189 protein-coding genes and 2 pseudogenes (2 of these 191 running past the window's edge) are annotated in these 230,686 nt (G+C 65.5%); 104 read left to right on the top strand and 87 right to left on the bottom strand.

The window, feature by feature from the left end; genetic code table 11:
- From CFB82_RS37945 to pdxR, 4 genes are all read right to left on the bottom strand, one after another.
- Nucleotides 1-18, bottom strand: the beginning of a protein-coding gene (locus CFB82_RS37945; protein WP_069250092.1) for a carboxymuconolactone decarboxylase family protein. Its footprint begins 462 nt before the window's first position; the window shows 18 of its 480 coding nt (coding positions 1-18); it begins with the start codon at nucleotides 16-18; its stop codon lies beyond the left edge, outside the window.
- A gap of 332 nt (nucleotides 19-350) precedes the next feature.
- Nucleotides 351-1,352, bottom strand: coding sequence for a bestrophin family protein (locus CFB82_RS37940; protein WP_089449225.1), 1,002 nt, complete (start codon nucleotides 1,350-1,352; stop codon nucleotides 351-353).
- A 119-nt stretch (nucleotides 1,353-1,471) separates the two neighbouring features.
- The gene (locus tag CFB82_RS37935; protein WP_089487413.1) at nucleotides 1,472-1,972 is read right to left on the bottom strand and encodes an Ohr family peroxiredoxin; all 501 of its coding nucleotides are present in this window, start codon (nucleotides 1,970-1,972) and stop codon (nucleotides 1,472-1,474) included.
- A gap of 299 nt (nucleotides 1,973-2,271) precedes the next feature.
- On the bottom strand, nucleotides 2,272-3,813 hold the full coding sequence (gene pdxR, locus CFB82_RS37930; protein ID WP_089487412.1) for a MocR-like pyridoxine biosynthesis transcription factor PdxR: 1,542 nt from the start codon (nucleotides 3,811-3,813) through the stop codon (nucleotides 2,272-2,274).
- 205 nt (nucleotides 3,814-4,018) lie between these two features.
- On the opposite strand from pdxR, the gene CFB82_RS37925 reads away from it, so the two are divergent.
- From CFB82_RS37925 to CFB82_RS37915, 3 genes are all read left to right on the top strand, one after another.
- Nucleotides 4,019-4,762: an SDR family oxidoreductase gene (locus tag CFB82_RS37925; RefSeq protein ID WP_089487411.1), complete on the top strand. Its 744-nt coding sequence runs from the start codon at nucleotides 4,019-4,021 to the stop codon at nucleotides 4,760-4,762.
- An 80-nt stretch (nucleotides 4,763-4,842) separates the two neighbouring features.
- On the top strand, nucleotides 4,843-5,880 hold the full coding sequence (locus CFB82_RS37920; protein ID WP_089487410.1) for a LysR family transcriptional regulator: 1,038 nt from the start codon (nucleotides 4,843-4,845) through the stop codon (nucleotides 5,878-5,880).
- A gap of 607 nt (nucleotides 5,881-6,487) precedes the next feature.
- Nucleotides 6,488-7,162 (top strand): lytic polysaccharide monooxygenase, encoded by a 675-nt coding sequence (locus CFB82_RS37915; RefSeq protein WP_089449550.1) that lies wholly within the window; start codon nucleotides 6,488-6,490, stop codon nucleotides 7,160-7,162.
- Between the two features lie 97 nt (nucleotides 7,163-7,259).
- Here the strand turns inward: CFB82_RS37915 and CFB82_RS37910 are convergent, their stop codons facing one another.
- The 3 genes from CFB82_RS37910 to CFB82_RS43760 all read right to left on the bottom strand — a co-directional run bounded on the left by CFB82_RS37910 (nucleotide 7,260) and on the right by CFB82_RS43760 (nucleotide 9,813).
- Nucleotides 7,260-8,663, bottom strand: a complete 1,404-nt coding sequence (locus CFB82_RS37910) for a GGDEF domain-containing protein (RefSeq protein ID WP_089487409.1) — start codon at nucleotides 8,661-8,663, stop codon at nucleotides 7,260-7,262.
- Between the two features lie 148 nt (nucleotides 8,664-8,811).
- The gene (locus CFB82_RS43765) at nucleotides 8,812-9,303 is read right to left on the bottom strand and encodes an IS630 family transposase (RefSeq protein WP_256990716.1); all 492 of its coding nucleotides are present in this window, start codon (nucleotides 9,301-9,303) and stop codon (nucleotides 8,812-8,814) included.
- 24 nt (nucleotides 9,304-9,327) lie between these two features.
- Nucleotides 9,328-9,813: a helix-turn-helix domain-containing protein gene (locus CFB82_RS43760; protein ID WP_218829085.1), complete on the bottom strand. Its 486-nt coding sequence runs from the start codon at nucleotides 9,811-9,813 to the stop codon at nucleotides 9,328-9,330.
- Between the two features lie 592 nt (nucleotides 9,814-10,405).
- Between CFB82_RS43760 and CFB82_RS37895 the strand changes: the two genes are divergently transcribed.
- On the top strand, nucleotides 10,406-11,434 hold the full coding sequence (locus CFB82_RS37895; protein WP_256990684.1) for a glycosyl hydrolase: 1,029 nt from the start codon (nucleotides 10,406-10,408) through the stop codon (nucleotides 11,432-11,434).
- A gap of 162 nt (nucleotides 11,435-11,596) precedes the next feature.
- Here CFB82_RS37895 and CFB82_RS37890 read toward each other — a convergent pair whose 3' ends face one another.
- Nucleotides 11,597-12,598 carry a fatty acid desaturase family protein gene (locus tag CFB82_RS37890; protein ID WP_089487406.1) on the bottom strand — a complete coding sequence of 334 codons (1,002 nt, stop codon included), beginning with the start codon at nucleotides 12,596-12,598 and terminating at the stop codon, nucleotides 11,597-11,599.
- Nucleotides 12,599-12,653: 55 nt separating this feature from the next.
- The gene (locus tag CFB82_RS37885) at nucleotides 12,654-13,613 is read right to left on the bottom strand and encodes a GNAT family N-acetyltransferase (protein ID WP_373558915.1); all 960 of its coding nucleotides are present in this window, start codon (nucleotides 13,611-13,613) and stop codon (nucleotides 12,654-12,656) included.
- A 772-nt stretch (nucleotides 13,614-14,385) separates the two neighbouring features.
- Here CFB82_RS37885 and CFB82_RS37880 point away from each other — a divergent pair.
- The 7 genes from CFB82_RS37880 (at nucleotide 14,386) to CFB82_RS37845 (ending at nucleotide 19,056) form a co-directional block, all read left to right on the top strand.
- Nucleotides 14,386-15,267 carry an endo alpha-1,4 polygalactosaminidase gene (locus CFB82_RS37880; RefSeq protein ID WP_089487404.1) on the top strand — a complete coding sequence of 294 codons (882 nt, stop codon included), beginning with the start codon at nucleotides 14,386-14,388 and terminating at the stop codon, nucleotides 15,265-15,267.
- Between the two features lie 551 nt (nucleotides 15,268-15,818).
- Complete coding sequence (locus CFB82_RS37870; RefSeq protein WP_089487402.1) at nucleotides 15,819-16,292, top strand: hypothetical protein; 474 nt, start codon at nucleotides 15,819-15,821, stop codon at nucleotides 16,290-16,292.
- Nucleotides 16,293-16,435: 143 nt separating this feature from the next.
- The gene (locus tag CFB82_RS37865; protein WP_089487401.1) at nucleotides 16,436-16,906 is read left to right on the top strand and encodes a universal stress protein; all 471 of its coding nucleotides are present in this window, start codon (nucleotides 16,436-16,438) and stop codon (nucleotides 16,904-16,906) included.
- Nucleotides 16,907-16,968: 62 nt separating this feature from the next.
- The gene (locus CFB82_RS37860) at nucleotides 16,969-17,244 is read left to right on the top strand and encodes a DUF1488 domain-containing protein (protein ID WP_089487548.1); all 276 of its coding nucleotides are present in this window, start codon (nucleotides 16,969-16,971) and stop codon (nucleotides 17,242-17,244) included.
- A 180-nt stretch (nucleotides 17,245-17,424) separates the two neighbouring features.
- A complete protein-coding gene (locus CFB82_RS37855) occupies nucleotides 17,425-17,859 on the top strand; it encodes an Hsp20/alpha crystallin family protein (protein WP_089487400.1) in 435 nt (144 codons plus the stop codon).
- 256 nt (nucleotides 17,860-18,115) lie between these two features.
- Complete coding sequence (locus tag CFB82_RS37850) at nucleotides 18,116-18,766, top strand: BON domain-containing protein (protein WP_039353456.1); 651 nt, start codon at nucleotides 18,116-18,118, stop codon at nucleotides 18,764-18,766.
- Nucleotides 18,767-18,816: 50 nt separating this feature from the next.
- Nucleotides 18,817-19,056: a hypothetical protein gene (locus CFB82_RS37845; protein ID WP_089487399.1), complete on the top strand. Its 240-nt coding sequence runs from the start codon at nucleotides 18,817-18,819 to the stop codon at nucleotides 19,054-19,056.
- A 98-nt stretch (nucleotides 19,057-19,154) separates the two neighbouring features.
- Here CFB82_RS37845 and CFB82_RS37840 read toward each other — a convergent pair whose 3' ends face one another.
- From CFB82_RS37840 to CFB82_RS37820, 5 genes are all read right to left on the bottom strand, one after another.
- Nucleotides 19,155-20,921, bottom strand: a complete 1,767-nt coding sequence (locus tag CFB82_RS37840) for a SulP family inorganic anion transporter (protein WP_089487398.1) — start codon at nucleotides 20,919-20,921, stop codon at nucleotides 19,155-19,157.
- Between the two features lie 185 nt (nucleotides 20,922-21,106).
- The gene (locus CFB82_RS37835) at nucleotides 21,107-21,331 is read right to left on the bottom strand and encodes a hypothetical protein (RefSeq protein WP_089487397.1); all 225 of its coding nucleotides are present in this window, start codon (nucleotides 21,329-21,331) and stop codon (nucleotides 21,107-21,109) included.
- Nucleotides 21,332-21,470: 139 nt separating this feature from the next.
- Entirely contained in the window at nucleotides 21,471-22,511 is a 1,041-nt protein-coding gene (locus CFB82_RS37830) for an LOG family protein (protein ID WP_089487396.1), read from the bottom strand.
- 22 nt (nucleotides 22,512-22,533) lie between these two features.
- On the bottom strand, nucleotides 22,534-22,869 hold the full coding sequence (locus tag CFB82_RS37825; protein ID WP_089487395.1) for a c-type cytochrome: 336 nt from the start codon (nucleotides 22,867-22,869) through the stop codon (nucleotides 22,534-22,536).
- Nucleotides 22,870-22,920: 51 nt separating this feature from the next.
- Nucleotides 22,921-23,922 carry an Acg family FMN-binding oxidoreductase gene (locus CFB82_RS37820; protein WP_089487394.1) on the bottom strand — a complete coding sequence of 334 codons (1,002 nt, stop codon included), beginning with the start codon at nucleotides 23,920-23,922 and terminating at the stop codon, nucleotides 22,921-22,923.
- Between the two features lie 175 nt (nucleotides 23,923-24,097).
- Between CFB82_RS37820 and CFB82_RS37815 the strand changes: the two genes are divergently transcribed.
- Complete coding sequence (locus CFB82_RS37815; RefSeq protein WP_089487393.1) at nucleotides 24,098-25,087, top strand: zinc-dependent alcohol dehydrogenase family protein; 990 nt, start codon at nucleotides 24,098-24,100, stop codon at nucleotides 25,085-25,087.
- 23 nt (nucleotides 25,088-25,110) lie between these two features.
- Here CFB82_RS37815 and fnr read toward each other — a convergent pair whose 3' ends face one another.
- Together fnr and CFB82_RS37800 are read right to left on the bottom strand one after the other, a co-directional pair.
- A complete protein-coding gene (gene fnr, locus CFB82_RS37810) occupies nucleotides 25,111-25,884 on the bottom strand; it encodes a fumarate/nitrate reduction transcriptional regulator Fnr (RefSeq protein WP_089487392.1) in 774 nt (257 codons plus the stop codon).
- A 330-nt stretch (nucleotides 25,885-26,214) separates the two neighbouring features.
- Nucleotides 26,215-26,862 carry a response regulator gene (locus CFB82_RS37800; protein ID WP_089487390.1) on the bottom strand — a complete coding sequence of 216 codons (648 nt, stop codon included), beginning with the start codon at nucleotides 26,860-26,862 and terminating at the stop codon, nucleotides 26,215-26,217.
- Between the two features lie 321 nt (nucleotides 26,863-27,183).
- On the opposite strand from CFB82_RS37800, the gene CFB82_RS37795 reads away from it, so the two are divergent.
- Nucleotides 27,184-27,654, top strand: coding sequence for a universal stress protein (locus tag CFB82_RS37795; protein WP_089487389.1), 471 nt, complete (start codon nucleotides 27,184-27,186; stop codon nucleotides 27,652-27,654).
- A 45-nt stretch (nucleotides 27,655-27,699) separates the two neighbouring features.
- Here the strand turns inward: CFB82_RS37795 and CFB82_RS37790 are convergent, their stop codons facing one another.
- From CFB82_RS37790 to CFB82_RS37775, 4 genes are all read right to left on the bottom strand, one after another.
- Nucleotides 27,700-28,533, bottom strand: coding sequence for a universal stress protein (locus CFB82_RS37790; protein ID WP_089487388.1), 834 nt, complete (start codon nucleotides 28,531-28,533; stop codon nucleotides 27,700-27,702).
- Nucleotides 28,530-29,033, bottom strand: coding sequence for a universal stress protein (locus tag CFB82_RS37785; RefSeq protein ID WP_089487387.1), 504 nt, complete (start codon nucleotides 29,031-29,033; stop codon nucleotides 28,530-28,532). Before CFB82_RS37785 ends, CFB82_RS37790 begins: the two co-directional genes overlap by 4 nt.
- Before the next feature lie 69 nt (nucleotides 29,034-29,102).
- Nucleotides 29,103-30,302: an acetate/propionate family kinase gene (locus CFB82_RS37780; protein ID WP_089487386.1), complete on the bottom strand. Its 1,200-nt coding sequence runs from the start codon at nucleotides 30,300-30,302 to the stop codon at nucleotides 29,103-29,105.
- Nucleotides 30,303-30,310: 8 nt separating this feature from the next.
- Nucleotides 30,311-31,150 (bottom strand): universal stress protein, encoded by an 840-nt coding sequence (locus tag CFB82_RS37775; RefSeq protein WP_089487385.1) that lies wholly within the window; start codon nucleotides 31,148-31,150, stop codon nucleotides 30,311-30,313.
- Between the two features lie 153 nt (nucleotides 31,151-31,303).
- Between CFB82_RS37775 and CFB82_RS37770 the strand changes: the two genes are divergently transcribed.
- Genes CFB82_RS37770 through CFB82_RS37750 form a run of 5 tightly spaced genes read left to right on the top strand, consistent with a single transcriptional unit; the run spans nucleotide 31,304 to nucleotide 36,458 of the window.
- Entirely contained in the window at nucleotides 31,304-31,840 is a 537-nt protein-coding gene (locus CFB82_RS37770; RefSeq protein ID WP_089487384.1) for a hypothetical protein, read from the top strand.
- Nucleotides 31,830-32,576: a beta-ketoacyl-ACP reductase gene (locus CFB82_RS37765; RefSeq protein ID WP_089487383.1), complete on the top strand. Its 747-nt coding sequence runs from the start codon at nucleotides 31,830-31,832 to the stop codon at nucleotides 32,574-32,576. The genes CFB82_RS37770 and CFB82_RS37765 overlap by 11 nt, the downstream gene beginning before the upstream one ends.
- Nucleotides 32,573-34,387 carry a PHA/PHB synthase family protein gene (locus CFB82_RS37760; protein WP_089487382.1) on the top strand — a complete coding sequence of 605 codons (1,815 nt, stop codon included), beginning with the start codon at nucleotides 32,573-32,575 and terminating at the stop codon, nucleotides 34,385-34,387. Before CFB82_RS37765 ends, CFB82_RS37760 begins: the two co-directional genes overlap by 4 nt.
- The gene (locus tag CFB82_RS37755; RefSeq protein ID WP_089487381.1) at nucleotides 34,384-35,376 is read left to right on the top strand and encodes a bifunctional enoyl-CoA hydratase/phosphate acetyltransferase; all 993 of its coding nucleotides are present in this window, start codon (nucleotides 34,384-34,386) and stop codon (nucleotides 35,374-35,376) included. Before CFB82_RS37760 ends, CFB82_RS37755 begins: the two co-directional genes overlap by 4 nt.
- A gap of 41 nt (nucleotides 35,377-35,417) precedes the next feature.
- Nucleotides 35,418-36,458 carry a zinc-dependent alcohol dehydrogenase family protein gene (locus CFB82_RS37750; protein WP_089487380.1) on the top strand — a complete coding sequence of 347 codons (1,041 nt, stop codon included), beginning with the start codon at nucleotides 35,418-35,420 and terminating at the stop codon, nucleotides 36,456-36,458.
- A gap of 70 nt (nucleotides 36,459-36,528) precedes the next feature.
- Here the strand turns inward: CFB82_RS37750 and CFB82_RS37745 are convergent, their stop codons facing one another.
- Nucleotides 36,529-37,932: an MBL fold metallo-hydrolase RNA specificity domain-containing protein gene (locus CFB82_RS37745; RefSeq protein WP_089487379.1), complete on the bottom strand. Its 1,404-nt coding sequence runs from the start codon at nucleotides 37,930-37,932 to the stop codon at nucleotides 36,529-36,531.
- A 320-nt stretch (nucleotides 37,933-38,252) separates the two neighbouring features.
- Here CFB82_RS37745 and CFB82_RS37740 point away from each other — a divergent pair, with 320 nt between their 5' ends.
- The 17 genes from CFB82_RS37740 (at nucleotide 38,253) to CFB82_RS37660 (ending at nucleotide 60,467) form a co-directional block, all read left to right on the top strand.
- Entirely contained in the window at nucleotides 38,253-38,900 is a 648-nt protein-coding gene (locus CFB82_RS37740) for a BON domain-containing protein (RefSeq protein WP_089487547.1), read from the top strand.
- A 43-nt stretch (nucleotides 38,901-38,943) separates the two neighbouring features.
- On the top strand, nucleotides 38,944-40,857 hold the full coding sequence (ftsH, locus tag CFB82_RS37735; protein WP_089487378.1) for an ATP-dependent zinc metalloprotease FtsH: 1,914 nt from the start codon (nucleotides 38,944-38,946) through the stop codon (nucleotides 40,855-40,857).
- Nucleotides 40,858-41,329: 472 nt separating this feature from the next.
- Complete coding sequence (locus tag CFB82_RS37730; protein WP_373558913.1) at nucleotides 41,330-42,466, top strand: TIGR03364 family FAD-dependent oxidoreductase; 1,137 nt, start codon at nucleotides 41,330-41,332, stop codon at nucleotides 42,464-42,466.
- Between the two features lie 360 nt (nucleotides 42,467-42,826).
- Nucleotides 42,827-43,687 carry a transporter substrate-binding domain-containing protein gene (locus CFB82_RS37725; RefSeq protein ID WP_089487377.1) on the top strand — a complete coding sequence of 287 codons (861 nt, stop codon included), beginning with the start codon at nucleotides 42,827-42,829 and terminating at the stop codon, nucleotides 43,685-43,687.
- Nucleotides 43,688-43,779: 92 nt separating this feature from the next.
- Complete coding sequence (locus CFB82_RS37720; protein WP_089487376.1) at nucleotides 43,780-44,502, top strand: ABC transporter permease; 723 nt, start codon at nucleotides 43,780-43,782, stop codon at nucleotides 44,500-44,502.
- 12 nt (nucleotides 44,503-44,514) lie between these two features.
- On the top strand, nucleotides 44,515-45,261 hold the full coding sequence (locus tag CFB82_RS37715) for an ABC transporter permease (RefSeq protein ID WP_039353366.1): 747 nt from the start codon (nucleotides 44,515-44,517) through the stop codon (nucleotides 45,259-45,261).
- Nucleotides 45,262-45,288: 27 nt separating this feature from the next.
- Nucleotides 45,289-46,080: an ABC transporter ATP-binding protein gene (locus tag CFB82_RS37710; protein ID WP_039353363.1), complete on the top strand. Its 792-nt coding sequence runs from the start codon at nucleotides 45,289-45,291 to the stop codon at nucleotides 46,078-46,080.
- A 7-nt stretch (nucleotides 46,081-46,087) separates the two neighbouring features.
- Nucleotides 46,088-47,581 (top strand): aromatic amino acid ammonia-lyase, encoded by a 1,494-nt coding sequence (locus tag CFB82_RS37705; RefSeq protein ID WP_089487375.1) that lies wholly within the window; start codon nucleotides 46,088-46,090, stop codon nucleotides 47,579-47,581.
- A gap of 56 nt (nucleotides 47,582-47,637) precedes the next feature.
- A complete protein-coding gene (gene hutC, locus CFB82_RS37700; RefSeq protein ID WP_069250104.1) occupies nucleotides 47,638-48,393 on the top strand; it encodes a histidine utilization repressor in 756 nt (251 codons plus the stop codon).
- A gap of 970 nt (nucleotides 48,394-49,363) precedes the next feature.
- Nucleotides 49,364-50,845, top strand: coding sequence for an NAD-dependent succinate-semialdehyde dehydrogenase (locus CFB82_RS37695; RefSeq protein ID WP_089449240.1), 1,482 nt, complete (start codon nucleotides 49,364-49,366; stop codon nucleotides 50,843-50,845).
- 29 nt (nucleotides 50,846-50,874) lie between these two features.
- Nucleotides 50,875-52,041: an iron-containing alcohol dehydrogenase gene (locus CFB82_RS37690; RefSeq protein WP_089487374.1), complete on the top strand. Its 1,167-nt coding sequence runs from the start codon at nucleotides 50,875-50,877 to the stop codon at nucleotides 52,039-52,041.
- 52 nt (nucleotides 52,042-52,093) lie between these two features.
- Entirely contained in the window at nucleotides 52,094-53,557 is a 1,464-nt protein-coding gene (locus CFB82_RS37685) for a flavin-containing monooxygenase (RefSeq protein WP_069250109.1), read from the top strand.
- A 12-nt stretch (nucleotides 53,558-53,569) separates the two neighbouring features.
- Nucleotides 53,570-54,553, top strand: a complete 984-nt coding sequence (locus tag CFB82_RS37680; protein ID WP_089487373.1) for an alpha/beta hydrolase — start codon at nucleotides 53,570-53,572, stop codon at nucleotides 54,551-54,553.
- 337 nt (nucleotides 54,554-54,890) lie between these two features.
- Nucleotides 54,891-56,381, top strand: a complete 1,491-nt coding sequence (locus tag CFB82_RS37675) for a flavin-containing monooxygenase (protein WP_089487372.1) — start codon at nucleotides 54,891-54,893, stop codon at nucleotides 56,379-56,381.
- A gap of 32 nt (nucleotides 56,382-56,413) precedes the next feature.
- Nucleotides 56,414-57,364: an alpha/beta hydrolase gene (locus CFB82_RS37670; protein WP_089487371.1), complete on the top strand. Its 951-nt coding sequence runs from the start codon at nucleotides 56,414-56,416 to the stop codon at nucleotides 57,362-57,364.
- Nucleotides 57,365-57,587: 223 nt separating this feature from the next.
- On the top strand, nucleotides 57,588-59,216 hold the full coding sequence (locus CFB82_RS37665; RefSeq protein WP_089487370.1) for a GMC family oxidoreductase: 1,629 nt from the start codon (nucleotides 57,588-57,590) through the stop codon (nucleotides 59,214-59,216).
- Nucleotides 59,217-59,777: 561 nt separating this feature from the next.
- Nucleotides 59,778-60,467, top strand: a complete 690-nt coding sequence (locus CFB82_RS37660) for a response regulator transcription factor (RefSeq protein WP_069250114.1) — start codon at nucleotides 59,778-59,780, stop codon at nucleotides 60,465-60,467.
- A 179-nt stretch (nucleotides 60,468-60,646) separates the two neighbouring features.
- Here CFB82_RS37660 and CFB82_RS37655 read toward each other — a convergent pair whose 3' ends face one another.
- From CFB82_RS37655 to CFB82_RS37635, 5 genes are all read right to left on the bottom strand, one after another.
- Complete coding sequence (locus CFB82_RS37655; RefSeq protein WP_179255512.1) at nucleotides 60,647-61,621, bottom strand: WD40/YVTN/BNR-like repeat-containing protein; 975 nt, start codon at nucleotides 61,619-61,621, stop codon at nucleotides 60,647-60,649.
- Between the two features lie 16 nt (nucleotides 61,622-61,637).
- On the bottom strand, nucleotides 61,638-64,037 hold the full coding sequence (locus tag CFB82_RS37650; RefSeq protein ID WP_089487369.1) for an efflux RND transporter permease subunit: 2,400 nt from the start codon (nucleotides 64,035-64,037) through the stop codon (nucleotides 61,638-61,640).
- Between the two features lie 7 nt (nucleotides 64,038-64,044).
- Nucleotides 64,045-65,751, bottom strand: coding sequence for a DUF1302 domain-containing protein (locus CFB82_RS37645; RefSeq protein WP_089487368.1), 1,707 nt, complete (start codon nucleotides 65,749-65,751; stop codon nucleotides 64,045-64,047).
- A gap of 16 nt (nucleotides 65,752-65,767) precedes the next feature.
- Nucleotides 65,768-67,087 (bottom strand): DUF1329 domain-containing protein, encoded by a 1,320-nt coding sequence (locus tag CFB82_RS37640; RefSeq protein WP_089449554.1) that lies wholly within the window; start codon nucleotides 67,085-67,087, stop codon nucleotides 65,768-65,770.
- A gap of 400 nt (nucleotides 67,088-67,487) precedes the next feature.
- Nucleotides 67,488-68,468, bottom strand: a complete 981-nt coding sequence (locus tag CFB82_RS37635; protein WP_089487367.1) for an aminotransferase class IV — start codon at nucleotides 68,466-68,468, stop codon at nucleotides 67,488-67,490.
- Between the two features lie 567 nt (nucleotides 68,469-69,035).
- Here CFB82_RS37635 and CFB82_RS37625 point away from each other — a divergent pair.
- Entirely contained in the window at nucleotides 69,036-70,496 is a 1,461-nt protein-coding gene (locus tag CFB82_RS37625; protein ID WP_089487365.1) for an aldehyde dehydrogenase family protein, read from the top strand.
- Nucleotides 70,497-70,638: 142 nt separating this feature from the next.
- On the opposite strand, the gene CFB82_RS37620 is transcribed toward CFB82_RS37625, so the two are convergent.
- Both CFB82_RS37620 and CFB82_RS37615 read right to left on the bottom strand, forming a co-directional pair.
- On the bottom strand, nucleotides 70,639-71,238 hold the full coding sequence (locus tag CFB82_RS37620; RefSeq protein ID WP_089487364.1) for a TetR/AcrR family transcriptional regulator: 600 nt from the start codon (nucleotides 71,236-71,238) through the stop codon (nucleotides 70,639-70,641).
- A 584-nt stretch (nucleotides 71,239-71,822) separates the two neighbouring features.
- Nucleotides 71,823-72,452: a TetR/AcrR family transcriptional regulator gene (locus tag CFB82_RS37615; RefSeq protein WP_089449252.1), complete on the bottom strand. Its 630-nt coding sequence runs from the start codon at nucleotides 72,450-72,452 to the stop codon at nucleotides 71,823-71,825.
- Between the two features lie 778 nt (nucleotides 72,453-73,230).
- On the opposite strand from CFB82_RS37615, the gene CFB82_RS37610 reads away from it, so the two are divergent.
- The 5 genes from CFB82_RS37610 (at nucleotide 73,231) to CFB82_RS37590 (ending at nucleotide 77,623) form a co-directional block, all read left to right on the top strand.
- Complete coding sequence (locus CFB82_RS37610) at nucleotides 73,231-74,088, top strand: NAD(P)-dependent oxidoreductase (protein WP_256990678.1); 858 nt, start codon at nucleotides 73,231-73,233, stop codon at nucleotides 74,086-74,088.
- Between the two features lie 21 nt (nucleotides 74,089-74,109).
- Complete coding sequence (locus CFB82_RS37605; RefSeq protein WP_089487362.1) at nucleotides 74,110-74,988, top strand: phytanoyl-CoA dioxygenase family protein; 879 nt, start codon at nucleotides 74,110-74,112, stop codon at nucleotides 74,986-74,988.
- 244 nt (nucleotides 74,989-75,232) lie between these two features.
- Nucleotides 75,233-76,381: an MFS transporter gene (locus CFB82_RS37600; RefSeq protein ID WP_256990677.1), complete on the top strand. Its 1,149-nt coding sequence runs from the start codon at nucleotides 75,233-75,235 to the stop codon at nucleotides 76,379-76,381.
- Nucleotides 76,382-76,585: 204 nt separating this feature from the next.
- Entirely contained in the window at nucleotides 76,586-77,275 is a 690-nt protein-coding gene (locus tag CFB82_RS37595; protein WP_069250124.1) for a hypothetical protein, read from the top strand.
- A 51-nt stretch (nucleotides 77,276-77,326) separates the two neighbouring features.
- Nucleotides 77,327-77,623 carry an EthD family reductase gene (locus CFB82_RS37590; protein WP_089449256.1) on the top strand — a complete coding sequence of 99 codons (297 nt, stop codon included), beginning with the start codon at nucleotides 77,327-77,329 and terminating at the stop codon, nucleotides 77,621-77,623.
- A 306-nt stretch (nucleotides 77,624-77,929) separates the two neighbouring features.
- On the opposite strand, the gene CFB82_RS37580 is transcribed toward CFB82_RS37590, so the two are convergent.
- Both CFB82_RS37580 and CFB82_RS37575 read right to left on the bottom strand, forming a co-directional pair.
- Entirely contained in the window at nucleotides 77,930-79,198 is a 1,269-nt protein-coding gene (locus CFB82_RS37580; RefSeq protein WP_089487360.1) for an aminotransferase class III-fold pyridoxal phosphate-dependent enzyme, read from the bottom strand.
- A gap of 1,085 nt (nucleotides 79,199-80,283) precedes the next feature.
- A complete protein-coding gene (locus tag CFB82_RS37575; RefSeq protein WP_089487359.1) occupies nucleotides 80,284-81,159 on the bottom strand; it encodes a phytanoyl-CoA dioxygenase family protein in 876 nt (291 codons plus the stop codon).
- Nucleotides 81,160-82,180: 1,021 nt separating this feature from the next.
- Between CFB82_RS37575 and CFB82_RS37570 the strand changes: the two genes are divergently transcribed.
- Nucleotides 82,181-82,327 (top strand): DUF3096 domain-containing protein, encoded by a 147-nt coding sequence (locus CFB82_RS37570; protein WP_076841491.1) that lies wholly within the window; start codon nucleotides 82,181-82,183, stop codon nucleotides 82,325-82,327.
- Between the two features lie 16 nt (nucleotides 82,328-82,343).
- Here CFB82_RS37570 and CFB82_RS37565 read toward each other — a convergent pair whose 3' ends face one another.
- Nucleotides 82,344-84,152 carry an alkaline phosphatase D family protein gene (locus CFB82_RS37565; protein ID WP_089487358.1) on the bottom strand — a complete coding sequence of 603 codons (1,809 nt, stop codon included), beginning with the start codon at nucleotides 84,150-84,152 and terminating at the stop codon, nucleotides 82,344-82,346.
- A 255-nt stretch (nucleotides 84,153-84,407) separates the two neighbouring features.
- On the opposite strand from CFB82_RS37565, the gene CFB82_RS37560 reads away from it, so the two are divergent.
- Complete coding sequence (locus CFB82_RS37560) at nucleotides 84,408-86,855, top strand: AsmA family protein (protein WP_089487357.1); 2,448 nt, start codon at nucleotides 84,408-84,410, stop codon at nucleotides 86,853-86,855.
- A gap of 31 nt (nucleotides 86,856-86,886) precedes the next feature.
- On the opposite strand, the gene CFB82_RS37555 is transcribed toward CFB82_RS37560, so the two are convergent.
- Nucleotides 86,887-88,287, bottom strand: a complete 1,401-nt coding sequence (locus CFB82_RS37555; protein ID WP_089487356.1) for an efflux transporter outer membrane subunit — start codon at nucleotides 88,285-88,287, stop codon at nucleotides 86,887-86,889.
- An 81-nt stretch (nucleotides 88,288-88,368) separates the two neighbouring features.
- On the opposite strand from CFB82_RS37555, the gene CFB82_RS37550 reads away from it, so the two are divergent.
- The 5 genes from CFB82_RS37550 to CFB82_RS37530 all read left to right on the top strand — a co-directional run bounded on the left by CFB82_RS37550 (nucleotide 88,369) and on the right by CFB82_RS37530 (nucleotide 96,636).
- On the top strand, nucleotides 88,369-88,956 hold the full coding sequence (locus CFB82_RS37550) for a TetR/AcrR family transcriptional regulator (protein WP_179255511.1): 588 nt from the start codon (nucleotides 88,369-88,371) through the stop codon (nucleotides 88,954-88,956).
- A gap of 29 nt (nucleotides 88,957-88,985) precedes the next feature.
- A complete protein-coding gene (locus tag CFB82_RS37545; protein ID WP_089487354.1) occupies nucleotides 88,986-90,104 on the top strand; it encodes an efflux RND transporter periplasmic adaptor subunit in 1,119 nt (372 codons plus the stop codon).
- Nucleotides 90,101-93,241, top strand: a complete 3,141-nt coding sequence (locus CFB82_RS37540) for an efflux RND transporter permease subunit (RefSeq protein ID WP_089487353.1) — start codon at nucleotides 90,101-90,103, stop codon at nucleotides 93,239-93,241. Before CFB82_RS37545 ends, CFB82_RS37540 begins: the two co-directional genes overlap by 4 nt.
- 153 nt (nucleotides 93,242-93,394) lie before the next feature.
- Nucleotides 93,395-94,522 carry a porin gene (locus tag CFB82_RS37535; RefSeq protein WP_089487352.1) on the top strand — a complete coding sequence of 376 codons (1,128 nt, stop codon included), beginning with the start codon at nucleotides 93,395-93,397 and terminating at the stop codon, nucleotides 94,520-94,522.
- 491 nt (nucleotides 94,523-95,013) lie between these two features.
- Entirely contained in the window at nucleotides 95,014-96,636 is a 1,623-nt protein-coding gene (locus tag CFB82_RS37530) for a long-chain-fatty-acid--CoA ligase (RefSeq protein ID WP_089487351.1), read from the top strand.
- A gap of 230 nt (nucleotides 96,637-96,866) precedes the next feature.
- Here the strand turns inward: CFB82_RS37530 and CFB82_RS37525 are convergent, their stop codons facing one another.
- From CFB82_RS37525 to CFB82_RS37510, 4 genes are all read right to left on the bottom strand, one after another.
- Nucleotides 96,867-98,051 (bottom strand): acetyl-CoA C-acyltransferase, encoded by a 1,185-nt coding sequence (locus CFB82_RS37525; RefSeq protein WP_089487350.1) that lies wholly within the window; start codon nucleotides 98,049-98,051, stop codon nucleotides 96,867-96,869.
- Nucleotides 98,052-98,104: 53 nt separating this feature from the next.
- Nucleotides 98,105-99,928, bottom strand: a complete 1,824-nt coding sequence (locus tag CFB82_RS37520) for an acyl-CoA dehydrogenase (RefSeq protein ID WP_089487349.1) — start codon at nucleotides 99,926-99,928, stop codon at nucleotides 98,105-98,107.
- Nucleotides 99,929-100,232: 304 nt separating this feature from the next.
- Nucleotides 100,233-101,165: an SDR family NAD(P)-dependent oxidoreductase gene (locus tag CFB82_RS37515; protein ID WP_089487348.1), complete on the bottom strand. Its 933-nt coding sequence runs from the start codon at nucleotides 101,163-101,165 to the stop codon at nucleotides 100,233-100,235.
- A gap of 466 nt (nucleotides 101,166-101,631) precedes the next feature.
- A complete protein-coding gene (locus tag CFB82_RS37510; protein WP_089487347.1) occupies nucleotides 101,632-104,823 on the bottom strand; it encodes a bifunctional cytochrome P450/NADPH--P450 reductase in 3,192 nt (1,063 codons plus the stop codon).
- A 163-nt stretch (nucleotides 104,824-104,986) separates the two neighbouring features.
- Here CFB82_RS37510 and CFB82_RS37505 point away from each other — a divergent pair, with 163 nt between their 5' ends.
- Nucleotides 104,987-105,544 carry a TetR/AcrR family transcriptional regulator gene (locus CFB82_RS37505; protein ID WP_231937791.1) on the top strand — a complete coding sequence of 186 codons (558 nt, stop codon included), beginning with the start codon at nucleotides 104,987-104,989 and terminating at the stop codon, nucleotides 105,542-105,544.
- Between the two features lie 64 nt (nucleotides 105,545-105,608).
- On the opposite strand, the gene CFB82_RS37500 is transcribed toward CFB82_RS37505, so the two are convergent.
- Both CFB82_RS37500 and CFB82_RS37495 read right to left on the bottom strand, forming a co-directional pair.
- Nucleotides 105,609-106,016: a hypothetical protein gene (locus CFB82_RS37500; protein ID WP_089449270.1), complete on the bottom strand. Its 408-nt coding sequence runs from the start codon at nucleotides 106,014-106,016 to the stop codon at nucleotides 105,609-105,611.
- A 142-nt stretch (nucleotides 106,017-106,158) separates the two neighbouring features.
- Entirely contained in the window at nucleotides 106,159-107,754 is a 1,596-nt protein-coding gene (locus tag CFB82_RS37495; protein ID WP_143751030.1) for a DUF7822 domain-containing protein, read from the bottom strand.
- Between the two features lie 578 nt (nucleotides 107,755-108,332).
- Here CFB82_RS37495 and CFB82_RS37490 point away from each other — a divergent pair.
- The 4 genes from CFB82_RS37490 to CFB82_RS37475 all read left to right on the top strand — a co-directional run bounded on the left by CFB82_RS37490 (nucleotide 108,333) and on the right by CFB82_RS37475 (nucleotide 111,428).
- Complete coding sequence (locus CFB82_RS37490) at nucleotides 108,333-108,527, top strand: type II toxin-antitoxin system VapB family antitoxin (protein ID WP_089449272.1); 195 nt, start codon at nucleotides 108,333-108,335, stop codon at nucleotides 108,525-108,527.
- Nucleotides 108,524-108,928, top strand: coding sequence for a type II toxin-antitoxin system VapC family toxin (gene vapC, locus CFB82_RS37485; RefSeq protein ID WP_069250144.1), 405 nt, complete (start codon nucleotides 108,524-108,526; stop codon nucleotides 108,926-108,928). The genes CFB82_RS37490 and vapC overlap by 4 nt, the downstream gene beginning before the upstream one ends.
- 275 nt (nucleotides 108,929-109,203) lie before the next feature.
- A complete protein-coding gene (locus CFB82_RS37480; protein WP_039353478.1) occupies nucleotides 109,204-109,923 on the top strand; it encodes a response regulator transcription factor in 720 nt (239 codons plus the stop codon).
- On the top strand, nucleotides 109,923-111,428 hold the full coding sequence (locus CFB82_RS37475; protein ID WP_089487544.1) for a HAMP domain-containing sensor histidine kinase: 1,506 nt from the start codon (nucleotides 109,923-109,925) through the stop codon (nucleotides 111,426-111,428). Before CFB82_RS37480 ends, CFB82_RS37475 begins: the two co-directional genes overlap by 1 nt.
- Before the next feature lie 19 nt (nucleotides 111,429-111,447).
- Here CFB82_RS37475 and CFB82_RS37470 read toward each other — a convergent pair whose 3' ends face one another.
- Nucleotides 111,448-112,548 carry an AraC family transcriptional regulator gene (locus tag CFB82_RS37470; protein ID WP_089487345.1) on the bottom strand — a complete coding sequence of 367 codons (1,101 nt, stop codon included), beginning with the start codon at nucleotides 112,546-112,548 and terminating at the stop codon, nucleotides 111,448-111,450.
- A 366-nt stretch (nucleotides 112,549-112,914) separates the two neighbouring features.
- On the opposite strand from CFB82_RS37470, the gene CFB82_RS37465 reads away from it, so the two are divergent.
- Together CFB82_RS37465 and CFB82_RS37460 are read left to right on the top strand one after the other, a co-directional pair.
- Complete coding sequence (locus tag CFB82_RS37465) at nucleotides 112,915-114,549, top strand: AMP-binding protein (RefSeq protein WP_089487344.1); 1,635 nt, start codon at nucleotides 112,915-112,917, stop codon at nucleotides 114,547-114,549.
- Entirely contained in the window at nucleotides 114,549-115,709 is a 1,161-nt protein-coding gene (locus CFB82_RS37460; RefSeq protein ID WP_089487343.1) for an AraC family transcriptional regulator, read from the top strand. The genes CFB82_RS37465 and CFB82_RS37460 overlap by 1 nt, the downstream gene beginning before the upstream one ends.
- A gap of 87 nt (nucleotides 115,710-115,796) precedes the next feature.
- Here CFB82_RS37460 and CFB82_RS37455 read toward each other — a convergent pair whose 3' ends face one another.
- The 22 genes from CFB82_RS37455 to CFB82_RS37355 all read right to left on the bottom strand — a co-directional run bounded on the left by CFB82_RS37455 (nucleotide 115,797) and on the right by CFB82_RS37355 (nucleotide 141,393).
- The gene (locus CFB82_RS37455; RefSeq protein ID WP_089487342.1) at nucleotides 115,797-116,438 is read right to left on the bottom strand and encodes a PqiC family protein; all 642 of its coding nucleotides are present in this window, start codon (nucleotides 116,436-116,438) and stop codon (nucleotides 115,797-115,799) included.
- Complete coding sequence (locus CFB82_RS37450) at nucleotides 116,435-118,105, bottom strand: PqiB family protein (RefSeq protein ID WP_089487341.1); 1,671 nt, start codon at nucleotides 118,103-118,105, stop codon at nucleotides 116,435-116,437. Before CFB82_RS37450 ends, CFB82_RS37455 begins: the two co-directional genes overlap by 4 nt.
- Complete coding sequence (locus CFB82_RS37445) at nucleotides 118,102-118,749, bottom strand: paraquat-inducible protein A (protein WP_089487340.1); 648 nt, start codon at nucleotides 118,747-118,749, stop codon at nucleotides 118,102-118,104. Before CFB82_RS37445 ends, CFB82_RS37450 begins: the two co-directional genes overlap by 4 nt.
- A complete protein-coding gene (locus tag CFB82_RS37440) occupies nucleotides 118,746-119,393 on the bottom strand; it encodes a paraquat-inducible protein A (RefSeq protein WP_089449281.1) in 648 nt (215 codons plus the stop codon). The genes CFB82_RS37445 and CFB82_RS37440 overlap by 4 nt, the downstream gene beginning before the upstream one ends.
- A gap of 124 nt (nucleotides 119,394-119,517) precedes the next feature.
- Nucleotides 119,518-121,092, bottom strand: a complete 1,575-nt coding sequence (locus CFB82_RS37435; protein ID WP_089449282.1) for a Na+/H+ antiporter — start codon at nucleotides 121,090-121,092, stop codon at nucleotides 119,518-119,520.
- A gap of 138 nt (nucleotides 121,093-121,230) precedes the next feature.
- The gene (locus tag CFB82_RS43530) at nucleotides 121,231-121,743 is read right to left on the bottom strand and encodes a DUF3331 domain-containing protein (RefSeq protein WP_179255510.1); all 513 of its coding nucleotides are present in this window, start codon (nucleotides 121,741-121,743) and stop codon (nucleotides 121,231-121,233) included.
- 122 nt (nucleotides 121,744-121,865) lie between these two features.
- Entirely contained in the window at nucleotides 121,866-122,096 is a 231-nt protein-coding gene (locus tag CFB82_RS43525; RefSeq protein ID WP_179255509.1) for a hypothetical protein, read from the bottom strand.
- A gap of 26 nt (nucleotides 122,097-122,122) precedes the next feature.
- Complete coding sequence (locus CFB82_RS37425; RefSeq protein WP_069250154.1) at nucleotides 122,123-122,812, bottom strand: response regulator; 690 nt, start codon at nucleotides 122,810-122,812, stop codon at nucleotides 122,123-122,125.
- A 112-nt stretch (nucleotides 122,813-122,924) separates the two neighbouring features.
- Nucleotides 122,925-124,367 carry an efflux transporter outer membrane subunit gene (locus CFB82_RS37420; protein ID WP_089487338.1) on the bottom strand — a complete coding sequence of 481 codons (1,443 nt, stop codon included), beginning with the start codon at nucleotides 124,365-124,367 and terminating at the stop codon, nucleotides 122,925-122,927.
- Nucleotides 124,368-124,371: 4 nt separating this feature from the next.
- On the bottom strand, nucleotides 124,372-127,515 hold the full coding sequence (locus tag CFB82_RS37415) for a multidrug efflux RND transporter permease subunit (protein ID WP_089449285.1): 3,144 nt from the start codon (nucleotides 127,513-127,515) through the stop codon (nucleotides 124,372-124,374).
- A gap of 20 nt (nucleotides 127,516-127,535) precedes the next feature.
- On the bottom strand, nucleotides 127,536-128,693 hold the full coding sequence (locus tag CFB82_RS37410) for an efflux RND transporter periplasmic adaptor subunit (RefSeq protein ID WP_089487337.1): 1,158 nt from the start codon (nucleotides 128,691-128,693) through the stop codon (nucleotides 127,536-127,538).
- Nucleotides 128,694-129,121: 428 nt separating this feature from the next.
- Complete coding sequence (locus CFB82_RS37405; protein ID WP_089487336.1) at nucleotides 129,122-130,261, bottom strand: ATP-binding protein; 1,140 nt, start codon at nucleotides 130,259-130,261, stop codon at nucleotides 129,122-129,124.
- A gap of 1,070 nt (nucleotides 130,262-131,331) precedes the next feature.
- Nucleotides 131,332-132,075, bottom strand: coding sequence for a hypothetical protein (locus CFB82_RS37400; protein WP_089487335.1), 744 nt, complete (start codon nucleotides 132,073-132,075; stop codon nucleotides 131,332-131,334).
- Nucleotides 132,076-132,127: 52 nt separating this feature from the next.
- Nucleotides 132,128-132,568 (bottom strand): hypothetical protein, encoded by a 441-nt coding sequence (locus CFB82_RS37395; protein WP_089487334.1) that lies wholly within the window; start codon nucleotides 132,566-132,568, stop codon nucleotides 132,128-132,130.
- 58 nt (nucleotides 132,569-132,626) lie between these two features.
- Nucleotides 132,627-134,102, bottom strand: a complete 1,476-nt coding sequence (locus CFB82_RS37390) for an efflux transporter outer membrane subunit (RefSeq protein WP_089487543.1) — start codon at nucleotides 134,100-134,102, stop codon at nucleotides 132,627-132,629.
- 11 nt (nucleotides 134,103-134,113) lie between these two features.
- A complete protein-coding gene (locus tag CFB82_RS37385; RefSeq protein WP_069250160.1) occupies nucleotides 134,114-135,028 on the bottom strand; it encodes a biotin/lipoyl-binding protein in 915 nt (304 codons plus the stop codon).
- 24 nt (nucleotides 135,029-135,052) lie between these two features.
- Nucleotides 135,053-135,247: a DUF1656 domain-containing protein gene (locus CFB82_RS37380; protein WP_089429479.1), complete on the bottom strand. Its 195-nt coding sequence runs from the start codon at nucleotides 135,245-135,247 to the stop codon at nucleotides 135,053-135,055.
- Nucleotides 135,237-137,339 (bottom strand): FUSC family protein, encoded by a 2,103-nt coding sequence (locus tag CFB82_RS37375; protein ID WP_089487333.1) that lies wholly within the window; start codon nucleotides 137,337-137,339, stop codon nucleotides 135,237-135,239. Before CFB82_RS37375 ends, CFB82_RS37380 begins: the two co-directional genes overlap by 11 nt.
- A gap of 100 nt (nucleotides 137,340-137,439) precedes the next feature.
- Complete coding sequence (locus CFB82_RS37370) at nucleotides 137,440-138,363, bottom strand: LysR family transcriptional regulator (protein ID WP_069250163.1); 924 nt, start codon at nucleotides 138,361-138,363, stop codon at nucleotides 137,440-137,442.
- Nucleotides 138,364-138,485: 122 nt separating this feature from the next.
- Complete coding sequence (locus CFB82_RS37365) at nucleotides 138,486-139,013, bottom strand: flavin reductase family protein (protein WP_069250164.1); 528 nt, start codon at nucleotides 139,011-139,013, stop codon at nucleotides 138,486-138,488.
- 66 nt (nucleotides 139,014-139,079) lie between these two features.
- Nucleotides 139,080-140,306: an FAD-dependent monooxygenase gene (locus tag CFB82_RS37360; protein ID WP_089487332.1), complete on the bottom strand. Its 1,227-nt coding sequence runs from the start codon at nucleotides 140,304-140,306 to the stop codon at nucleotides 139,080-139,082.
- 40 nt (nucleotides 140,307-140,346) lie between these two features.
- The gene (locus CFB82_RS37355; protein WP_256990672.1) at nucleotides 140,347-141,393 is read right to left on the bottom strand and encodes an LLM class flavin-dependent oxidoreductase; all 1,047 of its coding nucleotides are present in this window, start codon (nucleotides 141,391-141,393) and stop codon (nucleotides 140,347-140,349) included.
- A gap of 284 nt (nucleotides 141,394-141,677) precedes the next feature.
- Here CFB82_RS37355 and CFB82_RS37350 point away from each other — a divergent pair, with 284 nt between their 5' ends.
- From CFB82_RS37350 to CFB82_RS37335, 4 genes are all read left to right on the top strand, one after another.
- Nucleotides 141,678-142,478, top strand: coding sequence for a 2-amino-3,7-dideoxy-D-threo-hept-6-ulosonate synthase (locus tag CFB82_RS37350; protein WP_083266007.1), 801 nt, complete (start codon nucleotides 141,678-141,680; stop codon nucleotides 142,476-142,478).
- Between the two features lie 52 nt (nucleotides 142,479-142,530).
- Nucleotides 142,531-143,595, top strand: coding sequence for a 3-dehydroquinate synthase II family protein (locus CFB82_RS37345; protein WP_089487330.1), 1,065 nt, complete (start codon nucleotides 142,531-142,533; stop codon nucleotides 143,593-143,595).
- A 49-nt stretch (nucleotides 143,596-143,644) separates the two neighbouring features.
- Nucleotides 143,645-144,745, top strand: coding sequence for a 3-dehydroquinate synthase II family protein (locus tag CFB82_RS37340; protein WP_089487329.1), 1,101 nt, complete (start codon nucleotides 143,645-143,647; stop codon nucleotides 144,743-144,745).
- Nucleotides 144,746-144,822: 77 nt separating this feature from the next.
- Nucleotides 144,823-145,845 (top strand): methyltransferase, encoded by a 1,023-nt coding sequence (locus tag CFB82_RS37335; protein ID WP_089487328.1) that lies wholly within the window; start codon nucleotides 144,823-144,825, stop codon nucleotides 145,843-145,845.
- A 24-nt stretch (nucleotides 145,846-145,869) separates the two neighbouring features.
- On the opposite strand, the gene CFB82_RS37330 is transcribed toward CFB82_RS37335, so the two are convergent.
- Nucleotides 145,870-146,577: a FadR/GntR family transcriptional regulator gene (locus CFB82_RS37330; RefSeq protein WP_089487327.1), complete on the bottom strand. Its 708-nt coding sequence runs from the start codon at nucleotides 146,575-146,577 to the stop codon at nucleotides 145,870-145,872.
- A gap of 302 nt (nucleotides 146,578-146,879) precedes the next feature.
- On the opposite strand from CFB82_RS37330, the gene CFB82_RS37325 reads away from it, so the two are divergent.
- The gene (locus CFB82_RS37325) at nucleotides 146,880-149,123 is read left to right on the top strand and encodes a TonB-dependent siderophore receptor (RefSeq protein WP_256990670.1); all 2,244 of its coding nucleotides are present in this window, start codon (nucleotides 146,880-146,882) and stop codon (nucleotides 149,121-149,123) included.
- Nucleotides 149,124-149,260: 137 nt separating this feature from the next.
- Entirely contained in the window at nucleotides 149,261-150,175 is a 915-nt protein-coding gene (locus CFB82_RS37320; protein ID WP_089487325.1) for an alpha/beta hydrolase family protein, read from the top strand.
- 81 nt (nucleotides 150,176-150,256) lie between these two features.
- Here the strand turns inward: CFB82_RS37320 and CFB82_RS37315 are convergent, their stop codons facing one another.
- Entirely contained in the window at nucleotides 150,257-151,516 is a 1,260-nt protein-coding gene (locus tag CFB82_RS37315) for a tetratricopeptide repeat protein (RefSeq protein ID WP_089487324.1), read from the bottom strand.
- Between the two features lie 918 nt (nucleotides 151,517-152,434).
- On the opposite strand from CFB82_RS37315, the gene CFB82_RS37310 reads away from it, so the two are divergent.
- From CFB82_RS37310 to CFB82_RS37290, 5 genes are all read left to right on the top strand, one after another.
- A complete protein-coding gene (locus CFB82_RS37310) occupies nucleotides 152,435-154,225 on the top strand; it encodes an acyl-CoA dehydrogenase (protein ID WP_069250176.1) in 1,791 nt (596 codons plus the stop codon).
- An 81-nt stretch (nucleotides 154,226-154,306) separates the two neighbouring features.
- Nucleotides 154,307-155,935 carry an electron transfer flavoprotein-ubiquinone oxidoreductase gene (locus CFB82_RS37305; RefSeq protein WP_373558912.1) on the top strand — a complete coding sequence of 543 codons (1,629 nt, stop codon included), beginning with the start codon at nucleotides 154,307-154,309 and terminating at the stop codon, nucleotides 155,933-155,935.
- Nucleotides 155,936-155,983: 48 nt separating this feature from the next.
- The gene (bktB, locus tag CFB82_RS37300; RefSeq protein ID WP_089487322.1) at nucleotides 155,984-157,177 is read left to right on the top strand and encodes a beta-ketothiolase BktB; all 1,194 of its coding nucleotides are present in this window, start codon (nucleotides 155,984-155,986) and stop codon (nucleotides 157,175-157,177) included.
- A 38-nt stretch (nucleotides 157,178-157,215) separates the two neighbouring features.
- Complete coding sequence (locus tag CFB82_RS37295; RefSeq protein WP_089429495.1) at nucleotides 157,216-158,070, top strand: 3-hydroxybutyryl-CoA dehydrogenase; 855 nt, start codon at nucleotides 157,216-157,218, stop codon at nucleotides 158,068-158,070.
- 323 nt (nucleotides 158,071-158,393) lie between these two features.
- Nucleotides 158,394-160,331 (top strand): collagenase, encoded by a 1,938-nt coding sequence (locus tag CFB82_RS37290; RefSeq protein WP_089487542.1) that lies wholly within the window; start codon nucleotides 158,394-158,396, stop codon nucleotides 160,329-160,331.
- Nucleotides 160,332-160,468: 137 nt separating this feature from the next.
- Here CFB82_RS37290 and CFB82_RS37285 read toward each other — a convergent pair.
- A pseudogene (locus CFB82_RS37285) lies at nucleotides 160,469-160,858 on the bottom strand (LysR substrate-binding domain-containing protein); the annotation flags it as partial.
- A 207-nt stretch (nucleotides 160,859-161,065) separates the two neighbouring features.
- Nucleotides 161,066-161,737 carry a TetR/AcrR family transcriptional regulator gene (locus tag CFB82_RS37280; RefSeq protein ID WP_089487321.1) on the bottom strand — a complete coding sequence of 224 codons (672 nt, stop codon included), beginning with the start codon at nucleotides 161,735-161,737 and terminating at the stop codon, nucleotides 161,066-161,068.
- Nucleotides 161,738-161,831: 94 nt separating this feature from the next.
- On the opposite strand from CFB82_RS37280, the gene CFB82_RS37275 reads away from it, so the two are divergent.
- Entirely contained in the window at nucleotides 161,832-162,662 is an 831-nt protein-coding gene (locus CFB82_RS37275) for an NmrA family NAD(P)-binding protein (RefSeq protein ID WP_089487320.1), read from the top strand.
- Nucleotides 162,659-163,144: an anthrone oxygenase family protein gene (locus CFB82_RS37270; protein ID WP_069250347.1), complete on the top strand. Its 486-nt coding sequence runs from the start codon at nucleotides 162,659-162,661 to the stop codon at nucleotides 163,142-163,144. The genes CFB82_RS37275 and CFB82_RS37270 overlap by 4 nt, the downstream gene beginning before the upstream one ends.
- A 17-nt stretch (nucleotides 163,145-163,161) precedes the next feature.
- Here CFB82_RS37270 and CFB82_RS37265 read toward each other — a convergent pair whose 3' ends face one another.
- Complete coding sequence (locus CFB82_RS37265) at nucleotides 163,162-163,962, bottom strand: AraC family transcriptional regulator (RefSeq protein ID WP_089449307.1); 801 nt, start codon at nucleotides 163,960-163,962, stop codon at nucleotides 163,162-163,164.
- A gap of 90 nt (nucleotides 163,963-164,052) precedes the next feature.
- Here CFB82_RS37265 and CFB82_RS37260 point away from each other — a divergent pair, with 90 nt between their 5' ends.
- Nucleotides 164,053-164,961, top strand: coding sequence for a DMT family transporter (locus CFB82_RS37260; protein WP_089487319.1), 909 nt, complete (start codon nucleotides 164,053-164,055; stop codon nucleotides 164,959-164,961).
- 26 nt (nucleotides 164,962-164,987) lie between these two features.
- Complete coding sequence (locus CFB82_RS37255) at nucleotides 164,988-165,935, top strand: ATP-binding protein (RefSeq protein ID WP_179255516.1); 948 nt, start codon at nucleotides 164,988-164,990, stop codon at nucleotides 165,933-165,935.
- Between the two features lie 8 nt (nucleotides 165,936-165,943).
- Here CFB82_RS37255 and CFB82_RS37250 read toward each other — a convergent pair whose 3' ends face one another.
- Nucleotides 165,944-166,810, bottom strand: coding sequence for a DUF2071 domain-containing protein (locus CFB82_RS37250; RefSeq protein ID WP_089487317.1), 867 nt, complete (start codon nucleotides 166,808-166,810; stop codon nucleotides 165,944-165,946).
- Between the two features lie 85 nt (nucleotides 166,811-166,895).
- On the opposite strand from CFB82_RS37250, the gene CFB82_RS37245 reads away from it, so the two are divergent.
- Both CFB82_RS37245 and CFB82_RS37240 read left to right on the top strand, forming a co-directional pair.
- Nucleotides 166,896-167,285 (top strand): IS3 family transposase, encoded by a 390-nt coding sequence (locus tag CFB82_RS37245; RefSeq protein ID WP_143751029.1) that lies wholly within the window; start codon nucleotides 166,896-166,898, stop codon nucleotides 167,283-167,285.
- Nucleotides 167,286-167,351: 66 nt separating this feature from the next.
- Entirely contained in the window at nucleotides 167,352-168,344 is a 993-nt protein-coding gene (locus tag CFB82_RS37240; RefSeq protein WP_089487315.1) for a formylglycine-generating enzyme family protein, read from the top strand.
- Between the two features lie 42 nt (nucleotides 168,345-168,386).
- Here the strand turns inward: CFB82_RS37240 and CFB82_RS37235 are convergent, their stop codons facing one another.
- Complete coding sequence (locus CFB82_RS37235; protein WP_089449313.1) at nucleotides 168,387-169,007, bottom strand: TetR/AcrR family transcriptional regulator; 621 nt, start codon at nucleotides 169,005-169,007, stop codon at nucleotides 168,387-168,389.
- A 354-nt stretch (nucleotides 169,008-169,361) separates the two neighbouring features.
- On the opposite strand from CFB82_RS37235, the gene CFB82_RS37230 reads away from it, so the two are divergent.
- From CFB82_RS37230 to CFB82_RS37205, 6 genes are all read left to right on the top strand, one after another.
- The gene (locus tag CFB82_RS37230; protein WP_256990665.1) at nucleotides 169,362-171,419 is read left to right on the top strand and encodes a beta-glucosidase family protein; all 2,058 of its coding nucleotides are present in this window, start codon (nucleotides 169,362-169,364) and stop codon (nucleotides 171,417-171,419) included.
- A 162-nt stretch (nucleotides 171,420-171,581) separates the two neighbouring features.
- Nucleotides 171,582-172,829: an MFS transporter gene (locus CFB82_RS37225; protein ID WP_179255507.1), complete on the top strand. Its 1,248-nt coding sequence runs from the start codon at nucleotides 171,582-171,584 to the stop codon at nucleotides 172,827-172,829.
- Nucleotides 172,792-174,348, top strand: coding sequence for a sulfatase-like hydrolase/transferase (locus CFB82_RS37220; RefSeq protein WP_256990663.1), 1,557 nt, complete (start codon nucleotides 172,792-172,794; stop codon nucleotides 174,346-174,348). Before CFB82_RS37225 ends, CFB82_RS37220 begins: the two co-directional genes overlap by 38 nt.
- Before the next feature lie 161 nt (nucleotides 174,349-174,509).
- Nucleotides 174,510-175,547, top strand: coding sequence for a porin (locus CFB82_RS37215; protein ID WP_256990662.1), 1,038 nt, complete (start codon nucleotides 174,510-174,512; stop codon nucleotides 175,545-175,547).
- A 38-nt stretch (nucleotides 175,548-175,585) separates the two neighbouring features.
- Complete coding sequence (locus tag CFB82_RS44500; protein WP_089487311.1) at nucleotides 175,586-175,978, top strand: BON domain-containing protein; 393 nt, start codon at nucleotides 175,586-175,588, stop codon at nucleotides 175,976-175,978.
- Between the two features lie 53 nt (nucleotides 175,979-176,031).
- Nucleotides 176,032-177,654 (top strand): sulfatase, encoded by a 1,623-nt coding sequence (locus CFB82_RS37205; RefSeq protein ID WP_089487310.1) that lies wholly within the window; start codon nucleotides 176,032-176,034, stop codon nucleotides 177,652-177,654.
- Nucleotides 177,655-178,029: 375 nt separating this feature from the next.
- Here the strand turns inward: CFB82_RS37205 and deoC are convergent, their stop codons facing one another.
- Nucleotides 178,030-178,710 carry a deoxyribose-phosphate aldolase gene (gene deoC / locus CFB82_RS37200; protein ID WP_089487309.1) on the bottom strand — a complete coding sequence of 227 codons (681 nt, stop codon included), beginning with the start codon at nucleotides 178,708-178,710 and terminating at the stop codon, nucleotides 178,030-178,032.
- Nucleotides 178,711-178,856: 146 nt separating this feature from the next.
- On the opposite strand from deoC, the gene deoR reads away from it, so the two are divergent.
- Entirely contained in the window at nucleotides 178,857-179,627 is a 771-nt protein-coding gene (deoR, locus tag CFB82_RS37195; RefSeq protein ID WP_089487308.1) for a DNA-binding transcriptional repressor DeoR, read from the top strand.
- 22 nt (nucleotides 179,628-179,649) lie between these two features.
- Here deoR and CFB82_RS37190 read toward each other — a convergent pair whose 3' ends face one another.
- The 3 genes from CFB82_RS37190 to rbsK are packed head-to-tail and all read right to left on the bottom strand — an operon-like array spanning nucleotide 179,650 to nucleotide 183,046.
- Entirely contained in the window at nucleotides 179,650-180,702 is a 1,053-nt protein-coding gene (locus tag CFB82_RS37190) for an aldose 1-epimerase family protein (RefSeq protein WP_089487307.1), read from the bottom strand.
- 2 nt (nucleotides 180,703-180,704) lie between these two features.
- Complete coding sequence (fucP, locus tag CFB82_RS37185) at nucleotides 180,705-182,078, bottom strand: L-fucose:H+ symporter permease (protein WP_089487306.1); 1,374 nt, start codon at nucleotides 182,076-182,078, stop codon at nucleotides 180,705-180,707.
- 41 nt (nucleotides 182,079-182,119) lie between these two features.
- On the bottom strand, nucleotides 182,120-183,046 hold the full coding sequence (gene rbsK / locus CFB82_RS37180) for a ribokinase (protein ID WP_089487305.1): 927 nt from the start codon (nucleotides 183,044-183,046) through the stop codon (nucleotides 182,120-182,122).
- 807 nt (nucleotides 183,047-183,853) lie between these two features.
- On the opposite strand from rbsK, the gene CFB82_RS37170 reads away from it, so the two are divergent.
- Both CFB82_RS37170 and CFB82_RS37165 read left to right on the top strand, forming a co-directional pair.
- Complete coding sequence (locus CFB82_RS37170) at nucleotides 183,854-184,531, top strand: heavy metal response regulator transcription factor (protein WP_089437637.1); 678 nt, start codon at nucleotides 183,854-183,856, stop codon at nucleotides 184,529-184,531.
- Nucleotides 184,528-185,988 (top strand): heavy metal sensor histidine kinase, encoded by a 1,461-nt coding sequence (locus tag CFB82_RS37165; protein WP_089487304.1) that lies wholly within the window; start codon nucleotides 184,528-184,530, stop codon nucleotides 185,986-185,988. The genes CFB82_RS37170 and CFB82_RS37165 overlap by 4 nt, the downstream gene beginning before the upstream one ends.
- Nucleotides 185,989-186,203: 215 nt before the next feature.
- On the opposite strand, the gene asnB is transcribed toward CFB82_RS37165, so the two are convergent.
- The gene (gene asnB / locus CFB82_RS37160) at nucleotides 186,204-188,024 is read right to left on the bottom strand and encodes an asparagine synthase (glutamine-hydrolyzing) (RefSeq protein WP_089487303.1); all 1,821 of its coding nucleotides are present in this window, start codon (nucleotides 188,022-188,024) and stop codon (nucleotides 186,204-186,206) included.
- 49 nt (nucleotides 188,025-188,073) lie between these two features.
- On the opposite strand from asnB, the gene CFB82_RS42685 reads away from it, so the two are divergent.
- The gene (locus tag CFB82_RS42685; RefSeq protein WP_143751028.1) at nucleotides 188,074-188,256 is read left to right on the top strand and encodes a hypothetical protein; all 183 of its coding nucleotides are present in this window, start codon (nucleotides 188,074-188,076) and stop codon (nucleotides 188,254-188,256) included.
- Nucleotides 188,257-188,335: 79 nt separating this feature from the next.
- Here CFB82_RS42685 and CFB82_RS43520 read toward each other — a convergent pair whose 3' ends face one another.
- From CFB82_RS43520 to CFB82_RS37135, 5 genes and pseudogenes are all read right to left on the bottom strand, one after another.
- Entirely contained in the window at nucleotides 188,336-188,587 is a 252-nt protein-coding gene (locus tag CFB82_RS43520; protein ID WP_179255506.1) for a hypothetical protein, read from the bottom strand.
- 65 nt (nucleotides 188,588-188,652) lie between these two features.
- Nucleotides 188,653-188,967: pseudogene (locus CFB82_RS37150) on the bottom strand (integrase core domain-containing protein); the annotation flags it as partial.
- Nucleotides 188,968-189,064: 97 nt separating this feature from the next.
- Entirely contained in the window at nucleotides 189,065-190,600 is a 1,536-nt protein-coding gene (locus CFB82_RS37145) for an efflux transporter outer membrane subunit (protein ID WP_089487301.1), read from the bottom strand.
- Nucleotides 190,601-190,631: 31 nt separating this feature from the next.
- Complete coding sequence (locus CFB82_RS37140) at nucleotides 190,632-192,056, bottom strand: efflux RND transporter periplasmic adaptor subunit (protein WP_089487300.1); 1,425 nt, start codon at nucleotides 192,054-192,056, stop codon at nucleotides 190,632-190,634.
- Nucleotides 192,057-192,104: 48 nt separating this feature from the next.
- Nucleotides 192,105-195,344 (bottom strand): efflux RND transporter permease subunit, encoded by a 3,240-nt coding sequence (locus tag CFB82_RS37135; RefSeq protein ID WP_089487299.1) that lies wholly within the window; start codon nucleotides 195,342-195,344, stop codon nucleotides 192,105-192,107.
- Between the two features lie 267 nt (nucleotides 195,345-195,611).
- On the opposite strand from CFB82_RS37135, the gene CFB82_RS37130 reads away from it, so the two are divergent.
- Together CFB82_RS37130 and CFB82_RS37125 are read left to right on the top strand one after the other, a co-directional pair.
- On the top strand, nucleotides 195,612-196,079 hold the full coding sequence (locus CFB82_RS37130) for an MEKHLA domain-containing protein (RefSeq protein WP_089487298.1): 468 nt from the start codon (nucleotides 195,612-195,614) through the stop codon (nucleotides 196,077-196,079).
- A gap of 235 nt (nucleotides 196,080-196,314) precedes the next feature.
- Nucleotides 196,315-196,620 carry a DUF4148 domain-containing protein gene (locus CFB82_RS37125; RefSeq protein WP_089487297.1) on the top strand — a complete coding sequence of 102 codons (306 nt, stop codon included), beginning with the start codon at nucleotides 196,315-196,317 and terminating at the stop codon, nucleotides 196,618-196,620.
- Between the two features lie 71 nt (nucleotides 196,621-196,691).
- On the opposite strand, the gene ansP is transcribed toward CFB82_RS37125, so the two are convergent.
- Nucleotides 196,692-198,182 (bottom strand): L-asparagine permease, encoded by a 1,491-nt coding sequence (ansP, locus tag CFB82_RS37120; RefSeq protein WP_046546695.1) that lies wholly within the window; start codon nucleotides 198,180-198,182, stop codon nucleotides 196,692-196,694.
- 471 nt (nucleotides 198,183-198,653) lie between these two features.
- On the opposite strand from ansP, the gene CFB82_RS37115 reads away from it, so the two are divergent.
- From CFB82_RS37115 to CFB82_RS37090, 6 genes are all read left to right on the top strand, one after another.
- Entirely contained in the window at nucleotides 198,654-199,460 is an 807-nt protein-coding gene (locus tag CFB82_RS37115; RefSeq protein WP_069250220.1) for a transporter substrate-binding domain-containing protein, read from the top strand.
- An 89-nt stretch (nucleotides 199,461-199,549) separates the two neighbouring features.
- A complete protein-coding gene (locus CFB82_RS37110; RefSeq protein ID WP_069250221.1) occupies nucleotides 199,550-200,236 on the top strand; it encodes an amino acid ABC transporter permease in 687 nt (228 codons plus the stop codon).
- Nucleotides 200,233-200,883 (top strand): amino acid ABC transporter permease, encoded by a 651-nt coding sequence (locus tag CFB82_RS37105; RefSeq protein ID WP_039362645.1) that lies wholly within the window; start codon nucleotides 200,233-200,235, stop codon nucleotides 200,881-200,883. The genes CFB82_RS37110 and CFB82_RS37105 overlap by 4 nt, the downstream gene beginning before the upstream one ends.
- Nucleotides 200,870-201,619, top strand: coding sequence for an amino acid ABC transporter ATP-binding protein (locus CFB82_RS37100; RefSeq protein WP_069250223.1), 750 nt, complete (start codon nucleotides 200,870-200,872; stop codon nucleotides 201,617-201,619). The genes CFB82_RS37105 and CFB82_RS37100 overlap by 14 nt, the downstream gene beginning before the upstream one ends.
- Nucleotides 201,620-201,792: 173 nt before the next feature.
- Complete coding sequence (locus CFB82_RS37095; RefSeq protein ID WP_089487296.1) at nucleotides 201,793-202,260, top strand: DUF4148 domain-containing protein; 468 nt, start codon at nucleotides 201,793-201,795, stop codon at nucleotides 202,258-202,260.
- Complete coding sequence (locus CFB82_RS37090) at nucleotides 202,257-202,526, top strand: hypothetical protein (protein ID WP_089487295.1); 270 nt, start codon at nucleotides 202,257-202,259, stop codon at nucleotides 202,524-202,526. Before CFB82_RS37095 ends, CFB82_RS37090 begins: the two co-directional genes overlap by 4 nt.
- On the opposite strand, the gene CFB82_RS37085 is transcribed toward CFB82_RS37090, so the two are convergent.
- On the bottom strand, nucleotides 202,454-203,596 hold the full coding sequence (locus CFB82_RS37085; protein WP_089487294.1) for an FAD binding domain-containing protein: 1,143 nt from the start codon (nucleotides 203,594-203,596) through the stop codon (nucleotides 202,454-202,456). The genes CFB82_RS37090 and CFB82_RS37085 overlap by 73 nt on opposite strands.
- 109 nt (nucleotides 203,597-203,705) lie before the next feature.
- The gene (locus tag CFB82_RS37080) at nucleotides 203,706-204,431 is read right to left on the bottom strand and encodes a TetR/AcrR family transcriptional regulator (protein ID WP_089487293.1); all 726 of its coding nucleotides are present in this window, start codon (nucleotides 204,429-204,431) and stop codon (nucleotides 203,706-203,708) included.
- Between the two features lie 241 nt (nucleotides 204,432-204,672).
- Between CFB82_RS37080 and CFB82_RS37075 the strand changes: the two genes are divergently transcribed.
- Both CFB82_RS37075 and CFB82_RS37070 read left to right on the top strand, forming a co-directional pair.
- Nucleotides 204,673-204,909, top strand: coding sequence for a DUF1427 family protein (locus tag CFB82_RS37075; protein WP_089449336.1), 237 nt, complete (start codon nucleotides 204,673-204,675; stop codon nucleotides 204,907-204,909).
- The gene (locus CFB82_RS37070) at nucleotides 204,891-205,628 is read left to right on the top strand and encodes a YoaK family protein (protein ID WP_089449337.1); all 738 of its coding nucleotides are present in this window, start codon (nucleotides 204,891-204,893) and stop codon (nucleotides 205,626-205,628) included. Before CFB82_RS37075 ends, CFB82_RS37070 begins: the two co-directional genes overlap by 19 nt.
- A 154-nt stretch (nucleotides 205,629-205,782) precedes the next feature.
- On the opposite strand, the gene CFB82_RS37065 is transcribed toward CFB82_RS37070, so the two are convergent.
- Complete coding sequence (locus CFB82_RS37065) at nucleotides 205,783-206,691, bottom strand: LysR family transcriptional regulator (RefSeq protein WP_089487292.1); 909 nt, start codon at nucleotides 206,689-206,691, stop codon at nucleotides 205,783-205,785.
- A gap of 157 nt (nucleotides 206,692-206,848) precedes the next feature.
- A complete protein-coding gene (locus CFB82_RS37060; protein ID WP_089449339.1) occupies nucleotides 206,849-207,127 on the bottom strand; it encodes a XapX domain-containing protein in 279 nt (92 codons plus the stop codon).
- Nucleotides 207,128-207,431: 304 nt separating this feature from the next.
- Between CFB82_RS37060 and CFB82_RS37055 the strand changes: the two genes are divergently transcribed.
- The 7 genes from CFB82_RS37055 (at nucleotide 207,432) to CFB82_RS37025 (ending at nucleotide 214,701) form a co-directional block, all read left to right on the top strand.
- The gene (locus CFB82_RS37055) at nucleotides 207,432-208,118 is read left to right on the top strand and encodes a hydrolase (RefSeq protein WP_089449340.1); all 687 of its coding nucleotides are present in this window, start codon (nucleotides 207,432-207,434) and stop codon (nucleotides 208,116-208,118) included.
- A 168-nt stretch (nucleotides 208,119-208,286) separates the two neighbouring features.
- Nucleotides 208,287-208,454: a DUF1427 family protein gene (locus CFB82_RS37050; RefSeq protein ID WP_034185508.1), complete on the top strand. Its 168-nt coding sequence runs from the start codon at nucleotides 208,287-208,289 to the stop codon at nucleotides 208,452-208,454.
- A 19-nt stretch (nucleotides 208,455-208,473) separates the two neighbouring features.
- Nucleotides 208,474-210,363, top strand: a complete 1,890-nt coding sequence (locus CFB82_RS37045) for an amidohydrolase (protein ID WP_089449561.1) — start codon at nucleotides 208,474-208,476, stop codon at nucleotides 210,361-210,363.
- A gap of 1 nt (nucleotide 210,364) precedes the next feature.
- Nucleotides 210,365-210,817, top strand: a complete 453-nt coding sequence (locus tag CFB82_RS37040) for a DoxX family protein (RefSeq protein ID WP_089449341.1) — start codon at nucleotides 210,365-210,367, stop codon at nucleotides 210,815-210,817.
- Nucleotides 210,818-211,027: 210 nt separating this feature from the next.
- Nucleotides 211,028-211,981, top strand: coding sequence for a glyoxalase (locus CFB82_RS37035; RefSeq protein WP_089487291.1), 954 nt, complete (start codon nucleotides 211,028-211,030; stop codon nucleotides 211,979-211,981).
- Between the two features lie 14 nt (nucleotides 211,982-211,995).
- Entirely contained in the window at nucleotides 211,996-213,477 is a 1,482-nt protein-coding gene (locus tag CFB82_RS37030; protein ID WP_089487540.1) for an alginate export family protein, read from the top strand.
- A gap of 177 nt (nucleotides 213,478-213,654) precedes the next feature.
- Nucleotides 213,655-214,701 carry an MBL fold metallo-hydrolase gene (locus CFB82_RS37025; RefSeq protein WP_089487290.1) on the top strand — a complete coding sequence of 349 codons (1,047 nt, stop codon included), beginning with the start codon at nucleotides 213,655-213,657 and terminating at the stop codon, nucleotides 214,699-214,701.
- A 398-nt stretch (nucleotides 214,702-215,099) separates the two neighbouring features.
- Here CFB82_RS37025 and CFB82_RS37020 read toward each other — a convergent pair whose 3' ends face one another.
- Nucleotides 215,100-216,071, bottom strand: coding sequence for a LysR family transcriptional regulator (locus CFB82_RS37020; RefSeq protein ID WP_089449344.1), 972 nt, complete (start codon nucleotides 216,069-216,071; stop codon nucleotides 215,100-215,102).
- Between the two features lie 261 nt (nucleotides 216,072-216,332).
- Here CFB82_RS37020 and CFB82_RS37015 point away from each other — a divergent pair, with 261 nt between their 5' ends.
- Both CFB82_RS37015 and CFB82_RS37010 read left to right on the top strand, forming a co-directional pair.
- The gene (locus tag CFB82_RS37015) at nucleotides 216,333-218,894 is read left to right on the top strand and encodes an ATP-binding protein (RefSeq protein ID WP_179255505.1); all 2,562 of its coding nucleotides are present in this window, start codon (nucleotides 216,333-216,335) and stop codon (nucleotides 218,892-218,894) included.
- A 179-nt stretch (nucleotides 218,895-219,073) separates the two neighbouring features.
- Nucleotides 219,074-220,063: an alpha/beta hydrolase fold domain-containing protein gene (locus CFB82_RS37010; protein WP_089487288.1), complete on the top strand. Its 990-nt coding sequence runs from the start codon at nucleotides 219,074-219,076 to the stop codon at nucleotides 220,061-220,063.
- A gap of 96 nt (nucleotides 220,064-220,159) precedes the next feature.
- Here the strand turns inward: CFB82_RS37010 and CFB82_RS37005 are convergent, their stop codons facing one another.
- Together CFB82_RS37005 and CFB82_RS37000 are read right to left on the bottom strand one after the other, a co-directional pair.
- The gene (locus tag CFB82_RS37005) at nucleotides 220,160-221,317 is read right to left on the bottom strand and encodes an FAD binding domain-containing protein (RefSeq protein WP_089487287.1); all 1,158 of its coding nucleotides are present in this window, start codon (nucleotides 221,315-221,317) and stop codon (nucleotides 220,160-220,162) included.
- A 2-nt stretch (nucleotides 221,318-221,319) separates the two neighbouring features.
- On the bottom strand, nucleotides 221,320-221,994 hold the full coding sequence (locus CFB82_RS37000) for a DsbA family oxidoreductase (protein ID WP_089487286.1): 675 nt from the start codon (nucleotides 221,992-221,994) through the stop codon (nucleotides 221,320-221,322).
- A 107-nt stretch (nucleotides 221,995-222,101) separates the two neighbouring features.
- Here CFB82_RS37000 and CFB82_RS36995 point away from each other — a divergent pair, with 107 nt between their 5' ends.
- Entirely contained in the window at nucleotides 222,102-223,013 is a 912-nt protein-coding gene (locus tag CFB82_RS36995) for a LysR family transcriptional regulator (RefSeq protein ID WP_089449349.1), read from the top strand.
- A 145-nt stretch (nucleotides 223,014-223,158) separates the two neighbouring features.
- Here the strand turns inward: CFB82_RS36995 and CFB82_RS36990 are convergent, their stop codons facing one another.
- A complete protein-coding gene (locus CFB82_RS36990; protein WP_089449350.1) occupies nucleotides 223,159-224,721 on the bottom strand; it encodes an ATP-binding protein in 1,563 nt (520 codons plus the stop codon).
- Nucleotides 224,722-225,038: 317 nt separating this feature from the next.
- Between CFB82_RS36990 and CFB82_RS36985 the strand changes: the two genes are divergently transcribed.
- Nucleotides 225,039-225,722 carry a response regulator transcription factor gene (locus CFB82_RS36985; RefSeq protein WP_089449351.1) on the top strand — a complete coding sequence of 228 codons (684 nt, stop codon included), beginning with the start codon at nucleotides 225,039-225,041 and terminating at the stop codon, nucleotides 225,720-225,722.
- Between the two features lie 37 nt (nucleotides 225,723-225,759).
- On the top strand, nucleotides 225,760-230,686 hold the 5' portion of the coding sequence (locus CFB82_RS36980; RefSeq protein ID WP_256990660.1) for an AAA family ATPase. The gene runs 71 nt beyond the window's last position; only the first 4,927 of its 4,998 coding nucleotides appear in the window; the start codon lies at nucleotides 225,760-225,762; its stop codon lies off the right edge, out of view.

Raw genomic sequence — 230,686 nt, 5'->3', positions numbered from 1 at the left:
GTTGATACGTTGCGTCATGATCGGTTCTCCTGAAATGTGGAATCGCGACTGCCGGCCGTGCATGTGGCGCCCCACGCACGGCCTGCCTGACAACCATCGTAATCGCGGGCCACGCGGGCCAGAAGTGCCCGACAGGTGCGCATTCTGTTGCCGCTTCGGCACCAATCCATGTCGAGGGCATCGGCGCGTTCGCCGATCTCGACTCGCTGGAACGACCGGACGATCCTGCACGATGCCCGGCTCGCCAGGTGGTCGAACGTGAACGCCCCCGGCTACGCGCAGGCCATCGCGCAACTCCACGAGACGCCCGGCGGCGGAATGGCGATCGCAGCGGGAAGGCGCACGGTTCGCTACAGCGCGATGATCGTGTCGCCGCACGGCGCACCCGCGTGTTCCCCGAGCATCGCCCTGAGATCGCGTTCGATCGTGCCGCACAGCGTTGAAATGGGCACGTCGTTCGCGCCGCCCTCGAACGGGTTCTCGGTGCTCTCGCCGACCTGGTCGAGCGAGGTGTACATCCACGACACCGCGACACTGCACGGCACCACCAGCCAGACCATGTAGCCGTGCATGAAACCGCTCACGCCGTCGTTCAGCCGGTTGAATTCGTTCAGTAGACCGAACGGCAAAGACAGGCAAAAGAATCGGACGAACAGCGAGCTGACGGTCGCGTACTGGCGCGGATACGGGAAATTCTTGAAACGCTCCGCGCGCGACTGGAGGTCGGTGAAATCCCCGATCGTCTTGTGCAGGTCCATGTAGAAGCTCGTTTCGAGGCGGCCGGCCGTGTGCAGCATCGTGAGCGTGCGGCGTTGCAGGCCCAGCACGAACGTCGTGATCGACGCGGACGCGCACGCCTGTGCCGCTTCGGACGGCGACAGGTATGCCGGGAGCAGCTCCCGGATGTCCTTTTCCCACTCCGGAACGCGATAGAACCGGCGGTATTCCGCGTTGTAGCGCTTGTTCGTGCTTTCCCAGACGCGCGGGCGGCGCAAGTCGTAGCGCAGCGCGGTGAGCCACGCAAGGTGGCGATAGACCAGGGTTCGCGCGATCTCTTCGTCGCCGACGAAGTCCTGCACGATTTGGCCCCAGCGACGGCTCTTGCCGAGGATGCCGGTCCAGATGTCCAGCGCGTCCGCGGCGCGGTTGTACGTCTGGACATTCTTGAAGCCGACGATGAACGACGTTGCGGTGCCGAGGAGCGCCACGATCGTCAGCGGGATCGACAAGCATCTGACCGAAAAGAACGTGTACAGGACGACCGGGACGGTCCCGAAAACGAGGAGCTCGTAAACTTTCCAGCGCGTCCAGATCAGGAATTCCGCCAGCTTGTAGGATTTTCCGAGATGCATGTCTTTGGCCTCATCGAGGACTCAGCGTGTCGCGAAACGCGCAGCGGGGGCGGCCAGGCACGAGGCGACGGCGGCGAAGGCAGGGGCGCACCGCGCGGCGGCGCCCGACGCGTGTCGGGTCAGTCGACGACGGTCACGACATTCACGGCGCCTTGCCTGGCCATCTTGGCGTACGGGCACAGGCGCTCCGCGGCGCGAACCCGCTCCTCGGCGATGCTTCGCTCGACGCCGCGCATCCGGACGCGAACCTCGAAGATCAACGCATGACCGCCGTCCATCGGATCACGGCCGAACGAAACCCGGACCTCCACGACGGTCTCGGCCGGCGCCGTGCCGGCGCGTTGTTCGAGCAGGTTCAGCGCGCCGTGAAAGCACGCGGCGTAGCCGGCGGCGAGCAGCTGTTCGGGATTGGTGCCGCCGCCCGGGCCGCCGAGTTCGGCGGGCAAGCGCAGATCGAGGGCGAGGTTGCCGTCGTCGGATCGAACGACGCCCGACGCGCGGCCGTGTCCCGTCTCGCCGCCGGTCACGGTGACGCTCGTCGTATAGAGCGGCTGAAACGCCTCGCCCCGATACCGGTCGAGGAGGGAAAGCGCAGGGGCCTTGAGCTTCTTGTCGTCCATGATGCGTGCTCGAGTTCGGCGCCGCTTCGATTCCCGGTCAGTCGTGCGTCGAAGCTGTTGCGAACGGGGGCGGCGCGGCCCCGGGCAGATATCGTCGCCAGGGACGCGTGGCGCGCACGATCGCACGAGCCCTGCGGCGATCTTCCGGTGCGGCACGATCCCTGGCGGGCTTACGGGAAAACGGCTCCATGCTAGAGGAGCACGATCGGCGGCGGTATGGCCGTCCCGGGCGAATCAATGTTTCCCTTCGGGCACCAATCGGGATCGTGACGCGGCGCCCGGCCGTTGCGCGCCGCGCGTCAGCGGTCCAGGCAGGCGCGCAGCGTTCGCGCGTGACGTTGCGCTTCGTCCGCGTCGACGATGTTCGCGAACCCGATGACGAGGCCGCGCGGCGTTTGCCGCGTGTGGCTGTTCGTGTACCAGATCGACAGCGGCAGGACCGCCAGGCCGGCGACGCGCGCGCGGGCTGCGACGGCGACGTCGTCGACCGGTCCGTCGGGCCCGTCGGTGAACTGCACCGCGAACTGGATGCCGCCCGCCGGCAATTCGACGATCAGCCGCTCGCCGAACGCCTGCCGCAGCGCGTGCACGATCAGCATGCGGCGCTCGACGTACAGCGCGCGCATCCGCTTCAGGTGCCGCGCAAAATGACCCTGTTCGATGAAATCGGCGAGGGCGGCCTGGAGGAGGGGCGGCGAACCGGCATTCATGCTGCATGCCACGCGCTCGACCCGCTCCACCGCGCGCTCGGGCACGACCGCGTAGGCGAGCCGCAGGCCGGGATACATCGCCTTGCTGAAGGTGCTGCAATAGATCACGTGATCGCGTCGGTCAAGGCTCTTCAGCGCCGGCAGCGGGCGGCCGAGATAACGAAACTCGCTGTCGTAGTCGTCCTCGATGATCCACCCCGACGTCCTGGCGGCCCAGTCCAGCAGCGCGATGCGGCGGGACAGCGACAGCGTATGCCCGAGCGGGCTCTGATGCGACGGCGTCACCAGGGCGAAGCGGGCTTGCGGGTCCAGTTGCATGCCGCGCGCGACGTCGATCCCTTCGTCGTCCACCGGCACGGGGACGAGTTGCACGCCGGTCTCGGACAGGAAGCCGCGGGCGAGCAGATAGCCGGGATCCTCGAACCACACGCGGTCGTTCGCCCGGGCGAGGCTGCGCAGCATCAGTTCCAGCGTGGCGCGGTAGCCGCCGGTGACGAAGACCTGGTCCGGCACGCAGGTGACGCCGCGCGACAGCGTCAGATAGGTGGCGATGTGTTCGCGCAGCGGCCGGTAGCCGGCCGGATTCGGATAGCCGAGCAGCGCGCGTTCGCCACTGCGCGCGCGCAGCGACACGAGCCGGTGCCAGACCTTGCGCGGAAACGCGTCGAGCGCCGGGAGCCCGGGTTGCAGCGGGCTCGGCTCGCCGCTCAGCGCGACGGCGATCGGTTGCGGGCGCCGCGGCGGCAGGACGTCGGCGGGCGGGATCGACGGGGCCGGCGGGGCCGACGCCCGAGGCGGGCCCGCCTGTTCGCCGGGCCGGTTCGTCGGTGCGCCGGTGCGCGGAGGCGACGTGCGGGTCAGCGAGATCGGCAGGGACGGCGAGACGAACGTGCCTGCCGCGCCGCGCATTTGCAGATAGCCCTCGTCAACCAGGATCGTGTACGCCTGTTCGACGGTGCCGCGCGCCGTGTTCAGTTGCGTCGCCAGGCCGCGCAGCGCGGGTACGCGGTCGCCGGGGCGCAGGTGGCCGGCGGTGATCGCGGCCCTGAACCGCTCGCAGATCTGCAGATAGAGCGGCAACTGGTGCTGCCGGTCGATTTCGATGGTCAGCGGAAGGGTGGGCGTGGACATCACGGCCTCTCTGGTAATGAGCGCAGGGACAGGATCGGATCCCGCTTGGACTAGTCCGATCGCCGATTCTTGGCACTGATGGATAGGACATGATTCTTCCACAATTGCGTCACGCGATGCGACGGTCGTGACCGCCTTCTCCGGATCCGGCGCCCGTCACGCCCTGTCGCATTCCAGTCAAATCCATTCGTCAGGAGATTGTGCGATGAAGATCGTTGTCATCGGTGGTTCGGGCCTGATCGGCTCGCGTGTCGTCACGTTGCTCGCCGAAGCGGGTCATCAGGCGCTGGCCGCCTCGCCGCGCACCGGCGTCAATACCGTCACGGGAGAGGGGCTGACCGATGCATTGACGGACGCGGATGTCGTGGTGGACGTGACGAACGCGCCGTCGTGGGAGCCGCAGGCGGTACTGGACTTCTTCCGCACGTCGGCACGCAATCTCGGCAAGGCCGAAGTGGCCGCGGGCGTGCGCCATCACGTCGCGCTGTCGATCGTCGGCTGCGACCGGATGCCGGAGAACGGCTATTTCCTGGCCAAGGTCGCGCAGGAACAGGCGATCGAAGCGGCGGGCGTGCCGTACACGATCGTGCGCGCGACGCAATTCATGGAATTCATCGGCGGCATCGCGGACTTCAGCACGCAGGACGGCACGGTCCGCATCGGCGACGGCCTGTTTCAGCCGATCGCCGCGGAAGACGTGTCGGCGCTCGTCGCGCAGATCGCGCTTGCCGGGCCGCAGAACGGCACGGTCGAGATCGCGGGCCCGGATCGCGCGCCGTTCGCGCAGATCGTCGCGCGCTACCTGAAGTCGGTCGGCGATCCGCGCGCGGTGGTGACCGATCGCGAGGCCCGCTACTACGGCGGCCGCGTCGAGGAAACCTCGCTGGTGCCGCTCGGGAATGCGCGACTCGGCCGCATCGGCCTCGACCAGTGGCTGGCACGAGGCTGATTCGCGTTCGCACGTGTGACGGTTCGCGGGCACCCGCGGAGAGCGGGCAATCGGGATGATTGGCATGGGGGCAGCGGGAAATGAATCATTCGGAACCATCGGAGTACAGCGTGCGGCGCGACCTGGCCGGTCGTGCCGATGCCCTGTCGGCGAGCTTTGGTGCGAGCTATGCGGGCATCCTGGCATTCGTTGCCGTGGCGAGCGAGGGAAGCTTCACCAAGGCCGCCGAACGGCTAGGCGTCGGGCGGCCGGCCGTGAGCCGGAACGTCCAGAAGCTGGAGGCCCAGTTGAGCACGCGGCTGTTCCAGCGCACCACGCGCACGACCGAGCTGACGTGCGAGGGCCGGCGATTCTTCGAGAACTGCCATCAGGGCGTGGCGCAGATCGTGGAAGCCATGAACGACATGCTCGAGTTGCGGCAGGGGCCGCCGCGCGGCCTCATTCGCATCAGCTCGGCCGTGGGATTCGGCAGGAAGGTCGTGGCGCCGCTGCTGGCAAAATTCGCGGACGCGTACCCGGACATCGTCATCGACCTGCTGCTCGACGACCGGCCGATCGACCTGGTGTCCGAACGGATCGACGTGTCGTTCCGCAACGGGCGCATCGAGGATTCCAGCATCATCGCCCGCCAGTTGATTCCGATGCAGATGGCGCTCTGCGCGGCGCCGTCGTACGTGGCGAGGCACGGGCTGCCGCAGAGCCTGGAAGACCTCGACCGGCACGCGTGCATCAATTTCAGGTTCGCGAGCGGACGCCTGTTCGAATGGGAGTTCAATGTCGACGGCCGCCCGCGGAAGTACCTGCCGACCTCGCGCCTCACGTTCAACGACACGGACCTGGTATTGCGCGCGGTGCTGAACGGAGCGGGGATCGCGCAGATGGCCGGCTACCAGATTCGCGACCATCTCGCGTCGAACGAACTCGTCGTCGCGCTGGCGAAGCATGTGCCGGATGATCGCGGCCACTACATCTGCTATTTGAGCCGGCAACACCTGCCGACGCGCATCCGCATCTTCGTCGATTTCATGACCGAGCAGATTCGCGCGCTCGACCTGAACTGCATGACGCAGTTCAACCGGGATCTCACGGTTGCTTCATCGACGGGATGGGCTGCTTGACGAATTCGTGAACGAAGACGTCGGCGAATCGGTCGGCATCACGCTCGGGTGATCGGATGACAATCCAGAAGAATTCGGAATGCGAACGGAATGATGACCCGTGGCGAGCGAAATGCCGTGCCTGAAGTCAAGGCTAGCCGTGTGATTCGCGAAGGTCCTGTGTAATCGGTCCACGCCCCGTCGCGATATTCGACAACGAGCGCCAAAGGGCAAAACCACCTGCCGAATGATCGCTATCGGATTTTTAAATGAAATGGCGATTTATTCAATATCCGGATTTAAATATGGATAAAAGAAGGTCGGAATGGAAAACGATTCAGGTGTTTGATTAAAATTAAAAAGCTATTCATGCGGGACGTTTATTTTTCCGATTTTTGTGGATAAGGTTCGGTTCGGTGAAAGTGATTTGTCAGAAAGCGTGGCGATGAATCATCGCTTGCCGTGGCTTCATCTGGCTGCCGCTTTTGCCGATCCGTGTGCGCGACGACGCGTCGACAGGCATCCCTGCCCGGGATCTTGCGGCAGGCGCGATGCGCGCATATCCGTTCCGATATCCATGGCATGAGGGCTCATGAACAAGATCATCCGCAGATATGCTGCTTCCGTGATGTCACGCTCATTGACCGGCGTGGCATTGCTGGTCGCGGCGGCCGGTGCTCACGCGCACGGCCGTTTGACCGAACCGCCTTCGCGCATCGTGCTGTGCACGCAAGGGCAGAATCCGGACTGTCACGTCGACGCGTGGCACGCGAACGCGATGGAGAACGGCAAGTTCTTCCCGGCGACGCAAAGCGGCCTGTCCGATCCGTTCGCGCCGGCCGACGCGAAGAATGCCGCACCGCCGCCGGACGGCGAAATCGCCGGCGCCAGCACGAATGGCCCGCTGCCCGTGCTGAACGAGCAGTCGCCGAGCCGCTGGCAGAAGATCCCGCTGCGGCCGGGCGCGTTGCAGAATTTCAAATGGGAATTCAGCGCCGTGCACAAGACGCGTCGCTGGAACTACTTCATTACACGCGCCGACTGGAACCCGTCGGAAAAGCTGACCCGCGCGCAGTTCGAGCCCACGCCGTTCTGCACGATCCAGAATCCCGGCCAGCCTTACTGGGATCCGAACGCGAACCTGGTGCCGCAGCAGCCGACCATTCATCAATGCCGGTTGCCGATGCGTAGCGGTTACCACGTGATCCTCGCGGTCTGGGAAGTCGCGGATACGGCGATGGCGTTCTATCAGGTCGTCGACGCGACGTTCACCAATGGCGATTCGACACGCAGCCCGTTCTGATACGGCTGCGACATGGCGCGCCCGGCGATGGCCGGGGCGTCATGGATGGAAGAACGCCTGACACGGACGCGGTTGACGGCACCGGCACGCCAACCTGCTATCCGGCGACCACCTGGTTGCGACCTTGATGCTTCGCGCGGTACAGGCGTTCGTCCGCCTTGCGCAGGATCGCGTCGATCGTCTCGCCGTCCCGGCCGAATTCGGAGGCGCCGACGCTGACGGTGACCTTGACCGGTTCGCCGACGCCGGCCTCGAACGGCGCGTCCGCGATCGCCGCGCGGATGCGCTCGCCGATCGACCGGGCGGTGTCCAGCGCGGCTTGCGGCAGCAACACCATGAATTCCTCTCCGCCCATCCGCGCCACGCCATCGTACGGACGGATCGCATCGGCGCATTTGTCGACGAAGCGTTGCAACACCTGATCGCCCGCCTGATGGCCGTAACTGTCGTTGATCGCCTTGAAGTGGTCGAGATCGAGCGCGAGCAACGAGAACGGCGCGCCATGGCGCTTTGCGCGGTTGATTTCCGCCTGGACGCTTTCGATGAATTGCCGCCGGTTGGTCGCGCCCGTGAGCGGGTCCGTGGCCGCCAGGTGCTCGAGCTTTTCGTTGGTCCGTTGCAGTGCCTGCAGCGCGTGCTCCGTTCGCGCCATCGCTTCCCTCAACCGGGCAAACAGTTCTTCCTGGCTGTAGATCTTCGAAAACGAGCGGGTCGTTTGAAAGGCCTGCACCACGCCGAAACTGAGCAGGAAAAAGCCGGCCGCGAAAATGGCATGCGCGAGCCACCACATGTGATTCCACGGCCGCCCGAGGATGAACGCGAGCGACGAGAGCGCGAACGCGGTGACCGAAATGCCGTAGATCGTCATCAGCGGCGAGCGGATGCGGCGCATGACCAGCGCAATGACGTTCACGGCCGAAAGCAGCAATGCGCCGCCCTCCATCGACAGGCGTACCCACGGGTGGCCGGCCACCGGCGAGTAGGCGATCATGGCGACCGCGACGTCGACGAGCCCGAACAGGGCGAGCCACCGTAACCAGATGCGGGGATCGGCGCGGGTTGTCGCGCTGTCGGCCTTGTGACTGTAGGTAAGCTGCCCGACGAGGATCAGGATCGACATGGTCAGGCGCGACGCCGGTCCGTACAGCAGGAACAGCCAGATATTGTGATGCGCCATGCCGGTGAACGCGCCGTGCAACGCGTAGATGACGGAAAAGCCCAGAAAGCCCAGCGTCAACCAGCGCAGCAACGGCTCGCCCGACAGGCGATAGCAGCGCCAGCAGACATATGTGACGAACGCGCCTTCGAGCGTGGCGGCCGCGATCGCCAGTTCGTGAAAGGCGTGATTCTCGAATCTCAGCGACGGATCCTGGAAGAAGTACAGGTAGGCGATCAGATAGCCAGGCGCCAGCGCGAAGCCGACCAGCAGGAGTCTCGCGTACACCCGGGTGACCAGTTCGGCGGTGCGGGTCGACGCTTGGGTGGCGACATTGACGGTCATGTTCGGCCTCCGGGTTCGGTGGATGAATCAAGGGTGGGAACGGCAACGTCACGTCATCGCGGGTCGGTCGTCAAAACGATGAGGCAAAAGCATGTCATCTGAATTTCGCCGATTCAAACAATCGGCCAAATGGCTGCGAGATAAGTTCTCAGTAAAAACTGAATCCGTATTTGTCGCCGAATCCGTTGAGAATTGAGTCGATGTCAGCTTCAAGCGTGTCTACGTCGCGAGCCTTGAAGGCCAGCCATTGGTACTTCATCTGGTGCCAGAGCTTCTCGATGCGATTGAGCTCGGGGCTGTACGGCGACAGGAAGTACAAACGTAAGCCGCGCTGTCGGAGCACGTCGAGCAGCGGTTTGATGGCTTTGGCCGTGTGCACTGAGGCGTTGTCCAGAATGACCACCAGTGGTTTGCCAACCTGTTCCATCAGCAGCCCCAGGAAGCCGGCAAACAGCGGTGCGGTCATGGTTTGCCAAAGTTTGGCGGCAAACAACCGCCCCGAAGACAGCAGCGCGCCCACCAGATTCAGACGCTTGCCGCGCCGAGCTTCGATGGCATGGCATTCGCCACATTGGGTCCAGGCGCTTCGGTTGGGGTGCGCCTGGGCAAAGCCGGTTTCGTCGACGTACGCCAGTTCGATGTCGCCTCGCTCGGCGAGCAGCCTTCAGATCCTCGATTTCTGCTTTAGCGGCACGGAATCGGGTTTCGTTTCGCTTTTTTTGAGCGTGTGCCGCGTGCGTTTCCAAACGATGCCCATCCGCTTGAGCGCTTTGCTTATTGTGCTGCCGGCGACCCGTAGGCCACTGTGCTCCAATAGCTTCGCTTGTAGCTGCGGCGTCGTGAGCGCGTCTTGGCTGACCCAGGTGCGCAAGAGGGCGCGGTGTTCTGCTGTCAGCTTGGATGGCGCACCGCCCGGTTTTTTGTTGCGCACCGCTTCCCAACCTGTCTGCAGCCAACGCTTGCGGCAGTCGTACACCGTGTCTAAGTTGCGGCCCAACTCCCGCGCGATCGCAGGCCCAAGCCACCCGTCGGAGAAGTACAGCAGCGTTTGCGACCATTCGCGCTCTCTCCAGTCCGTGCCGCGTTTGACGATCTGTTCCAGTCGGCGTCTATCTTCCGCACTCAACTCCAACCCTTTCTGCTTCTTCACGTTTCGCGTCACAAAAGCCTATCGGCGCATAGACTCAGAAATGCGGAAGTGGTTCTCGGGAAGAGCTTATCTGTTTGAATTATCGAATGGCGACAATTGCAATATGGCAATGTGATCGCCTGAATATTTTCAGGTTTCGATATGAATGGAAATAATCGGTTCCAGGGTTGCTGACTGAGAATTATGTAGTATAACAAAACGAAGTGAGGGCGCCGGATTGAAGCTTTACTACATTGGCCACCTTGCGGCAGACCCCCCCATCTCGGGCCGGCGTGACGATTTAACGATACCGCTTGCATCACGTTGTCGGGGACATCCGGTTCTGAACGAAAGTGGTGGATGACATGCTTCATTAACATCGACCGAAGTCGTGGCATTTTTCGTCGTTGATATAAAAAGCAGAATCAGTATAGAAATTTTTCATCGAATGGCAATTTGTAAGGTTGATTTCTTTTGAATTCGACCTGGGCGGAGCTTTGTCAATCGAAAAGGGGAAACCATGAACCAAATCGGAATGGAGGGCATGAAAATGAAGAGCAACCCAACCGGATTCATGAAGCGATCGACCTTGAGGGGCGCGCTGGCGCTTCTGTTGGCAGCGTCGTCTGTCGGCACCGGCGCTGCCGCGGCGGCGGGGACGAGCACCGGCACGGCGCCGGCATTCGTCTATAGCCCGTACAAGGACGCGACGATTTCGATGAACTGGAACACGAACGTCATCTCGACGAACGTCACCGGACAGATGAGCCCGGTGCTGTCGGTGCTGCCAACCGGTGTCCGTACGCTGACGCTCGCGTTCGCGACCGGTGAATGCGGCAGCGAGAACTGGGCGGGCGTCGACGGCGGCGCGATGGCGGCCGCCAATGTGCCGCTTTTCACCGCGGCCAATGTGAATTACGTGATTTCCACCGGCGGCGCGGCCGGCATGTTCACGTGCGGGACGGATGCGGGCATGGCGGCCTTCGTCGATCGCTATGCGTCGAACAACCTGATCGGAATCGATTTCGATATCGAGGGCGGGCAGACGCAACAGGTGATCAACGATCTCGTCCGGCGCGTGGCCGTCGCCCAGCAGAAATATCCCGGCCTGCGTTTCAGCTTCACGCTCGCGACACTGGCCCCTTCCCAGCAGGGCGCGACCACGGCCAGCTCGTGGGGCGCCAGCGCCCCCGACAGCTTCAACGTGTATGGCGACTGGGTCATGCAGGCGATTCAGGCAGCCGGCCTGAAGAACTACACCATCGACCTGATGACGATGGACTACGGGTCGGCCGGGGCGGGGAACTGTGTGGTGGCGAACGGCACCTGCCAGATGGGACAGTCGGCGATCCAGGCGGCGATGAACCTGCACGATCACTGGGGCGTACCGTACAGCCAGATCGAGCTGACGCCGATGATCGGCGGCAACGATGTGGTCGGCGAAACCTTCACGCCGGCGGATGCGGACACCGTTGCGCAGTTCGTGAAACAGAATGGTCTCGCGGGTGTCCACTTCTGGTCGTTCGACCGTGACGTCGATTGTCCGCCCGGCGCCGCATCGTCGACGTGCAATTCGATCGGCGGTGTCGGTACGCTCGGTTATACGAACCGGTTTGCCAACGGCCTGGCGCCTGGCCGGTAAACGAAGCCGCGCCACGGAGGGGACCATGCGGGCCGTCTGCACCAGCATCATTGCGATGACGTTTCCCGTGGTCTCCAATTTCCGCGACCGGCAACCGGACGCCGCTGTTGTCGAGGGCTGGGCCGCCGGCGCGCGACGGATGCGCTCGCCGGGGGCGGAGGGTCAGCGTCCGCCCTGGGACGACGCGCCACGCTTGTCGAAGAAGTGCCCCATCAGTTCGAGCAGCGGCCGGCGTCGCTTGGTCACGGCGAATGCCCACTCGTGGGTCTGGCGCGGCGCCTCGGCCGTCGAGACTGCATCGAGAAGCCGTTGTGCGCGAGGCAGGTCGTACCACGGCAACCATGGGTATGCATGATGGGCGACGTGAAGGTTGAAATTCAGGATCACCCAGCGTGACCAGAGGGGAACGTTGGCGCAGCTGTGCGACACCACGTCCTGCTCCCAGAGCGGCGGGCGTGCCGCGTCGTCGGCCAGCAGCGGGATCTCGGCGTGATGCGGAAGGTTGAGCAGTTCGACGGCCATCAGCAACACGATCCACAGGATCGTCGAGAACGCGATGAGGCTGCCGAGCACGCCCGCACGATACGCCAGCGCGCCGACCGCCGCATAACCGGCCAGGTAGATCGCGCTGAATGCGATCTCGGTATTCGATTTCGCGCGATGCGCGGGCGTGTCGCGTTGCAGGAACGGTGCGATCCAGTGGCTGAGGAAATGATTGAACGCCATCATCGGGATCCAGTGCCGCCAGATGAATTCGAGCGTACGCGCGCCGCGTTCCGTCATCACGGAAAACTTCTGGATCATCTTGCGATTCTCCGGATCCCGTGTCGGGTGCGCGGTCCACGCGTGATGGCCCAGATGCGTTCTGCGCCGCGGCAGGTACGGCAACCCGATGATCCATCCGCAGAGATGGCCGATGGCCTCGTTGCAGGCGCGCGTACGCGATGCGGCGTTGTGCAGTGCCTCGTGCATGATCAGGTAGAGGTGAATCAGCGCGAGCGTGGCGAGGACGAGCGCGGCGATGCGTCCGGGCCCGCCGGCGAGCCAAAGCACCCACGCAGCGGCAAGCAATGCGACATCGGCGAACCAGAGCGCGAGCGTCAGGTGTCCCGTGGGTCCGTTCGGCAATGTCGCCTTGACCGAGCGCCATTCGTCTTGGGTCATGTGCTACCTCGATTGAGTGGATTGATTGGGGCGCGGCGCGTGGCCGGTGCGGATGTCAGGTGGACAGAATGCGTTGGCCGATCTCGCGGTAGGCTGCATCGAGCACGTCGATGTGTGCGTCGAGTCCGTTCTTGCTCGCGAAGCCGTTGTCTCGCCGGGCGAGCAGCAGGCAGTCGTAGCGCGCGCCGCGGCTCCAGTGCCACGCCGGCAAATAGGCCGTGATCCGGAATCCGGCTTCGAGCATCGCCTTGACCAGGGTCAGCTTGTCGGCGAGCACGATCGCGCCGACATAGGTCGTCGTGCCGCGCCGTTTCAGGAAACGCAGCAGGTCGCCCGTGACGTCGCGCTCGGTCATGAACGGGCCGCCTGCATGCTGGCAGAGATAGATCGCATCGGCCCGCTCGTCGACACGAAACGTGAAGTCATCGGAACAATCGTCCCCATGCCCCCAGAAACAGGTATCGGGATACGGTGCCGGCGTACCGGCGACACCGAGCGGTTCGAGGATCGCGCTGCGCAGGATCTCGGACTCGCGGAAGATCGGGGAGAGCGGCAGGCAATGCCTGAAGCGCGGCGAGCGGAATTTCTCGAGCGCGATGACGTGATGTTCACGCACGCCATGCGCGCTGTCGGGTGACCCGTCGTGTCCGACCACGACGCCATCGAGATGACGCAGCAACGCACGCAGCGCGATATCGGTGCGGGCAATCGCGAATGCCAGGTCGTGATCCGCGGCCGGAATCGTGTCGATCGCGGATTGCATCAGCGCCGACAGGACGCCCAGGTGACGATGGTGCGGGGAAATCATCGCGCGGCCGTATTCCCACGAGCGATTCTGCGCGTTGTAGCTGACGCTCATGCAACCGATCGTGGCTTGCGTCTCCTCTTCGGCGACAAACCACAGTTCCGATTTGTTCGAGACGGCGTGCCTCACATAGCCCGCATCGAGACAGGGGTGTGACGAGTCGCCGTATTCCCGTTCGAACAGCGCGCAGATTCCCGACGTGTCCGACACCGTTCCGCGACGTATCCGGAGTTGCCGGTGGCGGGCGCCGTTGGGCTCGACGCTGTTCCCGCCCGCGGTGCTGCCGTAAATTGAATTCATCGCCTTGCCTGCCCTGGTGATGGTGGGTGGTTGCGCGAATCGAGAGGCGACCCGCGCATCGTCGGCGACGACTTTAATTATCCTTACGTTTGATTGTCAATCAAATTAAATCGACTTATTCATTGTTTATTTCATTTGAATGATGAGGATGATGGTTGTCGAAAATGAGCGTGACGTCATGAAGTGAATCGCTGATATCCTCTTGTGTGGCGGGTCTCGGGGAGGGTGTCTCGTGTCGCCTGAAAATAGATTGAAGAGATGAAGATGGCATCCACGAATTGCCTTAAGGAATTGAATAATTCATTGGAGTGATTGAGATGATGTAAATAAAGATATCGTGACATCGGTTCAATTTCTGGTTATGAAAAACAAAGATGTTTTATTTTTGCTTTTGATGCGTTAACGGTGTTCAACGTAAAAACTCCGATTTTTTCCAGCTGCGGTCGCCGCGCGTCGGCGGTTCTCGGCCATCACGAGGTTGACGGCTTGCCGGTGCCCACCACGCCCACAAAATTCGACAAATCGGAACAGATCGGCGCGGCGAACACGCCTACCATCCGCACGTACCTCGCGCATTCCCGTACCACCGCAGCGCCGGCAGATCCTTGGCCCGCATCCCGCTGCACGCGTCTTCCTCGCCCCTTCGCATCCTGACAAGCCGCCAACAGGCAAAGGATTCGTCATGTCCGCAAGATCGTTCGCTTCATTCGTGCTGATGCTGCTGCTCGCGGCGTGCGGAGGCGACTCCGATTCGTCCGTGCCCGGCAGCGCCGTTGCAGCGGCCTCGGCGCGCGCGTCGCAGGCCACCGCGTGGAAACCGCTCGTGCCCGGCACGAGCTGGCAATGGCAGATCGACGGCAACCGGATCAACGAGACGGTGCTGGACGGCGTGAACAACCCGCGCAAGATGTTCGACGTCGACATGGAGCTGACCGATGCCGGCACGATCCAGCGCCTGAAGGCGAAGGGCGTCTATGTCGTCTGCTACATGGAGGTGGGCGGGCGGGAGGACACCCGTGGCGACGCCGGCAAGTTTCCGGACAGCGTGCTCGGCAACCCCGTCGAAGGATACGAGGATCACGAACGCTGGCTGGACATTCGCCAGACCACGATCCTGATGCCGCTGATGCTGGCGCGACTCGACCAGGCGAAGAAAAAGGGCTGCGACGGCATCGAGCCGGACCTCGACGACAGCTATCGCCAGGAAACCGGCTTTCCGCTGACGCGTGACGACCAGCTGCGGTACAACACGGCGCTGATCGCCGCCGCGCACGATCGCGGGATGTCGATGGGCCTCAAGAACGGCTCGGGTATCGCTGCCGCCATGGCGAAAGTGGCCGACTGGGCGCTCAACGAGCAATGCAACAGGTTCCACGAGTGCGGCGACTACGCGAGCTTCGTCGCGCTGAACAAGGCCGTGTTCAATGTCGAATACACGCGTCCGGACGGCATGACGCTCGCGGATTTCTGCCCGGCGGACAACCAGGCCAATTTCGACGGCATTCTGAAACTGTCGAGCGACACGCTCGCGGCGCTGCCGCGCGCGGCGTGCCGGTTCGAGTGAGCGGCGGCGCGGGGATGACGGGCTTCGCCACGGCGAAGCGTACGAGCCTGCCGCGCATGTATCGGGCGTGAGCGCTTCATCGCGGTCGAGCGTTGCGTGGTGGCCGCGGAACGGGCGGCGCGTGGTGCCGATTTCCGTCGGGCGAATGGGGGGCCATTTTGCGCGCTCGCACGCGTGCGTCACGGTGGATTGTCCGGCAAGCCTGTCGGACGACGGTCGCCAGGTCGTGTCGCGCCGCGCCGAGTGCGATCGCATCGGCCGCGATGACGACACGGGCATCGCGACTGTGCGCACGGACGGGTGCGTGCGGGCCGGCATGGGTGCGGCATCGACAGCATTCCGGTTCGCGGCCCGCGTCGCCCGGGCTGGCAATTGACGCAGGTCAACCGCATGCTTCATGCAAGCCATACAGTCGAGTCGAACGCTCGCGCGATGCCGCACGCGACTGCGCGCCGCATGCGGGAGGGCGGCGGCGACTGGGCCGGATTCGCGCCGGGCGTGTTCATGCCGCCCGCTTGCGGGCGGAACGCGATGCGTTGCGGGGCAGGGTGATGAACCAACGGTTATGGGCGCTCGGCGTGCTGCTTGCATTGAGCGCGTGCGCCGGCGCGGAACGGAACGCGGCCTTCCGCGCGACGGAAACGCAATTGTTCTCGGCGCGCCAGGGCGCGGTGCTGCAGTGTTCGACGCCTGCCGCATGCGACCGCGCATGGCACTTCGCACGCCGCTACGTCGAAGCGCATTCGTCGACCCGGATCACGCACGCCGATGCGGACACGATCGAAACGGCGGCGCCGATTCTGGCCGGAGAAGTGTATCTGTGGGCCTCCCGCACGGCGTCGGGTGGCGCTTCGGTAATCCGGCTCAAGGCAATGTGCAAGGGCATGTACGCTAGCGATGGCGGCCCGGGCTGGCGGTACGACGCGTGCGCGACGAAGATCCTCGACATCGAGCGGGGCTTCCGGTCGTACGGGAACCCGGCGCGTTCGTCCGACGCACCGACGGCGCCGGTCATGCCGCGATGATCCGGCGTCTCGCGTCCACTCGCGTGCCGGTTTCCGCATGATTTCGAACCGTTGACCTCCGTCAACGCCCGCTTCCGGCGAACGCCGATGATGAAAACCAATCCGAACGCCGCCGGCGCGTCGGTTCATCCAGCGAGGTCGGTATGTATACGAACATCATGGTCGCCGTGGACGGCAGCCCTTCATCGCAACGGGCGCTCGACGAGGGCCTGAAGGTGGCGCGATCGTGCGGTGCGCGCCTGTTCGCCGTTTTCGTCGTCGACAAATCGTTGCTGATCACTTACAGCGGGCGCCTGGACCCGGATGCATTGCTCGCCGAGATCCGGCGCGACGGCGCGTCGGTCCTGCGACAAGCGGAACGAACCATTGCGCACGCGGCAGTCAACGGCGAGACGGAACTCGTCGAGACCGAGCTTGGCGAGAGTATCGCCGAACGGCTGCAGCGCTACGTCGCCGAGCGGTCGATCGATCTCGCGGTGGTCGGTACCCACGGGCGGCGCGGGGTCCGGCGGCTGTTCCTCGGTAGCGTCGCCGAGCGGTTCCTGCGCGGATCGAGCTGCCCGGTCCTGCTCGTGCGCGGCAGCGACGCCGCACCGGCCGCGGCGGCGGCGTAGGGCCGCCATGCACGAGGCGCCGCCAGATGGCGCCCCGCGCGCAACCTGCCGAGGTGACCGTCATGCAGATCTCCTTTCCTTCCGAACATCCGACGTATTGCGGCATGGATCCGGCGCTGACCTTTCCGGCGCTGGTCGAAGGCCGCCGCGTGTACTGCGCGATCACCGCGGCAGCGCTGGAGGATCACTTCCGCGCGGCGTCGCCGCGCGAACAGGATCTCGTGGAGGCGTTTGCCCGCCACCGTCGCGCGATCGAGCGCGCCGCACGCTGCCTGCTCGAGGAGATGGACGGCCGGCCGATCCTGCTCCACAGCGGCTATTTCCGGTTCTGCACATGAGCGCCCGCAGTCGTTGACGCGCATCAAGCGCGTGCCGATTGGGGAGATTACGCTGGAATCCTGATGATCGTTCGTCCGTTGCACGGCACACGGTGCCGCGCCGATCCGGTCTTCATCATGGCGTCGCGCGGGCTGGACGAACGCGCGGGCTGCCTGTCTATCGTTCCAGGAGTACGAACCATGAGCCATGTCGCGCGTTACGATCCGTTTTCGATCGAACCCGTCGCCGACCTGTTTCAGGGGCTGTTCAGGCCGCTGCGCGGGATGACGCTGACGGACGAGCCCGAGCTTGCCTCGATGAAGATCGACGTGACGGAAAGCGACGAGGCGTACAAGGTCAACGCGGAACTGCCGGGCGTCGCCAAGGACGACATCGACGTCCAGGTGGCGGGCAGCACCGTCTCGATCCACGCGAAGATCGAGCGCAACCAGAAGCAGAAGGATGGCGAGCGCGTGATCCGGCGCGAGCGCTACAGCGGCGCGATCAGCCGTTCGTTCTCGCTGTCGGGCGAGATCGACGATGCGAACGCAACGGCGACTTACCAGGACGGCGTGCTGTCGCTGACGCTGCCGAAGAAGGCGCCGGTCGCGCAGAAGAAACTGGCGATCAGCTGATCGGACGGCAGGCAGCGGGCGATGCGGGCCCGCGTCGCCCGAACGGAGCTATCGGCGCGCGGAGCGATCCGCGCGCCGTTTCATTGAGGGGCTGCCCGAACGCCTACGCATTCGATCCGGTGCCGCCCGCGCGGTTGCGCGCCGTCTGCGCGTCGGGCGGCGTCCGTTGACCTGCATCAGCGATCCCTCGCCGCGCGTGTGCAAATCTGGAGATGTGCGGCGCGCCGGCGCGCCGCGGCTCACAGGAGTGCAGGCGATGAAGACCGACAAGCAGTTGAAGCAGGACGTTCAGGATGAACTCGAGTCCGACCCGGCGATCGACGCGACACGTATCGGTGTCGAGGTCGTCAACCGGATCGTGACGCTCTCGGGTCATCCGCCGAGCTATGCGGAGAAGCTGGCGATCGAGCGGGCGGCGAACCGCGTGGCCGGCGTCAAGGCGCTCGTCGTCGACATGACCGTGCATCTGCCGGACGACGACGTTCGCACCGACGAGGACATCGCGAACGCGGTGCGTTCGGTGCTGCACTGGACGGTCGGGTTGCACGACGACGCGGTGAAGGTGCAGGTCGAACACGGCTGGATCACGCTGTCCGGCAGGGTCGAGTGGGCGTACCAGAGCCATCTGGCCGTGCGGGCGATCTCGCAGATGCGCAGCGTGACCGGCGTGACCGACCATATCGCGGTGCAGGGGACGATCGGCTCGGCCGACATCGGCGGCAACATCAAGCGCGCGATCATGCGCCATGCGGAACGCGAGGCGAAGCACATCGCGATCGAGGTGCGCGACGGCACGGTACGGCTGTCCGGCAAGGTCGGCTCGTTCTCCGAGCGCAAGGCCGTGCGCGGGGCGGCATGGTCGGCGCGCGGCGTGCGCGCCGTCGTCGACGACCTGGTCGTCGAGTAACGCCGGCAAGCGGTAACCGGATGCGCGGTCCGCGCGGAAGGGGGAGTCGAATGACATTGTCAGGCGAGGTACGAGACGCGGACTGGTCGGTGGCGATCGAGACGATCGCCACCGGAACGGGCGGTTACCGTTGCAGGATCCGGGTGACGCTGATGTCGCCGGAGGGCGCGTGCGAGCGTACGTTCGCGCACAGCCGGACCCACGACACCGAGCGTGAAGCCGCCATCGACGGGCTGCGCGCCGGGATGACGTGGGTCGAGATGAGGAAGTCGAACACGTTTACAGTCTGACGCGGCGACAGCGGTGATCGCGAGCATGTCGCACGGGCGCCGGCATTTCGTTCGTCGTCCGATACAATGCACGTCGCATCGCGCATGCGGCGATGTGCCTAGTCGTTCGCCTGATCTCCGCCGGCAGGCGGCGCAGCGGGACGCGAGACCGGTTCGTCGTCGCGCGCCTGTTCGCGTTGCTCCCCGACATGATGCGTGACCGCGTCGGTGACGGTCGGAAAGAAGCAGGCGGGACCGAATACGTCGAACAGCCCGTAGGCGCGCAGGCGGTCCTTTACCGGGCCTTTCATCTCCGCGAAGCCCAGCGCGATCTTCTGCTCCCGGAGTTCCTCGCACAGCGCCACGAGCCGGTCCGCGGCACTGACGTCGATATCGGTGACGGGCTCGGACGCGACGACGATGCGCGCGACCGGGGACGCCGACGCCGCAACGGCAGCATGCAGATGCTCGCAGAAGATCTCGACGTTCGCGTAGAAGAGCGGCGCATCCCAGCGGAACAGCACGAGCCCCGGCGTCTGTATCGCGTCGGGATGCCGTGCGATGTCGTGATAGCCGCGCACGCCGGCCAGCCGGCCCAGCACCGCATCGTACGGATGCCACGCGCGCCACACGAACGACAGCAGCGACAGCGCGCTGGCAAGCAGGATGCCGGGCACGACGCCCATGCCGATCACGCCGGCAAAGCAGAGCACCGAAATCAGGCATTCGCCGCGGCGCATCCGGTACAGCCGGACGACGCTGCGGACGTCCGCGATGCCGAACGCCGCGTAGATCACGATGGCGGCCAGCGCCGGGCGCGGGACCAGGGTCAGCAGCGCCGGCGCGGCAACGAGCAGGATCGCGATGCACGCCGCCGCGACGAGATTCGTGACCTGGCTTTGCGCGCCCGCGGCGATCGCGACGGGCGTACGGGACGCGCTGCTGCTGACCGCGCAGCCCTGCATCACGCCGGCCAGCAGATTGGCGGCGCCCAGTGCGACCAGTTCCTGGTTGCGGTCCGGCGTATCGCGTGCGCGCGTGGAAAGGGCGCGCGACAGCATGCTGATGTCCGCGAACGACACCAGCGCGACGGCGATTGCGCCGGACGCGAGCGTCGTCAGGTCGGCGAAGGAGACGGCCGGGAGGTGCGCAACGGGCGCGCCGGCCGGCAACAGGCCGACCGTCGCGACGCCGTGCAGCGGCGACACCTGCGCGATCACGGTCGCCGCCAGCACGGCGATCAGTACGCCGGGCGCCCGCGGCATGGCGCGTTTCATCAGGAAAATGGTCGCGAGCATCCCGATGCCCAGCAGGGCCGAAGCAAGGGAGAACCGGCGTTCGACGAGGGCATGCGCGATGCGCGGCACGCTGCCGAACACGTCGCCGCCCGATACCGGCATGCCCAGCAGTTCCGGCAACCGGCCGATCGCGAGCGCAACGGCGATGCCGTTCAGGTAACCGTACTGGATCGGACGCGACAGCAGGTCGGTGACGAAGCCGAGGCGGAGCGTGCCGAGCAGGATGCAGATCGTGCCGGCCGACAGCGCCAGCGCGCCGGCCAGCGCGACGGCGCGCTGCGGATCGTGGCCGGCGAGCGGCGCGATCGCGCCGGCGATCAGCGCGGCCAGCGCCGAATCGGGGCCGAGCACGAGGATCCGGCTCGGGCCCAGCAGCGCATACGCGAGCAACGCGGCGATCGATGCACGGAGCCCGGTGATGGCCGGCAAGCCGGCCGCCTGCGCGTAGCTCATGCCGACCGGCACCAGCACGGCTGACAGTGCGATGCCCGCATAGAGGTCGCGCGGGAGCCATGAACGCCGGTAGTTCATGAGCAGCGCAACACCCGGCAGCAGGTGGGCGACGCGCTCGGACAGGGGCCGGTTCATCGCGGCGTCATCCCCGAGACGACCGGGCGAAAGGCGTGGCAGGCGCCGGCCAGCGCACGGTCATCGGGAGGCGGGCAACCCGGGCGCACGGACGAAGCGGTAGCGGGAGAACGGCCATTGCATCGGATGACGGGGCCGCCGCCGTCGCACCGGATGCCGGCGGGGCGGCACGGCCACGCACTGCGTCAAGCGGCCTTGAGCGCCGACAGTTGCAGCGCCTGCACGAAACGGGCCAGCGTCGCGACCGATCCCGTCACGCTTTCGTAGCGTTCGCGCCCGATCTGTCCGTCGAGGATCACGAGCATGCCGGCGTCGCGGGCGAGGGCGACGAGCGCCTGCGTGTCGAGGGCGGCTGGGTCGGATTGGCCGGCCTGATCGCCCGGATCGGGAAGATGGGTAGCGTATGACATGACGACTCTCCTGATGGCCCGGAATCCGGATACCGCGCAGCCGTGATCCGTGAATCCAGTATCGTTGCCGCGCCGGCGCGATTCAATCGGCGTGCCCCGAAGCTGCGGTAGGAATCGTGCGGCGGGCGTCGGCGGATTCCTACATGGCACGAGGCTTCGGCTTCGGCTTCGGCGCCGTGCGGCGTCGCACCGGCCGCGGCGCGCGTCGCCGCGCATACCAGCCGCCGATCGCGCGCCAGATGTCGGGGGCGGATTCGCAGTACGTGAACAGGTCGAGGTCGCGGCGATCGATCATCCCTTCGTCCGCGAGGAAGGCCAGGTCCACCGCGCGGCGCCAGTACGCTTCGCCAACGAGGATGACCGGCAGCGGCGGGATCTTGCGCGTTTGCAGCAGCGTCAGGACTTCGAACAGCTCGTCGAACGTGCCGTAGCCGCCGGGGAAGAATACCGCTGCCTTCGCGCGTTCCAGCAGGTGCAGCTTGCGGATCGCGAAATAGTGAAACCGGAAGCAGAGATCGGGCGTGATATATGGATTCGGCGCCTGTTCGCGCGGCAGTTCGATGTTGAAGCCGATGCTCGGCGCGCCGCGCTCGTAGGCGCCGCGATTCGCGGCCTCCATGATGCCGGGGCCGCCGCCGGTGACGATGGCGAGCCGCGCGGTGCGCGTGCACCGGTCGGCGTGACCGACGATGCGCCCGAATTCGCGCGCGACGCGGTAATACACGCTGTGCTCGACGAGCCGGCTCGCCGCCGCGACGGCGTGACGCCGGCCCGCATCGTGCGGACGCGCCGCAAGCAGGCGATTGGCTTCGCTCAGCCGCGCGTTCGCGACGGAAGGGGCAACGATGCGCGTGCTGCCGTAGATGACGACGGCATGGCCGATGCGTTCGTTCTGCAGGCGTTCCTCGGCCTTCCAGTAGTCGAGTTGCAGCCGGATGCCGCGCATGCCCGCGCGCTGCAGGATGGTGGCATCGCCGTCGGCGGGCGTGCAGTTCGGGCCGCCGGCGCGACTCGGCGCGCGATGCGGGATGCGCTGGACGCCGTCGTTGCCGACGATCGCATCGGGCCGTGTGCGAGCGCGTTTGCCGGGCGCGGCCGCCGGCGTCGGGCCGGCTGCGGTACGGCGGCGCACGCCACCTCGTGCGATACCGGCGGGAACGCGTTTGACGGCGGTCGACATGAGCGGCTGGCTGGCGGGCCGGTTACTGGCTCAGCACCCATTGCACGAGCTGGTGCGCGTCGTCGGCGGACAGCGGGCCGCCGCGATCCTCGGCGGACGGCATCGGCGTGTCGCCCCAGTGCACGCGGCCGCCGACGCGCAGCTTGCGTTCCAGTTCCGGCGCGGCCGCCGGATCGCCGCGGTAGCGCTGCGCGATCTCATGGAACGACGGCCCGAGGAACGTCATGTCGGACGTATGGCAGAACATGCAGTGCTGCGCATTGACGAGATCGGTCGACTCGGGCACGGCCGTCTGTGCGGTGGCCGGGTTGGCCGCGGCGGCGATCACGCAGAAGGCGGCATTACGCAGGAGGTTCATGTCGTTTTCCTTGTCCGGATCGGAAGGGCCGTATCGCGCCGCAGGGCGCGCTTACGAGACCACTTCGTCGAGCGGGCGGCGCGGCGAGTGCGGCGTATGCGGGCCGCGCCCGACACGCAGCAGCAACTGTGGCTCGCCGTGCAGCCCGAGCATGTGGCGCAGGTGCGCGCGCAGCCCGGCCGTCTCGATCGGCTGGTTCAGGTACGACGCGGTATAGCCCGCGCGCGCCGCGACGAGCAGGACGCGCTCCAGCGCCTGTCCGGCGGCGAGCCACGCGTCGCGATCGTCGCGCACGGTCGAAATGCATACGATCAGCGGCGACGCGCCGACGAGCTGGTGATGCAGCGCGGCCAGCCCGTTGCCGAGATCGAAGGTCCGCACCGCCATCGTCACGACGGGCGCCGCGAAGTCCAGCAGCGTCGGCACGCCGGCCGCGAACGCCGGCATGCCGTCGGCGTGCCGGCGCGGATCGATCCAGCTCGCCAGTTCGCGGCGAAAGCGCGGATCCGCAAACTGCTGCTGATCGGCTTCGGCGACCAGCTCGGCCACCCGTGCGCGATGCGCGATCGAATCGATGCAGGCGACCTCCGCGCCTTCCGCGACGCCGGCCGCGATCAGCTCGCGCTGAAGGTCGTCCGGCACGGCCGTCGATTCGAACGGCGCACGCGTCGTGACGCGCGCCGGAATCGCATCGAACAGCGCGCCGAGGGCCGCATCGGAATAGCCGTCGTCGCACACCCGGACCATCGCCAGCAGATCGGGATCGATGTCGGACGGAAACGTGCTGATCGTATGAGCGAGCCCGGCGTGATCGAGCGCGACGCGCAGGTTGAGCAGGGCCGCACCGCAGCTGATGATCAGCTCGCGATCGAACGGATCGATGACGGGCAACGCGCGTACCCGATCCGCGCAGACCGCGATCGTGGGGCCGTCGACGATGAACCGCCACGGCTGCGAGTTGTGGCTGGACGGCGCCAGCACCGCGTAGGCCAACAGCGGCCTCAGATCGTCCTCTGGGTGGGCGCGCGCGGCGAGTGGGGGAACGGATATCATTCGATCATCTCCTGGTCGCCACACGGGGGGGCGTCATGCCACTTCATCGTGTCAGCAACCGTCCGTCCGCCGTTGACCCACATCAAGCGCCCTTCACCGGGCCATGCGTTCGCGACGCGGAGCGACTAGCGTGGAGAGGTGACGCGTACGAACACGCGTGCGCGGGGAGGCGAGCATGCTTGCGATGATGTTTGACGGCACGACACCGCATTTGCGCGAGGCGCGCGTGCCGGACCCGTTGCCGGCGGCGGGCCAGTTGCTGATCGACGTACACGCATGCGGCGTTTGCCGGACGGATCTCCACGTCGTCGACGGCGAGCTCGCGCATCCGAAGCTGCCGCTGATCCCGGGGCACGAAATCGTCGGTACGGTGCGTGCGCTCGGCGCAGGCGTGACGGGCTTCGCCGTGGGCGATCGCGTCGGTGTGCCATGGCTCGGCTCGACGTGCGGCCATTGCGCGTACTGCGCGACCGGCCGCGAAAATCTGTGCGACAGCCCGGGATTCACCGGCTATACGATCGACGGCGGCTACGCAGCGCGCACCGTCGCCGACCACCGCTATTGCGTGCATCTGCCGCAGCGCTACACCGATCTCGAAGCCGCGCCGCTGTTGTGCGCGGGCCTGATCGGTTATCGAACCTTGCGCATGGCGGGCGATGCGCGGCGCATCGGCATCTACGGCTTCGGCGCCGCAGCGCATCTCGTCGCGCAGGTCGCGCATGCCGAGGGGCGGAAGGTGTTTGCGCTGACGAAGCCCGGCGATACCGTGGCGCAGCAACTGGCGCGTTCACTCGGTGCCGCGTGGGCCGGCGGTAGTGACGAAACGCCGCCCGAGACGCTCGACGCCGCGCTGATCTTCGCGCCGGTGGGCGCACTGGTGCCGGCCGCGCTCCGCGCCGTCGACAAAGGGGGGACCGTCGTGTGCGGCGGCATTCACATGAGCGATATCCCGGGCTTTCCGTACGCGTGGCTGTGGGGCGAGCGCCGCATCGTGTCGGTCGCCAACCTGACGCGTGCGGATGCGGTCGAATTCATGCGGGTCGCCGAGGCGATGCCGCTGCGGGTCGAGGCCGTGCGCTATGCGCTGACCGATGCGAATCGCGCGCTCGACGACCTGCGTACGGGCCGCTTGTCCGGGGCGGCGGTACTCGCGATGCGCGGCTGATGCGCTGGCCGCGCGCAGCGAGGTCAGATTCGCCCGAGGCCTTCCGGATCGACGATGCGGATCTGCTTGCCTTGCGCGGCGACGAGCCCCTTGTGCTGGAACTTCGACATCATGCGGCTGACCGTTTCGAGCTTCATCCCGAGATATTCGCCGATCTCGTCGCGCGTCATCCGCAGCACGAATTCGGCGGCCGAGTAGCCGCGCGCCTTGAAGCGCGTGGAAAGGTTCAGCAGGAACGCGGCCACGCGCTGTTCGGCGGTCATCGTGCCGAGCAGCAGCATCAGCGCGGATTCGCGGACGATTTCGCCGCTCATCATCTGGTACACGTGATGCTGCATCGGCCGTACTTCGCGGCACATCTGCTCGAGCTGGCCGAACGGAATGATGCAGACGGTACTGTCCTCGAGCGCGATCGCGTCGCCGTTGTGGTGCCCGGTGTGCACGCCGTCGAGCCCGAGCGATTCGCCGACGATCTGGAAGCCGGTGATCTGCTCGTCGCCGTCGCGATGCGTCACGATGGTCTTGAACGATCCGGTCCGGACTGCATAGATGCTGTTGAACGCATCACCCGCGCGAAACAGCGTTTCGCCGCGCCTGACATGTCGCGTCGTGCAGATCATCGCGTCGACGCGCGCGAATTCATCAGGAGAAAGGTCGGCCGGCATGCAGACGGTACGCAACGCGCACGTCGAGCAACGGGACGCGGCGCGCTTCGGTTGTTCCGCCCGGTCGACGGGATGCAACGGGATGAACGGGCGGAACGGCGTGGTCGGCGAAACTTCGGCATGGCTCTGCATGATCGGCTCCAGTACGTTGAGGACAGCGACGAGCCGCCGTGGGCGGGATCGCGCTGGTGGTCGCGCCGCTGGCCCTGGCGGTTGCCGCACTCATGGTGAAGAACCGCGCCGGATGGAGGCCTGTCCCGACGGCGAGTGCCGCCTTTGCTCCGCGAGGCGCGTGCTTGTTTTTCTTGATCTGGAGTATGGATGTTGCGCGGCGTCAAGGAAATCAGCAGCCGTTGAAGATGCAGTAGGTCACATGGAAGCGATGTAGGCGATTTCCTACACGGGTGCGGCATTCTGTCCGGGCCGACGCGCGGGTGCGCCGGTCGTGCGCCGGAGCCGCCGTCAGAGATCGTCCGGGTCGTCGAACAGCTTGTGGCGCATCGCATAGCGCACGAGCGCCGTGTCGTTCGGCATCTGCATCTTCTCGAGAATCCGCGTCTTGTAGGTGCTGACCGTCTTGACGCTGACACAGAGCGCTTCCGCGATTTCGGAGATCGACTCGCCGGTGGTGACGCGCCGGAACACGTCGAATTCGCGGTCGGACAGACGCTGGTGCGGCAGGAGATCGGTCGGCTCGTTCAGGCTCTGCGCGAACTGCTCGGCCATGGTCAGGCTGACGTAGACGCCACCGGCTGCGATCTTGGTCAGTGCCGCGACCAGCTCGGCGCTCGCGCTCTCCTTGGTCATGTAGCCGGACGCGCCGGCGCGGAACGCGCGCACCGCGTATTGCTGCTCGGCGTGCATCGTCAGCACGAGGATATGCAATGCCGGTTTCTCGTCCTTGATCTGCTTGATGAGTTCGACGCCGTTTCGGCCCGGCATCGACAGGTCGAGCACCAGGACATTCGCGGGGGTATCCCGCACGCGCGCGATCGTGGACGTGCTGTCGCACGCTTCACCCGCGACCTCGAAGCCGCTGGCATTCTGCAGGATGTGCCGCAGACCGTCCCGGACGAGGGCATGGTCGTCGGCAATGAGTACCCGGATCATGGCAATCCATTCCTTGCCGGATCACGTGGCGCGGGCCACGCGGCGGCTTGCGTCGATCATCGTCGCGGACCGGCGCGCTCAATCGCTCGATGATGGCCGACGCCGATGACCGGACGATGTCCATCGTCGTCGGGGCGGGACCGGCACGGGGCCGGTTCGTCGATGCCCCGAAATTGTGCGCCGGTCGCCGACGTTCGCCAATCGGGATCGATGCGTACTGCCGCCGTCGCGTGGACTTGACCGGCATCAACCGGATGACGTTGGCCGGGCCCAAACTGGTTCGGCAAGCCGGTCTAAACCGGGCAACGACAGGGAGGCGTCATGTACGCACGGATCTTCGCAGCACTGGACGGCAGCCGCAGTTCGCGGCTGGCGCTCGACGAGGCGATCGCGATCGCTCGCCATTCGGGCGGCCTGATCGTCGCCGTGTGCGTGGTATCGGACGCGCCACGACTGACGGACGTCGACCGCGGTTATATCGACCAGCGCGACCCGGCGGGGCTGGATGCAGACAAGGCCGCGCTCGCGGTGGCGGATGCGGAGGCCGCGTTTCGCCTGTGCGGCGTGCGCGGCACCGCGCAAACGATCGACGCGTGCGGCGAGGAGGTGTCGTCGGTGCTGGCGCGAGCCGCCGCGGAATGCGACGCGGACCTGATCGTGATGGGCACGCACGGACGCCGCGGCGTGCGCCGCGCGGTGCTCGGCAGCGTCGCCGAATCGCTGGTCCGCACCGCCGACCGGCCGGTGCTGGTCGTGCGTGAGGGGCGGGGCGCGTGTGCGGCCGTGTTGTGACGGAAGAGGGCAGCCGCAGGCGGCTGCCCCGTCGTCATGGGTGCGTCAGTGCGACAGCAGCACCGGCACCGTCATCGTCTCGAGGACGGTGCGTGTCGCACCGCCCAGCACGCGTTCGTGCATGCGCGCATGGCTGTACAGGCCCATCACGAGCAGATCGGCATGCAGGTCGGTTACCCGGTTCAGCAGCGTCGCGCCGACGCCGACCGACCGGTCGCGCGGCGTCGTCGAGAATGACGCGCGCACGCCATGCCGCTCGAGATACGCGGCGACGTCGACGCCCGCCGGCGTCTTGTCCGGATCGGGTTGATCGCGCACGACCGTCTCGACGTTGACGAAGCGCGCGCGGGCCAGCAGTGGCAGCGCATCGGCCATCGCGCGGGCGGCCTCGCGCCCGCCGTCCCAACCGATCAGCACGTTCTCGCCGATCGTTCGCACGTCGCCCGCGTAGGGCACGACGATCGCCGGACGGCCGCTGCCCATCACGACATCCTCGACGAAATGGCGCGCCACGTAGGTCATGCGATCGTCCGGGTCTTCCTGGCCGAGTATCAGCAGATCGGCGTGGCGTGCATGCAGAACGGCGGCAGCCGTTGCGTCGCCGGTCGGCGCCTGCCACTCGACGCTGCGTCCCGCGCGCTCGGCGGCCGTCAGGAATCTTTCTTCGGCCTCCTTGCGCCGCTGCTCGCACAGGCGTTCGTACACGGCCAGCTTCAGCGGCTCGTCGGGTCGCCGCAGCGGTTCGAAGTGATCCTGGCAGACTACGTAGAGACCGATCAAATGCGCATTCCAGCGTCCCGCCAGGTCGAGTGCGAGGTCGATGCGCGCTGCGCAGCGCGCGCTGTCGTCGAGGTGGACGAGCAGGGTCTTGTAGCTCATGACGGCTCCTTTTCGGTTGAGGCCGCGACGGTCTCGGCAGGTTTGCCGGACGGGCTGCCGGCCGGAATCATCAGCACCGGGCACGTGGCCAGGCGCAACACGCGCTCGGCCACGCTGCCGAGGAAGAGGCGCTGAACGCCGCGCCGGCCATGCGTGCCCATGACGATCAGGTCGGCCTCGATTTCGTTGGCAAGACTGACGATCCGGTGCGGGATGTCTTCGCCTGCCGGCGCGACGTTGGAGATCTGCGGCGTGCCGGCGACGTCGCGCGCTTTCAGGCGTCGCGCCGCGTCCTCGGTGACGCGCAGCCCTTCTTCACGAAAGGTGTCGATCAGGATCGACGGATCGTAGCCGTACATGTCGTAGGCCGGCACGAGGAAATCGACGACGTAGACGGGAGTCAGCCGCGCACCCGTCTCCGACGCGAGAGCCAGCGCGGCGTCGAGTGCACGGGACGACGTGTCGCTGCCGTCGAGCGCAACCAGAATGTTCGAGTACATGGCGTTTCCCTTGAACCGATGTGGATGAAATCATCATCGGCGCGTGCGCGCCAATCGCGCTGATCTGGATCAAGCGTCGCGGTTGGCGCGCAGCACACCGACCGCGGCGCGCGCGGCGATCCACGCTTCGTTGGTCGGCTCGACGACGACCGTGACCGCGCTCGACGCGGACGACACGACCTGCGCATGGTCCGCGTTCGCGCCCACGTCGATATCGATGCCGAGCCAGCCGAGCGCCGCGCAGATCCGCCCGCGCAACACGGCCGAGTGCTCGCCGATGCCGGCCGTGAAGACCAGCATGTCGAGGCCGCCGAGCAGCGCGACGAGCGCACCGGCTTCGCGCACGATGCGGTGGACGTAGAGTGTCAGCGCATCGCCGGCCAGTGCGTCACCGGCGGCTTCGCATGCCAGCAGCACGCGCGGATCGCCGGAAGCGCCCGACACGCCCTTGAGCCCCGACTCGTGATAAAGCATGTGACCCAATGCTTCGGTGGACAGCTTGTCGGCCGCGAGCAGGTGCAGGACCACGCCGGGATCGAGTGTCCCGCAGCGCGTGCTCATCATCAGCCCGTCGAGCGCCGAGAAGCCCATCGTCGTTGCGACGCTGCGACAGTCGCGCATCGCGCACAGGCTGGCGCCGCTGCCGAGATGGGCGGCGATCACGCGGCCGTGCGCACGTGGGCCGAACTGCTCGTCGAGCGCGACGACCAGGTATTCGTACGACAGACCGTGGAACCCGTAGCGGCGCACACCCTGGTCGAACCATGCATGCGGCAGCGGCAGCAATTGCTCGGCGCGCGGCAGTGTGCGATGAAACGCGGTATCGAACACGGCGACCTGCGGCACGTCGGGAAACGCATCGCGCAGCGCGTCGATCGCATCGAGGCTGTGCGGTTGATGCAACGGCGCGAGCGGCGTCAGCGTGCGAAGCGCGTCGAGCACCGCGTCGTCGACGACGACCGGGTCGACGTACCGGGCACCGCCATGCACGACACGATGTGCGATGGCGCCCAGCGCGATATGCGGCAGTTGCACGCGGATCCACATCGCGACCTGCGCGAGCACCGCACGGTATGGATCCGCCATGCGCAGCGGCAGCGTGCCGCCCGGGGCAGCGTCGAAGCGGAGCGACACGCCATTGCCGGTTTCGCTCGCTTCACCCTCGTGCAGCGGCCGCCGCGCGGGGTCCCCGTGCGGCGGATACGCGAAGACCGCGAACTTCACGCTCGACGAACCGGCATTGACGACGAGCAGCGCGAGCGTACGCATCGATCGATTCAGTGCGACATCAGCACCGGGAGCGTCATCGACGCGAGCACCGTGCGCGTGGCGCCCCCCATGATCAGTTCATGCCAGCGCGGATGGCCGTAGGCGCCCATGACCAGCAGGCCGGAACCCGTTTCATACGCGCGCGACAGCAGCGTGTCGCCGACCGACGCGCCGGTACCGGTGTCGATGTCGAGCACGTTCACGTCGCGCGCATGGCGCGCGAGCATCAATGCGGCATCGGCGGCCGGAATGCGCGTGGTCGCCGCTTCGGAATCGCCGTCGACCACCGCGGCGACCGTCGTGCGCTTCGCGTGCTCGAGGAAGGGGAGCGCGTCGTGCGCGGCGCGGGCGGCTTCGCGGCTGCCGTCCCAGGCGACGAACACCCGTTCGCCGATCGACGGGAATTCGCCGGTGTACGGCCAGAACAGCACCGGGCGGCCGGCGGACAACACGAGGTTCTCCGGAAACTGGTCGTCGATGTAGGTTTCGGGATCGTTCGGGTCGCTCTGGCCCGCAATCACGAGGTCGGCAAGACGTGCGGCGCGCGGCACGGCCACATTCGCGCGCTCATCGGCGTGAACCCAGGTGGACGGCACTTTTGCGCGAGCGGTTTCCGCATGGAACAGGCGCTCCAGTGCGGCGAGCCGCTCGTCGCGCCGCGCGCGGTGTTCACGGAAATAGTCTGCGGAACCGGCCATCACGTAGAACGAATGCGGTTCCGGCGTATAGACCGCGAACAGCCCGGTGAGATGCGCACCGAAGCGCCGGGCAAGACGCAACGCGAGTTCGAGACGCGAATGCGCGCGGGTGCTCGTATCGAGGTGCACGACTAGGCTCTTGTAGCTCATCGGAATCGCTCCATCGACGGGTGATCCGCCAGTGCAATCCAGTCTACGAAGCAGGGTTTCCGCGTGCTTGACTCAGATCAACGGGTGCCGTGCGCCACGGTCGCACAGTGAAGTGGACGCCAATTCACCGACCGGATCGAAGGAGGGAAGACGATGAGCCCCCAGGCTTTGACCACACCGAACGACGCTTGCCGCGCGGGTTGCGATCTCGCGTTGCGCATGGCCGTGCTGACTCGCGACTGGCAGCACGAATGGCACGCGCTGGCAGGGCGGCGCATCGAGCGGGACCGCGACGCGGTGCGCGGCCTGCAGCAGGCGCTGGCAACGACGAACGAGTGGACGGCGTTCGGCGAGGCGGCCCGGCAGGCGGTGCGCGACTACACGATCGCGACCGTCGCGATCTGGCAGGACGCCACCGAGCTGTGGATGCGCGGGCAGTTCGAGAGCGCGAGTGCGTGGCGCACGTGGCTGCGCGATTACGGCACCGGCGCGCTGTCGCGCTACCAGACCGACTGGTGGCCCGATCTCGGGCGGCTGGCCGTGGTCAACGAGGCGAGCATGCCGTGGCGCGACTGGATGGCCGCGTTCGAGCTCGGCATCACGGAAACCGTCGACGCGGGCGACGGGGCCGCGGACGTCCGGCGTCTCGATGGCCGCCATGCGGCGCAGGAGCACGATCATGTCCGCTGAGCGCATCGCTTTCGTCACCGGCGGGATGGGCGGCCTCGGTGCCGCGATCAGCCGCCGCCTGCACGAGGCCGGCATGACGGTGGCGGTGTCGCACACCGAACGCAACGACCACGTCGCGACGTGGCTCACGCAGGAACGCGAGGCGGGCCGCACGTTTCATGCGTACGAGGTCGACGTGGCCGACTACGACTCGTGCCAGCACTGCGCGGCGCGCGTGCTGGCCGAGTTCGGGCGCGTCGACGTGCTCGTCAACAACGCCGGCATCACGCACGATGCCACCTTCGTGAAGATGACCAAGAGCATGTGGGATGCGGTGCTGCGCACCAATCTCGACGGCCTGTTCAACATGACGAAGCCGTTCGTGCCCGGGATGATCGATGCCGGCTTCGGCCGGATCGTGAACATCGGGTCGGTGAACGGGGAGCGCGGCGCGTACGGGCAGGCGAACTACGCGGCCGCGAAAGCCGGCATCCACGGCTTCACGAAATCGCTGGCGCTCGAACTTGCGCGGCACGGCATCACGGTCAACACGGTGGCCCCTGGCTACCTGGCCACCGCGATGCTCGAGTCGGTACCGAAGGAAGTGCTCGACACGAAGATCCTGCCGCAGATTCCGGCGGGCCGCCTCGGCGACCCCGACGAAATCGCCGCGCTCGTCGCCTTCCTGTGTTCCGATGCGGGGGCGTTCGCAACCGGTGCGGAATTCGACGTCAACGGCGGCATGTACATGCGATGAAAGCATCCGTCATCCGTGTGCCGCTCCCGCGCGAATCGAGGCAGCAATCCGATCGGGACCGCCAGAAAGCCGGCACGCCCGAGTGCGCGCCGGCCGAGGCGACACCCGCCGAACAATGGAACCGCGCCGCGCATGCGAACATCGCCGCGATGACTTTCGGGCTGTCGCCCGTGTCGCTGGCGTTGGCCACGCTCGACTGGGGCGCGCACCTGGCGGTGTCGCCGGGCAAGTGCTTCGAACTCGCGGCGCAGGCGTGGCTGGCGGCCGCGCCCGCGGCGGCGGAGCAAGGCGCGGCGGACGACGCCGACACGGACGGCCTGGCCGTGCATGCGGGGCACGCCGATCCGCGCTTCGCCGCGCCCGCATGGTCGGGCTGGCCGTTTCGCACGTATCGCGACGGCTTCCTGTCGGTTCAGCGCTGGTGGCGCGAAGCGACGCGCGGCGTGCCGGGTGTCGAACGGCACCACGAGGAGCTGGTCGGCTTCGTGGCACGTCAATGGCTCGATGCGTGCTCACCCGGCAACTTCCTGACGACCAATCCGGTCGCGCTCGACGCGACGCTGCGCAGCGGCGGCGCGAACCTCCTGGCGGGCCTGCGGCACTGGCAGGACGATGTGCATGCGTTGATCGATCGCACGTGCGGCACGCGCGGCCGCGACGTGCGTACGTACCTGCCGGGGCGCGACGTGGCGATGACGCCGGGCCGGGTCGTGTGGCGCAACGCATTGTGCGAGCTGCTGCAATACGACCCGACGACACCGCGCGTCGCACGCGAGCCGATCCTGATCGTGCCGTCGTGGATCATGAAGTACTACATCCTCGATCTGCAGCCGCACGATTCGCTGATCCGCTTCCTGGTCGATGCGGGCTACACCGTGTTTGCGGTGTCGTGGCGCAACCCGGGTGCGGAAGCGCGCGATCTCGGGCTCGACGATTACCTGCGCGACGGGTGCCTGGCCGCGCTCGACGTCGTCCGGTCGATCTGCGGCGAGGCGGTCCACGCGGCCGGCTATTGCCTCGGCGGCACGCTGCTGGCAATCGGCGCGGCGGCGCTCGCACGCGACGGGCGGCAACATGAAGCGCTGCGATCCGTCACGTTGCTCGCGGCCGAGACCGATTTCAGCGAACCCGGCGAACTCGGCCTGTTCATCGACGCGAGCGAACTGTCCGCGCTCGACGCGCTGATGTGGCGGCAGGGCTACCTGGACGGCGCGCAGATGTCCGCCGCGTTCGAACTGCTGAACGCGCGCGACCTGATCTGGTCGCGGATGATGAGCGAATACCTGCTCGGCACGCGCACGAAGCCCAACGACCTGATGTCGTGGAATGCGGACACCACGCGCATGCCGTACCGGATGCATTCGGAATACCTGACCCGGCTGTTCCTCGACAACGATCTCGCGGCCGGCCGCTACTGCGTCGACGGGCGGCCGGTCGCGCTGTCGGATCTCGACGTGCCGACGTTCGCGGTCGGCACCGAGCGCGATCACGTGTCGCCGTGGCGCTCGGTCTACAAGCTCCATCTGCTGACGCACCATGCGTTGACCTTCGTGCTGACGGCGGGCGGCCACAACGCGGGCATCGTGTCGGAACCCGGTCATCCGGGCCGCCATTACCGCTGCGCGACCCGCGAACCCGGCGCGTCTTACCGCAGCCCGTGCGACTTCATGCGCGACACGCCGGCGGTCGAAGGATCGTGGTGGACCTGCTGGCGCGACTGGCTGCACGCGCGCTCGTCGGGTGACGTGCCGGCCCGCACGCCGGCCGCCGGGCTTGCGGCGGCGCCGGGCGCCTACGTGCTCGAGACATGAACGGGCATCGGCATCCGGATCCGTGCGGCGGCGCGTGCCTGCCCGGCCTGCTGCCGCGCGCGGACGGCGCATGGCCCGGGCTGATCGCGCAGGCGCGCAACGCAGCGCCGCTCGTCGTGGCCGTCGTGCATCCGTGCGATGCAACCAGTCTCGTCGCGCTGGCCGAACTCCGCGAGTCGCCGCTGGCGGCCGCGATCGAGCCGCTGATCGTCGCGCCGCGCGACAAGGTGCTGCGTGTCGCGCACGATGCGGGCGTCGATCTGTCGCCGTGGACGATCGAGGACGTGCCGCACAGCCATGCGGCGGCGGCCCGCGCGATCGAACTCGCGGCGGCCGGCCGTGCCGGCGCGCTGATGAAGGGCAGCCTGCATACGGACGAGCTGATGGGCGCGGTCGTCGCCGCCGAATCGGGGCTGCGCACCGACAAGCGCATGTCCCACTGTTTCCTGATCGAGACGCCGGCGTATCCGCGTCCGTTCATCCTGACCGACGCGGCGGTGAACATCGCGCCGGACCTCGCGCAGAAGGCGGCCATCACGCAGAACGCGATCGACGTCGCGCATGCGCTGGGCGTGGCGTGCCCGCGCGTGGCCGTGCTGTGCGCGGTCGAGACCGTCAATCCGGCGATGCGCTCGACGCTCGACGCGGCGGCGCTCGCGAAGATGGCCGAGCGCGGCCAGCTCACGGGCGCGATCGTCGACGGCCCGCTCGCGCTCGACAACGCGATCTCGCTACGGGCGGCGCACGACAAGGGGATCGATTCGCCGGTCGCCGGCCGCGCCGACATCCTGGTCGTGCCCGATATCGAAGCGGGCAACCTGCTCGCGAAGCAGCTCGAATACCTGGGCGGCGCCGTCAGCGCAGGCATCGTCGTGGGCGCGCGTGTGCCGATCGTGCTGACGAGCCGCGCCGATGGCGCTGTCGTCCGGGTCGCGTCCTGCGCACTCGCGATGGTGCTGGCACAGGCGCGGCATGTATCGCAATCCTGATGAATGAACCTGCAACCCTTTCTTTCGATGGAGGAACCCCAATGAAAGCACTCGTCTACCACGGGCCCGGGCGCAAGGCGCTCGAGGAGCGGCCGATGCCGGAACTGCAGTCGCCCACCGATGCGCTCGTGCGCGTGACGCGCACGACGATCTGCGGCACCGACCTGCACATCCTCAAGGGGGATGTACCGACTTGCGAGCCCGGCCGCATTCTCGGCCACGAAGGGGTCGGGATCGTCGAGCAGGTCGGCGCCGCCGTCGACGCGCTGAAGCCGGGCGATCACGTGTTGATCTCCTGCATCTCGTCGTGCGGCCGCTGCGAATATTGTCGGCGTGGCCTGTATTCGCACTGCACGACCGGCGGCTGGATTCTCGGCAACCGGATCGACGGCACGCAGGCCGAGTACGTACGCATTCCACATGCGCAGACCAGCCTCTACCGGATTCCGCCGGGCGCGGACGAGGAAGCGCTCGTGATGCTGTCCGACATCCTGCCGACCGGGTTCGAATGCGGCGTGCTGAACGGCAAGGTGCAGCCGGGCTGCTCGGTCGCGATCGTCGGTGCGGGCCCGATCGGGCTGGCCGCGCTGCTGACCGCGCAGTTCTACTCGCCCGCGCGAATCATCATGATCGATCCCGACAGCAACCGGCTGGAGGTGGCGCGGCGCTTCGGCGCGACGGATTGCCTCGACGGCCGCACCGGCGACCCGGTGGCGGAAGTGATGAAGCTGACCGACGGCGTCGGCGTCGATTGCGCGATCGAGGCGGTCGGGATTCCGGCGACGTTCGAGATGTGCACGTCACTGGTGGCGCCGGGCGGCGTGGTCGCGAACGTCGGCGTGCACGGCGTCAAGGCCGACCTGCACCTCGAGAAGCTGTGGGATCGCAACATCTCGATCACGACCCGGCTCGTCGACACGGTCAGCACGCCGATGCTGCTGAAGACCGTGCGCGCCGGGCGCCTCGATCCGAAACGCCTGATCACGCACCGGTTCCCGCTCGACGACGTCGAGCGCGCGTACGACACGTTCGGCCGTGCTGCGCAGACGCAGGCGCTGAAGGTCATCATCGAAGTCGGTTGATGTCCGGGTAGTGTGCGGCGGGAACCGGCAGGCGACACCCGGTTCTCGCCCCGTCCGGTGGGTCACGTCGTCAGGACGAAAGCGCAGCCGGCTCGCGTGTGTCACCGGATTCGACCGCATCGAGATCGACGCACTGCGCATACACCGGCACCTCGCACGGCCAGTGCAGCCGCTCCGCGATGCGCCGCCGCATCGCATCGGCGGCGGCCGGCTCGCCATGCGTGACGAAGGTACGCTCGGGCGCGCGCTGCATCGTGCCGAGCCAGCGGAGGATCTCCTCGTAGTCGGCATGCGCGGAGAGCGTCGTGATCGACTCGACCTGCGCGCGCACGCGTACGTACTCGCCGTGGATCTTCAATGTCGGCTCGTGCGCGGCCAGCGCCGCGCCGCGCGTGCCGGCCGCCTGGTAGCCGACCAGCGCGATCGTGTTGCGCGCATCGGGCGCGTAGCGGCTCAGGTGGTGCAGCACGCGGCCGCCCGTCGCCATCCCGCTGCCGGCGATGATGACCATCGGGCCCTGATGGTCGGCAATCGCCTTCGACTGCTCGACCGAGCGGATCATCGTGGCCGCGTGGCCGAGCGCGTTCGCTTCGGAAGGCGTCAGCCGGTGTTCGAGAATATGGTGGCGATAGATCTCGGTCACGTCGGTGGCCATCGGGCTGTCGACGAACACCGGCACGCGCGCCATCCGGCCCGACGCCTTCAGGCGCGCGATGTAGTGCAGGATCTCCTGCGCGCGGCCGACGGTGAAGCACGGCATCACGACCACGCCGCCGCGCGCGAAGGTCTTGTCGAACAGCGCGGCGAGTTCGTTCTCGGGGTCAGATTCCGGATGCAGCCGGTCGCCGTACGTCGATTCGACGACCACGTAGTCCGCATGCGCGGGCGCCAGCGGCGGCTGCATGATCGGGTCGTGATAGCGGCCGAGGTCGCCCGAGAACGCCAGCACCTTGTGATCCCAGTGCATCACGACGCTCGCCGCGCCGAGAATGTGGCCGGCCGGCAGCAGGCGGAACGCCAGTCCGCCGCCGAGCGCCGTGCATTCGTCGAACGCGACGGGCTTCAGCAGGTGCAGCGCGCGCTGCGCATCGTCCAGCGTGTAGAGCGGCTGCGCCGGATGATGCTTCGAATAGCCGTGGCGGTTTGTGAAGTCGGCTTCTTCCTCCTGCAGCCGCGCGCTGTCGCGCAGCATGATGTCGCAGAGTTCGGCCGTGGCCGGCGTGCAGTACACCGGCCCGCGAAACCCTTCGCGCGCCAGCACCGGCAGATAGCCGGTGTGGTCGAGATGCGCGTGCGTGAGCACGACCGCGTCGAGCGTGTCGGGCGCGACCGGCAACGGGCTCCAGTTGCGCAGCCGCAAGTTCTTGGTGCCCTGGAACAGGCCGCAATCGACCAGCACGCGCCGGTTGCCGTGCTCGACCAGGTATTTCGAGCCGGTCACGGTTTCGGTCGCGCCGAGAAAAGTCAGTTTCATGGATCGCCTCACGGGAGTGGACGGAGCAGTGAGTCGATTACAGCGCGGATGCGCGCGAAGCGATTGATGGAAATCAGGGATTGCCGTATCTGTATCCGTGCCCGGGTCGGGCGAGATTCGTCCTCCAGCTGTTGCGGCTCCGGATTGACGTCAATCAACGCCCGGGCCGGACGGCGGCACGCCCGGCGGCCACGGCCGCCGGCACGCCGTTGGTTGATCCTCGTCAACCCGCCGGCGCCGGCGTGCGCGATGCTGAATCCGGTGCGGCCCGATCGCCGATCGCGAATGTCACGACCGGTGCGGCCCAACGGGAGACGGAAATGAAGTCCGATGCAGCACTCAAGCAGGACGTCGAGCAGGCGCTGTTCTGGAATCCGGCGATCGACGCGCGGCGGATCGACGTCGACGTACGCGACCGGATCGTCACGTTGCGCGGCTCGGTCGACAGCTGGGCCCAGAAGCTCGAGGCGCAGAAAACGGCGCTGCATGTCGAGGATGCGCGTGCGCTCGTGCTCGAACTGAACGTTACACCGCCCGCGAACGCGTGCGCGGATCAGGAGCTGGCAATCGCCATCACGTTCGCGCTCGGCTGGCAGGAGGCGCTGCGCGATCACAAGATTAGCGTCGAGGTCGACCACGGTTGCGTGACGCTCGACGGCGAGGTCGATCATGCATACCAGAGTCGCGCGGCGGAAAAGATGGTCAGCCGGATGATCGGCGTCGTCGGCGTCGCGAACCGGATCCGGGTGCGCACGGACCACACGGTGCCGGACGTCGGCATGCGGATCGCCGAAGCGCTGGCGCGTCGCGCGCAGCGCGAATCCGCGGGCATTGCGATCGACGCGGTCGACGGCGTCATCACGCTGACGGGCAAGGTCGCGTCGCTTGCCGAAAGGCGCGCCGCGTGCGGTGCGGCCGGGTCGGTCAGGGGTGTCCGGGAGGTCGTCGACCGGCTGACCGTTGCGTGACGATGCATGAGCGGGCCAGTGCCCACCGTGTCGGCCTGATGCCATGAAAAAATCATTCGATTACTCCGGACTGCTGATCCCGTTCGTATTTGCCGTGCTGGTGGCGTATCAGCTGCTGATGGCCCAGCCGGCCACGACGTCGATCTCGTACAGCGATTTTCACCGCCTGGTCGACGCGCGGCTCGTCGACGATCTGGACATCGGCCCGTCGTCGATTTCGGGCGTGCTGCGCATGCCGCAGGCCGGTGCGAACCTGCCGGCCTCCGACGCGGCCGCCGTGAAGAAGGCGGGGCCGCCGTGGCGCTTCACGACCAACCGGGTCGCTGACGATCGTCTCGTCGCCGAACTCACGGCCGCCGGCATCCGCTATCGCGGCGTGCCGGATTCGGGCTGGCTCGAAACGCTTGCCGGATGGATATTGCCGGTGATCATCCTCGTGACGTTCTGGAGCTTCATGATGCGCCGGCCGGGCGGGGTCCGTGACCTGAGCGGCATGGGCAAGAGCCAGGCACGCGTGTACGTGCAGCAGGAAACCGGCATCACGTTCGACGACATCGCCGGCATCGACGAGGCGAAGGCCGAGCTGCAGCAGATCGTCGCGTTCCTGCGCAATCCTGAACGCTACCAGCGGCTCGGCGGCAAGATCCCGAAAGGCGTGCTGATCGTCGGCGCGCCCGGCACCGGCAAGACGCTGCTCGCGCGCGCGGTGGCCGGCGAGGCGGCCGTGCCGTTCTTCACGATCAGCGGCTCGGCGTTCGTCGAGATGTTCGTCGGCGTCGGCGCGGCACGCGTGCGCGACCTGTTCGACCAGGCAAAGCAGAAGGCGCCGTGCATCGTGTTCATCGACGAACTCGATGCGCTCGGCAAGGCGCGCGGTGTCGGCCTGATGTCCGGCAACGACGAACGCGAGCAGACGCTCAACCAGCTGCTCGTCGAGATGGACGGCTTCCAGGCCAATTCGGGCGTGATCATCATGGCCGCGACGAACCGGCCCGAGATCCTCGATCCCGCGCTGCTGCGGCCCGGGCGCTTCGACCGCCACATCGCGATCGACCGGCCCGACCTGACCGGCCGCAAGCAGATCCTGGCCGTGCACACGAAGCGCGTGAAGCTGGCCCCGGAAGTCGACCTGGCCGAGCTGGCGCAGCGCACGCCGGGCTTCGTCGGCGCGGATCTCGCGAACGTCGTCAACGAGGCCGCGCTGCACGCGGCCGAACTCGGCAAGCCCGCGATCGGCATGGCCGACTTCGACGAAGCGATCGACCGCGCGATGACGGGCATGGAGCGCAAGAGCCGCGTGATGAACGACGAGGAAAAGCGGACCATCGCGTACCACGAGGCGGGCCACGCGCTCGTCGCGCAAAGCCGCGTGCATTGCGATCCGGTGAAGAAGGTGTCGATCATCCCGCGCGGCATCGCGGCGCTCGGCTACACGCAGCAGGTGCCGACCGAGGATCGCTACGTGCTGCGCAAGAGCGAGCTGCTCGACCGGCTCGACGTGCTGCTCGGCGGCCGGGTGGCCGAGGAAATCGCGTTCGGCGACGTGTCGACCGGTGCGCAGAACGATCTGGAACGTGCGACCGCGCTGGCGCGCCACATGGTCATGCAGTACGGGATGAGCGAGAAGCTCGGCTTGGCGACGCTCGACGATGCGACGCCGCAGGGCGGTTCGCCCGGCGTGTGGACGCCGGGCGACGGCCGGTGCAGCGAACACACCGCGCAGTTGATCGACGAGGAGGTGCGCGCGCTGCTCGAAGAGGCGCACGCGCGGGTCGCGGCGACGCTCGGCGAGCATCGCGACGCGCTCGAACGGATCGCGCGGTGCCTGCTGCAGCACGAGTCGATCGATCACGACACGCTGGTGGCGCTCATTACGCCGCCGGACGATCGCGGCGCGGCGCGCGAGCCGGCGCGAGTCGATGCGGAGCCGGTAACGGCAACGGACACGTCGGCCTGATCCGCCACCGGTTACCGGCGATCGTGACCACTCAACAGCCGATGCACACGGCGCGGCCGCGCAATTGCGCGGCGTCGATGACGACCGACGCGAGCTGCGGATCTTGCGGGACCCGTTGCCCGCTGCGTGCACGACCTGCTGCCGGCCGGTCCCATGCTGGTGCGTGCCGATCAGATTGAGGTCGGTGCGCTTTGACAGCGCATATCCATGCGCCGAGCCGACGGGTCGACGCGACCTTCCGCCATGTCATTCAATGGCAAAATTTGCCAATTCATGCTGTTTTGTGGCTTTTCATTCGCATGTCATCTCGCGTCGAGATAGTGCGGGATCGTGCGCCAATCCCGGGAACGAACGACGCGAGCCGGCCGGTTCGCCTCGCACGCGGGAATACGTCCATGGGACGCGGCAAGCAGCAACCAATACGCTCGCCTCGCAAGGGCGGCGCGCGTCATCTCGACAGAAGGAACGTGCAATCGTGAACGCCATCACAGCGGCAGACTCTTATGACGTGGTCATCGTCGGCGCCGGCATCGTCGGCCTCGCCCATGCCTATACGGCAGCGCTCAAGGGGCTGCGCGTCTGCGTGATCGAACGCGATGCCGCATGCGTGGGCGCGTCGATCCGTAATTTCGGTTTCGTCACCGTCACCGGGCAGCACGCCGAACACAGCTGGCGGCGTGCGCGGGCGAGCCGCGAGGTCTGGGCGGACGTCGCGCCGCAAGCCGGCATCGACGTGCTGCACAAGGGCCTCCACCTGATTGCGCGTCGCCCCGAGGCGATGCATCTGATCGATGCCTTCATGCAGACCGGCATGGCCGACGGCTGCCGGGTCATGACACCCGGTGAAGCGGCGGCCGTGGCGCCGGCGTTGCGGCTCGACGGCGCGCAAGGCGTGCTGCACAGCCCGCATGAACTGCGCATCGAGCCGCGTACCGCGATCGGGTTGCTGGCGGCGTGGCTGGCGGAACGCTTCGGCGTGACGTTTCGTTACGGCGAGATGGTGCACGACGTGTGCACGCCGACCGTGCGCACGTCGCGCGGCGTGTTGCACGCGGAGCGCGTGATCGTCTGCGGCAATGCGGACAGCCGTCACTTGTACGGCGACTGGTTCGCGCGGCACGCGGTGCGGCTGTGCCAGTTGCAGATGCTGCGCGTGCGGCCGCGCCGCCCGCTGGCGCTGCGCGCCGCGGTGATGAGCGACCTGAGCCTGCTGCGTTACGCGGGTTTCGCGGCGCTGCCCGCCGCCGACGCATTGCGCACGCGCCTGAAGGCGGAGGAGCCCGTGTGCCTCGGTTACGGCATCCACCTGATCGCGGTGCAGAGCGCCGACGGCAGCCTCGTGGTGGGCGATTCGCACGAATACGGCGCCGCACCGCTGCCGTTCGCGACGCAGGAAATCGATGTGCAGATCCTGCGCCTGCTGCACGAGACGCTCGATGTGCCGGAACTGGACATCGTCGAACGCTGGACCGGCAGCTATCCGTCGGCCGCCGATGCCGATTGCGTGATCGAGGCGCCGGATGACGGCACGCGCGTCGTCGTCGTGACGAGCGGCGCCGGGATGAGCACGGGCTTCGGGATCGCGCAGGACGTGTTTGCCGCGTGGTGAGGGCAGGGGCATGCGCGTCGCGCAGTCGCCGGGTTCGCGGGATGCGCGCGAGCGATGCGCCTGCCGGCACGGCTGCAGGATTCGATTGGCACTTTTAGTGTGTTTAGCGAAACAGTCGAATCAGGAATTTGTCTAGTCATCCTGATCGAAAGATCGGATGAAATGCACCATGTTCGTGCCGCGAATCACCACCGAGAGGCACGTCAGAGCCCCGGAATTAGGGGATTTCCCGCGTTTCCCCGGTTTTTTTTGATCAACGCTTGTCGCTCGTTTTTTCTTCTTGCATGCTTGTATAGACAAATTCCTGAGGCCGCTTGCATGACCGAAGGGATGACGATCTTCAACGCAAGGAGAAAACTCGTGAACGGCAAGCGCATCAAGTGGGCAGTCAGGACGATCGGCATCATCGCAGCGGCAGCGGCCACGCTTTCCGCGCCGGTGCAGGCGAAGGAATGGAAGACGGTGACGGTGGCGCTCGAAGGCGGCTACGCGCCGTGGAACCTCACGCTGCCGGGCGGCAAGCTCGGCGGCTTCGAGCCCGAACTGCTCGCCAACGTGTGCGAGCGTATCAAGGTGCAGTGCAACATGGTCGCGCAGGACTGGGACGGAATGATTCCCGGGCTGCAGGCCGGCAAGTTCGATGTCCTGATGGATGCGATCTCGATTACGCCGGAGCGCGAGAAGATCCTGCTGTTCTCGCGTCCGTATGCCGCGACGCCCGCGACGTTCGCCGTCACCGATACGAAGATCCTGCCGAAGGCGGCGCCGGGCGCGCCGATCGTCAAGCTGTCGGGCGACGCGAATGCCGACAAGTCGACCGTCGACGTGCTTCGCAAGCAGCTGAAGGGCAAGACGATCGGCATCCAGTCGGGCACCGTCTACACGAAGTTCATCAACGACAGCTTCAAGGACATCGCGTCGATCCGCGTGTACAAGACCTCGCCCGAGCGCGATCTCGACCTCGTCGCCGGCCGCATCGACGCCTCGTTCGACGATGTCACGTACTACGCGGCGAACAACGCGAAGAAGGACAACGCATCGATCGTGCTCGCGGGCCCGAAGCTCGGCGGGCCGATCTGGGGGCCGGGCGAAGGGCTCGCGTTCCGCAAGCAGGATGCCGACCTGAAGACGAAGTTCGATACGGCGATCGGCGCCGCGCTCGCGGACGGCACTGTGAAGAAGCTCGCCGACAAGTGGTTCAAGACCGACGTCACCCCGTAAGCGCACGTCCGGCCGCCGCCGCGCAAGCGGCATGAGCGACGCGCGGCGGCGCGCATCCTGCCGATCCACTCAACGCTTGCCGGGAGGCACGCATGGCGATCCTTGAAATGCTGGGCTTCGGAACCGAAGGCTGGGGCGGCGTGCTGCTGCTTGCCGCGCTGATGACGGTTGCGCTGACGCTGGCCGCGCTCGCGGTCGGTGCCGTGATCGGCGCGGGCGTCGCGGCCGCGAAGCTGTCGCGCTATCGCAGCGCCCGCCTGCTCGGCGACCTGTATACGACGGTGTTTCGCGGCGTGCCCGAACTGCTCGTCATCTACCTGTTCTATTTCGGCGGCTCGACGCTCGTCACGGCCGTGGGCCAGTGGTTCGGCGCGGAAGGCTTCATCGGCGTGCCGCCGTTCGTGATCGGCGCGCTCGCGGTGGGGATGATTTCCGGCGCGTACCAGGCCGAGGTGTATCGCGCGGCCGTGCTCGCGGTGTCGAAGGGCGAGCTCGAAGCAGCGCGCTCGATCGGCATGCCGCGCAGCATGGTCCTGCGCCGCATCCTGATTCCGCAGGTCCTGCGCTTCGCGCTGCCCGGCATCGGCAACGTGTGGCAGCTGAGCCTGAAGGATTCGGCGCTGATCTCGGTCACCGGGCTCGCCGAGCTGCTGCGCACGAGCCAGATCGCGGCGAATTCGACCCACCAGTATTTCGTGTTCTTCGTCGCGGGCGGCGCGCTCTACCTGGTCATGACGGGGCTGTCGAACCGCGTGTTCAACCGGGCTGAAGCGATCGTCGGCCGGTCGTTCCGCCGCAACTTCGCACGCAACTGACGGAGCGCGCCCATGTCACTCGATTTCGACTTCCTGTTCGACACGCTGCGCCAGCTGCTCGCGGCGGTACCGACCACGCTCGGCCTGTTCTTCGCGTCGCTCGTGCTCGGCGGCCTGCTGTCGCTCGTGATCGTCACGATGCGCGTGTCGCCGCGCTGGCTGCCGAACCGCTTCGCGCGTGCCTACATCCTGGTATTTCGCGGCTCGCCGCTGCTGATCCAGATGTTTCTCGTGTACTACGGGCTCGGCCAGTTCGGCGTGATCCGCGAGAGCTTCATGTGGCCGCTGCTGCGCGAGCCGTACGTGTGCGCGGTGCTGTCGCTCGCGCTGTGTACGGCCGGCTACACGGCCGAGATCCTGCGCGGCGGGCTGATGGCCGTGCCGGTCGGGCAGATCGAGGCAGGCTATTCGATCGGCCTGTCGGGCTTCGCGCTGCTGCGCCGCGTGATCGGTCCGATCGCGCTGCGCCAGTGCCTGCCCGCGTATTCGACCGAAGCCGTGCTGCTGGTCAAGTCGACCGCGCTCGCCAGCCTCGTGACCGTGTGGGAGGTGACGGGCGTCGCGCAGCAGATCATCCAGCAAACCTACCGGACGACCGAGGTGTTCGTGTGTGCGGCCCTCATCTACCTGGGCCTGAACTTCATCGTCGTACGCCTGCTCGGCGCGCTCGAATGGCGGCTGTCGGGCCACCTGCGCGCGCCGAAGCCGTCCGGCGCACCCGCGGCCGACGCACGTAATGCGCGGCGTGTCGCATCCTGACCGCGTCCTTCCTTCCAGGAGAAATCGATGAACACCGCTGCTCCCGTCGCCCTGTCGGTCAGGAACATCCACAAGTCGTTCGGCGATCACCACGTGCTGAAGGGCATTTCGCTCGATGCGCACGAAGGCGACGTCATCTCGATCCTCGGTGCGAGCGGATCGGGCAAGAGTACCTTCCTGCGCTGCCTGAACCTGCTCGAAACGCCCGACGACGGCTCGGTCGCGCTCGCCGGCGAGGAACTGAAGATGAAACGCGCGCGCGACGGCAAGCTGCATCCGGGTGACCGGCGCCAGGTCGATCGCATCCGCTCGCAGCTCGGGATGGTGTTCCAGAACTTCAATCTGTGGTCGCACATGACCGTGCTCGACAATCTCGTCGAAGGGCCGCTGCGCGTGCAGAAGCGCAGTCGCGCGGAGGCGGTCGAGGAGGCCGAGGCGCTGCTCGCGCGCGTCGGCCTCGCGGACAAGCGCGGCTACTATCCGGCCCATCTGTCGGGCGGCCAGCAGCAGCGGGTCGCGATCGCGCGGGCGCTCGCGATGCATCCGAAGGTGATGCTGTTCGACGAACCGACGTCGGCGCTCGATCCGGAGCTGGTCGGCGAGGTGCTGCGCGTGATGCGCTCGCTCGCGGAGGAAGGGCGCACGATGCTGGTCGTCACGCACGAAATGGGCTTCGCGCGGCATGTGTCGAATCGCGTGATGTTCCTGCATCAGGGCGAGGTCGATGCGGACGGAACGCCGGGCGAACTGTTCGGCGGCCAGTGCTCCGAACGCTTCCGCCAGTTCGTGTCGAGCCATCATGACCGTGCCGCGAACTGAGGCCGCCATGACCGTATTCCGTTCGGCCCGGCCGCTCGACTGGCGGCAGATCGCGGCGGTGGCGGCCGGCGCGCCGCTCGCGTTGACCGACGACGCGCGCGGACGTGTCGTCGCGGCGCGCGAACTCGTCGACGCAATCGTCGCGCGCGGCATTCGCGCGTATGGCGTCAACACGGGCGTCGGTGCGCTATGCGACGTGATCGTGTCGCCCGCGCAGCAGGGTACGCTGTCGCGCAACATCCTGATGAGCCACGCGGTTGGCGTCGGCGCGCCGCTCGGTGCGGCGGAAACGCGCGCGATCATCGCGGCAGCGATCAACAACTACGCCCACGGGCATTCCGGTGTGCGGGCCGACATCGTCGACCAGCTGGTCGCACTGCTCGAGCACGATTGCCTGCCGGAAGTGCCGGCGCACGGGTCGGTCGGCTACCTGACCCACATGGCGCACGTCGCGCTCGTCTGTATTGGGCACGGCCACGCGCGGCACGGCGGCGAACGCATACGTGGCGACGAAGCGCTGCGCCGCATCGGCCGCGAGCCGCTGGCGCTCGGCGCCAAGGAGGGGCTGAGCCTGGTCAACGGCACGCCGTGCGTGACGGGGCTCGCCGCGCTTGCGCTCGCCCGCGCGGAGCGGCTGCTCGACTGGGCCGACTGGATCGCGGCGACGAGCTTCGAGAATCTCGGCGGCCAGCTCGCCGCGTTCGATCCAGCATCGCTGGCGCTCCGCATTTCGCCCGGGATCGGGCACGTCGGCGCACGCCTGCGCGCGATGCTCGCCGACAGCGCGATGCTCGCCGCGGCGAATGGGCGACATACGCAGGACCCGCTCAGCCTGCGCACGATTCCGCACGTGCACGGCGCGGCGCGCGACGTGCTGGCGGTCACGGCGGAAGTCGTCGACCGCGAGCTCGCGTCCGTGACCGACAATCCGATCGTCGCGGGCACGCGCGACGCGCCGACCGTCCATTCGCAGGCGCATGCGGTCGGCGCGGGCATCGCGCTCGCGATGGACAGCCTCGCGGCCGCGATGGCGCAGGTCGCGGCGATTGCCGAGCGGCGGCTCGACCGGCTCGTCAATCCGCTCGTGAGCGGGCTGCCGGCGTTTCTCGCGGCGCCGGGCGGCACGTGTTCCGGGTTCATGATCGCGCAGTACACCGCGGTCGCGCTGGTTGCGCAGAACCAGCGGCTCGCCGCGCCCGCGAGCCTCGACGGCGGCATCACGTCGGGCCTGCAGGAAGACCACCTGTGCCATGCGACACCGGCCGCGCTGAAGGCGCTCGACATCATCGAGAACACCACGCGCGTGCTCGCGATCGAGTTGCTGGCCGCCGCGCAGGCGTACGATTTGCAGGAGAACGAAGTGTCGCGGGCGGCGCCGACCGACGCGCTGTGGCGTTACGTGCGCGACCGCGTGCCGGCGTATCACGACGACCGGCCGCTCGCGGACGACATCGCGAGCGCGGCCGCCATCGTTGCGGGCGTGCCGCCGTCGCTGGGGTGACGCAGCGGCGGTGCGACGGTCGGCAGGTCATCCCATCTTCATTCGATCGAGGGCGCATGAACGAAGCGGAACGATATACGGCGGCCCGGCCGGGGGCCGTACCGGGCGACGACGTGCCGGCGCGCGCGCTGCCGGCCTACCAGCAGATCAAGCGCTACGTGGTCGAGCGGATCGCGAACGGGGACTGGAAGCCCGGTGGCGCGATTCCGACCGAGGCCGAACTGGTCAAGGAGTTCGGCGTGGCGCGCATGACCGTGTCGCGTGCGCTGCGCGAGCTGACCGCCGAGCGTGTGCTGACCCGCATCCAGGGGGCGGGCACCTTTGTCGAGCGCCGTCATTACGAATCGACGGTGCTCGAGATCCGCAACATCGCGGACGAGATCGCCGAGCGCGGCCATCGGCACAGTGCGCGCGTGCTGATGATCGAAAGCAGCGACGATCCCGAAGCGATCGAAGCGCTCGGGCTTCGCACGGGGCCGGTGTTTCACTCGCGCATCGTGCATTGCGAGGAGGGCGAGCCGATCCAGTTCGAGGATCGCTACGTCAATCCGGCGCTGTTTCCCGCCTATCTCGAGCAGGATTTCACGGTCGAGACCCCGAACCACTACATGGTGCGACTCGCGCCGATCCAGCGTGCGGAGTTCCGCATCTACGCGCAGAAACCCGATGCGCAGGTGCGCCGGCACCTCGTGATGGAAATCGGCGAACCGTGTCTGCTGCTGCGGCGGCGCACGTGGGTCGGCGGGCAGGTCGCGACGTCGGTGCAGCTGTGGCATCCGGCGTCACGGTTTCATCTCGCGGGGAGGGTGTAGGCAGGGTTGTTCGCTGCCGGCGTTCGCTGTCGCTGTCACGGTCGCGAAGGTGAGCGTCGGGCCACGCTGCCGGCTTGCTGTTGCGCAAACCACGTCCGGCGGGTGTTCAGGCCGCTTGCACGGGCCGGTTGACCGGGTACGCGAGCCCGGGATGTTCGCACAGCGTCGCGCCTTCGTCATCACGCCGGCAGGCGCGACGTGTTGCGCGAACCGATCAACCGCGTTCAGGAAACCGGCCGCCGATACGTGCTTGTCGTTTGCCGGAAACCCGAAACCCGAAGCCCGCGACCCGCGGCGATACTGGTCGCGGGCCGCGTTTCGATGCGCGATCACGCTGCCGTCAAGCGTGACGGCGCGCACCGCATTCGCCGCAGAACAGGTCGTCGGCGGCCATCGGCTTGTGGCACTGCGCACAGGCCGTGGCGGGCGGGGCCGCATCCGACGCCGACAGTGAAGCCGTCCCCCGCTGCGCCCGCCGCGCTGGCTGCGCGCGAGTCGCTTGCTTTCGCAAGGTGATCGGCGTCGCCTTCGCGCAGAACCGCCGCCGAGCATATCCGCCAGGTTCGCCTTGGCAACACAGATCCCGGGCGATCGACTTGTCTGACTGTCTCAACCTTGCGCAGCCATCTCCCGATGAGTCGCCGACAGCCCGTGGAACTACTGAGTTGCCGCGGAAAATGCTTTATGGTCAAATGACCATGTCAAGTGATCTACATGCCTGTTTCATCCCCAATTGGAAGTTACCGCTCGATCGTGGACTTCCTCCCCGTGGGCAACATTTTGCGAAGACTTCCGCGTGGCGGAGCCATTGGCCCATCCCCACTCCCGGAAGTGAGGCGAAATCCTGGGCGATGGAGCAGGCGTTCGCGTATGGATGCCTGGGCGGTTCTTGCCTGTCGGCGCGAAAGCGCCCGGGTGGAAAAAACAAGAATTTCTGGAGACGGTGCTAGTGAATGAAATGCACAGCAGGATGAACCAAGCGATCGATCCCTCGGCGCTACGCGCCCAACTGCGAGACGGCGCGTTGCTGGAGACGCGTGCGTGGCTTGCGTCGGGATGGGCGGAGGGCACGGATGGCCGTTCGTTTCCCGTCACGAATCCGGCCACGGGTGACATCCTGGCGCGCGTGGCCAGCCTCGGCGCCGCGGAGGTCGAGCAGGCCATTGCGTCGTCGGCGCTTGCACAACAAGGCTGGCAGAAACGCACCAGCCACGAGCGCGCGAAGATACTGCGCGCCTGGTACGACCTGATCGTGGCGAATGCCGACGATCTCGCGCTGATCATGACGTCGGAGCAGGGCAAGCCGCTGGCGGAGGCTCGCGGCGAAATCATGTATGCGGCTTCTTTCGTGGAGTGGTTCGCCGAAGAAGCGAAGCGTGTCTACGGCGACGTCATTCCGCACCCGCAAGGCGACAAGCGCATTCTCGTCATCCGTCAGCCGATCGGCGTGTGTGCCGCGATCACGCCGTGGAATTTTCCTGCCGCGATGATCACGCGCAAAGTTGCACCAGCACTGGCCGCGGGCTGCTCCATCATCGTGCGCCCCGCGGACCTGACGCCGCTCACGGCGCTTGCGCTCGCCGTCCTGGCCGAGCGGGCGGGCATTCCGGCAGGTGTCCTTCAAGTGGTGTGCGGTCCGTCGCGCGAGATCGGCGCGGTGCTCACGGCCAGCCCGGTCGTGCGCAAGCTTTCGTTCACCGGTTCGACCGAAGTCGGCCGCGTGCTCATGAGCCAGTCGTCCGGGACGATCAAGCGACTCTCTCTCGAACTCGGCGGCAACGCACCTTTCATCGTGTTCGACGACGCGGATCTCGACGCGGCCGTTGAAGGTGCGATGGCGTCGAAGTACCGGAATAGCGGCCAGACCTGTGTGTGCGCCAATCGCTTTCTCGTCCAGGCAGGCATTCATGACCGCTTCGTCGACGCGCTCACCCGGCGAGTCCAGGCGCTCAAGGTAGGAAACGGCATCGAACCGGGGGTGCAGCAGGGGCCGCTGATCCAGCAGTCCGCCTGCGACCACCTGAATCAGCTGATCGACGATGCCGTGAGCAAGGGCGCACGAATCGTCACGGGCGGTAAACGCCATCCGCTTGGGGGCACGTTTTTCGAGCCGACCGTCATTGCCGATGCGACGCCGGCCATGCGTCTCGCGCGCGAGGAGCTTTTCGGGCCCGTCGGCCCGGTGTTCCGCTTCGAGGATGAAGCAGAAGCGATCGCGATGGCCAACGACACCGAGTACGGGCTCGCGGCCTATCTCTATACACGCGACCACGGCCGCATCTGGCGTGTGGGTGAGGCGCTCGAGTACGGCATGGTCGGCCTGAATACCGGCGTGATTTCCAACGAGGTCGCGCCGTTCGGCGGGGTCAAGCAATCGGGCCTGGGCCGTGAGGGGTCCCGTTACGGCATCGAGGAATACCTGGAAATCAAGTACCTGTGCACCCAGGTCTAACGGCCAACGTCCGCATCAAGGAAACGTCAATGGAAATGTCCCCGCAGTCGATGCTTTTCGAAACTGTTCCGTCCATTCTCCAGGAATGGGGTTGTGCGCGCCGCCTGGGTCAGGTGATGGCGGCATGGACGGAGCGCCGCCGTGTCCTGATCGTGACCGATGCAGGGCTGCACAAGGCCGGTGTGCTGGAACCGGCGAAAGCGTCGTTGGCCGCCGAGGGATTCCGCGTGGCGGTTTTTGACGAGGTCGTGGCCGATCCGCCGGAGAAGGTGGTCTTGCGCTGCGTCGAGTTTGCACGCAGTGCCGAGGCGGACGTCGTCATTGGCCTGGGCGGCGGCTCGTCGATGGACATCGCAAAACTGGCCGCCGTGCTCACCGTCTCGCGGCAATCGCTCGCGGAAATGTACGGCATCGGCAACGTTCAGGGGGCGCGCCTGCCGTTGGTGCAGATCCCGACGACGGCGGGTACCGGGTCGGAAGTCACCAACATCTCCATCGTTTCGGTTGACGAAACAACCAAGATGGGCATCGTCGCACGTCAGCTGTATGCCGACAAAGTGATCCTGGACGCCGAGCTGACGGTTGGTCTGCCGCGCAGCCATACCGCTGCGACGGGCATCGACGCGATGGTTCACGCCATCGAGGCCTACACGAGCAAGCACAAGAAGAACGCCATCTCCGACGCACTCGCGCGTGAGGCGCTGCGACTGCTGGTGAGCAACCTGATCCCGGCTTGCGAAAACGGCGACGACCGGCGCGCACGCGAGGCCATGCTGCTGGGCGCCACATTGGCGGGGCAAGCCTTCGCCAATGCGCCGGTGGCCGCGGTCCATGCACTGGCGTATCCGTTGGGTGGCCATTTCCATATTCCGCACGGCTTGTCCAACGCGTTGATGCTGGCACCCGTGCTGCGTTTCAACGCTGAAGCGGCGGCTTCGCACTATTCGGAACTGGCGGACGTCGTCGGCGCGGGTGGAACGGGCGACGCCACGGCGCGCACGGCGGCGTTCATCGCATTCCTGGAAGACCTGATGGACCGCTCCGGCGCGCCGCGACGCCTGCGCGACGTGGGTGTGACGCAATCGAGCCTGCCGACCCTCGCGGCCGACGCGATGAAGCAGCAGCGCTTGCTGTTGAACAATCCGGTCGTCGTCACGGAGTCGGACGCATTGCGCCTGTACGAACAGGCCTATTGAACCGACGCCGGCAAATCCGCAGTCGCCGTAACGTAAATAGAGAGAGTGCACCGTGAACAATGTAGAAAGGATTGAGCACCACGAGATCGTTATCCTGGGTGCAGGCTTCGGAGGCCTCGGCATGGCCGCTCGCATGAAAATCGCGGGCATCGACGACTTTGTCGTGCTGGAAAAGCGTCCCGATCTCGGCGGCGTCTGGCTGGACAATTCGTATCCCGGCGCGGCATGCGATACCGAATCGCACCTGTACTGCTACAGCTTCCATCCGCATTTGCGCGTGAGCGCGATGTATGCCGGCCGGAACGAGCTGCTGCACTATCTGAAATCGCTTGCCACGCGGTTCGACCTGACGGAACACCTGCGATTCAACATCGAGATTCGGAGTGCAGAATGGGATGCCGGCGCCAGCCTCTGGCGGTTCGCGCTGAGTGACGGCTCCCGGATGACCTCACGATTCTTCGTGCCGGCCTGGGGGCAACTGAACCGCCCGATGATCCCCGCGGTTCGCGGCCTGGCGGATTTCAACGGCGAATATTTCCACTCCGCCGAGTGGCGGCACGACGTGGACCTGAGCGGCAAGCGGGTGGCAAGCATTGGCAACGCGGCCAGCGCCGTGCAGTATGTGCCGCTCATCGCGCCGAAGGTCGATCACCTGACGGTATTCCAGCGAAGCGCGAACTGGATCATGCCGCGCAACCAGATCGTCTTCTCGGCGGAGCAGCTCGATGCCTACGAGCGCGAGCCCCATCTCTTCGAAGAAAGCCGGAAATCGCTGCACGCGTTCCGCGAGTCCGGGTTCGAGCGGACCCGGATGGGTTCCAACGCGCAGCAGGAAGGCAAGAGTCTCGCGTTGGCCCACCTTCATCGCCAGGTGCCCGACCCGGTACTGCGCGAGCAACTGACGCCGGACTATGAATATGCGTGCAAACGGATTCTGCGATCGGACGACTACTACCCGGCGCTCATGCGCGACAACGTCGCGCTGGAGACGGCGGGGGTGGAATCGTTCGTCGACGAGGGCATCGTGACCCGGGACGGGCGTCTGCTTCCGTTCGACGTCGTCGTGTTCGGAACCGGATTCGAGAGTCAGGCTTTCCAGGGCAGCCTGCAGGTGCGTGGAACGGACCGCACGTTGGCGCAGGCATGGGCAGACGGCCCGGAAGCCTATCTGGGCATGACCGTGCCTGGTTTTCCGAACATGTTCATGTTGTATGGGCCGAATACGAACCTGAACCACAACTCCATCGTGTCGATGCTCGAGATCCAGCAGAACTACATCATCGACGCGATCGGCGGCATGGCTTCGGCTGGCGTGAAGGCTGTTGATGTCGATCGGGCCGTGTTTGACGAATACAACGACAAGCTGCAGTCGGCGATGGCCGGCTCGGCGTTTTCGGCAGGCTGCTCGAGCTGGTACAAGAACGCGCAAGGCAAGGTGATCAACAACTGGCCGGGCACGGTGGAAGAGTACCGCGCCGCGACGCAATGGGATCAAAGCGTGTTCGCTGCGATCTGAGCGGAGAGGCACATGACATCGGTGCACTGGTTGCCGCTGACCGAGGTGGCTGACGATGCTCGGGACGCCGTTCGGGCGTTCCGCGAACTGGGCGGACGACACTACGGCAGCTTTTCCGTCGACCAGTCGCGCGTGAACTTCGTGCGGGCCTGCGAATTGAACGGCCTCACGGGTGACGCCGCCGTTGTCCATGAAGACATCGATGTTCCCGTCGCGGACGGCAGCATTCGGGTGCGGCTCTATCGTCCGCCCGCCGGGGCCGGTGCCGACGGCACCCCGCTGGTCGTCTTCATTCACGGCGGCGGGTGGGTGATCGGCAGCGTGGACACGCATGACGGCATCTGCCGTCATCTCGCACGGCATGGCGGGTGTGCCGTCGCTTCGGTGGAGTACCGGCTGGCGCCGGAGCACCGGTGGCCGGTCCCGCTCGATGATTGCGAGCGGGCATTGGACTACCTGGCGGCCAACGCATCTGCGCTCGCCATCAATGCGTCTCGGGTGATCCTGGCGGGCGACAGCGCCGGCGGCAATATGGCGACCCTCGTCGCCAATGCGGCATCGTCGGTGGGACCCGCGATCATCGGGCAGATCCTGTTCTATCCCGTGACGGACCTGACGGCGTCGCTGCCGTCATACCAGCGCATTCAAGGCGGATTTCCGCTGGTCGCCGAGTCGATGCTGTGGTTCCGGGAACACTACGTGCCGGCCGGCACGCCATTCGATCTTCCACGCCTGTCCCCGCTGCTGCATGCGGAAGGCCGGCGGCAGCCGCCGATGTTCATTGCCACGGTGGGGCTGGACCCGCTGTGTGACGAAGGCATTGCCTACGCGTCATGCGCGGCCCGCGCCGGGAGCAAGGTCGAGCATCACCATCTGCCCGGGCATCATCACGGCATCATCACCGCCGCCCGGACGATCCCGGCAGCGACCTGTCTGCTGGATCGCGCCGCTTCCTTTGTCCGGCGGCTTGCCGAAACGGATGGCTTCGAGGTTTGACGCGTCGATCGTCGCGCGGGCCGTTGCATGCAACCGTCGCGACCGATCGAGTAATGGAAACTCCTGATTCAAATTGTCCCTCGACTGCATAGACTGGGAACCGTGGAACTTGGTCAATTGATCATGTTCGGAGTGACCGGTCAAACCGGGACGCGCACCTGAATGACCCGCGTGCAGGTCCGGTCGGGTGCAGAGGGGGCGCTCGTGCTGGTTTGAAGCGTTGTCGCTGGCATGCACGTGCAAGCGTCTTTTTCCTTCGTAGTCACATGACCAAGTCTATTGATCTAGTCGTGCGGCGTTACGGATATTTTCAATAACTGGTCATCGGAGGGATCTCATGACTAAGAATCAAGCAGATTCGGTTTTACCTGAGCACGTAGAGGTACTAATCATCGGGGCGGGGATCTCGGGGATCGATGCCGCTTGTCACCTTCGCATGAACTTGCCGGGCCGCTCGTTCGCCATCCTGGAAGCCATGGATGGATTCGGCGGGACATGGTGGACCCATCGCTACCCCGGCGCGCGTTCCGACAGCGACCTGTACACGTATGCGTTCGGATTCCGCCCGTGGCAGGGCCGCTCCATCGCCACGGCGGAGGAGATCCACAGCTATCTGGGCGATGTCATCAAGGAATATGACCTCGGCTCGAAGATCCACTACGGGCATCGTGTTCAAACGGTGAGCTGGTCGAGCGAACAGAAGCGCTGGACGGTCGAGGTGTCGCGCAACGATACGGGCGAACACTTCTCGATCACCACCGACTTCCTGTGGCTGGGGGCGGGGTACTACGACCATCGCAAGGGCTTTACGCCGAAGTGGAACGGGTTCGATCGCTTCAAGGGAACGGTCGTTCATCCGCAGCACTGGCCGAAGGACCTCGACTATGCCGGCAAGCGGGTGGTCGTGATCGGTTCGGGCGCGACCGCCGCGACGCTGATTCCGGCGATGGCCGGCACCGCGGCGCATGTGACGATGCTGCAACGGTCGCCGACGTTCTTCACGGCGGTCCCCTGGACCCACCAGCTGGACACAACGCTTCGCGAACTGAACCTGCCCGAGGAGTGGCGCTCCGAGATTCTGCGGCGTGCGCACCTGAAGCAGACGTTCGACCTGATCAACCTGTCCTCAGCGAACCCGGACGCCGTCCGCGACTGGCTGATCAACGAGACCCGCCAACAGCTGCCGGAAGGGTTCGACGTCGACAAGCACTTCAACCCCAGCTATCGCCCGTGGCAGCAGCGCGTGGCGGCGGTGCCGGAGGGCGACCTCTTCACGGCCATCCGGGAGGGTAAAGCGTCCGTCGTGACGGACACCATCGAGTCGTTCGACGAAAGCGGCATTGTGTTGGCGTCGGGCGAGCACCTGCAGGCGGACATCGTCGTGACGGCGACCGGCTTCGACATGAGCGCTTTCGGCCAGATCGCCTTCCACATCGACGGAGATCCGGTCGACATGACCAAGCGGGTCTCATATCGGGGAATGATGATCGAGGGTATCCCGAACATGGCGTTCATCTACGGCTACTACCGGTCGAGCTGGACGCTGCGCGCCGATCTCGTCTGCGAATTCACCTGCCGCGTCCTCGCGCATATGGACAAGGTGGGGGCGAAGACGGTGGAGCCGCGCCTGCGCGCCGAAGACGCCGACATGCAGCGGCTGCCCTGGACGGACCCGAACAACTTCAATGCCGGGTACGTGATGCGATCGCAACACCAGATGCACTTGCGTGGCGATCGCATGCCGTGGCAGCACCACTTCGAGTACGAGGAGGAGCGCCAGACCATTCCGGAATTGAGCCCGGATGCCGAAGTCCTCGTGTACCGCTGATCTCCGAGCAACGTTCGAATAAAGGTGATGTTATGGCACTCGATTTGCACCTCGCTGGCTTTCTCGAATCCTTAGCCGGGTCCGGCGCGAAACCGCTGCCGCAGTCAGCCCCGGAAGAGGCGCGCGGATTGATGCAGCATCTGGCTCGCGCCGTTCGCGCACCGGAGGCCGTTGTCGACGTTCACGGCGTGGAAGACCTGACCGTTCCCGGCGCGGCCGGATCGCTGCGGGCGCGGCTGTATCGTCCGACGCAGGAGCGCAATCTGCCGACGGTCGTCTATCTCCATGGCGGCGGGTTCGTCATCGGCGACCTGGATACGCACGACAACATTTGCCGCGAGCTGGCGCGCGGCGCGAACGCGGTCGTTGTTTCGGTGGACTACCGGCTGGCGCCCGAACATCCGTATCCGGCCGCGGCGGACGACGCGATTGCCGCGACCCAATGGGTGATCGCGAACGCGGGTGAGCTGGGCGGAAGCGACGTCGTGGCGGTGGCCGGAGACAGCGCCGGCGGCAATCTTGCCGCGGTCGTGACCCAGCAACTGCACGCCGACGGCATTGCGCTGTCCGCCCAGTTCCTGATCTACCCCGCGGTCGCGCAGGATCGCGCCGGCTTTCCTTCCTTCAAGGAAAACGGCGAAGGCTACTTTCTCGACCTCGAGACGATCGCCTGGTTCGAGCGACATTACGTGCCCGATGGTACCGACAGGGCGGACCCGCGGCTGGCGCCGATCCGTGCGAAGGACCTTGCCGGGTTGCCGCCTGCCGTCATCCTGACCGCCGAATTCGATCCGCTGCGCGACGAGGGCGAGGCCTACGGCCGCTTGCTCCACGCGAGCGGCGTCAAGGTCGACACGATCCGGTGCGACGGCATGATTCACGGGTTCTTCGACATGGGGGCGATTTCCCCGGGTGCCCAGGCGTGGATCGAGAAGGGCATCGCGAGTTTTCGAAAGATACTCGGCGGCGCGCAGCACCGTTGATACGTTGGCGGAAGCGACTTGATTTTCGCTTTTCGCCATTTCGTGGCCGCACGCGGATCGATGGATGACCTCCAACGCTGCCGATGCGGCCACGCAGTGCTGATGCATGACGGTATGACGCCGATCGCGCGACGGCTCGCTGAGGCCGCGGCGTGCGTGGCGGAATCGATGCATCAGGTAGTTGCTTGCGAAGCGCTCAAGCATCTATCGAGGACACAGACCCGTGAAGAACTCATTCGATTATCTTGTTGTAGGCGGCGGCTCGGCAGGCAGCGTGCTGGCTTCGCGTTTGACCGAAGATCCCGATGTGACGCTGTGCCTCTTCGAAGCCGGCGGCACGGGCGATGGATGGCCCGTCACCGTGCCGGCCGCCCTGGTGCTGATGATCCCGTCCCGGCTGAACAACTGGGCGTTCGAGACGGTGCCCCAGAAGGGGCTGCAGGGGCGGCGCGGCTACCAGCCGCGTGGCAAGGCGCTGGGCGGATCGTCCGCGATCAATGCGATGGTGTATACGCGCGGCCATCATGCCGACTACGACGACTGGGCTGCGCTCGGCAACGAAGGCTGGGGCTGGAACGACGTCTTCCCGTATTTCAAGCGCAGCGAGCATAACGAGCGGCTTGGCAATGAATGGCACGGGCGCGACGGCCCGCTGTGGGTCAGCGACCTGCGGACGGACAATCCGTTCCAGGCGCGTTGGCTGGACGCCGCACGAGAATGCGGCCTGCCCGTCACGGACGATTTCAACGGTGCGGAGCAGGAAGGCGTCGGCATTTACCAGGTGACGCAGAAGAATGGCGAGCGCTGGAGTGCGGCACGTGCCTATCTTTTTCCGCACATGAAGACGCGCGGCAACCTGACGGTGGAGACGGGCGCGCAGGTCAGGCGCATCGTGTTCGACGGCAAGAGGGCCGTTGGTGTCGAAGTCACGCGTGGGGGCAATGTCGAGACGGTCTGGGCGAAGAAGGAGGTGATCCTTTCCGCGGGCGCGTTTCAATCGCCTCAGTTGCTGATGTTGTCCGGCGTCGGGCCGAAGGACGAACTCGAGCGTCACGGGATCCAGGTCGTCGCCGATCTCCCGGGCGTGGGAGAGAACCTGCAGGATCACCCGGACTTCGTCGTCAGCTACAAGACGAACAGCCTGGATGCGCTCGGCGTTTCGGTACGCGGCGCGATCAAGACGCTGGGCGACATCCGGCAATACCGGAACTCGCGAACCGGTACCCTGACCACCAACTTCGCCGAGGGCGGCGCGTTCCTGAAGACGCGTCCCGATCTGGATCGACCGGACGTTCAGATGCACTTCGTCGTCGGGCCCGTCAGCGATCACGGAAGGAAGGTGCGGCTCGGCCATGGTCTTTCCTGTCACGTGTGCCTGCTGAGGCCGAAAAGCCGTGGATCGGTCAAGCTGCGAAGCGCCGATCCGCTGGACGCGCCGTTGATCGACCCGGCATTCCTCGAGCATGCGGATGATCTCGAGGTCCTGGTCGAGGGGTACAAGCTGACCCGGCGGTTGATGGCGGCCCCGGCGATGGCCCGGTTCGTGACGGAGGACCTGTTCGCGTCCCGGTCGCGATCGGACGACGACATTCGTGCGCTGCTGCGCGAGCGGACCGACACCGTGTACCACCCGGTCGGAACGTGTCGCATGGGGAACGACGCGCTCGCCGTCGTGGATTCCCAGTTGCGCGTACGGGGAACGGAAGGCTTGCGTGTGGTTGATGCATCGATCATGCCGACGCTGGTGGGCGCAAATACGAACGCGCCAACGATCATGATCGGGGAGAAAGCCTCGGACCTGATTCGGAGGATCTCCCGGTTCCCGTCCGCGATACCGGAAAACGCGGTTTGAGTGGCCTTCTCTCGTGCCGACGTTCGTCGGTGCGAGGGCCTCAATCGGACAGGGACGTCGCGAGCATGATGTGTGCGACGACGTCCACGACCTGAAGGCAAGGGCTCGCCGGCCGGTTGTGGCAAGACTGGACGCTGCCGGGGCATCGAGCGCTCGAGTGGCGAAGTCTGGTGACGCAGCCAACCACCGATCATGAACGCATCCTTGCTCTTCGAAGGGCAACGCGAGCACGAGGAAAGAGAGGCCGCCACCCGAGGCGCAGATGCCGGGTGGCGGCCTGTGTGCGTCAACAACCGGAGAAAGACCGGTGCCTGCTTCGCGGCGACGAGCCGCAGCCACCGACGAACCCGTCAGCCGATCGACCTCGCTCGGCGTGAGGCCCGGTCCGGGTGCGGGAAATGTTCTTCACCCGCCGCTATCCCGACGGCTTCGGCGTGTGTCATGCCGAACGCCGTCTTCAATTCGACGAGCCATGCCCGTGAACGGGGACCCCTATGCGGCGCCTGAAACTGTCCGGAAGGTGTCCGCGTGCACGAAAGGCAACGACGCGGATATTCAATCATGCACTCGCTCATACTCATCGCGGATGACGCGCCGGAAATGTCGTCAACGCTCGATACCTGCCTGACTCGCAACGGGTTTCGAACATTCCAGACCAACCGCTCCCAGACCGTGCTGGGCACGCAACTGAACCTGAAGCCGGATCTGGTCATTCTCGACGTCCGTGAACTGGGTGCGGACACCCTGGACCTGCTCGCCAGGCTTCGACGACAAAGCGATACCCCCATCGTCGTCATTTCGGCGTGTGACCTGGACAGGGCGCAGTTGCGCGCACTGCACGCCGGCGCCGACGACTACATCGTCAGGCCGTTCAACCCGGACGTGATCGTCGCGCGATTGCGCACGGTTCTTCGCCGCTCCGGTGCGCTCGCGCCTGAACGTCGTCTCCGGGTGGGCGCGCTCGAAGTCGATACGGAAAGCTATATGGCGTGCGTGAGAACGTCCTCCGGCGAAACGCCGGTATCCGTGACACTCGTCGAATTCCGCCTGCTGGCTCACATGGCCAGGCTGCCGAATCGCGCATTTACGCGCATCGAATTGCTCAATGCGTGCATGGCAGACGTGAGCGCATCCACGCGCACCGTCGACAGCCACATGAGCCGGTTACGGAGAAAGCTGGCGGCCGCGGGGGCGTCGGGCATCGTGGAAAGCGTGCACGGCATCGGCTATCGACTTCGAAAATCCGGCTGATGGGGGGAGGTGTCGCTCGCGGTCGGCATCCGCTGTTCGTTGAGTGTGCATACGGCGCGGACGTGCAGGCAGCAGAGATGGGGGCAACGCGGGCAGATTCCATCCGAGGTCAGGCAGGTTTCGACACAGCGGGCCCGATTCACGATCGCGGCCCGCTGCGCGAATCAGGCATCCGACAGTTACTGCGCGATGACCCCGTCGCGAGAAAAGATCAGCCACTTGTCGCCAGTCGAGGGGAGCGCCGCGGTGTACGTCGTCCCGGTCTGGGTGCGCAGGCGCTGAAACGTCTTGCCGTCATCGGTGCTTTGAGCCTGCAGCCCGTCGACCCCGACGGCCAGTACCGTGGAGCCTCGGGACGCAAGCGCGGTAATGGAATTCCTGGTGTCGAGCGTCGCGCGTGACCAGGTACGGCCGTTGTCCTCGCTTCGCATCAGCGTGCCGCGCAGCCCGCCGACCAGCAGCACACCGTTGGGCAGCGCCACGCCGCACCAGAACGATCCCTTGTAACCGGTCTCCACGCTTTCCCACGTGTTGCCCTTGTCCCTGGAAATCAGGAGTTGCCCCTTCTCGGCCGTGGCAAAGATCTCGCCATTGCCGTTCGAAAAAAGGCCGAACAGATTCAGGTCCGACTTCTTGCCGTTCGGGAGCACGGCTTCCTTTTTGGTCCAGGTCTTGCCGCCGTCATCGGTGACGAGGATGAGCGACCAGAGTCCGACGGCCACGCCGTGGTTGGCATCGATGAAGTGCACGCCGAACAGCGGGCGATCCTCGCTCGTCGCGAGACGTTGAACCTCCCACGTCTCGCCGCCGTCGGTCGTCTTCAGGATCGCGCCCCAGTGGCCGACTGCCCACCCTGTCCTGGCGTCGATGAAACTGACGGACGTCAGCGTCGAGCTCACGGGCACGGACTTGGCCTGACGGTACGTCGCGCCACGGTTGTCGGACAGCAGGATGATGCCGTTCGCGCCGACACTCACGACCCGCTGGCCGGCCCAGGTGGCATCCAGCACGGGGGACTGGGTCGCGATGCTGGACTGGACGGCCGGAACGGGCCGGAGTTCCGATGCGGACACCGCGCCTGGCATGCTGCCCAGCAGCGCGCCAAGGACGACGGCGCCGGCCGACAGGGAGAGAACCTTGCGATACAGGGTCATGGAATCCTCTTCTTCTTCAATGGGCGAGCAGGCCGGGGGCACGGGCGGGCTTGCGCCGCGGGAAGATGCGCTCGAGCCAGACGGCGAAGGCGGGCAGAACCGTCATGGCCATGACCATGTTGACGATGAACATGAACGCCAGGAGCTTGCCCATGTCCGCCTGGAACTTGAGCTCGGAGAACGACCAGGTGGCGACGCCGATCGCGAGCGTGATCGCCGTGAAGATGGTGGCCGTCCCGATCTCGAGGATCGATTGTTCGAGCGCCTTGACGATGCCGACGCCGTTGGCGAGATGCAGCTGCAGCCGGTTGTAGATATAGAACGCATAGTCGACGCCGATGCCCACCGCGAGCACCATCACGGGCAACGTGGCGACGGTCAGGCCGATCTGCAGCTCCTTCATGAACCAATACCCGATGAACGTGCCGATCGTCAGGGGCAGGCAGCAGGCGAGGACCGCGCGCAGGTCACGGTACGTGACGAGGACGAGCAGGACGATGGTCGTATAGACGTAAAGCATCATCGGCAATTCGCTGCGCTCGATTTCGTCGTTGACCGCGGCCAGCACGCCGGCATTGCCGGACGCGAGCCGGATCTTCACGCCCGGCAGCTTGTTCGTATCGCGGAAATGCTTCGCGGCGTTGATCACCTGGGTGATCGTGGTCGCCTTGTGGTCGGCCAGATAGATGTTCACCGCGGTCATGCTGCAGTCCTTGCGCATGACGCCGGGCGTGCGGGCCACTTCGCCGGCCAGCGACGAATAGTTGTCGGGGTCGATGGGGATCGCGGACATCTTCGGATTGCCTTCGTTGTATCCCTCGTTGTATTGCCGCAGCAACGAGGAAAACGAAACGACCGACAATACGCCGGGGACGGCACGCATCGACCAGACGAAGCGATCCTGGTAGGCGCCGACCTCCACGTTGTTGCAGGACTGGGGCGGCGCTTCGAAGACGATGGAAATCCAGTCCAGGCCGACGTCGTAGCTCGACGCAATCGAAACCGAATCCTGGTTGAACCGGGCATCGGCACGCAGCTCGGGCGCGCCGGCCTGCAGCGTGCCGACCACGCGGTCCCGACTTTCCCACGCCGCCACGCAGAACACCACGACGGCCGCCAGCAGGACGATCGCCGCATTACGCGGAATGGCGACTTTGGCGAGCACGCGGAGCACGCGGCCACGACGAACGGCATGCAGTTCCGCATTCTTTGCATAATTGCCGTCGACCTTGAGCAACGACGCGGCCAGCGGCAGCATCACCAGGTTCGTGACGATCTTGTACGCCACGCCGAGCGAAGCGGTGATCGCGAGCTCGCGCACCATCGGGATCGGAATCAGGATCAGCGTGACGAAGGACACGAAAGCGGTCACCAGCGCGAGCGTGCCGGGAATCAGCAGCCCGCTGAAGCTGGATCGGGCGGCTTGCTCCACCGACTTCCCGTGGGAGATCTCGCGCACGATGAAATTGATCTGCTGGACGCCGTGTGACACGCCGATCGCGAACACCAGGAACGGAACCAGCACGCCCAACGGGTCGAGCCCGTAGCCGAGGAGATGCAGCGTGCCGAACTGCCAGACGAGCGAGACGAGCGAGCAGGTCAGCGGCAGGATCGTCAGGCGAACGGAGCGGCAGTACCAGTAGACGGCCAACGCGGTCAGGAGCAGGGCGATCGCGCAGAACTTCAGGACGGACGATGCGCCGTTTGCAATATCACCGATCTGTTTCGCGAAACCGATGATCTGGATTTCATAGTTCGCATCCTCGAACTTGGCGCGCAATTGCGATTCGAGCGCCTTGTCGAATGCCACGTAGTCGACCCGCTCACCCTTCGCATCCAGCTCGTTGAGATCGGCGGTGACCATTGCGCTGCTCTGGTCGCGCGACACGAGGCTGCCGACGAAGCCACCCTGGGCGGTCGAGCGCGAAATGGCGCCGACCGTGTTGCCGTCGAGCTGATCGGGCGTCACGGTGCCGGGAATGAGCGGGTCCGCGCGGAATCCGTCTTCGGTGATCTCGTTGACGAATGAATTCGGTGTCCAGAGCGACTGGACGCTGCTGCGGGACACGTTCGGTAGGAAGGTGACCGCCTGGGTGACTTCATACAGGCGCTTCAACGCAGCCGGCGTCCAGATGCTGCCCTTGCGGGCCTTGACGACGACGATCAGACGGTTGGCGCCGAGCAGGTCACCGCGATACTCGTTGAACGTCTGCGTGTATTCGTGGCCCAACGGAAGCTGCTTCTCGAACCCGGCATCCATGCGCAGCTTGACGGCGAAGCAGGCCATGACGACCGTAAAAAGAACCAGAAGCCCCAGCACGAGACGCCTGTGACCGAACAGCGTATTTTCCAGCGAATGAAGAATTCTTAGCAGCTTGCTGGGTCGGGCTGCGTCGGAAACAGGCGTTTGATTCATATTGACCTCAGAAATTTCGAGATGCGACGATTGCCACGAAGTCTCGGTCACGTAGCGGGTTGGCGAGCGGGTTGGTCGGGCCCATGAAGCGGGTGTAGTTCAAGGCGACCTGCCAGTTCGCCGGGTTCTGTATGAAGTTCACATACAGGTTCATGGCCGTCACGCCGCGCATGAACTGGGCATTCACGTTCGGCGTATTGCCGAAGAGGCCGTATCGGACGAATATCCCCGGATTGACCTGCCAACCGGGAATGACGGTGCCGTCGTAAACCCAGTTGAAGTCGACGTCGATCCCGCCGGAGTATTTCGTTCCCTGGGCACTACCCGGCGAGTTGAGTGCGCCGGTCGCGAACAGGTCGTTGAATTCGTTCCCCCACAGAAGCGCGCCAGGCGAAATCGGCGACCCGCCGTAGCTCTTGTGAAGCCCCGGATAAGCAATGATCACCGTCTCGGTCGTCAGCGTGGCGGTCTGGGCGCCGAGCAGCTTCAGGAATGCGGCGGAATTGCCGGGCTGGAGCGAGTAGAGGGTCGTCAGGTGCCACTGGAATCGCTTCTCGTCGACCCAGCAGTTCCCCCCTTGCGCGACGCATCCGCTGGCCGGATTCAGGGGAACGGCATCTCGCGGCCGGTACGAGAGTTCGGTACCGATCGCCCAGTCGCCCACGGGGAAGTTGGCGCTGACACCGATCATGTGGCGGTCTTCCGGAAATCGGAAGACCGTCCCGCCCGTCGAACTCAGCGAGACTTGCGGGAACTTGTCGTGGTACGCGATCGTGTAGAAACCGAGATTCAGGTCCGTTCCCGCCGGCTGGTAGCGAATGGAAAAACCATACTGCCCGCCGTTCTTCGGATGGACGGTCGAGACGCCGTACGTGTTGTTGCCGGGCCCGACGATCTGATTCGACCAATAGCTGCCCACCGGCGGAAGGTAATTCTGGTTCCAGTTGCTCTGGTAGTACCCTTCGACGTTCACGCCGTGACCCACGCCGGATGCGACGCTCACGATCGGCGCGGGCAGGATGATCTCCTTGACCTGCGCCCCGGGCTGGGACGCGCGATTCACGTCGATCGCATTCGTCGCATTGATCCCGCCGACTTCCCAGATGCTTTCGCCCCAGCTGACCACCTGGTTACCCACACGGACGCGGGCAATCTGGTCGCCTACGTTGAACTGCTTGCTGACCCACAGGTCGAGCAGGCGTGGCTTGAAGCGGATGTTCTTCTCGGCGTCGGACGGAAGCCCGCCGCTCAGGCTGGGTGCGGGGTTGTAGAACAGGTCCTGTCCGCTGCTTGCGCCTGTCGTGCGGGTACCGGAGTAGTCGTATTGCCAGGTGCCGCGCGCCATGAACGTGAGCCCTTGCGACGGCATCTTCAGGACCAGCTCGTGGTTGCCCTTGAGATAGCTCGTGAACGGATCTCCCTTGCCGTAGTTGATGTCGCCCTGATCGGAGAGGCCGCTCAACTGACCGAGCCGGCCGCCACCGGTCTGCGCACCGGTGGCCACGTTGTAGGTCGGCGAGACGAGATTGCTGCTCGGCGACGCCGTTCGAATGCCGACGCCCGCCGATATCGTCGAATCGAAACTGCCTTCGACGTTCCCGATCGTGAACGTGAACGCGTGCGCGCCGCCGCACCCGACGGCGACGAGCGCCGCGATCGCCGCGCGCACGAACACCACGCTGGAGCGGGGCTGTAATGAGGAGGTGGTAGCCATTTTGTTTCGGCCCCTGTCAACGCTCGCTCAACGCACGGAGATTATCGGCGTTGTAGAAGCTCGGCTTGTAGTGTTGGTCCGCCGACGAGTCGACCGACCACTTCGCGTCCCGTCCGGCCGCGAGCATCGAACCGTCCACGAGGTACCGGCCGTCGACGAGGTTGTATTGAGCGAATGCGAGCGTGTCGCAGCTCCCCGTCTCGTACACCGGAATGATGTAACCCTCGCGGACCTTCGAGATGTTGCCCTGCGCGTCGTAGTCCACCGCGCCGAGGTAGCTCCAGCTGTCTTCGTCGACGTAGAACAGGCGCTTGGGCGCGGTATGGCGCATCCCCTGCTTGACCGTGGCTTCCACGACCCACACGCGATGGAGTTCGTAGCGACGCTTCGCCGGGTTCACGAAGTCGGGGCCGTAGGCGTCTTCAAATTTTTCCGAGAAGTCGTACATGCCGAGATCGTTGTACGTCACGACCATTTCCTTCTTGCCGAGCAGCTTCCACGAGAACCGGTCCGTCTGTCCGGAGAAGACCAGCGCTTCATCCATGTTGTACTGGTTGTCGAAGCCGATCTGCGGCGCATCGTATGCATACGACGGCATGCGACGGGTGCGGCGCTGCCCCGGGAAGTAGTAGAAGACTTCCGTCGGCTTGCCGGCGTAGGTCGTAAAGATCGCGGCCTGGCCGGCAATCGCCGCCGGGGACTTGTACGCGTAGTAGGCGTTGCCTTCGACCTGGTTGACCTTCGCGAACGTCGTGCCGGCCTTGTCGCCCCACGGCTGGTAGATCCACGCGTCGGACACGTTCTTGATCCAGTCGGACGCACCCTTGCGCGGGGAGACGACGGTGATGATGTCGCGCATCTCGACGCCGGCGCCGCGGTAGTGCACCTTCGCGTTCCACATCACTTCCGCGCCGGTCTTGGGCGCAGGGAACGGATAGCCGGGCAGGTGGGCATCGGCGAGTTCTGATCCGTCGGCGGTCATCTTGGCGAAGCCCGCGTTGTTCTTCGTGTTCTCCGCGACGAAATCGGGGACGCCGCACGTGCGCCGGGACGGATAGACCGGCATCGTGAAGCCCTTCAGGTTCTTCAACAGCGCAATCTGGCCCGGGTTGAGCTTGTCCGCGTACTTGTCGACGTTGCTGGCGTCGATCGTGTACAGGGGCTTGTCGGATTTGTATTTGAAGAAATCCGCGCGGCGCTTGCCGTAACTCCAGCCCGCCCCGACGTTGCCCACGGGGGCCCAGGCGGGAATGCCGCTCGCGGTGCCGGCGACTTCGGCGCCCGATGGCGTATGTGAAGAATCCGTACCTTCCGCAAGCGCACCGGTCAAAGACATCGCGACTGCGGAAGCGATGACGGACAATTTCGCTGCCGATCGGATGAGCGAAGCAGATTTCTTGAAAGCATGAGTCTTGACCACGGCTATCTCCTTGACCTTGACCAGGTGACGTGCGCCCGCCAAAGGGTTGTGCATAGGTGAAAACGGATGAAGGTACCGATAGTCCTGTCCGTTTGTTAGCTATGCGAAATGAAAGAGGGTGCGTTTTGCTTTGTTTTCGTGAATCGGCGAACCCCAGGTCATTGCTGTCACGCTGGCGTTCGTGTTGTCCGGCTGCCTGACGGCGTGCCGGACGGTATGGCTGATACCTGCAGCTATTGGGCGCCCGCCGAAGCAGGATGCGGCTTGTCAGGCTGGACCTGCTCCGTACGTGCGCCGCTTTTGAGCGACTTCCGGCTTATGCCGGGACCGACGAGAAGTATTCGGCCGGCTGAGCGTGCCATCCTGCCCAGCGCTTCTCCCAGTAGAGGTTGTGAATCTTCTCGGAGATCGGGCCGGGGCCTTTGTGGTTGCCAAGCGGTTGGTCGTCCACTGCGCTGACGGGCATGATCCCGCCCGCCGACGACGAGGTGAATGCTTCGTCGGCCTCGCGCAGCTGGGTCGCGGTGTACTTGCCGATGTTCACCTTGATGCCGAGCTCGGCGGCGATATCGAAGACGCTCTGGCGCGTGATGCCCAGCAGGCAGCCTTCAGCCGGGGTGTAGAGCTCCCCGTTCTTGACGAAGAACACGTTCGCACCGGCTGCCTCGGTGAGGTTGTCATGTTCGTCGACGAGAACCGCCCAGTCCTTCTCCTGCGTCATGGCTTCGAAGAGCGCGAGCTTCATGTCCATCCAGTGGAAGTTTTTCGCCGTGGGATCGACCGCCTTCGCGGAAATGCGGTTGTACCGCTTGCTGATCAGCAGGTTCGAGCCTCGCGTGCGGACCTCGTCGTCGGCCTGGAAGAAGAACGGCACGGCAAACGCGAACATCGCGTTCTTCATTGCGCTGCGGTCGCGGCGGTCGACGCTCAACGGGCCGCGGGTGACGCACCACCAGACGTAGGCATCCTTCAACCCGGCGTTACGCACGAGCGTGTGGAGAATCTCCTTGACCTGGTCGCGATTGAACGGATTCTCGAGGAAGAACTTCGCCGCCGACTCTTCCATGCGCGCGAGGTGATCGTCGAGTCGAAAGAAGTTGCCCCGCGAGACGGTGACGACATCGTAGGCCGCGTCGGCATGCAGGAATCCCGCGTCGACGAGCGGGACGGTCGCTTCGGTGATGGGGACATAGTTGCCGTCACAGAAGGCACTGCCATCTTCATAGCGGGGTTCATGCGGAGCGCGAGCATGCAGCGGATTCTCGTGCATGATCTGCTGGACTTGAATGATTGCCATGGTGATTACCTTTCGCTCCCGAGGGAGAGTTGTCGTTCGATATTGACGTCAAAACGCGACCGGATCGCGGTGCGCTACTTTGCGGATTGCTTACTGCCTGGCTATCCGGCGTGAAGTCTGCCATATGACTTGATCAAATGACCGTGTAGTAGAAAGTATTGCTCGAAAAATTCCTTGTCGATGAAGGTTAACCCTCTGTGATGCGTGGCTGGATACTCGAGCGGCGAGCAGACCCGTGTTTGCCGGCCGCGATGGTCGAATGTCCGTTCCGGTAGACCAAACCGATCCGCCTGAAAAAAGTCGCTTCGGCGTGGTGCGCGCTTCGCCGGAAGCCGACTCGTGGCCCCGTCTCCATCGTCATCCGGTCACACCCGCTGCAGATCCTTTGCAGCAGCATGACTGTTCGTTTCCTGAAGCGTCGTCCTTCGGCATGCCGGTGGCAATACTGATTATTACTGAGTCGCGTGACTTGGCCAAATGATCAAAAAAGACGTTAGTATGAATCTTCCCGGGCGATCCAGAAGGCTGAAGACTCGCCCTCGATACCAACTGACATGGAGCGAGCAGATGCCGATTTTCGAAGCAGACCATCTCCGCAGGGCGTTCATTGGCGGCCGCTGGGTGGGGCCGGTGAACGGTGGCATTGAGCACGACATCATCAATCCGGCGACCGGCGAAGTCTCCGGCGTGTTGCTGTTCTCTGATGAAGCCGATGTGAACCTGGCCGCGGAGGCGGCGCGCGACGCCTTCGCGGCATTCTCGAGCACGCCGCTCGTCGAGCGGCTCGCGCTGCTCGAGCGCGTGATCGGCGTATACACCGAGCGGTTGCAGGATATGGCGGACGCCATCACGCTCGAGATGGGTGCGCCGATGGACGCCATTTCTCGCCCGCTTCAGGCGGCATTGGGGCTCTGGCACCTCCATACGACCCTGGAAGTCGCGAAGCAGTATCCGTTCGAACGAACCCAGGGCACGTCGCGGATCGTGAAGGAGCCGGTGGGGGTGTGCGGGTTGATTACGCCGTGGAACTGGCCGATGAACCAGGTCATGTGCAAGGTGGCGCCGGCGCTGGTGGCGGGTTGCACGATCGTGTTGAAGCCGAGTCAGAATGCGCCGTATTCAGCCATCGTTCTCGCCGAGATCCTCGAGAAGGCCGGCGTCCCTCCCGGCGTATTCAATCTCGTGCAGGGCTCCGGGCAGCGCCTGGGCAGCGCAATCGCGTCCAGCCCGCTCTTCGACATGGTGTCGCTGACGGGTTCGACGAGCGCGGGCGTGGAGGTCGCTCAGGCCGCTGCGACGACGATCAAGCGGGTGACGCTGGAGCTGGGCGGAAAGTCGGCGAACATCATTCTGGACAGCGAAAACTTTCAGCAGGGCGTCACGCATGGGGTGCTCCAGATGATGGCCAACTCCGGCCAGACGTGCACCGCGCCCTCGCGCATGCTGGTGCCGGCACATCGGCTCGAGGAGGCGGAGCAGATCGCAGTTGCCGCATGCGGGCAGGTCGTCGTCGGCGATCCGCGCGATCCCGGTACGACCATGGGGCCGATGGCGAACCAGCGCCAGCATCGAAAGGTGCAGGAGATGATCCAGACGGGGATCGACGAAGGTGCGGTGCTCGTGTCGGGCGGGCTCGGCAATCCCGCCGGGCTTGAACGAGGCTACTACGTCAAGCCGACGGTCTTCAGCCGCGTGAACAATCGCATGAAGATCGCAACCGAGGAGATTTTCGGTCCCGTCCTGGTGATCATCCCCTATCAGGACGAATCGGACGCTGTCGCCATTGCCAACGACTCGCCGTACGGATTGTCCGGCTACGTCTATGGCGACTCGATCGAACAGTCGGAGCGAGTCGCCAGAAAGTTGCGGACCGGGATGGTGCATCTGAACGGCGCACCCGTCGATATCGCGGCGCCGTTCGGTGGGTACAAGCAGTCCGGCAACGGGCGAGAGTGGGGTTACGCCGGCATCGAGGAGTTCCTGGAGACGAAGTCGATGTTCGGCGCGGCGCCGGGCGCCGCCAGCTAGCGGGAATCGACGACGGGCGCCCGGCGGTCCGCGGACGTCCGTCTACGGAAAGGCGGCAAGATCGAAGCCAGCCATGAGGCGTCGCGCTGACGGGCTCTGTCGGGTTGCCGTCGATGGGCACAATGGCACGCCGCGTCGACGCTCAAGCCTGCACCGTCGAGCTCGAGAGAGAAGTGGCAAACGCCTCCAGCGCTGAACTTGCACTTTCCAGGTTCGCCCTGAGCTCGCGGATATTCGTGTCCCCTTGCCAACTGTTCAGCAATCCGTCGACCAGGATGATGCTCATTCTGGCGACGGATTCGATCGCGTCATGGTTGACTTGCGGCGCGCACTTGCCGAGGTAAGCGATCGTTCGCTCGATAGTCTGGACATAGGTTTTCAACGCGAACTCGGGGCGATGACGCTCTGCCCACTGGATCAGTTCAGACTGTGCCCGGGCGTACGAGGGATGCTGCACGAGCCATTCGACATTCTTGCGCAGCTGCCATCCGGCGAGTTCGCCGAAAGAATGAAATTCCTTGTCAACGGGGGCATTCGCCGCGAGAAGGTCGAACAGGGATTCGTAAACCGCGTCGAACAGATCGTCCTTGGTATGGAATACATAATGCAGCGACGCCAGGGGGCAGCTTGCGGCTTCAGCGATTCGCCGCGTGGTGGCTCCAGCGACGCCGTGCGCGGCGATGACTTCAACGGCAGCGTCAACAAAATCTTGTCGCCGCAACGCAGCGCGAACTCTTGTCATTGGTAAACTCCGGTACCCGAAAATCCTCTTCCGTTCACGTCATACACAGGTGTAGTGTTTATCCGTGATACATGGTCAATTGACCATAACGCTCGTGAATTATGTCGGCTTCTTGAAAGTTTGTCCATGAATGGGCTGGGCCACGGATGCCCTGAATATTCAGTTCGCTTGTTTCAGCTGATTCTGGAAAATCTGATCGAGTGACTTGATCATTTGATCGGTCAACGTTAAGCAGGCAAAGAGGCGCTGTCGATGGAGGTAAACCCGTGAGCGCGCGCACTGTAACGTAAGACCGGGGGTTGCTGCCTGCCGGGAGCGTCGGGTTTCCATGCGAACGGAAACTAGGTGCTTGGATGCAGCCGGTGTGGATTCTCGGTGGTGCCGGTTACTTCACGTCGCACGTGTCGCGGTCGAACGCGAACGAGGGTTCCTGAAAGCACCTTCGAGCAGAGCGTGTGCGCAGGGCGGCGCATGGTTGAGATTGCAACGTCATGCGCCGCGAGCCGTGCGGTCATTTGAAGCGGCGACGCTGCCGCTGTGAGGGCACCGGGGGGAGCCGGTGCCTCCGCGCAGGTGGCAGCGGTTCAGTGCTTCCGTACTGACTTGCGAGGGGGCTTGGCGGCAGGGCGGGCATCCGACAGTGTCGCCGCGTAGGCGGCCAGCATCTTGCAGGCGTGGTCGACATCGACGGCCAGACGTTTCGAATCTTCCTGGGCAAACCACGAGAAGAGCAGGCCGTCGATCAGGACGATGGTCAGCCGCGCGATGGCGTCCAGCGCCTTGGCATCTGCACGGGGCTCGGCGGTGGCCAGGTTGCTGCGGGCACCTTCCTGGGAGATGCGAAGGGCGCCGACGGCCATGTCGGGCTGATGCCTGAGCGCCCATGTGTACAACTCCGACTGGGTCTTCGCGTAGGTCGGGTTGGCTTCGAACCAGGTCATGACGGAGCGCAGGTTGAACTCCGCCAGGTCCGACAGGGTGCCGTGCTCCGGAGCCTCGGGGCTATCCGAGCGAATCAGGTCGATCAGTGACTCGTAGACGGCGAACAACAGCTCGTCCTTTGAGTGAAAGACGTAGTGCAGGGAAGCCAGTGGGCATCCTGCAGCCTCGGCGATGCGGCGGGTCGTGGCACCCTTCACACCGTGCTCGGCAATCACCGCGACAGTCGCCGCCACGAGGTCCTGGCGGCGGACTTCAGCCCGTACTCGCTGCATAGGCCAGCGCTCCGTTTTGTGTCTTCGTCCAAAGGCGCTACCCGTGCAGGGTAGTCGAATCCTCGGATATTAGCATGACGATGGGCGGCATTTCGCCAGCAATGTGAGGCATCGGCCTGCCCGGATGTTGCGCCGCCATGGCGGCGTGAGAAATGCCGTTCGCAGGTACGTGCCGGGCATGGTGATGGCGTCGCTGCGTCGCGACGCCGGACGAACATCACAGCGGCGAGGCGGTTCGGCGGCAGGCTTCGTGAACCTGGAGGCGGACTCGCTCATCGTGGATCGGCCCGGCGCATCAAGTGGTGCGCCGCTCGTCGAGCGGCGCTTGCGGTTCTGCTTCGACGAGGCTGTTTCGCAGATGCGCAGGTACGGTGACCATCGCACGTGCACGGTTAAGCAGCCGTGCGTGTCCTGGAAGGGCGCCACTGCATTGGCTCGTACGGTGCCGTCATGACGAAGCTAATGGAAACTCCGTATTCCCAATGTCCTGTCGAAGCATAAGACTCGTGCCTGTAGATTCGTGGTCATTTGATCAAGTCAACTTGTCTGCACCGCTATCGTGACGCTGAGCACCACTTGGTGCGGCGGATTCCCCGTGCCGGGGCATGCGTATCACCACCGGGCGCGTCAGCCGCACTTCACGGCGGGCGAACCCCCGGATCCGATTGGCATACGGCTTGCTTGATAGTCGTATGACCAAGTCAAATGATTCGAGTGGTTGACTTGAACGAAGGATATTTCTCGGTAGTGTGGTCAACGACAACGATAGGGAATACGAATGAGCAACGTGATTGCTGTCTTGGGCCTGGGGGTGATGGGGTCTGCCATTGCCGCTTCCCTGGTTGGCGATGGCGCGGAAGTCGTCGTCTGGAACAGGAAGACGGAAAAGGCGCAGCGCCTGCGCGAGCTGGGAGCCCGCGTTGCCGAGCATGCCACTGCGGCCTGCGATCAGGCAGACGTCATCGTCGTCGTGACTGCAACGCCGATCGACCTCGCGGCGGATTTTGAGGAACTGGGCGAGCGCCTGAAAGGGAAAACGGTGGTCAATCTGGCTACGGGGCGCCCGTCCGAGGTCCTGAAGCTGGCTCAAATCGTGAGCGGCGCCGGCGCCAAATTCATCAGTGGAACAATCCAGTGCTTCCCGCCGGATATCGGCCGAGAGAGCGCGGTCATCCTTTTCGGTGGCGACGAGAAGATCTGGAACGAAGTTGAGCCTTTGCTTCGAAAGATCGCGCCCCAATCCACCTACGTCAGCACACGACCCGATGTGCCGAACGTGCTCGATGCCGGGTTGACGGGCACCTTCGTTTTTGGTGCCGGCGCAGCGTTCCTGGAAGGTCTCAGGTTCGTGGTGAATTCCGGTGTTTCGATCGACGAGATTCGCGATCTGATTCCAACCTATATCGCCGGGCAGACGCACTTCATCGAAGGCCTGTTCGAATCCGTGGCGGCTTCCGACTATCAACCACGAGGCGCAGACCTGGACATCTACGCGCGAGCGACCGGATTGTTCCAGCAGGCGCAGGAAGATATCGGGCAGCCGCCGCGAATTCTGAAGGCGCTGCGCGAGCGCATCCTGTCATCCATTGCAGAAGGCAGTGGTGACCGAGGGTACGCCGCACTCTTCAATCATTGACAACCTGTTAGAGGAATCATCATGTCTTTGCAACGCCTTTCAAGTAATAGCACTCCTGACGATCTTGCCAATGCAGTCAGGCAGGATGGCGGGGCGATCGTCAAAAACTTTCTCGATTCCGATTTGCTTGCGCGAATCCAGCGTACGCTCTTCGACACGCTCGAGTCCGCTCCGAACGGAGTAGACGATTACTTCGCCGGGACACAGACGCGTCGCGTCTCGCGCCTCTTCGCGCGTACCGACTGGATGGCCGAGGTTGCGTTGCATCCGCTCTATCTGGGCGCGGCGCGCAGCATCCTGCAGACGCCGATCAAGATCTGGAGCGGCGAAAACCAGGTCGATGTCGCGCCCGATATTCAGGTGGGGGTGACGCAAGCCATCCAGATTCTGCCGGGTCAGGGCCTGCAGCCGTTGCATCGTGACGATTCCGTATGGCTCTGGCGGCACCCGAACTATGGGCGCGAGGCCCGGTTTCAGGTGATGGTGGCCGTATCGGACTTTACGGCGGAAAACGGCGCCACGCTCGTCATCCCGGGTAGCCACAAGTGGGACGACGAGCGCATGCCCAGGCAGGAGGAAGCCATTCCCGCGACCATGTCGGCTGGCGATGCGCTGTTCTTCATCGGCTCCACCTATCACGGCGGCGGGAAGAACACCAGCAATGCACCGCGCACCGGCCTGACGATGTCGTATGACCTCGCGATCCTCCGGCAGGAAGAAAACCAGTACCTCACGCTGCCCATTGAACGCGTGAAGCGCTATCCGGAAGAGCTGCAGCGCCTGCTCGGCTGGACGTACGGCACGACTTTTGCCGGCTTCGTCGAGCGTAACGGTCAAATGTCGGACCCGAACGACCTGTTGAAAATGAAGGATTTCCTCGAGGTCGGGCATTTCGATTAACGGTCGGGAGGGGTGGTGGAATCCTGGCCCGGTTTTCACGCGGAGATCGGGCGATTCCATCACCTGAAGGCATCGTAGTCGGTCGACGGGATGCCGGGGGCGGTGAAGCGCGAGCAATTTCGATATTGCGATTTTTCGGTGGGATGCAGCAGTCTTCGAAACAGTGCCAGTATGAATGCGAGCAAGAGGGCGGTTCGATGCCTCGTCGCGATCTCGTATTCGTGCAAACGACAAGGAGTCGATCGTGAGTTACGAAATCAAGGGAATCCGAAGAATCGCGCTACTTTATACAGGGGCTGTGGTCTGGACTCCCACCTATCTGCTCCCATTCAGCATCGAAGAATCGATGGCCCGGTTCGGGCTGTCCGAGAGCACCGCTGGTTGGCTTGCGTCCGCGGTGCTGCTCTGTCTTTCGCTTTCCATCATCTTTTTCGGTCGTCACACGGCGACGTTGAACAAGAGAACGGGTGCGCTCGCTGCGGCAGCGCTTGCCGTTCTGTCGACGTGCGCGATGTTTTCACATAATTTCTATGTATTCGTCGCGGCGAAGCTGGTTCTCGGCGTCGCCTTGGGCGTCAGCTGTGTGTGCGCGTATGGGGTGATTGCACACGTCAAGCACCCGGAGAAGGTCGCGGCGCAAGTCGCTGTGGCGATGGCCATCATATTTTCCTGTGCGATGTACGTCGTACCGATCCTGAATGTGAAGATGGGCAGTATCGGTGTGGATGCCGTCCAGCTCGCCGTGGTCGTGGCGGCGCTGTTTTTCGGCGCGTTCATGCATCCTGCCGTCAACGCAAGCGAGGAAGAGGTCGCGAAGGACGCCATCAAATCCAACGACGTCCGAGGGATTCTGATCAGCGCATTCTTCATCTACGTCTCGCAGACGGCCCTCATGGGATTTGCCGCCGAGGTCGCTGCAACCCGGGGCGTCGAAGCGGAGCAACTCGGCATGCTGTTCATGCTCAATGCGGCCCTCCAGTTGCCGGTGGGCGTGGCGGTCAACTGGCTGGGCGATCGCTTTGGCCTGTTCAAGCCGATCGCTCTTGGACTCGCGCTGTTGATCGCATGCAGCCTGGGCATGTATTGCGTGGGTGGCAGGTGGGCGTTTCTCGTGGCAACGGCGCTCGTCAGTGCCGGCGCGACGCTGGTTGCCCCTTACATGGTGGGGGCACTTTCGCAAATGGATGCCAGCGGAAGAAGCACCGCGACCTGTGCGTCGGCAATCAATCTTGGCCTGGCCGTGGGCCCAGCGATTGCCGGCACGGTGTTCAGCGTGGCCGGTTTGCGCGCGGTCGGCTGGCTCTCCGTCGGGTTGCTGGTGGTGCCGCTCTTTCTGACCAGCGTGGCGATCCGGCAGTTCAAGGCAAAACACGCCGAAGCCGCTGTCGCCTGACGTGCGCGGCGACGCTGTCAACCGAGCGTGGCCGCACTGACCGCACCGGTACCTGGGCGGCGCCAGCATGCCTGACATGCCGGTGCGGAGCAGACATCTCTCGAAAGAGCCCGCTCGCGTCGACAGGCAGCGCAAAAAACTGCCGTGAACGTGGATGACGAACGTAGCGGCAGACCCATTTCTCGACGATCGCGGAATTTTTTCATGGAACTCAAATTCTATCTTTATTGCCTGGCCGATCTCGCGTTGATCGTGACTTCGTTCATATGTGGCGTGAAGTACTTCGGGAAGCGCAACGGCCTCCTCGGATTCGAGTCGCTGGTCGTGACGTTCTCGGCAACGAATTTGATGATCAATGCCTTGACCGGCAAGGCGATCTTTTTAAGTATCTCGCTTTTCTGCGACGCGTTTTCAAGAGGCTTCGGCGTGCCGATCATCATCGTTGCGGGCATGATGTCGGTTACGCATCGATATAAACCGTCGATTGTCGGCGACGTGTTGTATGCGGTGGGTGCACTGGTGGGGACGGTTATTTTGTGGACCGCGGATTTCATGGTTGGACCCAAGCCGTATTTCTATCTGGTGATGTGGTCTTTGTTCTCGCTTTACCTCATTTACGTCGTCAAGAAATTGGCGAATGCCGGAGAGTATCGTAATGCTGCGGGTGTGATCCTGACACTCGTATCCACGCAGATTATTGCGAGCATCTACGACTTCTATCATATCCCGGGCGACAGCGATCACATGATTTTCTATATATTCGCATTGCTGTCGTGGTCTTATATGTCGGTTTCGTTGTATTACGCCTATTGTGCGCTGGAAAGGGTGCAGGAAAAGGAAGGGAATCTGCCTCGAGGTTATACCCTTGGCCGCCTGGAGCGAAAGCCGCAGTAATTGTCGCGTTCCTTCGGGAATGTATTTATATCTTCATCCGAGAGAACGGATATGGCTACCTTGATCGTGCGTTATCCCACAGTAGAGGGTATGAAATTTGATCGCGAGTACTATCGTGCAACGCATATCTCGCTGGTACGGGCAGCTTGGGGAGAGTTTGGCCTGCAATCGGCGGAGATCCTGTTTCCGGCGCCGGGGCCGCAGCCCGATGCATGCGTAACCGTGTTGCGTTTCAGCGAGCAGGCCGGAATCGACGCCGCGCTGGCCTCGGCCGGAACAGCCGAGGTGGTCGGCGATGTGCCGAACTTCACCAACGTCCAGCCGGCGATCTTCCGCGCCGGCGACTGACCGAGTCGTCGACGACCGAAACCTCGTCTACGAGGGAAAGAAGGTCTGAGACAAAGTGTCCGCGTGGACACATGCGCTCGGGCCTTGACGACGAAGATACAAGACCTTCGAAGCAGAATGCCGATCGGCCGCGGACGAGATGGCCGACTGGAACTTGACGAAGATGCGGTTCGGGAGTGGATCGAGCCTTGCCTGAAGCCGGGCGTATCGATTGCCCGCGCGGCCGCTCAGGGTTTTGACGCGGGGCGAATGCACTCGGCAATACAGCCTTCGGCCGCAGGCCGAAGGCTCATCCAACATCCGGCATCAACGCTGCACGGTATCCAGAATATCCAGGCGGCTCACTGCAACCGCCTTCTGCTTGATCGCGCCAAATGCGACCTCGGTCGCTTCGAGCGTACGCGCGATGTCTTCGTCGGTATGGCTCGCCGTGAAGAACATGTTGTGCCACGGGTGGAGATAGGCACCGTTCTTGATGACTTCCGACGTCCACGCCCGGCCGCGCGACACGAGCTCGTCGTCACCCGCGAACAGCATCTGGGGCATGACGCTCGGCCCGGTCTGCTTGAGTTCGAAGCCATGCCGCTCGGCTTGCTCGGCGATGCCGGCGCGCAGCTTGTCCGCCAATCGCTTGGTGTGTTCGAGGTAGTCCGTTTCTCGTACCAGGCGCAGCGTTTCGATGGCCGCGGCCATCGGCACGGCCGAGAGCCAGTAGGAGCCCGTGACGAAAATGTTCGTCGCAGCCTCTCGTGCCTTGTCCGAACCGAGCACCGCCGCGATCGCATAGCCGCCGCCGATGGCCTTGCCCCAGCAGCTGAGGTCCGGGTGCACGCCCCAGTCCGACCACGTGCAATCACGCGACAGGCGCAGCCCCGTGCGGACCTCGTCGACGACCAGAAGCGCTTCCTGCTCGTCCGCGAGGCGACGGCATTCCTTCGCGTACTCGATCGACGGGAAAAACTGATCGTAGAGCACTTCGTGCCGGAAGGGCGTTGCGTAGATGGCCGCTACGTCACCGTCGACGCTCTTGACGGCCGCATTGAGGCTCTCGATATCGTTGTACTCGAAGTAGACGATGTGAGCCCGGTCTTCCTTGGTGATCCCCGTCGTATAGGGCACGTTCCACGGGGACGCACCATGGTACGTGCCGCGCGCAACGAGAATCTTGCGCTTCTCGCGATAGGCGCGCGAGATCACCATGGCCATCGACGTGGCGTCCGAGCCGTTCTTGCAGAACATCGCCCAATCGGCGTGGCTGACCTGTTGCGTGAGCGCCTCGGCAAGCTGAACCATCACCTCGCTGGGGCCCGTCGCCGTGTCGATCTTCTGCAACTGGAGGGCAGCGGCCTGCTCGATCCGCTCGTTGCCGTAGCCGAACAGGTTCGTGCCGTAGCCACACACGTAGTCGATGTACTTGTTGCCGTCGACGTCCCAGAGATGGGTACCTTTCGCTTTCGCAAAGTACAACGGGAAATCTTCCGTCAGGTACTTGACGCTCTGGTGACCGTACATCCCGCCCGGGATGACCTTTTCGGCTCTTGCGAACCACTCGTTCTTCCTTGCCAGCCTGTCCATGCTCGACTCCTTGTGAAAAATTCGTTCTGGGAACGTCCGACCCGGTATCAAGTCTTTTGACTGAGTCACGTGACCAAGTATTCGAACCCCGGAATTTGGAGAATGCTGCTTCCGAAATCTCGCGTCCCGTCGTTGGATCAACGCGCTGTCCGGCCTCGCGTCGCGAATGCAGCGTCGCTGCGTCACCCGCTTGGGCCTCTGCCGTCGCTTTTCTAGACTTGGTCATGTGACCAAGTCTAGTGTCTACAAATGTCATCCAGACGGAAATTGGCGTTTTCCACTAGTCCCGCACGGCGGTGGCTCAACGTCTCGCTCGGCATGCCACGGCAATGGGGGAGGCGAGTCGAGCAGCGGCAATTCGCCGGCGTGCGCTGCGCGACGTCGCTATCTGATCCGCATAAGGACAATCCCCGTTCAACCTTCGAGCAGGGAGGCAGGGCGATCAAGGTGGGGATGCTGACTAGGCGGCGGTGTACTTCCGCCAGAAGGCTTCGCAGCGGGAGAGCGCGGTGCGTACGGGCGTATTCAGGCCCGCGGTGCATGCATGGCAGGGGCAGACTGATCGACGCAGTCGGAAGTATCCGCAGCGCGCGGGCCCGCGCGTCCTCGATGCATGGACCCGCTAACCGTCGGGCCGGTTCGAGACAGAAAGCCGCCGATCGAAGCACGAGCCATGCGGTACGCGGATCGTGTTCGATACGATCCGCATGCAAGGCAACGCCGGCATGTTCGATCTTTCCAGGTGGAGGCTATTGGCTCGAGTCGTAGTGCTCGATATGGTAGAGGACCATGAATCCCGGGCTTAATACAAGAAGGAGCCCGGCAACGAGAGAGATTGCGACAAATAAACGCTTCACCATGATCACGCTCCTGAGTTGGATGAGGTGCAATAGAAAGTCGATTCTTGGCGTTGGGCGAACTGGTGAGCGACCTGGTCGTCGGTCACGGTCGCAACGCGATTCGTCAGGTCGATCTTCATGGGGTGTCTCGCGGGTGGCGATGCTGTCGTGGCCCGCGCACGTGCATCAGGGAATCCGGGGGAGGGGATCAACCCTCCCGGACCGATGCGTGCGCCTGTTCGCGGCTCAGAGGCCGAGGTGCGTGGCGATATCGTCGTAGTCGACTTGCCACAGGCCCGGCGTGCCGGCGGGATATTGCGAGCGGAAGCCGATGATTCGCTGGACGCGTTTCGACAGGCGTCGCACGGTGTCCATCTCGACGATGAACGGATACGCTTCCTCCGGCGTCAGGTAGGACGGTTGCATCGGAATCGTGAGCCCGCGTCGGCGCTCGTTCTTCGTCACGTTTGCGCCGCCACCGTGGATCACCTTGCCGCTGAACAGCAATGCGTCGCCGGCGTCCATCTCGGCGGCAATGGTCATGTCGGGCGTGCCCTTGCTGTCGAAGTAGTCCTCGTCCCAGTTCTGGCTCCCCGGAATAATTCGGGTGGCACCGTTTTCCTCGGTGAAGCGCGTCAGGGCAATCATGAGATTGGTGAACACCGTCGGCCCGTTGACTCCGAGCGCGCACAGGGGCGGAAAATTGCCGACATCGCGATGCAGCATCTGTGCCGTGTTGCCTGGGCCGATGTCGATGACCTGCGCGGTCGAAAGCCACCAGTCGCCGGACTCTTCACGGTAGAGCACCTCGCCGAGTTCATGAAAGAGATCGTCGTCCAGTACGTCTCCGAAAGTCCTGCTGTGCGTGACCATGTTCGTCAGGCGCTTCGTATAGGTGCCGTGGAATTCCTTGATCAGTTCGTTATCGTGCGACGACCCCTCGCGAAGCCGCTCGAGCGGCGCATCGACCTCACGGTTGATGTTCGCGACCTGCTCCTGGGTCAGATAGTTCTTGATCCGGACTCCACCATATTGATTCATGAGCGACACGATTTCTTGCGCGCTGGTCTGCTTGGGGACGGTAGGGAGGGAGCCCTGAATGTTCTGAATATTTGCGTTCATGTTTGCCTCAAAGTTGCGTGGACGGGTAAATCAGACGCGGCATCACGTTCTGATTCGGGTGTGATCCAGACATCAAGTCGAGTTTTTGACTGAGTCATTTGACTGAATATACCTTCGCCATCTGCCATACGTTCCTTTCACGCCAGTTGACGGAATGCGCACGTTGTTCGCGACGTTGTCGCGACCTCCGGGTGGTTCAGTATCTGTTTCCAGATCCAGAGGCGACGGACATGGCGTCATTCACCAGGCTTTCCGCTGAGCTGCCGTATTCGTGACGAATCAGGTCAATTGACCAAGTCGTATGATCGAGGAAGTTAACATGGCGTTTTTCGACGGTCGATCATGGTTAACCCGTCGCATTTGAATGGTGTAGAAAGTCGCCGGACGCGTGTCACGCCTGTACCGAATCGAACGCGCGTCGTTGGTGATGGGCCCGGACTCGCTGCGCGAGAACGCTAGCGTCGCAAATGTCGGGAACGAGCCGGTTTTGACTCAAGCCGATGGTCGAGCGGCTCAACGCGTGATACTCGATTTTAAAAAGTGGCTTGTACTGTTTTGAGCAGACATGCTCGGAGGCGGCTCATGGTGTTGCTTTGACATCCTCTGCAAAATAGGAGCGGCGCAAGCCACGCGATCGGGCACGCAAGTTGCTCGCTCGTCGGAGGCGCCCATGCACGAAGCGAGCCATCCATCCCGTGCCCGGTCGGGCGCACACGACCGGACCTCGGCCGATCCGCGGACGATTTTTCAAGCGCTTGTCAATTCTGTCCCGACATCGCGGCGCGTTACGCCTTCTGCAAGACGAAGCGCCGTGAGATGTGCGAACGCCATTGCGCGAAGGCATGCCGGTATTTTCACGGCGGCTCGCATATTTTCACGGCGGCTCGCATGCTGAGCCAGGCACGGAAATCGCTCCGGTCCGCCAACGAACGCTGCACGACGAATGTCTGTCGTTCAGATCGCCTGCTCGAGAGGCGCTTCACTCAGCGATTTCGCGATCTATTGTCATGAGGGCAACGCCATGCACACATTCACGAACTGGAGCCCATTGGTCTCGCTGATCGCCGGGATTCTCATTCTGGTGGTACCGCGCCTGCTGAACTACATCGTTGCAATCTACCTGATCGTCATTGGACTGCTCGGGCTTTTCGGCGGACATTTCCACTGACGCGCCGCATCGGAGTCTAGATAGGTTCGACGCGTACCTCGACTGAATCCCGGGGCACCGTCAATCGCGTGCGGCCAAGCAGTGCGTCCGCGGGCGCGGTGCCGTCCGGGTTCAACGGCTTCACCTTGTTGAACGTGACGGAAAAGTATTCCGGTGTGACGATGGCCGACGCATAACCCTGCGCGTCGTGGTCGGCGTGGCACAGATCGGGGTTGTTCGCCATCAGGAAGCGGTCGAGTCTGGCTGGGGTCGCCGCGATCGACGCGAGCGGTGTACCGTTCCACGCGGCTTTCAGGTAGGAATAGAAGGACATGCTGCTGATGCCGGCGCAGACGAAATCGACGATGACCGGCACCCCCGTCGCGGGATCGGGATCGTCCCGCACGACGCCGCCCTGAAAGGCATGCAGGTCTCCGGTGATCGCGACGACGTTACGGATCCCGTGCTCCCTCAAGTAAGCGAGCAGTTCGTGCTTGTGCGCGGGATAGCCGTCCCATGCGTCGCAATCCACCACGAGGCGGGCCGCCGGTGTCCCGGGTGCGCCTGGCATCACGAACCACAGACGGTTCAACATCACTTCGTTGCCCCATACCTTCCAGGTTGCCGGCGAGTCCTTCATCAAGGTTTTCCACCATCGTGTCTGTTCCGGACCGAGGATCGACGGCGGGCGGCCGAGCTGCCGGGTGTCGCGCGCCTCGTCACGTTGCAGCATGTCCTGCTTGACGAAGTAGCGCGAGCCGGCCGCGTCGTCACCGTGCACCGGGTCGTGCCCGTGCGCACGTGCGATAGCGGCTTCGCTCACGACGTGGTCGTCGCGATACAGCCGCTCGTCCGTCATCACCAGATGCATCAGCATGCCGAAACGAAAATCGCGATAGATGCGAATGTTCGTGTACGACGGATTGTCCGGCTCGAAGCGCACGTCGTCCCAATCCACCGGCATGTACTCCGCCCACGCGCGACTGGCGCTGCGGCGCCGCCGGGTTTCCTGCCGCTCCTCGTTGGTGTAGACCTGATGGTCCTGCCAGCAGTCGTCGGAAAATTCGTGGTCGTCCCAGATCGCAATCATCGGCAGGCGCTGGTGCAGCGTCTGCAGGCGCGGATCGGTCCGATAGGTGCGATAGAGCGTCCGGTAGTCTTCGAGCGTCTCGGCATACGCGCGGCCGTCCGCGAGCAGCTTGCCGCCGCTCAGGTGCAGCGGACGATGCGCCGGCTCGGCACGGCCGGGGGGAGAGGTCCCGACCGTTTCATAGATGTAGTCGCCCACGTGCACGACGAAATCGAGGTCGCGCTCGTCGGCCAGCAGCGTCATCGCTTGCCAGTGGTTGACGCTCCAGTCCTGGCAGGTGAGCCACGCGAAGCGAACCTGTTCGTTGGCCTCGTTTGCCGCCGGCGCCGTGCGCGCGACACCCGTCATGCTGACGTCGTCGCCGGTGATGAACCTGTAGTGGTAGGCGGTCTTCGGCGAGAGCGCCGTCACCTTCGCGCGCACGGTGAAGTCGTAGGTGGCCAGCGCCCGCATCGGGACGCTGGCGACGAGCGTCGAGAAATCCGCCAGTGCCGACACTTCGAGTCGCAGCGGTACCGCGTGCGGGACACCTTTTCCATCGTGCTGCACGCCGCCGGATACCGGAACGCATCGCGTCCAGAACACGATGGAGCGATCGCGCGGATCACCGCTTGCTACACCTTGCGGGAATCGATGGAGGTTCTTGCGCACCGGGCTGCCCGGCAACGCCGCCGGTGAAACATCGTGCGTGACGGCGACGGTTGCAGCCGCAATGGTAAAAAAAGCCGACGACTTGAGGAAATGGCGACGATCCATTGATCCTCCCGATCGAAATCCCACGAATGCGGGAAGCGCTGCAGCAGGCACCCGCTTCTCGCGCCGGACAAGCTTGCCACTGCCCCTGCCGCGCGCGGCAGGGGGCAGTCGATCCGGAACGTTACTGCGAAGATCGACGACTGAAAAGTCGTGCGAACCCCATTTTCGAATTCCCGGCACGCCATCTGGCGGAAGGCGCCTGTATTCAGGAACGCGCATTGCTGGATACCGGGCAGCAAACTCGGGGAGTGAGCAATGCACATCGGCCACAGCGTCGGCAAGGCGGCCGCGTGGCTCGTCGTGAGCGTCGCCCTGGCGCTTGCCGCGCTGGTGATCGTCATCGTGACGTTCGACTGGAATCGAGCCCGGCCCTGGATCGACGACAAGGTGTCGGACGCGATCGGACGGCAGTTCGCCATCAACGGCGACCTGCATGTCGGGTGGCGTCGGCCGGCGAGCGAGCACGGCTGGCGCGCATGGGTGCCCTGGCCACGATTCGTCGCACGCAATGTCACGATCGCCAACCCCGACTGGGCGCGCACGCAGTATTTCGTCACGCTGGACGCGATCAGTTTCGAGGTCGAGGCGCTGCCGCTGATAGCACGCCGCATCGTGATTCCGGCAATCGACCTGGTCAATCCGTCCGTCGACCTCGAACGCCTGAAGGACGGGCGAGTCAACTGGACGTTCAAGTTCAAGCAGCCCGCTCAGCCGGGACGATGGACGCTCGACCTGCATGAAATCGCGTTTTCCCAGGGCAATCTCGGCTACTACGACCAGCAGAAGCAATTCGATCTGAGCGCGGTGATCGACACGCTCGGCCAGCCGATTCCGTTCGGCGCGGTGATGAAACAGCAGGAGGCGCTGGCGCACCACGAATCGGCAAAGGCAGTCGGGCCGGCAGGTCAAAAGAAGCTCGCGGCCCAGGCCCACGCCGGTTCGGCGCAACCGGTGGTTCCGGCGTCGGGTGCCGAAGCGGCGTCACGCGCATCGGCGGCGGCTTCGCAAGCGTTGGCCGCTGCTTCGCATGCGGCAGCGACGACATCAGGCACCGCAATCGCCCCGGCTGCATCAGGGCCGGCCGCGGTATCGAACGCCCCCGCAGCTGCCGCACCGGGTGCGGCGGCCTCGGCGGCCTCGGGTGCGTCGGCGGGTGCGGCGCCCGCGGCCTCCACCGGTGTCGGCACTTACACGATTGGCTGGACCGTCAAGGGGACCTACAAGAAGGGCAAGGTCGCCGGCACGGGCAAGATCGGCAATTTGCTGGACGTGCAGGGCGCGCAGCGCCCGTTTCCGGTTCAGGCCGATCTGCGCTTTGGCGATACGCACCTGGCGCTCGTCGGCACGCTGACGGACCCGTCTCACCTGGCCGCGGTCGATCTCCGGCTGTGGCTTGCGGGCACCAGCATGGCCAAGCTGTATGACGTCACGGGCATCACGCTGCCCGAAACCTCGCCTTATGCGACCGACGGCCGGCTGGTCGGCCAGTTCCGGGAGTCCGGCAACGTCTTCAAGTACGAGAACTTCACGGGACGCGTCGGCGGCAGCGATCTCGGCGGCACGCTGGTGTACGTGTCGCGCGAACCGAGGCCGTTGTTGTCCGGTACGCTGGAGTCGAGGCTGCTGCAGTTCTCCGACCTTGCGCCGCTCATCGGCGCCGACACGAATGCCAGCAAGGCGCGGCGGGGTGCCGCGGCCACACAGCCCGCGAACAAGGCGTTGCCGGTCGAGACATTTCGCACGGAACGCTGGAAGAAGATCGACGCCGACGTTCGATTCACCGGCCGGCGCATCGTCAAGACCGCGAGCCTGCCGATCACCGACCTGTCGACCCATCTCGTGATGCATGACGGTGTGCTGACGCTCAACCCGCTGAACTTCGGTGTCGCGGGCGGGACGCTTGCGTCGAACATCCACCTGGACGGCAGCGGCGTACCGCTCAAAGGGCGGTTCTCGCTGCAGGCACGGCATCTGAAACTCAAGCAACTGTTCCCGACCTTCCCGGTGATGCAAACGGCGCTCGGCGAGATCAACGGCGATGCCGCGTTATCGGCCACCGGCAATTCGCCGGCGGCGCTCGCCGCGACTTCCAACGGGGAGGTGAAGACACTGGTGACCGACGGTACGGTGAGCCTCTTGCTGATGGAAGCCGCGGGGCTGAACGTCGCCAACGTGGTGTACGAGAAACTGTTCGGCACACGCGACGTCAAGATCAACTGCGGCGTGGCCGACTTCGTGGTCACCAACGGCGTGCTCGACTCGCGCGTATTCGCGCTCGACACCGAGGACGCGGTGATCGTAATGGACGGCAACGTGAACCTGCGGGACGAGACCATGAACCTGACGATCCATCCCCATACCAAGGGATTCCGGGTGATATCGCTACGCTCGCCGTTGTACGTCACCGGATCCTTCAAGCAACCGCACGTCGGGGTGAAGGCGGGCGCACTGATCGCGCGTGGCGGTGCCGCGGTCGGGCTGGGCTTGCTGAATCCGCTCGCCAGTCTGCTCGCGTTGCTGCAGCCGGGCCGCAGCCGCCCGTTGCCGTGCGGGCAGATGCTGGCCGACATGGAGCGGCGCCCGGTCGCGCCACCGCCGGGCGTACGACAGAAGACGAAGGCGGCGCCGGCGTACATGAACGTGCCGGCGGCGGCTTCTGCAGCTTCCGCGCCGGCGGGTACCGAACCCCGGCATGCGAAATGAGTGAAGGACCGACGCTCATCGGCCAGACCGCCTAGACGGCCCCCGCAAAGGTGCGGCGCAAGCCGACCGCGGCTTCCCATTGCGCGCCAATTGCCGTTTCCAGCGCGTCGCGAGAGCGCAGGTGCGCGTGGCGCGCGGCGAGCACATCGCTCATGTCGGCCTGGCCTGCGTCATACAGTCTGGCCGCATTGCGTGCGGCGACCTTGCCGGCCGCCTCGGCGCGCTGCCACTCCTGCATCGAGCGATCCGATGCGGACCATCGGGCCAGGCTCGTCTCGACGTCGACGAGCGCGGCCAGCATGGCCTTTTCGTATTCGGCCATCGCTTCCTGCGCGCGCGCATCGTGCACCGCGACGTTGGCGCGAATCCGGCCACCGTCGATGATGGGCAGCGTCACCGACACGCCATAGCCGACCGCCACGCGAGGCGCGGCGCCATCGCCGACCGCGGCCAGCCTTTCCTTCGTCCCTGCCCACTCGATCTGGAGCCGCGGATACACCTCTTTCCGGGCGGCGCCGGCACGTGCGAGCGCGGCGTCGAGTGCACGCGCCTGACGCTGCACGTCGGGCCTGCGCTCGAGCAGCGTGGCGGGTAACACCGTCGCGGGCGGCGCGGGCAGTGCGGCCGGCACGGCTTGCGCGCCGAGCTCGGGCGCCTGGGGGCTGCCGACGAGCAGCGCGAGCTGATGCAAGCGCACCCGGTGTTCGCCGTCGAGCTGGGCAAGCGACGCCTGTTCCTGCGCCAGTTCGGCACGCCAGCGTTCGACATCCAGCGCCGTCACCTGGCCCGCGGCGAATTTGCGCGCCGCCACGACCGCCTGCCTTTGCGCAACCTCGAGCGCCTCGCGCTTGAGCGCGGAGCGCCGCTCCAGCGTGCGCAATTCGAAGTAGGCGGTACTGACGTCCGCGGCCAGCGCGATGCGGGCCGCGCGGAGCGCCTCGCGAGCGACATCGCTGTCGGACCGTGCGGCGTCCACCAGCAATGCACCGCGCCCGAACAGATCGACTTCCCACGCGGCACGCAAGCCGACGCCGCTGCGCTCCGCACGCGGCTCGAGGCTGTTTTCGCGCCCGCGCTCGCCGCGGGCCATCGCATCCAGCCGCGGGCGGCGCTCCGCCTCGGCGCTGTCGCCGAGCGCGCGCGCCTGCGCGAGGCGCGCCGCGGCGACCTTCAGGTCGCGATTGGCATCGAGCGCGCTGTCCACCAGGCGATCGAGCACCGGATCGCCAAAATCACGCCACCACGCGTCGCCGACGGTGCCCTGATTCCCGGGCAATGTCTCGGCCCATTGCGAGGGCGCCGCAACGGCGGGCGTCGTGGCGACTTGGCTGGGCGGGGCGGTCGCACAGCCTCCGAATGCGAGTGTCGCGACAAGTGCAAGACAGGTCAGCGCTCGGTGTGCGTGAGCAGGGCGGGAAACAACGGTCGTCATGGATTTACCTTGAGTCTTGACATGGAGTTCGTGAAACTATACTGTACGTATAGTTTAGTTTCAATCCCAAGGAGATGCACCATGTCGACTTCCGAGCGACGAGCCGGCCGCAGCAGTTCACGCGACCGTCTTCTCGATGCCGCGGCCGAGCTCGTGGCCAGCCAGGGTATCCAGAACCTGACCATTGAAGCCGTGGCCGCTGCCGCGAAGGTCACGAAAGCAGGCCTTGTCTACCATTTCAAAACGCGCGACGACTTGCTGGCTGCGCTGATCGAGCGGGTGGTCGGCGAACTGGACATGCTGGACCTGCGGGCGCAGGAGGCACGTGACGCGCGTGAGGCGGACGATTCCGCGAAGCCGTTGAAGTCGTCGCTGGCCGAGCTGTCGAAGCTGACCTTCGACATGCCGGAAGACCGCCGCCTGCTGCTGGCCAACCTGCTGGCCGCCACGTCGTTGTATCCGCATCTGGCCGGTCCCGTGCGGGATTTCTACTCGCGCAGCTATGCACGGGTCGCGCAAAGCGGCCCCGATGCGGGGCAGGTGCTCGCGCTGGTCGTCGCCCTCGACGGCATCGCCCTGCTCGAAGTGCTCAACCTGCACCGGTTTACGCCGGAGCAGCGCCAAGTGTTGCGCGACACGCTGGAAAGCGCGATTCGCAAGCTTCCCTGAGCTCCCTCATTCATTTCGAAGGTTTTACGATGCATTCCCGTTCCATGCCTCAAGCGGGCAGGCTGGTACTCTGCGCGCTCGTCTCGGCAACGCTGCTGTCGGCATGCCACCCATCCGCCGCGCCGGTTGCCGACGTACCGCGGCCCGTCAAGGTCGAAGTGGCCGGCGGTGCCGGCCAGGCGCATGCCGACACCTTCGTCGCGACGCTTCGCGCGCGCCAGCGCACCGACCTCGGCTTCGAGTCGCCGGGCCGCGTCGTCGCGATGCTGGTCGACGTGGGCGATCGTGTCCGGGCCGGGCAGGTGCTCGCCCGACTGGACGAGGCGCCGGCACGCTGGCGGCTCGACAAGGCGACGGCCGATCGTGCCGCCGCCGCCGCGACCCTGGCCGAGCGTCGCACCCACCTGCGTCAGCAGGAGGAACTCGCCCGCGACGGAATCATTTCCGCGCCCGCGTTGCAGGCCGCACAGGCGTCGCATCAGCAGGCCGCGAGCCAGCTGGGTGTCGCGGAGGCCGCGGTGGCGAGCGCCCGGCGCGATCTCGCGTTCACGCGCATCACGGCCCCGTTCGACGGCGAAATCGTGGCCCGTCAGGTCCAGCCGTTCGTGGATGTCGCCGCAGGCCAGAGCGTGCTGCAGATGGAAGCCGGCCGCGCGCTGGAAGCCGTCGTGATGCTGCCGGACACGATCGCGGCGACGCTGTCGCCCGGCGCCGAAGCCCACGCGGTCAGCGGCACGGATCGCGTGACGCTGACCATGGAACGGCTGTCCGGCCGGAGCGACAACGGCTCGCTGGTGCAAGCCATCTTCCGGGTCCAGGGCACCCCTTCCGGGCTGCGCAGTGGCGGCGTGCTGTCCGTCGCGCTGCCGCGCGGCGAGGCGCATGACATCACGCTGCCGGCGGCGGCCGTCATGGCCGGCACGGAAGCCGGCCGAGGCAGCGTCTTCGTCATCGACGGCGCCAGCCAGACGCTGAAGCGTCGCGCGATCCGCACGGACGGGCACCTGCTTCCGGGTGGGCGCGTCGCCGTGACGCAAGGCCTGCGCGCCGGCGAGCAGGTGGTGGTCGCGGGGACGGCCGTCCTGAACGAGGGCCAGTCCGTCGTCACGTATCGGGCGCAGACCATTCTGCAGGGAGCGCGCTCGTGAAGCTGACCCAGGCCGCACTCAATTCCAGCCGGCTCACCTTCTTCGTCGCGTTGCTGATTCTCGTGACCGGCGCGTTCACCTTCCTCACGTTCCCGTCCCAGGAAGAGCCTTCCACGACCGTTCGCGACGCGCTGGTATTCGTCGCGAACCCCGGCGTGCCGGCCGAGCGGATGGAGCAGCTCGTCGCCCGGCCGCTGGAAGAGCGCCTGCGTCAATTGAACGAACTGAAGCACGTCACGAGCACCGTGCGTGACGGCAGCGTGATCCTCCAGGTTTCGTTGCGTGAAGACGTGCATGCACTGATGCCGGTGTTGCAGCGCATGCGCGCGAAGGTCGACGAAGCGGTGCCGCTGTTCCCGGCCGGCACGCTGCCTCCCCAGATCGACGACGACTTCGGTCGCGTGGCGATCGCGTCCATCGCGGTGACCGCGCCCGGGTTTTCGATGAGCGAGATGCGGGAACCGCTGAAGCTGCTGCGCGAAGGGCTGTATCGCGTGCCCGGCGTGCAGGGCGTCAGCTTTCATGGCCTGCAGGAGGAGCGCGTCTATATCGAATTCGACCGCGCCAGAATGGCGGGGCTGCATTTGTCCGCTGCGTCGGTCATGCAACAGCTGCAGAAGCAGAACGTCGTGCAGTCCGGTGGCCGGCTCGTGGTGTCGGGCCTGAACAGCGCGGTCGTCAGCTCCGGCGAAATCCGCTCGCTGCAGGCGCTGCAGGATTTCACGCTCACCGTGCCGCCGGCCGGCGCGCGCGCGGAAGCCGCGCCGGGCACCGTGCGCCTGGGCGACATCGCCCAGGTGCAGGTCCGGCCCGTCGATCCGCCCGAGTCCGCGGCGATCTTCCGCGGCGAAGACGCGGTCGTCCTCGGCATCTCGATGCGCAAAGGCCAGAACGTCAAGGCGGTCGGCCAGGCGCTGCGCGCGCGTCTGGACGAATTGAAGCAGCAGTTGCCCGCCGGTTTTTCGCTCGACTACGTGACCTTCCAGGCGGACGTGGTCGAGCGGGAAATGGGCCGCATGAACCAGGTGATGATCGAGACGATCGTGATCGTGATGATCGTCGTCGTGCTGTTCCTCGGCTGGCGCGCCGGTGTCGTCGTGGGCGGTATCGTGCCACTGACCATCCTGGCCACGCTGCTCGTGATGCGCTCGCTGGGCATCGAACTGCACATCGTGTCGATGGCCGCGATCATCATCGCGCTGGGCTTGCTGGTCGACAACGGCATCGTGATCGCGGAGGACGTCGAACGCCGCCTCGCCGCGGGCGAGGAGCGCCGTCACGCGTGCATCGAAGCAGGCCGCACGCTCGCGATCCCGCTGTTGACGTCATCGCTGGTCATCATCTTCGCGTTCTCGCCGTTCTTCTTCGGCGACACCGCCACCAACGAATACCTGCGCCCGCTCGTGGTCGTGCTCACGCTGTCGCTGCTCGGGTCGTGGCTGCTCTGTCTGACGGTGACACCGCTGCTTTGCTATTTCTTCCTGAAATCCGGCCATCACGGCGAAGGCCAAGCGCACGAGCACGATGCCGACGCGACGGTCAAGCAAAGCCGCTTCTACGGTGCCTATGCCCGCCTGATTCGCCGCGTCCTCGACCACAAGGGGCGGTTCCTGGTCGTGATGACGGCCTTGCTGGTCGGCGCGCTCGCGATCCTGGCCACGCGTCCGGCCGGGTTCCTGCCGGCTTCCGACCGGCCGCAGTTCCAGGTCGAACTCGAGCTGCAGCCCGGGAGCGATGCACGGCTCACGCGCGACGTGGTCCGCGACCTGAGCCGTTGGCTCGACGATCGCAAGCGCAATCCCGAGGTGACGACCAGCATCGGCTATGTCGCCGACGGCGGTCCGCGTGTCGTCCTGGTGCTCAATCCGCCGCTGCCTGCGTCGCATATCGGCTACGTCACGGTCAGCGTCGCGAAGCCGCAGGATCTCGACGCCGTGATCGCACGAACCCAGGCGTGGATGACGCAACACCATCCCGAGGTGCGAACCGATGCGAAGCGCTTCTCGCGCAGCGCCCACGACGCCGGCACGGTGGCTTATCGCGTGTCCGGTCCCGACGAAGCCGTGCTGCGCGAGATCGGCAGCAAGATCCAGGCCGCGCTGCATACGCAGCCGGGCATCGTGCAGATCCACGACGACTGGGGGCCGCGCGTGCCGCGTGTCGACGTCGAGATCGACCAGAACAAGGCACGGCGCCTGGGCGTCAGCAGCGAGGACATCTCGACGGCGCTGGCCACGCGGTATACCGGCGTCAACGTGTCGGTGTTGCGAGACGGCGATACGCTGGTGCCGCTGGTCGTGCGCGGCGCGGAAGCCGAGCGCGCCCGGCCGGAAGATCTCGCCAATACGCTGATCCATCCGGCTGCGGGCGGCGCGCCGGTTCCGCTGTCCGCGGTTGCGACGGTCACGCTGAATACCGAGCCGTCGACGATTCGACGCCGCGACCTGATGCGCACGCTCACCGTGAAGGGCCGCAATGCCCACGGCACCGCGCAGCAGGCGGTCGATCAGCTCGCGCCGGCCATCGGCCGGATCGCGTTGCCGCCGGGGTACCGGATCGAGCTGGGCGCCGAAATCGAGGAGTCCGCCGAGGCCAACGTGGCGCTCAGCGAGTATTTGCCGCATGCGGTGGTCGCGATGCTGGTGCTGTTCATCTGGCAGTTCGGCTCGTTCCGCAAGCTGTTGCTGATCGTCGGGATCATTCCGTTCGCGATGATCGGCGTCGGGCCCGCGCTGATCATCGCCCGCGAACCGTTGGGCTTCATGGCGAACTTCGGCCTGCTGTCGCTGGCCGGGATCATCGTCAACAACGCGGTGCTGCTGCTGGAACGTATCGAGGTCGAGCTGGCGGCCGGCAAATCGCGCCGCGAAGCGGTCGTCGCGGCGGCCGTGGCGCGCCTGCGGCCGATCGTGATGACCAAGCTGACCTGCATCGCCGGCTTGATTCCGCTGCTGCTGTTCGCCGGCACGCTGTGGACCGGCATGGCCGTCACCATCATGGGCGGGCTGCTGCTCGGGACGCTGATCACGCTCGGCATGGTGCCGGTGCTGTACGAACTGCTGTTCAGCGACAGGCTGTCCGGCTGGAGCCGGAAGCTCTTCGGTTCCGGCGCCATCGATGCGCCCGGGAAATGCTGAGACGGGTGGCCTGGCCTTTTGGCGCTCGTCAATGCGGGCGCATTGGAAACCCGGGTGTGACCAACAGGACAAGGTCCTCCCGGCGGTTGGTGGTTGCCGGCCGTTTATGAATGAGGTCGCGAGACCTGCCTCTTTTTGAATGGAGCTTCACGAATGAACAAGACTCTGATCGCTGCAGCAGTTGCAGCATCGTTTGCTACCGTCGCACACGCGCAAAGCAGCGTCTCGCTGTATGGCGTGCTGGACGCAGGCATCACCTACCAAAGCAATGTCCAGAACGCATCGGGCCAGGGCAAGTCGCGCTTTTCGATGGGTTCGGGCATCGACCAGAGCCGTTTCGGCCTGCGTGGCTCGGAAGATCTCGGCGGTGGCCTGAAGGCAATCTTCACGTTGGAAAGCGGCTTCAACCTCGGTAACGGCAAGTTCGCGAACGGCAACGGCGGCATGTTCAACCGCCAGGCATTCGTCGGCCTGTCGAGCCAATACGGCACGGTCACGCTGGGCAAGCAGTACGACGCGACGCAAGACTACCTGGCGCCGCTGACGGCAACGGGCTCGTGGGGCGGCACGTACTTCGCGCATCCGCTGAACAATGACCGCCTGAGCACGAACGGCGATGTCGCGCTGAACAATACGATCAAGTACACGAGCGTGAACTATGCCGGCCTGCAATTCGGTGGCACGTACTCGCTCTCGAACAGCACGAACTTTGCGAACAACCGCGCATATAGCGGCGGTGTGTCGTACCAGTATGAAGGCCTGAAGGTGGGTGCGGCTTACTCGCAAGCGAACAACGCTGGTCTGTCCGCGACGGGCGCAGTGAACCCGACCGTCGATTCGACCAATGGCACTGCATACGGAATCCAGGGCCGCAGCCGCACGTATGGCATCGCGGCAACGTATGCATTTGGCCCGGCACTGGTTGGCGCGGCATGGACGCAATCGCGCGTCGACAACCAGACGAACGGTGCGGGTACGCTGCGCGCCGACAACTACGAAATCAACGCGAAGTACAACCTGACGCCGGCTCTCGGCCTGGGCGCAGCCTATACGTATACGAATGCAAAACTGAACAGCAGCAGCACGCACTGGAATCAGTTCGGCGTGCAAGCCGACTACTTCCTGTCGAAGCGGACGGACGTCTACGCTCAGATGGTGTATCAGCGTGGTACGAAGGGCGCCGGTTTGGGTTCGTCGATCTACAACGGCGATATCAATGCGTTCCCGAGCTCGAAGGTCAGCCAGACTGCGGCAACGGTTGGCCTGCGTCACCGCTTCTAAGCGTCACGGCTGTCGTCCTGCATGGGCTGAATAAACGTACACGATGTGCGTTTTGACGGAAGCCACGAGCAACCTCTACGCACTTCAACACCGATGACCCGTGTTTCGGTTCGAGTATGGCATCGACAAGTCCCGCGTCGCAGCCTCGTGCAACTACCAAGTTGCCGCAAGTTTCCCTGTATGGTCAAATGACCATATCAATTGACCAGTTTGGATGTGGCCCCCTGACTCGGAAGTCGCGTCTCGGGGGGCATGAATTTGCCTGCCAGGCAGGGTGCGATGGAGGCGAAACAAACAGGATGGTGGCAGTCGCCCGCCAGCTGTCTGCCGACAACGTGATCCGCGGCGTCGCTGACTGTCGGTCGACCACGCAGCCATATCGTTGCGACGAGGGATGAATCTCGCTGGTTCGAGGCGTCCCGGCTTGTTCACGCGCGTGATGAGGGGATGTGCGTCGCGCAATTATTCAAACGGGACAGAGGAGATTGGGTATGGAAAGGATCTGGCTTGATGCCTATCCGCCGGGGGTTCCGGCAGAGCTTGATTCAAGCGCGTATCGAAACATCAGTGCGTTGATCGAACAAAGCTTCAGCAGGTTTCACGCGAAGCCGGCATTTGCGTGCGATGGAAAGCAGATCACCTATGGTGAACTCGACAGGATGTCCGGAGCACTGGCCGCGTGGCTGCAGTCACGCGGGCTCGAGCGTGGTGCGCGGGTTGCCATCATGATGCCGAATGTGTTGCAGTACCCGATCTCGATTTGTGCAGTCCTGCGCGCCGGTTACGTTGTCGTCAACGTCAACCCGCTCTATACGCCCCGCGAGCTGCAACATCAGTTGAATGACAGCGGCGCGGAGGCGATCGTCATTCTCGACGGCTGCACGGCAACGCTGGATGCAATCCTTGCGCACACGCAGGTGAAGCATGTTCTGCTTGCCGCGCAGGGCAGCGCTTCCGGCGCGGAACAGAAGCCGAGCCCGTATACGACATTTGACGACGCGATCGAGGAGGGAAGTCGGGGCAAATTCGTACCAGCTCCCCAGTCGCCGGACGATGTCGCTTTTCTCCAATATACGGGCGGGACAACCGGGGTGTCGAAAGGCGCGACGCTGTTGCATCGGAACATCGTCGCGAATGTATTGCAGTCGGACGTCTGGCTCAAACCGGCTCGCGATTTGCGCCCTGACGTGACGCAGCTCATCACGGTTGCTGCACTTCCGCTTTATCACATCTTTGCGCTCAATGTTTGCTGCCTGTTGACGATTCACATGGGTGCGCTTTCCATACTGGTGCCGAATCCGCGGGACATCGGGGGGATGATCAAGTCGCTCTCGGGATACAAGGTCACGAATCTTCCGGGCGTCAACACGCTCTTTAACGCGATGCTCCATCATCCTGAATTCTCGCGCCTCGATTTCTCCAATCTGCTGCTGGCCAGCGGTGGCGGGATGGCCACGCAAGAAGCCGTCGCAAGGCGCTGGAAGGAGATGACCGGCGCGGCGATCATCGACGGATACGGGCTGTCCGAGACGTCACCTTGCGTCGCGATCAATCCCGTGACCGGTAGTGAGTTCAACGGCACCATCGGCCTGCCGTTGCCCTCCACGGAAGTGTCGATCCGGGACGACGACGGCAACGAATTGCCGCCCGGCGAAGCCGGAGAGCTGTGCATTCGTGGCCCGCAGGTAATGGCGGGTTACTGGCAGCGGCCGGACGAGACCGCGAAGGTGATGACCGCGGACGGCTTCTTCCGATCGGGTGACATTGCGTCGATCTCCGAAGCGGGCTTCGTGCGAATCGTCGACCGCAAGAAGGACATGATCCTCGTGTCCGGTTTCAACGTCTACCCGAACGAGATCGAAGAGGTCGTGGCCAACCACCCTGGTGTATTCGAGGTCGCGGCCATCGGCGTACCCGACGAGCATTCCGGAGAGGCCGTCAAGCTGTTCGTGGTCAGGAAAGATCCGGCGCTGACGTTCGAAGACCTGATGGCGTTCTGCAAAGGCCAGTTGACGGGTTACAAGCGCCCGAAAAGCATCGAGTTTCGCGACAGCCTGCCGAAGAGCAACGTCGGGAAGATCCTTCGGCGCGAGTTGCGGGTGTCGAACCATTGACGTGATCGACCGAGGTGATGCCGGAAGGTCGAGCGGTCGGCATCACCCGTCTCCGAACCGGCGCGCGAATGGCATCACGGAAAAAGTCCGTCGCTCGCCGCGCGCCTGGTGCGATGGTGCATCAGGCGCGCCGGCGACATAAGGTCCGCTCAAGCATCCCCCGAAAGGTATGCAGGGCCCGCAGGCGCGGGGCTGTCGCCCATTCGTTCTGCGGGTGAAGGCGCGTTGCGTCAGACCACTTCGAACAAGCCGGCCGCCCCCATGCCGCCACCCACGCACATCGATACGACGACGTAGCGCGCGCCGCGTCGTTTGCCTTCGATCAGCGCGTGTCCGACCAGACGGGCGCCCGTCATCCCGTACGGATGGCCGATCGAAATGCTGCCGCCGTTGACGTTGTATCGGGCCGGATCGATTCCCAGCTTGTCGCGGCAGTACAGTACCTGGCAGGCAAATGCCTCGTTGAGCTCCCACAGTCCGATGTCGTCGACTGTCAGGCCATGAAGCTTCAGGAGTTTGGGGATCGCGTAGATGGGACCGATGCCCATCTCCTCGGGCGCATTGCCGACGACGGTCATGCCGCGATAGATGCCGAGGGGCGTTGCGCCGATCTGTTCGGCGGTCTTGCCGTTCATCAGGACGCAGGCGCTTGCACCGTCCGAAAGCTGGCTTGCGTTCCCGGCGGTCACCACGCCACCGTCAACCACCGGTGCGAGGGAGGCAAGCGATTCGAGCGTCGTGCCGGGGCGATTCCCCTCATCCTGCGTGAGCGTGACTTCCTTCCGCCACGTTTCGCCGGTCGCTTTGTCGACGACCAGCATCTGCGTCGTGATCGGGACGATTTCGTTCGAGAAGCGGCCTTCCTTTTGTGCGGCGGCAGTGCGAAGCTGGGAATCGAGCGCGTACTGATCCTGCACGTCGCGAGCGATCCCGTACTTGCGGGAAACGAACTCGGCGGTCTCGAGCATCGGCATGTAGGCGGCGGGTTGCACGGCCAGCACGTTGGGATCCTGGTCGGCGCGCGTCCACTCGAAGTAGCGTGTCTGTACCGCCGAGATGTTTTCCTGGCCACCCGCGACCACGACCTGCATCCCGTCGCACATGATCTGTTTGGCGGCCGTGGCGATCGCCATCAGGCCCGACGCACATTGCCGGTCAAGCGTTTGCGCGCCGACCGAAGCCGGTAGCCCGGCCGCCAGCACACCTTGTCGGGCGACATTGTTGCCGGCGGTTCCCGCGTTGAGTACCGAACCGATGACAGCGTCCTCGATGCGATCCGGTTCGATCCCGGCGCGCAGCACGGCATGCCGGATGGCGTGACCGAGCAGGGTGGGCGAGTGCGTGACGTTGAATGCACCACGATAGGCCTTGCCGATCGGCGTGCGCGCGGTGGAAACGATGACAGCATCAATCATATGACATCCTCATGAATTAAACGACAGCAACGAAATGGAGGTGTCGCGCACGGTCAGAACCAGTGCTCCGGCATCGTCAGAGGGGTGGTTTCCACCGGATTGAGCACGGCCAGCCACGCGGCCACCTTGGGCATTTCCCACCCGAAGAAGTAGTCGCATGCGGCGAGCTTGCCGCGATGGAAGTCGCTTCCGGCGGGGCCGCTCGCGAGCGTGTTGGCCACGATCGCCTGATCGAGCCAAAGCCAGCCGACGACGACATGGCCAAATGCTTCGAGATAGGCCGCCGCGTTCGCCAGCTGGACCTCCGGGTCGTCGAGCCGGTGCAGTTCGTGGGTGACGAGTCGGATGCGCTCCCACGCGCACTCGAGCGTGTCGGCATGGTCCTGGAGCGGGCGGATCGACCGTGCCTTGAATACCGTCGCGGCGATTTTCCGGTCGAGCGCATTCATGGGGGCGCCGCCGTTTGCACGCGTCTTTCGACCCAGCAGGTCGAGCGCCTGGATACCGAATGTGCCTTCGTGTATCGGGTTGAGCCGATTGTCGCGATAGAACTGCTCGACGTTGTATTCGCGCGTGTAGCCGTAGCCGCCATGAACCTGAATGGCGAGATCGTTGGCGACGAGACCCCATTGGGACGACCAGCTCTTGACGACGGGGGTGAGCAGGTCGAGCAGGCCATGCGCCTCTTCGCGGTCGCTGGCGTCTTCTTGCGAATGGATATCGTCGCTCAGTCGAGCCGCATACAGGCACAACGCGAGTGCACCTGACACATAGGCCTTTTGCGCGAGCAGCATGCGCCGGACATCGGCATGACGAATGATGGGGGCCTGTCCCGACGTGGGCGACCGGTCACCGCGTGTCCGGCCCTGCAGGCGCGTCTTCGCATAATCCAGCGAGTGAAGGTAGCCCGTATAGCCAATCGCGGCGGCGCTGAGGCCGACCGAGATACGCGCCTCGTTCATCATGTGGAACATGTAGGCCAGCCCTTTGCCGGGTTCGCCGACGATCTCCCCGATTGCGCCCGCTTCGCCTTCCGGACGGTAGCGGCCTTCGCCAAAGTTCAGCAGGCAATTTACCGTGCCGCGGTATCCCATCTTGTGATTGATACCGGCGAGCACGACATCGTTTCGCTCGCCGGGCAGTCCGTCGGCGCCGATCAGCTTGCGCGGTACGGTGAAGAGCGATATCCCTTGAACGCCCGGAGGAAGTTGCCCGTTTTCATCGGGAATCTTTGCCAATACCAGGTGGACGATGTTCTCGGAAATCTCGTGATCGCCACCGGAGATCCACATCTTGTTGCCGAACAGGCGGTAGCGACCGTCTCGGCCCGGAACCGCGCGCGTGCGGATATCTGCAAGACTTGACCCGGCTTGCGGCTCCGACAGGCACATCGTGCCGAAACATCGCCCTTCCGCCATGGCCTTGACGTAGGGCTCGACCCGGTCGCGCTCGCCGTGGGCCATCAGCAAATTGGCGTTGGCGATCGTGAGAAACGCGTAGCCCGCGGTTCCTGGATTGGCTGCCAGCAAATACGCCATGCCGGCCCGCTCCACGGTGCTCGGCAGGCTCATGCCGTTCCACTCGTTGGGGAACGACGCGCTGATCAGGCCGGCGGCCGAAAATGCACGCAATGCGACACCCACTTCCGGGTTGACGGTGACGCGTTCTCCATCGAATGCCGGTTCGTTGCTGTCGTTTTTCTTGTTATGCGGTTTGAAGAGATCCGTGGCAAGCGATTCGTACACATCCAGCACGGATGTGTAGTCGAATCGGTCCTGCCCGGCAAATCGTTGCCGACGGGTAAGCGATTCGACCTGCAGCCAGTCGAAAAGAATGAACTCCACGTCGCGACGGGAGAGGGTGAGTTCGCTAGTCATGGAATCGAATGAGTGAGTGTCTGGTGTCTTGGCACGAATTCGAATTTGTTCAATAAATTCTGGAATGCGAAATTATTGTTTCGAATCGATCGAGCCGGAATCGTTGAAGGACATCATGTGTTGATCGGAATCGTCCTCGCTGCCACGAGGGCTGGCTTGTGACGGTTCTCAACTTCCACCATTTCGCCAACGGCCAACGGGATGCGCGTGATGCCTCGCACCGTGACCTGTTTCAATGTGAAGCGCCCGCGAACGCGTTCGCCGCCGATCGCGGTCAGGATTGCGTGCCGTCGTGCCGGACGCGTCACGCATCGAAACGCTCCTTCGTATTCGCAGAGGCGATGCGCGCCTTCTTGAGTTCGAGATCGCCCTGGGCAGCACCGGATGAAGGAACCGTCTCGCCGCTTCGGTTTGCCACCTCGTCGAGCCGTCGGGCGAGCTGGTGAACAACCTGGTCGTCGGTGCCGAGATGGATGCCGGGCGTCAAGGTGATATGTGCGGCCTCGAAACTGCCCGCGCCCGCGCACAGGACCATCCGGGTGGGTGCCGCTTCACCGGCAAGCACCGCGACGGCGGGGCTGACGGATGCAGGCGACAGCGTATCGAGGATGTCCGCAGACATGAGGCCTTCGAGCATGCGCGTACCGGCCGTGGGCGCCAGGCAATTCACGCGAATGTCGTATCGCTCGCCTTCGATGGCCAGTGTCTGCATCAGGCCGACCAGCGCCATCTTCGCGGCGCCGTAGTTCGCTTGCCCGAAATTGCCGTACAGGCCCGACGACGAGGTCGTCATCACGATGCGGCCGTACTGTCGCTCCCGCATGGGTTCCCACACGGCCTTGGTGCAGTTGACCGCGCCCATCAGGTGGACGTCGATCACCGCCCGAAAGTCGTCGAGCGTCATCTTGCTGAAGCTCTTGTCGCGCAGGATGCCGGCGTTGTTCACGAGGATATCGACGTGGCCCCACCGCTGCAGCGCCTGGTCGACCATGTGCTGAACCTGTTCGAAATCGGTCACCGACGCGCTGTTCGCGACCGCCTCGCCGCCGGCGGCGACGATTTCGTCGACGACCCGCTGTGCAGCCGTGGCGGAGCCGCCTCTGCCGTTCACGTCGCTGCCCAGATCGTTGACCACGACCTTTGCCCCCAGCCGGGCAAGCAGCAGCGCATGCTCGCGCCCGAGGCCGGCACCGGCGCCGGTCACGATTGCAACGCGATTCGTCAGGTCAATCTTCATGGGTTGTCTCGTTGGTGATGATGGGGTGGCCTACGACGAATGAACGCGCATGCGTTCCGCGTTTGTCGCGACATCGGGGTGATCGATTACACGTATCAGGAGGCGGCGCGCATGGAACGATTCGCGTGGTTTCCATTGGGAAGGCATGTCCATACCGATGTTGATCAAATGATCAAGTCATATGGCCAATGAAGTTAACATGGTGTTCATCGGCGGTCGATCGTGGTTAACCCGTCGCTTTCCGAAGCGTTTCGCAAATGAATGACGTGGGGTCGATTCGACGCGGTTATGCGGCGTGTGATCAACCCCTGGTTCCGGTCGGAACTCGACCGGAACCAGGGGTGAAGCCGCAAGGAGAACAGGGGGCAGGCCGGGATCGAAGCGCTAGTCGCAACCGTTCCGGAAAGCGGTGGCGGAGCAGGTCGAATGTCTGAAGCAACCGGAACCGACATGAACCCCGTCACCGTCATGCAAACACGTCGGCAACATATCTGCCATGCTCCCGCTCCATCGTGTCGATCCACGCGCTGGCGCTTTCATCGTTCGCTCCCGTCGCCTCCTGATAAATGCGGCCGAGCGTGGCACGTACGGCAGGCGCCATATTCTTTCCATCCCCGCAGACGAAGACGGTGGCACCTTGCGCAAACAGTGCGGCGATCTTCTCGCGCTCCAGCCAGACTTTGTCTTGAACGAACCGAGCACCTTCCTCCGGGCGGTTCGAATAAGCCGGCATCACTTCGACCACACCGCGTCGTGCCCATTCGTCGAGTTCGTCGCGATAAAGAAAGTCGACGTCGGGATCATCGATGCCGAAGAAGAGCAACGACGTGCCGACGTTTTCCCCCTGCTGCTTCTGTAGTGCGCGCTCTTGCAGAAAGCCACGGAATGGGGCGATACCGGAGCCGGCACAGATCAGAATCATCGGAAGACCGGTTTCGGCGGGTGGCCGAAAGTGTGCATTCGATGGCCTGACGGCAACGGACAGGCTGTCCCCCGCGTTGAGTCGCGCGAGATACGACGACGCCACGCCTTCATGGCGACCATTGCCGGAGAGCGCGGGTGCATCGACCACGGCTACCGTCAGCGTGACATGGTCCGCTTTCCAAAGCGGAGAAGACGAGATCGAATACTGGCGTGCTTTCAGCGCGGGCAGCATATCGAGGAACTTTTCGAGCGACAGATCGACGGACCCGAAGCGTTCGAGCAGATCCATGACGGTTGTCCGTTTTCCCAGGATCTCGCTTTCGAAATCGTCAGTGCTCAGGCGCTCGAGCTCGACCTTCTCGGGAGGGCAACGCGTGGCAGCGGCCAGGGTGGATACTTGCGATCGGGTTGCAGGCACGGCGAGTTCGACATAGCTCGAAAACAGTTCGCCACAGCCGATTGCCTGGCCGAGCGGAAGGCGTGGATTGCTTGACGTTCCTTCAATCACCACCTGCGTGTCCCAGCTCACGCGAAACCGGCGCAAGACGCGATCGACGTTGTTTTTCGAGTTGCGGGGCAGAACGGCCAGGTAATCTCCCGATCGATAAGTCATCGCTTCCGGAAGTTTCAGTTCGATATGCTTTTTGGAGCGGCTGCCGGCCACGCTGATATCAACCAGTTCTCTGTTGTCGACGATGGACGCATGCGCCATGTCGCCGAAGTTCAGCAATTTTTCACGGGTATTCTCGGCGAAACTGACCTTCAGTGCGGTATCGCCATGTTGCACGGTCGAGACTTCCTTCCCGGCGCTGATTGCAAAGCGACTCCACATTTCGGTGTACCAATGGTCAAATTCACCAAAGAAGTCGCCACCGGAATCGAGTTCGCCCCTGAAGTGCACTCTCGTGGCACCGGCCCTCTCGAGCGCCTCATCGACGCGCTTGGGAATCGCCTGGTATGTCCGTGCCCATTGTTTGTTGCCGCACCCGAGAACCGAAAAATGGACCCCGTCCAGCGCCCCTTCGTCGAGTGCTTCGACATACGGGACGAATGATCTGGCGTTGTCTGGCGGCTGCCCTTCGTAGGAAGCGGTGACGATCACGATGGCGGGATATCCGTCGAGTTTTCCCGCGAAATCGTCGAGGGGCGCGCATGTGGCGTGAAATCCATGACGACTCGCGTCCCCTGCAATGCGTCTTGCAAAGGATTCGGCGGAGCCCGTATTTCCCCCGAAGAGGACGAGCATGGTCGACACATCTTCGCCGGCAGGGATCGACTGAACCGGGGCGACGCTCGGGCCTGGAGCGCTCGAGCGGGCGCGAACGGCCGTATCGGGCACTTTGAGCGCACCTCGGGCCCGCGGTTTCACGTTCACCCGGAAACCGGTCGGCTTCAGCGTAAGCGTTTCGGCGACGTCCAGCTCGTAGTCCGGATCGGCGAAAGAGAAATCGAATCGCTGAAGCAGCATGATCAGAACGAGATGGGCTTCCTGCATGGCAAACGGTCGGCCGATACAGGCGCGTGCACCATTGCCGAAGGGCTTCCATGAATTGGGCGGGAGTTGCTCCGCATTCTCCGGGGCAAATCGCTCCGGACGAAACGCCTCGACGTCCTCGCCCCAGACGCTGACATCCCGATGCAACATGGGCGTCAGGATCATGATGATGTCGTCGGGAGAAACGGCATATTTCCCGCCGAACGTGGTGTCGGCGAGCGGTGACACGGCGAATGCCGGCGCTGTCGGCCAGATTCGCAACGTCTCCATGAGGATGTGTTCGATGTAACGCAGTCGTGCGAGATGCTCGATCCGTGGGGTCTCGCTGCCGACAACCTCGTCGACCATGTCCCGTGCTTTTTGCAGGATGTCCGGGTTCTTGAGGAGGAAATAGGTGGCAAAGGACAGGAGCCCGCTGGTCGTTTCATGTCCGGCGATGAGAAAGGTGATCATCTGGAAGACGATGTTCTCATCATCGAGTTTTTCTCCCGTCACCGGATCGATGCCGTTCAGCATTCGGTCCAGCAGGTCCATCGACGCTTCGCTGTCGTGCGGGTGCTTACGCCGGTCTTCGATCATTTTGGTCGCCAGCGACCGCATGACTTCGATGTCCGCGTCGAACTTTCGACTGCGATTGATCATCAGCTTCGAAACGAGTTTGGGTCGCAACTCGCGCTTGCCGGCCTCGCTGAGGGTGTTGACCATGGCATCGACAAACGGATGCTGATCTTCACGATAGAAGCTGTTGAAACGGCAATCAAACGCACACAGGGCAATCGTATCGAGCGTCAGCCGCGTCATGTGATCGGACACGTCGACCGGCGTCTCCGGGCCGAACCGCTCCCAATGGAGAAACATCTGGTCGGCGATGTCGACCATCTTGTCGAACATCGACCAGATACTGAGCGGGCCGAACGCCTGCATCAGCACACGATGCGCCTTGCCCCAGTTCGGTTCGTCACCGAATGCCGTAAATAACCCGTCCCCGATCGCGGGTCTGAGTTCGAGCAGCGACTGGTGTACACACTTCTGAAACCGGCTTTCATCACACACTTCGTTCACGAGTGTTTGTCCGCTGACAACGTAGTAACCTTGCCCGAACACCTCGAACCAGTAGACCGGCCCGTAAGTGCGCGCGAGATCCATCATCTTGGCAAGTGGAGACGGCCCGAGGACCTCCATCAGATGACCGATGACGGGTTTCAGGGGCGGCTGGGGGACGAGGGACGAGGATTTCATTTCAATAGCCTTTCAGAGGTATGTCAGCGCATCACATCTCAATCTATTGAACGAATGTAAAATAGACAAAACCACGTGTCCAGAGCTTTTTATGCCACCTGATGTAAGCCCTAATCCCGCCGATCCTCGCTTTCAACGGAGTTACGACGCGCTCGTTCGCGCCGTGACCGAACTGCTCGACGAGGCGCCGCTGAACACGCTCAGCATTGCTCAGCTGGTGCAGCGCGCGGGCGTCGCGCGTCCGACGTTCTATCAACACTTTCCCGACCTTCAGTCGGCCGCTCAGCGGGCCGCGCTGGTGAGGCTCGACAACGCGTTTGCGTTCGTCGAGGAGCAAGGCAAGCTGCTGAACCCGCCGAATGCCACTTTCATCAGGTCAATGGAGGTGGAAACCGCGCTGATTCTCGAGCATCTGCATGCGCATCAGCCTTTCTATCTGACCGTATTCAACGACGCGGCGACATCGGCGTTTTTCGATGAACTGGTGACATTCGTTTCCGGCCGTCTCCTTCCGCCTTATGAAGGCGTCCGTACGGAAGCAGAGCAGGATTGCCTGACGGTGCTCGGCGGGGGATTGGTCTGGACGGCGGTGCACTGGCTTCGCCAGGGCGCCACGCGCGAGGCCCCGGAGGCCATGGCGAAGCGCATGGCCAAGACGGCGGCGACGATCCTCGATGCGTTCGGTCTGACGCTCGGGTTCGCGCAGGCGGATTCGGAGTAGCGAGAGGGGACGCGCGACGCCGCGGTGGACCATGCGGCGTGTCATCGTCATGGTCGTCGAGCGATCAGGTTGAGGTCGCGGGTTTCATGAAATAGACATGGAACGCCTGCAGCGCGGACGCGACCCACTCACGCTCGTCCTCCGACACATCGTCGAACGGCACACCGATCTTGTCCTTCGTGTAGTGATCGCCCAGTGCGCCGCGAATGCGGCGGTTGGCGCCCTCGGCATCGAGCAGCGTACGTTCTATCCGTACTGCCCCTTCTCGTGCGTACAGCGTGAAGCGAAAGCGCAGGCTCGCGACACCGGTCAGGATTCGTTTCAGGTCAAACTGCAACCGGTCCGGAAAGACCGTGAAATCGATGAAGTCCTCGCGGTCTTCCGGCGTACCGTAAGCATTGATCGCGCGTCCTTCGGGCTGACCATGGCGCATCAGGATGGCGCTCAGTAACGTGTAGTCGTGAATGTCCATTGCGTGTTGTAGTTTTCGTGTCGTCCCGTATCACGGCACGACGGCGACAAATTGAAGGGATTTTCCTGCGCCAACGCGCGCACGGCTCGTCGGGCATGACGCATCGAACGGTACCGTGCAGACGCACGATCCGCGAACGCCGTTACTTCGGGAGCCAGCCTTTCAGGCCTTCTCTAAACATGTTCAAGCAATCGGCGCGGGTTTCGCCGGTCTCGATGAAGCTGTAGTCGCTCAACGCTATCCAGATCACGCGTGCGTCCATGCCTTCGCCGTCGAACGCCAACAGTTGATTTTCCTTCACCGTCGGCGTCCAGATCCATGGCTTCATATCGCACTCCGGCGCCGCCAGCAGCGTGCCGTCGGGGCTGTAGAAATGGGGGCGCCCGTCCGCGGTAATCGCCAGCAACTGGCGCCCGTGCAGGAGCTTCGGCGGCTGCTGGTAAGCGTGATGGACGTGTGCGTATTCGCAGGGGATGACCAGTCGTCCGCTCTCGTGCACGACACCCTGCAGGATGCCCGGATTGTCCGGCGAATGCTCGCCGGGCCGACACCACTCGACCACTGCGAGGCGGAGCTTCCGGTGGAACGCGAACACGTTCTTGTAACGCGTGTCGAACAGCGGTTCGCCGGTCGCCGCATCGACAGCGGACACCGTATCGTCCGCATGGAAGAGGCGGACTCGACCGTCGTCGTGGAGCGTCCCGCCGGTCAGGTCGTCGAACAGCGACTCGCCACCGGGCCAATGCAGCAGATCGACGATTCCGCTCGTGCCTTCCGGCAGCGGCGCACGTCGCCCCAGTGCCAGCGTTCGCGTGAGGGGAGACACATTGACGTAGCCGGCGGAAACCGGCACGACCCACCGGCCATTCAGATCCTTGAGGCCGCCCGGCGCGCCGGCATGCCAGTCACCGTGTTGCCTGATGACGATATAGCCTGCCTCGATGTCGATCCATTCCGCTCCTTCGTCGGGGTGCACCAGCCAGCGGCCATATGGCGTGACGAGCCCGGCCGGGGCGCGTGGCCGATCGGCGTCGGCCGAAGGCGATGCGCCGGCAGCACGATCGATTCGCCGCACATAGTACGCCTGCACTTCCTCGATCCATGGTTGCCAGTCCTTTGCCGGCTCGTAGCTTTCCCGCAGATCATCCGGCCATTCCGCATGCGGCTGCGCCTCGATCGCGTAGATGCGCTCGATCACGTTCGGATTCCACCATCCCCATCGCCCCGTTGCCTCGCTCAGCAACGGTAGAAGAACGGGCGGCAGGTCGCCCGAGCCCGGCTCGGGTGCCGGGCCCCATTCGGCGCAGCGTTGTCGCGTCTGCTGCAGGAACGTGTTCATGTCGGGCGTGCCGATGGCCGCATCGCAAAACTGGCAGCAATCGAGGATCAGCCATTCGCGCGACGTCGTGGAGACGGTCGTGTGCATGTGTGCCCATTGCGCCTGAGCATCGGCCGGCAACTGCGGCAGCCGCGGCTGCATGTGCCGATCCAGCGCATGCCAGCGCTCGCGCACCTCGGCCATCGGCGCCATCAGGCAGGCGGGCGACTCGACATCGCCATATATCGCGCACGGTGCGATCTGTGGCAGATGCGCCGCATCGCCGATCAGGTAGAGGAATAGTTGCGGAATCTGTTCGAACCATTCGGCCCAGCCGTCCATCTGGCCGTTGTCGATATCCCATACGCTGTCGGGCGTGGACGGGTGGTCGTGAGCAAACAGGCAAGCATATCGAAGCATTTTCCCGGAATCTCTCTTGTTTATTTGTGTGTGCAACTTCGGTCGTCCACGACGGGCAAGGTCGGATCCGGACGCAGCCGAATGGCGTCACGTCCGGCAAGCCGTCGGCCCGTCATGCCTCTACGCAGCAACAGGACCGATCATGTGCGCATCAGCCTGGGGCCGATCACGATCATCCACTCTCCCACGCAGCCGAGGAATATACCCGTGATGCCGGCGCCGAGCCATTCATGGCGTGCATGGTGTCAGTCGTCGGTCAGTTGCCGGCGGGCGCGAGTGTCGTGGTGGAGAGGGTTCTTTCAAGGAAGGAGGAACGCGCGGACATCGTCGTTCCTTCAATCCGCACGCGGAGGGCGAAACGGATCGGGTAACCGGAGAGACCGCTGACGTACCAGTATCAACGTGAATTGAGGGACTTCCACGTTTCGGGTGCGAGCCACTTGAAAAATGGATGACGGTCAGCATGGAATACTGCCCATGGCGCTGTTTGACCTTGCCACCCAGTGGTTGTGGTTGGCGAGACGCTTTGGATAGTGATGTGTACAATTTAGAAATTTATACACATCGAGAGGTATGCCATGCGTACCAACATTGAAATCGACGACAAGCTGATGGCCGAGGCGCTTGCCGCAACCGGTATCAAAACCAAGCGCGAAGTGGTCGAGCTCGGTCTGAAGACGATCATCAGGCTCAAGCAGCAAGAGCAGATTCGCCAGTTCCGTGGAAAACTCCACTGGGAAGGTGATCTCGACGCCATGAGGAAGGATCGATGACGCTCGTGGATTCGAGCGTCTGGATCGACTATTTCCGCGGCAAGGTTGCGCCGGAAACCGACAAGCTCGACGCTTTGCTCGGCCACGAGGCGCTGTTGTCCGGCGACCTGATCGTCGCGGAGGTGTTGCAGGGCTTTTCGGCTGAATCCGAATTCAATGTCGCCCGCCAGTTGATGACGGGGCGCATGAATGTCGTATCGCTGGTCGGAACCGACAACGCTGTCCAGGCCGCGCGAAATTATCGTGAGTTGAGAGCGCGAGGCGTGACGATCCGCAAGACCATCGACACGCTGATCGCGACTTATTGTATTGAGAACGGGGTCTCGTTGCTGTATAGCGATCGCGACTTCGATCCATTCGTTCAACATCTGGGGCTTCGATCAGCCCTTCTGGATGATTGAGCGAAGCCAGGCTAGCCTCATCGACCTTCGGCCTGAGCGTTTTCCGGGCGACAGGAAATCCAGTTCAAGGGCCGGAGCGCGAAACCTTGCGGGCATCGGCACCGGGCGCAAGCACGATCCAAATCTAAACGATTTGTGATCCCTTCCCGCCGCAAAATTTTGCACAATGGCGGCAGCGCGGCCCATCACCGCGATTCACCCCCGGAGAACCCGGCCAGCCGGACCGGGGCCGGCCCGAACCGATACCTGGCACCGCCGTGCCGCCGCCTGCCGCCATGGACCAACCGAAACGCATCCTGATCGTCGAGGACGACGCCGATATCGCCGATGTACTGAGCCTGCACCTGCGCGACGAGCGCTACGAGGTCGTGCACAGCGCGGACGGCGCCGAAGGGCTGCGCCTGCTCGAACAGGGCGGCTGGGATGCGCTGATCCTCGACCTGATGCTGCCGGGCGTCGACGGCCTCGAAATCTGCCGGCGCGCGCGTGCGATGACGCGCTACACGCCGATCATCATCACCAGCGCGCGCTCGAGCGAGGTGCACCGGATCCTCGGCCTCGAGCTCGGCGCCGACGACTATCTGGCCAAGCCGTTCTCCGTGCTCGAACTCGTCGCGCGCGTGAAGGCGCTGCTGCGGCGCGTCGATGCGCTCGCGCGCGATTCGCGGATCGACGCGGGCACGCTCGACGTCGCGGGGCTGGCGATCGACCCGATCGCGCGCGAGGCGAGCGTGGACGGCGCGCGCATCGACCTCACGCCGCGCGAATTCGACCTGCTGTATTTCTTCGCGCGGCACCCGGGCAAGGTGTTCTCGCGGATGGACCTGCTCAACGCCGTGTGGGGCTACCAGCACGAAGGCTACGAGCACACGGTCAACACCCACATCAACCGGCTGCGCGCGAAGATCGAGGCCGATCCGGCCGAACCCGTGCGGATCCTCACCGTGTGGGGCCGCGGCTACAAGCTTGCCGCACCCGGCCAGCGGGACGCATGATGAAGCTCACCCTCACCCAGCGGCTGTCGCTCGTGTTCTCGGTGCTGCTGCTTGCGTGCTCGGGCGCGTCCGCGTGGCTGCAGATCCGCGCGAACGACATGCGCGAGCAGGAAGTCGTGCAGGGGCTGTCGCGCGACCTGGCCGCCAATATCGTCAACAGCGTGACCCACAGCGCACCGCTGATGGATGCGAACGGGCTGCGCCCGGACGCCGTACGCACGCTGTTCGGCCAGTTGATGGGCGTGAACCCGAGCGTCGAGGTGTACCTGCTCGACAACGCGGGCCGGATCAAGGGCGACGATGCGCCGCCCGGCCACGTGAAGCGCGACCGCGTCGATCTCGCGCCCGTGCAGCGCTTCATCGCGGGCGAGCCGCTGCCGATCCTCGGCGACGACCCGCGCAGCCCGGATGCGCGCAAGGTGTTCAGCGCCGCGCCGCTGCAGCGTGCGGGGCAGCCGCCGTCCGGCTACATCTACGTGGTGCTGCTCGGCGAGGCGCACGACCAGCTGGCCGCGCGCGTCGACGCCGGCAATGTGCTGCGCACGACGCTGTGGTCGATGGCGCTGGTCGCGCTGCTCGGCCTGCTCGCGGGCCTCACCGCGTTCAGCTTCATCACGCGCCCGCTGCGCCGGCTGACGGACGCGATGCGCCGCTTCGACGCGAACGGTACGCCCGACACGCAGCCGCCGGTGCCGCGCTCGCGGCCGGGCCGGCGCGGCGACGACATCGTCGTGCTCGAATCCGCGTTCGCGCAGATGGCCGACCGGATCGGCGACCAGTGGCGCGCGCTGACGCACCAGGATCAGCAGCGGCGAGAACTGATCACGAACATCTCGCACGACCTGCGCACGCCGCTCACGTCGCTGCACGGCTACCTGGAGACGCTGTCGCTGAAGTCGGACGCGCTCGCCGAGAACGAACGGCGGCGCTACCTGTCGATCGCGCTCGCGCAGAGCGCGAAGGTCGGCCGGCTCGCGCAGGCGCTGTTCGAGCTCGCGCGGCTCGAATCGGGCGGCGTGCAGGCCGAGCGCGAGCCGTTCTCGCTCGTCGATCTCGTGCAGGACGTGTTCCAGAAATTCGAGCTGACGGCGCAGGCGCGCGGCGTCACGCTGCGTGCGCGGATTCCGCCGCGGGTGCCGGTCGTGTCGGCCGATCTCGGGATGATCGAGCGCGTGCTGACCAACCTGCTCGACAATGCGCTGCGGCACACGCCCGCGCACGGTGAGGTCGAGGTCGCGCTGGAGCCGCGCGGCGACCGCGTGCTCGTGACCGTGGCCGATACCGGTGAAGGGATTCCGGTGACGCGGCGCGAAGGGCTGTTCCAGCGGCCGCAGCGGCCGATGAGCGGCGGCGCGGTGACGAGCGGGGGGCTCGGGCTGCTGATCGTGCATCGGATGCTGGCGCTCAACGGCAGCAGTATCCGGCTGGTCGACCGGGCCGGGCGCGGGGCGGTGTTCGAGTTCGCGCTGGCGGTGGCCGCGCCCGCGGCGGGCGACGGGCGCTGATCGTCGTCAATGCCCGCGCTCAACTGCCGCGCTTGCGCCGTACGTCGCTCGGCGTCATGCCGGTCCAGCGCTTGAACGCGTGGCGGAAACCCACCGCGTCGCTGAAGCCGAGCGTCGATGCGATGTCCTCGGTGCTGAGCGTGGTCGTGCTGAGATAGTCGATCGCGAGCGCCTTGCGCACGCTCGCCAGCAGTTCGCTGTACGACGTGCCTTCGGCTTCGAGCTTGCGGCGCAGCGTGCGCGACGTGATGCACAGGATCGCCGCGATCGCGTCGATATCGGGAAACTGCCCGGGCGTGCGCGTGAGTTCCTGGTACACGCGCCGCGTGACGCCGGCCTGGCTGCGCATGTCGTCGAGCAGGCTCGCGCAATGCGACGACACCTGCGCGGCTGTGATCGGATTCGCGAGCTGCGGCGCGCGCGTGAGCCACGCCGCCGGATAGCTGAGCACATGATGCGGCTGGTCGAACGCGATCGGGCATTCGAGCGCATCGGCCAACTGCGCCGCGTGCGCCGGCTGCGGCTGGGCGAACTGCGCGCGCGCCGGCACGCACCACGCCCCCATCACGTCCTTGATGATCGTCACGTGCAGCGCGAACTGCATGTCGATCAGGAAGCGGTACAGCGGCTCGTCGAGGCAGGGTAGCGCGACTTCGTGCCGGTCGGGAAACTGCCACGACGCGAGGTCGCCCTGTTCGACCCAGTGGATCGCGAGCATGCCGTTTGCGAGCCGGTGATATTTGACGGCGGATTCGAACGCGTGCGCGAGCGATTCCGAACACAGCATCGCGTAGCCGTACATCCCGTAGCTCGACACGTGCAGCCGGTGGCCGACGCGCACGCCGAGATCGGTGCCGTCGTAGCGGCCGATCGCATTGCGCGCGGCTGTGAGGAACTGCAGCGGCGACGTGAGCGTGAACGGGTCCGCGACGGCGGCCGGCGTGAGGCCGGTACCGTCGAGCACCGCGCCCGGGTCGACGCCGGCTTGCGCGGCCACGTCGAGCAGCACGGCCAGCTTGGCCGGCGTGAAGCGCTGCTGGCGCAACGCGTGGGTCGGCTCGAGGTCCGGCAGGCGGGCTGCGCGGGCGGCCGTCGGGGTCAAGAGCGCACTGCGCTGCATGGGAGCATCCTGCGTCCGAATCGATATCGTTGACGGCACGCATTCTGCTCGGGATCGGTCCCAAGCGCCACAGGGTTCACCCTGATACGCGCGCCAGTGCGACCCGGCGCAGCAGCTTCGGTGGCGCCCGTGCCGCCGCAGTCGGCCCGGAGCGTGCCGGCCGGCCACGTCGGCGGTATTCGGCGAAGTTGCCTGGACAGGCGCGCCCCGCATGTCCGTTTCGATCATCTTTTCGGCCGCCCGGATCATTTTCAAAGTGCGCCGCGCGGGCGATAGTCGCCGATCAGGCGATGGTCCGCGCTTCTCCGGCGTGCAGGCCGTCGTGCGAACGGCGCGGCCGGCGCGCCGTCCCCCGTGGAGTGAGACATGACGAAGAGACACTGGACCGGGTCGTATGGCCCGATTCCCGCCGAGATCGATCCCGATCGCCATCCTTCCGTAAGCGCGCTGCTGGACGACGCGATGCGCCGATTCGCCGATCGCCCGGCGTTCCACTCGTATGGCCGCACGCTGACCTATGCCGACGTCGACCGCCTGTCGACCGCGCTGGCCGCCTATCTGCAGCAGGTCGTGGGCGTCCGCAAGGGTGATCGCGTCGCCGTGATGCTGCCCAACGTGCTCGCGTTTCCGGTCGCGTTCGTCGCGGTCGCGAAGATCGGCGCGATCCAGGTCAACGTGAACCCGCTCTACACGGCGCGCGAGCTCGAGCATCAGCTCAACGACGCGGGCGTCGAGGTCGCCGTGGTGTGCGGCGGGTCGATGGGCACGTTCGCCGAAGTGGTCGGCGGCACGCGCGTGCGCACCGTGCTGAGCGTCGGGCGCGGCGATCTGGGCGTCGTCGATGCGCCGGCCGGTACATGCGACGCGCTGCCGCCCGGTTCGATCCCGCTCGCGGACGCCATTGCCGCCGGCGAATCGCTCGCGTTCGAACCGGTTGCGCTGGGCGGCGCGGACCTGCTGCTGCTGCAGTACACGGGCGGCACGACCGGCCTGTCGAAGGGCGCGGCGCTGTCGCACCGCAACCTCGTCGCGAACATCGAGCAGTTCGGGGCGATCGTGCCGGCCGCGCGCGAGCCGGGCGAGGAGGTCGTCGTCACGGCGATCCCGATGTATCACATCTTCGCGCTGACGGTGAACTTCCTGTCCTACTTCGCGATCGGCGCGCAGAACTGGCTGATCGCGAACCCGCGCGACATGGACGGCTTCATCGACGTGCTGAAGGCCGCGCGGCCGACGGTGTTCGTCGGCGTGAACACGCTGTACGCGGGGCTCGCCGGCCATCCGCGCCTGACGGAAGTCGACTGGTCGCGGCTGAAGCTGTCGGCCGGCGGCGGCGCGGCCGTGATCGACGTGATCTCGTCGCGCTGGAAGGCGGTGACGGGCAACTTCATCCGCGAGGGCTACGGGCTGTCGGAAACGTCGCCGGTCGTATCGTTCAACCCGCAGTCGATCGACTCGTTCACGGGCACCACGGGCCTGCCGCTGCCGTCGACCGACGTGAAGCTGCTCGACGACCAGGACAACGAGGTGGCGATCGGCGGCGCGGGCGAGATCTGCGTGAAGGGGCCGCAGGTGATGGGCGGCTACTGGCAGAAGCCGGACGCGAATGCGGCCGCGTTCACGGCCGACGGCTATTTCCGCACCGGCGACGTCGGCGTGTTCGACGAAGCCGGTTTCCTGCGGATCGTCGACCGCAAGAAGGACATGATCATCGTGTCGGGCTTCAACGTGTACCCGAACGAGGTGGAAGCCGTCGCGACCGCCGTGCCGGGCGTGGCCGAGTGCGCGTGCATCGGCGTGCCGGATGCGCGCACGGGCGAGGCCGTGAAACTGTTCGTGGTGCTGGCGCAGGACGCCGACGTGACGGAGGAACAACTCGTCGCGCATTGCCGCGAGAGCCTCGCGGCCTACAAGGTGCCGAAGCTGATTCGCTTCGTCGACCGGCTGCCGAAGTCGACCGTCGGCAAGATCCTGCGCCGGGAACTCAGCCGCACCGACTGATGGTGTCGGCGCGTCGCGCAGCGCCCGGCGCGCCGACGGCCAGGAAGGCTCCGCGCGGGCCGCTCAAGTACAATGCGAGCGGTTCGATCGACGGGGACGCGATGACCGGTTCAGATTCACTTTCCGCCCAGCCCGGGCCCGCACCCGGGCGTGCGCTGCCGTCGCCGAGCGCGACGGTGCCGATCTCGCTCGTCAACGGCTTCCTCGCGAGCGCGGGCGTGCAGCGCGACGTGGTCGAGCGCTACCTGGGCGGGGCCGGCATCCCGATCGAGCTGCTCGGCGAACCGCATGCGCGCGTGACGGAGGAGCAGTTCTCGACGCTGTACCGCACGCTCGCGATCGAACTCGACGACGAGATGCCCGGCATCTTCTCGCGCCCGCTGCGCGGCGGCACGCTGAAGTACCTGTGCCTGAGCCTGCTCGATGCGCGCAACCTCGAAACGGCGCTGCATCGTTTCGGGCAATTCTTCCATATCCTGCTCGACGATTTCTTCGTCGAATCGAAGCGCGACGGTCTCGTCGCGCAGGTGGTGCTGCGCCCGAACGACGCCATCGGCCCGATCGGCGCGCTTGGCCAGGAACTGATGCTCAAGCTCGTGCACGGCGTGTGCTCCTGGCTGATCGGGCAGAAGATCCCGCTGCTGCAGATCGAGTTCGCGTGCCCGCGGCCGCGCCACGCGGTCGAGCACCTGTACTTCTTCACGGGCGCCGTGCAGTTCGACTGCGAGCGCACGCTGATGCGCTTCAGCGCGGACTACCTCGACGCGCCGATCCGGCAGAGCAAGCGCAACCTGCGCAAGTTCCTCGCGCGCGCACCGGGCGACTGGATCTTCGAATCGTTCAGCGAACAGCTCGTGTGCCATCGCGTGCGGCAGTACCTGTCGGCAGCGTTGCCCGACCTGCCGGTGATCGACCAGGCGGCCGAGCACCTGCATTGCTCGGTGCGCACGCTGAGCCGCCACCTGGCCGCCGAAGGCACGACGTTCCAGGTGCTCAAGGACGAACTGCGGCGCGACATCGCGATCCAGCGGCTGACCGACACGCCCGACACGATCGCGGCGATCGGCGCCGACATCGGCTTCGACGATCCGAGCGCGTTCCATCGCGCGTTCCGGCACTGGACAGGGAGTACGCCGGGTACTTACCGGCGGCGCGCGTAACGGGGCGCGTCGAGCTTCAAGGTAGCCGGTTCCCATAACCGGATACCTTCGCGCGCTCCCATGGACGGCTCCCCCGGGCGGGACGGTTTACGAATCGGCGGGACAGGCAGGACGCCCGTTGCCGAAGCTGCGCACTGTGCTCGCGATCCGCGTGGCGAACTGCTCGATCATGCGCTGTTGCACACGCACCATGTCCGCGTAGCCTCCGGGTGCGGCTTCGCTGAGCCGCGTGCTGCACGAAATGCGCGTGCCCGGCGTGTCCTGCTGCACGGCGACGACCCAATCGGCTTCGAACCGGGCCATGCTCCCGGGCCACGCATCGAAGCGGCGCACCTGCGTGCGGATGCTCATGACGGTCTGGTTCGACGGACGCGGCAGGCCGGTGACGTTGCGCGCGCCCAGTTGCTCGACGAGCGCCGACGAAAGCGCCGCGCGCAGCTCGTCGCCGAGCGGCGCGACCCAGCGTTCGTTGTCGAGTATCAGCGCGGTGCCCGTCCCGCTGCGCACGACCATCTGCTGCTGGTCGAGCTGGGCGGGGATGCCGACCGGCAACACGTTGATCGCCAGCGGCGCGGTGGCGCGTGCGGTTGTCGACGTCGTGGATGTGGCTGAGGCCGTGCCCGGCGAGACCAGCGTGTAGTAATGCACCGGGTTCGACGCGCAGGCGGTCAGCGCGATGACGGCGCCGGCGCCCAGGGCGATCGTCCTGGCGCGAATCGGGAAGCTCATGGTTGTCGTGGCTCCTGCGGGACAGGTGAGGTGGAAGGGGCGACAGGCGCGATCGGCGCATGATCGGCGCCGGTGCCCCGGAGCAGCGCGTCGGGACGGCGGCCCAGCATGTCGGTGAGCGTGCGCAACGAGCGCGCGGTACGCTGGACTTCGGTCAGCGTGTTCGCCAGGTTTTCCTGAAGCGGGCCGTCCTCGGCGATGCCCTGGCGCAACGCGCCGAACGTCTGGTTCGCCTGGTCGAGCGCGCGCGTCGTCGACGGCAGCAACTGGCCGTTGACCTGCCTGAGCGTCGCGTCCAGGTTGGTCAGGCTCGAATCGACATGCTTGCCGATCGAATCCAGCGGCAACTTGTTGATCTTGTCGACGATGTCGGCGACTTGCTCCGGCAGCTTGTCGAACGTACTCGCCACGGTGGGCAAGGTCAGCGGCGTGGCGTTCGCATCGAACGGCACCTTCGGCGCGTTCTTCACGAAATCGAACGAAATGTAGAGCTGCTCGGTCAGCAGGTTGCCGGTACGCGCCTGCGCACGGAGCCCGTGCTCGACCAGGCCCGCGAGAAACTGGGCCGCGCGCGGATTGCCGTTGCCTTCGGTCTTCTGCAGCTTCTCGATGACGGGGCCGAGCCGATACGGATAGACCTTGACCATCACGATCGACTGAAAGCGCCGGGTCGCACGGTCGAAGTCGAGCTGGGTCGATACCACCTTGCCCATGTTGACGCCGGAGAATTCCACCGGCGCCCCGACTGCGAGCCCGCGCAACGGCTGCTCGAAACGGAGTCGAATGAGTTGGGATGGCCCGTCCGGCGCAGCCATCGCGGAAGCTTCGTTGTCGGCGAGCGTAAACAGGTTGCCGGCAGGGGCGGCGGTCGCGCTGCTGTCTTCCGGCGTCGCGAACGCGATGCCGCCACCCACGATCGTCGCGACCGACTGCGTCTTCAGCTTCAGGCCGTTCGCGTCGAGCGACAGATCCATGCCGCTCGCGTTCCAGAAGCGCGTATCGGTCGTCACCAGCCGATCGTACGGCGCATCGATGAACACCTGCAGGTTCATGTCGCGGCTCTGCATGTCGAGCTTGTACGACGCGACGTGGCCGACCATCAGGTGGCGGTAATAGACCGGCGAGCCGATATCGAGCGAGCCGAGATCGGTGGCGCGCAGCGCGTAGCTCGTCCCCGGCGTGCCGTTGATGACGGTGGGCGGCGTCTCGAGCCCGGTGTAGGCCTTCCGCGACTGGTCCGAGCGGCCCGTGTCCATGCCGATATAGGCGCCGGAGAACAGCGTATCGATGCCCGATACGCCGCTCATGCCGACGCGCGGCCGCACGACCCAGAAGCGCGTGTCGTCGCGAATGAGGTTGCGCGCATTCTTCACGAACGATACGGTCGCGACGACGTGCGAACTGTCGTCGCTCAGCGAGATGGCGGTCACGGTGCCGATCACGACGTCCTTGTACTTGACGGGCGTCTTGCCGGCTTCGAGGCCTTGCGCGGTGTTGAACGTGATCGTGATTTCCGGTCCGACGGACAACCACGCGTGGATCACCATCGACAGGCCGATCAATGCCGCGACGAGCGGCACGAGCCAGACGAGCGAAAGCCGCAGGCGGTTGCGCGTCACGGGCGGGTCGTGGGGTTCGAGGCCTTGCGGGCCGGATGGAGGATTCATGCTTCTTCGGCGTCCCAAATGAGGCGTGGGTCAAAACTCATCGCGGACAGCATCGTGAGAATGACGACCATGCCGAAAAACAAAATGCCGGCGCGTGGCTCGATCTCGGACAGCGGACCGAACTTCACCAGCGCACAGATGATCGCGACGACCAGTACGTCGAGCATCGACCAGTAGCCGACCAGCTCGACCGCGCGATACAGCACGGCCCGCTCGCGCATGGCCGACACGCTGCGCCGGCCCGTCGTGACGAGCAACGCGCCGAGCGCGAGAAACTTCGTGCACGGCACGACGACGCTCGCGATGAAGATCACTGACGCGATGCCGTACGAGCCGGCTTTCCAGAACACCACGACGCCGCTGAGAATCGTCGATTCGCTGTGGCTGCCGAGCAGCGTGGTGCGCATCACCGGCAACAGGTTGGCCGGGATGTAGAAGATCAGGCTGGCGATCAGCAGCGCCCACGCGCGCACGAGGCTGTCCGGGCGACGCGCGTGCAGCGCCGACCCGCACCGCGGGCAGCGTTGCGCGTCGGCGGCATGCGCGTGCGCATCCTGCGCGGAGGAGGCGTGGGTCCGGCAGACGAGGCCGCACGCATGGCATCCGACCATGCCCAGCTGGCTGGCGCGCACGGGCAGGCTCACGGGCGGCCTCCGGCGGGTTCCACCGGCACGACCCAGTCCCACAGCTGGCGCGTGTCGTGGCCCGCGATCAGCGGAATCAGCACCATCAGCACGGCCGTGGCCCACAAGCCCGCGCCGGGAATGATCTGCATGATGCTGGACAGCTTGATGATGGCGATCAGGATGCCGAGCAACCCGACCTCGATCATGCTCCACGGTCGCAGCGCGACGAGCAGCCGCATCAGCGGGCCGAACGCGGGCGCGCGATGCCCTGCACGGGCGAAGGCCAGCAACCAGATCAGCGTGGCGATCTGCAGGAACGGCACCACCACGATGGCGAGCGCTGTCGGTATCGCGATCGGCGCGGCGAAGCCCTTGGCCAGCGCGAGCGCGGATTGCCACAGCGTGGCCTCGCTATGCAGCCCCTGCACGCTGATCCGCATGATCGGGCAGAGGTTGGCGATGGCAAACACCACGCCCGCCGCAAGCGCCAGCGCGAGCCACCGGTCGACATCGAGCCAGCTCGAGCGAAACAGCACGGCGGAGCAGCGCTCGCAACGCGCGACCTCGTGCGGCGCCAGCGCGCGGCGTCGGTAGACGCTGTCGCAATGCTCGCAGGCGATCAGGGCCGGAAACGTGTCCATGGGTTCGTGTTGCTTGCGCATGGGTACTCGATGAATGGCTTCGCAGTGTGCTTGGCGTCGATGGACGCTTTTGTGCGGTTTGATGGAGAAACGATGGAGCCGGGATTCGCTTGAACGCGTTGCGTCTCCATCGATGGCGATCGCCTCACGCCTTGGCGGAAATGGCGCGGAGTTCCTCGAGATCGAGGTCGCGCGTCAGTTCGTGCAGCGTGTGCTCGTCGATATCGCCGGCGCGGTAGAGGCGCATGAGCTCGGCCCGTCCCGCCGCGATCAATTCCAGCACGGTGTCCGAACGCGCATCGAGATGGGGCTTGTATTCGTCGGCGTGGCGCGCGTAGCGGGCCATGTCCTCGGCCTTGTGCCGGTGAATGTCCAGGAGCATCGGGTGAACGAGTTCGCCCGCCGCGTTGTAGGCCCGTTTTGCCATCAACTCGTACTGCACCTTGGCGATCACGGCCTCCGCCTCGCTCATGCTCAGGCGAGGCTTGTCGCTTTCCGGCGCCGCGAGCCCGGTCCAGCGGATCACCGCGCCGAGCGACTGCCCCTGCACCAGCACGGTGGCGAGGATGACGGCGATGGCGGTGACGAGGATGAAATCGCGCCCCGGAAAGCTCTCCGGCAGGCTGGCGGCGAGCGCCAGGGTGATCACCCCTCGCATGCCGGCCCAGCTCAATACCGTGGCGTCGGCCAGCCCGAGCGGATGGAAGCGCGTCACGCCCAACTTCCGTAACAGGATGAGCGCGCCGTCCGACACATACACCCAGGCAAACCGTGCGAGGATGACGGACAGCACGACGATCAGCACCGGTACGCCCATCTCCGCCAGCATCGTGTCGAGCCCGTCGCCCCGCTGGATCAACTCGTGCAGCGAGGATCCGATGATCAGGAAGACGAACGCTTCGAGAATGAAGATCGTGACGGTCCAGAAGCCCGTGCCGTACAGGCGCGCCGACGCGCCGAGTACGCGGTGCTGGAACCAGGCGCAGATGAGGCCCGTCGTCACCGTGGCGATCACCCCCGACACATGGAAGCGCTCGGCCAGCAGATAGGAGCCCCACGCACACAGCGGGCTGGCGGCGATGACCAGGCTGTCTTCGTCGAGATGGCGCATCAGGATCACCCAGGCGCCCCCCACGAAAGCGCCGACCAGTACGCCGCCCAGCGCCAGCAGTGCGAAGCTGCCGAGCGCTTCGGCCGGACTGAACAGGCCCGTCACGCCCGCTGCCACCGCGAAGCGGAACAGCACGAGGCCCGTTGCGTCGTTGAACAGGCTCTCGCCTTCCAGCAGGATCAGGAGGCGGCGCGGCAGTTTCACCTGCTGCAGCGCGGCGCGGGCCGACACCGCATCCGGCGGCGCGACCAGCGCGCCCAGGGCCGCGCAGGCCGCCCAGGGCAGGGCGGGCACGAGCCAGTGGGTGACGAGGGCCACCACGACCGTGGTGAAGAGCACCGCACCGATCGCCAACGCCCCGACGCCCAGCATGTGCCGGCGCAGATGGTCGAGTGAAATGCCAAGGGCGCTGTCCATCAGCAACGGGGGCAGGAAAATCACCAGCACCAGTTCCGGATCGATATGCACCTCGGGCAGGCCGGGCAGAAAGGCGATGAAACCGCCGCCGATGATCAGTGCGACGGCAGGGGGGAGGCCGAGCTTATGCCCGACATAGTGCAAGACAAGGATCGCCAGCAGCAGCGCGATCATCAATTCGAAAATAGCCATGGTGAGGGTTCTGTTGTCAGCGCTTCGGTGGTGCGTTGCCCATGAGCGCTTCAGCCGGACGGAAGGCGCAATGAGCGGCCCGGTTTCCAGGAGCCGGACGGCGTCGGCGCCCGGCTGGGCGTTGGAAGGGCACCACTGCTATGTCGTGATCAGGGCAAAATCGATGCAGGCGATGTGAATCGCGAGAATCATCGCGGACGCGTTCGTCGGTCGGCCATGTCGTACGCTCGGCCGGAAAATCTCGTCGCCCGGGGTGATGGGCATTCCGCTCATCGCGCATAGCCCTGGCCGCCTGGCAAATCCCTTCTGCCAGTTTTGATAGCCATAATGTCCGCCCGTTGAATCCCGCCACGAAAGCACCAGCGTGCTGGACGTCGGTTGATCCAGAATATCGATCGTCGCGCTGCACCGCGATCGATCGCCCGAAGTCATTTTTCTGCGTGAATCAAGTGCGCCATCCTTGCGCTGCCGGTTGATGCGCGCGCCGTCGCTGCATGCGTTGAGTGAGTGCATCATGTGGCGCCAGCGTTCCTCCGGTTCGATTGCGCCGATCGGAATCAACGTCGCGCGGCCGATCAGTGAATCGTCGCTGCTTTCCCGTTCGCGAGAATCGCCATCGATTGACGAAGCGACATTGCCCTGATTGCTCATTTCGACCCTCGCTGCGCGCATGCGGTTGATCAGATCTCTGGAAAAGGCGTTGTTCCGATAACGATTCGAAAACAAGGGAATCGCAGCGTGGCCACCGACGTGCAATGAGCGTCGGCCTGTTGCTATGAACCCGTTGCGCGCGCCAGTCTGACGAGATCGACGATCGTCGCGACCAGCGCGGCCAGCAATACGGCCGCCAGCATCAGATAGCTCGGCGTCTCCTGGATCACCACCGCGATCGGGTTGTCGGTCGCAGGAGACGAAACGGCCAGGATCAGGCCGTAGGCGACGAACCATCCGGTCGCGATCGTCAGCACGATAGCGACCGTCAGGAGTCCGACGATCCGCGCCATGTGCCGCCGCGATCCATGGTGCGCGTTCACTGGGTGCTGCGCAGCCGGTAGCCGACCCCGCGCATCACCTCCGGCATCCCGGACGCGCCCGCGCATTCGAGCTTCTTGCGTAGCCGGCTGATGTGGCTGTCGACGGTGCGCTCCAGCGCATCGACGTCGGCGAGGCAGGCGTCGATCAGTTCGCTGCGCGTGAATACGCGGTTCGGCGAGCCGGCCAGGTGCGCGAGCAGCCGGAATTCGGTCAGCGTCAGCGAGACGCCGGTTTCTCCGGTGTCGGTGCGGACCGTGGTCAGGTAGCTTTGCGTGTCGATTTCAATGTTGCCGACCTTGAGGAAGCGGCCGGACGTGGCCGTTTCGAAACGACGCAGGATCGCGCGGATGCGCGCGACCACCTCGGCCGGATTGAACGGCTTCGTGATGTAGTCGTCCGCGCCGAAGCGCAGCCCCTGCAAGCGATCGATCTCGCGGTCGAGCGCCGTGATGATGACGATCGGCGTGTCGCTGCGGCGACGCAGTTCGACCAGGACTTCCCAGCCGTCCTTCTTCGGCATCCTGACGTCGAGCAGGATCAGGTCGGGCTTCAGCACGGGCTGCACGTCGAGCACGGCCTGGCCGTGATCGACGCGGTAGGTGCGAAAGCCGTCGTGCGCGAGGTACGCGTCGAGTATGTCGGCGATCTCCGGATCGTCTTCGGCAATGAGTATCAGAGGGTTCATCGGGTCCACTGGAAGTGAGCGTGACCTTGGGCGGTCCGGCGGCGCGGCACGTGCGCCGCCGGACTTCACCGTGCTTTCAGTCGTCGCGAACGGATGGGCGACGGCCCATTGCTCAGTTTTTTGCCACGCTGTTGGCGGGAGGCACGTCGGTGTCGGTCAGCCCGCCACCGAGCGCCTTGTAGAGCGCGACCGCGTTGCCCAGTTCGGCGTTGCGCAGATCCAGCAACGTCTGGCGCGCGGCATACAGCTGTCGCTGCGAGTCGAGCAGTTCCAGCCGATCCTCGATGCCGGCGCGATAGCGCAGGTTCACGAGATCGGTACGGCGCTCGGCGCTCTTGACGACCTTGGTCTGCGCGTCGATCTGGCGGCTGAAGGTCTCGCGCCCGGCGAGGCCGTCGGCCACTTCGCGGAACGCGGTCTGGATCGAGCGTTCGTACTCGACGACCGCGCTGGACTTGCGCACTTCCGCGAGATTCAGCTCGGAACGCAGCCGGCCGCCCTGGAAGATCGGCAGCGTGACCTGCGGCGCGAAACTCCACACACGCTGGCCGCCATCGAACAGGCTGCCCAGCCCCGGGCTGAGGAAGCCGATCGACGACGTCAGCGACAGGCGCGGGAAGAATGCCGCGCGCGCCGCGCCGATGTCGGCGTTGGCGGCGACGAGATTCTGCTCGGCCTGCTGGATGTCCGGCCGGCGGTACAGCAATTCCGACGGCAGTCCGGCCGGCAGTTGGGTCATCACCGGCTGGCGTTCCAGCGACAGCGGATCGGGCAGGTTCTTCGGCAGGTCGGTACCGACCAGCAGCCGCAGCGCGTTGCCCGCCTGCTCGACGGCGCGCGAACGCGCCTCGAGATCGGCGCTGGCGCTCGCGACCTGGCCTTCGGCCTGCGCGATGTCGACGCCGCTCGCCTGATCCGCGAGCTTCAGGCGGCGTGCGAGGTCGAGCGACTGGCGCCAGTCGTTCAGCGTGCGTTCGGACAGCGCGCGCTGCTCTTGCGCGAGACGCTCGGCGAAATACGCGTTGGCCACGGAGCCGACGAGCGCGATCTGCACCGCCCGGCGGCCGTGATCGGTCGCGAGGTAGCGCGCGAACGCCGCATCCGACAGCGACTTCACGCGGCCGAACAGGTCGATCTCGAATGCGCTGAGGCCGATGTTCACGCCGTACTGGTTCTGCGTGTTTTCGAGCAGCGGCGGGTTCGATTGCGAGTCGGCGGCCGTGCGCTGGCGCGTGAAGCTCGCGCCGGCGCCGATCGACGGCAGGCGCGCGGAGCGCTGGATGCCGTACTGCGCTTCGGCAGCCTGGACGTTCAGCGCGGCCAGGCGCAGGTCGCGGTTGTTCTCGAGCGCGAACTCGATCAGGCGCTGCAGGCGACGGTCGCCGAACATCGAGCGCCAGCCGAGATCGGCCGCGTTCGCGTGCTGGTCGGCCGCGGCAGTGGTCGTATAGGCGGTCGGCACCGGCATCTCGGGCTTGACCAGCTTCGGCGCCATCGAGCACGCCGACAGCGCGAGCGCGGCGGAAACCGCTGCGGAGAGAATGAGTAATCGCATGGCATCAACCTTCATGTTCGTGGGTCACGGCGGCGGGCTTCTTGCCGGATGCGCGCCATGCCGAGATGCGTTCCTGGATGCTCATCACGAACACGTAGAAAACCGGAACGAAGAAAATGGCCAGCACGGTGGCGGTCACCATGCCGCCGAACACGCCGGTGCCGATCGCGTGCTGCGTTTCGGCGCTGGCGCCGGTCGCGATCATCAACGGGACGACGCCGAGGCCGAACGCGAGCGAGGTCATCAGGATCGGGCGCAGGCGCAGCCTGGATGCCTGCACGGCCGACTCGATCAGCCCCATGCCTTCCTCGCGCAACTGCTTCGCGACTTCCACGATCAGGATCGCGTTCTTCGCCGACAGGCCGATCACGGTGATCATCCCGACCTTGAAGAACACGTCGTTCGGCATCCCGCGCAGCATCACCGCGCCGAGTGCGCCGATCAGGCCGAGCGGCACCACCAGCATCACCGACAGCGGAATCGTCCAGCTCTCGTAGAGCGCCGCGAGCACCAGGAACACGACGACCATCGACAGCGCCATCAGCATCGGCGCCTGCGAAGCCGACTCACGCTCCTGCAGCGACTGGCCGGTCCACGCCACCGTGAAGCCCGGCGGCAACTGCGCGGCCAGATGCTCCATCTCGGCCATGGCCGCACCGCTGGAGTAGCCGGGGGCCGAGCCGCCGGAGATACGGGCCGACGGGTAACCCTGGAAGCGCACCAGCTGCAGCGGGGTTTCCGACCAGACCGGGCGCACCACTTCGGACAGCGGCACCATGCCGCCGGTCGCGTTGCGCACGTAGAGCTTCATCACGTTCTCGATCTGCATGCGGGCCGGCGCATCCGCCTGGATGATCACCTGCTGCATGCGGCCCGCGTTCGGGAAGTCGTTCACGTAGGTCGAACCCATCGCGGCCGACAACGTGTCGCTGATGGTCGTGAACGACACGCCGAGCGCTTCGGCCTTCTCGCGGTCGATGTCCAGCTTCACGCTCGTGCCGGCCGGCAGGCTGTCCGGATAGACACCGGTCACCACCTTGCTTTGCGCGGCCAGTTCGAGCAGCTTGGCTTCAGCCGCCTTGAGCGCCGCGTAGCCCTGGTTCGCACGATCCTGCAGGCGCATCGTGAAGCCCGAGCTGGTGCCCAGCCCGTCGATCGCGGGCGGCAACAGGCTCATGACCGTGCCTTCCGTCACGCCGCCCATCGCGGCCTGCGCGCGCATCGCTTCGTCCATCGCGTTTGCCCCTTCACGCTTGTCCCAGTCCTTGAGCACCGCGTAGTTCAGTGCTGCGTTGGAGCCGAGGCCCGAGAAGCCGTAGCCGATGATGGAGATGCTCGACTCGATGCCCGGACGCGACGCGAGATGCTTCTCGAGGGTCTTGACCACGTCGCCCGTGCGCTCGACGGTCGAATCCGACGGGAGCAGGAAGCCGGTCATGAAGTAGCCCTGATCTTCCTCGGGCAGGAACGACGACGGCAGCATGCGGAAGCCGAACACCAGCGCGGTGGAAATCGCGACGAACAGCAGCATCACGCGGCCCGTGCGGCCGACCAGCTTGCCGACGCGCGTTTCGTACCAGCTCGTCATGCGGTCGAAGCGGCGGTTGAACCAGCCGAAGAAGCCGCGCTTCTCGTGGTGGCCATGCTCGATCGGCTTGAGCATCGTCGCGCACAGGGCCGGCGTCAGCGTCAGCGCGAGCAGGGCCGAGAACAGGATCGACACGGCCATCGACATCGTGAACTGCTGATAGATCACGCCGACCGAACCGCTCGACATCGCCATCGGCAGGAACACGGCCGTCAGCACCAGCGTGATGCCGATGATGGCGCCGGTGATTTCCTTCATGGCCTTGATCGTCGCGTCCTTCGGCGACAGGCCTTCTTCCACCATCAGGCGTTCGACGTTCTCCACGACGACGATCGCATCGTCGACGATGATGCCGATCGCGAGCACCATGCCGAACATCGTCAGCACGTTGATCGAGAAGCCTGTCATCAGCATGACCGTGAAGGTGCCGAGCATCGCCACCGGCGCGACGATCGCCGGAATCAGCGTGTAGCGCACGTTCTGCAGGAACAGGTACATCACCAGGAACACGAGCACCATCGCTTCGATCAGCGTGTGAATCACCTTCTCGATCGAGATCTTCACGAACGGCGCGGTGTCGAACGGGATCGAGTAGGTCATGCCGGACGGCATCGTCTTGGCGATCATGTCCAGTTGCTCGCGCACGGCCTCGGCGGTCTTCACCGCGTTGGCGCCCGGCGCCAGCTGCACGCCGGCGAAGGTCGCGGGTTTGCCGTTCTCGCTGTTGACGAAGGTGAACGACTGCGGGCCGAGCTCGACCCGCGCGACGTCGCCGAGCACGACCTTCGAGCCGTTCGCGTTCGCGCGCAGCACGATCTTCGCGAACTGCTCGGGCGACGTGAGCTGGCCTTGCGCGGTGAGCGGCACGGTGACGCGCTGGCCCGGCAACGCGGGCGCCGCACCGAGGCTGCCCGGGGCGATCTGCACGTTCTGCTGGCTGACGGCGGTCGTCAGGTCGTTCATCGACAGGCCGTAGGTGATCAGCTTCTGCGGATCGACCCAGATGCGCATCGCCTGTTCGGAGCCGAACAGCTGCACCTTGCCGACGCCTTCGACACGGCGCAGGTCCTCGACGACGTTGCGCGCCATGTAGTCGGCCAGCGCGTTTTCGTCGTAGCGGCCGCTGTCCGACTTCAGGCCGACGAACAACAGGAAGCCCGTGGAGGCAGACTCGACGATCACGCCGTTTTGCCGCACGACGGGCGGCAGGCGCGGCTCGACCGACTTGAGCTTGTTCTGCACCTCGACCTGCGCCATCGCGGAATCGGTGCCGGGCTTGAAGGTCGCGGTGATCTTCGCCTGGCCGGACGTATCCGACGCCGATTCGAAGTACAGCAGGTTCCGGACGCCGGACAGCTCGCGCTCGATGAGGCTCAGCACGCTGTCGGTCATCGTCTGCGGCGTGGCGCCCGGGTAGGTGGCGGTAATGGTGACGGTCGGCGGCGCGACCGACGGATAGCGCGCAACCGGCAGTTCGGGGATGGCGATCAGGCCCAGCAGGATGATGAAGAGGGCGATCACCCACGCGAAGACCGGGCGCCGGATGAAGAATTGGGACATGACTGGATGCTCCCCGTGACTCAGTGCGACGAAGCGGTCTTGACCGCTTCAGGCGCCTTCCATGCGGTCGCCGTCACGGTCGCGCCGTCGCTCAGGCGCTCCATGCCTTCGACGACGACCTTCTGGCCCGCCTGCAGACCCGACTTGACGCGATAGCTGCGGTTCGTCAGCTCGCCCACTTCGATGGCTTTCAGGTGCGCCTGGCTCTTCGCGTCGAGCACCCAGACCTGCGGCTTGCCGCCCGCGCGGACGATCGCCTGTTGCGGCACGGTCAGTGCGTTCTCGAAGTGCCCACGCGGGATGCGGGCACGCACGTACATGCCCGGCAGCAGCTCGCGCTTCGGGTTGTCGACCAGCACGCGCAGCAGCACGTCGCCGGTGCCCGGGTCGACATTGACGCCCGAGAACAGCATGCGGCCCTTCACGTCGTAGCGCGAGTCGTCGTCGCGCAGCACGTCGACCGGCAGCCCGTTGCCCGCGGTGTCCGGCTGGGCCGCGAGCGCGCCGCGCAGCGATTCGAGCGACGCGGCCGGCTGGCGCACGTCCACATAGACCTGGTCGATCTGCTGGATGCGTGCCATCGGCTGGCTGTCGCTGCTCGCGACGAGCGCACCCTCGGTCACGAGGGCCTGGTCGATGCGGCCCGTGATCGGCGCCTCGACGGTCGCGAACTTCAGGTCGAGCTGGCGGCGTGCGAGCGTCGCGCGCGCCTGCGCGACGTCGGCGGCCGCCTGGTCACGTTGCGACACCGAGTCGTCGTACACCTGGCGGCTGATCGCGTCGGCCTCGACCAGCGGTTTGAGACGGGTGGTCTGCACCTTGGCCCGCGCGAGCGCGGCTTCCGCGCGTTGCAGGGCCGCCGCGGCCGTGTCCATGTCGGCCTTGAACGGCGCCGGGTTGATCTGGAACAGCGGCTGGCCGGCACGGACTTCCGTGCCCTGCTCGAACAGCCGCCGCTGCACGATGCCGCTGACCTGCGGCCGGATCTCGGCGATCCGGACGGCCGCGACGCGGCCCGGCAGGTCTTCGGTCAGGTCGAGGGGAGCGGCCGCCAGCGTCATCGCCGCAACCGGGGTGGCCGGCGCGGCGGCCTGCTGTTCAGTGGGCCCGCAGCCCGCCAGCATCGCCGCCACCAGCGCGCACACGGCGCCGTAGCAGGCTCGTTTCTGATTTTTCATGTGGACTCCATGGGACGCAGGCACCCAGTGGCCCGCATTTTCGGATCGAAGTGTGCGTGCGCCCGATGGAGTTTTTTGTGCGGAAAGATGGAGGTTTGATGGAGGGGGTGAAAGATTCGCGGAAGGGCGATCCGGACGCGGGGCGAGCCGGAAGATGACGGGCGCCGGGGCGGCCTGGCGCTATCAGGAAGCGGGGTGGGCGGCGCCGGAATCCCGGAATGCCGCAATCGTCTGATGAAATGCCAATGGCCGAGCGTGCCGTCGGCATGCCCGGGGGAATGCTATTGCGAGGTTCGCTTCGGCGGGGGGCGGCGCGGGCATGGATCAGGGCCGCCGCGCCTCCCGTTCCGCCGCAGTGGCGGCCGGGAGCGCGAGAAGGCGGAGCGGCGGCCCGGCGCACAAGGCGCGTCGACCGCTCGCCGGGAGATTTACCGTGGATCGGTATCGGCGGTGCGCTGCGTGGTGGACGGCAGGTCCTTCCGGCTCGGCGCGGCCGTGCGCGCTGATGCGGGGCTGTCGGGCCAGCGCAACGCGAACGACGTGCCGCCATGCGCCGTCGGGCGACACGATGCCTCTCCGTCGTGTGCCTGCGCAATGGCCGCCACCACGGCCAGCCCCAGGCCGCTGCCGCCCTTCTGGTCGGAATGCGTATCGTCCACGCGCCGGAAGGCATCGAAGATCCGGGCTGCGCAATCGGCGGGGATGCCCGGCCCCTCGTCTTCGACCACCAACTGGCACGTACCGTTTTCGACCCGTGTGTGAATGCGGATCGCACCGGGCACCGCATAGCGCCGTGCATTCTCCAGCAGGGCGAGCAGCGCCTGGCGCATCCGGAACGCGTCGCAGCGCACGGGCCGCGTATCGAGATCGAGCACCATGTGTTGACCGGCCGCGGCCAGCGAATCCTCGAACATGTCGACGACCGCCTTGACGTGCGTCGCCAGGTCGGTCTCCTGGATGCTGACGCTCAGATGCCCGCTTTCGGCGAGGCTGATCACGCGGAGATCCTCGATCAGGCGCGTCAATCCTTCCGCCTGGGTCAACAGGCTTCGGAACAGCGCCTCGCCCGGCTGGAAGACGCCTTCGGCCAGACCCTGCAACCGCCCGCGCAGGACCGTGACCGGCGTACGCAGTTCATGCGCGATCGCGGCATTCCAGAATGCCTGCTCGTCCGTCATGCGCTGCAGCTGGGCGGCGAGCGCATTGAAGTCGTCCGCGATCAGCGCGGCTTCGCGAATCGATCGATCGCCGGCGACGGCGCGCGCGGTCAGGTCGCCCCTGGCGACGCGACGAATGCTGTCGGCGACCGAGTTGAGCGGCACCAGGATCCGATGTGCGAGCCGGGTCGACACGACAATGGCGAGTATCAGGCCGATCAGGAGCGTGATGCCCAGGCATATCCACTCGGGGGTGGACGGAATCCAGCTTGCCTGGTGGCAGAACTCGCCCCAGTGCCGGAGCATCACGTAGTAGAACACATAGGTCATCAGCACGACGATCAGCATGATGCCGAGCGCCAGCTCCGCCATCGACACCGCAATCTTGCGGCCCAGACCACTGAGTTTCATTTCGTGCTCCCAAGCGTGGCGTTGCGTCGATTCACGACGGGAAGGTTGCGTGGCGTGATTGCCGTGGTGTCGGGGGAGAGGGGTGATCGGAGCGGGTGAGCGGCGGGCCGATCAGGGCCGGCCGAAGCGGTGCGGAAGGTCGCGGCGTGCGTCGGTGCGTCGAGGGTTCCGGTGGCACGGATGCCGGAGGTGCCATGTGGCCCAGGACCGGAAAAGGTCCGGCTTGTGTCAACGGGATCGCTCCCGGCCGGCAGAGACTGCGGCCGAACAGCTCGATTAGTGCGGGACAGTATGGATTCTTGAGGCATGGTGTCCGCTTTGGATTCTGCTGGTGCTCCATCGAGTCGCAATGTTACCGCACGAAACGAGCTACCCGATGACACGACGGGTCGGCATGCACCGGAAGGTGTGCGGTGGTGATGTCGTCGCGCGGTACGCGTCGGTATAGGGGGGACGCAGGGTCCGACATCGCCGGAATGGCAATTCGGTTGTCGGTGCTCAACCCGCTTGCGCCGATGCATACAGGCGGAGACGACGCCACGAGGGTTGCCGCCGCCTCGGCATAGGGGCTGTCGCCCACGGTATGCAAAGCGGACGGGAATGGTCGGAAGTCCCGCTGGGGTTCTTCAGGGCGATGGCGGTCGCCCGTCATCTCACGAAGGAATGAATGGCGTCGACGTCTCCTGGAGACGATCGCCGCGCGGTTCTTTGCGGTCGTCTTCGTTTCAGGATTCGTTCAGGAACGCGAAGTCTGGGCGAATGCAAGCGAGACCGCCGTCATCCGCGTGTTGCGGTGGCGGACGATGTGATCGGGTCTGCAATTGCCGGGGCGTACGGGCAAGCGCGTGCAAACGGGCGCGATGGTCGCCGGACAACGGATCGACGGCAACGTGGAGGCGCGGCCGGGCATCGATCACGGGCATGCGCGGTATGCACATTGAACCGTCACCTTGCTCCACGCCGCCCGCTCCCATAACCGACAACCTTTGTGCGGTCCCATGAACGGCTGCCATCGACGATGTCGACACCGGGAGTGGCGCACGCATGGGACGCGAGAATGTCGACCTGGTCTATCCGGCCTCGACCGAGGCAGCCTCACCCCGCACCTTCGCCGCCCGTAGATGCCGATCGCGATCGGCCAGCCAGTCTTTCCGCTCGCCGCGCCAGCCCACCGCGTGAATCCGGTCCATCCGGCGAGCGGCCACGGTGGCCGCGCAGGCCAGGCCGGAAAGCGGGATATCGAGCAGGCGCCAGTGGCCGGCATGCGGCGTATCGACCTCGCGGAATGCGCCCGCGAGCGGCGCCAGCGAATCGAGCGTCGCGCCGTGTCCGCTTCCGCACGCATTCGAGAGGCTGTCCAGCCGAAGCTGGTCGCGCGATACCGGATCGGCGAGCGCGCTGGTCTGCGCCATGCCCAGCCCGATCGGGCCACGCGCGATCGCGATGACGATCCAGATCCCGGCATGGCCGACGACGACGTCGAGCCCGTCCAGCAAGTCGCAGCCCGCGACCGCGATATGGTCGGCATCGCGGTCGATCAGCGTCAGCTCGTCTGCCGCGCGGCCGGCCAGCGTCCCCAGGATCACGCGCAGCGCCGACCGGCCGATCGCGAAGCGGCGGCCGTGCGCGCGATTCGGATGCGTGCGGGCACGCCGCAGTTCCGTCTTCGACAGGTAGAGGTGGCCGCGCTCGCTGGTGACGAGCTGCCATTCGCCGCGCAGCCGCCACAACAGGATCTCGCCGGGATCGGGGAGCCGCGACGGACAAGATGCCAGCGTGTGCGAGCCCGTGATCGTCAGGGTGGGATAGCGCATGCCGGCCCTCGTGTCGCGGGTGAATTCAACGTGGCGTGGCGCACCGGCCGCGTCATGCCGGTTGTCCTGCCTGCCGTGCATCCTTCCCCGAAGGTTGCCGCGTGAGCCGCGCGGCGAGCGAGACGGCTTGCTCGAACGACGCCACCGCATGATGCGGAATCCCGAATGCCTTGACGGCGACTTCGCCTTGCGCGGCCACTTCCGCGCGCCGGTCGGGATCGGGTTCGACGCTGACGAGCGCCTTGCAGACGGCGCCCAGCGCTGCCTTGTTCTGCTTGAGCCAGACCGCGCGATGCTTGCGGTCGTCGTGGCTCTCGTCGGTATCGAGTTCGACGTAGACGATCACGAACGGCTCGCCGTGGCGCATCAGCGTGTCGATCTCGCCTTCCCAGCGGGGCGCGTAGCCCGGCGTCGCGTGTTCGGCGCGAAACACGCAGACCGGAAAGAGATGGATGTCGTGTAACGCGAAATCATTCGGATTGAGAGCGGGCATCGGGATGTCTCCGGGGGATGAGCGACGCCGAAGCGTCGGGGTAACCGTGTGGCGTCAATCAATGCGCGTTCGCTGGCGGCGCGTCGGCCTGCGCGACCGGTGGCGCGTCGCGCCAGCCGACGCCGAGCGACTTGTAGAGCGCGATCGCGCCTTGCACCTGCGCGAGCCGGCTGAGTGCGAGCGCATCGCGAGCGCGGTACGTCGCGCGCTGCGCCGTCAGCACCGACAGGTATTCGCCGAGGCCGTTGCGGTACAGCCGCGTCGCGCGCGACTGCGCATCCTGGCTGCTGTCGACGGCCGCGGCGAGCATGGCCTGCTGGTCGCGCGCGGCGCCGATCGCCACCAGCGCGTCCTCGACATCGCGAAACGCGCCGCGGATGCGCTGCTCGTACGCGAGCCGCGCGGCTTCGGCGGCCGCGCGTGCGGCGTCGACGCCGGCTTTCGCGCGGCCGCCGTCATACAGCGTCTGCGTGCCGTCGAGCGCGACCGACCATGCGACGCTCGCGCCCGAGAACAGGTCCTGCACGAGGCTCGCCGTCGTGCCGAGGCTCAACGGAATCGCGAAATGCGGAAACTGCTCGGCGCGTGCGACGCCGATCTGCGCGGTCGCGGCGGCCAGCCGCCGTTCGGCGGCGCGGATGTCGGGGCGCTCGCGGATCACGTCCGACGGCAACGTGACGGGCAGCGCGGGCGCGACCGGCAGCGTCGCGCCGGGCGCGCTCAGCGTGTCGCGCAGCGTTTCCGGAAAACCGCCGACGAGCACGCCGATCGCATGCGAGAGCCGCGCGACGTCCTGATGCAGCGGCGGCAACGTCGCCTGCGCGAGCTGCAACTCGGCCCGCGCCTGCGCGACCGCGAACGACGTGCCGAGGCCGCGCCGGTTCGACTGCTCGGTCAGCCGCCGCGTGGCGTCGAGGCTCGCGACGTTGTCCGTCGCGATCTGCAGCCGCTCCTGGGTCGCGCGCAGTTCCGCGTAATCCGACGCGAGCTCGGCCAGCAGGCTCACGAGGATCGCGTGGCGATCGTCGTCGAGCGCATCGATCTGCGCATCGGCCGATTCGACCGCGCGTCGCGTGCCGCCGAACAGGTCGAGTTCCCACGATGCATCGAAGCCGAGCCGGTAGGTGCGCGACTGGCCGATGCCGGGCGGCCAGTCGAGCGCCCGCGACGAACGGATCGCATCGGCGTTCCCGCCCGCCGTCACGGTCGGGCCGAGGCGGCTCGCGATCTGGGCGCGTTCGGCGCGCGCCTGCAGCAACCGCTGGCGCGCGATCGCGAGATCCTGGTTGTGCGCGATCGCTTGCGCGATCAGCGCATCGAGCTGCGCGTCACCGAACGTGCGCCACCAGTCCTGCAACTGCGCGGGATCGGCGGCCACCGTGTCGCGCGACGCGATCCAGCCGGGCGGATGCGTGGGTTGCGGCGCCACGTAATCGGGGCCGACGGTCGTGCATGCGGCCAGCGCACACGTGCAGGCCGCGATGACGGTGCGCGCGTAGCGTGTCGCACGCAGTGGAGAAAGCGGGCATCGCATCGTCGCCCCCTTCACATCCACGCGTGCAGCCACGACGCGAGCCGGCCGCGCGGCGTGCGTTCGCGCCCGCGTTCGCCGACTTCGACGCTGCACGTCATGCCTGCCGCCAGCAGCACGCCGGCCGGCACCCGGTCGATCTCGATGCGCACCGGAATGCGCTGCGCGAGCCGCACCCAGCTGAAGGTCGGATTGACGGCCGGCAGGCCGAGTTCGTCGAGCGTGCCGTTCTCGTCCGCGATGCCGCGGCCGATGCTCGTCACGTGCCCGCTCAGCAACGGATCGAAGCCCATCAGCCGGATCGTTGCGGGCGCACCCGTCGCGATGCGGCGCAGCTTGGTTTCCTCGAAATAGCCGGTGATCCAGAAGCTGTGCGCGTCGAGCACCGAGATCCCGGGCTTGCCTTCGACCGCGTAGTCGCCATGACGCAGGCGCAGCTGCGTCACGTAGCCGTCGACCGGCGAGCGCAGCGTCGTGCGCTCGAGGTCGAGCTTCGCGACGTCGAGCGCGGCCAGCGCCTTGCGGTGCTCGGCCTGCGCGATCGACACAGCGCGGCTCGAGCGCTGGATGTCCTCGCGCGGCACGAGATCGTCGAGGCCGGTGCGCCGCTGGGCTTCGTCGCGCTTCTGGCGCATCGACTCGGCGGTCGCGGCGACCTGTGCTTCGGCCTGTTCCACCGCCAGCGCGAAGCGCTGCGGATCGATCCGGTACAGCACGTCGCCTTTCGCGACGCGCTGGTTGTCGACCACCGCGACGTCGACGACGGTGCCCGACACTTCGGGCGCGATCCGCACGACGTGCGCGCTGACACGCGCGTCGCGCGTCCACGGCGCGAGGACGTACGCATGCCAGAGCGCGGCGACCAGCACGATCGCGACGGCCACCGTGGCGAGCGTCAGCAGGGTTCGGGTGAGGGGTTTGAGCGACATGACGCGATACGTTCCGACGGAAGACTAGAAATAGAGGATCAGCGTGGCGACCAGCACGAGCGAAATCGCGAACTCGAACAGCGCCGGATGCCACACGCGGCGCAGCACGCCGAGCCGGGCGAGCAGCGCGCGCACGGCCATGTAAAGCGGCACGGTCGCGCACGCATAGACGAAAAAGGGCGGCAGGTAGATGCCGGCCAGCGGGAATTCACTGAGCATCGCGGGTGCGCTCCGGAACGGCGGTGAAATAGGCGGCGTAGGTGTGCAGCAGCACGTACACGTCGGCGAACGCGGCCATCAGCCACTTCAGTTCGGTGTTGCCCGGCTGCGCGGCGGCGAGGCCGGCGAGCGCGTGCGCGGCGCGCCGTGCATGCCGGGCCGCACGCGCCGGCGCGGCCGCGTGCCGCGCGAGGCCGGCGAGCCCGGCGCGCACGCGGCGCTGCGCGATGTCGGGCAGGCCGTCGCGTGCGATGCCGCGACGAATCCGTAGCAACTCCTTGCCGACGTGCAGCGCCGCGAGCGCCTCGATGCTCGCCTGCGTCATCGCGGCCGGCTGGCCCGCGAGCAGCGCGCCGAGCTGCGCGATGCGGTGCTGCTGGCGCTGCTGCCAGCCCGCCGCCGTGACGCGTTTGCCGGCCATGAGCGCGAGCGTGTCGTCGCGGATCATGCGGTGCAGCCGCGTGGCGTCGGTGGCCAGGTTGCGCGGCAGGATCAACCGGAACGTGAGCAGCGTGAGGAAGGTGGCGAGCACCCACGCGACCGACTGGTTCAGGAACAACGCGACGTCGGGGCGGAACGGATTGGTCGCGCTGGTCAGGGTGTTGAACGCGACGAGATACGCGAGCCCCGCGAGCGCGGTCTTCGGCACGCTCGTCGCATAGATGCCCGGCATCCAGAACAGTGCGAGCGCGACGACGAGCAGTGGAAAGCCTTCGATGCGCGGCAGGATGCCGAACGCGCACACGAACGCGGCCGGCACGGCCAGCACCGTGCCCTTGATGAACGCCTGCGCGCCGGCGGCCGGGTTGCCGGCGGTCGCGAGCAGCGCGCAGTACGGCGCGACGACGAGCAGCATCATGTCGCCCTGGTTCCAGCCGGTGGCGAGCCAGAACGCACCGGAGATCGCGATCGCGCAGGCCGAGCGCACGCCGTTGCGCAGGGCCGCGCCCGTGTCGCGGTAAAAGCGCACTCGTGCGGGCCGGTGGCCCGGGCGCGGGCGCTGCAATTCGACGAGCCCGTCGAGTGCCGCGCAATAGTCGTCGATCTGTTCGATCAGCCGCTCGCCGGCGATCAATAACGCCGCTTCGTCGCGCGGATCGCCGAGCGCGATACCGTCGAGCGCCACACGCAGGCTTTCGCGCGCATCGGCCAGCAGCGCAAGCGCGTGCGCCGCACCGCCGGGGCCTTCACCCAACGCGTCGGCGGCGGCCTGCCACGCGGCCGCGAGACGCGGCTGCAGCGACGCGACCGCTTGCGCGCCGGGGCTGTCGGCCGGCAGCGGCGGCGTGCCGCCCGCGAGCGCGCCGAACAGCGACACCATCCCGTGCCGCACGGCGGCCGCGCGCTGTGCGAGATCCTCCGATTCGGCCTTGCCGAGCGCGAGCAGATCATCGATGCCGTAGATGCCGGCGAACAGCGCATGCCGCTTGTCGTCGGCGGGTGCCGCCGCGAGGCCGTTGCGCTGCGCGGCGATGACCCGCGCGACGTCGGCCGTGACGCGCGTCACCAGCGCTTCGAGTTTCGCGTGCACGTCGCGCGTGCCGAGCAGCATCGACACGAGGCTCAGGCACAGCACGCCGATCGCGACCGTCGAGCCGCGCCCGATCACGTGCTCGAAGGTCAGCTCGGGATGCTGCATCGCGCCGTAGGTCGCGAGGCCGATCGTGTAGCCGGCCACCACGGTGCCCGACGCGCGGAAGTGTCGCAGCAGCGTCATGCCGGCAACGCAGACGCCGAGCCAGAACGCGAAGCCGAGGATGAACAGCAGCGGCTGCTGCGCGAAGCAGCCCATCAGCACGAACGCGACGACCATTCCCGCGACCGTGCCGACCACGCGCCACACACCCTTGCCGATCACCGCACCCTGGACGGGATTGATCACGAGCAGCACCGTCGACGCCGCCGAGTAGGGCGTTTCCAGTTCGAGCAGGTACGCGACGCCGAGCGCGAGCGCGGCGGCGATGACCGAGCGCGCGACATACGCGCCGCGCGGCGTGAAGATGTCGATGCGCGCGATCAGCGCCGCGGCCGCGCGATTCAGGCGGCGGGGCGGCGCCGCGACGGCGCGGGTCTGATCTGCTGCGTCATGCACTGCGCTTGCTCCATGAGAAAGGACGAAGCCAGTCTACGGTCGGGCGATGCATGCGGAACAGTGACGTCTTTGCACTCGACGAGTGCGTACGACGCATGCGTCATGCGTGCGCCGGATGCAGCGCCGGCTGGCCGGTGCACAGCCCGCGCACGACACGCCGCAGCCACTGGTGCGCGGGGTCGCTCTGGAAGCGCGGATGCCACGCCTGCGTGATCAGCACGGTTTCGAGCGGCACCGGCAGTTCGAACGCGCGCACGCCGAGCCCGGCCCGCACCGCGCCGCGCGCGAGATGCTCGGGCAGCGGCAGGATCAGGTCCGACGCCTGCAGCGTGAAGATCGCCGCGTACGGGGTCGGCACGACGAGCAGCACATGCCGCGCGAGGCCGCGCGCGGCGAGTGCGTCGTCGATCGGGCCCGCCGACTTGCCGCGCCGCGAGACGCCGACATGCGGCCAGCGCGCGAAGCGCTCGGGCGTGATGTCGTCGTCGAAGATCGGGTGGTCGTCGCGCGCGAGGCCGACGAAGGTCGTCGTGAACAGCGGTTGCACGCGAATCTCCGGCCCCAGGCGGCGCGACGCACTGATGAACAGGTCGATGCGGCCGCTGCGCAGCGCGTCGTCATCGATGTCGTCTTCCTCGGGCATGAAGCGCAGCATCGCGCGCGGCATCCCGCGCGCCATCTCCTCGAGCAGGCGGCTGCTATGGAGGCCGACGAAGATGTCGTTGGCGCGCACGTTGAACTGCTTGTCGAGCGTGCCGAGATCGATTTCCGCGGACGGGGCGAGCAATTGCGACGCGCGCTCCACGGTTTCGCGGACGACGCCGCGCAGTTCGAGCGCGCGCGGCGTCGGCACCATCTTGCGGCCGGCCTGCACGAAGATCGGATCACCGACCGTTTCGCGGATGCGCGCGAGCGTGCGGCTCATCGCGGGCGGGCTGAGGTTCATGCGGCGTGCGGCGCCGACGACGCTACCCTCTTCGAGCAGCGCGTCGAGTGAAATCAGCAGGTTCAGGTCGGGTGCCATCGGCTTCTCCGTGTCATCGCGTGCATGCGGCGCAATGGTAGTGCGGGATACGCGCGCGCAGCGTGACTGCAGCGCACGCAACGATTGCGCGCGGCATCACGTGTGACGCACGCATCGGGGTGTCATTGGCTGGTACCGGCATCGGGCGGCAGCGAGCGGACGGCGGCGAACGCGCCGTTCACGTACATCAGCGGGTTCACGTCGTCGGACATCGCGACGCGCGTGACCCGTCCGACCAGGATCGAATGCGAGCCCACCTCGACCTGTTCGAGCGTGTCGCAGAAGAACGACGTCTGCGCGTTCTCGAGGTAGGGCAGGCCGGTCGCCGCGTCGGTGCGCCACGCGTCGTGCGCGAAACGCGTATCGGAGCCCGTCGTGCTGCACGCGAGGGCGAGCGGCACGTGGCAGCTGCGCAGCGCGTTCACGCAGAAGCGCCGGCGGCCGGTGATCGACGCGTGAATGCTGGCGCGCCGGTTGATGCACACCAGCACGGTCGGCGGATCGAGCGCGACGGAGGTGAACGAGCTGGCGGTCAGCGCGCACGGGGCGGCTGCCACGCCGTCGCCGCCGGTCGTGACGATCGTGACGGTGGCGGCCACGCCGCGCATCGCCTGTTTCAGTTGCTGCGCAATGTCCACGGTGTTCATCATGATGCGGTCCTGTCACGAGGAGCCCCGGTGCCGCGCGGCTAGTGCCACACGGCACCGGGGCGGGCGTCAAAGCTGGTACGCGTCGGCCCAGGTCCAGTGGTAGGACTTGAAGTCGGCGCGGCGCGACTTGAGTTCGGCGTCGCGCGCCTGTTGCTCGGGGCCGTCGGGCAGGTGGAACACGCCGCCGTTGCCGGCCGACGCGAGCTGGATCCGCGCGCTGCGATCGATTCGCAAGCGCTGGTACTCGACCAGCGCGGCGCCGAGGGCTTCCTTCGACGCGAGCCCCGTCACGCACCGGCCGAGCACCACTGCGTCCTCGAGCGCCTGCGCGGCGCCCTGCGACTGGTACGGCAGCATCGGATGGCACGCGTCGCCGAGCAGGCATACGGTGTCCCACACCCAGCGCGTGAGCGGCTGGCGGTCATGCAGCGACCAGCGGCTCAGGTCCGATGCGCAGCGGATCAGCCCGACGAGGCGCGGGTCCCAGCCGTCGAGCTCGGCCTCGAGCGTCGCGCGGTCGCCCTTGCTGCTCCACGATTCGCGCGTGCTGCCGTCGCCGGGCACGATCACGACGAGGTTCAGCAGCCGGCGATCGCGCACCCAGTAATGGATCGCATGCCGGCCGGGCCCGAGCCAGATTGTTACCTGCGGCTCCTTGACGATGTCGAACACGGGCGAGTGCGGATCGATCGCGTCGACGTCGATCAGCGCGCGATACGCGTCGTCGCCGCTGTAGTGCGGCGCGTCGTCGCCGAGCAGCGCATGGCGCAGCGTCGAGTGAATGCCGTCGGCCGCGACGACGAGATCCGCGCGCCAGCGCGTGCCCGCCGCATCGACGAGCGTCGCGCCGTCCGGCCCGCACGCGTCGAGCCCTCGCACCGCGATGCCGCCGAGCACGGCGACGGGCGGGCCGGCCGTGTACGGGTCGCGCACGGCGTCGAGCAGCGCGGCATGCAGGTCGGCGCGATGCGCGTTCCAGTACGGTGCGTTGAAGGCGGCCTCGACGTCGTGGCCGAGCGGGAAGGAACCGAGCAGGCTGCCGTCCTGCCAGCGGCGGCGGATCGTCGCGGTCGGGGCGACGGCGGCCAGCCGCTGCCGGTCGAGCACGCCGAGCGCACGCAGCGCGCGCGTGGCGTTCGGCACGACCTGCAGCCCCGCGCCGACTTCGCGGAACGCCCGGCTTTGCTCGAGGACGGTGACCCGATGGCCGGCGCGGCGCAGCGCGAGCGCGGCGGCCAGGCCGCCGATGCCGGCGCCGACGACGATCGTGTCGAGTGACAGGGAGGGTGTCATGGGCGAATCCGCCGTGGGTCCGGAAGGGATCGGCATGGCGTCATAGTCCCGGCAGCACGTCGCGGGCGAACACCTCCAGGTTGTTGCTCATCAGCTCGTACGGCTGCGCGCCATAGTCGATGTGCCACAGGATCGCGTCGAGCCCGAGATCGGCTTCCAGTGCGCGAATGCGCTGGCGCACGGTGTCGGGCGTGCCGAGCACGGCGGTCGCGTCGAGGTCGGCCGTGTCCATGCCGCCCATCTTGTTCTTCATCGCCTCGTTGTAGCCCTGGTAGGCCGACGACTGCACCTGCTCCCACGACTTCGCGGCTTCCGCGAAATAACGCCAGTGATGACGCAGGCGCGGCTCCGCGAGCGCCAGCGCGTGCGCGTCCGACGTGCCGATCATCAGCGGGATGCTGATCGCGACCTGCGGCCGGCGGCCGGTGTGGCCGTGATGGCGCTCGAACGTCTCGCGATAGAGCGCCACCATGTCCTGCGTCTTCGCGAGCGCGTCCTTGCGCGGCGGCGCGGCCATCAGCAGGTTGAAGCCGCGTTCGCCGACCCACTCGAAGCTGGACGGCGTGAGCAGCGCGGCGACCCACACCGGCGGGCGCGGCTGCTGCGTCGGGCGCGGCAGCGATTGCGCGTCGCGGTAGCGGAAGAACGGCGTGTCCTCGCTGACCGATTCTTCGGCAAGCAGGCGCACCGTCGCGTCGATCGTCTGCTGGAAGCGCGCCTTGCTCGAATCGAGATCAATGCCGAACGCATCGAATTCGTACGGCAGGAATGCGCGCGCGAAGCCCAGTTCGAGCCGCCCGTTCGAGATCGCGTCGAGCTGTGCGGCCTCGGCCGCGAGCTGGATCGGATGATGGAACGACGCCTGGATGCCGCCCGTCATCAGGCGGATCGATTGCGTCTGCGCGGCCGCGGCCGCGAGGAACATCAGCGGCGACGGGCTGTAGCCGCCATACGGCTTCAGGTAGTGCTCGGTCATCTTCACGTACGTGTAGCCGAGCCGGTCCCCCAGCGCGCTGAGCTTCAGCGCGTTCGCGTAGTAGTCGGCCGCCGGGCGGTCGGCCGGGCCGGTATCGGGCAAAAAGGACACGCCGAACTTCATAGACACCTCACAGGTTGATGTGCTGCCGTTGTCTGCAAAGGGGAACCGATGCCGCGTCGAATGCGTCCCCCGGTCGGGAAACAGGTCGCTCGCAATGTACTTGCAAGGATGATCCAATCATAGGATGATTGGGTCTATGCAAGTCTTACACGATGCAAGATTTGCCGCAAGCGTTGCTCGGTTGTTGCTCCAGTTCCGCCCGCAAGCGGGCACCCCGGGGGCAGGCTGAAGTCGCACGGGCCGGCCTCTCCATTTCTGGCGAGGAATCAAGGATGAATGCTCTTCTATCGGTTTCTGGCAAGGCGCTCAGGATGCGGCGGGTGGTGCGTGCCGCGTCGGGCAAGTGTCTGATGGTGCCGCTCGACCATTCGCTCGCGGACGGCCCCATCGCCCATCCGCAGCAGTTGCGGCAACTGGTGGGCGACATCGCCGCGCACGGCGGCGACGCGATCGTCGTGCATCGCGGCCGCGCACGCTTCCTGTCTCCCGACGTGCTGAGCGATCTCGCGCTCGTCGTGCACCTGAACGGCTGCACGCGCTACGCGGAGGACGTGAACGCGAAGACGCTGTTCGCGAGCGTCGAGGATGCGCTGGCGAGCGGCGCGGACGCGGTCAGCGTGCACGTGAATCTCGGCTCGAAGACGGAAAACCAGCAGCTGCTCGACCTGAGCCGCATCGCGACCGAGTGCGCGCGCTGGTCGTTGCCGCTGCTCGCGATGATTTACCCGCGCGGCCCGGGCCTCGGCGATCGTCCGCAGACCGAACTGATTGCGCACGCGGCGAACGTCGCGGCGGATCTCGGCGCCGACATCGTCAAGCTGCCGTACAGCGGCGACGCCGCGAGCATGGCCGACATCATCGCCGGCTCGTCGCTGCCGGTGCTGGTCGCGGGCGGCGCGAAGCTGCCGGAAGACGAGTTCGTCGCGTTCACGTCGCGCGTGATGAACGCGGGTGCGCTCGGCATCGCAGCCGGTCGCAACGTGTTCGCCGCGCCGAAGGCCGCACCGCTGATCCGCCGCCTGTCCGATGCCGTGCACGGCGTCGAGCGGCGCGCCGCGCCCCTGGCCGCCTGATCAGGTGCGCCGGGCCGTCGCGCCCGGTTTCTTCCGACCATCGAGGGTTTCCATGCATCGCTATCCGTGGATCGACCTGCGCGCGCTCGGCGCGCAGGCAGGTGCCGTCGCGGCCGACGCAGCGAGGGCCGGCGCGTGCCGCTTCGTGGTGGCCGAGGCCGGGCGCGACACGTGCGCGCCTGGCGCGGCGGCGCAACTGTCCGTATCGACGCCGGGCGTCGCCACGCTGGTCGACGACCTGCATGCGCCGCTCGCAGGCGTTCGCGTGAGGATCGACGGCGCGGCCGATTTCGACGCCGCGCGCACCGCGATCGCGCGGCACACGCTCGTCCTGATCGACTACGCGCTCGCGACCACGGTCCCGCTCGAGCGCCTGCTCGCGGGTGTCCGCGAGGCCGCGTGCCGCATCGTCGTGTCGCTGGCCGATCCGCACGGCGCGGCCTACCTCATGCGCAAGCATGCGCAGTCGCCGGTCGACATTGCGTTCGCACCGCGCGATGCAGCCGCGTTGCGCAGCGTGCTGGCCGCGTGCGGCGAGCTGCGCGCGCGCGAGCCGCTGAAGCTGAAAACATTCGAGGTGCAGCGCGTCGAGCCGCTCGGCGTCGGGCTGCATGCGGTGATCGACGGCTGTTCGCAGCTGGACGGCGAAGAGTGCGTGCTGGCCGGCGCGAGCGCGACCAGCATGCTGCTCGTCGTCGCGGCCGGTGCCGCACACCCGCCGGGCCGGCCGCTCACGTTCGGCATCGACGCGGGCTCGGCCGAATCGTTCGTGTTCTGCGGCGGCGACCGCGCGCGCCAGCTTTCGCTGCTGCGTTCCGGCGAGCGGATCCTGACGGTCGGCGCCGCGGGCGACACGCGTGCGATCGTGGTCGGCCGCGTGCGGATCGAATCCGCGCCGCTCGTCGCGCTGCACGCGCGCAGCGCCTCCGGCGCGAGCACGCGCGTCGTGATGCGCGGCGACCGCGCAATACGGTTCCGGACCGACGACGGCGCGCGCGTCGGTCTCGCCGATGTCGCGCCCGGCGTCCGGCTTGCCGGCTACGAACCGGGCGCCGGCTGGGTGGATTGCCGGATGAGGGCCGCCGCGTCGCGTTCGGTCGTTTCCGTCAGCCGCTAGTTTCATCCTGTCACTCAACCTGCGTTATCCCCTTCGAAGGAGATTGGCCTTGAAGAAGCTTTCCTGGATTGACCTGCGCAACATCGGCGAGCTCGCGGACGAGATCACCGAGGAAGCGCTGCATGTCGGCGTGTCCGCATTCGTCGTGAAGGATGCGGAGCAGGCCGGGCGGCTGCCGCCGAGCGCGTGCAAGGTCGCGGTCGTCGATCGGCAGCCGGCCGATGCCGCGCTACTAGAGCAGGTGCAGATCATCCTCGTGAAGGATGGCCTGCCGGTCGATTTCGCGGTGCCGGACGGCGTCGAACTCGGCGTGTTCATCGAGGTGACGGGCGAGGCGACGCTCGCGCGTGCATGCGAGCTGTCGATCACGACGCCGTGGCTGCTCGTCGAATTCCTGCAGGACCCGAGCAAGATCCCGCTCGAGATCCTGCTGGCCGCTGCCGATCAGGCGACAGGCGAGCTGATCACGGTCGTCGCCGACCTCGAGGATGCGGAGGTCACGCTGAACGTGCTGCAGCGCGGCCCCGAAGGGGTGCTGCTCACGCCGACGCAGGTCGGGCAGGCGACGCAGCTCGTGTCGATCTGCAGCGACACGGTCGAGGATCTGCAGCTCGAGGAAATCGAGATCGTCGGGCTCACGCACCTCGGGCCGGGCGAACGGGTATGTGTCGACACCTGCTCGCGCTTCGAGCAGGACGAGGGCATCCTCGTCGGCTCGTATTCGACCGGCATGATCCTCATCAGCAGCGAGACGCACCCGCTGCCGTACATGCCGACGCGCCCGTTCCGCGTGAACGCGGCCGCGCTCCATTCGTACGTCGTTGCGCCGGACAACCGCACGCGCTATCTCGCCGAGCTCGAATCGGGTGCGGAGATCCTCGCCGTCAACGTGCAGGGCAAGGCGCGCCGCGTCGTGGTCGGGCGCGCGAAGGTCGAGACGCGTCCGCTGCTGCTGATCGAGGCGAAGAATGCCGCCAATCGCGCGATCAACATCATCGCGCAGGACGACTGGCACGTGCGCGTGCTGGGGCCGAAAGGCAGCGTGCACAACATCACGGAGCTCAAGCGCGGCGACCGCATCCTCGGCTACACGCTCGATGCGCAGCGCCACGTCGGCTATCCGATCCGGGAATTCCTGCACGAGCAGTGATCCGCATGCTTCATTGACGATGCGATCGCCCGGTGCGTCACGTGCCGGCGCGGTCGGTACATGTTCAGGAGTGCTTTATGGAAAATGCGGCAAAACAGGTGCTGGATACGCTGTTCGGACGGTGGCGCAGCCGGATCCTGTATGCGGGCACGCGGCTCGGCGTGTTCGATGCGGTCACGACCGACGCGCCGGTGTCGTCGGCCGCGCTCGCGGCGAAGCTCGACGTCGACGAGCCGCTGCTGTACCGGCTGCTGCGCGCGCTCGCGTCACTCGGCTTGCTCGACGAGGATACGCGCCGCGGCTTCCGGGCCACCGCGTCGGGGGCGCTGCTGCATGCGGACGCCCCGAGCACGCTGCGCGATTTCGTGCTGCTGCAGGAAGGGCCCGAGCATTACGCGATCTGGGCGCACCTGCCCGACATGGTGCGCGAGGGGCAGCAGAACGGCTTCGTCCGCGAGTTCGGCGCGATGGCATTCGACTATGCGAAGGACCACGAACGCTACCGGACCGATTTCAAGCGCGCGATGTCGAGCTTCTCGACCGTGCAGTCGGAACAGGTGGTCGATGCGCTGCGCGACGTCACGTTCGCGCCGGGCACGCATGCGTGCGACATCGGCGGCGGCCAGGGGCACATGCTGTGCAGTCTGCTGCGGCGATTCCCGTCGCTGACCGGCGTCGTGTTCGACCTGCCCGAAGTGATTGACGGCGATGCGGATGACTGGGCGCAGCGGATGGGCGTGAGCGCACGCTGCAGCAAGGCGGGCGGCAACATGTTCGACGCGGTGCCGGCGGCCGATGTCTACCTGCTGAAGCTGATCCTGCACGACTGGAACGACGACGAGTGCGTGGCGATCCTCAAGCGGGCACGCGAAAGCGCCCGGGACGGCGCGCGCGTGTTCGTGATCGAACGGGTCGTGCCGGCGCCGGGCGTCGCGCATTTCTCGAAGCTCTACGACATCCACATGATGTGCTGGGGCAGCGGCCGCGAGCGCACGCGGGACGAATACGATGCGTTGCTCGAAGCCGCCGGCTGGCGGCCCGCCGGCGTCCGCTCCGCGCCGGACGGGCAGATCGACGTGATCGAGGCCGTCGCCGCGTAGCGCACGCCGGGTGCGCCGGGCGCGTCAGGCGGCGGGCGGCTCGCGGGTTTCGAGCCAGGTCATTTGCGGCTTGAGGATCGCGAGCGTCGCGCGAACCGCCTTGTTTTCGTCGCGCTGTTCGATCGCGTCGAGCACCGCCTGGTGCGCCCGCATGTCCGGCTCGGGGATCTCGGCCTCGTCGAGTTCGACGAGGATGTCCTCGACGTTCGCGAGGATCGAGCCCGAGAAGTAGCGATACAGCGCTTCGAGCGCGTGATTGTGCGATGCGGCGGCCACGGCGATGTGAAACGCGCGGTCGCGCTCGACGAACTTCTTCACGTCGCGCGACGCTTCGCGCTCGCCACGCGCCTTCAGCAGCTTGCGCAGCGTCGCGAGATCCTCGTCGGTGCGCCGGCGCGCCGCGTAGCGCGCGCATTCCGTTTCGAGCATGCACTGCAGTTCGAGGTGATCGCTGCGCGCGGCGCGATCGACGTCGCGCATCGTCTCGGCCGGATCGACATTGCGGCGCACGTAGGTGCCGTCGCCCTGACGCACTTCGAGCACGCCGGAATACGCGAGCGTGCGAACCGCCTCGCGCACCGTGTTGCGCCCGACTTCGAGCTGCTTCGCGAGATCGAGCTCGGTCGGAATGCGCTGACCGACGCGCCAGATGCCGGAAGTGATATTGGATTTGAGGATATCGATCGCCGAATCGACGAGCGAGTGTCGGATGGCCGGGGGCAGGCTTGACATTGCGGGTTTCGCTTGAAGCTTGAGGGTGTCGCTATCCTATCATCCGATCAATCGTTTGGTCGTTCAGGATAACGATATTCAAACGTGACATTTTGTTAACGTCAGACGAATAAACCTGCGGCCGACCGTTGCGTGCCGTGCATTCGTTGATTGCTTCCGCCGGCATTTACCGGCGTTGCGTCGACGTAAATGATTCCCATTCGCTGTTCAGTCGAGGTCGCCGTTGCACGAGCGGCCCTTCTTCCGACTCGAGGGCGCGGCGTATCCGCCGACGTCCGTCTCCGCTTTCCGGATAACCCGAGATGAATCGATCACACACCGGCCGCCGTGCGCGGCCAGGACTTCCGTTGCCGCGCGCGGCGTGGCGACGCGTGCCGGGCTGGGCGGCCGCACTGGCCTGCACGGTCGCGATGCCGGTTGCCGCTGCGGCGCCCGATACGCCGGACGCGGGCGAGCCCGCGAATGCGCCGATGCTCGCGCCGATCGTCGTCGACGGGCGGCGCGAGACGGGCGTCGGCCCCGTGCAAGGGATCGCGGCCGATGTGTCGCGCGCGGGCACCAAGACCGACACGGCGATCGTCGAGGTGCCGCAGGGCCTGTCGGTCGTCACGCGCGAACAGATGGACCGGCAGGACGTGCACAGCGTCGGCGACAGCCTGCGCTACACGCCGGGCGCCTACGCGGACTCGCGCCCCGGCGGCGTGCTCGAGAGCGTGTTCCTGCGCGGCTTCGGCGGCTTCGCGGCGGCGGCGATCAATCCGCAGATGCTCGACGGCCTGCCGCTGCCGAAAGGCGTGAACTGGGCCGCGAGCGTCGTCGATCCGTGGACGCTCGAACGCATCGACGTGCTGCGCGGCCCGGCGTCGGTGCTGTACGGGCAGGCGAGCCCCGGCGGCATCGTCGACATGGTCAGCAAGCGGCCCACGCGCGATGCGCAGCACCTGCTCGCCGTGCAGACCGGCAACCGCGACCGTGGACAGCTGGCGTTCGATTTCAGCGGACCCGTGACGCAGGACGGCACGTGGCGCTACCGGATCGACGGCCTCGCGCGCCGTGTCGACGAGCAGATCGATTATTCGCGGCAGCAACGGATCGTCGTCGCGCCGTCGCTGACGTGGCAGCCGAATGCCGATACGAGTTTCACGCTGCTGGGGTCGTTCCAGCGCGATCCGCACAACAACTTCGCGGGCTGGCTGCCGGCGGTCGGTACGCTTTGGCCGGATTCGGGAAGGCGGATACCGACGCACTTCTATCCGGGGCTGCCCGGTTTCGACACGTACGACCGCACGCAGGCGATGATCGGCTATGCGTTCGAGCATCGTTTCAACTCGACGTGGAAGGTCCGGCAGAACGTGCGCTATACGCATCTCGATGTCGACTTCGCGGGCGCGGCGGTCAATTTCGTCGCGCCTTATCTGGCGCCGGGCGTGCTCAACCGTTCGCTGTCGTGGTCGCGCGAGCACGTGAACCATCTCGCGCTCGACAACCAGGCCGAGATGCGTGTAATGACGGGGCCGGTCGAGCATACGGTGCTGGCCGGGCTGTCGTATGAGCATGCGGTGGCGAATCTCGTCGGCTCGGGCTTCGGTGCGGCACCGCCGCTCGATACGCGTGCGCCCGATTACGGGCAGCCGTTTGCGGTGCCGCCGGTCGCGCAGCAGACGCGTCAGACGCCTGACCGGATCGGCGTCTATCTGCAGGATCAGGTGCGCTGGGATCGGTGGGTGTTCACGCTCGGCGGGCGGGAGGAGTGGTCACGCACGACGACCGACGACCTGCTGCGATCCGCGAGCGTGCGGCAGAGTACGCGTGCGTTCACCGGGCGCGCGGGGGCGGTCTATCTGTTCGATAGCGGCTTTGCGCCGTACATGAGCTATTCGACTTCATTCGAGCCGGCGCTCGGCACGCGTTTCGATGGCCAGCCGTTCACGCCGACGAAGGCGAAGCAGTTCGAGGTCGGGTTGCGTTATCAGTCGCCGGATCGGCTGCAGAACGCGTCGATCGCGGCGTTTGATATTCGCCAGCGCAATGTCCTGACTGCCGATCCCGAGCATCCGTTCTTCAGTGTGCAGACGGGGGAGGTGCGATCGCGCGGGATCGAGCTGGAAGGGCGTACGCGCGTGTGGAAGCAACTGGATGTGATTGCCGCGTACACGTATCTCGATACGACGGTGCAGGCCGATACGGATCCGACCGTGGTCGGCAAGCGCGTGGCGGCGGTGCCGCGCCATCTCGCGTCGCTCTGGCTGGACTATGCGGTGGAGCGGCCGGGGTTGCGCGGGTTGAAGGTCGGTGGCGGTGTGCGTTATGTCGGGCGCAGCGCGGGCGATAACGTCAATACGTTCGATGTGCCGGCTGTCGTGCTGTTTGATCTCGGGCTGTCGTATGACTTGGGTGTCGAGCGGCCTGCATGGAAGGGGTGGCGCGTTGCGGCGCATGTGAACAACCTGTTCGACCGGACTTATGTGTCGTCGTGTTTTTCGGCGGGCGGGTGTTTCTATGGCACGCGGCTGATGGTGACGGGGGATGTCAGTTATCGGTGGTGACGGGGAGACGATCGCGACGCCGGGGCTGCGCGTGAGCGGCTTTCCCGACCGCGCTGCCGCCCGGATACACTGACGCCTTCGCCGTATGCGTCGCGGCAGCGTGGGCCGTCGGCTGCGGATTCGTGGAGAGATCACCCATGAGCGTCGTCGTTCGTCGAAACCGGATCGCCATCCGCTTGTGCCGGGTGCTCATCTCGGGCGCATTGGTCGCTTCCGTCGTCGGCTGTGCGGCGACGGCGATCGACGACACGTCCATCGCCCCCGATCTGCATGAAACCGTCGTCAAGGTTCCGGTCGATGAGGGGGCGAGCACGCGGGACATCGTCGCCACCACCTACATGCCGGACGGCCCCGGGCCCTTTCCGCTGATTGTGCTGAGCCACGGCAGCCCGCCCGATCCGCGCGACCGGCCGAAGGTGCGCCTTTATCGCGCGTTGCCGCAGATCCGGACGTTCGTGCAGCTCGGCTTCGCGGTCATCGTGCCGATCCGCCGCGGGTACGGGGCGACAGGCGGGGTCGATGCAGAGGATGCGGGTTCGTGCCGGCATCCGGATTACCTCGCTGCCGGCCAGCAGGCCGCGCGCGATGTGCTCGCAGCCGTGCGGTATGCGCAGACGTTGCCGCAGGTGGATCGAAACCGCGTCGTGCTGGTCGGCCAATCGGCGGGCGGTTTTGCTTCGCTGGCGGCGGCGAGCTACGCGCCGCAAGGGGTGGTTGCGGTGGTGAACTTTTCTGGTGGGCGTGGGGGGAACCCGACGACTCATCCCGGCATGCCCTGCGATCCGAAGCAGATGGCGGACACGATCGGGCATTTCGCGAGCACGACGCGGGTGCCGGTGCTGTGGCATTACGTGCAGAACGACAAGTATTTCGCGCCGGAGGTCGTGGCGACCTGGTTTGCCGCGTTTCAGGGGGCGGGTGGGCGCGGGCAGATGGTTGTCGAGCCGCCGTTTGGCAAGAACGGGCACGGGATGTTTGCGGTCAAGGAGGCGATACCGATCTGGTTGCCGCACTTCGAGGCGTTTGTTGGGCCGTTGGTGGCGGTGAAGTAGGGGCACCAACGGCCTTTTGCAACGCTCGTTGCCGATCCGTACGAGCCCCCGACTTTCCCGATAACGGGCTACTCGTATCGATCAATTGGCGTTGATCGATTTTAGTTCGAATCTGGACAATTCGTATTCTTCCCAGGATGTCGGGCACAGCGCGACGGCAGTTTCGAAATTTTTCGCTGCGTCATTTGTTTTGCCGCTTGCCAGATTCATCTCACCAATATAGGTTTCGGCTTCACATTGGCGTATTTTGAGTGAATCCGCGTTGCCATTGACCGTCGCTTGCCTGAGTTGGGCTGCGCTTATTTTCGAGAGGAAAAAATCAATGATCGGACGGGGCCAGGCAGTCTGATCCTGCAATTTCGATGTTTCGCTTTCCAGGCTTTCCCGGTCGTCTATTTTCTGTCGTTGCGATATCAGATGCTTCCAGATGAGCATGTATTCCACGGATTGAGAACTGCTTGAATCCCTGTTGTTCTCCAGCCATCTGTCAACGCCACGTGATGCAGTTGCGTAGCGTTTTGTATAGAAATTCAACTTGATGTCGTTTTGCACGGCATCCCAGTTTTGCGAATCGAGTTGCAACGATTTTTCCAGATAGCGGCGGGCGTCGTCATATTTCCCCATCGACAGGGACACTTGCCCGAGATTCATATAAGTGGTTGACGAACTGTTGTCCGCCGCGAGCGACGCATTCAGCTTGTCTATCGCAACTTGGTATAATCCCATGTCCGCAAATGCCATCGCATAACTATCCTTTATCTCAACACTCTTCGGGTCGAGGCTCATCGCCTTTTCCAGATCTGCGAGGGCATGCTCGAAATCCAGTTTTTGCTTGTAGGCACTCGCCCTGGATTCATAGATTCCAGGATCTGATGGATCCAGTTTAATCGCCTCTGTAAAAGCGATTATCGCATTGTCATATTTTTCCGAGATTTTGTAATTCAGGCCGGCAAGATGATAGAGGTTTGTCGCAAATTTATAATTGGTGCTGGTATTTTTTATGATTGTTGCTGCGGCGACTGCATCATCTGCGGATTTTTCTCGCTCGTGAATCGTGCTGTATACAATGTTTCGGCCCAGGAACGCATCAAGAAGCGGGTAGGCGTCCAGTGCGGCGGTGTAATAGTTGATGGCGAGCGGGTAATTTCGATCCTTGAACGCGGCCCGTCCAAGTTGAGCGAGCGTGACGGATGTCCGTTGTGCGTTCGTCGAGTCGACCGACGACGGTGGCGGCACGGTGTCGGGGATCGTCAACTCGGCGGACGGACTGGCCGATGCACCGGTTACGAAGGTGGAAGTCAACAACGTTGCCAGAAGAATGGACAGGAGCGGTCGGTTCATGCGTCGGTTCGTATTTTTGAGCGTGTAGTTTGTATGCAGTGCACGTACGTGTTGCCGGTGGGTTTGTTCCGACCGCTGACGTGAGAAAGATTACCCGTTTAGCTGGCGACGGAGGCGGATATATCGATCGATCACTCTCGGTCACGGATGGCTATGAATTCTGGTTCCGGTCGGTTTCGCCGCGACGCACGCGACGGGCAGACAGTATCCCGAGATCGAGTGTGGCGTTGTCAATGAAAGTCAAAAGAATGACGGCCGTCACGGCGTTGCAGATCGATGATCGGCAATCCAAGGGCGGGTGGCGGAAAGCGGCCAGTGGGTATTCACGGACAACGAGTCCCGGAATCGTCAAAGGCGATAATCCGCGTGATGGAGCCTGTTCACGCGATGAAAATCGAGGCTGTGTTCATCGACGTCGGCGAAACGCGGGTCGATGAAACACGCGACGACTATCTCGGCGTATCCCTATATACGTTTCACGCGTCCCTCATGTCCGTGATCGAGTGGGGCGAGCATCATCGCCGCGTGTTCGACCGCAATGAGAGCCAGTGGCGATTTCGCGGTGTTCCGCCGGGCCGCAATCGCCCGCCAGCGCGGCACACATGCCGCGGAATAAGTGAGCCCGACGCCCGAGGCGCTGCCCAACCTGGCCCCGGACCACCCCGCGCGGCATGGCAATTGCTCGCCCCATTCCCAAAACCACCAAACCCACTTTCCCCCAAACCCCCATCCAGCCAGCCTCTCCCCGCTCAACCCCCAAATCCCGTGGCCGATTTTGTCACCACATGGGCCGGATATGACAATAAGAATCGCCCGCCCTAGGATTACGATGCCTCACGTCGTCGCCCGGGCCTGAGCCGGTTTCCCGCCTCTCGCCCCATCGCGCCCCTCATATATCGTCTGATTGGAACATCGACCATGAGCTATCACGCCCCCGTCAAGGACATGCTGTTCGTGCTGAAGGAACTGGCCGGCATCGACGCCGTTGCGCAGTTGCCGGGCTTCGAGGATGCCGGTTACGACACGGCGCAAGCCGTGCTCGACGAATCCGCGAAATTCTGCGGCGAGGTGCTGGCCCCGCTGAACGTCGAAGGCGACCGCAACCCGAGCAGCTGGAAGGACGGCGTTGTGACCGCGACGCCGGGTTTCGGCGAAGCATTCCGCCAGTTCGTCGAAGGCGGCTGGCAGGGGCTGCAGCATCCGTCCGAATACGACGGCCAGGGGCTGCCGAAGCTGATCGCGACGCCGTGCATCGAGATGCTGAACGCGTCGAACCTGTCGTTCGCGCTCTGTCCGCTGCTCACCGACGGCGCGATCGAAGCGCTGCTGACGGCCGGTACCGATGAACAGAAGCAACGCTACGTGCCGAAGCTGATCTCCGGCGAATGGACCGGCACGATGAACCTGACCGAGCCGCAGGCGGGCTCCGATCTGGCGCTGGTGCGCTCGCGCGCCGAGCCGCAGGGCGACGGCACGTACAAGGTGTTCGGCACGAAGATCTTCATCACGTGGGGCGAGCACGACATGGCGGACAACATCGTCCACCTGGTGCTGGCGCGCACGCCGAACGCGCCGGAAGGCGTGAAGGGCATCTCGCTGTTCATCGTGCCGAAGTTCCTGGTCAACGACGACGGGTCGCTCGGCGCGCGCAACGACGTGCACTGCGTGTCGATCGAGCACAAGCTCGGGATCAAGGCGAGCCCGACGGCGGTGCTGCAGTACGGCGACCACGGCGGCGCGATCGGCTACCTGGTCGGCGAGGAAAACCGCGGCCTCGAATACATGTTCATCATGATGAACGCGGCGCGCTTCGGCGTCGGGATGCAGGGCATCGGCGTGGCCGACCGTGCGTACCAGAAGGCGGCCGAATTCGCGAAGGAACGCGTGCAGAGCCGCCCGGTGGACGGTTCGGCCAAGCAGTCGGTGACGATCATCCATCACCCGGACGTGCGCCGCATGCTCGGCACGATGCGCGCGCTGACCGAAGGCGCGCGGGCGCTGGCCTACGTGGCCGCCGCGCACAGTGACATTGCCCACCGCCATTCGGACGAGGCGACGCGGGCCCGTCATCAGGCAATCTACGAGTATCTGGTGCCGGTGGTGAAGGGCTGGAGCACGGAGATGGTGAACGACGTGGCGAGCCTGGGCGTGCAGGTGCACGGCGGGATGGGCTTCATCGAGGAGACGGGCGCGGCGCAGTATTACCGCGATGCACGTATCCTGGCGATCTACGAAGGCACGACGGCAATCCAGGCGAACGACCTGGTCGGCCGCAAGACGATGCGCGACGGCGGCGCGGTGGCGAAGGCGCTGATCGCGGAGATCGGCGACACGGTGGCGGCGCTGGGCAAGCTGGACGGCGCGGCGGCCGCCTCGGTGAAGGCGCAACTGGAGAAGGGCGCGAAGGCGCTGTCGTCGGTGGTCGATTACGTGGTGGCGAACGTGAAGCAGGACCCGAACGCGGTGTTCGCGGGCAGCGTGCCGTACCTGAAGCTGGCGGGCGTGGTGCTGTGCGGGTGGCAGATGGGCCGCGCGCTGGTGGCGGCGCACGCGAACCGCGCGAGCGACCCGGCGTTCTTCGATGCGAAGATCGCGATCGCGCAATGCTATGCGGAGCACGTGCTGGTGCAGGCAGGCGCATTCGAAGCGTCGATCGTCGGCACGAAGGGCAACGAGGGCGTGCTCGCGTTGACGGAAGATCAGTTCTGACCGGCTGACGGTCGGGACGCAGGAGGAGACAGGATTTTGACCACACAGGACTTGCTCGCGCAGTACGGCCCGCGCGAATCGATGGAATACGACGTCGTGATCGTCGGCGGCGGCCCCGCCGGGCTGTCGGCGGCGATCCGGCTCAAGCAGCTGGCCGCCGAGAAAGGCACCGAAATCGGCGTGTGCGTGCTCGAGAAGGGCTCCGAGATCGGCGCGCACATCCTGTCGGGCGCGGTGATGGACCCGCGCGCGATCACCGAACTGTTCCCCGACTGGAAGGAACGCGGCGCGCCGCTCGACGTCGAGGTGACGGAAGACCGCTTCCTGTTTCTTTCCGAGAAAAGCGCGGTCACCACGCCGAACTGGGCGCTGCCCGCCAACTTCCAGAACCACGGCAACTACGTGATTTCGCTGGGCAACGTCACGCGCTGGCTTGGGACACAGGCCGAAGCGCTGGGCGTCGAGATCTTCCCGGGCTTCCCGGCCGCGGAGATTCTCTACAACGACGACGGCTCGGTCAAAGGCGTCGCGACCGGCAACATGGGCGTGGGCAAGGACGGCGAGCCGACCGAGAACTTCCAGCTCGGCATGGAGCTGCACGCGAAATACACGCTGTTCGCCGAAGGCTGTCGTGGCCACCTCGGCCGCCAGCTGATCTCGAAGTTCAAGCTCGACGCGAACGCGGATCCGCAAGCCTACGGGATCGGCATCAAGGAACTGTGGGAAATCGACCCAGCCAAGCACAAGCCGGGCCTAGTGATCCACACGGCCGGCTGGCCGCTGAAGTCGGACACCTACGGCGGCTCGTTCCTGTATCACATGGACAACAACCAGGTCGTGGTCGGCTTCGTGGTGGGCCTCGGCTACACGAATCCGTACCTGTCGCCGTTCGAGGAATTCCAGCGCTACAAGACGCACCCGTCGATCCGCGCGTTCCTGGAAGGCGGCAAGCGCGTGTCGTACGGCGCGCGTGCGATCACGGCCGGCGGCCTGCTGTCGCTGCCGAAGACTGTGTTCCCGGGCGGCGCGCTGATCGGCGACGACGCGGGCTTCCTGAACGCGTCGCGGATCAAGGGCAGCCACGCGGCGATCAAGACCGGCATGCTGGCAGCCGACGCGGCATTCGACGCGGTGCAGGCCGGCCGCCAGTCGGACGAGCTCAACGCGTACCCGGACGCCTTCAAGCAGTCGTGGCTGTACACGGAGCTGTACCGCGCGCGCAACTTCAAGCAGTGGATGGCCAAGGGGCTGTACCTCGGCACGCTGATGGTCGGGCTCGAGCAGAAGGTGATGGGCGGCAACGTACCGTGGACGCTGCATCACAAGCATGCGGACCACGAGATGCTGAAGCCCGCCTCGCAATGCCAGCCGATCGAGTATCCGAAGCCGGACGGCAAGCTGACGTTCGACAGACTGTCGTCGGTATTCATCTCGAACACGAACCACGAGGAAAACCAGCCGGCGCACCTGACGTTGAAGGATGCGAACGTGCCGGTGAACGTGAACCTGCGCACGTACGCGGGGCCGGAGGGGCGTTTCTGCCCGGCGGCCGTGTACGAGTTCGTGAAGAATGACGACGGCAGCGATCGCCTGGTGATCAACGCGCAGAACTGCGTGCACTGCAAGACCTGCGACATCAAGGACCCGACGCAGAACATCGTGTGGGTCACGCCGGAAGGCGGCGGCGGGCCGAATTACCCGAACATGTAACGCAACGCATCCCCGCGCCTGCGGGCGCGAACGAACCGGAGTGAGACGATGAGCAATGCAGCGAAAGAAGTCGTGGTGGTGAGCGGTGTCCGTACCGCGATCGGTGATTTCGGCGGCAGCCTGAAGGATTTCTCGCCGACCGACCTCGGCGCGAAGGTGGTCGCCGAAGTGCTGTCGCGTGCGAACGTGCCGGGCGACGCAGTCGGGCATGTCGTGTTCGGCCACGTCGTGAACACCGAGCCGAAGGACATGTATCTCGCGCGCGTCGCGGCGATCAACGGCGGTGTGGCGCAGCACACGCCCGCGCTGACCGTGAACCGCCTGTGCGGTTCGGGCCTGCAGGCGATCGTGTCGGCCGCGCAGACGATCATGCTCGGCGATGCCGACATCGCGATCGGCGGCGGCTCGGAAAGCATGAGCCGCGCCCCGTACACCGTGCCGGCCGCGCGCTTCGGCCAGCGCATGGGTGACGGCAAGCTCGTCGACATGATGCTCGGCGCGCTGCACGACCCGTTCCAGACGATCCACATGGGCGTGACGGCCGAGAACGTCGCGGCGAAGTACGGCATCTCGCGCGACGCGCAGGATGCGCTGGCGCTCGAATCGCATCGTCGCGCGGCGCGCGCGATCGCGGAAGGGCGCTTCAAGGATCAGATCCTGCCGATCTCGATCCGCACGAAGAAGGGCGAGGTCGCGTTCGACACCGACGAGCACGTGCGTCACGACGCAAGCGCGGACGATTTCACGAAGCTGCGCCCGGTGTTCGCGAAGGAAAACGGCACCGTGACGGCCGGCAACGCGTCGGGCATCAACGATGCGGCCGCGGCCGTGCTGATGATGAGCGCGGACGCCGCGCGCGCGCAGGGCGTGAAGCCGCTCGCCCGCCTCGTCGCGTATGCGCACGCGGGTGTCGATCCGGCGTACATGGGCATCGGCCCGGTGCCGGCCACGCAGAAGGCGCTCGAACGCGCGGGCCTGAAGATCGGCGATCTCGACGTGATCGAGGCGAACGAGGCATTCGCGGCCCAGGCGTGCGCCGTCACGCAGGAGCTCGGTCTCGATCCGGCGAAGGTCAACCCGAACGGCTCGGGTATCTCGCTCGGTCACCCGATCGGCGCGACCGGTGCACTGATCACGGTCAAGGCGCTGTACGAACTGAAGCGCATCGGCGGGCGTTACGCGCTCGTGACGATGTGTATCGGCGGCGGCCAGGGGATTGCTGCGATCTTCGAGAACATCTGATAATCGAGCGCTCAGCACCCGAACACACAGGAAATTTCATGGCCATCGAAATTGTCGGCGTCGTGGGCGCCGGAACCATGGGCAACGGCATTGCGCAGACCGCCGCCGTTGCGGGTCTCAACGTCGTGATGATCGACGTCAGCGACGCGGCGCTCGAAAAGGGCATCGCGACGCTGAAGGGCAGCCTCGAGCGGCTCGTGTCGAAGGACAAGCTCGACGCCGCCACGCGCGATGCGGCGTTGGCACGCATCACGACGTCGACCGACTACGCGAAGCTCGCAGCGGCCGATATCGTGATCGAAGCCGCGACCGAGAACGTCGAGCTGAAGGGGCGCATCCTGAAGCAGATCGAGGCCGTCGCGCGGCCCGAAGCGATCATCGCGACCAACACGTCGTCGATCTCGATCACCGCGCTCGCGGCGCCGCTCGCCGATCCGGCGCGCTTCGTCGGCATGCACTTCTTCAACCCGGTGCCGCTGATGCCGCTCGTCGAGATCATCCGCGGGCTGCAGACGAGCGACGCGACCGCGTCGGCGGTGCGTGAGCTGACCGAGCGTTTCGACAAGTCGCCGATCGGCGTGCGCAATTCGCCGGGCTTCGTCGTGAACCGGATTCTCGTGCCGATGATCAACGAGGCGTTCTTCGTGCTGGCGGAAGGCATCGCGTCGGCCGAGGAGATCGACGCGGGGATGAAGCTCGGCGCGAACCACCCGATCGGGCCGCTCGCGCTGGCCGACCTCGTGGGCCTCGACGTGTGTCTCGCGGTGATGGACGTGTTCGTGAAGGACTTCGGCGATCCGAAGTATCGCGCGTGCCCGCTGCTGCGCGAGATGGTGACGGCTGGCAGGCTCGGGCGGAAGACCGGGCGTGGGGTGTACGACTACAGCAAGTAAGCAGAGGGCTGGAAAAGCTTCAACGCGGGTGGCGAGTCGTGCCGGATGGTGTCGTTCATCCGGTGCGGTTCGCCACCCGCGTTTTTCATTTGTGGAAGTGGCTCGCCGAATCCTGTCCGCAGGGCAGTGACGCATGCGCGTTGTCTCGCGACCGGATATAAGCGGGCCGTGCCGGCCGGTTGAATTGTTTCTCGATTCGATTTTAATTTTAAAATAGTTTAACTAATTAACTACGATATCTTTCATGTAGATTAAATTGACGTTTCAATATGTAATGTTATATCTTGGTTGCCCAAAAACAACCGAGAGAAAATAAAGTGGCAATAAACGAGGGGTTTCAAAAAAAACGCTGCTGGTCGGTCATCGTCGCGTGTGCGGCATTCGCCGGACTGGCCGGCACCGCATCGGCCAATACCGAGCCGGCGCAGCAGACGCAACCCAGGCAGGCGCGCATGCCTCGCGTGCCGCAGAATCTGCCGGTGTCGCCGGAGCAGGCGCAGTACAACCTGCCGCTCAGCGAGCAGGATCGCGCGGCGCTGGCCAGGCCTTCGCCGCTCAAGCAGCCGGCCACGCGCAGCAAGCGCAGCACGTCGGGCGCTGATTGCCGCGACATGTCGGTGATGACCCAGTATCGCGGCGCGGCACTCGCCGATTACATCGCGAATCTTCCCGATTACGAATGCCATTACGGCCTGTTCTCGGTCGATAAAGCGCAGGCCACACAGATCTTCAATGCCGAAAACGTGCACGCTGTCGCGGGTCGTTTCGTGCAGGAAATCTATAAATACGATGCGAGCAATTTGATCCTGGTCAATTTGCTGATTTATCTGCGTGCCGCTTATTACCAATATGATGTATCGGGCATGGCGAACCCGATTCCGAATCTCGCGGTGTCGCTGCGCCCGTATATCAAGCAAAGCCTGGAGGGTGATGCGCTCTATCGCGACAATGCGCGTGCGCCGAGCACCGCGAACGAACTGATGAAGCTCATCACGAACATGCGGGACGAAGCGTACTACCTGCCGACGCTGAAGAACCGCATCGCGTCCTACACCGTGAGCGCGGCGAATCCGCAGGCAGCGGCGCCGCTGCTGCAGCGCAGTGCGGCGGGCGGCTTCACCGGCTTGCTCACGGTGTTCTTCTACGCGCACCAGCGCAGCGGCGCGCAGCCGATGCTCGACAGCGATGCGACGCTCCCGGAGACGCTCAACCGCTTCGTCACCGCGAACCGCGCGAGCCTGTCGAACACGAGCGCCGCCTATCAGCTGGCCGACGCGGCCCGCGAAACGTTTCGCTTCCTCCGCTATCCGGCGCAGAAGCCGCGCGTGAAGAAAATGATCCAGGACATGCTCGCGTCGACGAGCATGACGGGCGCGGACAGCGACCTCTGGCTCGCGGCGGCGGAAGCGGTCGACTACGGCGATCCGGGCAACTGCGCGGACTACGGCACCTGCGACTACAAGAAGCGGCTGACCGACGCGGTGCTCTCGAATCGCTACGCATGCAATGCGGGCGTGCGCATTCTCGCGCAGGACATGACGATGCCGCAGCTGCAGTCGGTCTGCACGGCAGTCGCACGGCAGGACGACTACTTCCACCGGATGATGAAGACCGGGCGCAAGCCGGTCGCGGGCGATCGCAACGACACGATCGAACTCGTCATTTTCGATGACTACGCGAACTATCGAAAATACGCGTCGGTGATCTACGGCATCAGCACCGATAACGGCGGCATGTATCTCGAGGGCGATCCGTCCGCGCCCGGCAATCAGGCGCGCTTCATCGCGCACGAGGCATCGTGGCTGCGGCCCGAGTTCAAGGTGTGGAACCTCGAGCACGAGTTCACGCACTATCTCGACGGCCGCTACGACATGGCGGGCGACTTCTCGGTGAGCACCGCGAAGCCGACCGTGTGGTGGATCGAAGGCGTCGCCGAGTATCTGTCGAGAAAGAACGACAACCCGGAGTCGATCGACGCGGTGCGCACGGGCGCGTACCGGTTCTCGGACGTGCTCGGCACGCGTTACGCGTCGAGCGACTACGTCGCGCGCGCGTACCGGTGGGGCTACATGGCGACGCGCTTCATGTTCGAGCGCCATCGCGCGGATGTCGACACGATCGTGTCCCGCTTCCGGGTGGGCGATTACGACGGCTACGCGAACTATGTCGCGTACATCGGCAATCGCTACGACACCGAGTTCGCCGACTGGGCGCGCAGCGCGACGACGGCGGGCGAGCCACCGGTGCCGGCGAAGCGCTGACCGGCACGGGCCGGCGCCGCGTGATCGGGCGCCGGCCTCCGATCGTCACACCCGCTCTGCCCGGGTGCTCCGCGCCGGCCTGCACGAACGGTTGCGCTTCCCGGACGTCAGTCATGCACCATCGGCATCGCGCGCGTCTATCGCGCGCTTTTCTTCCACGACCGAAACAAGTCCAGCAGCGCGCGGCACGGCGTGGACGTTGCGCCACCCCGTCGCCATACCGCACCGACGTCCATCGTCGGGACGGTCACACTCAGATTGCGGCGGCTGATCCGGTTTCCTTCCAGAGACCAGGGACGATAAACGAGATCCGACAGGATCGTGACGCCTTGTCCGAGCGCCACGAGGCTTCTGACGGCCTCGATCGATTTGCTCTGCATCCAGACGTTCGGCGTGATCCCGTAGCTTCCCCAGTACTTGCCGACGGTGCGCAGGTGCTCGTCCATGTCCAGGAGCAGGTAGTTTTCGCGCGCGACGTCCTCCAGCGTGACCCGATGCGCCTCCTGCAGCGTGTGCTCGGGCTGCGTGCCCGCGACATCGTCGGGTTCACGTTCACGCAGCTGGTGGTGCATTTGCCGCTGGTGATTTTCATGCTCTGGGCCCTTGCGAGCACGCTCAGCTACCATCCGCCAGTCATGCCGTGACGAACGTCGGGCCGGTTTGCCGCCGGCGGATCGCGTGTCCGGCAGGCGCGGTGTGAAGTCGGTGCCGGCCGCGTACTTCGTTTGACACGACTACGCGCCCAGCACCGACAGATCCCGCGGCAGCACACGCTTGAACATCGCGAGCATCTGCTGCGCCGCCTTCGGCGGCAGCGTGATCGCATGGCGCACGGCCGCCGCGATCTGGATCATCATCAGCTCGGCGAATGCGCTCCGTTGCGCATGCGGGACATCGGGCGCCACTTCGCCCAGCGCATCCGCGAACAACCCCGCCAGGAATTCCCCGTCTGCCCGGTCGAGTGCCTGCAACGCGCGGTCGGCCTGCGTGGCCCGCCAGATGTCGCGCATCAGCGGCTCGTCGACGAACATCCGGTAGTAGCTGTCCGTGATGCGGGCGAGCGTGGCGTGCAGGTCGTCGAGCGTCTTCAGCGTCGCGAGGTCGCGTCGCACGCAGACGTGGCCGGCTTCGTTGTAGCGCTCCGCGAGCGTGCCGATTACGGCCGCCTTGTCCGGAAAATACTGGTACAGCGAACCGAACGAGATGCCCGTGCGTTCGACGATGTCGCTCATCCGGAACGCGTCGCAGCCTTTCTCGATCATCACTTCCGACGCGCACGCGAGGATCCGCTCGAACCGCTCGCGGCTGCGCTGCTGCGTCGGCACCAGCCTCGCGCGCGACGGTGTATCCGCCGTGTCCGCTGTCGCGGCGGGCCCATCGTTCTGCCCCGATTTTTGTCGGCCCATGCCGCCTCCAGAAAAACTTGACCTTGCTAATGCGAGAGTCTATCGTGTTTTCGAAACGCGAGACATTCTCGCATTTTAGTCAAAGGAGACGGTCATGTCGGCACTTCCCATCCTCATCGTCGGCGGTTCGGGCAAGACGGGCGCCCGCGTCGATGCCCGGCTGCGTGCGCGCGGCATCGCGACCCGGCCCGTGTCGCGCACGTCGGCCGTCCGCTTCGACTGGACGGCGCCCGACACGTGGCCGGCCGCGCTCGACGGCGTATCGGCCGCGTACGTGACCTACCAGCCCGACCTGGCCGTCGAAGGCGCAGTGGACGCGATCGCCGCATTTGCACGGCTTGCGCGGGAGAGCGGTGTCGAGCGCGTGGTGCTGCTGTCCGGGCGCGGCGAGCCCCGCGCGCAGGCCGCCGAGGCCGCGCTGCAGGCGTCGGGCGTCGCTTGGGGCGTGGTGCGCGCGAGCTGGTTCAACCAGAACTTCTCCGAGGGCTACCTGATCGACGGCGTGCTGGCCGGCGAAGTCGCGCTGCCGGCCGGCGCGGTGCGCGAGCCGTTCGTCGACGCGGACGACATCGCGGACGTCGCCGTGGCCGCACTCACCGATGCGCGCTTCGCGAACCGCGTGATCGAGGTCACGGGCCCGCGCGCGCTGACGTTCGCCGAAGCGGTCGCCGAAATCGCACGGGCCGCGGGCCGGCCGGTCGTCTATCGCGAGATTCCGGCCGCTGCGTTCGTCGCCGGAATGCGCGAGGTCGGCGTGCCGGAGCCGGTCGTCGCGCTGCTCGACGATCTGTTCAGCGTGGTGCTCGACGGGCGCAACAGCGCGGTGACGCACGGCATCGAAGCGACGCTCGGGCGGCCGGCGCGCGATTTCGCCGACTATGCGCGCGCGACGGCCGCCGCCGGCGTGTGGAGCGCACGATCATGATCGCGCTCGCGACCGCCGCCTTGCTGTGGGGCTCGGCCATCGGCTGCGGGCTGATGGCCGGCGTGTATTTCGCGTTCTCGACGTTCGTGATGACGTCGCTCGGACGGATCGCGCCGCAGGCTGGCGTGGCCGCGATGAACGCGATCAACGTCGACATCGTGCGTTCGCCGTTCATGCCGCTGTTCCTCGTCACGACGCTGATGGCGCTCGCACTGGTCGTGCTCGCGCTGTTCAATCGCGAGCAGCCGGGCGCGATGCTGGCGGTCGCCGGCGGCGTGCTGTACGTGTTCGGGATGTTCGCGGTGACGATGGCCGTCAACGTGCCGCTCAACGATGCGCTCGCCGCGGCCGATCCGTCGACCGCGCAGGGCGCGGCGCTGTGGACGCGCTACGTGCACGACTGGACGATGTGGAATCACGTGCGCACGGTGGCGTCGGCAGCCGCGTGCGTGTTTTTCATCGCGGGGATCGCGGCGCGGTAGTGGGGGCGAGATATGCGCTACGCATAAAACGCCGACGGCGACACGCCGAAATGTCGCTTGAACATCGCGGAAAACGCGCTCTGGCTGCTGTAGCCGTGATCCATCGCGACGGTCAACACCTTCTCGCCGTGCGCGAGACGCTTGAGCGCGAGCAGCAGCCGCGCCTGTTCGCGCCAGCGGCGGAAGCTGAGCCCCGTCTCGCGCTGGAACGCGCGATGGAGCGTGCGGACCGACAGGCCGAGCAGGTCGCCCCATTCTGCGATCGTGCGCGTGTCGTCGGGCGCGGCGACGAGCGCGTCGCAGATCGTGCGCAGGCGCGGGTCGTGCGGCCACGGCAGGTACAGCGGCAGCAGCGGCGCGACCGTCACCTCGGCGAGCAGCAGGTGCATCAGGTGATCGTGGCGCGAGCCCGGCGCATAGTCGAGCGGCACGTCCACTGCGGCGAGGATCAGCTCGCGCAGCAGCGGATGCACTTCCACGACGCAACTCCGCGCGGGCAGGTGCTCGACCGCGCCCGGTTCGACGAACACGGTGCGCATCTGCACGTCGCCGCTCATCTGCACCGTGTGGTCGAGACCGGCTTCGAGCCACACGCCGCGCGTCGGTGGCACGACCCACGACGCGCCTTCGGACTGCACGTGCATCACGCCCTCGATTGCATAGAGCAGCTGCGCGCGGCGATGCCGGTGCGGCGCGATCGACGTGCCGTGCGTGTACGTCGCCGCCATCGCCGATACGGGCATCGGCGTCGATTCGAAGCGCAGGTGGGCACCGGGCGGCGTGGACTCGAGTGTCCGATTGGCGACAAGTCGTGACATTTTGGCGTGAGACAGGCAGTTGGGCGGGCGGGCACGATGGCGTTCCCATCCACGCCAGACCCCTGTCAGGATATTAATCCGTCGAATGCGATGAACAAGTCTCCTTTTCTGTTTCCCTTCTGCGCGATCGCGCTGTGGGCCGGCAACGTGGTCGTGTCGAAGCTGTCGGCATCGACGATCGACCCGTCGGCGATCACCTTCTACCGGCTGCTGCTCGCCGTCGCGCTGATGAGCGTGTTCACGCTGCGCTCCGCGTGGCGCAATCGCGCGGTGCTCGTCGCGCACCTGCCGAAGCTCGCGGTGCTCGGCTTTCTCGCGATGGCGCTGTTCCAGAGCCTGTCCTACGAGGCCGCGAAAACGACGAGCGCGACCAACATGGCGATCATCACGGCGCTCGTGCCGCTGATGACGATGCTGCTCAGCTCGCTGCTGATCGGCGATGCGCCGGGCGCGGGCATGGTGGGCGGCGGGGTGCTGTCGCTCGCGGGCGTGGTCTACCTGATCGCCGAGGGGCATCCGACGACGATCGCCGCGCGTGGCGTGCATGCGGGCGACCTGCTGATGCTGGCCGCGTCGGCCGCGTATGCGCTGTACGGTGTTCTGCTCAAGCGCTGGCGTATCGGTGCGCTGCCGGCGTGGCAGTCGACCTACGTGCAGGCGCTCGCCGCGCTCGTCTTCATGGTGCCGATGCTGCTGCGCTTGCCCGCGCAGGCGGCGTGGCCGACGCGTGCGAGCGTGCCGCTGATCCTGTATGCGGGCGTGCTGGCGTCGGTGGTGCTGCCGTATCTGTGGATGCAGGGCGTGCGGCTGCTCGGCCCGAGCCGCTGCGCGATGTTCATGAACCTGTTGCCGGTGATGACGGCCGGCGGCGCGATCGTGCTGCTCGGCGAATCGCTGCGGCTGTATCACCTGATCGGCGGCGGAATCGCGCTCGTCGGCGTCGCGATCGCGCAGCGGTTTCCGTTCCAGGCGAGCACATCGCAAGGGGGGCGGCAATGAGCGGCGACCGCGATTTGCAGAACCTGATGGCCGCGCTGCCGGACGCGCGTGCATCCGTGGAGAGCCCGGCGCTTGCGCACCAGCTCGAACGGATTGCCACCGCGCTCGAAGCGCTGGCGGGCACCGGCCAGCCGGCACCCGTCGACTTCGACGCGGCCCTTGCATTCCGCTGGCGCGGCTTCGACGGCGGGCCGCGAACGGCGCCGCTCGAACCGGTCGCGGCGCCCGCGCTCATCGCGTTCGATGCGCTGCGCAACGTCGAGCGACAGGTGGCGATCGTCGAACGGAACACGCGGCAGTTCGTGCGCGGCTTCGCGGCGAATCACGTGCTGTTGACCGGCGCGCGCGGCACCGGGAAGTCGTCGATCGTGAAGGCGTGCCTGCATGCGTTCGCGCCGCACGGGCTGCGGCTGATCGAGGTCGGCAAGGAGCAGTTGAGCGATCTGCCGGCGATCGTCGAGCTGGTGCGGGCGCGGCCCGAGCGATACATCGTGTTCTGCGACGACCTGTCGTTCGAGGCGGGCGAGACCGGCTACAAGGAACTGAAGACGGTGCTCGACGGCTCGGTCGCGAGCGACCTGTCGAACGTGCTCGTGTACGCGACGTCGAACCGCCGCCACCTGATGCCCGAGCAGGCGAGCGACAACGCGAACGTGTCGCGCGCGGAGAACGGCGAGCTGCATCCGGGCGACGCGGTGGAGGAGAAGATTTCGTTGTCCGAGCGATTCGGGATCTGGGTGACGTTCTACGGATTCACGCAGGATGCGTATCTCGCTGTCGTCGAAAGCCGGCTTGGCGAGGCCGGGTTCGATGCCGAGCAGATTCGCGCGGCGCGCGAACCGGCGCTGCAGTGGGCGCTGGAGCGTGGCGCGCGGTCGGGGCGGATCGCCGCGCAGTTCGTGCGGGATTATGCGGGGCGGCTCGCGGACGAGGGCGACGGGGGCGAACCTGCGCACGCGTGGCGCACGAGTTGAGCCGGGCGCTACAACACCCGTTCCGACAATACCTTGAACGCGACATCGGGGACGACGAAGCACATCGGTTCGCCGGTCGCGCCGATGCGCGCGAGGAACTCGCCGCCGCCGACCGGTTCGACCGGCTTCAGCGGCCGGACGGCGTCGATGTCGATCGGCAGGTCGATCGACGCATGGGCGAGGCGGTCGCAGTCCGTGACATGCGCGACGGCCGCGTGCTGCAGCGAGAGGTAAGCGATGGCGTCGCGCCAGCTTTCGAAGAAAGGCGCGAACGCCGCGGGTAGCGTGTAGTCGTCCGACAGGGCCGCCGAGCAGTGGAAATCGGGCGCGCTTCCTCTGCCGCCGGATAGCAGCGTTCGATACCGTCCGTCCTGCGCGGCATGCGTGAAGCGCTCGGCAAGATGCGACGGCAGCGCGTCGCTGAAGAGCCGGCTGCCGAGCGCATAGAGCGGATGGTCGAACACGTTCTTGACGAACAGCACCGTGCGATCGGCCGGCCTGCCGCCCGGCAGCGCATCGACGTAAAGCCGCCAGTTGCTTTGCAGCGGCGACGGGAATACGCGTCGCAGCGGGCCCGCGATACGCGGGCCGAAATGGCGGTGTGCATAGGTGAGGATCGTGAACGGCGTGCGGCCGTCGCGGCTCGCGAGCGTGACGCCGCGCGGCACGAGGTGGGCGACCGCGGCGACATCGACGAGCCACGTGCAGTACACGACGTTCTCGACCTCGCTCGCGAGCTGCAGGAACGGCAGGCGCGACAGCAGCGCGCGGCGTGTGCGCAGCAGCGGGCGGTTCGCGACGAGCCGGTTGGCGAGGCGGCCGATGGGGCCGGCGGATGGGTAAACAAAGGCGTTGTCTGGGCGCATGAACGGCATTGTGCCGGTGGCGCGAAGCGGGTGGAAGAGGCGTCGCGGCGCCCCTGTCGGAACTGTCAGTGTCTGCCTGTGACGGTCAGAGATCGTGGATGACCTGCGCGACGAGCGCCGTGACGCCCGAGTCGTTGCAGGCAACGAAGTGCCACTGGCCGACGATCGTTACGCGGGTGCCGATTTGCCATCGAAAGCAGAGTGCGTCATGTACTTTCAAAGTGTTGCACTGAAGGCCCTCATCACGTCGGTTCGGGACGAGCACTATGGCGTAGTCGGTGTGCGCAAGGTCTGGCATCCGTTGCTGTGCGACGGCGTGAAGGTCGCGCGGTGCACGGTCGGCCGTTTGATGAAGGCGATGGGCGTCGAAAGCGCGCGGCGAGGCCGTCGCATCGAGATTGCCCGGCGATTGACGGGTTGTCGCATTCGATCGCCGCCGGGTCAATTTCTTCCTCCGCGGGCTGCGTCGATTTTTTCGGCTTGACCTCGGGCGTGCTCGCGGCGAATATTTATCCAATCGGATAAATGGCGGCGATGAAGGAGAACGGACTTGAGCGAATCGGATCGACCGGTCGCTGGCGCGCGCGCGTGTTGCGCGCCGCGGCGTGAAAATTCATGTGAAGGTGTTGTGGCCCCGGTGTCCGAGCCCGAGCGGCTGGTGCATGCAGCGCCGGCGAATGTGCGTGCGTGGGGAGAAAGCGCCGTCTGGTTCGACGGCGGGGCCAGTTGGGTGGGCACCGATGCGCCGGTCATCAAGGCGGACGGCGAGGGGCCGCGTCGGAAGGTGCATCTGAGATCGTTCGGTATCGATCGGCATGCCGTGACGAACGAGCGATTCGCGGCGTTCGTCTCGGCGACCGGATATCAAACGGATGCCGAGCGATTCGGATGGAGCTACGTGTTCGACGCCTTTCTCGAACCGGACTGCGTTGCCGAGGCACCGGCGCACGTGCCCTGGTGGCGGTCGGTGCCGGGCGCGTACTGGGCCGCACCGGAAGGGCCGTCTTCGTCGCTTGACGGGCGCGGCATGCATCCGGTCATCCATGTTTCCTGGAACGACGCGGCCGCGTTTGCCAGCTGGTGCGGAGGGCGTCTGCCGACCGAGGCCGAATGGGAGCATGCGGCGCGAGGCGGCCCCGGTGCCCGACGTTTTCCCTGGGGAGACGAGGAGCCGGCGGAAGACGCGATCTACTGCAACATCTGGCAAGGCCGTTTTCCCGATCGGTATAGCGGCGGCGACCGCTCCTTTGGAACGGTGCGGGTCGATGCGTTCGCGCCGAATTCGGCGGGCCTCTACAACTGTAGCGGCAACGTCTGGGAGTGGTGCGCGGATCCGTTTCGCGTCAGGTCGTTGTCGAGCGCCGGCAAGGCGAGGGATCGACAGGCGGTTTCGGATCGGGAGCACACGCTGAAAGGCGGCTCATACCTGTGCCATCGAAGCTATTGCTATCGCTACCGGATCGCGGCCCGCACAGGGCGGCCCAGGGATACTTCCGCCGGGCACACGGGGTTTCGCGTGGCGTACGATCCGGCGCCGAAGTAAGGCCGAGCCCGACGGCCTGCCGTCGGGCCCGGTGGATGGCCATCAGCGAAAGATGAACGCCAGCACGGCTTCGCAATGGGCTTCGACGGCCTTTTCCCGCATCGCATTGACGCCGTGCGCGTATTTGATTTCGGCGGTCAGCAGATACGGGATCTGCGCGATCGCGGTGATCATGTACAGGAGCGTGACGGGATCGATCTTTTCGAGCCCCTTCGTTTGCGCGCTCACCTGTTCGATCAGCGGAATGGTGAGGTCGTGGCGTGGGCGAATGAACGTCTGGGCCATCCACTTCAATCGTTCGGAGTCGCGATTGGCTTCCTGCATCATCAGGCGTGCGTGTTCCGGATACTTCGCGCAATACCGGACGTAGTTCCGGATGTATTCCTTCACGGTGTCGACGGAGATCCGCTCCACATCCGCCCCGGGCGGCTTCGCCTGTTCCATGAAGCGGTCGAAGAGGTAGGTCACGCTTTCCCGCCACAGATTTTCCTTGCTACCGAAGTAGTAGCGAATCATCGCGTGATTGACGCCGGCCGTATCAGCGATATCGCGCACGCTCACCGCATCGAAGCCGTGGGTCGAAAACTGCTCGAGCGCAATGCTCAGGATCTCTGCCCGCGTCTGCTCGCTTCGTTCCTGCTGAGCCTGTCTGACCATCTGCATCGCAACGTTTCCTGAGTCGAGTCATCCGGATTGTGCCATTTCGTCCGAATGGTTCGCAACGCCATGGCGGGTCCACATGCATGGCGGCGTGCGCCGTCGGTCCCGATCGCCAACGCATTCGACGGGCGTCGGGGAAAGCCCTAGGGGCGATGGATATGCATTGCGCTTGACGGCGGCGTGGGCATATCTATAAATTATCCACTCGGATAGTTATTGAATGAAACGACCCCCATGACGCTTATCGATCGTGACGCCGGCATCGAATCCTCGCACGCGTTGCTTCAATCCTCCTTGCCTTCACCCATGGCGGCGATTGCCGATCCTGACGAACGCGCCCGTGAAGTCGAAGCCCGCATGACGGACGACGAACGGTTCTCGATGTTGTACAGCCTGATGGTGCATATCTTCGGCACGAACGCGCGCGAACCGCGCGTGCCGGCGCACGTTCCCGCCATCGCCGGATATGTCCAGGGCGTTCCGCGGCTGGGCATTCCGCCGCTGCTGCTTGCCGATACCAGTCTTGGCGTGCGGGCGACCCATGATGCGAACGACACGGCCACTGCGCTGCCGGCGGGCCTTGCGCTCGGCGCCACGTTCGATCCGGCGCTGGCGCGGGCGGCGGGGTCGCTGATCGGCAAGGAAATGCGCGAGCGCGGCTTCAACGTCGCGCTCGGCGGCGGCATCAACCTGGTGCGCGAGGTGCGCAACGGCAGGAATTTCGAATACGTGTCGGAAGATCCGCTCCTGTCGGGCAAGCTCGGTGCCGGCCTGGTGTCCGGTACGCAGGCCGAAGGGGTCGTCGCGTTGGTGAAGCACGTATCGCTCAATGCGAGCGAAACCAACAAGTTCTTTCTGGATGCGATCATCGATCCGGCCGCGCATCGGGAGAGCGATCTTCTCGCGTTCCAGATCGCGATCGAGGAGGGCCAGCCCGGCGCGTTGATGGCTGCATACAATCTCGTCAACGGCGAATATGCGTGCGGTAACAAGCGGCTCCTGCAGGACACCGTCAAGGACGCGATGGGTTTCAAGGGCTGGGTGATGTCCGACTGGCGTGCGGTCAACAGCTGGGATTTCGCGCTCAAGGGCCTGGACCAGCATTCCGGCGCCCAGCTCGACGAATGCGAATGGTTCAATGAACCGTTGCGCCGCGCGTTCGAAGAAGGCCGTGTTCCCCGGGAACGGATCAGCGAGATGGTGCAACGCATGTTGCGTTCGTACTTTGCCGTGGGCATCGACCGGCAATCGGCCGCCGAGCCGATCGATGCGAACGCACATAACGACGTGGCACTGGAGATTGCCCGTAAAGGCATCGTCTTGTTGCAGAACCGTGATGCGATGTTGCCGCTCGCCCGGAACACGAGACGGATCGCGCTGATCGGCGGCTTCGCGCAGGTTGGTGTCCTGTCAGGTTCCGGTTCGAGCCAGGTCCGGCCGCGCGGCGGGTACGCGGCGGAAGTGCCGTTCAGAAGCCACCCGTTGCTCGGGGCGACGTCGATGTGCTTTTCCGGGCCGTCGCCACTTGCCGAGCTGCGTGCGCGCCTGCCCGGAACCACGATCGATTTCGACAGCGGTGCGCATATTGCCGATGCGGTGGCGCTGGCTGCAAAGGCCGAAATCGTGATCGTGAACGCAATCCGGCACGAGGGGGAGCGTTTCGATTGTCCGGACATGACGTTGCCGTATGGCCAGGATGAATTGATCGATGCGGTGGCGCGCGTGAATCCGAATGTCGTCGTCGTGCTGCAGACCGGCAACCCGATCGCGATGCCGTGGCGAGACAAGGTGCGCGCCATCGTTCAGGCCTGGTTCCCGGGGCAGGCCGGCGCACAGGCGATTGCCGAAGTGTTGACGGGGGAAGTCAACCCTTCGGGGCGTCTGCCCGTCACGTTCCCCGTCAGCGTCGATCAAACGCCGCATCCGCGCTTGCCCGGCGCGGATGTCGAACTCGGCACGCCGATTCAGGTTCGCTATGACGAAGGCGCCGAAGTTGGATACCGCTGGTTCGCGCAGCGAGGCAACCGGCCGATGTTCGCGTTCGGTCACGGGATGAGCTATACGGATTTTGCATACAGCGATTTCGCGGTGAGCGGTGGCGACACGGTAACGGCGAGCTTTACCGTCACCAATACGGGCCCGCGCGACGGCGACGACGTTCCGCAGCTGTATCTGACCCACGCGGCCGAAGGGATGCGCATGCGCCTGCTCGGTTTCGAGCGCGTCTGGCTGCGTGCCGGCGCGTCGGTCAGGGTGAGCATGATCGCGGATCCACGCTTGCTCGGTTGTTTCGACGAAACATCGGGGCGGTGGCGCATCCGGGAAGGGGACTATCGGATTGCGCTCGCCCGTTCAGCGGTGCATCACGTCGTCGATGCGACGGTCCGGCTCGAGCATCGTGAATTCGGCAGGTAAGCAGCAGGCGGATGTGCCGATGGCGCTGGATCTGTTCGCGCTGTTTCGGAGCGGGAAGGGGGTTCACGTACCGGGCATAGGCGGTTGACGTGGCCGCCTTGCCTCAATAATTTATCCGATCGGATGATTTTATCGTGCCCAATCGGATGCAATGGAGACACTATGGACGAACTCGTGCTTGCGGCGGCCGGCAGGCGATCCCGCGGACATCTCGGCATTACCCTGACGCTGGCCTTCGTCGGCGTCTGGCTGGCGTTGATTCCGTATCCGATGATGATCCTGCCGATGCTCGCCGAGCGCATCGCGCCGACGGCCAAGGCGACCGTGCTGGCCCAGGCGATCGCCGTCGGCGCGATTGTCGGATCGATCGCGCAACCGATCTTCGGCGTGCTGAGCGATCACACTCGCGCCCGGTGGGGCATGCGCAAGCCGTGGATCTTCGGGGGCGCGGTGGCGGGCCTGGGCGCCATGGCGATTCTGGCAACGGCTCGGTCGCCGGCGCAGCTTGCGCTGGGATGGGCGCTGATGGCGCTGTCGTTCAATGCGACCCTGAGCGGTCTCAATGCGATTCTTCCGGATCAGGTGCCACCCGAGCGGCTCGGATTTTTTTCGTCGATTGTCGGATTCACGCCGCCGATCGGCATCCTGCTGGGCGTATGGATCGTGAGACAACTGGCGCCCGATCTCGTGTCCGTCGCCATGCTGCAAGGTGCGCTCGCCTTTACGGCAATAGTGTGTTTCGTCGTATTTGCGAATGACCGGCGACTCGAGGAGGGGCATCTTGAACGGTTGCAATGGAAACGGCTGGTGGCCTGTTTCTGGACGAATCCGGTCAAGCACCCCGATTTTGCCGTCGCGTGGCTGTCGCGTGCGCTGGTGCTGTTCGGCGTGAGCTGCCTGCAACACTACCTGATGTTCTTTTTGCGCGACCGGATCGGCCTGTCGCAACAGGAAACGCCGCATGCCATGTTCATGTGCCTGCTGGTTGCCACGGCGGCCATGACGGTCAGTGCGTTGCTGTTCGGGCGAGTGTCGGATCGTTTGCGTCGCCGGAAGATATTCGTCCTCGTGGCGGGGCTGGGGATGGCGCTCGGTCTACTGGGTTTGCTGGCTTGCACGACGCTCGTGCAACTGCTGTACGTGATCGTGTGGATCGGCGTTGCACAGGGCGCGTATCTGGCCGTCGATCTGGCATTGGTGACCGAGGTGCTGCCCGACCCCGATACCGCGGCAAAAGACATGGGCGTCTTCCATCTCGCGAACGTGCTGCCGCAGTTCGTCCTGTCGCTTCTCGTGACATGGCTGACGCTACCCGGAGGTGCGATCCGTTACGACACGTTGTTCGTGACGGCGAGTTGTGCGACGGCGCTCGGTGCGCTCGTCATCATCTTTGTCAAGGCCGTGCGTTGACCTCGAATGTCTCTTCACTATCGGATATGAAATGACCAAGCAGCCCAATTTCATCGTCATTGTCGCGGATCAGCTGCGTGCCGACTGCGTGCATGCGGTGCATCCGTCAACCTCCGTCCTGACGCCGAATCTGGATCGGCTCGCGGCAGACGGGGTGGCCTTTACGCAGGCGTTCGGGCAGCACAGCGTCTGTTCGCCGTCGCGCGTGTCGTTCCTGTCGGGCCTGTATCCGCATGTGGCCGGTCATCGCACACTCGGCCACCTGCTCGGGCCGCATGAACCCAATTTCCTGCGCGTCTTCAAGGAAAACGGCTACCACGTCGCCATGGCCGGCGGCCGTGGCGACTCGTTTGCCGCCGGCGCGACCGAGTTGTCGATGCATGAGCACGGTTTCCTGCCCGAGGAAACGCGGCGCAGCGCGGCGGAATTTCTGCGCAGCAAGACGCAGGGCGATCCGAACGACCCGATGGTGCGCGCCTTCTATCGCGGGCAGCGCTCGCAGGATCAGGCGAATGCCGAATATGACGAAGTGGTGGTCCGCACCGCGGAGCACTGGCTCAAGCATGCGCCGCGAGAACCCTGGGTGCTGTATGTCCCGCTCTTTGCGCCGCACCCTCCGTTCGAAGCGGAGGAGCCGTGGTTCTCGATGTATGACCGCGACGCGGTGCCGGAGCGTGTCGGCGGAACCGGACGCATGCCGGCTTACGTCGACGCGCTGGCGAAAGCGCACGGCTGGGATCGCATGACCGACGCGCAGTGGCGGGAGCTGCGTGCCGTGTATTACGGGATGGTGTCGAGACTCGACCATCACGTCGGGCGAATCATGAATGCGGCCGGGCAGGCGACGGAGCCGGAACGGCTGATCACCACCTTCTTCTCCGATCATGGCGAATATCTCGGCGATTTCGGTCTCGCCGAAAAGTGGCCATCCGGTGTGCACGACTGCCTGCTGAGAAACCCGTTGATCGTGTCGGGCGGATCGACGCCCGGCGTGGCGGGCACGGTTTCAGACGCACTGGTCGAACTGATCGACGTGTTTCCGACCTTGCTGGATCTGGCCGGTCTCCAGGCCACGCACGCGCACTACGGGCGCAGCTTCGCACGGTGCCTTCGCGAGACGGGCGCAGCGCATCGCGAGAAGGTGTTCAGCGAAGGCGGATTTCTCGTCAGCGAAGCCGATCATTTCGAGAATGCCGGCTTCCCGTACGACATCAAGGGCGTGCAGCAAAAGGAACATCCCGAGTCGGTTGGCAAGGTGGCAGTCGTTCGCACGCTTGAATGGACTTACGTGTGGCGATTGTACGAAGCGCCGGAATTGTATCGACGGACAACCGATCCGCACGAGACCACGAATCTGGCCGGCCTGCCGGAATACGCCGAGATCGAAGCCGGCATGCTCGCGTCATTGTTGAGATGGCAAGTCGAGACAGCGGATGTTCTGCCGGCCGGCAAGGGAACCCGATTCCCGGTCGTCGATTTGCCGCGCCCCGGAGAGTGGCGCGAACAGCAGGAGCGTTGACGGCGCCGGGGCGCGGGGTTGTCGAAGCCGACACCCCCGCGCTCCGCTCTTCAGGCCGGCGGCGGCATTGGCCAGGCAGTTTTCCGAGTGAAATTTCATGATAATTATTTAACATAACTAATGATTAAGTGGAGGGGAGTGTGCGGAAACGAGCTGTAGCGGTGATCGCCATGGTGATCTCGGGAGGGGCGTACGCGCAGTCGAGCGTGACGCTGTTCGGAACGATGGGAGGAGGGGTGCGCTGGACCGACGGGGTGAAAGGCGGCCATCAGATCGGGTTCGACAGCAATTCGATTTCGGGCAACTCGTTCGGTATGCGCGGCGCGGAGGACCTGGGCGTGGGATGGCGTGCGATCTTCATGTTGCAGAGCGGATTCGTCAGCGGCACGGGCGGCATGAAATCGTCAAGTACGCTTTTTTCCCAGCGCGCGTATGTCGGGATCGAGGGCGGATTCGGCCGGGTGATGCTGGGTCGCCAACTCAATGCGGCGGAAGATATCGGCGTTCAGCTCGATCCGAACGAGGCCAATGGCCCTTCGCTGGCCACCGTGCCGGGCATTGTCTGGGGCGGCAATTTCTTCACGCTGGACGCGCGGTTCAACAATACGATCAAGTACGTCGGGCGTAGCGGAGGATTCACGTTGCGTGCGAGTTATTCGCCGGGCGGTGTGGCTGGCAGCACGCTCGCCGGAACCAACTTCGCCGTCGGAACCAGCTACCAGTTTCGGACGTTGCTGCTCGCCGCCGCGTATCAGAAGTCATACGACGCCAGTGCCTCGCAGCGGGCGGAGACGGCAATGGGCGGCGCGACATGGCAACTCGGGCCGACCCGGATGTATTTGAGCTATAGCGCGCTGACGGTTTCCGCGGCGGCCGCGACCGGGGCGAAGCGGCGCGATCATATTCCCGCAGTCGGGCTCGTCTATCGGGTAACGCCCACCGTGCAGTTCACAGGCGCGACTTATTACGACATCGCCAGCAATCTGAAAAACGTCGCCGGTGCCGACGGCCGGAAGATGACGACGTATGCCATGGTCGAATACTTTCTGTCGAAGCGCTCCGAACTCTATGTCGAATTCGACCGAAACGGGTTTTCCGGTGCGTACAAGAAAGATCCCGCAAACGTGTCGGCGTTGAATCTTCGTCCGGACGGCCGCGCGGTGACCGGTATTTCGATCGGGATGATCACGCAATTCTAGGCACACATTCGACGCGCGGCCGGGCTCCGAGACGCAGCATGGCCGCCGCATCGATACTTTGGGGAGGATGTATGCAGGTTCGAATGACGATGTGCCGGGCGGTTGCGGCAACGGTGCTGACGCTGGTGGCCGCGACCGCGGCCGCGCAGGAGCAGCAGGCGGAGCCGGCGCTTGCTTCAATGCCCGCGGCGGCGCCGTCCAAGGCGCAGAAGGCGGCGGATCGCCAGTTGAGGAAACGCGTTGCGCGTGTGCTCGGGCGAACGAAGCGGCTCGACGCGAGCCGCTTGCTGATCTTCGTGCGCGGGGGCGTCGTCACGCTCTCCGGCGATGTGATGGACGCGGAACAGGTCGCGCTGGCGATCGGTACGGCGCAACGCGTGCCGGGTGTCGGCGAGGTGCGCAACCAGCTTCGCATCCGTGCACGAAACTGACGCGCCGAGCGTACAAAAAATGAGCGTTAATCCTGGAGCGAAATGAGCGAATCATGAAAGCGATTCTTGTGATGTACGACAGCCTTAATCGGCATATGCTTCCGCCATATGGCAACGCATGGGTAAAGGCGCCGAATTTCCAGCGACTCGCCGAGCGGAGTGCGACGTTCGACAACTGCTATGTCGGCAGCATGGCGTGTATCCCTGCCCGCAGGGAATTGCATACCGGGCGCTACAACTTCCTGCATCGAAGCTGGGGGCCGCTCGAACCGTTCGACGATTCGATGCCGGACATGCTTCGACGCAAGGGCATCCATACGCATCTGGCCAGCGATCATCCGCACTACTGGGAAGATGGCGGTGCGACCTATCATACGCGGTACAGCAGCTGGGAATTCTTCCGCGGGCAGGAGGGCGACCCGTGGAAGGGGCAAATCCGGCGGCCGCCGATGCCGGTGCGGCTCAAGGGGGCGCTGAACGAAAAGGCCGCACGGCAGGACTTCGTCAACCGCCAGTACTACCCGACCGAAGATCTCCATCCGCAAACGCTGACTTTCGATGCAGGCGAGGCGTTCATCCGGGAAAATCATGATGCCGATTCGTGGTTGCTTCAGATCGAGACTTTCGATCCCCATGAACCCTTCACCAGTTATCCGAAGTATCGTGATCTTTATCCTCGAAAGAATACGGACGCGCATTTCGACTGGCCGCCATACGGTCCCGTGTCCGACAACGAGACCGACGACGACATCCGGGATGCACGAGCCGAATATGCCGCGCTCGTTTCCATGTGCGATCACTCGCTGGGCCGGGTTCTCGACCTGATGGACGAGCTGAATCTGTGGCGCGACACCATGCTCATCGTGTGCACGGACCATGGATACATGCTGGGAGAACACGGCTGGTGGGCCAAGACGGCGCAACCCTGGTTCGACGAGCTTGCGCATACGCCGCTGTTCATCTGGGATCCCCGCTCCGGTCGTGCGGGCGTTCGGCGCAAGTCTCTCGTGCAGATGATCGACATCGCACCGACGCTTCTCGATTTCTTCGGCTTGCCGGCGATACCGCGCATGCAGGGCGTGGCGCTCGGGAAAACCATCGACGAGGATCTTCCGGTCCGGGAGGCGGCACTGTTCGGCATGCATGGCGAACATGTCAACGTGACGGACGGGCGTTATGTGTACATGCGCTCCGGGCCCGATCCGGACCGCAATGCACCGCTGTATGAATATACGTTGATGCCCACGCACATGCGCGAGATGTTCCGCGTCGAAGAACTGCAAGATATCGAGCTGGCGGGGCCGTTCCCGTTTTCGCAAGGCGTGAGCATGATGAAGATCGTCAGCCAGCCCATTGGATACTCGTATCGTGCCGGTACGCTGCTATTCGATCTTCTCGCGGATCCTGGGCAGGCGCACCCGCTGTTCGACGACGCCGTCGAGCATCGCATGGCGACGCTTGCACGCGACCTGATGCACGCCAGCCATGCACCGGACGAGCAGTATGAGCGCCTGGGTTTGCCGGCCACGGGCCCGATCGATTGCGATCATCTTCTCGCCCGCGCCCATGCGGATCGGGCGGAGGCGCTGCGTCTGCATCTGGCCGCCCGTGCGCAAGCGATGCGCGCTGAAGTGGAGAACCGGCGCGTCCACGCCGAAGCCGTGCCGGACCGGTGAGCGGAGCGGGATGGACGCCCGCCGTTCGTCGATGCTTGCGTGACGATGGGCATCCGTTCCGCTTGAGGGGCTTGCAGTCCGTCAGAAAGAGCGAGCCCGTCGGCGATGCACGAAGGCTTCTGGCCTCCGGCTGGCGGTCGACGGCGGGGCTGTTGAAGACAAAAAAGCCGCGAGGGCTTCACAGCCTTCGCTGGTGGTGTTCTTTCGGGCGAGGGTGCCGGGTTCCGCCGACAGCACGGATCTGCAGCCGCCATCCAACCATCGGCGTGCGAAATCGGACGTGCCCCGGATGAACGTGTTCCGCGTCGAGATGTTCACGCTGCCGTTGTTGCCGGACGTGACGTCGTGCCGGGGTGTGGCGGCTTGAGGCGTCCGTCAATACGCCGCCGCGCTGCCACCCTGATCGGTGACGATCGCCACCCCCGAGCTCGTGCCGAGCCGCGTCGCGCCGGCCTCGATCATCGCCAGCGCGGCCGCGCGGTCGCGCACGCCGCCCGATGCCTTCACGCCGAGCACGGGGCCGACCGTGCGGCGCATCAGCGCGACATCCGCGAGCGTCGCGCCGCCGTGGCCGAACCCGGTCGACGTCTTCACGAACGCGACGCCGAGATCGCGGCACATCTCGCACACGCGTACCTTCTCGTCGTCGGTCAGCAGCCCCGTTTCGAGGATCACCTTGAGCGGCACCGCGCCGCATGCCTGGTGCACGGTTTCGATGTCGGCTTTCACGTCGTCGGCGCGGCCGCTCTTCAGCGCGCCGATGTTGATCACCATGTCGATCTCGCCGGCGCCCGCCGCGATCGCGGCGGTGGCTTCGAATGCCTTGGCGGCCGACAACCCGGCACCGAGCGGAAAGCCGACCACGGCACAGACGAGCACGCCGGTATCGGCCAGCTCGCGCGCGGCGAGCGGCACGTTCGCCGAATTCACGCAGACCGAGTAAAAGCGATGCTCGGCCGCCTGGCGGCAGAGTTCGCGGATCTGCGCGTCGCTCGCGTCGGGCGCGAGCAGCGTGTGATCGATGGTTTGAGCGAGTTGGGCGTTGGAAAGCGGCATGTTTCAGGACTCCACGGAGCGTGTGCCGGAAGGGCACACGTAAAGTTGATGTTTTCACATCGGTTTGTTACAAATACGACATTCCGGCCGGGCCCATACGCCCGGCACGACGAGCGACGGATGCGACGGGCACGCAGGATACTGGCATGGAAACGAAGAAAGGCGAACGGATCAAGACATTGATGAACGTGCTGCAAGGGCAGAACGCGATTCATCTGAAGGAAGTGGCCGAGCTGTTCGGTGTATCCGAGATGACGATCCGCCGCGATCTCGCGGACAACCCGCACGGCCTGAGCCTGATCGGCGGGTACGTGACGCGCCACTTCGCCGCGCAGCGCAGCGACATCGGCGAGTACGTGGTCAGCGCCGAGAACAACCGGCAGACCGAGGAGAAGCGCCGCATCGGCAAGCTGGCCGCGCAGTTCGTGACGACCGGCGACACGATCTTCGTCGACTGCGGCTCGACCACGCCGTTCATCGTCGACTTCATTCCGGACGACCTCGAATTCACCGCCGTCTGCAATTCGCTGAACGTGTTCGCGAAGCTGCAGCAGAAGCCGCACTGCAGCGTGATCCTGTGCGGCGGCGCGTACCACCGCAAGAACATGGTGTTCGAATCGGTGGCCGAGACGGGCATCCTCGACACGGTGCGCGTGTCGAAGGCATTCTTCTCGGCCGCCGGCGTGAGCGACCGCTGTGGCGTGACCTGCTTCAACTTCCACGAAGTCGACGCGAAGAAGAAGGTAATGGAACGCGCGCAGAACCGCTTCCTGCTCGTCGACCACACGAAGTTCGACGAAGTGCGCGCGGCCTATTTCGCCGAGCTGACCGACTTCAACTACGTGATCTCGGACGGGCAACTGAGCCGCCGTTACGAAACGGCGATCCGCGAACACGGGATCGCGCTCGTGACCTGACGCCGCGCGGCCGCGCATCGCTTCACGCATGGCGGGCTTCCGCCGCGCTCAGGTAGCCGGTGACGACTTCGAAGCGGCGCGTCGCACCCGGCGCGAGTGCCGCGACATGGCCTTTGCGGCGTTCGGCTTCATACCCTTCCGGCTCGCAGGTCGACGGCAGCGCGAACGCGGCGACCTGCTGGTCCGCGTTGTGCAGGATCCAGCGCGTCGCGTGCGGGAATTGCTCGGGGCGGTACGCGGTGTGGAAGGCGCCGCCATCCGGGTGCTCGAGCAGGAAATGCGCGACGCCGCTTGCATCCGTTGCCACGTCGTTCATGAAGAACACGATCTCCGGGTCGTACAGCGCGGGCGCATCGAGCGTGTGAAGCCGTTCCGGTTCGTGCGCGAGCGTGGCCGTGTAGTCGCGCCACGCGGCGGTCGGCTTCACGTGTGCGGGCACGCTGTCGCGCAACCGCAACCCGCCGCGCGGCAGCGATTGCACGAAGCGGCCGCCCGGCACGTACGCATAGTTCAGGTGCGCCATGTACATCAGGTCCATCGGCGTGCCGCCGAGATTCGTCACGTCCATCGCGATCGTCATCTGCGCGTCGTGCTCGGCGAGCCGCACCGACGGGCGCGCCACGTAGTGGCTGCCGAATCCCTGCACGTATTCGTATTCGCCGGTCACTTCGACGAACGCGCCGCGCGCATCCGTGCCGACGACCAGGCTCGCGCGATCCATCGGCGCGCACGGCATCTCGCCGTGCAGCGCATGCGTGTCGTCCGGCCCCGGGCAGCCGTTGCGCAGCAGCCCGCTGTGGAACATGAAGCAGCCGTAGGTATCGATGATCGATGCCACGCGCTTCGGCTGCCGGAACATGTGCTTCATCGTCAGGTCGCGGCCGTCGAACGCGGCGGCCCAGATCATCTGGCCGAGATACGGCAGCACGACGAGGTGGCCGCGGCGGTTCTCGAGCCTTAGCGCCTCGACGCCGGACGGATACGCGAACGCGGTGACGGTGAGCCCGTCGGTGCGGTACAGCGTGCGCGGCGTGTCGCGGAAGTCGTTGCGCCGCAGTTCGATTTCGCCTCGCATGCTCATGCTCCCGACGTGTTGCGCGTGGCGGCGTAGCGCGCGGGCGCGTTGCCGTCGGCGACTGCGTCGGGCGTCGCGGCCGGCAGGTGGCGCAGGCAGTAGAAGCCGTAGTAGACGATCACGACGAAGCACGCGAGCGGCACGACGAACGCGAGCTGCATGTTGCCGCCCGTGTGATCGGAGATCAGCCCCTGGATCAGCGGCACGACCGCGCCGCCGACGATGCTCATCACGAGGATCGAGCCGCCGTATTCGGTGTCCTTGCCGAGCCCGTCGATCGTGAGGCCGTAGATCGTCGGCCAGCACGGGCCGAGGAACACGCTCACGCCCACGGCCGCATAGACGGCCGTGATGTCGTGCACGCTGATCGTGTACGCGAGCAGCGCGATGCACAGGACGCCGTAGACGATCAGCACCTTGGCCGGGCCGACACGCTTCATCACGAGCGTGGCGATCAGCTTGCCGACGAAGAATGCGAAGAACGTCGCGAGCAGGTAGTGCGACGCGCCGCGCTCGGTGAGGCCGCCGATCTGCATCGCGAGCCGGATCGTGAAGCTCCACACACCGACCTGCGCGCCGACATACAGGAACTGCGCGACGATACCCGCGACGAAGCGCCGGTTGCCGAACAGGCGTGCGAGCGTGCCGCGCGCGTCGATCCGGTGCGTGGCCACGCTGGAGCCGTTGCCCTTGCAGGCCGGGTAGGGCGTGAGCGCGAACACGATGAACACGGCCACGAGCACGACGATCAGCCACTTGTACGGCTCGAGCGTGGCCTGGATCATCGCGAGCTGGTGCACGTGCGCGTCGGCCGCCGACATCGCGGCGAGCTGCGCATGCGACGCATCCCCTTCCTTGAAGATCAGGAAGCTGCCCATGTAGACGCCGGCCATCGCGCCGAACGGATAGAACGTCTGCGAGATGTTCAGCCGCCGCGTGCTGGTGTCGCGCGGGCCCATCAGCGTCGAATACGAGTTCGACGCGGTTTCGAGGAACGACAGGCCGGCCGCGATCACGAACAGCGCGACGAGGAACATCCCGTACTTCGCCATCGACGCGGCCGGGAAGAATAGCAGGCAGCCGGTCGTGTAGAGCAGCAGGCCGACGAGGATCGTCGTCTTGTAGCTGAACTTCTTCACGACGGTCGCGGCCGGAATCGCGAGGAAGAAGTAGCCGAGATAGAACGCGGACTGAACGAATGCCGATTCGAAATCGGACAGGAAGAACGACTTCTTGAATTGCGCGATCAGCACGTCGTTCAGGTTCGCCGCGGTGCCCCACAGCGCGAACAGGCAGCACAGCAGCGTGAACGCGAAGAGCGGCGTGCGGTTCAGGTAATAGCCGTCGGGGGTGTGTTCGATTCTGGCTCGGCCCATGGGTGTCTCCTTCCCAATTGTCTCGTCGATGAAGGCGCCGGTCAGCAGCCGGCGTCGCGGAGGAAGCGTTCGAACGTCGCGGTGTCGGCGTACGACTTCTGCGTGCCGAGGCCCGTGACCGAATGCGCGGCATACGCGGACGCGTTACGCATCGCGTCGAGTGCGTCGCGGGACGCGGCATAGCAGCGCGCGAAGCAGCCGATGTACGCATCGCCGGCGCCCGTCGTGTCGCGCGCGTCGACCGGCACGCCCGGCACGTGATGCACGCCGTCGCGCGACACCAGCAGCGAACCGTTGCTGCCGAGCGTGACGAGCACGTGCTTGAGCCCGCGCGCGACCAGCGCTTCGGCGGCGCGCGCTGCCGTGTCGCGCGAATCGACCGGCATGCCCGACACGATCGCGAGTTCCGTTTCGTTCGGGACGAAGAATTCGACGGTGCGGATCCGCTCGAAATCGAGGTCGGCCACCGCGGGCGCGGGGTTCAGCAGCACCGGAATGCCGTGGCGCGCGCCGAATTCGATCGCATGATAGACGGTGTCGAGCTCGATCTCGAGCTGCAGCACGATCAGCTTGCATGCGGCGAGCTGCGGCGCGGCCGCGTCGATGTCGGCCGGCGTCAGGTGGCGGTTCGCGCCCTTGACGATCAGGATGCTGTTGCTCGAATCGGGTTCGACGAAGATCGGCGCGACGCCGCTCGGCACGCCGGCGACCTTGCGCACGTGCGTGGTGTCGATGCCTTCGCGCGCGAAGTTGCGGATCGTGTTGTCGGCGAAGACGTCGTCGCCGACCTTCGTGACCATCACGACGCGCGCGCCGAGGCGGGCGGCCGCGACGGCCTGGTTTGCCCCCTTGCCGCCGCAGCCGAGCTCGAAGTTCGGTGCCTCGAGCGTTTCGCCCCGGGCGGGCATGCGTGCGACATAGGTCACGAGGTCGACCATGTTGCTGCCGATGACGGCGATTGTCTCCATCTGCGTCTCTTCCTTGGTATGGGTGCGCCGTGCGCGTGGGCGGCTGCGGCGTGCGACATACGATAATAAAATCACATAAAATGTGAGAATGCAATCATATGATGTTCGGAGGGTTACTTTTGGTCGGGGCGGGCCGTGCCGGCATGGGCTATTGATGCCGCCTGATGCAAGCCCTGATCCGGCCGGGCAGCGCTTTCGGCGCAGTTCCGATGCGATCGTCCGGGCCGGGACGAAACCGCTCGACGAAACGCCGCTCAGCAAGCTCGGCGTTGCTCAATGGGTGCGGCGTGCAGGCATCAAGGAATCGGAATGGAGCGGAAGGGGGCCTCACCGTGTTGGGCGGCGGCCTGGTGTGAACGGCGGTGCACCGGCTTCGGCAGGGCCCGCGCGCGCGAATCCGGACGCGATGGCCACGCGAATGTTCGGCACGTCGGCGACGATCCTCGACGCGTTCAATCCGACGCGCGGGTTCGCGCAGGCCGGCTCCCAACAACGGCGGCAGCGGCTCGGGAAGACGCCTTCGACTTCGGTTGCGTACGCGTTCGCGACGCGTGCGACGTGCGGACATCGTCGTCGGGGCCGTCCTCGCTTCCCGGCGTCCGCGCCGCGCCCGCGTGCGCCGGGCTGCCCGCCTCCGGCATACCGATCGGCGCCGCCAATGGGGTTCGGGGGGGCGCCGCCGAACGCCACGCTGACCGCCCGATTACCGTTTTGTCATCCACCCCGTTTCCGCTTGCACCGTGCAGTGCGCCGTCGCCGTTTCCCGGTAACATCGCCGCATGTCACCACGACCGCGACGGAACCGCCATGCGCATCCTGATAGTTGAAGACGAGCCGAAGACGGGCGCCTACCTGAAGAAGGGCCTCGAAGAATCGGGGTTCAGCGTCGATCTCGCGAAGGACGGCGCCGAAGGGCTGATGCTCGCGCAGGAAGAGCGCTACGACGTGATCGTGCTCGACGTGATGCTGCCGGTGCTCGACGGCTGGGGCGTGCTGAAGCGGCTGCGCGAGACTCATACGACGCCGGTGCTGTTCCTGACCGCGCGCGACGACGTGCAGGACCGCGTGCACGGCCTCGAGCTCGGCGCCGACGATTACCTGGTGAAGCCGTTCGCGTTCGTCGAGCTGCTCGCCCGCATCCGCACGCTCGCGCGGCGCGGGCCGCCGCGCGAAACCGAGCATCTCGCGGTTGGCGACCTCGAAATCGACGTGGTGCGCCGCCGCGTGAAGCGCGGCGCCACGCGGATCGACCTGACGCCGCGTGAATTCTCGCTGCTGCAGCTGCTCGCACGCCGGCAGGGCGAGGTGCTGAGCCGCACGCAGATCGCGTCCTACGTATGGGACATGAATTTCGACAGCGATACCAACGTCGTCGAAGTCGCGATCCGGCGCCTGCGCGCGAAGATCGACGACGCGTTCCCGGTGAAGCTGATCCACACGGTGCGCGGCGTCGGCTACGTGCTGGAACCGAAGGACGACGCATGACGCGGCCGCGCTCGCTTGCCGCGACGCTCGCACTCGCGATCGCCGCGACCACGCTGGCCGCGTTCGCGCTCGTCGGCGTGTACGTGTACGCGAGCCTCGAGCGGCAGGTCAATACGCAGGACGACCTCGACATCGTGCTCGCCGCGCGCCATACGCGCCGGCTCGCGGGCGAGCTCGAATCGCTCGACGCGGTGCGCGCGCATACGGAGCGGCTCACGAGCCAGGTGCTCGGCAACGAGGCGCTGTCGATGGTCGTCACCGATGCGCGGGGTGACGTGCTGGTGCACCACAACGTCACGCTCGCCGCGCTCGACGACACGCGTGCGGCGGCGTCGGCGCCGCTGGCCGACGCGCAGCTGTTTGCGCCGAATGCGACGCCGATACCCGCGAACGACCGGATCACGGCCGACCAGCTCGTCACATGGATCGCGGCGGGCGGCACGCCGATGCGCGGCGTCGTGATCGAGGCCTTGCTCGGCGACCGCACGCCGATTCACGTCGCGATCGCGCGCAACATGCGCGACCGGGCCGCGCTGCTCGACGGTTACCGCGACCGGCTCAAGCTTGCCGGCGGCCTCGGCGCGTTGTTCGCGCTGCTGCTCGGCTACGGGCTGATCCGCACGGCACTCAAGCCGCTGCGCGAGATCGTCGACAACACCGGCCGGATCACGGTCGACAAGCTCGACACGCGACTCGATGCGTCGCGCGCGCCGCGCGAGCTGCGGGCGCTCGTCGATGCGCAGAATGCGATGCTCGGCCGCCTGCAGCAGGCGTTCTCGCATCTGTCGCAATTCAGCGCCGATCTCGCGCACGACCTGCGGACGCCGCTGAACAACATGCGCGGCGCGACCGAGGTCGCGCTCGCACGGCCTCGGCCGGCCGATGAATACCAGGCGCTGCTCGAATCGAATCTCGAGGAATACGATCGGCTTGCGCGGATGATCGACAACGTGCTGTTCCTCGCGCGCGCCGAGCATCCGAGCTTCGTCACGCGGCAGCGGGCGTTCGACGTGCGTGACGAACTCGAACGCATCGCCGGGTATTTCGAGGGGCTCGCCGACGAAGCGGGCTCGACGCTGCGCGTCGACGGGCAGGGGCAGCTGACCGCCGATGTCGAGCTGTTTCGCCGTGCGATCGGCAACCTGCTCGCGAACGCGCTGCGGTATACGCCGGCCGGCGGTGTCATCACGCTCGCCGTCGACGAAACGCCGGACGCGGTGCGCGTCGTCGTCGCGAATCCGGGCGAGCCGATCGATCCCGCGCTGCTGCCGCGGATCTTCGACCGGTTCGTGCGCGGCGACCCGGCGCGAAGCGGCGGTGCGCCGGGCGGTACGGCCGGGCTCGGCCTCGCGATCGTGCGGTCGGTGATGGAGCTGCACGGCGGTTCCGCCCGCGTCGAAAGCGACGCGGCCGGCACGCGTTTCATGCTCACGTTCAGCCGGCCGTCGGCAGCGTGACGGCGGGTTCGGGCCGCGCGGCCACCGCGTGTTCCTGCGTGCCGGTGTTCATTTCCGCGTCTGCGCTCGCCTGCCAGCCGCCAGCAACCCGGCCAGGCTGGGATGGCGGGCGCGTAGAACGCCACGTCGAAGCCTACCGGTTCGCAAGCGCTGGTCAGGTTCGATACAAAGATCGAGATGCTCCTTCACGGGCACCACGCAAAACAAGGCTCGCCTCATGGCATGCTCACGCCGTGAACCCGCGACCAGTGCGCCAACGAGCACGCCCGAAACATGGCGGCGCGCTCTTGCTCATTCAGCGGGGATGGATCGGCGCAGCGGCGCTGCAGCCGGGGTACGTCGAGCAAGCCGGCGATGCGGTCGGCGTCCGTAGCCAGTATTTCGCGGGTGTGCTGGCGCAATGACTCGCCGTTGCCTTGATCCTTGGGTAAGGCCGACTTCCTGCGCAGGCGCACGGCTTCCGGCAACGCACCGCGCGCCGCTTCACGCAAAATGGCTTTTTCCACGCCATCACGTAGCGCCAGCTCGGCCGGAATGGTGGCAGCCAGGTCCAGAACTTCGGTATCGCTGAAGGGGACGCGCGCTTCCAGTCCATGTGCCATGCCATGGATATCGCCGTTATGCAACAGCCGTTGCAACCAACGATGGCGCACCAGCCATTGCGTGGCGCGCAAACGTGAGGTGGGCGTATGCCAATCGTGTCCGGCTGCGATCGCGAGTTGGCGATAGACCTCGCCGTAGTGTTGCAACGGTTGCTCCAGCAAGCCGGGCCGTAGATAGGGATCGGCGGTCAAGCGTTGCAGGATATGGGTCGGATCGCGGGTGGCGTGCGGGTCGAGCAGAAAGTGATAACCGTAGTGCGTTTCATCGGCGGCATCGCCCACCAATACCGCCTTGAGGCGCGTGCTGGCGGCTCGCGCCAAGTAATGTTGCGCCAGCTCCTGTTCCCACGCAGGCAGTGCATCGTTTTGCGTGGCCAATTGCAGCAGATCCTGGGCGAGTGCGGAGCGCGTGGGTACGACGTCTTCGCGTGGCAGGCCCAATTCATTTGCGGCCTGTTCGGCGAAAGGTTGATCATCGGACGCCACGATCAGTGAACGCGTGTAGTCGTAGCGATGGTGATCTTCAAAGCGAATGGTGAAGCAGGGCGGTGTCGCGCCTGCCGCTCGCGCCAGGCCGCCTATCAGCGTGGAGTCGAGGCCACCGCTGAAAAATAGGCCGACCGGTGTATCGGCGATCAAGCTACGCTGGACAGCTGCGGACAGCCGCTCGCGCAGCGCGTGGGCGATATTGTCCGCCCTGGCAGCTGGGTTTTCGGCAATCTCCGGCGCCCAGCGCGATAGCTGCAAGCCATCGCGATCCAGGCGCAGCAGATGCCCGGGCGGCAGGTAGGCCATGCCGTCGAACATCGGTTGCGCCACGCCGCTGAAGAACGGCGCCACCAGGTATTCCAGCACGGCGTCGATATTCGCACGCGGCGCCCGCATCGCAGGCAGCAGTCCTTTGGCCTCCGAGGCAAACAGGAATTCCGCCCCCTGTTGCAGGTAAACGAACGGCTTGACGCCCAGCCGGTCGCGTGCGGCAAAGGCTCGCTGACGATGGGTGTCCCACACCAGGAACGCGAACATGCCGTTGAAGCGTCGAAGACACGCTTCGCCCCATACCGCATACGCGGCGAGCACCACCTCGGTATCGGTGTTCGTGCGGAACGACCAGCGCGCGCTCAGTTCGTGGCGAAGCTCAGCGTAGTTGTAGATCTCGCCGTTGTAGACCAGCACGTAACGATGGTCGGCACTGCACATCGGCTGCGCGCCATGCTCGGCGTCGAGTAAAGCCAAACGGTTGTGAGCAAGCACGGCGTGTTGGTCATGCCACAAGCCGCGGCCATCTGGCCCACGATGCCGTTGTCGCTCGCGCATGGCGAGCACCCGCTCGACCTGCGCCGGCGCTTGGCCGTCATGGCGAATCAGCCCAGCCAAGCCGCACATCAGACGGTCACGCCCAGTTGAACGGGAGCGAGCAACAGCGTGGTCCATCGCTGTTGCCGTTCGAAGTTTCTGCTAACAGTCACCACAGATACTGCTAATGGGAAAACTCGTGGTAATGCCGTCAGCAAAGGCTGAGAGCGACGTTCTTTTTGTGTCTGCACGCGTTGCGCTCATGAAAAAAATGGGGGATGTATGCGCGAAGATTTTGCTGATGCGCCTTCAAGAGCTTGCAATGTCAGATTTGGTTCATGAGCGGCGTAATGAGGAAAGCGACTCGTGACAAGAGCATCGCGCCAACGGCATGCCGTTGTTCAGTAGACTTGCCCCTGTATCTCCGGACACGCGCTAGAACGAACTCGTCAATGTTGCGAATCAGGTGTTCGACAGATGTTCGTAATGACGCCATCTGCGAAGACCTCGCCCTCCCACATCTGGATTTTTTTCCCGACTGCCAGAAGCGGGGCAACCAGGGCGAAGGACAGAAACGTTACGGGTACATCATGTTCGTGACCAGGTTCGAGAACTCGACCGTCTGTCAACCAGCGGCAATCGAAGTATTGGCCTTCGATGACCAGCGGGCAACCGAAGTGCATGCCCGGATTGATGAACACCGGCCCATTTCGGCCTCCTTCGGCCGTGGTTCTGAGACGGAGACGTAGTACCACATCAGGTTGCATCAGATTCCCTCTCGGGCCAAGGTTCGCCTGAACTCACGTAGAGAGCGATACTTCAACGCGCTATGCGGATGCTTCTCGTTGTCATGCTCGAACGCGATAGCGAGATTGCGCGCTGCACTCGCGGTGTCTGGCTTGGGCATGAAACCCACGTAATCGCGCTTCATTGTTTTCACGAGGCTCTCAACCGTACCGTTACTTTGCGGGCTGCACACGGGCGTGGTCAATGGCTTCAGACCGATATCCACGGCAAACCTGCGCGTTTCGTCGGCCGTGTAGCCGGAACCGTTGTCGCTCAACCACTCGATTTCAGCTGGCAACGGCAGAGACGGCCGACATCGAGGTGGCAGCATCGTAAGTGCAGCGCGAAAAGATTTTTGCGGGCGTAGCGCGCGGCACGCGTTCCTTGCAGGTTCAACCGGCCGCCGGCTGAGTGACGCCGGGTTCAGGCCGGACGGCCACCGCGTGTTCCTTCGCGCCGGTGTCTGAATCCGCGTCCGTGTCTGCACTCGCCTGCCAGCTGCCGCCCAACGCCTTCAGCAGCCCGACTTCGGCCTCGATCCGGCGCGCGTCGATCTGATCGGCCGTGCGCCGGTTCGTCAGCGCGATCGTCTGCGCGGTCACCACGTCCAGGTAGCTGACGGCGCCCGCGTTGAACCGGTTCGTCGTCAGCCGCAGCGACAGGTCGGCTGCATCGGTCGCGCGCTGCTGGCTGCGTGCTTCCGACGCGAGTGCATCGAGCGACGACAGCTGATCCTCGACCTGCTGGAACGCGACCAGCACGGTTTGCCGGTAATCGGCGACCGCGCCGTCGTATTGCGCATGCGCGCCGCGCAGCGACGCACTGCGACGCCCGCCGTCGAACAGCGTGCCGGCGAGCTGCGGGCCGAGCGACCAGAACAGGCTCGGCGCGGTGAGCCACGGCGCAAAGAACGAACTTTCGAGCCCGGCGCTCGCCGACAGCACGAGGTCCGGAAAGAATGCCGCGCGCGCCTCGCCGATCTGCGCGTTCGCGGCCGCGACCCGGCGCTCGGCCGCCGCGATGTCGGGCCGACGCTCGAGCAGTTGAGACGGCACGCCGGGGGGGATGACCGGCACGTCGTACGACTGCACACGCGGCGGCAGCGCGAACGTCGACGCGCTTTCGCCGACCAGCGTCGCGATCGCGTGCTGCAACTGCGCACGCGACGCGTCGATGTCGGTGTCCTGCGTGCGCGTCGCTTCGAGCTGCGTGTCGGCCTGCGCGACCGCCGACGCGTCGATCGCACCGGCCGCGAGTTGCTGCTTCAGCAGCGTCAGTGCGTCCGCGTACGCATGTACCGTGTCGTCGAGCAACTGCTTTTGCGTGTCGAGCGAGCGCAGCGCGAAATAGTCGGTCGCGAGTTCGGCCGTGACCGACAACTTCACGGCCTGCAGGTCGGCCGCGCTCGCGGCCGCGTTCGCCTGCGCGCCGGCCACCGCGTCGCGCACGCGGCCGAACACGTCGGGTTCCCAACTCGCGGCCACGCCGGCCTGGTAGTCGGGCGTCGTCTTGCCGGCCAGCGACGAGCCGAGCCGGTTTTGCGACACGCGCGTGCGGCTCTGCGCGGCGCCTGCCGTGATCGTCGGCAGGAACCCGGCGTGCTGATAGTCGACCATCGCGCGTGCCTGCTGCAGATCGGCGACGGCTTTCTTCACCGTCTGGTTCGACACGTCGACGCGCGCTTCGAGCGCGTTCAGGTCGGCGTCGCCGAAGATGGTCCACCACGCGCCGCGCGCGGCGGCGTCCGCGGGCATCGCGACGTGCCAGCCGGCTTGAGCGGCCTGCGCGGCCGGCGCGCCCGCGTAGTGCGCGGGTACCGCGACGGCGGGCGGCGAATAGGGCGGCAGCGTCGAGCAGGCGGTCAGTGCGGCGACGGCGCCGAGCGCGACGAGGCGGCGAGCGAACGGGAGCGGATGAGGAAGGCGCATGGCAAGTCTCTCGTGAGTCGTCGTCGATGGGTTAGCCGCGGGCGGGCGCCGGAGCGGGTGTTGAAGCAGCGGGGGCGACGCCGGCTGCGCGCAGCGGCGGCACGTCGTGCGTACCGGTAGCGGACGCCGGTTGCGCGGCCTGTGCGGCTTTCACGGACGAAGCGGATGAAGCAGCAACCGGCGCCGCATCGTGCGCGGTCGACACGATCTTCACGACTTCGCCGGCCGTGATCGCATCGCCCGGGTTGTCGATCACGCGATCGCCTGCCGCGAGCCCCGAAACGATCTCGACGCGTGTGCCGAAATCACGCCCGATCTGCACGCGCTTGAGCGCGGTGCGTCCGTTCGCGGCGACGGTCGCCACCGTCACGCCGTCCGGCCGGAACAGCAGCGCGCTGACGGGCAGCTCGAACGCGGGCGCGGCGCTCGCGACGACGAGGTGCGCCTGCGCATACGCGCCGGGCAGCAGCGCGCCGTCGGCGTTGTCGACGTCGATTTCGACGCGCAGCGTGCGCGTGACCGGATCGATCGCGCCTGCCGTGCGTGCGACGCGCGCGGCGAAGTGCCGCCCCGGATACTGCTGCGTGGTCAGGTAGACAGGCGTGCCGGTCGATACGTCGGCTGCGCTGTCCTGCGGCACGTCGACGAACACGCGCAGCGTGCCGGTTTGCTCCAGATGGAACAGTTCGCCGGACAGGCCCGGACTGCCCGGCGTGCCGCCCGCGGTGACGAGCGTGCCGACGTCGACGTTGCGGGCGGTGATCACGCCGTCGAACGGCGCGCTGACCGCTTCATACGACACCAGCTCGCTCAGGTGCGCGACGTTCGCCTGCGCGGACGCGAGCATCGCACGCTTCGCGTTCATGTCCGCCACCTTCGTGTCCGTGTCCTGCTGCGACACCGATTGCGACTTCAGCATGTCCTGCCAGCGCTGCGCGGTCGATTTCGCATAGTCGTAGTTCGCCTGCGCGGTTGCCGCGTCGGCGCGCGCCTGGCGCAACTGCGCATCGAGATCGGGCGCGGCGATCTGCGCGAGCGTCTGGCCGGCCTTCACGTGCGTGCCGAGATCCGCGCTCCAGTGCGCGATGTAGCCGCTGGTGCGCGCATAGATCGACGCTTCCGCGAACGGCATCACCGAACCGGGCAGCGTCAGCGTCTGGTCGGCGGGCGCCGTGCCGGGCGCGATCACCGATACCGGCAGCGCTTGCTGCGCGGCCACCTGCGCGCGCTGCGCGGCGCGCGCATCGATGCGCGGCACGATGCCGATCGCGAGCAGCGCGGCGGCGAGCGCGACGGCCGCGAGCGGCACGGCCAGTCGGCGGGCGCCCCGGCGGTGCGGCGCGCCGGGTGCCGCATCGCGGGAGCTGTGTGGTCCGGCCGCGCTTTCGACCGCGCTTCCGGCAGGGTGAGCCGCGTCGGCGGCCGGCGGGGCGAGGGGTTCGATCGAGTCGTTCATGATGGGGGTTCGAGGTTGGACGAATCGGATGAAAGGGCGGCGGCGCGATCAGCCCAGCGCCGGCGTATCGGAGGTGTGCTGCGCGCGCCGTGCGGCCGCGGCCTCGCGACGCCGGTCGAGCCACGCGTGGACGAAGCCGAACACGACCGGCACGAACAGCAGCGTCGACACCGTGCCGAACGCGAGCCCGCCGATCACCGCGCGGCCGAGCGGCGCGTTCTGCTCGCCGCCGTCGCCGAGGCCGAGCGCCATCGGCAGCATCCCGATCAGCATCGCGAGCGCGGTCATCAGCACCGGGCGGAAGCGGCTGAACCCGGCGTCCAGCGCGGCCTGCCACGGCGGCGCGCCGCCGGCGAGCAGTTCGCGCGCCGTGTTCACGACGAGGATGCTGTTCGCGGTCGCGATGCCGATGCACAGGATCGTGCCCGTCAGCGCCGGCACGGACAGCGTCGTGCGCGTGACGAACAGCATCCACGCGATGCCGGCGAGCGACGCGGGCAGGCCGCCGACGATCACGAGCGGGTCGAGCCACGACTGGAAATTGACGACCATCAGCAGGTAGACGAGCGCGATCGCGAGCACGAGGCCGCCGAGCAGTCCGGTGAACGACTCGTGCATCGCCTGCACCTGGCCGCGCAGCACGATCGACGAGCCCGGCGGCAGTTGCGCGCGGGCCGCGTCGACGAGTTTCGTCACGTCGGCGGTGACGCCGCCGAGGTCGCGCCCCTGCACCGACGCGAAGAGGTCGAGCACCGGCTGCACGTTGTAGTGCGACACGACCGCCTGCTGCGTCGTGCGCGAGAAGCTGCCGAGCGTGCCGAGCAGGTTCTGCGCGGGTGCGCCGGCCGCCGGGCCGCCGGCCGGCGTCTGCGGCGCGCGGGCGGTGCCGGCGGGCAGCGGCACGTTCGCGAGCGCCTGCAGCGAATTCACCGTGTACTGCGGCGTCTGCACGAGCACCGGGTAGCTGACGCCGTTGCGCGGATCGAGCCAGAAGTTCGGCGTGGTCTGCGAGCTGCCGGACAGCGCGATCAGCAGGTTCTGTGCGACGTCGCGCTGCTGCAGCCCGGCCAGGATCGCCTTCGTGCGGTCGACGTTCACGTCGATCGCCGGTTCGTCGCCGGGTTGCTGGATGCGCGCGTCGACGAGCCCGCGCACGCCGCGCAGCTTCGCGAGCAGCGCGTTCGCGACCGCGCGGTTCTGGTCGAGCTTGTTGCCGACGATCTGGATGTCGATCGGCGCGGGCAGCCCGAAATTGAGGATCTGGCTGACGATGTCGGCCGGCAGGAACGCGAACGTCACGCCGGGGAACGACTGCGCAAGCACGTTGCGCAGCTTCGCGACGTACGCGGCCGTGGATGCATGGTTCGGCTTCAGCGTGATCAGCACGTCGGCGTCCCCGGTGCCGATCGGATCGGACGAGTCGTACGTGAGGTTGATCCCGCTCACCGGCACACCGATGTTGTCGAGCACGCCTGCGAGCTGGTCCGCCGGGATCACGCCGCGGATCTTCGCTTCCACCTCGTCGGTGAGCCGTGCGGTTTCCTCGATCCGCGTGCCCGTCGGCGCGCGCAGGTGCAGGCGGATCTCGCCGGTATCGACCGATGGAAAGAAGTCCTGGCCGGCGAACGCGAACAGGCCGGTCGATGCGCCGCAGGCGAGCAGGAACGCGGCGGCGAAGCGGCGGCGCCGGGCGATCGCCGCGGCGAGCAGCGCGCGATAGCGCAGCCGGACGGCCTCGAAGCGATGTTCGAACGCGGCCTGGAAGCGCGCGAGGCGGGCGAACACGCTGCGCGGCGGCCGGCCGTGGCCCTTCGCGCGCATCAGCGCCATCGCGAGCGTCGGCACCAGCGTGCGCGAGAAGAAGTACGACGCGATCATCGCGAAGATCACCGCTTCGGCCAGCGGCACGAACAGGTAGCGTGCGACGCCGGTGAGCAGGAACATCGGCACGAACACGATGCAGATCGACAGCGTCGACACGAAGGTCGGTACCGCGATCTCGCCCGCGCCGGTCAGGATCGCGTCCTCGAGCGGCGCGCCCAGTTCAAGATGATGCGTGATGTTCTCGATCGCGACGGTTGCGTCGTCCACCAGGATCCCGACCGCGAGCGCAAGCCCGCCGAGCGTCATGATGTTGATGGTCTGGCCGAGCGCGGCCAGCGCGAGCAGCGACGTGAGCACCGCGAGCGGAATCGATACCGCGATGATCAGCGTCGCGCGCCAGCTGCCGAGGAACAGCAGGATCATCAGCGCGGTCAGGCATGCGGCGATCAGCGCTTCGCGCACGACACCCTGGACCGCCGCCTTCACGAACACCGACTGATCGTCGAGCGGCGAAATGTGCAGCGCCTTCGGCAGCCCGGCCGCGATCTTCGGCAGCATCGCCTTCACCTGGTCGATGATCGTCAGCGTCGACGCGCTGCCCGTTTTCTCGACGGTCAGCAGCGCCGCGCGTTTGCCGTCCACCCGCACGATGTTGGTCTGCGGCGCGTAGCCGTCGCGCACGTGGGCGACGTCGCGCACATAGACGACATTGCCGCCGATCGTCTTCACCGGCAGGTCGTTCAGCGCGGCCACCGTCTGCGTGCTGCCGTTCATCTGCACGTCGTACTCGTGCGTGCCGATCTTCGCGGTGCCGCCGGGCAGGATCAGGTTCTGCGCGTTGATCGCGTTCACCACGTCGATCGGCGCGAGCCCCTTCGCCTGCAGCGCACGCGTGTCGAGATCGACGACGATCTGGCGGATCTTGCCGCCGAACGGCAACGGCACGGCCGCGCCCTGGACGGTCGCGAGCTGCGTGCGGATGAAGCTGTTGCCGAGGTCGTACAGCTGCTGCTCGGCGAGCGTGTCGCTCGACAGCCCGAGCTGCAGGATCGGCACCGTCGACGCGTTGTACGTGATGATGTTCGGCGGCAGCGTGCCGGGCGGCAGGATGCGCAGGATCGACGCGGCATTGCTCGCGGCTTCCGCGATCGCGCGATTGATGTCCGCGCCGGGGTGGAAGAATATCTTCACGACCGACACGCCGTTCAGCGACTGTGATTCGATGTGCTCGATGTCGTCGACGTCCGACGTGAGCGCGCGTTCGTAGTTCGACGTGATGCGCTTGGCCATGTCTTCGGCGGAGAAGCCGTTGTATGACCACACGATGCTGACGACCGGAATGTCGATGCTCGGGAAGATGTCGGTGGGGGTGCGCAGCAGCGCGAGCGGCCCCGCGATGAAGATCAGCAGCGCGAGTACGACGAACGTGTAGGGCCTGCGTAACGCCAGCCGGACGATCCACATGATGGTGCTCCTCGAAGCGGGGAATGGACGCGCATTCGATGCGACGAGCACGCAGTCTGCCGGCGCGGCGTTGACCCGACCCTGACTCGAAGATTACGAAGCTGTTATCTGTGCGGGCGCGGCGGCATCGGCCGTGCGGCGGGCCGCGCAGCGCGATGCGGGCTGGCCGAACCCTCGCCGCCGACGGCGGTGCGCCGCTTCATCCATAATGTCCGGCGGCAAACCTTCGCTCATTCGCGTATCTCGCCGATTTCAGGAGCCAGACCGATGTCGTTGCGCACCGATGCAAACTTCTTCCGCCTTCTTGCCGACTCGTATCGCCGGCTCGTGAACCGCCCGCTCGTGCCCGACGGCATGAGCGCATCCGACGGCGCCGCGTGGCTGTATGAGACGGCGCCGTTCGGCGTGCTTGCCCACGACACGTCGGCCGATCCCGTGTTCGTGTACGGCAACAGGCGCGCGCAGGCGATTTTCGAATACGACTGGGATGAACTGACGGCGTTGCCGTCCCGTCTGTCGGCGGAGCCGATGGAGCGACACGAGCGCCAGGTGTTTCTCGACAAGGTGATGCGCGATGGCTTCGTGTCCGAATACCGCGGCGTGCGGGTGACGAAGTCCGGCAAGCGGTTCTGGATCGAGCGCGCGACCGTGTGGCAACTGATCGACGCGGATGGCATCGTGCGCGGCCAGGCCGCGATGATTCCGGAAGTACGGCCGCTCGACGCGCCCGCATGAACGCGACGATCGACCGGCATGCGCGTCGCGTTGCGGGCCCGCGCCGTGTCCGGCGAACCGGGGCGGCCCGCCCACGACGGGCGCGGGCGGCCGGATAACAAAACCGTAATCGAAGCCTCACCTTCAGGAAAGCGCACGAATCGCAGAATGGACTCAACTCTTCATCGCATCGATGCGGAGTGGATGTCCGGCCTGATCTGCGGACGCGAATACGCCAACTTGAGAGGTGAACGTCATGAACAACCTGATTCGTGCAGTCTTGATTTCCTGCGCACTGAGCGCACCGATCGTCGCATTTGCGCAAACCACCGACCATGCGCTCACACGGGCCGACGTGCGCGCCGATCTCGTCCGCGTCGAAAAGGCCGGTTATCGTTCGGTCGGCAGCGATCCGTACTATCCCGAGGACATCCAGGCCGCCGAGGCGAAGGTCGCCGCGCAGCAAGCGCAATCGGCCGCCGCACCGAGCGTCGCCGCAAAGCGCACTGATGCGCAATCGCTCGCGTCGCTCGACGAGCACCAGCTGTACGACCATCACTGAGCAGGGTTGGCGACCGCCGTCCGCGGCCGGACGGCGGTTCCTTCAACGGACGGCACGCATGCCGCCGCGAGTCAGTTGTCGCCCTTCTCGAGCACGTTCTGCGTGAGCGCGATCGACGGAATCGTCGGCTTGAGCAACGCACGGCGCGCGCGACGGCTCAGCCACTTCCAGCCGGCCACGAGCAGCAGCGCGACCAGCGGGATCGATGCGATCGTCCATGTCCCGTTCGGGTAGTCGAATGCCATCAACACCAGCACGCCGAGCAGGAACAGCAGCGTGAGCCACGACGTCACGGGCGCGCCAGGCATCCTGAACGATACGTCTTCCACGTCGCCGCGCCTGACCGCGGCGCGGAACTTCATCTGGCACACGACGATGAAGCCCCATGTGCTGATGATGCCGAGCGACGCGATGTTCAGCACGATCTCGAACACGCTCGACGGCACGAGATAGTTGAGCAGCACGCCGACCACATAGATCGCGACCGTCACCAGGATGCCCGCGTACGGGACGGATTGCCCGCTCATCCGTGCGAGGAACGCAGGGGCCGAGCCGCCCATCGACAGCGAACGCAGCACGCGCCCCGTCGAATACAGGCCGGAATTGAGGCTCGACAGCGCGGCCGTCAGCACCACCAGGTTCATCACCGAGCCGATGCCCGGCACGCCGAGCGCGCCGAAGAACGTGACGAACGGGCTCTGGCCCGCCTTGTACGCACTCCACGGCAGCAGGCAGACCAGCAGAACGACCGATGCGACGTAGAAAATCGCGATGCGCCAGATCACGTTGTTGATCGCGCGCGGCAACACCTTGCGCGCATCCTTGCATTCGCCGGCGGCCGTGCCAACCAGTTCGACGCCCGCGAACGCGAACACCACGCCCTGCACCAGCACCAGCGCCGGCATCAGTCCGTGCGGAAAGAACCCGCCGTTGTCGGTGATCAGATGCAGGCCGGTGCCATGGCCGGCCACCGGCATGCCCGTGCCGAGGATCGCCGCGCCGATCACGAGAAACAGCACGATCGCGGCGACCTTGATCAGCGCGAACCAGAACTCCATTTCCGCGAACCACTTCACGCCGATCAGGTTCATCGTCGCGACGATGCACAGCGCGACGAGCGCGAAGATCCACTGCGGCACGGCCGCGAACGGCGCCCAGTAGTGCATGTAGAGCGCGACGGCGGTGATGTCGACGATGCCGGTCATCGCCCAGTTCAGGAAGTACATCCAGCCCGCGACGAACGACGCCTTCTCGCCGAGGAATTCGCGTGCGTACGACACGAAGCTGCCGCTGCTCGGGCGATGCATCACGAGCTCGCCGAGCGCGCGCAGGATCAGGAACGAAAACGCGCCGCAGACCAGATAGACGATCGCGAGCGCCGGGCCGGCGGCCTGTAGCCGGGCGCCGGCGCCGAGGAACAGCCCGGTGCCGATGGCTCCGCCGATCGCGATCATCTGCACCTGTCGATTGCCGAGGGTCTTGTGATAGCCGGCTTCGTGCGATTCGAGCCAGCTGCGTTTGTCGGTTTCGCCGGTTGTCGACGGGTCGGGAATCGATGCCATGACGGGTTCCTCGCGCACGGATGGGATTGGATTCATCCCGATCGCGGGACGATCGGGACCACCGGTACCGGAGGAGCAGCGCGCTGAATCGGGCGCGCTCGTCCTGGTCGCGATTCGTCGGACGTGACGAAAGGCACGGTACGTCGCGAACGTATTCAGCCGTAATTCCGGTCACAAACGGAATGCAAATTTGGACTGGGCCTGTTCGAATCCATGCATAGGGTTGCGGCGCCGGGTGAACCGGATAGGTAATTTGGTGCGCCGGCGCGCGCTGCGAGGGCAACCGTTACCGACGGCGCCGGTTCATGCACCGAAATGAGGAATTCGGCTTGTCGAAAGGTTCGCCGACATTTCCGTCTCGTGCCCGTGTGGCAAGCATTTCCCGGCGATGGCCCGGTTTTTGCTGGTGTGGTGTCGGCCGCGCAACGGTTGCGCGCTGCCCGACGACATACCAGACAAGGAAGATTCACCGTGAGCCCGACGACCCGACCGTTCCCCCGACGCACCTGGCTGGCTGCGCTGCTCGCCGCCCCCGTGATCGCGCTGTTCGCCGCCGCGCCGGCCCACGCCGATGCGCTCGACACCATCGCGAAAAACGGCACGCTGCGCGTCGCGGTGCCCGAGGACTATCCGCCGTTCGGTTCGGTCGGCACGGACATGCAGCCGCAAGGCTACGACATCGACATGGCAGGACTCCTTGCCAAGTCGCTCGGCGTCAAGCTGAAGCTGGTGCCCGTGAACAGTGCGAACCGGATTCCGTACCTGACGACCAACAAGGTCGACATGGTGATCTCGTCGCTCGGCAAGACCCCGGAGCGCGAGAAGGTCATCGACTTCTCGAGCGCGTACGCGCCGTATTTCCAGGGCGTGTTCGGGCCGTCCGACGTGAAGGTGAGCGCGCCCGCCGACCTCACCGGCAAGACGGTCGGCGCGACGCGCGGCGCGCTCGAGGAGATCGCGCTGTCGCAGCTCGCGCCGAACGCGACGATCAAGCGCTTCGAGGACAACAACGCGACGATCCAGGCGTTCCTGTCGGGGCAGGTACAACTGATCGCGGCCGGCAACATCGTCGCGGCGGCGATTCTCGCGAAGAATCCGCCGCGCCGCCCCGAGGTCAAGTTCGTGATCAAGAATTCGCCGTGCTTCGTCGGCGTCAACAAGAACGAACCGCGCCTGCTCGCGAAGATCGACGATGCGATCGCGCATGCGAAGCAGGACGGCTCGCTGGGCGAGCTGTCGCGCAAGTGGCTCGGCCAGCCGTTGCCGGCCGGGCTGTGACGAATCGCCGTGTCGCGTGACACGGCGCCGCGGCCGGGACGCCCGGCGCGGCGCGTGTCGTTGTCCGAACCCGAATTTATCCCCTCCCCATGAGCTACCAGCTTCAATTCGGCGAGCTTGCCGAATACGCCGGCGTGTTCGCGAGCGGCGCGGCGATCACGCTCGCGCTGACCGCGGTCGCGACCGTGCTCGGCGTGGCCGTCGGAGTGCTCGGCGCGGCCGCGTACAGCGCCGACGCGCGCGCGGCCGTGCGGTTGCGCCCATTGATCGGCGCGTACGTCGAGGCGATTCGGAATACGCCGTTCGTCGTCCAGCTGTTCTTCATCTTCTTTGGCTTGCCGGCGCTCGGCGTGCACATCGACGAATACACGGCCGCGATCCTCGCGATGACGCTCAATCTCGGCGCGTACTCGGTCGAGATCGTGCGCGCGGGCGTGGCCGCCGTGCCGAAAGGGCATCTGGAGGCGGCGTCCGCGCTGGCGATGTCGCGCGCGCAGATGCTGCGCCATGTCGTGCTGCCGCAGGCGCTCGCCAAGGTGTTTCCCGCGCTGTCGAGCCAGATCGTGATCACGATGCTCGGTTCGGCGGTCGTGTCGCAGATCTCGGTGGCCGACCTGACCTATGCGGCCAGCTACATCCAGTCGCGCAACTTCCGCGCGTTCGAGACGTACTTCGTGATCGCGCTCGCGTATCTGGCGATGGCGCTGCTGATGCGCGCCACCCTCGGCGCGATGGGCCGCCGCCTGTTCTCCCGCCGCGTGCGAGGTGCGCGATGACCGATTTCACGTTCGGGCAGATTCTCGCGAACCTGCTGCTGGCCGCGCGCTGGACGATCGTGCTGTCGATCGTGTCGTTCGTATCCGGCGGCCTCGTCGGCCTCGGGCTGCTCGTGATGCGCGTGTCGAATTCGACGGCGCTGCGCGGCATCGCAAAGCTCTATATCGAAGTGTTCCAGGGCACGCCGTTGCTGATGCAACTGTTCATCGTGTTCTTCGGCCTGCCGCTCGTCGGGCTCGACGTTTCGCCGTGGGTCGCGGCCACGGCGGGGCTCACGTTCTTCACCAGCGCCTACCTGGCGGAGATCTGGCGCGGCTGTGTCGAGGCGGTGCCGAAAGGGCAGTGGGAGGCGTCGGCCAGCCTGGCGATGAGTTATGTCGAGCAGTTGCGTCACGTGATCCTGCCGCAGGCCGCGCGCATCGCGATCGCGCCGACGGTCGGCTTCGGCGTGCAGGCGGTGAAGGATACGGCGCTCGTGTCGATCATCGGCTTCACCGAGCTGACGAAGGTCGGTATCGCGATCTCGAACGCGACGTTCCGGCCGTTCGTCGTGTATGGCCTCGTCGCGCTGATCTATTTCGCGCTCTGCTATCCGCTTACCCGTTATGCGCGCACGTTGCAAAGGAGATGGCATGCCGCTCGTTGAAACCCGGGGTCTCGAAAAGCACTTCGGCACCCATCATGTGCTCAAGGGCATCGATCTGTCCGTCGAGCGCGGGCAGGTCGTGTCGATCATCGGCCGCAGCGGCTCGGGCAAGAGCACGCTGCTGCGCACGCTCAACGGGCTCGAGAGCATCGACGCGGGCACGATCTCGGTCGACGGCGAACGCGTCGATGCACGGCATGCGGACTTGCGTGCGCTGCGGCTGAAGGTCGGCATGGTGTTCCAGCAATACAACCTGTTTCCGCACCTGAGCGCTGGACAGAACGTGATGCTCGCGCAGTCGGTGGTGAAGAAGTCGCACCGCCAGCAGGCGCGCGCGATCGCGGAACTGATGCTCGAGCGCGTCGGCCTCGGCGACAAGTTCGACGCGTTTCCGGAACACCTGTCGGGCGGCCAGCAGCAGCGCGTCGCGATCGCGCGTGCGCTCGCGATGAAGCCGAGCGTGCTGCTGTGCGACGAAATCACGTCCGCGCTTGATCCCGAGCTCGTCGGCGAGGTGCTGGGCGTCGTCGAGCAACTCGCGCGCGAGGACATGACGCTGATCATGGTCACCCACGAGATGAACTTCGCGCGTGCGGTGAGCGACAGGATCGTGTTCATGCACCAGGGACGCGTGTGGGAGAGCGGGACGGCCGACGAGATCTTCGAGCGTCCGCAGACGGTCGAGTTGACGCGGTTTCTGGGCAGCGTGCGGAACCCGGAAACTGCCATGCGCTGACTGACACGGCCGTGCGGCCGGGCCGCGACCAGATGACAAGACCGTAATCAAAGCCTCACCTTCCGGAAAGCGCGCGAATCGCAGAATGGACTCAACTCTTCATCACATCGATGCGGAGCGGATGTCCGGCCTGATCTGCGGACGCGAACACGCCATCTTGAGAGGTGAATGTCATGAACAACCTGATTCGTGCAGTCCTGCTTTCCTGCGCACTGAGCGCACCCATCGCCGCATTTGCGCAAACCGCCGACCATGCGCTCACACGGGCCGACGTGCGTGCCGATCTCGTCCGCGTCGAACAGGCCGGTTATCGGCCGATCAGTAACGATCCGAACTATCCCGAAGACATCCAGGCAGCGGAAGCGAAGGTTGCCGCGCAGCCGTCGCAATCGGTCGCGTCACGGCCGGCCGCCGCGTTCGCGCAGGCTTCGGCGTCCGGCCCGACCCGCGCCGACGTGGTCGCCGACCTGATTCAAGCGGAGCGCGACGGCACGCTGCCGACGTCGAACTGGGACTATCCGCCGAGCGCGCAGACGATCGCGCGCAATCGCGAGCTGTATGCGGTCGCGCACGGCGAGCCGCGCGCCGCGACGGCGAGCGTGGGAACGGGCGCGGCTGTTTCAACGGCGAGCGCGCAATGAAGCCGGCTGCCGTACTGGCGCGCGTGGCGGGCCTGGCGCTCGCCGCGTTGCTCGCGGCGCATGGCGCGCCGGCCGCCGCGCGTGGCCAGCCGCAACTGCCCGACGACGATGGCGGGCGCGCCAGCGTGCTGCGCGCGCTCGATCCGTCGAGCGAGACGCTGCGCCGGCCCGCCCACACGCGGCCGGCCCATGTTCAAGCCGCGCCCATCAAGCGGGCGCCCAGTGCGATGCCCCGCGCGGCGATCACCGCGCTCGCGGCGCGCTGACGGGCGTCCCAGCTCGCCAGCGCGGCGTCGAACCCGCGGCCGTGGCCGACTTCGCGCAGCGCTTGCGCGAGGCCGACCGCGTCGTCCGCCGCTTTCGCGACACCGGCCGCCGTGTGCGGGCGAACGAGGCATGCGGCGTCCCCCAGCAGCACCGCACGCCCCACCGCCATCCGTTCGACCGCGAGATCCTGGATCGCCTGCGCGAACGGCGCGGGTGTCGCGTCGACGAGCGCGGCGAGCGTCGGCGCGAGCATCCGGCCACCGGCGTTGACGAGTGCCGCGCGGTCGTCGTCGCGCATCGCGCCGGGCGGCAGCGACCCGTCGCGCTGCGTGCCGTCGCGCGCAACGAACAGCGACCGCAGCTGGTCGGACGCGAGACGCCGGTACCAGACCCAGTTCACGCGCCGCTTGCCCGCCTCGATCGCGCCGTCCGCACCGGGCACCAGATAGGTGAGGAACAGGTGCGCGTCGCCTTGCTGAAACGTGAAGCGCTCGCGCAGCAGAGACAGCACCTGTTCGGGCAGCACCCGCTCGTCGACGAGCCCGCGCCATGCGACATAGCCCGCATACGCCGGCCGCACGTCCGGCATCAACTGTGCACGCACCGCCGAGCGGCCGCCGTCCGCACCGATCAGCAGGTCGGCCGTCTCGGCGTGGCCGCTCGCGAAATGCGCGACGATGCGCTCGCCGTCCTGCTCGAATCGCTCGAACGCGTCGCCCGCATGGACGATGCCGGCCGGCAGCGCGCGCTTCAACGCCGTGTAGATCACGTTCCACGCGGTCTGCGTTTGCGGCATCGTGAAGCGTTGCACGATGCGGTCGTGCGCATCGACGTAGATCCGGTCGATCGAATCGACGGCGGCCTCGCGCGGCAGCGGTACGGCGCCGAATGCGAACGCCCGCTCGATCGGCGGCTGCAGCACGATGCCGCCGCCGCGGCTGTCCAGGTCGTGCGGCGATTGCTCGAATACGCCTACGTCCCAGCCGGCTGCGCGCAGTGCGGTCGCGGCGAACAGCCCGCCGACCGACCCGCCGACGATGACGGCCTTGCGGCCCGATCCGTGTTCCATCCGATATCTCCCGATGATTGCCGAGCATAGGGCAAGCGCCGGGCACAGCGGTTGAATCGTTCTGAAGCGGCCTGAGTGAAAGCGCGATGCTTGCCGCGTGCGCCGCCGCTCAACCTCGGCGGCGTTTGGCGGGGGTGGCGGACGAGCCCGATGTCACGCGTTGCAGCGCGGCCGGCGTGCCGTTCAGGAACGCGTCGACCTGCCGTTCGATTTCGGCGTCGAGATCGTCGGGCACCGGCAATCCGTATACCCACTTGCGCACGCCGAGATAGAAGATGCTCGCGTGCAGGCTCCAGACCAGTTCGATTTCCGCGTTGCGCTGCGCTTCCGACGCCGGCGCCGTGAGGTCGTATGCGTGGCGCAGTTCGCGCAGCACCGGCAGGAACACGCGCTCGCGCAGCCGTGACAGGTAGCGCGTATTGAAACCCTCGCGGCTCAGGCCCGCGAAGATGAACGTGCGGATCCATTCGCGCCGCAGGATCGTCTGCGCATACGACCGGTAGAACGCGACGAGCCGCTGCTGCAGCGGCACCGAGCGGTCGGCGATCAGTTTTTCCCAGTCGGGATTCCACGTGTAGACCTCGTCGTACACGCGGTCGATCAGCGCCTCCTTGCTCGGAAAATACCGGTAGAGCAGCGGTTGCGTCACACCGATTTGCCGTGCGAGCTCGCGCGTGCTGCCGGAAAATCCGTGGGTCGCGAAGTGCTCGACCGCCTTTTCGACGATCTGCCGTTCGCGCGCTTCCGGCGTGAGGCGACGTCCCGATGGGCTGGCGGTGGCGTCGACGGTCGTCCCGCGCGGGCGGGGCGCAGCATTGCGCTTGGCTTCGGTCATGCGTCGGCTCCTGAATGCGGCCATTCTGCCCGTGTCGATCGAAAGATGGCAACGCACGCCCCGGCGCGGCCGGCGACGCAGGCGGGCGCGGTGCCGAGCCGTGTGCCGTTCGGCGTTTTCAGGAAAATTCAGGTCGCCGCCATGACTTTCAGGCCGGCATTCCCTAGTCTTGCTCCAGAACCGCCGCACGGGCCGGGCGCCATCCTGTCGGCCGCGGCCCGCGGCGCAACCGGAACGGACCATGCCTTATCTGATCTCGCCGGGAGCCGCCGTCGCAGTCGGCTTCCTGTACCACCGCGTGCGCGTGCAATCGCCCGCGGCGCCGCTGATCGCGCTAGCGCGCCTGATCGGCCTCGTCGTCCGCGAGCACGCGATCCCGCTCGTGCACGCGCAATTGCGCGCGCTCGCCGCGCAGGTCCGCGATGCGGGCACCGCCGACACAACCACGGAAGCCACGACATGCAGCCCGCGCAAGTAACGCCAGCGGCCGCGGCGGCCCCCGATCACCTGCGCGGCGAGGATGTGTTTCTCGCATCGATCGCCGGCTACGTCGACACGCTCGGCTTCGTCGCGCTGTTCGGGCTCTTTACCGCGCACGTCACCGGCAACTTCATCCTGATCGGCTCGGGCCTCGCCGGTGTCGGCCAGGGCCTCATGATCAAGTGGCTCGCGTTTCCGGCATTCATCGCGGGCATCGTGGCCGCCCGCCTGCTCGATCACCGGATGCGCGTGCGCGGGCATGGCCCGCGGGCGTGCTCGCTGTACGCGCTGCAGACGATCCTGCTGGCCGGATTCATGCTCGCGGGCGTCGCGGCGTCGCCGATCGGCAGCGCCGATGCGCCCGCGACGATCGTCTGCGGGCTGCTCGGCGCGGCGGCAATGGGCGTGCAGAACGCGCACGGCCGGCTGACCGCACGCACCGTCGTCGCGAACACCGTGATGACCGGCAACGTTACGCAGGCGGTCATCGATGCATTCGACTGGCTCGTGCCGATCGCTGCGGCCGCCGAACGGGAGGCCGCGCGCGCGCGGCTGCGACGCACGCTGCCGCCGGTTGTCGGTTTCGCGATCGGCGCGGGCGCCGGCGCGACCGCCTACCTGTACGCCGGGTTCTGGGCACTGGCGCTGCCGCTCGCGGCGCTCGCCTTCCTCACCTGGCGCTCCGGCCGGACCGGCGAGCCGTCCGCATCGCGCTGAACGCCGATTCCGCACGTGACGTTAGCTACGTGCGTGACCGGGGCGGCGGCGAAGCCGCCCCGCGTTTCTTCATGCCTTCAACGCTGATTTCGAGAACCGCTTGATGCAGGTCGGTAAGCGCGAGACCGCTCGATCGTTCGCAGAAAGCGCAGCGTCACGCGCGCGCGGTGAACCGGTCGACGAGGTCGTGGTGACCGAGCTGTTCGACCCACCAGCGTAGCGCGCGCCCGGCTTCGTCGGCACGCCACGCGATATAGCAATGGGTCGTGTCGCGCATGCCGGTGACTTCCCGCGCGACAAGCCTGCCTTGCGCGATCGCGGGCGCCGCGATGCAGTCCGGGAGCGTACCCACCGCGAGTCCTTCGCATTGCGCGGCCAGTTTCGCAGCGAGCGTCGGCACCGCGAGATACGGTTGGCCAGCGTCAACCGCGACCGACTGCGGCTGAAGTTCGCGGGACGTGTCGGAGATCACCGCGCCGCGATACTCGACGATCGATGTCATCGACAGCGGTTCAGGCAGCGCCGCGAGCGGATGGGTCGGGGCGACCGCGAACACGTGCCGGAGCGTGCCAATTGGCTGCGCCACGATGTCCGGCAGTTCGGGCGGCTCGCCCGCCGCGCCGACGATTAGATCCGCCCGCCGCGAGATCAGCGCATCCCAGGTGCCGCCGAGCACTTCGGTGGAGAGTCGCAGTCGCGTGTCCATTTCAAGTGCGTAGAAAGCATGGACGTATGCCCACATCAAGTCGAAGGGCAGTATCTCGGCGATACAGACGCGGACCTCGGTTTCCCAACCTTGCTGCGCGCGCTGCGCCTTCCGTTCAAGCTGTTCGGCGGCATGAAGAAGACGGCGACCTTCCTCGACGACGACGCGGCCCGCGCGCGTGAGCTTCGCGCGACGGCCGCTGCGATCGAACAACGCGACGCCGAGGTCGCTCTCGAGCTTCTGTACGACGTATGTCAGTGCAGACGGCACGCGGTGCACCAGCTCTGCCGCGTCGGCAAACGTACCGGTGCGGTCGATCGCGTCCAGGGCCTCGAGTGCTTCGAAAGACAGCTTCATGGCGAATTTCGCTACGGCAAGGGCATCAGGCGGTGTCGGACCGTCGAGCGACGCTGAATCCAATCCCGTTCACAACGGTTCGTCGTCCGACGTACAAGGCACGCACGCATGCGTGCCGATGGTCAGGTCGCCGCCGCATGCGCTCGACGTCTGCCTGTCACGTCGGCGTCGATTCGCGGCGCTTCGCGGCAGCGTCGGCGTGTGCGCCGGGCAGCGCGCCGAACATGTGCTGACTGCACTTCGCTTCGCGCCATGCGGTTCCCAGTCGGATGCCGTCGAACAGCCGTCGCACCACGGGAAGAATCTGTTCACCGGCCAGAATGCCAAGCAGGCCGACCAGGGCGATGGCGGGCGGCGCCGGCGATTGCACGCCGATCAGCGCGTAAACGACGCCGGCGAGGATGCCGGCGAAAAGCGAAGCAATGTACGGTTTCATAGGTCTGGAATGGAATGACGGCCGTTGAAAATACGGATAAATACCGGGCTGGCGTCGATCCGAAAGTCTTGGGCCAGCCTATCAGGTCTGCGCGTTCGTCGTTAGCGCATTCAACGAAATTCAGATCTTTTCAGCTTGAATTTCAAGAGAGGTGAGAATCAGAACAATTAATTGGTGTGGTCGCCCATTCGCGTATTGAATGATGCAGGCCGGTTGCCGACGCTTCCGACAAGCGCATTGGACGCATCGCGGATTCGTCGGCCGGGCGAGTCTCATTTTTCTCCGCGTCAAAGGACATCACACCATGAGCAATCCGAAGCTTGAAGTACTTACCCCGCACAACAGCCAGCTGATCTTCATCGACCAGCAGCCGCAGATGGCCTTCGGCGTGCAGTCGATCGATCGCCAAGCGCTGAAGAACAACGTCGTCGGGCTCGCGAAGGCCGCGAAGGTCTTCAACATCCCGACTACGATCACGACGGTCGAAAGCGAGAGCTTCTCGGGCCACACCTATCCCGAGCTGCTCGACGTGTTCCCGAACCAGAAGACGCTCGAACGCACGTCGATGAACTCGTGGGACGACCAGAAGGTGCGCGACGCGCTGGCCGCGAACGGCCGCAAGAAGGTCGTCGTGTCGGGCCTGTGGACCGAAGTCTGCAATACGACGTTCGCGCTGTGCGCGATGCTGGAAGGCGACTACGAAATCTACATGGTCGCCGACGCATCGGGCGGCACGACGCAGGCTGCGCACGACTTCGCGATGCAGCGCATGGTGCAGGCTGGCGTGGTGCCGGTCACGTGGCAGCAGGTCCTGCTCGAATGGCAGCGCGACTGGGCGCACCGCGAGACGTACGACGCGGTGATGGCGATCGCGAAGGAGCATTCGGGCGCCTACGGGATGGGCGTGGACTACGCGTACACGATGCTCCACAAGGCGCCGCAGCGCACCGCGACGCCGCACGAGTCGATTGCGCCCGTTCCGGCGAAGTAAGCGCAGACGGCCGGCAACCGCTGATGCCGGTGCGGCGGGTTCGATGCGAACGCGTCGCATTGGCGCCATTGCCGCGGGCGGCGGACGTGACCGAAACACGCATGCCGCCCGCGGCATGCGGGTCGGAACGCTGCCGCTGCATTTGAAATTGTCCGGGAGATTTATTGCATGGAACCTTATCTGGTTTCCCTTGGTGCGGGCGTGCTGATCGGTGTGATTTACAGCGCCATCAAGGTTCGCTCTCCCGCACCGCCGTTGATTGCACTGGTCGGATTGCTCGGCATGCTGATCGGCGTGCAAGCCTTACCTACCGTCAAACAACTCTTTGGCTTCTGATCAACAAGAGGTGATGCATATGACCGCAACCGTGACCCAACCGGATCTGATCCTGCATAACGGACGATTCACGACGCTCGACCGCGCGAACCCCGTCGCGACAGCGGTCGCGATTGCCGCCGGACGCTTCGTCGCCGTCGGCAGCGAAGCGGACGTGATGCCGCTCGCGGGCCGCGCGACGAAGGTGGTCGATCTCGGCGGCCGCGGCGTGCTGCCGGGCCTGATCGACAACCACTGCCACGTGATTCGTGGCGGCCTGAACTACAACATGGAATTGCGCTGGGACGGCGTGCCGTCGCTCGCGGTCGCGATGGAGATGCTCAAGCAGCAGGTCGCGATCACGCCGGCGCCACAGTGGGTGCGCGTGGTCGGCGGCTTCACCGAACACCAGTTCGTCGAGAAACGGCTGCCGACGATCGACGAACTCAACGCGGTCGCGCCGGACACGCCGGTGTTCATCCTGCATCTGTACGATCGCGCGCTGCTGAATGCAGCAGCGCTGCGTGTCGTCGGCTATACGAAGGACACGCCGGAGCCGCCGGGCGGCACCATCCTTCGCGATGCCGCAGGCAACCCGACGGGCCTGCTGCTCGCGAACCCGAATGCGACGATCCTCTACGCGACGCTCGCGAAGGGGCCGAAGCTGCCGTTCGAGTATCAGTACAACTCGACGCGCCATTTCATGCGCGAGCTGAACCGGCTGGGCGTGACGGGCGTGATCGACGCGGGCGGCGGTTCGCAGAATTATCCGGACGATTACGAAGTGATCCGCAAGCTGCACGACGCGGGCGAGATGACGATCCGGATCGCGTACAACCTGTTCACGCAGAAGCCGAACGCGGAGAAGGAAGACTTCGTGAACTGGACGAAGAGCGTCAAGTACCACGATGGAACCGACTACTTCCGCAACAACGGCGCCGGCGAGATGCTGGCGTTTTCCGCGGCCGACTTCGAGGACTTCCGCGTCGCGCGTCCGGACCTGCCCGCGCAGATGGAGGACGATCTCGAAGGCGTCGTGCGCGTGCTCGCGGAAAACCGTTGGCCGTGGCGCATGCACGCGACCTATGACGAAACCATCAGCCGCGCGCTGGACGTGTTCGAGAAGGTCAACGAAGACATCCCGCTCGCAGGGCTGAACTGGTTCTTCGATCACGCGGAAACGATCACCGAGAAATCGATGGACCGGATCGCCGCGCTCGGCGGCGGTATCGCGGTGCAGCACCGGATGGCGTACCAGGGCGAATACTTCGTCGAGCGTTACGGTGCGCAAGCCGCCGAGGCGACGCCGCCTGTCGCGAAGATGCTCGCCAAGGGGCTCAAGGTGTCGGCCGGCACCGACGCGACGCGCGTCGCGTCGTACAACCCGTGGGTGTCGCTCGCGTGGCTCGTGGCCGGCAAGACGGTCGGCGGCATGCGCCTGTATCCGCAGCGCAACCTGCTCGATCGCGAAACCGCGCTGCGGATGTGGACCGAGTACGTGACGTGGTTCTCGAACGAGGAAGGCAAGAAAGGACGCATCGCGGTGGGGCAGCTTGCCGACCTGGTGGTCCCGGATCGCGATTTCTTCGCGTGCGCGGAGGACGATATCGCCGGCACGACCGCGTTGCTGACGGTGGTCGACGGGAAGATCGTGTGGGGCGCGGGGCCGTTCACGTCGCACGACGCGCCGATCCCGCCGGCGATGCCGGACTGGTCGCCCGTGCGAGAGTTCGGCGGCTATGGCGGCTGGGGCGCGACGCAGCGCAGCGGCGCGCCGTTGCAACGCGCGGCGGCCGCTGCGATGTGCGCCTGCGCGAATGAATGCAACGTTCACCAGCATGCGCACGCGAGCGCATGGGGAAGCACGTTGCCGACGTCCGACGCGAAGGGCTTCTGGGGCGCGTTCGGGTGCTCGTGCTGGGCGGTCTGAGATGGCGATGCATACGACTTACGACTCCCCGGCGTGGGTCCGTGCGCTGCTGTCGCAGCCATGGGTGCTGCCGGTCGCGCGTCTGATCCTGGTGTCCGCGTATCTGATCGCGGGCGTGTACAAGCTGCTGGATTTCAATGCGGCCGCCGCGGAGCAGGCGCACTTCGGCCTGCACCCCGGGTCGGTATGGGCGGCGATGGCGATCGTGGTCGAGATCGGCGGGCCACTGTGCGTGCTGTCGCGGCGTTTCACGTGGCTCGGCGCAGGCGGCCTCGGTGTGCTGACACTCGTCGCGATGCTGGTGGCCGCCGACTTCTGGAACATGACGGGCGCTGCGCGCTTCATGGCGCTTAACGCGTTTTTCGAACATCTGGGGCTGATCGGTGGGCTTGTCCTCGTCACCGTGCTCAACGATAGGCGAGACCAGGCTCGCAGCGTTCCCGCAATTGGGTGACGTTGCGACGACCGCGCTGAAACGATGCGTCTGCTCCGTCTCTCGCCGAGCGGGAAGCCGCGCGCGCCCGGTTGCGGCGCACGCTGCCGCTCGCGGTGCGCGTGTTTCTCGCGTGTCGTCCGGGCCGCCCGGACGAGTGGCCTGCATCCCGCTGAATCCGAATCCGCGCGCGGCGCCGAGCCGCGCGCATCATCATCAAGGAGAAAACCAATGAGTTCACTGAATCTGCGCAACATGCTGCGCATCACCGCCGCGTCGTCGGCCGTGCTCGCCGCGCTGCTGGTCGGCGCGCCGGCATTCGCCGACGAAACCCACCTCGACGACATCGCGTCGCCGACCGCCGCGGCGCGCTTCCCCGCCGTTGCGGTGGGCCCGCAATACGACACGACCCACGTGTGCGTTGCACCCGAAGACTTCGACCGCTTCACCGACAGCTTCGTCGCGACGTTCGGCGGCAAGAAGTCGAAGCAGGGCGTGTTCCAGGTCACGCCGACGCCGAGCCAGACGATGTCGCAGCTCGTGCTGACGCCGGTCGGCACGATCTCGGTATTCGGTTTCAAGACGCCGATCCCGTATCCGTTCTGCGAGGAACGCACCGGCTATCTCGTCACCGACATGGACGTCGCGGTGAAGTCGGCGCGCGCGCATGGCGCGGACATCGTCGTGACGACGTTCCCCGACCCGATCGGCCGCGATGCGATCGTCCGCTGGCCGGGCGGCGTGAACATGCAGCTGTACTGGCACACGCAGGCGCCGAATTACGACCCGCTGCAGACGGTGCCGGAGAACCGCGTGTACGTGTCGCCGGAAAGCGCGAGCAAGCTGGCGCGCAACTTCGTCGCGTTCTCGCACGGCAAGATCGTGTCCGACGTGCGCCATGCGCCGGGCATCGAGATCGGCCGGCCGAACGACACGTACCGCCGCATTCGGATCGAATCGGGCTTCGGCAAGATGACCGTGCTCGCGACGGACGGCCAGCTGCCTTACCCGTTCGGGCGTGAAATGACGGGCTACGAAGTGGCCGATCTCGGCGCGACGCTGAAGCAGGCCGAAGTCGCGGGCGTGACGGTGCTCGTGCCGCCGTTCAAGTCGGACGGCCGCGACGCGGCGCTCGTGCAATTCCCGGGCGGCTACGTCGCCGAAATCCACGCGCGGTCGAAATGACGGTGCGCCGGCCGATGAAACGATCGTGGCGCGGCGCGCTGCCGTGCGTCGTGCTGGCGGGCGGCGCCGCGTTGCATGCGGGGTCGGCCGTCGGCGCCGATGCCGCTGCCGATGCCGATGCCAATGTAGCGGCGGCCGGCGCGGCCGCGTCGCCGGCTGCCGCCGCCACGGCGTCGTGCACCGCGAAACGTCCGACGGTGTCGTTCAACCGCTGGCAGGAAGACTGGTCGGTGCTCGCGAATCCGTGCGTGCCGCGCAAGCCGTTCGACGCGCTGAAATACATACGGCTCGGCGACGATCCGTCGACCTACCTGTCGCTCGGCGCGAACCTGCGCGAGCGCTTCGAACTGAACAACGCGCCGCTGTTCGGCCTCGGCTCCGCGCACGACGACAACTACGTGATCCAGCGCACGAACGTGCACGCGGACCTGCGGTATCGCGGGCACTTCCAGGCGTTCGTGCAGTTCGTCGATGCGCGGCCGTTCGGCAAGGACACCGTCGGCCCGGTCGACAAGGACCAGCTCGACCTCGAGCAGGCGTTCGTCGCGTACGTCGATCAACTGGGGTCCGGCACGTTCAAGACGCGGATCGGCCGGCAGGAGATGGCGTTCGATTTGCAGCGTTTCGTGTCGGTACGCGACGGCCCGAACGTGCGGCAGGCATACGATGGACTGTGGACCGATTACGAAATCGGCAAATGGCGCTTGATCGGCTATGTGACGCGCCCGGTGCAGTATCGCAATGCGGCCGTGTTCGACGACGTGTCGAACCGGCACCTGCGATTCGACGGCGTGCGCGTCGAGCGCAACGGCACGGGGCCCGGCGATCTGTCCGCGTACTGGTCGCGCTATACGCGCGACAACGCGCGCTATCCGGATGCGTCCGGCACCGAACGGCGCGACGTGTTCGACATGCGCTATGCGGGCAAGACTGACGGGCTCGACTGGGACGTCGAGGCGATGCTGCAGACGGGCCACGTCGGGCAGGACACGATCGGCGCGTGGGCGTTCGGCGCGCTGGGCGGCTACACGTTCGCGAAGACGGCCGGCACGCCGCGCATCGGCATCCAGGTCGACGGCGCATCGGGCGACGCGCATCCGGGCGACCGGCGCGTCGGCACGTTCAACCCGATGTTTCCGAACGGCTATTACTTCACGCTCGCCGGCTATACCGGGTACAGCAACCTGATCCACGTGAAGCCGTCGCTGACCTTCAAGCCGGCCAGCTCGGTGACGGTGCTCACCGCCGTCGGCTTCCAGTGGCGGCAGACGACGGCCGACGCGATCTACGGGCAGGGGATGTCGGCGGTGCCGGGCACGGCGGGCAAGGGTGGTGCGTGGACGGGGATGTACGCACAGGCGCGCGTCGACTGGCTCGTGAACGCGAACGTCGCGCTCGCGCTCGAAGCCGTGCACTTCCAGCTCGGCTCGTCGATTCGCGCACTCGGCGCGCGCAACGCCGACTATGTCGGGATGGAAGCGAAGTTCGGCTGGTGATGTGTCGTGCCGCGCGCCGGCCGGTGCGGCGGCCGCGCTCGCGTGCCGGGTCTTCAGGACAATTCAGGCGCCGCGCAGGATTTTCGCCACCGTGCCCGATACGCTGGGCAACATCGCGTGTCGCGCGGGTCGTCCCGTTCGTGGCCGGGCGCGCGCACGGTTCATCGCGGAGAACACATGAAGAACCTGTCCCGGCACGCGTGCGTTGTGCATGCGGCCCGTTTGCTCGTCGTGGCCGGATGTGCGGGCCTGCTCGCGTCCGCGGCGTTCGCGCAGGCCGGCGTGCAGCCCGACGCCCACGCCAATGCGCAACCCGAAGCGCAATCCACAGCGCCAGCCCCTGCCGCGGGCCAGCAGCCCCCCGGCTTCTATCGGCAGAAGATCGGTGACTTCACGGTGATCGCGCTGTCCGACGGCACCCATCCGTTTCCGGTCGACACGGTGTTTCGCGACATCTCGAAGAACGAGATCCGGCGCGACCTCGACCGCGCGTTCCTGGAGCCGCCCGTGCAGGGGTCGATCAACGCGTTTCTGGTCGATACCGGATCGAAGCGGATCCTCGTCGATGCGGGTGCCGGCACGCTGTACGGTGACTGCTGCGGCAAGCTGCTCGACGACCTGCGCGCGGCCGGCTACGCGCCCGCGCAGATCGACGAAGTGCTGCTCACGCACCTGCACAAGGACCATGTCGGCGGCATTGTGTCGAACGGCGCGATGACGTTTCCGAATGCGATCGTGCGGGTGAACGAAGTGGAAGCCGCTTACTGGCTCGATCCCGCGAACAAGGCGCAAGCGCCTGCGTTCCTCTCATCGTTTTTCGATGCGGCCGCCGCCGCGGTCGCGCCTTACGTCGCGACCGGCCGCTTCAAGACGTTTCGCGGCGAAGCGACGCTCGCGCCCGGCATTCGCGCGGTGCCGATGCCCGGCCATACGCCGGGGCATACGGCTTATCTGATCGAGAGCGGCAACGCGGGCCTGCTCGCGTGGGGCGACATCGTGCACGTGGCGGCGATCCAGTTGCGCGACGTGAACGCGACGGTCCAGTACGACAGCGATGCCGGCGCCGCCCGCCGCACGCGGCGGGACACGCTGAAGCGCGTCGCCGATCGGCGCTATCTCGTCGGCGCCGCGCATATCGCGTTTCCCGGGCTCGGCCACCTGCGCCGGGACGGTGCGCAATACGACTGGGTGCCGGTCAACTACGACGCAACGCCGGTGCGGTGACGACCGTGAGGCCCATCGAACGATAGTCCTTCACAATCTCGCGCCCTCGGCTGCGGTCGAATGCACCGCAGCCTTCCGGGACCGGATGTCGACGCCTCGACCGGCGTCCTTCGTCACCGCACGCGAAGTGCCGTCACATCGCTCCTCCGAGGGACCGGCTACATCGGCGAGGCCACATCCGTGGCAGCATGCGCCTGCTGCGGCATTCTGGAGGACGACGCGCCACGATGTGAATCGCTCACGCGCGTTGCGTGTCCCGGTCCGGCGTCGACGTAAGCCACGACCGTCCGGTTCCTGGTCGCGAGTCCGAGATACCGCGACGACACGTCCAGCACACATCCAGCAAAATCAACCATCATTTCGTTGTTTCCCCTGCATTCGTATAAGCACAATCTTCATCAAGCTGCGCACGGCGTGAGCGTCGCCTGCGTCGCTGCCATCCGGGCAATGTTCGGTACGGCCGCCATTGCGCCCACCTCGTCGCGCTGCTCGCCGAAGGCATCGAGCAAATACTCGGTCAATTTGCGCACCCGCGCGGGGAGATTGCGTCTGGACCGGTAAACGAGACAGGCTTCCAGTGGCGCCACCTGCCACGCATCGAGCACACGCACGAGTTCGCCGCGATCGAGCGCCGCTTGGGCGAGCTGGTTGGGCAGGATGGCTACCCCCTCGCCGTCGACGGCCGCCGCGAGAAGCGCATGAGGACAATTCGTGCGCAGCGCCGCGCGCGCGCCAAGCGAAACACACTCCCCGGATGCTTGATGGCTGACCGTCCATGCCGAATGCTGCGCGCCCGTTGCCAGGCAAGCTTCGGCAGGCACATCGAGCGGGTGAGCGAGACCGTTGGTCCGTTCGAGCCAGGCAGGACTCGCATAAAGCCCGAGCGGCACGGCCGCGAGTGATCGCGCGATGCACGACGACGGCGCCGAGCGACCGACGACGATTGCGAGGTCGGCAAGATCGCCGAGTGTGTCGGCCTGGTGATCGACGCGCCGCACGTCGACCCGTACTTTCGGCCAGGCGCGCATGAAGCGGACAAGGACGGAAGTGAGGCGGGCGGTATCGAAGATGGCCGGCACCTCGATGCGGACGTTACCCGCGCAATCGCCGGCTTCGTCGCTGCCGGTACGCGCGAGGTTTTCATAGGAGGACAGGACGCCCGTGACGCGCTCGAGCACCGCATGGCCCGCCGTGGTCAACGCGACGCGGCGCGTGGTCCGGTTGAAGAGCTGCACACCGAGCATCGTTTCAAGATCCTGCACCGCGCGGCTCACCGACGGTACGCCAATATTGGTCGCGTCCGCCGCCCGCGTGAAACTGCCGTGGTCCGCCACTGCCTTGAATACTTCCAGCGCTTTCAGACGCTCCATCTCGACCTCCGATCATTGATTGGCTTGCATGGAGCAATGTTGGCGGGCAGACGCGCATCGGGCCAGTTACGACTTGTTAAGCGTTGCTAAGTCGGCGCGCGGAGCCGTGCCAATCGTCGTCGGCTGCAGCAAAGCAGGTTTTTTTAAGATCTTTTAAGGGCGCGTACTGCGCTTTTGAGCAATGATTGGCTGTTTTTGCGTCAGTGTGCACTCCCGGCACACCGTATTGGCTGGCACTCAACCCGCGCGATGACGCTCTCGATGACCGCTCCTTACAGCCTCGCGTTCGGCCCTTTTACGCTGCAATTCCCGCAACGAATCCTGCTCAAGGACGGTGCGCCGCTGAAAATCGGCAGCCGCGCGCTCGACATTCTCGTCGTCCTTGTCGAGCATGCGGGCGCGCTGGTCTCGACGCGCAATCTGTGCGACAGCGTCTGGGTGGACAACGTCGTCGAGGAAGGCGCGCTGCGCGTGCATCTGTCGGCGCTGCGCAAGGTGCTCGGTGACGGACCGGACGGTGCGCGTTACATCGTCAACGAGACCGGACGCGGCTATCGTTTCGCGGCGCCCGTTACCCGTGTCGAAGCAGCGGACCCTGCCGCACCACGGCCTCATACGCACGCCGCCCAGCCTTCCACCGGGTCCGAAAGCGGTTCACGCGGTCTGCCGGTCACGCTCGCCCGCGTGATAGGTCGCGAGGATGTCATCGCAGGTCTGACCGACCACTTGCCCGAGCGACGCTTGCTCACGATCGCTGGCCCGGGCGGCATGGGGAAGACGACCGTGGCCGTCGCTGTCGCGCATCGCTTCACACAGCGCACCGGCATGCGCGCCGTGTTCGTCAATTTCGCGCCGGTTTCCGCGGCCGCGAGCGCGGCCAGTACGATCGCCTCGGCGCTCGGCGTTGCCGTCTCCAGCGGCGATCCGGTGCCCGACCTTATCCAGGCGCTCGAGGCGTCGCCGGCGCTGCTGGTGCTGGACAACTGCGAGCATCTGATCGATGCCGTTGCCGTGCTCGCCGAGCAACTGCTGCAAGGCGCGTCCGGCGTGCATCTGCTGGTCACGAGCCGCGAGCCGCTGCGCGCGGAAGGCGAATCCGTCCATCGCCTCGCCGCGTTGCCGTCGCCCGAAACCGACGCAGTCGTGAGCCTCGACGACGCCGTGCAGTTCCCGGCGATCGCGCTGTTTCAGGACCGCGCGCGCGCCGCCAATGACCGGTTTGCGTTGAGCGCCGCGAATCTGGGCCCCGTGATCGATATTTGCCGACGGCTCGACGGTATCCCGCTCGCGATCGAGTTTGCGGCGGCGCGCGTCGGCTTGATGGACGTGCATTCGATTGCAGCGCGGCTCGACGATCGCTTCGCGCTGCTCACGCAGGGCCGCCGCACGGCGCTCCCGCGCCAGCAGACGCTGCGCGCAACGCTCGACTGGAGCTATGAATTGCTCCGGCCGGAGGAGCGCCAGGTGCTGCGCCGCCTCTCGGTCATGCGGGCCGCCTTCGGTATGGATGCCGCCGCGGCTGTCGCGGCCGGTGGCGACGTCGATGACCTCGCCGCCTTCGACGCCGTCACTGGCCTGATCGCCAAGTCGCTGATCGCCTGCGCAATCGACGATTCGGACCATCCGTATCGACTGCTCGACACGACGCGCCACTACGCACACATGCGACTTGAAGAGGCGAACGAACTCGAGGACGCGCGCCGCCGCCATGCGTTGTACTGCTGTGCGATCTTTGCCGACCCCGTGGCGGCGTGGGAAGGCAAGGCGCCGCGTCAGTGGCTCGCGATTCACAGCCAGCGAATCAACGACGTGCGAGCCGCGTTCGATTGGGCGGCCGCGCAGGATGGCGAACCGAAGCTCGCGATCGATCTGCTGATCGCGACGGCGCCGCTGTGGTTTCATCTTTCGCTCCCTCACGAGTTCCTCGGGATGGCCGAGCGCGCAATCGCCGCCGCGGAAAACTCGGATCTGGCGGGCAAGGAGCAGCATATCGAGCTGCTCGCCGCGTACGGTCACGCGCTGTGGCACACGCGTGGGCCGACGGCGGAGATGGCCCACGCGTTCGACGCCGCACAGGCCGCCGCGCAGCGCCTCGGCGACGACCGGCTCGCATTGCGCACGCTGTGGGGCGTGTGGGCGCATCGGACGCTCGCGGGCGTATACGCGGAAAGCCTCGAACATGCGCGTGCGTTTCGCGCTACCGCCGCACGGACGGGCGACTTTGCGACGACGCAAACCGGCGAGCGGATGTGCGCGCTGTCACATCACTTCCTCGGGGACCACGCTATCGCGCGCGCGTTGATCGAAGCGGTGATGGCGCGCGACAAGGACCCGGTGCGCGCGACCCACGCGAATCACGCGCAGGTCGATGCGCATATCGCTGCGCTTTCCATTCTGATGCGCATTATGTGGCTGCAGGGCGAGACCGACGCGGCGATGGCGCTCGCGCGCGACTGCGCGACGGAGGCGCTCGCGATCGATCACGATCTGACCGTCTGTTATGGGCTCGCGATCGGCTCGATCGCCGTCGCGACATGGGAAGGGGAAGTGGCGCTCGCGCGCGAATGGACCGCACGGCTTCGCGAGCGCACGCGCCGGCGCGGTCTCGCGTATTGGGACAAATGGGGAGAGGGCTTCGAGGCCATTCACGAAGGCAGACCTGTCACGCCGGCAGGCGCAACCCCGATGCAACTCGAAGTGTTCGCGTGCGCTGGCGACGCAGGGAGCGCAAACGCATTGATCGAAGCGGGACGGGCAGACACGCCGTCGTGGTTACAGGGGCATTTGCAGGAGGCCGCGGCAACGCGCGGTGTGCAGACATGAAGCGACGGTAAATCGGCTCGACGCGCGCGTCACTCGCCGGAACGCTTTGCTGGACACGGGCTTAACGCCTCTTAGCAACGCTTAACTGTGGCTCGTGCGGGAATCCGATGAAAATTTGTTCTGTCGACGGCCAACGGTGCCGGATCGACAAGCAAGCCTCACTCATCGGAAACTGCCCCATGAACGATTTCACGTCTGCCCGTCTGCCTGAAGACGCCGCACCGGGCCTGATCAGATCCGCAAACTCGTATCCGGTCCTCGACGCGGAAACGCAATCGTTCGTCGACCATGCCACTGAGGCAGGGGTTCCGGCAGAGCGATTGCGCGAATGGGCAAACGGCGAGGCTACCGACGCGATCCACACCGAAGAAATCGCGCTGAAAGCGGGCGCCGCGGATCCGGGCTTCACGATACGGATCGTACGACCGCCGCAGGCGGCGCCGACTCCGCTGCCCGCCGTGCTCTTCCTGCCGGACGGCGCGAGTTTCGCGGGTGCCCAAAGCGATAACCGGCTCGCGCGCAGGATTGCCACCGACGCCGAGGCGGTCGTCGTACTGGTCGATTACACGCCCGCGCCCGCCGCGTGCTTTCAGACCCAAAACGAGCAGGCGTTCACCGCGCTCGTCCATCTGCACGAGCATGCACGTGCATTGAATCTCGACGGAGGCGCCCTTATCGTCGCAGGCGAAGGCACGGGCGGTCATCTCGCCGCCACCCTCGCGCTGCTCGTCAAGGCGCGCCGCGGCCCCCGTATCGCGCTTCAGATCATGCTGTGTCCGACTTTTTCTACAAGCACGGCGGGCGCCTCGGCAGCGACATACGCCGACGGTCCGAGCTTGACCACACACACCGAGCGCATGCACGCATGGACGCGCTTTCCGTCAGAAAACCGCGGCGAAATAATCGCGATGCCGCTAAACGCGAGTTACACGGATCTCGAAGACCTGCCTCCAGCGCTGATCGTCACAGCTGAAAACGATGCCGCACGTGACGACGGCGAAACCTACGCCCGCAAGCTGATGCTCGCCGGGGTGCGCGTCAGCGCGGTTCGCTGCCTCGGCACGATTCACGATTTCACGGTGCTCGACGGCCTCGCCGACACGCCGCCCACCGAGGCGGCATTGCGATTGGCATGCGGCGCGATCCGCGCGACGCTACGCGGACACTGAATATGGGATCGATCGAGGGTCCACAACTGTCGAATTTCCAGCCGACGCACCGCTGCTCGAGCGGGTCGGCATCGAGCGCTGCTTCGTGCTCGCCGCTTATGCACGTCGACGCGCGTCTGCGCTACCCATGATGCGCGCGCCGAGCATCGTGCCGAGCTGTGCCAGTTGCTGGCCGATGCGCAATTCCACGGCTTCCCACTCGGACAACGCGCTGTCGATCGAGTGGCCGTGCGCCTGCAGACTGCGGGCGAGCGATACCGCGTTGGCGGCCGCCTTACCCGAGCCGGCGCCAGTATGCGGCCGCGCGACGAAGGCGGCGTCGCCAATCAAGACAACGCGTCCATAGACGAGCTGCGGCGCCTGGTAATCCTGGATGATCTGCATGAACGGTGCATCGGTTGCCTGCACGAGCGCTGCGAGCGAGGGCGCGAGTCGGCGCGATGCGTCGTCGCGCAGTCGCACGCGATACGTGTCCTGCAGCGCGCCGGGGGGGATTGAATGCGTCCGCTGCCCGCCGTCACGATCCGTCAGCGCCGCGTCCAGTTCGGCGCCGGCCGGCAGCGGCCGATACCAGACCCAGTTCCAGCGTCGCTCGCCGGGCCGTGTCGAGCCGTCGTCGCCTGGAATCAGATAGGTGAGCAGCTGATGGCCGACACCATCCTGAAACGTAAACGCATCCGCCAGCTGCGCAGTAGATTGCGGGTCGAGCGTTGCTTCCGGTACGAGTCCGCGCCACGCGACATAGCCGGCATATGCGGGCTGCGCGCCGGATAGCAGAAGGGATCGGACTGTCGACTGGGGGCCATCGGCGCCTATCAATAGATCGGCTCGAATTCGGTCCCCGTTCGATAACGTCGCCTCGACGTAGTCGCCGTCCTGCGCGACGTCGGTCAGCGCGACGCCTGCATGCACCACGCCCTCCGGCAGGCTGCGCCTGAGCGTGTGGTAGAGCATGCTCCACGCGGTCTGGGTCTGCGGCATCCGCTGCCGCGCGATGACCGTGCCGCTTGCGTCGAGAAACTGCCGGTCGCGAGAAGGCACGCCGAGCGCGCCCGGATGTGCAATTCCGGCGAAGCGGAATGCATCGAGAACATCGGGTTGCAGTACGAGTCCGCCGCCACGGCTGTCGAGTTCACTCGCCGACCGCTCGAACACATCGACGTGCCAGCCGATCGCCCGCAAGGTTGTCGCGGCGAATAGACCGCCGAGCGAGCCGCCGATTACGATCGCACGACGGGAGACTGTCTGGTTCATGATCACACTCTTTCAGGTAATTGGGATTGAGGTGCGGTCAGCGCGGCGCCGCGCAGCGCGCGAGCGAAGATGCCGGGGGGTTGCGCACCGGGGATGTGCGTCGAGCCGACCAACACGGTCGGCACGACTTTGATGCCGTCTTCTCGGGCCCGTCCGCGCGCGGTCCGCACGGCATCCACGCCCGCACCGGAGGCGAGGAATTTGGCGGTCGTGTGGGGCGCCAACCCGTGTCGAGCCCCGATCTCGACGAGCACGTCGTGATCGCCGATATCGAGCGCGTGCACGAAATACGCGTCGTGAATCGACGTGGCGAGTGCCATCGCCAATTCCGTTGGGCCATCCGCGACGGCAAAATCCATCAGCCGGTGTGCGGGCAAGGTAGCGGGCAACACGGTGAGCCGATCGAAATCGAATGCGAGGCCGATGCGCCTGCCCGCACGTTCGGCGTCGGCGTCGCGGCGCTGCGCATGCATGGCGCTGCCATACTCGCGCGCGAGGTAAGCGGCGCGGTTGACGCCATTCCTGGGCAAGCCGGGGTTCAGTTCGAACGGGTGATACGTGACGACGGCTGACGAGTCAAAGCCGAGGGATACGAGGGCCGTGCGAAGATTGGCTTCGGCTATCCGGGACCATGGGCACGCGAAATCGTGAAATACCTGAATATCGACGGACGACATGCCGCCTCCTGCTGAATCCGAATGTGCACAGCGTAGAGGTCGGCGGGACGATGCAGAATACCGGCTGGGCGCAATCCAGCGTTGCACAATCAGCAAAGGGAGAGGGTATGGACAAACTGCTGGCGCTACAGACGTTCGCTGTCGTCGCGGACACGGGCGGGTTTTCGAAGGCGGCGCGCCAGCTTGGCACCGTGACGTCTTCGGTTACCCGCCTGATGGATGCGCTCGAGGCGTCTCTAGGCGTGAAACTGCTGACGCGGACAACGCGGCAGGTGACGTTGACCGATGCTGGGGCGACCTATCTCGAGCAGGTGAGTCGACTGTTGTCCGAGCTGGTCGAGGCGGACGAGAGTGTCGCGGACGCCGGAAGCGAACCAGTCGGCACCTTGCGTGTGTCGGTGCCGGTGACCTACGCGCGGATCGTGCTCGGGCCACACCTGTCCGCGTTTCTCGATGCGTATCCGAACGTGTCGCTCGATCTCGTGGTGTCGGATGCCTATCTCGATCTGGCAGCCGACCGGCTCGATGTCGCGGTGCGGATCGGCGTGCCGGCGCAGGATCCGGGATTGGTCGTCCGGAAGCTGATGGACAATCATCGCGTCGTGGTCGCGAGCCATCCGTATCTGGAGCGAATGGGAATCCCGGCGATCCCTGCCGATCTGGCCGGCCATCACTGCTTGCGTTTTCCATACCGGCAAGGCCGGCAAAGCTGGACATTCACGCGCGATGGGCACACGGAAAAAGTCGAGGTGAACGGCAGGTTGACCGCAAACAGTCTCGACATACTCCGCGAAGGCGTGCTGAACGGTCAGGGAATCGCACTGGTACCGACGTGGCTCGTGCAGGGCGATATCGTCGCCGGCGAGATGCTATCGCTCTTCGACGCTTGGTCGGTGCAACCGCTGATGGGCGATGTGCAGGTCTATGCGGCATATTTGCCGAACCGACGTCATTCGCGCAAGGTGCAGGCGTTTGTCACATTTCTCGCCGAGCGGATACGACAGGCATTCGCCGGATGAGCGTCCTGTCAGGGCAGCGCTTCAATAAAATGGAACACATCCGTCGGGCTGCTGCCCGGGCGTTTGCCGCGAAACAGCGACCGCGAAATCTCCGCCCGCCCGCTGGGTCAGACAATGCCCGTTCGGTCTTTCGCTGGAACACGCCCTAGGCGGCTATTGGACTAAACGCGGGGAGCGGGGCCACTTCAGCCCTTGCTCTCGAGCTGGACCTCTCGGGCATACTTTGGGGAAGCAATACATTAATGGCTTTGTCGCTACCATATCGGGCGTGCCGTTCCACGACGCGACTCAATTCGCCAGCCTCAACAAGTTTTTCTCTGCCATAGGCTCGCGCCAGCGCCAACACTTGATACTTGACCTCGGCACTCTCAAAATAGATTTCCACTAGCGATTTGTCGACGAGCTCGCAGACACAGTTCATCACCGCGGAACGAGAAAGTGAGTGGTCTTGGGCGATAAAACACGCTGCGTCAGCGTTGAAGTGGCCGTCAATCGCGCAGAGGCGGCGAAACACCGTCTGCTCGCTGTCGCTCAACATATCGAAGCTCCAATCGAGCGAGGCTCGCACGCTCTTGTGCCTCTCGTCAGCAGTTCTGTAGCCACCGCCGAGGTAGAGCAACGGTTCTTCCAGGCCGTGCAGGATGTGCTCCAGTCCAAGAACCGCGGCGCGTCCGGCCGCCAATTCAATTGCAAGTGGGACGCCGTCCAAGCGTCGGCATATCTCCTGAACCGCCCGTAGACCGTCATGGTCCCAGTCGAGGTTATGGCCATTGGAAGACAAGCGACGAAGGAAAAGGCGAACGGAGGGGGAGCTGAGCATGGCCTCGACGTCATCCTCTCGCTCAGGCAGGGCCAGCGGACCGACACGATAGACAAATTCACAAGGTACGCGAAGCGGCGTTCTGCTGGTAACAAGCACGCGGAGTTCGGATGCGCGACTGCAGGCAAACTCAATGAGTTGTGCTACATGCTCGACGACGTGCTCGGCGTTGTCGATGATGAGCAAGCCCTTTACTTTCGTCAACATGAGCGCGAAACGTTCAAGGTCCGACTCTTGACTGTCGACGGTGACGCCACAGCCGGCGGCAACGGCTTGAATGACATCTCGGCAGGTGTTGCGGGCAGCCAGTTCGACGAAGTGAATATTCGGGGCACGTTCGTCTGAGAGCCGGCGTGCGATTTCGCGGACAATCGATGTCTTGCCGATGCCACCTGCACCCGCAAGCGTGAGAACGCGCATGGATGGCAGCCTCGATCGTATATCGGCGATGACTTGTTCCCTGCCCAGTAGCGACGCGCGCCCCGTCATCGCATCCGCTTTACCGTCAACGAGTCGGTCCAGCATCATCGGGTCAGGTTCTGGCGTCTCCGGTTGGGGGATCGTCAGTTTGTAGCCGCGTCGCGGGACCGTTACAATGAGCTTCCCGTCGGGGCCGAGTGCCTTGCGTATGGCGCAGAGGTGGACGTGGAGGTTGTTTTCTTCGACAAACGTGTCCGGCCACACTGCGTCCATCAATTCATTCTTCGAAACCAGGCGACCTGCTGCCAGAGCGATGACCGCGAGGATGTCGAAAGCGCGAGACCCAAGCTCGTGTGCCTGGCCCCGACGGCGGAACATTCGCGCACCAAGGTCGATCTCGCATTCACCCATTCGGATCCGCTGCTTACCGGAAGTGAGTGTTGGCAACGGATGTTTCGCTTGAGTCATGGCAGCTTCGTCCAATCGCGATCGAGGTGTTCCAGCGGGAAGGGAATCTATTGATAGGGTGTCGTGCCGCACTGGAGCGGTGTCAAACGGATAGTAACGGACTTGAATATATGACTTTGTTGCCACCGAATTAATTTTTTTTAATGCTTTCCATTAACCGTATTTTTTGACTGTCCCGGCGTGGGGCGTCTGATGCCGATATGGCCGGAACATGGTGGAAACATTAAAATAATTTAATTTTTCAATAAAAGGCTGGGTTTTCGAGCCGCCGGGATAATGCAAGGTTGGCCGTCGGGCCGAGAGGTTAGGTGACACTGATGAAAATCTTGGTAGTGGAAGACAACATGCAGGTGGCCGGCTTTTTGAAAAAAGGCTTGATGGAGGCAGGTCACGTCGTTGATACCGCGGATAACGGGCGCGACGGGATGTTCCTGGCGATGGGGGGTAGCGCTTACGATGCCGTCATCCTGGACCGCATGCTGCCGGGAGGCGTCGACGGGCTCAGCATCATTGCGGCAATGAGAGCAACGGGGAACAAGGTTCCGGTGCTTATCTTGAGCGCACTGGATGCTGTCGACGAACGAATTCGAGGGCTCAAGACAGGCGGTGATGACTATGTCGTCAAGCCGTTTGCTTTTGGGGAGGTACTCGCGCGACTGGAGGTGCTCCTGCGTCGGTCACAGAATGATGTGGTCGAATCGACACTCAAGTGCGCAGATCTATCCATCGACCTTTTTTCCCGGAAGGTCTCGCGCGCGGGCAAGGTCATCACGCTCAAGCCGCGCGAGTTCAAGCTGCTCGAGTACCTGATGCGGCACGCCGAACAGGTCGTGACGCGCACGATGCTCCTGGAGAACATCTGGGACTACCACTTTGATCCACAGACGAACGTGGTGGATGTGCACGTGAGCAAGCTTCGGCAGAAGATTGACACGGGGTTTGACGTATCACTCTTGAGAACCGTCCGCAACGCTGGGTACATGCTCTCGGCGAACGGATAATAGCGCGCGTCGGAGCGAAGGGAACGGACGGAGAATCATGGAATTTGAAGAATCGATGGTCCAATTGCTATGGGACGACGGCATATTCGTTTTATCGCGAATCGAGGCGGCCGATGGCGGGGCGTCGCGATTGGCTCTGAGGCCAGCCGCTAGCCAACCTCTCGGACAAACGCTGGCATTGCTCGAGAACGTCTATTCGCTTCGCGCCCACTTGGATGGTCCACGCTTCACGCTGCCTGTTGAATTCGTTCGGGACAGTTCCTCCATTTCGCTACTTCTCAAGGACCCGGGCGGCGTTCCCCTGTCCGCACTGGATACGTCCCTGCTTTCGTTCGACCAGATCCTGACGATTGCCGCGAATGCAGCGTCCGCCCTGGACGTGCTCCACCGGCGAAAAGTAATACACAATGATGTACGGCCGGCACATCTGCTTGTTCAGCCTGCCACTTGGGCGGTAGCGCTGACGGGGTTTGAAGCTGCCGCATTGGTCGGTTCTCCCGGCATCGAGGGGGATCTGTCCCGCACGCATGCGGCCACCTATCCGTATCTCGCGCCTGAGCGAACCGGGCTTGTCAATCGGCCCGTCGATCCACGCTCCGACTTGTACTCGCTAGGTATCCTCATCTATTGGATGCTGACGACGAAGTATCCATACTCCGCGAACACCCCGGGGGAATGGCTCTACTGCCACACGGCACGCAAGCCTGCGCCGCTGCATGAGCATGTTCCTCACGTCCCCGAATCGCTCGCAGCCATTGTCGACAAGTTACTCGCCAAAGCAGCGGAGGATAGGTACCAGACGGCCCGCGGCGTCGAACATGACCTGCGCTTATGCGAAGCGCAATTCCGTGGAGGCGCGGGCTTTGCACCGTTCCTGCTCGGAACGATGGACTCGCACGAGCGGCTGTTGATTCCTGACCGACTTTACGGGCGAGAACCCGAGCTAAACGCGCTGACTGATGCCTTGGACCGGGTTGCCCGTGCCGACATCACCGAGTTTGTGTTGGTGTCCGGTTACTCGGGGATCGGGAAATCGGCGCTGGTCGAAGAATTCCACCATGTGATGTGCCGCGGGCGATTTGCGTCAGGCAAGTTCGACCAGTACAAGCGTGATATCCCGTATGCGACGATTGCGCAGAGCATGGAATCGATCGTCAAGCAGGTTCAAAAGGCGGACGAGCGGGAACTGGCAAAGTGGCGCAAGCGCATCGAACAGGCGCTGGGATCGAATGGCCGCTTGCTCACTGACCTCATCCCGGCGCTCGAGGAGATCATCGGGCCGCAACCCATGATGTCGGATGTGCCGCCTCCGGAGGCACAGAAGCGCTTCGTTACAACGTTGACACGGTTCATCGGGGCGTTCGCCACGCCCGAACAGCCGCTTGTATTGTTTCTGGACGATCTCCAGTGGCTGGACGCCGGAACTATTTCGGTACTGGAGGCGCTCGGGCAGGGGGCCGGCATTGCTCACTTATTGCTCATTGGGGCGTTCCGCGACAACGAGGTCGGTCCTAGTCATCCCCTTGCGCGCATCATCGGCGACGCACGAGAAAGTGCCGCCGTTCATGTCCAGCATCTGTTGTTGGCACCTTTGGCGGTTGGCGATATGGAACGATTCGTCCGTGACGCCACGCGCAGTGATGCGCCAGAGACGGGCAAGTTGGCGCAGTTGATGTTTGAGAAAACGGCGGGAAATCCATTCTTTGCCGTTCAGTTCCTGCGCGTGCTGGCCGACGAAGGGCATCTGACGTTCGACCGTGCCACACGAGAATGGGCGTGGAACATGCGCCACATTGCGCAGGCTGCTTTCCCGGATAGCGTCGTCGACCTGATGGTGCAGAGGATTGGGCGGCTGCCCGATCGCACACGACAATTGCTTGCTGATTTCGCTTGCGTTGGCGCCACGGTGGCCACGTCGGTCCTGGCCCAGGTGAGCGGGCAGTCGAACGGTGAAGTTGACCTTGCGCTCGCTGACGCAATAGCGCAAGGCCTCGTTTACCGCCGGTCGGATGGGTACACTTTTGTCCACGACAGGATTCAAGAGGCTGCGTACGCGCTGCTTGCCGAAGCAGAGCGTGCGCCATCGCATCTGCGGATAGGCGCTCGGTTGGATACCGGAGAGATGGACCCGAGTTTCGAGCGGAACGTCTTCGAGATCGTCAACCAGTACAACCGGGCACTCCACGCAATAAGCGAACCGCGGGTGCGCACGCGTGTCGCCCTCCTGAACCTGCGCGCGGGCCGTCGCGCGCGAGACGCGGCTGCCTATGGGACCGCGCTGACCTATCTCGAGGTTGGCGCCGAGATATTGGACGATCGAGCATGGCAGACCCATTACCGCGAAAAATTCTCCCTTGAACTATTGCTTTCAGAGTGCACGTTCCTTGCAGGGAGCCCGGTGTTGGCAGACGAGCGCTTGCGTCGCCTTGAAGCATACGCTGAAAGCGTACGTGACAAGGCAGCCGTTGCTTTCCTGCGGATTACGCTGCATACCGCTTTGGGCCAGATGGATGAAGCGGTGGCAATTTGCCTGGGCTATCTGCGCGCGGTCGGCGTCAATTGGGTACCTCATCCTGGCCGCGGAGAAGTCGATAAAGAGTACGAAAAGCTAGTCGCCAAAATTCAGACAGGGTCGATCGCTGCTTTGCGGGATAACCGGTTGCTCGACGATGAAGTGCTGGAAGCAACGCTGGACGTTTTCACGGCAGCGTTGCCACCGGCCTTTTTCACCGACGAGAACCTGGTGTGTCTGATATTGACGACCATGGCGAATTTGAGCATCGCGAACGGCAATGCCGATGCATCGTCGCTGGGATTTGCCTACTTGGGCATGGTTGTCGGCCCGCTCTTCGGGGATTACGCCACCGCGTACGAATTTGGCAAGCTCGCGATGGCGCTCGTCGATGAGAAGGGGCTCGACCGGTTCCGTGCACGCGTCTACATGTGCTTTGCTTACCACGTCATGCCATGGACGGAGCACATACGAGCAGGGATTCCACTTTTGCGACGAGCATTCGAGGTTGCATCGCAAAGCGGTGACCTTACGTACATCGGATTCTCCAGTTGCTGCCTCGTCACGACGCTTCTTGCGGCTTCTGTTCCGCTGGCTGACGTTGAAGAACTGGCTGTCGAGCGGCTGCGAATCGTCCGTCGTGCCGGGTTCGGGCTGATCGTGGACATCATCAATTCGCAGCTCGCGCTGATTCGTGAAGTCCGAGGGACTACGCCATGGTTCGGTTCAGTCGACGCGGACTATCCGAGCGAGAGCGCCCTGGAGCAACATTTCGCAGACAACCGTGCGCTGGATATTGCCGCGTGCTGGTACTGGATCCGCAAACAAGAAGCAAAGTATTTCGCAGGCGACATTGCGGGCGCGATGGAGGCCGGGAAAAAGGCAGCGCCTTTGTTGTGGACCACATGGGGACATCAAGAGCTTGCCGTATATCACTTCTTTTCCGCGCTGACATTGCTCGCGGCAAAGGAGAACCTCTCGTCACAAGCCGACGTCGTCATGGACGCGGAACTCGCCGAGCACGTCAATAAGCTTCGGGGCTGGGCACTGGCCAATCCTGCTAACTTCGCTGCTCGTGCAGCGTTGGTCGATGCGGAAATCGCGCGTATGGACGGTAACGCTTTGGAAGCGATGCGTCTGTACGAACGGGCCATCGAGGGCGCTCGCAGCAACGGATTCCTGCATCTCGAGGGCTTGGCGTGTGAACTGGCTGGCCGGTTCTACGTGAAACGGGACTTCGCAACGATCGCGGCAGTCTATCTGCGAGGTGCTCGGTCGGCCTACCTCAACTGGGGGGCGATGGCCAAGGTCAAAATTCTGGATTCAGCCTATCCGGGCCTTGCAGCCAACGAACTCGGGCCTTCGTTGTCTGGTGTCGGCGAGAATCGGCTGGAAGTGGAAACGGTCGTCAAGGCTTCACAGGCAATTTCAAGCGAGCGGGTGCTCGAGCGCCTGATGAACACGCTGATGACCATTCTCCTTGAGCATACGGGAGCTCGACGTGCGCTGCTCATTCTTCCACACGAAGAACAGCTCTTTATCGAAGCCGAAGCCACTGAGGGCGGTGAGGTGCACGTAGAGCGGCGAGCCGCCTCGCAGAAGACCGTGCCGCTTTCGATGCTTCACTATTGCCTTCGCGCCCAACAGACATTGCTGGTTGACGACGCGACGACGGAGAACCCGTTTTCGTCAGACGAGTACTTTAGTGGAAAGGCTTCGCGCTCGGTACTATGTCTGCCGCTGGTCAAGCAGACAAGGTTGGTCGGCGCACTGTACCTTGAGAACGAGCTTGCTCCCGGAGCGTTCACGCCATCCCGGATGACCGTCCTCAAGTTGCTGGCGTCGCAGGCGGCGATTTCGATCGAGAACGCATCTCTGGAGCAGGTCGAGGCGCTGCTTGAAGAGAAGGATGCGCTCCTGCAGGAGGTACACCATCGGGTGAAGAATAACCTGCAACTCATCAGCAGTCTGCTAAGCCTCCAGGCATCACGCGTCCAGGACCAGGCGGTTTCCGAGCAGTTTCAGGAGAGTCGAAACCGCGTTCGTTCGATGGCGATGGTCCATGAAAACCTGTATCGGGCGGGCAACTTCGCACGCATCGACATGGCGCCACACATCAGGAATCTTTGCGCCCATCTTTCGCGTATCTACAAGTTGAGTCAATTGAACGTCGACCTGGACGTTGTCGTTGACGATGTACAGCTCGACATGAACCGCGCGATAGCCTGCGGCATGATCGTCAACGAACTCGTGTCGAATGCACTGAAGCACGCTTATCCAGACGGCCGAAGCGGGCGACTCCGTGTCGAGTTGGTGGCGAGTGAAGGCGACGGATATCGGCTGAGCGTCACCGACGACGGCATTGGCTTGTCGCCGGAGTTCTCGCTGGAAACTGCGGAGTCACTTGGGCTGCAGCTTGTCTTTGACCTCGCCAGGCAGATCCATGGTTCAG

The sequence above is a fragment of the Burkholderia sp. HI2714 genome, from assembly GCF_002223085.1.
Lineage (GTDB): Bacteria > Pseudomonadota > Gammaproteobacteria > Burkholderiales > Burkholderiaceae > Burkholderia > Burkholderia lata_D.
The sequence above is the reverse complement of the archived record's forward strand: the minus strand, read 5'-3'. Positions and strand labels throughout refer to the sequence as shown.

What these genes read in the sequence shown, in the direction of transcription:
- CFB82_RS37760 (WP_089487382.1), top strand. Translation starts at nt 32,573, where the DNA reads ATGAAAGCATCCGTCATCCGTGTGCCGCTCCCGCGCGAATCGAGGCAG.
- CFB82_RS43530 (WP_179255510.1), bottom strand. Translation starts at nt 121,743, where the DNA reads ATGAGCAATCAGGGCAATGTCGCTTCGTCAATCGATGGCGATTCTCGC.
- CFB82_RS37105 (WP_039362645.1), top strand. Translation starts at nt 200,233, where the DNA reads ATGACCGATTTCACGTTCGGGCAGATTCTCGCGAACCTGCTGCTGGCC.
- CFB82_RS37795 (WP_089487389.1), top strand. Translation starts at nt 27,184, where the DNA reads ATGTACGCACGGATCTTCGCAGCACTGGACGGCAGCCGCAGTTCGCGG.
- CFB82_RS37655 (WP_179255512.1), bottom strand. Translation starts at nt 61,621, where the DNA reads ATGACCCTGTATCGCAAGGTTCTCTCCCTGTCGGCCGGCGCCGTCGTC.
- CFB82_RS37140 (WP_089487300.1), bottom strand. Translation starts at nt 192,056, where the DNA reads ATGAACGACTCGATCGAACCCCTCGCCCCGCCGGCCGCCGACGCGGCT.
- CFB82_RS37525 (WP_089487350.1), bottom strand. Translation starts at nt 98,051, where the DNA reads ATGATTGATGCTGTCATCGTTTCCACCGCGCGCACGCCGATCGGCAAG.
- CFB82_RS37610 (WP_256990678.1), top strand. Translation starts at nt 73,231, where the DNA reads ATGAGCAACGTGATTGCTGTCTTGGGCCTGGGGGTGATGGGGTCTGCC.
- CFB82_RS37405 (WP_089487336.1), bottom strand. Translation starts at nt 130,261, where the DNA reads ATGAAACTCAGTGGTCTGGGCCGCAAGATTGCGGTGTCGATGGCGGAG.
- CFB82_RS37845 (WP_089487399.1), top strand. Translation starts at nt 18,817, where the DNA reads ATGACATTGTCAGGCGAGGTACGAGACGCGGACTGGTCGGTGGCGATC.
- CFB82_RS37250 (WP_089487317.1), bottom strand. Translation starts at nt 166,810, where the DNA reads ATGCCGTTCATGCGCCCAGACAACGCCTTTGTTTACCCATCCGCCGGC.
- CFB82_RS37000 (WP_089487286.1), bottom strand. Translation starts at nt 221,994, where the DNA reads ATGTCGTCCGTCGATATTCAGGTATTTCACGATTTCGCGTGCCCATGG.
- CFB82_RS37435 (WP_089449282.1), bottom strand. Translation starts at nt 121,092, where the DNA reads ATGGCTATTTTCGAATTGATGATCGCGCTGCTGCTGGCGATCCTTGTC.
- CFB82_RS37190 (WP_089487307.1), bottom strand. Translation starts at nt 180,702, where the DNA reads ATGCGAGGCGAAATCGAACTGCGGCGCAACGACTTCCGCGACACGCCG.
- CFB82_RS37040 (WP_089449341.1), top strand. Translation starts at nt 210,365, where the DNA reads ATGGCGATGCATACGACTTACGACTCCCCGGCGTGGGTCCGTGCGCTG.
- CFB82_RS37070 (WP_089449337.1), top strand. Translation starts at nt 204,891, where the DNA reads ATGCAGCCCGCGCAAGTAACGCCAGCGGCCGCGGCGGCCCCCGATCAC.
- CFB82_RS37490 (WP_089449272.1), top strand. Translation starts at nt 108,333, where the DNA reads ATGCGTACCAACATTGAAATCGACGACAAGCTGATGGCCGAGGCGCTT.
- CFB82_RS37800 (WP_089487390.1), bottom strand. Translation starts at nt 26,862, where the DNA reads ATGATCCGGGTACTCATTGCCGACGACCATGCCCTCGTCCGGGACGGT.
- CFB82_RS37850 (WP_039353456.1), top strand. Translation starts at nt 18,116, where the DNA reads ATGAAGACCGACAAGCAGTTGAAGCAGGACGTTCAGGATGAACTCGAG.
- fnr (WP_089487392.1), bottom strand. Translation starts at nt 25,884, where the DNA reads ATGCAGAGCCATGCCGAAGTTTCGCCGACCACGCCGTTCCGCCCGTTC.
- CFB82_RS42685 (WP_143751028.1), top strand. Translation starts at nt 188,074, where the DNA reads ATGGGAAAACTCGTGGTAATGCCGTCAGCAAAGGCTGAGAGCGACGTT.
- CFB82_RS37005 (WP_089487287.1), bottom strand. Translation starts at nt 221,317, where the DNA reads ATGAACCAGACAGTCTCCCGTCGTGCGATCGTAATCGGCGGCTCGCTC.
- CFB82_RS37110 (WP_069250221.1), top strand. Translation starts at nt 199,550, where the DNA reads ATGAGCTACCAGCTTCAATTCGGCGAGCTTGCCGAATACGCCGGCGTG.
- CFB82_RS37625 (WP_089487365.1), top strand. Translation starts at nt 69,036, where the DNA reads ATGCCGATTTTCGAAGCAGACCATCTCCGCAGGGCGTTCATTGGCGGC.
- ftsH (WP_089487378.1), top strand. Translation starts at nt 38,944, where the DNA reads ATGAAAAAATCATTCGATTACTCCGGACTGCTGATCCCGTTCGTATTT.
- CFB82_RS37715 (WP_039353366.1), top strand. Translation starts at nt 44,515, where the DNA reads ATGTCACTCGATTTCGACTTCCTGTTCGACACGCTGCGCCAGCTGCTC.
- CFB82_RS37635 (WP_089487367.1), bottom strand. Translation starts at nt 68,468, where the DNA reads ATGGCAATCATTCAAGTCCAGCAGATCATGCACGAGAATCCGCTGCAT.
- CFB82_RS37815 (WP_089487393.1), top strand. Translation starts at nt 24,098, where the DNA reads ATGCTTGCGATGATGTTTGACGGCACGACACCGCATTTGCGCGAGGCG.
- CFB82_RS37030 (WP_089487540.1), top strand. Translation starts at nt 211,996, where the DNA reads ATGAAACGATCGTGGCGCGGCGCGCTGCCGTGCGTCGTGCTGGCGGGC.
- CFB82_RS37500 (WP_089449270.1), bottom strand. Translation starts at nt 106,016, where the DNA reads ATGGACATTCACGACTACACGTTACTGAGCGCCATCCTGATGCGCCAT.
- CFB82_RS36990 (WP_089449350.1), bottom strand. Translation starts at nt 224,721, where the DNA reads ATGACTCAAGCGAAACATCCGTTGCCAACACTCACTTCCGGTAAGCAG.
- CFB82_RS37425 (WP_069250154.1), bottom strand. Translation starts at nt 122,812, where the DNA reads ATGAACCCTCTGATACTCATTGCCGAAGACGATCCGGAGATCGCCGAC.
- CFB82_RS37750 (WP_089487380.1), top strand. Translation starts at nt 35,418, where the DNA reads ATGAAAGCACTCGTCTACCACGGGCCCGGGCGCAAGGCGCTCGAGGAG.
- CFB82_RS37650 (WP_089487369.1), bottom strand. Translation starts at nt 64,037, where the DNA reads ATGAATCAAACGCCTGTTTCCGACGCAGCCCGACCCAGCAAGCTGCTA.
- CFB82_RS37695 (WP_089449240.1), top strand. Translation starts at nt 49,364, where the DNA reads ATGAACCAAGCGATCGATCCCTCGGCGCTACGCGCCCAACTGCGAGAC.
- CFB82_RS37385 (WP_069250160.1), bottom strand. Translation starts at nt 135,028, where the DNA reads ATGTCGCTCAAACCCCTCACCCGAACCCTGCTGACGCTCGCCACGGTG.
- CFB82_RS37755 (WP_089487381.1), top strand. Translation starts at nt 34,384, where the DNA reads ATGAACGGGCATCGGCATCCGGATCCGTGCGGCGGCGCGTGCCTGCCC.
- CFB82_RS37680 (WP_089487373.1), top strand. Translation starts at nt 53,570, where the DNA reads ATGACATCGGTGCACTGGTTGCCGCTGACCGAGGTGGCTGACGATGCT.
- CFB82_RS37315 (WP_089487324.1), bottom strand. Translation starts at nt 151,516, where the DNA reads ATGAACCGACCGCTCCTGTCCATTCTTCTGGCAACGTTGTTGACTTCC.
- CFB82_RS37280 (WP_089487321.1), bottom strand. Translation starts at nt 161,737, where the DNA reads ATGGGCCGACAAAAATCGGGGCAGAACGATGGGCCCGCCGCGACAGCG.
- CFB82_RS37440 (WP_089449281.1), bottom strand. Translation starts at nt 119,393, where the DNA reads ATGCGCAAGCAACACGAACCCATGGACACGTTTCCGGCCCTGATCGCC.
- CFB82_RS37370 (WP_069250163.1), bottom strand. Translation starts at nt 138,363, where the DNA reads ATGGCACCCGACCTGAACCTGCTGATTTCACTCGACGCGCTGCTCGAA.
- CFB82_RS37045 (WP_089449561.1), top strand. Translation starts at nt 208,474, where the DNA reads ATGACCGCAACCGTGACCCAACCGGATCTGATCCTGCATAACGGACGA.
- CFB82_RS37775 (WP_089487385.1), bottom strand. Translation starts at nt 31,150, where the DNA reads ATGAGCTACAAGAGCCTAGTCGTGCACCTCGATACGAGCACCCGCGCG.
- CFB82_RS37390 (WP_089487543.1), bottom strand. Translation starts at nt 134,102, where the DNA reads ATGCGATGCCCGCTTTCTCCACTGCGTGCGACACGCTACGCGCGCACC.
- CFB82_RS37475 (WP_089487544.1), top strand. Translation starts at nt 109,923, where the DNA reads ATGAAGCTCACCCTCACCCAGCGGCTGTCGCTCGTGTTCTCGGTGCTG.
- CFB82_RS37065 (WP_089487292.1), bottom strand. Translation starts at nt 206,691, where the DNA reads ATGAAGCTGTCTTTCGAAGCACTCGAGGCCCTGGACGCGATCGACCGC.
- CFB82_RS37855 (WP_089487400.1), top strand. Translation starts at nt 17,425, where the DNA reads ATGAGCCATGTCGCGCGTTACGATCCGTTTTCGATCGAACCCGTCGCC.
- CFB82_RS43525 (WP_179255509.1), bottom strand. Translation starts at nt 122,096, where the DNA reads ATGGCGCGGATCGTCGGACTCCTGACGGTCGCTATCGTGCTGACGATC.
- CFB82_RS37035 (WP_089487291.1), top strand. Translation starts at nt 211,028, where the DNA reads ATGAGTTCACTGAATCTGCGCAACATGCTGCGCATCACCGCCGCGTCG.
- CFB82_RS37480 (WP_039353478.1), top strand. Translation starts at nt 109,204, where the DNA reads ATGGACCAACCGAAACGCATCCTGATCGTCGAGGACGACGCCGATATC.
- CFB82_RS37305 (WP_373558912.1), top strand. Translation starts at nt 154,307, where the DNA reads ATGGAATACGACGTCGTGATCGTCGGCGGCGGCCCCGCCGGGCTGTCG.
- CFB82_RS37085 (WP_089487294.1), bottom strand. Translation starts at nt 203,596, where the DNA reads ATGGAACACGGATCGGGCCGCAAGGCCGTCATCGTCGGCGGGTCGGTC.
- CFB82_RS37690 (WP_089487374.1), top strand. Translation starts at nt 50,875, where the DNA reads ATGGAAATGTCCCCGCAGTCGATGCTTTTCGAAACTGTTCCGTCCATT.
- CFB82_RS37615 (WP_089449252.1), bottom strand. Translation starts at nt 72,452, where the DNA reads ATGCAGCGAGTACGGGCTGAAGTCCGCCGCCAGGACCTCGTGGCGGCG.
- CFB82_RS37925 (WP_089487411.1), top strand. Translation starts at nt 4,019, where the DNA reads ATGAAGATCGTTGTCATCGGTGGTTCGGGCCTGATCGGCTCGCGTGTC.
- CFB82_RS37025 (WP_089487290.1), top strand. Translation starts at nt 213,655, where the DNA reads ATGAAGAACCTGTCCCGGCACGCGTGCGTTGTGCATGCGGCCCGTTTG.
- CFB82_RS44500 (WP_089487311.1), top strand. Translation starts at nt 175,586, where the DNA reads ATGGCCGCCGCATCGATACTTTGGGGAGGATGTATGCAGGTTCGAATG.
- CFB82_RS37225 (WP_179255507.1), top strand. Translation starts at nt 171,582, where the DNA reads ATGGACGAACTCGTGCTTGCGGCGGCCGGCAGGCGATCCCGCGGACAT.
- CFB82_RS37410 (WP_089487337.1), bottom strand. Translation starts at nt 128,693, where the DNA reads ATGAAAAATCAGAAACGAGCCTGCTACGGCGCCGTGTGCGCGCTGGTG.
- CFB82_RS37345 (WP_089487330.1), top strand. Translation starts at nt 142,531, where the DNA reads ATGCATCGCTATCCGTGGATCGACCTGCGCGCGCTCGGCGCGCAGGCA.
- CFB82_RS37745 (WP_089487379.1), bottom strand. Translation starts at nt 37,932, where the DNA reads ATGAAACTGACTTTTCTCGGCGCGACCGAAACCGTGACCGGCTCGAAA.
- CFB82_RS37710 (WP_039353363.1), top strand. Translation starts at nt 45,289, where the DNA reads ATGAACACCGCTGCTCCCGTCGCCCTGTCGGTCAGGAACATCCACAAG.
- CFB82_RS37235 (WP_089449313.1), bottom strand. Translation starts at nt 169,007, where the DNA reads ATGCAGATGGTCAGACAGGCTCAGCAGGAACGAAGCGAGCAGACGCGG.
- CFB82_RS37920 (WP_089487410.1), top strand. Translation starts at nt 4,843, where the DNA reads ATGAATCATTCGGAACCATCGGAGTACAGCGTGCGGCGCGACCTGGCC.
- CFB82_RS37840 (WP_089487398.1), bottom strand. Translation starts at nt 20,921, where the DNA reads ATGAACCGGCCCCTGTCCGAGCGCGTCGCCCACCTGCTGCCGGGTGTT.
- CFB82_RS37460 (WP_089487343.1), top strand. Translation starts at nt 114,549, where the DNA reads ATGGTGTCGGCGCGTCGCGCAGCGCCCGGCGCGCCGACGGCCAGGAAG.
- CFB82_RS37935 (WP_089487413.1), bottom strand. Translation starts at nt 1,972, where the DNA reads ATGGACGACAAGAAGCTCAAGGCCCCTGCGCTTTCCCTCCTCGACCGG.
- CFB82_RS37495 (WP_143751030.1), bottom strand. Translation starts at nt 107,754, where the DNA reads ATGCTTCGATATGCTTGCCTGTTTGCTCACGACCACCCGTCCACGCCC.
- CFB82_RS37335 (WP_089487328.1), top strand. Translation starts at nt 144,823, where the DNA reads ATGGAAAATGCGGCAAAACAGGTGCTGGATACGCTGTTCGGACGGTGG.
- CFB82_RS37145 (WP_089487301.1), bottom strand. Translation starts at nt 190,600, where the DNA reads ATGCGCCTTCCTCATCCGCTCCCGTTCGCTCGCCGCCTCGTCGCGCTC.
- CFB82_RS37320 (WP_089487325.1), top strand. Translation starts at nt 149,261, where the DNA reads ATGAGCGTCGTCGTTCGTCGAAACCGGATCGCCATCCGCTTGTGCCGG.
- CFB82_RS37575 (WP_089487359.1), bottom strand. Translation starts at nt 81,159, where the DNA reads ATGAACGCAAATATTCAGAACATTCAGGGCTCCCTCCCTACCGTCCCC.
- CFB82_RS37275 (WP_089487320.1), top strand. Translation starts at nt 161,832, where the DNA reads ATGTCGGCACTTCCCATCCTCATCGTCGGCGGTTCGGGCAAGACGGGC.
- CFB82_RS37020 (WP_089449344.1), bottom strand. Translation starts at nt 216,071, where the DNA reads ATGGAGCGTCTGAAAGCGCTGGAAGTATTCAAGGCAGTGGCGGACCAC.
- CFB82_RS37010 (WP_089487288.1), top strand. Translation starts at nt 219,074, where the DNA reads ATGAACGATTTCACGTCTGCCCGTCTGCCTGAAGACGCCGCACCGGGC.
- CFB82_RS37230 (WP_256990665.1), top strand. Translation starts at nt 169,362, where the DNA reads ATGACGGACGACGAACGGTTCTCGATGTTGTACAGCCTGATGGTGCAT.
- CFB82_RS37100 (WP_069250223.1), top strand. Translation starts at nt 200,870, where the DNA reads ATGCCGCTCGTTGAAACCCGGGGTCTCGAAAAGCACTTCGGCACCCAT.
- CFB82_RS37780 (WP_089487386.1), bottom strand. Translation starts at nt 30,302, where the DNA reads ATGCGTACGCTCGCGCTGCTCGTCGTCAATGCCGGTTCGTCGAGCGTG.
- CFB82_RS37325 (WP_256990670.1), top strand. Translation starts at nt 146,880, where the DNA reads ATGAATCGATCACACACCGGCCGCCGTGCGCGGCCAGGACTTCCGTTG.
- CFB82_RS36995 (WP_089449349.1), top strand. Translation starts at nt 222,102, where the DNA reads ATGGACAAACTGCTGGCGCTACAGACGTTCGCTGTCGTCGCGGACACG.
- CFB82_RS37865 (WP_089487401.1), top strand. Translation starts at nt 16,436, where the DNA reads ATGTATACGAACATCATGGTCGCCGTGGACGGCAGCCCTTCATCGCAA.
- CFB82_RS37620 (WP_089487364.1), bottom strand. Translation starts at nt 71,238, where the DNA reads ATGACAAGAGTTCGCGCTGCGTTGCGGCGACAAGATTTTGTTGACGCT.
- CFB82_RS37880 (WP_089487404.1), top strand. Translation starts at nt 14,386, where the DNA reads ATGTCCGCAAGATCGTTCGCTTCATTCGTGCTGATGCTGCTGCTCGCG.
- CFB82_RS37645 (WP_089487368.1), bottom strand. Translation starts at nt 65,751, where the DNA reads ATGGCTACCACCTCCTCATTACAGCCCCGCTCCAGCGTGGTGTTCGTG.
- CFB82_RS37820 (WP_089487394.1), bottom strand. Translation starts at nt 23,922, where the DNA reads ATGATATCCGTTCCCCCACTCGCCGCGCGCGCCCACCCAGAGGACGAT.
- CFB82_RS37170 (WP_089437637.1), top strand. Translation starts at nt 183,854, where the DNA reads ATGCGCATCCTGATAGTTGAAGACGAGCCGAAGACGGGCGCCTACCTG.
- CFB82_RS37660 (WP_069250114.1), top strand. Translation starts at nt 59,778, where the DNA reads ATGCACTCGCTCATACTCATCGCGGATGACGCGCCGGAAATGTCGTCA.
- CFB82_RS37400 (WP_089487335.1), bottom strand. Translation starts at nt 132,075, where the DNA reads ATGCGCTATCCCACCCTGACGATCACGGGCTCGCACACGCTGGCATCT.
- CFB82_RS37765 (WP_089487383.1), top strand. Translation starts at nt 31,830, where the DNA reads ATGTCCGCTGAGCGCATCGCTTTCGTCACCGGCGGGATGGGCGGCCTC.
- CFB82_RS37330 (WP_089487327.1), bottom strand. Translation starts at nt 146,577, where the DNA reads ATGTCAAGCCTGCCCCCGGCCATCCGACACTCGCTCGTCGATTCGGCG.
- CFB82_RS37770 (WP_089487384.1), top strand. Translation starts at nt 31,304, where the DNA reads ATGAGCCCCCAGGCTTTGACCACACCGAACGACGCTTGCCGCGCGGGT.
- CFB82_RS37270 (WP_069250347.1), top strand. Translation starts at nt 162,659, where the DNA reads ATGATCGCGCTCGCGACCGCCGCCTTGCTGTGGGGCTCGGCCATCGGC.
- CFB82_RS37515 (WP_089487348.1), bottom strand. Translation starts at nt 101,165, where the DNA reads ATGAAGATTGACCTGACGAATCGCGTTGCAATCGTGACCGGCGCCGGT.
- CFB82_RS37135 (WP_089487299.1), bottom strand. Translation starts at nt 195,344, where the DNA reads ATGTGGATCGTCCGGCTGGCGTTACGCAGGCCCTACACGTTCGTCGTA.
- CFB82_RS37830 (WP_089487396.1), bottom strand. Translation starts at nt 22,511, where the DNA reads ATGTCGACCGCCGTCAAACGCGTTCCCGCCGGTATCGCACGAGGTGGC.
- CFB82_RS37565 (WP_089487358.1), bottom strand. Translation starts at nt 84,152, where the DNA reads ATGGATCGTCGCCATTTCCTCAAGTCGTCGGCTTTTTTTACCATTGCG.
- pdxR (WP_089487412.1), bottom strand. Translation starts at nt 3,813, where the DNA reads ATGTCCACGCCCACCCTTCCGCTGACCATCGAAATCGACCGGCAGCAC.
- CFB82_RS37940 (WP_089449225.1), bottom strand. Translation starts at nt 1,352, where the DNA reads ATGCATCTCGGAAAATCCTACAAGCTGGCGGAATTCCTGATCTGGACG.
- vapC (WP_069250144.1), top strand. Translation starts at nt 108,524, where the DNA reads ATGACGCTCGTGGATTCGAGCGTCTGGATCGACTATTTCCGCGGCAAG.
- CFB82_RS37670 (WP_089487371.1), top strand. Translation starts at nt 56,414, where the DNA reads ATGGCACTCGATTTGCACCTCGCTGGCTTTCTCGAATCCTTAGCCGGG.
- CFB82_RS37125 (WP_089487297.1), top strand. Translation starts at nt 196,315, where the DNA reads ATGAACAACCTGATTCGTGCAGTCTTGATTTCCTGCGCACTGAGCGCA.
- CFB82_RS37080 (WP_089487293.1), bottom strand. Translation starts at nt 204,431, where the DNA reads ATGACCGAAGCCAAGCGCAATGCTGCGCCCCGCCCGCGCGGGACGACC.
- CFB82_RS37265 (WP_089449307.1), bottom strand. Translation starts at nt 163,962, where the DNA reads ATGTCACGACTTGTCGCCAATCGGACACTCGAGTCCACGCCGCCCGGT.
- CFB82_RS37255 (WP_179255516.1), top strand. Translation starts at nt 164,988, where the DNA reads ATGGCCGCGCTGCCGGACGCGCGTGCATCCGTGGAGAGCCCGGCGCTT.
- CFB82_RS37835 (WP_089487397.1), bottom strand. Translation starts at nt 21,331, where the DNA reads ATGTCATACGCTACCCATCTTCCCGATCCGGGCGATCAGGCCGGCCAA.
- CFB82_RS37050 (WP_034185508.1), top strand. Translation starts at nt 208,287, where the DNA reads ATGGAACCTTATCTGGTTTCCCTTGGTGCGGGCGTGCTGATCGGTGTG.
- CFB82_RS37640 (WP_089449554.1), bottom strand. Translation starts at nt 67,087, where the DNA reads ATGTCTTTGACCGGTGCGCTTGCGGAAGGTACGGATTCTTCACATACG.
- bktB (WP_089487322.1), top strand. Translation starts at nt 155,984, where the DNA reads ATGAGCAATGCAGCGAAAGAAGTCGTGGTGGTGAGCGGTGTCCGTACC.
- CFB82_RS37365 (WP_069250164.1), bottom strand. Translation starts at nt 139,013, where the DNA reads ATGATGAACACCGTGGACATTGCGCAGCAACTGAAACAGGCGATGCGC.
- CFB82_RS37790 (WP_089487388.1), bottom strand. Translation starts at nt 28,533, where the DNA reads ATGAGCTACAAGACCCTGCTCGTCCACCTCGACGACAGCGCGCGCTGC.
- CFB82_RS37310 (WP_069250176.1), top strand. Translation starts at nt 152,435, where the DNA reads ATGAGCTATCACGCCCCCGTCAAGGACATGCTGTTCGTGCTGAAGGAA.
- CFB82_RS37350 (WP_083266007.1), top strand. Translation starts at nt 141,678, where the DNA reads ATGAATGCTCTTCTATCGGTTTCTGGCAAGGCGCTCAGGATGCGGCGG.
- CFB82_RS37380 (WP_089429479.1), bottom strand. Translation starts at nt 135,247, where the DNA reads ATGCTCAGTGAATTCCCGCTGGCCGGCATCTACCTGCCGCCCTTTTTC.
- CFB82_RS37915 (WP_089449550.1), top strand. Translation starts at nt 6,488, where the DNA reads ATGTCACGCTCATTGACCGGCGTGGCATTGCTGGTCGCGGCGGCCGGT.
- CFB82_RS37395 (WP_089487334.1), bottom strand. Translation starts at nt 132,568, where the DNA reads ATGCCCGCTCTCAATCCGAATGATTTCGCGTTACACGACATCCATCTC.
- CFB82_RS37545 (WP_089487354.1), top strand. Translation starts at nt 88,986, where the DNA reads ATGCATTCCCGTTCCATGCCTCAAGCGGGCAGGCTGGTACTCTGCGCG.
- CFB82_RS37870 (WP_089487402.1), top strand. Translation starts at nt 15,819, where the DNA reads ATGAACCAACGGTTATGGGCGCTCGGCGTGCTGCTTGCATTGAGCGCG.
- CFB82_RS37580 (WP_089487360.1), bottom strand. Translation starts at nt 79,198, where the DNA reads ATGGACAGGCTGGCAAGGAAGAACGAGTGGTTCGCAAGAGCCGAAAAG.
- CFB82_RS37570 (WP_076841491.1), top strand. Translation starts at nt 82,181, where the DNA reads ATGCACACATTCACGAACTGGAGCCCATTGGTCTCGCTGATCGCCGGG.
- CFB82_RS37095 (WP_089487296.1), top strand. Translation starts at nt 201,793, where the DNA reads ATGAACAACCTGATTCGTGCAGTCCTGCTTTCCTGCGCACTGAGCGCA.
- CFB82_RS37470 (WP_089487345.1), bottom strand. Translation starts at nt 112,548, where the DNA reads ATGCAGCGCAGTGCGCTCTTGACCCCGACGGCCGCCCGCGCAGCCCGC.
- CFB82_RS37260 (WP_089487319.1), top strand. Translation starts at nt 164,053, where the DNA reads ATGAACAAGTCTCCTTTTCTGTTTCCCTTCTGCGCGATCGCGCTGTGG.
- CFB82_RS37165 (WP_089487304.1), top strand. Translation starts at nt 184,528, where the DNA reads ATGACGCGGCCGCGCTCGCTTGCCGCGACGCTCGCACTCGCGATCGCC.
- CFB82_RS37555 (WP_089487356.1), bottom strand. Translation starts at nt 88,287, where the DNA reads ATGACGACCGTTGTTTCCCGCCCTGCTCACGCACACCGAGCGCTGACC.
- CFB82_RS37130 (WP_089487298.1), top strand. Translation starts at nt 195,612, where the DNA reads ATGTCGTTGCGCACCGATGCAAACTTCTTCCGCCTTCTTGCCGACTCG.
- CFB82_RS37910 (WP_089487409.1), bottom strand. Translation starts at nt 8,663, where the DNA reads ATGACCGTCAATGTCGCCACCCAAGCGTCGACCCGCACCGCCGAACTG.
- rbsK (WP_089487305.1), bottom strand. Translation starts at nt 183,046, where the DNA reads ATGGAGACAATCGCCGTCATCGGCAGCAACATGGTCGACCTCGTGACC.
- CFB82_RS37605 (WP_089487362.1), top strand. Translation starts at nt 74,110, where the DNA reads ATGTCTTTGCAACGCCTTTCAAGTAATAGCACTCCTGACGATCTTGCC.
- hutC (WP_069250104.1), top strand. Translation starts at nt 47,638, where the DNA reads ATGAACGAAGCGGAACGATATACGGCGGCCCGGCCGGGGGCCGTACCG.
- CFB82_RS37860 (WP_089487548.1), top strand. Translation starts at nt 16,969, where the DNA reads ATGCAGATCTCCTTTCCTTCCGAACATCCGACGTATTGCGGCATGGAT.
- CFB82_RS37015 (WP_179255505.1), top strand. Translation starts at nt 216,333, where the DNA reads ATGACCGCTCCTTACAGCCTCGCGTTCGGCCCTTTTACGCTGCAATTC.
- CFB82_RS37465 (WP_089487344.1), top strand. Translation starts at nt 112,915, where the DNA reads ATGACGAAGAGACACTGGACCGGGTCGTATGGCCCGATTCCCGCCGAG.
- CFB82_RS37090 (WP_089487295.1), top strand. Translation starts at nt 202,257, where the DNA reads ATGAAGCCGGCTGCCGTACTGGCGCGCGTGGCGGGCCTGGCGCTCGCC.
- CFB82_RS37825 (WP_089487395.1), bottom strand. Translation starts at nt 22,869, where the DNA reads ATGAACCTCCTGCGTAATGCCGCCTTCTGCGTGATCGCCGCCGCGGCC.
- CFB82_RS37590 (WP_089449256.1), top strand. Translation starts at nt 77,327, where the DNA reads ATGGCTACCTTGATCGTGCGTTATCCCACAGTAGAGGGTATGAAATTT.
- asnB (WP_089487303.1), bottom strand. Translation starts at nt 188,024, where the DNA reads ATGGACCACGCTGTTGCTCGCTCCCGTTCAACTGGGCGTGACCGTCTG.
- CFB82_RS37450 (WP_089487341.1), bottom strand. Translation starts at nt 118,105, where the DNA reads ATGAATCCTCCATCCGGCCCGCAAGGCCTCGAACCCCACGACCCGCCC.
- CFB82_RS37060 (WP_089449339.1), bottom strand. Translation starts at nt 207,127, where the DNA reads ATGAAACCGTACATTGCTTCGCTTTTCGCCGGCATCCTCGCCGGCGTC.
- CFB82_RS37510 (WP_089487347.1), bottom strand. Translation starts at nt 104,823, where the DNA reads ATGAAATCCTCGTCCCTCGTCCCCCAGCCGCCCCTGAAACCCGTCATC.
- CFB82_RS37455 (WP_089487342.1), bottom strand. Translation starts at nt 116,438, where the DNA reads ATGAGCTTCCCGATTCGCGCCAGGACGATCGCCCTGGGCGCCGGCGCC.
- fucP (WP_089487306.1), bottom strand. Translation starts at nt 182,078, where the DNA reads ATGGGCCGAGCCAGAATCGAACACACCCCCGACGGCTATTACCTGAAC.
- CFB82_RS37890 (WP_089487406.1), bottom strand. Translation starts at nt 12,598, where the DNA reads ATGACCCAAGACGAATGGCGCTCGGTCAAGGCGACATTGCCGAACGGA.
- ansP (WP_046546695.1), bottom strand. Translation starts at nt 198,182, where the DNA reads ATGGCATCGATTCCCGACCCGTCGACAACCGGCGAAACCGACAAACGC.
- CFB82_RS37360 (WP_089487332.1), bottom strand. Translation starts at nt 140,306, where the DNA reads ATGACACCCTCCCTGTCACTCGACACGATCGTCGTCGGCGCCGGCATC.
- deoC (WP_089487309.1), bottom strand. Translation starts at nt 178,710, where the DNA reads ATGCCGCTTTCCAACGCCCAACTCGCTCAAACCATCGATCACACGCTG.
- deoR (WP_089487308.1), top strand. Translation starts at nt 178,857, where the DNA reads ATGGAAACGAAGAAAGGCGAACGGATCAAGACATTGATGAACGTGCTG.
- CFB82_RS37295 (WP_089429495.1), top strand. Translation starts at nt 157,216, where the DNA reads ATGGCCATCGAAATTGTCGGCGTCGTGGGCGCCGGAACCATGGGCAAC.
- CFB82_RS37205 (WP_089487310.1), top strand. Translation starts at nt 176,032, where the DNA reads ATGAAAGCGATTCTTGTGATGTACGACAGCCTTAATCGGCATATGCTT.
- CFB82_RS37520 (WP_089487349.1), bottom strand. Translation starts at nt 99,928, where the DNA reads ATGACTAGCGAACTCACCCTCTCCCGTCGCGACGTGGAGTTCATTCTT.
- CFB82_RS37535 (WP_089487352.1), top strand. Translation starts at nt 93,395, where the DNA reads ATGAACAAGACTCTGATCGCTGCAGCAGTTGCAGCATCGTTTGCTACC.
- CFB82_RS37415 (WP_089449285.1), bottom strand. Translation starts at nt 127,515, where the DNA reads ATGTCCCAATTCTTCATCCGGCGCCCGGTCTTCGCGTGGGTGATCGCC.
- CFB82_RS37675 (WP_089487372.1), top strand. Translation starts at nt 54,891, where the DNA reads ATGACTAAGAATCAAGCAGATTCGGTTTTACCTGAGCACGTAGAGGTA.
- CFB82_RS37740 (WP_089487547.1), top strand. Translation starts at nt 38,253, where the DNA reads ATGAAGTCCGATGCAGCACTCAAGCAGGACGTCGAGCAGGCGCTGTTC.
- CFB82_RS37785 (WP_089487387.1), bottom strand. Translation starts at nt 29,033, where the DNA reads ATGTACTCGAACATTCTGGTTGCGCTCGACGGCAGCGACACGTCGTCC.
- CFB82_RS37550 (WP_179255511.1), top strand. Translation starts at nt 88,369, where the DNA reads ATGTCGACTTCCGAGCGACGAGCCGGCCGCAGCAGTTCACGCGACCGT.
- CFB82_RS37720 (WP_089487376.1), top strand. Translation starts at nt 43,780, where the DNA reads ATGGCGATCCTTGAAATGCTGGGCTTCGGAACCGAAGGCTGGGGCGGC.
- CFB82_RS37075 (WP_089449336.1), top strand. Translation starts at nt 204,673, where the DNA reads ATGCCTTATCTGATCTCGCCGGGAGCCGCCGTCGCAGTCGGCTTCCTG.
- CFB82_RS37595 (WP_069250124.1), top strand. Translation starts at nt 76,586, where the DNA reads ATGGAACTCAAATTCTATCTTTATTGCCTGGCCGATCTCGCGTTGATC.
- CFB82_RS37530 (WP_089487351.1), top strand. Translation starts at nt 95,014, where the DNA reads ATGGAAAGGATCTGGCTTGATGCCTATCCGCCGGGGGTTCCGGCAGAG.
- CFB82_RS36985 (WP_089449351.1), top strand. Translation starts at nt 225,039, where the DNA reads ATGAAAATCTTGGTAGTGGAAGACAACATGCAGGTGGCCGGCTTTTTG.
- CFB82_RS37420 (WP_089487338.1), bottom strand. Translation starts at nt 124,367, where the DNA reads ATGCGATTACTCATTCTCTCCGCAGCGGTTTCCGCCGCGCTCGCGCTG.
- CFB82_RS37055 (WP_089449340.1), top strand. Translation starts at nt 207,432, where the DNA reads ATGAGCAATCCGAAGCTTGAAGTACTTACCCCGCACAACAGCCAGCTG.
- CFB82_RS37705 (WP_089487375.1), top strand. Translation starts at nt 46,088, where the DNA reads ATGACCGTATTCCGTTCGGCCCGGCCGCTCGACTGGCGGCAGATCGCG.
- CFB82_RS37560 (WP_089487357.1), top strand. Translation starts at nt 84,408, where the DNA reads ATGCACATCGGCCACAGCGTCGGCAAGGCGGCCGCGTGGCTCGTCGTG.